Source organism: Oceanomicrobium pacificus (assembly GCF_009833495.1).
Lineage (GTDB): Bacteria > Pseudomonadota > Alphaproteobacteria > Rhodobacterales > Rhodobacteraceae > Oceanomicrobium > Oceanomicrobium pacificus.
Genome location: NZ_WUWG01000006.1, coordinates 1 through 223,349, shown reverse-complemented (window position 1 = coordinate 223,349; position 223,349 = coordinate 1). Strand labels below are relative to the sequence as shown.

The following is a 223,349-nucleotide window of genomic DNA, read 5'->3' as shown; positions in this document are numbered from 1 at the left end:
GGCCGCTCAGCACACCAAGGCAGGCAGCAAAGATCACTGTATCGGCCTTCAGCATCATGCCGAGGAATTCGAGGCATTTCTCGAACAGTGCCTGCAGTGCCTCTACCGGCGAATAATAGGCGTGAAACTGCATCGCCTGCCCGACCGCGGCGAGTGCCAGCGTCAGCACCACCCAGGCCGCAACATGGCCGGCGGACCGCAGCCCGTGGCTCATGCCCGCGCCAAGGCCCATGCCGGCCCGCGTCCCGAGACTCGACCAGCCGATCAGCGCGCCGATGATCCCGCAGAGATAGAAGAGGCGCGGTGTCTTGGGTCGCCATTCGCCGTAGCTTTCCACCCACATGAACGCCACCAGCATTGTCGATGCGGCCAATAGAAACGCCGCGACGAGGCGGGCGGCGGTGGGCATGTTGGCTTTCTGCATCGGGCTTCCTCAGGCGGTGTTGGTGAGCGTCACCTGCGTCACGTCGGTTGTGCCAGCATTGAAGGCGGCCGCACATGAGGCAAGATAAAAGTTCCACAAACGCCGGAACCGGTCGTCAAATCCCATGCTGGCGATCGTGTCCCACTGGGCATTGAACCCGTCGAACCACTCGCGCAGGGTCAGGGAATAGCTGTGGCCGAACTCGTGGCTGTCGAGCAGAGTCATTCCCGATTTCGCTATCTCGGCGCGCAGCGCCGTCGGACTGGGCAGCATGCCGCCCGGAAAGACATATTTCTGAATGAAATCGACGCCCTTGCGGTAGCTGTCGAACCAGCGGTCGGCAATGGTGATGATCTGCAGACAGGCCCGTCCGCCCGGTGCCATCCGGCTTTTGACCGTGTCGAAATAGACCGGCCAGTATTTCTCCCCGACCGCTTCGAACATCTCGATCGAGGCGATCCCGTCATAGGCGCCGCGCTCGTCGCGATAGTCGCGCATCACGATATCCACCCGTTCATTGAGGCCTGCCTTGAACATCCGTTCCTTGGCATAGTCATGCTGCTCGCGAGAGATGGTCAGGCCGGTGACCTTGGCGCCGCGGTGGCGTGCGGCATATTCGGCGAAGCCGCCCCAGCCGCAGCCGATCTCCAGCAGGCTGTCGCCCTGTTTCACGCCGATACTGTCGCAAATGGCGGCATATTTCTGTTCCTGCGCTTTGACGAGCGGTTCCTCGTCCGTCCGGTAGAGCGCCGAGGAATAGGTCATGCTCTCGTCGAGCCACAGCCCGTAAAACTCGTTCCCAAGATCATAGTGATAGGAAATGTTCTTGCGCGCCTGGGTCTTGGTGTTCGACCGCAGCCAGTGCCGCGCGCGCTCGATCGCGCGCAGAAAGCCGGCGCCGGGCAGGCGGCGCCCCACCTCGGCATTGTTGAGAAGCAGCACATCCATCAGTGCCATCAGGTCCGGCGTGTCCCACCAGCCATCCATATAGGCCTCGGCGAAACCGAGCTCCCCGTCGCGCATCACGCGACCGAAGAAGCCCGGATTGAGGATGCGGATTTCCCCGTGTGGTCCGGTGCCCGCCTGACCGACGGAATAGCAGCGGCCGTCTGGAAGATAGAGGTCAAGCGTGCCGATCGACATCCGTTTGATGATCGCGTGAACGGCTCCGAACCAGCGCGGCGTTCCCTGTTGTGTTTTCGATTCGTGACGGTCGTTCATCGCCGACATCCCCCTCGTTGAAGAAAAGTCTAACCGAACTTGGTCAAATTCGCCAAGTGGCTGTTAATGTTGTGGAACTGCACCCGGTTTCGGCAGGGCATCCGGTGGCGCCGCGTCAGTCGCCGCGGCCCGATTTCATGGCCTCATAGGCGCCGAGCGCCCGGTCCCGCCCGTCCTTCAGGCTGATGCGCGGCGTGTCCGGCCGCGCGCCCTCGCCCAAGCCCCAGCTTCGCGGCACAGCGCGCAGGAAGGCGTTTGCCCCGTCAGCCTCCGGATCGAGATAAAGGCGGCGATAGCTGCCCTTGGGATCGAATTTCTCAGCCTGGAGTGCAGGATTGAAGACGCGGAAATAAGGAGCGGCATCCGGCCCGCTGCCCGCCACCCATTGCCAGCCCATCCCGTTCGAGGCCGGGTCCCAGTCGATGAGGCAGTGCTCGAACCAGCGCAGGCCCACCCGCCAGTGCACAAGGTAATGTTTGGTCAGATAGGAGGCGACAAGCATCCGCGCGCGATTGTGCATCCGGCCGGTCACGTAAAGCTCTCGCATGGCCGCGTCGACCATTTCCTCTCCGGTCAGACCGCGCTGCCAGGCCTCGGCATCGTCATTCTCCTCCCGCCAGGGAAAATTGTCCCAACCGTCCGACCAGTTCTCCTCTGCCAGAGCGGGAAAACTATGATGGATATGCCAGGCAAAATCCCGCCAGCCGAGTTCGGAGAGGAATTTCTCCGCGCCCTTGGTGCCCGCCGCGTCCCGCCCCTGGACCGTGTGAAAGATGCGGCGTGGCGAGATCTCGCCCCAGGCCAGCGGCTCCGACAGGCCAGAGGTCGCATCCGGCCGGTCGAGCCGGTTGCGGTCGGCTGCATAGCGCGCCACGGACCCGTCAAGGAATTCGTCGAGCCGGTCCCTCGCCGCGGCTTCCCCGATGCGGGCGTGGCCGGCGACAATCTCGGCACCACGGTTCATGGCGCCTCCCAGCCCCCAATCCGCAAGCCTCTCGCTCTCCGGCCAGGTGTCGGGCGCCGGCAGTGCCCCGGGCGGGTCGCGCGGCGCCGGGATGTCCATCCCGCGCAGGCTCTTCCAGAAGGGCGAGTAGACGCGGTACGGATCGCCGGATTGGGTCCGGACCTCCCACGGGTCGCGCAAAACCATCCCGTCGAAGGAGCAGGCTTCCAGCCCGTCTTCCTTCAGGGCGGCTTTCACCTCCCGGTCACGCGCCACCACCTGCGGCTGGTAATAGCGGTTCCAGTGGACGGCACCGGCCCCCGTTTCGGCCACAAGGTCCCGCAACATATCGAGCGCCTTGCCCCGGCGGAGGATGAGCCGGCTGCCCATACCCTCCAGCACCGCGCCGAAATGTTCGATCGCCTGCTCCAGCCGCCAGGCGGGTGCCGCACCCAGCTGATCGACGTCCGGGTCGAGGATGAAGACCGGCACGACCGGCCCGCCCTTCTCCGCGGCAGCGGCCAGCGCGCCATTGTCATCAAGCCGGAAGTCGCGGCGGAACCAGACGAGGGTGGGAGAAGTGGTGGACATGAACGCTCCGTTTCAGTGTTCTGCCTCCAATACGCCCTCCCATTCGTTGCGGATCAGTAAGCGATCACAAATGCTTGTCGAGCGCCGCGATCAGCTGATCGACCTCCGCACGGCTGGTGTAATGGACGAAGCTGAGCCGCAGGACGCCCTGCTCCTGATCAATGCCCAGCGCCTCCAGCAAGCGCACCGCGTAAAAATCTCCGCCGCCGGTCATGATGCCCTCAGCCGCGAGCGCGGCGGCCACCGATTCCGCGTGGCGGCCCAGATCGACCGATACGGTCGGCACCCGGACTGCTGCGTCCCTCGGTCCGATGAGGCGCAGATCGTTGCGGTTGCCCAGATAGTCGAGAAGCGGGCCGAGAAGCGCGGTTTCATGGTCCCGCATGACCTGCCGTGCCACTGCCGCTTCCTGCCCGCCTGACGCACCGTGATGCGCCGCAAGCGCCTCGAAATAGTCAACGACCCCCGACATGGCCGCGACCTGCGCATGATCCGGACCGGCCGGCGTGAACCGCTTTGTCCGTGACCCGGCGTTGAAATAATGCGCCTGATTGGGAAGCCGGTCGGCCAGTTTGGGGCGAATGACCATCACACCCTGATGCGGCCCGTAAGTCTTGTAGCTGGAGAACAGGTAGATATCCGCCCCTGTCGCCGCGACGTCCGGCAACCCGTGCGGCGCGAAACTCACACCATCGACGCAGGACACGGCACCCGCTGCACGGACCCTGGCGCAGATGTCGGCCACCGGATTGATCTGCCCAACGATGTTGGAGCAATGCGGGAAGGCCACCAGCCGCACCTTCTCGTCGAGCAGCGCGTCGAGCGCGTCCGGGTCAAGTGCGCCGGTCGCGGGATCGACCTGCCATTCACGGACCTCAATGCCGCTGTCCGCCAGCCGCCGCCACGGTCCGCTATTGGCCTCGTGATCCTGATTGGTCACGATGATCGCATCGCCGGGCGCCAGCATCTGCCGGAATGCCTGCGCCAGAACATAGCTGTTCTGGGTTGTCGACGGACCAAAGCTCAGCATGTCCGGCGCGACGTTCAGGAAGGCTGCAAGGCGGGTCCGCGACGCATCCATCTCCGCTCCGGCCTGCTCCGCCGCAGGATAGGGGGCATAGGGCTGTACCTTGGTCTTCACGTAATAGTCCGACAGCCGGTCGATCACCTGACGGCAGGCATAGGACCCGCCCGCATTCTCGAAAAACGCCTGTCCGTCGAGCGACGGGTCCGCGAATGCCGGGAATTGCGCCCGCACGAAATCAGAATCCAAGGGCGTCAAGGCCACCTCCAGCTTTCAAGAAACCGCCCCGGCGGCTTGCCGGGGCGGTCGGAGAGTGAACCGGTTCGCGCATGGGTTCAAGCCCGTGCCGGGCAGGCTTCGGATCAGGCGCGGGCCGCGCGCCATTCCTTGACGAGCCCGAGCACGATCGCGACGCACATCAGCAGCAGGAGCGCCGCGAAGGGGAACCCGGTCGAAACCGCCATGGCCTGAAGCGCGGCCAGTCCGCCGCCAAGCAACAGCGCGATGGCCACCAGCCCTTCGAAGATGCACCAGAAAACCCGCTGCGGCAGCGGCCCGTCCGTCTTGCCGCCCGACGTCACCGTGTCGATCACCAGCGAGCCGCTGTCTGACGAGGTGACGAAGAAGACGATCACAAGGACGATCCCGATGAGCGACGTGATCCCTGCCAGCGGCAGTTGCGACAGCATCTCGAAAAGCTGCACCGGCAGGTTGGCTTCGGCCGCCCCCATGAACCCGTCATTGACCACCTGGCTGATGGCGGTGCCGCCAAATGTGCTCATCCAGAGCACACAGACCAGCGACGGGATGATGAGAACCGAGATGATGAACTCGCGCACCGTCCGGCCGCGGCTGACCCGCGCGATGAACATGCCCACAAAGGGCGACCAGGATATCCACCAGGCCCAGTAGAAGGCCGTCCAGCCCTGGCTGAAATTCGCATCCTCGCGCCCGAAGGGCTGCGACAGGGCGGGAAACTCGCGCGCATAGGCCCCGATGGAGGATAGGAAACCACTGACCAGTTCACCGGTCGGACCGACCACCAGCACGAAGAGCAGCAGAAGGAAGGCCAGCACCATGTTGATCTCGGACGCGCGTTTCACGCCTGCATCGAGGCCGGCCAGCACCGACAGGGTCGCGATCCCGGTGATGGCGACGATCAGGATGACCTTGGTTTCCGCGCCCTCGGGAATGCCGAAGAGATAGTTAAGACCGGCCGAGGCCTGCTCCGCGCCGAAGCCGAGCGATGTGGCAAGGCCGAAGAGCGTCGCAAAAACCGCCACGATATCGATGATATGCCCGGTCCAGCCCCAGACCCGGTCACCGAAGATCGGGTAGAAGGCCGAGCGGATCGAGAGCGGCAGGCCCCAATTGTAACTGAACAGGCCGAGCGCGAGCGCCACGACCGCATACATGGCCCACGGGTGCAGCCCCCAGTGGTAGATGGTCGAGGCCATGGCGAGGCTGCGCGCGGCCTCCGCATCGCCGGCGGCACCGGCAAGCGGCGCCCAACTGTCGGGCGACCCCGCGCCCTCTGCAAAGGATGCGGAGAAATGCGACAGTGGCTCCGACACGCCGTAGAACATCAGCCCGATGCCCATGCCGGCGGCAAAGAGCATCGCGAACCAGCCGGGATAGCTGTAATCGGGCGTTGCCTCTGCCCCGCCCAGACGGACAGACCCGAGCGGCGTGAAGATCAGGATGATGCAGAAGGCCACGAAAATGTTGCCCGCCAGCAGGAAGAACCAGGAGAAGTTGCCCGTCACGAAGTTCCGCATCGCCGAGAAGAGACCGGTGGCGCTTTCGGGCAGCATCAGCGTGCCGAGCACGAATGCCACGATGGACAGTCCGGAAATCAGGAAGACCGGATTGTGAATGTCGAGCCCGAACGGCCCCACCTGCGCTTGGATATTGTCCTGACCCACTTCGTAATCGGTATCGACGTCGACTGCGCCGGTGCCTTCCGTGGCATCGCTCATGCTGCGTCCTCCTGTTGGGTGTTAACGACGTCAGCCTAGCACAGGTTCGGGCATGACAGAAAAAGCAGTGCGCGACATTGCACACGGCTTTCCCGCCACTTGCGGGCGACATTTCAGATCTTTAGGCGCGAAACCGGCCCTAGCGGCCGGAAATGAAAGCGTAGGTATCGGCCGGAATGATCGCCTTGCCCATCGGCCAGAGCGACAGGCCGGCCAGCTTCAGATGCGCCCAGGCAAAGGGCAGCCCGATGATGGTGATGGCCAGCCCGACGGCGGTGATCACATGGCCGAGCGCCAGCCACCAACCGGCAAGGATGAGCCACAGAAGGTTGCCGATGAAGGAAAAAGCGCCCGGCGCCTCGTCCGCGCCATGCACCATGCCGCGATCCACCGCCACGCGGCCGAACGGAAAGAGCGTGTAATTGGCGATCTTGAAGGCCGACAGGCTCCACGGCAGGCCGATGATGGTGATCGCCATGAGCACGCCGGCGAGCACCCAACCCAGCGCCATCCAGACGCCCCCCGTGATGATCCAGAGGATATTGAGAAGCAGGCTCAGAAATCCCATGAGTCAGCCCTCCGCATTGACGTCGACGACCACGCGGCCCTGCACCTGACCGCGCAGGATATCCGCCCCGATCTGCGGCAGGTCATGCAGCGTGGCCGGTCGGACCATCGCTTCGAGCTTGTCCATCGGCAGGTCCTGCGCCACCCGTGCCCAGGCCCGTTCGCGATTGGCATAGGGCTGCATCACGCTGTCGATACCGAGCAGGTTCACCCCGCGCAAAAGGAAGGGAATAACGGTCGCAGGCAGCGCCGCGCCGCCGGCCAGCCCAACCGCAGCGACCGAACAGCCATATTTCATCTGGCCAAGGACGCGTGCCAGCATCGCGCCGCCAACCGCATCGACGCAGCCGGCCCAGGTCTCGCTTTCCAGCGGCCGCTTCGTCGTTTCGTTCAACTCTGCGCGCGGCACGATGGTGGTGGCGCCAAGGTCGCGCAGATAGGCTTCCGTCTCCGGCCGCCCGGTGACGGCTGCCACCTCGTAGCCGCGATGCGCAAGGATCGCGGTCGCGACGGACCCGACCCCGCCCGCAGCCCCCGTGACCAGCACCGGACCGCGTCCCGGCTCGAGCCCGTGATCCTCGAGCGCCATGACCGCCAGCATCGCGGTGAAACCGGCCGTGCCCACGGCCATCGCCTGCCGCGTCGTCAGCCCGTCGGGCAGCGGCACCAGCCAGTCGGCGCGGACGCTCGCCTTCTGCGCATAGCCGCCCCAATGGGCCTCGCCCACGCGCCAGCCGGTCAGAACGACCTTGTCACCCGGCGTGTAGCGCGGATCCTCCGACCGCTCGACCGTACCGGCAAAATCGATCCCCGGCACATGCGGATAGGACCGCACCAAGCCGCCGCCCGGTCCGATACAGAGCCCGTCCTTGTAGTTGACGGTGGAATAGTCGACGGCGACGAGCACCTCGCCTTTCGGCAGGTCGGCCACCTCCAACTGGCGCACAGCGGCGGAGGTTGCCCCCTCCTCCGATTTCTCGACCACCAACGCATTGAACCCCATGACGCACTCCCCGGCTCAGATCCCTGTTCAGGGTCAACTTAGACAGCAAGACCACAGGTTCCAAGACACGCGGCTTGCGAATGCATTTTTGAAAGGGGAATAAACGGGCGCGCGGGTCCGCGCAGAGGGCGCGCCGCGGCGGGCCGGGGTCGATCCCCGTCCCGCCGCGCGCTGCTTCAATGTTCGGCCTTGATGAACGTGCCGTTGCGCAGTTCCTGCATGGCCTGCATCAGTTCGGCCCGCGTGTTCATCACGATCGGCCCGTGCCATGCGACGGGTTCGCGGATCGGACGGCCCGAGACGAGCAAGAACCGCACGCCCTGCGGACCGGCCGTCACGGTGATCTCGTCGCCCGTGTCGAACTGGACGAGCGTCCGGTTGCCCGACAGGTCGCGAATGTTCAGCTCCTCGCCGCGATATTCCTTCTCCACCCGAACGCCGTAGGGGTTGGAGGCGTCGCGGAAATTCGCGGACCCGTCAAACACATAGGCGAAAGCATGGGCATAGGTGTCGACCGGCAGGGTCTTCTTCACGCCCGGCGGCACATAGATGTCCAGATAGACCGGCTCGGCCGCAATCCCGTCCACAGGTCCGGTCTTGCCCCAGAAGGTGCCGACGATCACTTTCACCCGCGTTCCGTCATCATCGATGATCTCGGGAATGTCCGACCCCCGCACATCCTGATAGCGCGGCGCGACCATCTTCTGGCTCGACGGCAGGTTGGCCCAGAGCTGAAACCCGTGCATCTGGCCCTTGGCATTTCCCTTGGGCATCTCCTGATGCATGATCCCAGAGCCCGCAGTCATCCACTGCACGTCGCCCGCCCCGAGCGTGCCGCTGTTGCCAAGGCTGTCGCCATGGTCCACCGACCCGTTCAGAACATAGGTGATCGTCTCGATCCCGCGATGCGGGTGCCACGGAAACCCTTTCATGAAGGCTTCGGGCACATCGTTGCGGAAATCGTCGAAGAGCAGGAACGGGTCGAGCTCGCTCGGATCCCCGAAGCCGAAGGCCCGGTGCAGATGCACGCCCGCCCCTTCGAGGGTCGGCTGGGCAACACGTTCGCTTTTCACTGGTCGGAAAGACATGGCTATCCCCTTTGTTTCCGGTTTCCAGATAAATGGGCCCTGATCGGGCTTTTGTCGACGCAAGCGCGGAAAACGCTCTGTCTCCGGAATCGCAACAGCCCCCTTTTGCAACGCCTTGCCGCCCGTTAAGACTGACCCCGCGGCGCCGGCATCAAACACGGACCGCAACTTGACCAGACGACCGCGCCGCACACTTGCGGGGCGCAGAAGGAGCCTCATGGAGCCCCAGACGACCACGACCGCGCCCAAGGTCTTTGCCCGCCTCGACGTCTCGCAGAACCGCCGCTATTTCGGCGTCGCCATGCTGGGCGGCCTCGGACTGCTGCTGCTCTACATTGCCGCCGCCCATCCGCCGCAGGAACTCCTCGGCCTCGTGACGCTGATCCTTTTCGGCGCCGGCGCGCTCTGGCAAGGCTGGCGGCTCTGGCGGGCGACGGCGCAGGGGATCTTGCTGACGTCGGAGGGGCTGCACCTCACCGACGGGACCGAGATCTGCCGGCTCGACCAGATCCGCGACGTGGACCGGGGCTTTTTCTCTTTCAAACCGTCCAATGGGTTCCTGTTGCGCCTGAAAGAGCCGATGCCCCGGGTCTGGGCACCGGGCCTTTGGTGGCGGTTCCATACGCGCGCAGGGATCGGCGGCACCACCTCGGCCCGTCAGGGCAAGGAAATGGCCGACGCGATCACGATCCTGCTGTCCGAGCGCGGCGCGGACCTTCTGATGGGCGGCGCGGACACCCCGCCCGACAGTTGACGCAGCGATGAGCCCCGTTCAGAGCCCTTTCGACGTGTAGGATTTCGCTACCCGGTCAATTGAAACCAGATAGGCCGCGACCCGGAGGTCATGCACATCCTCGCGTTCGTGCCAGACCTCGCGCATCGAATTGTAGGCCGCGCGCATCGTGTCATCGAGGCCCGAGCGCACCAGTTCCAGCTCGCCCGCACCGCGCAGATAATCGCGTTTGAAATGCGCGCTCAGCCCGAAATTGTCGCCGCCTGCCGCCGCGATCCGCTCGATCTCGTCGACGAGCAACTGGTGGCGGGCTTCTTCCTGCCGCCGCTGCAGCCGGCCGAAACGGATGTGGCTCAGGTTCTTGACCCATTCGAAATAGGAGACCGTGACACCGCCCGCATTGGCATACATGTCGGGGATGATGACCGTGCCGCGCTTGCGCAGGATCTCGTCCGCCCCCGAGGTGATCGGCCCGTTGGCGGCCTCGATGATGAGCGGCGCTTTGATGTTGCCCGCATTGGTTAGGTTGATGACCCCTTCGAGCGCGGCCGGGATGAGGATATCGCATTCCTCCTCAAGCACTTTGGCGCCGTCTTTCACATAGGCCCCGCCGGTGAAGCTCGCGACCCCGCCATGCTCCGCGATATGGTCGCGCAGCGCATCCACGTCGATGCCCTTGGGGTTCACGATCGCCCCGTCGCGCTCGATCACGCCGGTGATGAGCGCGCCATCTTCCTGGCTGAGGAATGCCGCCGCGTGATAGCCCACATTGCCGAGCCCCTGCACGATGACCCGCTTGCCGTCGAGCTTGCCCTCCATCTTTGCGGCCGCCACATCCTCGGGATGGCGGAAGAATTCGCGCAGCGCATATTGCACGCCACGGCCTGTGGCCTCCACGCGGCCCGCGATCCCGCCCGCATTGAGCGGCTTGCCGGTGACGCAAGCAGCGGCATTGATGTCGGTCGTGTTCATCCGGCGGTACTGGTCGGCAATCCAGGCCATTTCCCGCTCGCCGGTGCCCATGTCGGGCGCCGGCACATTCTGTGCCGGGTTGATCAGGTCGCGCTTGGCCAACTCGTAGGCAAACCGGCGGGTGATGAGTTCCAGCTCATGCTCGTTCCATTCGCGCGGATCGATGCAGAGCCCGCCTTTCGAGCCCCCGAACGGGGTTTCCACGAGCGCGCATTTGTAGGTCATCAGCGCCGCGAGCGCCTCCACCTCGTCCTGATTGACCGACATGGCATAGCGGATGCCGCCCTTGACCGGCTCCATATGTTCCGAATGGACGGAGCGGTAGCCGACAAATGTGTGGATATCGCCGCGCAGGCGCACCCCGAAGCGCACCGTATAGGTCGCGTTGCAGACCCGAATCTTCTGCTCCAACCCGGGCGGCAGGCCCATCAGCTTGACCGCGCGGTTGAACATGATGTCCACCGATTGGCGGAATGTCGGTTCGCCTTGATTTTGCATCGCTATATCCCCTCGAAATCCTGCATTCTGCGACAGTGAATTCCCCTTCACCTTAGACCCTCGGCGCGGGATTGCCAGCCACCTTTGCGTGTGGGCCGCACCGTGCGGGCGCGCAGGGCGCGGCACCGCCGGCCGCACCGGGCTATTTCTGCGAGCGGGGCTTGGCGCGCCGGGTCGGCGGGGCCGCGGCCGGGTCTTCGGGCCAGGGGTGGCGCGGATAGCGGCCGCGCAGATCGCGGCGCACATCGGCATAGCTCGATGCCCAGAAACCCGGCAGGTCCGACGTGATCTGGACCGGCCGCTGCGCCGGCGACAGAAGCGCGATCGAGAGCGGCAGACGGTCCGGCCCGATCACCGGATGGACCGTCAGACCGAACATTTCCTGCAGCCGGACCGACACGGAGGGCGCATCCCCGCCATAGTCGATCGGCAGGACCGTTCCGGTCGGCGCAGTGATGGACGCAGGCGCCAACCTGTCGATCTCCTGCAGCCGGTCCCAGCCGATCCAGGCGCGCAGCGCGTCACCGGGATCGATTTTGGACAGCGCCTCCCGCGTGCGGGCCCCGCCCATCGCAGGGGCCAGCCAGTCGTCCGCCACCTCAAGCAGCGCCGCCTCGGACAGGTCGGGCAGGTCCGCACCCCGTGCCGCCAGCCAGCGCGCGCGGTCTAGAAACCGCAGGGCCAGTTTGCCCCAGCCGAGCGCGGACAGGCCGAGCGCACGGACCCCGTCGATCTGCGCGGAGAGCAGTTGATCCGCGGGCGGGTCGGTCCAGGGCGCGTCCTCCAGTTTCAGGGCCCCGATCCGGGTCTCGCGCCGCGCCTCGACCCGGCCATGCCGCGCGTCCCAGCGGCAGATATCATGGCGGGTCTCGCGTGCGCAATGCAGGCGCCGCACCTCGTCGGACGACGCGGGCGCGGCCAGCAGAATCCGCGCCTCGCGGCGGTCCCCTTCCAGACCTGCCACGGCGAGCATGGGCTCATGGGCCAGCGCATCGCCGGGGTCCAGCGCAGCGCCCGACCCGCCCGACAGGTGGAAGCGCGGCGCATCGCCCGGGCGGCGCGCCGCGATCCGGTCGGGATAGGCCAGCGACAACAGCCCGCCGAGGGACGGTCCTTCAGCTTCGCCCTCCGGCACACGGGCCGCCAGCCGCTTCCGGTCCTGCACGATCTGCGCGCGGGCCGCACGGTCCACCCGGTAGGGGGTCTCGGCCTCCAGCCGTTTCGGATCACGCAGTGCCGACAGGCGCAGGGCAATATCGGCAGGCGGCCGGCCACCGCTGCCGCGCAACGGATCGCGATGTTCCAGAAGCGCCGCCAGATCGACGGCCAGATCGCGGCGCCGCGTGCCAGCCGCGGACAGAAGCATATGGGCGAGACGCGGATGGACCGGCAGGCGCGCCATCGCCCGCCCGTGCGGCGTCACACCGCCCCGCGGATCAAGAGCGCCGAGATCGCGCAAGAGCGCACGGGCCCGCGCGACGCTCTCCGTAGGGGGCGCGGTCAGCAATGGCAGGTCCGCCGGATCGGCCGCGCCCCATTGGGCAAGATCGAGCATCATGCCGGTGAGGTCTTCGCGCAGGATCTCGGGCGGCGCGAAAGCGGGCAGCGCACCTTCCTCGGCCGCCGCCCAGAGCCGATAGCATCGCCCGGGCGCGACGCGGCCCGCACGCCCCCGCCGCTGTTCGGCCTCGGCCCGTGAAACCCGTTCGGTCACGAGCCGCGACATGCCGGTGCCCGGATCGAAACGCGCCCGCCGCGCCATGCCGGCATCGACGACCACGCGAATGTCGGGAATGGTGACCGAGGTCTCCGCAATCGCTGTCGACAGAACGATTTTCCGCCCGCCGTCACTGCGCGGGCGCAGCACAGCTTTCTGATCGGCGAAGGGCAATGACCCGTGCAGCAACTCGATCCGGTCCCCGGGCCCCAGCCGGTCACGCAACAGGCGGGCAACCGCGTCGATCTCGTACCGCCCCGGAAGGAAAGTCAGGATGCCGCCCTCCTCCGTTGCCGCCGCCGTTGCAACCAGATCGGCCACATGGGCTGGCAGGTGCCGGCGGTCGCGGTGGCCGGCGGGCAGCGGCCGGGAAAGGTGGACGGTCTCGACCGGAAAAGCGCGACCTTCGGATGTGACAAGCGGCACGTCGCCCATCAGCGCCGCCACCGGTGCGGCATCAAGCGTGGCGGACATGACCAGAAGCTTCAGGTCCGGCCGCAGCGCATCCGCGAGATCAAGCGCCAGCGCCAGCCCCAGATCAGCGGTGAGAGAGCGTTCGTGAAACTCGTCGAAGATCAGGCATCCGACGCCGGCCAGTTCCGGGTCGGACTGGATCATCCGTGTCAGCACGCCCTCGGTGACCACCTCGATCTTGGTCGATGGACCGATCGCGGTCTCGCCCCGCATCCGGTAGCCGACGCTTTCCCCGGGGGCCTCACCACGCAGGTCCGCCAGACGACCGGCCGCCGCGCGGGCCGCCACGCGCCGCGGCTCCAGCATGATGATCCGCCCACCGACAAGGCCCGCATCGTCAAGAAACAGCGGCACACGGGTCGTCTTGCCCGCGCCCGGCGGCGCCTGCAACACGGCCCGGCCGCGATCCTGCAGGGCCGCGCCAAGCGCGGGCAGGCACGCCTCGATGGGCAGGACAGGATCGGACGGATTGGTCGCGCGGCTCATCGCCTGCCGATAGCAGGACGGCGCCACGCGCGGCAACCCGGCAGCCTAGCGGCGATGCGCGACAATGGTGCCGAAAATCGAGCGGGTCACGAATTTGCTGACCTTCATCGTGCCGTCGCCCGCATCGACGTAATGGATGGTGAAGGGGAAGCTCTTGGCCTCTGCCATGTCCTTGGGGGAATAGCCGCCCACACGGCTCAGGCTTCCGTCGCACAGGACCGCACCGCTTTCCTGCCGCGGGCGGCTCAGCGTCACGCGGCTGGTTTTCAGCCCGTCGAACACCGTCCAGCTGCGATTGCAGATCTGGCCCCGCGGGCGGGCACGCAGCGCGTCATAGGCAGTGGATAGCGGGTCCACCACATTGCGCTGTGCGGTCGGATCAAGCCTGTAGGGACGCGGTTTCGGCTTCGGATTCAGGACCACGTTGCGCGGCGCATTCGGCCCGAATTCGATGAGCACGTTGTTGTTGCGCCCGCGGGTCTGCGACTTGCCTTCATAGCGGGCGGGGCGCACGGAACCGGCCCCTGTCAGCCCGCCCTGCGCCTGTCCCTGAAAGAGGAACTTGACCATATAGCCGAGCACCCCGCCCGGCTGCATCCGGCCGCGCACCGAATAGCTCGACCCGCTTTCCTGCGCCTCAAGCTGCATGTCACCGGCCTTCAGCCCGCCCAGATATACCTCGTAGCGCTGGCTCTCGTTGGCGCTGGCCGGTAGTCCGGCAAGGGCCAGGGCGCCCCCGAGCGCCAAAGCCGGTATCAATCCCCTCGGTCGCGACATGCGGACCCCCAAAATATCTAAAAAATGACTTTGCCTACTGGACATAATCGAGCGGCGGCAGGCAAAGAAGTCAAATCACCGTAACATTCCGACATGAACAGGCCGGGCAGATGACTTTGACGACAGGCGTGCGCGACATGGCAGAACTGGCGGCCCGCATCGCTGCAGGTGACCGTCGCGCGCTGTCCAAGGGCATCACGCTCGTGGAATCGACCCGCCCCGATCACCGGGCGGAGGCACGTGCCCTTCTGGCCGCCCTGCCCGCCTTGGGCCGGCCAGCCATGCGGCTCGGACTGACCGGCACGCCGGGGGTCGGCAAATCCACATTCATTGAAAGTTTCGGGCTGATGCTCGCCGATGACGGGCTGCGGGTCGCAGTGCTCGCTGTCGATCCGTCATCCGGGGTCTCGGGCGGCTCGATCCTTGGCGACAAGACGCGGATGGACCGGCTCAGCCGACACACGGGCGCCTATATCCGGCCGAGTCCCTCCAACCGAACGCTCGGCGGCGTGGCCCGGCGCACGCGGGAAGCCGTCCGTCTCTGCGAGGCCGCCGGATTCGATCTGGTGCTGATCGAGACGGTCGGCGTCGGCCAGTCGGAAACCATGGTCGCGAACATGACCGATCTGTTCCTGCTCCTGCTCGCGCCGGCTGGCGGGGACGAGTTGCAGGGCGTGAAGCGCGGGATCATGGAAATGGCCGATCTGGTGCTCGTCAACAAGGCCGATGGCGCGCTGAAGGCCGAGGCCGAGCGCGCGGCGGCCGACTATGCCGGCGCGCTCCGCCTGATGCGGCACCGACCGATCGACCCGGACGGATTTCCCAAGGTGCGGACGGTCTCGGCCATGACGGGCGCCGGCCTCGCGGAGGCGCGGTCGGAACTGGAAACCCTTTTCAACTGGCGTCGGAAGCAGGGCGTGCTGGCGGAGCGGCGCCGGACGCAGGATCTGGGCTGGTTCCGCGATGAAGTGGATGCCGGCCTGCGCGATCTTCTCGACAGCGACGAGGACCTGCGCGCGAAACTGGCCGACAGCGCCCGCGCGGTGGCCGACGGCGCCGCGCCCGACGCTGCCGCTGCCGACCTGCTAGACGCCTTGCGCGCACGCCTCTCTGGCTAGGCCGCGCGCAACACCTGAACCTGAACCGTCAGTAGTTGCCCTTGGCGCTTGCGGCCGCGAATGTGTCACGGCTGAGCCCCGCCGCGCGTGCGGCGGCCTTGCTCTCGGCCGCCCAGAGCAGGCCGCGCCGCATCAGCTCCAGCGCCGGCCCGTGGTCGATCACATCCGCCTTGTGGCCGAGCGCGTTGTAATAGACCCGGCCAGCGCCCCAACGACGGGTCCAGACGACCGGCACATCCACTTCGCCATTGGCGCTGTGATACCAGCGCGTGGTGGGGAAGCGGGTCGTGGCCAGCACCTCGTTGGCCGGATCGACATGCAGGTAATATTGCTCCGAACTGACATCGAAATCGCCGATCCCGTCGACAAGCGGGCTCGATCCCGCACGGATGTTCACACGGTAATCGACCCCGTCGCCGCCCGGATGGGCGACCCAGTTGGCGCCGGTCATGAACTGCCAGAGCACCTGATCGCGAAACGCGTCGCACATGCCGCCATGACAGCCCGCAAGCCCGGTGCCGCCCGCGACGGCCTCGCTTACATTCTCCACCAGCGCCTTGTCGATCGTGCCCATGGTCCAGACCGGAACGATCAGGTCGAGCGCCGCGAGACGGTCCGCGTCGGCAAAAGCATCGAGACTGTCCGCCACCTCGGCGGTGATGCCGGCATCCCGCAGGATCTGCGCGCACAGGGCGGCGACCTTGTCGGGCTCGTGCCCGTCCCAGCCGCCCCAGACGATCAATGCGGATTTGCTCATGATTCTCTCCCTGCCATGTCGCGCTCCCGCTCGCGGGCGGGGCTTTGCGGCGCAGACTAGGCGTGAACGCAACGCATTTCCACTTGCAAGACGCGCGTTTAGGGGTGAAATCGGCGCGGTGCGGCCCGCCCGGCGGCAGCGTATGGCCATCGCCCGAGATTCCTCACCCTGTCCCCTTGACCTCCCCCCCCTTCCTGCGTAGAAGGCGGCTTCGGATTTCCGGTGCGGTGCCTGACGGCGCCCGGCACCCTCGTGAACAACAGAATTAAGGACAGCACAATGTCTCGTCGCTGCGAACTGACCGGCAAGGGCGTTTTGGTGGGCAACAATGTCAGCCACGCCAACAACAAGACCAAGCGTCGCTTCCTGCCGAACCTGAACGATGTGACCCTGCAGAGCGAAACGCTCGGCCGCAGCTTCCAGCTGCGTGTTTCGGCCGCCGCGCTGCGCAGTGTCGATCACCGGGGCGGGCTTGATGCCTTCCTCGCCAAGGCCAAAGATGCGGAACTGTCCGCCAAGGCCCTGAAGATCAAGAAAGACGTGGCAAAGGCCCAGGCAACCGCCTGATCCCGCCCGCTCTGACGGATTTGACGGCCCCGCCGGGCAACCGGCGGGGCTGCTGCGTTTGGTCACGGCGCCGCTGAACCGGCCGCCTGCTATACCCTGCCCCCATGACCCGCACGCCCCGTATCGCCGCGACGCTCCTGCTGCTCTGCCTGATGCTGATCGGGCAGACCGGGCTTGTCATGGCACGCGGTGCTGCGGGCACGATGATGGTGCTGTGCATCGGTGGCGAGATGCGCAGCGTGGTCATGGACGACCCGTTCGCGCCGCCCGCTCCCGACCATGACTGCGAGATCTGCTGCCTTGGCACCGCCGATGGCAGCTGTGCTGCAGCGGCTGCATCCATCCCGGCCGGTCCGGCGCCCCAGCAGCACCTGCCCCGCCTCTTCGTCGCGTCGAAGGCCGCCCCGGCGCCCGACGCCAGCGCCCGCGCGCCCCCGTTCCCGGTCTGAACCTTACCCCTCCAACCCCAATTCAGACCCGGAGTTTCGACAATGAAACGCACAAGCCTCGCGGCCACTGCCGCGCTTTTCCTGTCCGCCCTGCCGCTCGCCGCAGCCGACCTGATGATCCATGACGCCTATGCGCGCGTCGCCAGCCCGGTTGCCAAGGCCGGCGCCGCCTTTTTCGAAATCAGGAACCCCGGCGACACGGCCGATAGGCTCATCGACGCTCGCAGCGACGTGGCCAAGAAGACCGAGTTGCACACCCATGTGATGCAGGACGGTGTTGCCCGCATGGTTCAACTGGAAGACGGGATCGAGATTCCCGCCGGTGGCGCGGTCCTGCTCCAGCGCGGCGGCAACCATGTGATGTTCATGGGGCTGACCAAGCCGTTGCCCGATGGCGAAACCGTCACCGTGACGCTCGTCTTCGAGAAAGCCGGCGAACTGACCGTCGAGATCCCCGTCGACAGCGCCCGCAGTGCCGATGCGGCGGGTCACGGGCATGGCGGCCACACCGGCCACTGACTTGACCTGACAGAGCCAGACCTGCAGCCTGCGGTGCGCCGGACGTGCCGCAGGTTTTTTGTTGATGTGCGGGCGTCCACCGACCGGTTGAAGGGACCCTGCCCGTGACAGTCTCCGTGCTCTGCGTCTGCCTTGGAAATATCTGCCGCAGCCCGACAGCCGAAGCCGTCCTGCGGACACGGGCCGAAGAGGCCGGTCTGGCGCTGGAGGTCGACAGTGCGGGCACCGGCGGCTGGCATGTTGGCCATCCGCCAGACAGGCGCGCGCAGGCCGCCGCAGCGGCGCGGGGATATGATCTGAGCCGCCAGCGTGCGCGGCAAGTCGTCCAAGGGGACGGCCGCTTCGATCTGATCCTTGCCATGGACGACCAGAATGCCGCCGATTTGCGGCGCCTTTTGCCACCCGAGGCGCATGACCGGATCGCGCTTTTTCTCGATGGCGCGCCGGAGACGGCCGGCCGATCCGTGCCCGACCCCTATTATGACGACCGGTTCGACCATGTGCTCGACCTGATCGAAGCGGCGGCCGACGGGTGGGTCGCGCGCCTCAAGGCCGGCCGCTGAGCAGAGTTGCCAGCGACGGCCCGGCCCCGCTAGGCTCGACCCATGATCCCGTTTGCACATCAGCCCGCACCGACGGCCGCGCTTCTGCTCGGCCTCGTGGCCGCGGTGCCGCTTTCCGCACAGGAGGCGCCCGCGCTCGATCCGGATGCCATGGCGCTTCTGGACGAAGCCGCCGCCGCGCTTGATGCCGCGCCGCGGCTCGGCTTCCGCTGGCACGTCGCCTATGAGACAGTCGCGGACGGGCGCGAGAAGATCACCGCCTTCCGCGACGGCGCCACCCAGATCGCGCGGCCCGACCGGGTCCGGATCATGCATGGCGAAGCGGGATTGCGGCAGGAATTGCGCTTTGACGGGGCGACCCTCTCGCTGATCGACAGCGACCGGAACCTGCTGGCGACCGCACCGCTCGACGGCACGCTCGAAACGCTCGCCAGCGCTGCGCGGGAGCGGTTCGGCATGGACTTACCCTTACAGGAATTTCTGACGCCCGATCTGGCCAGCCGCCTGCCCGAAGGTCTGACCGGCGCGGCACTGCTCGGCCCGACCGAATGGAAGGGCCAGCCGGTCTGGCATCTGGCCTTCACCCAGTATGAGGCCGACTGGCAGCTTTTCCTGTCCCGCAGCACGCCGCCCCTGCCCGTGCTGCTCGTCACCACGCGCACCCACGAGCAGGGCTGGCCGCAATATCGCGTCGAGTTCTCCGGCTGGGATTTCGTGCGACAGGTGCCCGCAGCGCTCTTTGCACCGCCCGACGATCCGGACCTACGGATCGTGCCGATGCTGACGCCATCAACTGCTGACGGTGGAGGGGCGCAATGACCAAGCTTCGCCTGCCGATCCTTTGTCTACTGGTGGCCGGTCTCGGCGCGCCCCTGCCCCCGGTGACGGCCCCGGTTCATGCCCGCAGCGGCTTTGCCGCCGGAGGTGGCGGTTTCGAGGGCCACCGGCCTCCGGGCGGCGGTGCCGGTGCCAAACCGGGCTTCAGCCGCCCGTCGCGCCCGTCCCGTCCGCCCGTGCGCCCCGGAACCCGCCCCACGACACGTCCTGCCCCCTTGCCGGCGCCCCCGCCCGAGACGCGACCGCCGCGCCCGGAGCCGCCCGACCGACCGGGCATCCGCCCGCCGGAGCCGCAGAAACCCGGCTTCAATCCCGGTCCCGGACCGATCGTCCGGCCCGGCGATCCTCGGCCGCCCGGTTTCTCACCCGCGGGGCGCAGGCCGCCCGGCTACCGCCCACCCTATCACAAGCCGCCCTACCAGCGGCCGCCCCATCCGCGCTGGGGCCGCTATTACTGGTCGCCGGCATGGGGCTGGTATTTCTTCGTCACGCTGCCGTCGGGTTCCTTCGTCTATATCGACGAACTGCCCGAAGGCTGTCAGGAAGGCGCGACCGGATCGGGCGAATTGCGCTACATCTGCGGCGACGCCGTCTACGCGCCGACATTCTATGACGGCACGCTCATCTACGTTCTGGTGTCCTGAGGCCTGCGCCTCAGGTGCCGCAGATCTTCGACGCCATCTCGCCCCAGACCTTGTAGCGCTCGAGGAAGGCCTTGGCGTTGGCGCTCTTGGAATATTTGTAGTCGATGAACTTGTCCGGCTCGGCGATGATCTTGACGGCCTTGTTCTGGTCGGACCGTGTCAGCACCTGATTGGCGACCGATTGCGCACAGGCGCAGACCTCGGCCCCGGGGGACCGGTCGGACGCGAGGCAGGCGCGGGCGATATTCGCGGCGGAAACGGGCTGGGAACCGCCTGTTGCGGTCATGCCGATGACAAGGCAGAAGGCCAGACCCCTGGTGGTTCGGATCATGGGATACACCTGTAACTGACTGCTCTTTCACATGTCCGGGCCACGACCGGACCCGTTGGAAGCGGAACTTAGCACGGACCGGCTTCAAAAGGAATCCGCCAACCGTTCAAATTCGCCTCTCGCGCGCTTGACGGGACCGGTTTTCCCCCGCATATGCCGATGCCATGACCGAGCTTTCACAGATCCGCAATTTTTCGATCGTCGCGCATATCGACCATGGCAAGTCGACGCTGGCCGACCGTCTGATCCAGTCCACCGGCACCGTGCAGGACCGGGAGATGAAGGAACAGCTGCTCGACAGCATGGATATCGAGCGCGAACGCGGCATCACGATCAAGGCGCAGACCGTGCGCATCGACTATCGCGCCGCCGACGGGCAGGACTATGTGCTGAACCTGATCGACACGCCCGGCCATGTCGATTTCGCCTACGAGGTGTCCCGCTCGATGAAGGCGGTCGAAGGCTCGCTTCTGGTTGTCGATGCCAGCCAGGGCGTGGAAGCCCAGACGCTCGCCAATGTCTATCAGGCGATCGAGGCCGACCACGAGATCGTGCCCGTCCTCAACAAGATCGACCTGCCTGCGGCCGAACCGGAGCGGGTGAAGGAACAGATCGAGGATGTTATCGGCATCGATGCGTCCGACGCCGTGGAAATCTCGGCCAAGACCGGGCTCGGCATCGGCGATGTGCTGGAAGCCATCGTGACCCGCCTGCCCGCCCCGAAGGGCAATGCCGACGCACCACTGAAAGCCATGCTCGTCGACAGCTGGTATGACGCCTATCTCGGCGTCGTCGTGCTGGTGCGCGTCATGGACGGGGTGCTGAAAAAGAGCGACCGGATCCGGATGATGCAGACCGGCGCCGTCTACCCGGTGGACCGGGTCGGCGTCTTCAAGCCCGGCATGTTGCCGGTGGACCGTCTGGGGCCGGGCGAGCTGGGCTTCCTGACCGCCAGCATCAAACAGGTGCGCGACACCCGGGTCGGCGACACGATCACGCATGAGAAAAAGGGGGCCGAGACGCCCCTGCCCGGCTTTCAGCCGGCCCAGCCGGTCGTTTTCTGCGGCCTCTTCCCGGTCGACAGCGCCGAGTTCGAGGACCTGCGCGACGCGATCGAGAAGCTGGCGCTCAACGATGCGAGCTTCTCCTACGAGATGGAAACCTCCGCCGCGCTCGGCTTCGGCTTCCGCTGCGGCTTCCTTGGGCTTCTGCATCTGGAGGTGATCCGCGACCGACTGGAGCGGGAATACGGGATCGACCTGATCACCACCGCGCCGAGCGTGATCTATCACGTCTACAAGACCGACGGCACGATGATCGAGATGCACAATCCCGCCGACATGCCCGAGGCGGTCCATGTCGACCGGATCGAAGAGCCGCGGATCAAGGCGACCATCCTCGTGCCCGACGACTATCTGGGCGATGTGCTGAAACTCTGTCAGGACCGGCGCGGCATCCAGCTGGATCTGACCTATGCGGGCAGCCGCGCGATGGTGGTCTACGACCTGCCGCTCAACGAGGTCGTGTTCGATTTCTACGACCGTCTGAAATCGGTGACGAAGGGCTATGCCAGCTTCGACTACCAGATGATCGGCTATGCGCAGGACCAGCTGGTGAAGATGCAGATCCTCGTCAATGACGAGCCGGTGGACGCATTGTCGGTGATGGTGCACCGCGCCCGCGCGGAAGCCCGCGGGCGTGTGATGTGCGCCAAGCTGAAGGAACTGATCCCGCAGCATATGTTCAAGATCCCGATCCAGGCGGCCATCGGCGGCCGGATCATCGCGCGTGAAACCATCTCGGCGCTGCGCAAGGACGTGACCGCCAAATGTTACGGCGGCGACGTGACGCGCAAGAAGAAGCTCTTGGAGAAGCAGAAGGCGGGCAAGAAGAAGATGCGCCAGTTCGGCCGCGTCGAGATCCCGCAATCGGCTTTCATCAACGCGCTGAAAATGGACGAGTAAGCCCCGCAGACGGTCTTGCGGTCCCGCGCCAAACAGCCCAAGTTGGCGCCGGACCGAGACCAGCGGAGGCACCCTATGCGCATTCTCTTCACCGGCGGCACCGGCAAGGCCGGACGCCATGTCGTGCCCTACCTGCGGGATCGCGGCCACCGGGTCGTGAATGTCGATCTGCAGCCGCTCGGGATGGACGGCGTCGATGACCTGACGGCCGATATCACCGACAGCGGCCAGATGTTCAACGTGCTGACTTCCTACGCCAATTTCGACGAGCTGGAGCCGGGCACCGGGGTGCCGCACTTCGATGCGGTGGTGCATTTCGCCGCCGTGCCGCGCATCTTGATCCGGCCCGACAACGAGACGTTCCGGATCAACACGGTCGGCACCTACAATGTGATCGAGGCAGCCGTGAAACTCGGCATCCGCAAGATCATCTTCGCCTCGTCCGAGACGACCTACGGCATCTGTTTCAATGATGGGCCGATGGACCCGCCCTCGATCCCGATCGACGAGGATGTTCCGGTGAACCCGATGGACAGTTACGGCCTGTCAAAGGTGGTCAATGAACAGACCGCACGCGCTTTCCAGCGCCGCTCGGGCGCTGATGTTTACGGGCTGCGCATCGGCAATGTGATCGAACCGCACGAATATGCGGAGAACTTCCCCGCCTATTTCCGTGACCCCGACCTGCGGCTGCGGAACGCATTTTGCTATATCGACGCGCGCGATCTCGGCCAGATCGTGGACCGGTGCCTCGCTACGGACGGGCTCGGCTACCGGATCTTCAACGCGGCCAACGACGGCAACAGCGTCGCGCTGTCCACGCCCGAGATCATAGAGCGCTATTACCGGGATGTGCCGCAGACCCGGCCTTTGGGACCCGAGGAAGGCATCTATTCCAACGCCCGCATCCGGCAGGAACTGGGCTTTGTCGAAGAGCATCCCTGGACGCGCCATGTCGCGGACCCGCGCTCGACCCGATGAGCGGGACACGGCCATGTCAACGGTTCGCCGTTGCACCTGCGCGGCACCTGCGGCACGGTGGCCGGCAACCGACCCAGAAAATGATACCGAGGAGAGTAGAATGCGCCTGACCAGACTTGTCATCCTCCCCGTCCTGATTGCCGGCCTGGCGGGCTGTGTGGCGCCCGAACCCGTCTATGACGTGGAAAAGGAACGCCAGAAGGAGTTTGACTCCGCGATCAATGACGCCCTGGCCGATGTCGATACGGAAACGCTCAAAGCGCTCGAATGATCGGACTTGCCTTGCGGCGCGCCCTCGCTCTGGGCGCGCTCCTTCTGCCCATAGCCCAGCCCGCCGCCGCGCTCGACGACGCGGAGCAGCGCGCGCTGTTCGCCGAACTGGAACCGTGCTTGACGGACGCGTTCCGCATTGCGCTCGACAGCAAGGGCGCGCCTGCGCGCCTGCGCGAGATGATCCCGCAATATTTCAACCTCGCCTCTGTCGCGGCGATGAAATATGGCGGTGCGAACTTCAATCGCGCGTCCAACAAGGGCGAGTTGATGGATCATGCAGCGGCAGTGCTGGAAGAACAGATCGCGGAGAACCTCTGGTGGTATGAGGGCCGCGCGATCCGGTTCAACGCAGCGTCGCTCAAGGAAATCCGCCCCAAGGGCCGCTATTCCATCACCGGCCGGGTCGAGGGCGACGAGGCGTTCGGCCTGCGGGTCAGCCGCGACGGCCCGATGGGGTGCGAAATCCACGCGCTCTTCTACGGCGGCCTGTCGATCGCAGATGTGATGAACGGCCAACTCATCCGCTACTGAAGCACCATCATTTCTTAACCGGTCCCCTGTGAGAGTGCGGCAGGAGGATCAAGATGCTGGGTATCGTTTTCACCGAGTTCTCGGAAATGGTCGAGGATGCGTTTTCACCCGAAATGCTCGACCAGATCATCGACGATTGCGCGCTCGACAATGATGGCGCCTTCACCGCGGTCGGGGCATATGACCATGAGACCATGCTGGCCCTTGTGGGGGCGCTCAGCGCGCGCACCGGCATGTCGGTGGAGGCGCTGGAGCAGGCTTTCGGCACACATCTCTTCAAGCAGTTCCAGACGCGCTATGGCAGTTTCTTCGAGGGGGTGCATTCGGCCTTCGACATGCTCAAGCGGATCGAGGACCACATCCATTTCGAGGTGAAGAAACTCTATCCCAATGCCGAATTGCCGCATTTCTCCTGGACGGAGGATGGTCAGGGGCGGCTCCATCTGTCCTACCGGTCCGTCCGGCCCTTCGCGCCGCTCGCCGGCGGGCTCATCGCCGGATGCATCGCCCATTTCGGAGAGGATATCACGATGGAGGAAGTGCCCGACGGGGAGGACCCGGCCTTTGCCACAACCTTCATCCTGACCAAGGGATGACGGGCGCCGTGGGCGGCGAACCAACACCCGACGCGGCGGTCGACGCGCTGATCCCCCAGCGCCGCATGCGGCGCGAGCGGGCAGCGCGCAAGGAGGCCGAACTGCTCCTCGAACAGAAAAGCCGCGAGCTCTACACCGCCAATCGCGAACTGGAACGGGTTCTGACCTCGCTGGAAGATACGGTCAGCCGCCGCACCCGCGCCCTCAACGAGGCGATGAGCGCGAAGTCCCAGTTCTTTGCCACAATGAGCCACGAGATCCGCACGCCGATGAACGGCGTCATCGGGCTGGCCGACCTGTTGCTTCATTCGGGCCTGACAGGGGAACAGGCGGTCATCGCGCAGAAGATCAGGTCAAGCGGCCAGCATCTGGTCTCTCTGGTGAGCGATATCCTCACCCTGTCGAAACTCGAATCCGGGGAGGCAGAGGTCGAGCGCGTGACCTTCAACCTGCCGGACCTGATCTACGAGGTGCTCGACCTTGTCAGCAGCGCGGCCTTCGACAAGGGGCTGGCACTGGCCTACCTGCCCGATCCGCGGATCGGCACATTCCTGACCGGCGATCCGGCCAAGCTGCGGCAGGTGCTGACCAACCTTCTGTCCAATGCCGTGAAATTCACCGATCGGGGCTGCGTCAGCCTGCGCACCCGCTCGCAGGATGGCGGCAACGTGGTCGGGTTCGAAGTGCAGGATACAGGCGCCGGCATCCCGAAAGAGGTGCTGCCGCAGCTCTTCAAGCAATATGTGCAAGCCAATGCCGGGGTGGAGCGTGAACATGGCGGCACCGGGTTGGGCCTTGCCATCTGCAAGCGTATCGTGGCGGAACTCGGCGGCAATATCGGGGTGGACAGCAAGCTCGGCGCCGGCAGCCGGTTCTGGATCGCCCTGCCGATGAAGCACAGCGTAAAGGCACCGACGGCGCTCCAGCCCCGTCCGCCGCGCAACCTCTGGATTGTGGAAAGCGAGCCTGTCGCGGCTGAGGCATGGCGCCTGCTCGCGGGCCCCTATTTCAGCCGGATCGAGGTCTCGACCGATCTGCCGGCTGCGGCGGACCTCACGGGAACTGATGTGATGATGCTCGACCACCGGCTCCTGCGGTCAGGCGGCATCGACCTTGACCGTTTGCGGCAGGTGAAAAGCGCCTCCGGCATCCGGACGCTCTGGCTGACGCCCACCATGTCGAGCCATGTAAAGGCGGAGGTCGGGCCCGATCTGGTCGACGCGGTGGTCATCAAGCCAATCCGCCCCCCCGATTTCAAGGCGGCGGTCACCCATCTGACAGACCCGGTTGCCGCCGCCGAGGCCGAACCCGATGCCCCGCCGGACCCGTTCCGCCAGCAGCGCGTGCTGGTGGTGGAAGATAACGCCGTCAACCGCGTGGTGGCGGAGGGGCTGCTCTCCGCGCTCAATCTGGACGCAACGCTCGTGGCCAATGGCGCAGAGGCGCTGGCGGCCCTGAAAGACGACAGGTTCGACGTCATCCTGAGCGATGTGCGGATGCCCGGGATGAGCGGCCACGAACTGGCTCGCAACATCCGTGCTCTGCCCGGCACGCGATCGGTCACGCCAATCCTTGCGCTGACCGCCGGTGTCACGCCGGAAGAGCGGAGCGAATGCCTTGCGGCGGGAATGAACGATATTCTGGAAAAACCGGTGACGCTGGAAAGCCTGCAGTCAGGTCTGCTGCCCTATTTGTCGACCGGTCCGGATGGAAAGACGTGACGTCTATTTGGCGTGACGTTACGTAAACTTTGGAGCCGGAAACGGAAAAACGGGCCCGTTGGACCCGTTTTTTCCTCTGCATCCCGTTGGGGGGATGGATATCAGGCGGCTTCGGCCCGACGCTCGCTTTCCTCACGCGACAGGGCGACGGAGGTACGGATGCCCTTGCGGACAAACTCCATCATGCCTTTCACGCAGCGCTCGTTCGGGTCGATCCCGGCGCACATCAGGACTTCGCGGCCATCGCGGGAGCGTGCCCAGCGGGCAATCACTTCAGGGCCGTTGCCATATTTCTTGTCGTCGGCAATCGCATCATCCAAGGCGGCCAGAACAACTGCGGCAAACAGTTTCTGAGCACGCGCGCCCTGGTCGTTGGCGTAAGCCGTTGAATCAACGTAATCGAACATTACGAAGCACCTCGGTCTCATGGTTTCACATGTGTGCCGCGCAATATGACCAAAACATGACACCAGACCAGTGCAGTTCCCGCATAGCGGCTCTGCACCTGCTGCATGTCATGCTGTGCCCCGTTTGATCGTGCACCGCACGGAGCAGATATATGGCGAAACCTGACTCGATCAACCCGGTTTCGTCATCAAATTGTCGCAGTCAGCGCGTTTTCTGCGCCTTTCCGCCCAGTCGGACGCCCTTCGGGACGGTTACCGGTCGACAAGGACCGCGCAGGTTGCATGGCGCACGACGCGCGCCGCGTTCGATCCGATCAGGTAATCCTGCAGGCCCGGCCGGTGCGATCCCAATATGATCAAATCAGCACCGATCTCCTCCGCCACGTCGAGAATCCGCGTCGACGCCTTGCCGCTGCGGATCAGTAGGTCCGCCGACACGCCGGCCTTGGCCATCAGTTCCTGAAGGCTGGTCTCGGCCGCCTGCAAGTTTTTCTCGGTCGTGCCTTCGGGGATGTAGCTCATGACGTAGGAGGGGATCTCCTCCTGCACGTTCAGCACCGTCATGTGCGCGCCCGCATCGGCAAGCGCGCGGGCCTTGGTCAGAATCCGCGCCGCGCTGTCCATATGGCCGAGATCGACCGGAACAAGAATTTTCCCATACATCAGAATCGTCCTTTTACTGACACCCGCTATTGTGCAATTCATCTGACAGTTTACTTTGATCTGGATCACGCCGCCATTGCGCGAGCGATCCGCGTGATTTCAAACAGCTATTCCAGCGCCGGCCGCAGCGCCCCGCGCGCCCGAGAAACCGGTCCTATGCCTTTGAATTCTGTCCTCGACATGGCCGCTCCGGCCAACCGGAAGACGCCGCCGCGCCTTGTGACGCTGGTGGTGCTGACGGGTCTGTCGGCGCTCAGCATGAACCTGTTCCTGCCGTCGCTGCCGTCGCTGTCGAGCCATTTTGCGACCGACTATGCCTATGTGCAGCTGACCGTGTCCGCCTATCTGGCCGTCACCGCGCTCATCCAGCTTGTTGTCGGCCCGCTGTCGGACCGGTTCGGCCGCCGCCCGGTGCTGATCTGGTCGCTGGTCATATTCGTGCTCGCCACGCTCGGCTGCGTGCTCTCGACCAGTTTCGAGATGTTCCTTGCCTTCCGCCTGATCCAAGGCGCCATCGCGACCGGCATGGTCCTGTCACGCGCGATCATCCGCGACATGGTCGAGCCGGCGCAGGCCGCGTCCATGATCGGCTATGTGACCATGGGCATGACACTCATGCCGATGGTCGGACCTGTGATCGGCGGGCTGCTCGATGAATGGGTCGGCTGGCAGGGCTCTTTCTGGTTCCTGATTCTGACAGGGCTCCTGGTGCTCGGCGTCGTCTGGGCCGATCTGGGCGAGACGAACCAGAGCCATTCGAGCAGTTTCACCGAACAGTTCCGCGCCTATCCCGACCTTCTGCGGTCGCGGCGTTTCTGGGGCTACACACTCTCCGCCGCGCTCGCCTCGGGGGCGTTTTTCGCCTTCCTCGGTGGCGGACCCTATGTGGCGAGCGAGATCCTCGGCATGTCGCCCTCCTCGCTCGGGCTCTATTTCGGCTTCATCGCGCTTGGCTACATGATCGGGAATTTCATCTCCGGCCGGCGGGCGCAGGTCTGGGGCATCGGCCCGATGATGATCATGGGCGCGGTCTGCACGTTATGCGGGATGCTGCTGGCACTGGGACTTTTCCTTGCGGGCCTCGGCTCTCCGATCACGCTTTTCGGCACGATCTTCTTCGTCGGGCTCGGCAACGGCATGTCGCTGCCCAACGCCAATGCGGGCATCGTGTCGGTGCGACCGCATCTGGCCGGCTCGGCCTCCGGCCTTGGCGGCGCGGTGATGATCGGCGGCGGGGCCGCGCTCTCGGCCGTCACCGGCGCGCTCCTGACGCCCGAACGCGGTGCCTATCCGCTCCTCTTCATGATGCTGCTGGCGGCCGCCGGCGGGCTTCTGGCGACCGCCTACACGATCAAGGTGGAACGCGACATGGCCGACCGCGACAGCGCAAGCTGAACCGCATCGGATTTGACAGGGTGGCCGCCGGGCCGCAGGGTGGCGGCAGCCACCAGTTTCCGGACCCGCCCATGCCTGCGCCGCCCCGCCTCGACCCCAGCCTCATCCGACAGCTTGCGCCCTTTGCCGGCCTCGACCGGGCGGCCTTGGACAGCATTCTCGCAAGCGCGACACCGCTGCATTACGAGCCGGGCGACACGATTTTTGCCCAAGCGGAGGCCGCGTCGCGGTTCTTCCTTTTGCTCGACGGGCATATCCGCGTGGTGCGGGTGACGCCCGATGGGGATCAGGTTGTGGCGCGCTACATCGCGGCGGGTCAGCTTTTCGGCATTGCACCCGCGCTCGGGATGGACCGGTTCCCCGCCAGTGCCGAGGCCGCCGACCCCTGCCTTGCTCTGGCCTGGCCCCGCGCGAAATGGGCCGAGTTCACCAGCCGTTACCCGGGTTTCGCGCAAGCTGCTGGCGGCACCATCGGCACCCGCCTGATGGAAACCAATGACCGCGTCGTCGAACTGGCGACCCAGCAGGTCGAGCAGCGAGTCGCACAGGCCGTCTTGCGGCTCGTCAACCAATCGGGACGCAAGGTTCGAGGTGGCATCGAGATCGACTTCCCGATCTCCCGTCAGGACCTTGCGGACATGACGGGCACCACTTTGCACACGGTCTCCCGTCTGCTCAGCCGCTGGGAAAAGGACGGGATTGTGGAAAGCGGACGGTTGCGGATTACCGTCACCAACCCGCATGCGCTCGTGCTCATCAGCGAAGCACGGGCGGCGGACGGCTGAGCACGTCGGCAAGCGCCGCCATCAGCACCTCCTCTTCCACATCATGTTCGGCGCAGGCATCGGCGAGCGTGTGGAAGGGGGCCACGAGGCAGCCGACGCAGAGCAGCTCGAATCGCAGGAGCACAGGCACCACTTCGGGCCGGTCGCGGATGAGGTCATCAAGGGACAGGTCCGGGTCGGGCAGCGCGTGTCGGGTCATGGCATCCTCCGCCAATGACCCTGACCGACAGCGCCGCAAGCGTCGTTGCGCGGGCGCAAAGATGGCGACGGTTGCGACCAGGCCTTACATGTCGAGCGCTTCGGCCACCTCCACCGTGGCGCCGGCCATCTGGAGGTGCGGACAGTCTTGCGCCATCCGGATCGCATCATCCATCGTGTCGGCCTTCACGACCGAGAAGCCCATCAGCGGATTGGACCCGCCGTGATCCTCGACCGCCTTGGCCGAGACGGTTTTCGACATGCCAACCGGCTTGCCCGCATCGACGACCGCATCCCCGAGCCCGCCGAGCCAGTCGGTCCACTGCTTCATCACCTTCTCGCCTTCCTCCGGCGTCTCCGGCGCGCCGCCGCCATGATAGGCAAAGACAAAATCGGGCATGATCCCCTCCCCCTGAAACATATGTGCGAAGGGCAAGGATAGCACGGCGCGCACCGGCACAGACACGGATCGCGAAACCGTGACACAACCGGTAGTAAGAAGATGCGGTGAGTAGGAAATGGTGCCCGGGAGCGGCATAACATGTTGTTTTTATTACAATAAGTTACGAGGCGTTGGGACTTTTTTCTTTCGCCATGTTTATTGGATTTTTTCGGATTTGTGTCCCACTTTTCGAAGCGGGTGTTGGCGCGCACATCTACGATCAAGGCAGCGTGATTTTCCAGAATCTGTCAGATACGATCAGTTTTAGCCGGGCCAACCGTTATGCAGTCGGGTGCTCCATCAACCAATCCGAAACGCGCTGCACGGTCGGAGCCAACGCATCACGGGCAAGCTCGCACTCCCACACGACAAGGATCCGCCAACCTGCCGACTGAAGCTGATCGATGTTCCGCCGATCTCGCGCGATGTTCTCGGCAAACTTGCTCTGCCAGAAGTCCTCGCGCGTCGCGGGGGTAGTTGCCTTCGGGCATCCCGGGTGACGGTGCCAGAAGCAGCCGTGAACGAAGACGGCAGCTCTATACTTGGGAAACACGAGGTCAGGACGACCCGGAAGCCCCTTCTGGTGCAGCCGATATCGGAATCCGCGCGCATGCAGAGCACGCCGCAGCAAGAGCTCCGGCTTCGTGTCCTTTCCACGGATGCTGCGCATCATCCGCGATCGGGTCTCGGCATCGACGATGTCCACCATCTCATCTCCTTGCCATGTCTGCGAAAACCTGGAAAGAGGAGAGGCAGGAGCAGTGAAGTGTCGAAACCCGTTCAAATCGTTGATCTGTTTTCAGGCCCGGGGGGCCTCGGAGAAGGATTCTCCTCCTGCAGGAGGAACGATGGGTCGCGCGTCTATGAAATCGCCGTTTCGATCGAAAAGGATCCCGCTGCGCACAAGACACTGAGACTTCGTGCATTCTTGCGACAATTCGAAGAATACCCTCCGGAATACTATTCATGGATTGCCGGGAAGCGCGAATGCCCGGATTGGAAAGAGCTGTACCCTCGGCAATGGAAAGCAGCCGAGAATGAGGCTCTATGCGCAGAGCTCGGGAAACCAGAAACTGCAGCCATGCTTTCTGAGAGGATTTCTGCGACAAAGCGATTGGCCGGTGATCGCACTCTCCTGATCGGCGGCCCTCCCTGCCAGGCCTACTCTCTTGCCGGTCGGTCGAGAAACGCGGGTATCAGGGATTACAGACCGAAGGATGACGACCGGCACTTCCTCTACCGCGAGTATTGCCGCGTCCTGAACGAGTTGAGCCCTGCGGTGTTCGTCATGGAAAACGTCAAGGGCATGCTTTCCTCTTCGGTCGAAGGGTTGGCGATCTTCGAGCAGGTCGTATCCGACCTCGAGCGCGCCGGCCCCGGCTACAGGCTCGTTTCCCTTTCGGCCGACCTCCAGTCGGACGCAAACCCTGAACCCAGAGATTTCGTTATCCGCGCCGAGGACCACGGAGTTCCACAGGCACGGCACCGAGTCATCATTGTCGGTATCAGGTCGGATATCGTCGGCAAATTCACCCTGAAACTTCAACGGCGAAACGCCTGGGTTCCGGTCAGAGACATGCTTACAGGCCTGCCGCGACTACGAAGCGGCCTGAGCCGACGCGATGACGAACACGCGTGGTACGACGCGGTAGTCGACGCGACGGAGACCGTCGGAAAGATCATCCGGGATTATCCGGGCAATAACTTCAGCGGCTTTCTGGACGAGTTGGAACGGGTCGAGGAACGACTTCTGACGACTTCGCAGTTGGGTCGCGCGAGCAATGCAAGAAAACCCTTGTCAAGGAAGCTGCAGACGGAACTTGCCGCGTTTCTGGACGACCCGAACCTCATCGGTGTCTCGGGGCACGAAACCCGTGGACACATGCCGTCCGATCTGGCGCGATATCTCTATGCCGCCAGTTTCGCGAAGGTCGAGGGGGTCAGCCCACGTGCACACCAGTTCCCGGACATTCTTGCTCCAAAACACAAGAACTGGAAAACCGGCAAGTTCAACGACAGGTTCCGCGTTCAGATCGGCACAGCTCCGGCTTCAACGGTAACGAGCCACATCTCGAAGGACGGGCACTACTTCATTCATCCCGACCCGACGCAGTGCCGCAGCCTGACGGTTCGCGAGGCCGCAAGGCTGCAGACGTTCCCCGACGACTACCATTTCATGGGCAATCGCACCGAGCAGTTCGTGCAGGTCGGGAACGCCGTGCCGCCGTTTCTTGCGCGGCAGATTGCTGACACCCTGCTACCAGTATTCGAGAGCCTTTGAACGTCAGCTCGTCAATTCTAGGCTCGTGTGTGAGAAACCTTCATCCTGGAGCTTCTTGAGCGCACCCATGGCAATCGCACATTGCTTGTCCGAGGGCATCTTACTCGGAATTGCGGCACAGGTTTCCAGCACACCATTTTCTCGCGGGGACAGCAGCCCACGTTCCCGCGCCCAGTTTCGTGCTTCGGCCCAGAATGCAGCACCAAGCCTGTGCACTTCGAGTTCAGCCTCTACGCTGGTCTCGACAGCCTTGTCCGCGCGGGCCTCTCTCGCGCGCTCATTGGACAAGTCCGGCGAGATCAGAACGCGGTCGAATTCCTCCGGATAGATCAACTCACGATCTTCCAATCCCTTCCAGCAAGCCTGCTTCTTGGCCCATTCGCTGAAGTTGCGCACGCCCTCAGGCGGGTGCGTGATGACGTCCTGCGCTTCGGCCGCTGCCACCAACAGCGCCGCTTTCAGATCGGGCGACACATCCTGGTATCTCCAGACGGCGTCGAGGTCGACGACCATCTCCCGTTCTTCTGCATCATGCACGAGCTTGGCAATCGCGTAGGTCACGATGTTGGCGCGGTAGCCGCCTTCGTACCATTCCGCGCCCGAGACAAGTTTTTCGGTGGCCCGAAAAATGATGGCCTTTGCGATCATGCGCCTGAACCAGAGCTCATCGAATGCCGCACCTTCAGTGCCCCACCGCTTGCCGATGTGCTTGGCGAACTCCGCGAAGTTCTTCTGCGCGCCGAGGCTCACGATATGCGGCAGGCAGGTCCAGGTGTTCTCGAACTTGGCGAGGTCGGTCTTCGTGAGGAACTGGGAACGCGGAAACTCGGCATCGAACCTCTTGCGCTCCGCAATGGTTTTTCGACCGCGTTCGTCGGCATATTGCCCCCTCGCGCGCTCGTAGAACCATTTTGTGTCCCGATACCCGTCCTCTCCCCGCGCCAAGACCTTGCGCGACAGCTCCTCCGTCCGGATGTGGAAAGGATGGTTGGCGAAAAAGTCCGCCGCATTCACCTTGTTCTGGCTGTTCGCATATTCCGAGATGCGCGGGACAACGAGTTCGGATTGTTCCCGCGGCACTATGGTCAGCTTCATCTGTACGTGGACACGTTCCAACTGTTCGGCGAAAGCCTTGCGCGCAGCGTGCAGTGACGCAGTCGTTTGGCCGCCATTCACGATCTGCAGATTGTCGGCCCGCACCAACTCGCGGCCGAAATCGGTCTGTTCCACCTCGATCGCGTCGGCCGTCGCACTGAGACCGTTGTTATAGGAGAAGAACATGTGCGGCTCATCACGGATCGTGTTGCGAATGCCCTGGTTCACCTTGCCGCGTGCCTGCAGAAAGCTTCTCACGTTGGCCTCGAGCAGGCGCGGTCCCCATTTGTCGTAGATGGCCGCCAGCTGTTTTCCGGGAATCACTGCCAGGTAGCTTTCGAGCGCACTATCGCTTCCGGAAGCTGCAAGAAGGGGAACGCCCCCGCCGAAATCCTTGTCGAAATCGATGATCAGGTTCGCCCGCGCCTGCCCCTGCTCCATGTATTGCTTCAGGCGCTTCAGGTCCCAAACACTGAGGGTGACAGGTCTGCCATCAAGATCCTTCACGTTTGCCGCATCGGCACGGGCGCGAAAGTCGGCGTTGGTCACAATGATGAGTTTGACCTTCTCGACATCCTTCCAAGTCGTAGCGATGAGATCGGCCACGCCGAACCCGGCACTCGTCTCCTCCAGCTGCTCGCGGAAATCGGTCTTCAGGCTTGAAACAACGAATCTGTACAGTCGCTGGAGCAGGCGCTGAATCTGATCCTTGTTCTGAACACGTACCTCGTCCGAAAGCTCGAAGTCGCACAACACGAGGCTCAGGACGCCATCGCCATCTCTTGGGTCGCCGCCGTAACCGTCGATCCGCATGGGGTTGCTGGCTCCGCCGCCCTCGAAGTAAGCCCTGTTGGCTCCGTCCAACTCCCCTGCTTCGGTAAGCAGATCGCCCACCTTCTCGAAAAACGCCTCAACCGTCACAAGTCCGAGGACGTCAGCATCGCCCTGGATATCGGCGATGAGTTCATGATGAAATTCTTCGAAATCACTCATTCTCAAGCCCCTTGCGGATCACGTCGATCAGATCACCTTCCAGTTTGAACGGCTCGCAGGCATCGAGAGCGATCGAATACCTGACGTTCTCTACGCCTGGTGCAAGTGGCGCGAAAATCCGCGGGAAACCCTCTTTAACCTCATAATCGGTCGCAGCGCCGAGAAGCCATCGCCTGTCGTCGTAACTGTTCTCGGGATCATATCCTGTCGAATAGAGAGTCTCCTCCCACGCTTCGAAGGCCGAGCCGTCTTCTTCGAACATCTCGGCCGTCATTCGCACGTGATCATGCAGGCTCTGACCTTCCGGCAGGACGGCCGACGCCACGTTGACCACACGCAGGCACAGGCGGCTCCCTTCGACATCAGCAAGTTGGTCTTCCGAAGAAATGGCCACGAACGGCTTTGCCGCCACCCGTCTTGCCTTCACTTCGACACAGCTGCCGATGACTTCAAAATCCTTGGCGGAACCGGTCGGACCGGTCCACGCCTCGATTGAAGTGTCAGGTCCGAAGGCCGAAACAAGGTCCCGAAGGAAGGCCAACTCGCCGACCAGCCCCCGCTGCTCTTCAACGGATAAACCATTGGTCTTTCCGCCACGCAGAAGGTGATACCAGCGCCGCGTGCGTTGAAGCGCTCTCGATAGTGCCTCGTCTCGATCCGCACCTGCTTCCCCGGCCTCGACCACATCCCGGCAAAGGGTTTCGAATATCTCGACCTGACTTCTTTCCTTGAGACCTAGAACGAATGCCGACCCACCTGAAAGAGGGCGGAAGGAGGCTACAAGGTTCTTCAATTTCGGCAGACGTGGTAGTGGTTGCGGCAAGCTAGGCAGCCTCAACATCAGGCCGGGCATGCCGGCGTCCAGCACAACCCAGAAGAAATCGAAACGGCCCTCTACATCGACCCGCTTTGCTTCGTCCGGGTCGAGTCTTTCCCAAGGATCACGAGGCTTCAAGAGCTGCCTCCTGATCATCGTCTTCATCTTCTTCACCGAAGAGTTCTTTGAATTTTACAGAGTTGACAACGAACTCTTCGCCCTCATCATCGTAGAGAGATTCCGGCAGGCTCATTCCCCAGGCAACTACAGGCTGAGAAGGAATCTTAGCCGCCAATTTGCGAGATTTCTCATCCAGTGTTTCTTCTGACGGACGCTTTGCTTTAACGAAGTGTAATATCAATAGGCCACGCTCTCTAACTTTTCGGTATTCCTTGTCCGGAAAGTTTGCCCTTTCGCCGACTGCCAAGCCTTTCTTTTGGCGATAGTTCTGTTCCACTTCTGCTGCACGTGCTGGATCAACGCCAGCCTTTTCAATGCCGCGCGATGCAACTCTCATGGCCTTGCCGCTAAACGACATGAAATCGTGAGCAAGGTCATTTAGGTCAATCGAACGGTTTGCCGGGACAATCGGAGTCCCGAGAATATCCGTCGTATCATCGCCATCGAGACTTGGGATAAGGACGTCCCATAGTCTCAGTTGGTCTGCTCGTCTCGGACGGATGTAGCTTCGAACGATTCTTGGGTCCGTTGTTACGCTTCTCTCCTCATTGCGCCAGCCCGCCAAGAACTCATCTATTGCGCTGACTGGCACGTCCCTAATCAACTTCCCCCAAGGAGTAGTTTTGTCTGGAAACGCCCCAGAAACAACATGCTCAACAAGTCTCTTCGCTACTTCAATATTTGCAATGATGTCCTTCTCGAGGACACTGACTTTTGCAGTTTCAACAAACCTGTTAGACAGCCCGATACGCATGGTAACTTTCTGGCCGGAACCCATTTTATTGCGCGCAGTCACGAGCAGCGAAGCCGGATGGCTCCGTACGGCCAAGCCAAACATGCGTGGCGTTGCCTTGGCCTTTTCCATTGTTTTCAACTCGTCATGAAGTTCCTCAGCAGCGTTTGCGATGAACGCGTACCAGTCGATTGCTTCCTTAGGCATCCAAATGCGGCAAAGGTCCTCGTAGCCGCCCCGGTAGCCGAACCATCGCCCCATCTGCATGAGCGTATCGTACATCATTGTGTTGCGAAGGAACCAAGTGACCGTCAGGCCCTCCAGCGTCAGCCCACGCGACAACGAGAACCCACCAACAGCGACGACAGTCTGGCCCCTTTCTCCTGAGTTCGAATAGTCCAGGTCATTGGCGCGGCTGTTTACCTCCACGATCTTGGCAGAGGCGATTGCATCAAGGAGTTCGGACTGGATGGAGGGCCAATCGAATTCAGAGTCGGAGTATTCGTCCTGCCAGACGCCATGGAGTGCGACAATCTCCGGATCATTCAATGCGGCCGCGCCCCGACTCGCATTTATGCGAACTGAATTCTGGATCCGCTCGAGCGTTTCGTGAAGGCGATTTCGCAGGCGGCCCTGAACAGCGGTAAAACGGCTCGCGTTTACAAGCATCGAGCAATGGGCCGCCTTCTGCCCGCGCAAGTTCCTGATGGTCCTCGCGAGCAGAAAGGTGCGCAATGCCCGCGTAAGCGACGACGGCAGCGCATCGAGCTCATGATCGATCTTGTGCTTGATGGGCAGAATGTCCTCGTTGTCGGTGATGTAACGAAGCCAAGTTGGATCGCCTTCCTCCGGCAGTCCATCCACGAAGATCTTGGTCGGGCCGAAGTAGTTGGTGGGCGCGTCAAGGCCTATGATGAAATCCCTCGGAAAGAGGTCTTCATTGTACATCTCGTCATCCTGATCTGGGTCGATGAAGATGTTGGCGAATGGCGTCGCCGTGTACCCGACGTAACAACTCCGGTGGAACATGTTCAGCAGGTCGCGAATCTGCCCATTGATCGTCGTGACGAGCTTCTTGCCATACTTCGTATTGATCGATGCGTTGTCAGCTTCGTCATCAATCAGCAGCATCGGCTGGTCGATCATCTCCTGATCGCCACGCGCGCTGTTGTCCTTCAACCAGTCGAGTAGGTTGGCAAGCGTGCGGTGGTTCTTCTTGATCACCAGGACGACAGGTACCTTGTAGGAGTCGATCTCGCTCGTGTTGGTGGAAGCCGTGGCCTTGTTGAAATCCCGCAGCGTGTTGGTAAGGCTGACTGGTGTCTTGTTCGGGTCGAAATGGCCAACGCCGACGATGTGTTTTGCCCCGCTCTTCTTCGTTTCTTGGGACCTTCCGGTATCGCGTCCGATGAACCCCTCGTCGATCCGGGCCTGAGTCTGGTTTCGAAGGTTGTTGTGAATACCCGCAATGACGATGATCAGCCTGTACCCTGCGTCTGCAGCCTTGCAGATCAGGCCGGTATAGTTGGCGGTCTTTCCGCTTTGAACGTGGCCAACCACCATGCCGCGCCGATCCCACGGTACCTGCTTCTCGGGGTTGCCCAGCCGACCGAGGATCTTGTCCGTGACCGCGTCCGTTGAAATCACGACATCCTTCGGAAGGCCATTTTGCAGGAGCAACTTCTGGTAGCGGTTCCAGTAGAAAGGTTCGATCGACGGCTTTGCGTCATCCAGCCAAGGTTCGAAATCCTCGCTGTCGACCACCGCACCAAACCCAGCCTTGATCCCCTGCTTGTGCTCGATCTCGCGCGCAATTAGCTCGATCTCCTCTTCACTGAGGCCCGGCGGAACCAAGGCAGCGACGCCTCGGATCATATTGCGAAGCTCGTCTTCCGTCTTCCGCGCTTGATTGAACAGGCCGCTTTCGACCATGTTCTTCACTGTCTCAATTGTTTCATTCATGAAATCCGTGTCCTCAAAAAATCTTCCAGAATCGGCGCGGCGGCTTCCCACCGCACACGCAAGAACGGGTTGCTCTGCAGCGTGTCCGACAAAGCGTCGGACGGCACACCGTTTTCCATCAGGGTCACCGCGAGAGAGTAGACCAGCTCTTCGAGGTCGTTTGCTGATGTCTCGTCAGCCGTGACCGCTTCTGCATTCCCCACAAGTTCAGCGTGCAGCGTCTCGATCGGCAGACCTGAACCGACAATGCGCAGGCAGCGCTCGAAACCCTCTCGCAGGTCTTCCGGTAGCTGCTCGGCATAGGTTCGGAAAACCGGGTGCTCGAGGTTGGGACGAAAGACGATCTGACCATCCTTCTGCACCCTATTCCAGATCGGGAACCGGGTTTCATCGACCAGTTTCTGGCCCCGGCTTCGATATGTGCGCTTGGACGTGCCGACAAACCGCTCGACAACTTTCTTCAAGCGCTCACGCACCACCGGCGGAAGCTGGGCCGAGGCTTTCTTGACGTCGATCTTCCACTCCGCGTCCATCGTGTTCGGGATATCGACTGCTATGCGGCAGAGTTTCGTCAGTTCGGTTTGGCGCGCCAGACCCAGCCACCCGCCCGCGATGATGAGGCGTTTCTCGCGATAGACGTAGAGGCCCTGGGACTTCAGATGGCCCTCCGGCCCGCCAGTTTCTTCCCACTCTTCCCGGCTCATCCGCTTGTGATGGGGCAGCGTATGGCACCTGATCAGAACGTCACCCTGACGCAGGCGAAGTATCTCTTCCGGGTCTTTTTGCGTAGCGGCGTGCGACGTTGCCATGGGATCGATGGGCTTCAGCGGGCGACCGTTGAGTGACAGTTTCAGCCGTGGCTTGGCGCCTTCCAGAAAGCGATGAAACACCAATCGCAGATGATGTTCTGCGTGGGACAACTCCGAGTTCATGTGTTCGGCACGCTTCGCACGATCATGTGCATAACCGCCGCTCAATCGATCGAGTTTCTCCCAAATAACGACCGTTCCGGTCTCTGGAAGGAGGTCATGGCCCGTCACGAGTTCGGGGTTATCAATGAGTTCGAGGCTCCAGTCATTCCGTTTAGCGACGCGATCCAGGTCCCAGCGAGCACAAGATGTTCGATCGTCTTGCCGCGTCAGAACCGTCAGACCTCGACACTGCGAGAAGCTGGCACTCTTAAGGCCGAGACCGAACCGACCGAGGTCTTCGGCCTCGCGCTCGTCGGTCGGATTTTTCGAACCGAGACGCATGGCTTCGACAAGTTCGGTCTCCGTCATGCCCGAACCGTCATCCGCCAGCGCGATCCACGGCTCGTCCGCGACGGTGTCGGCGATCAGCTCTACCGTCCGCGCGCCAGCGGTGATGGCGTTGTCGATGATGTCTGCGAGAGCTGTCTCGAGGTTGTAGCCGAAGTCGCGATGACCCTCGATCAGCGATGCCGCGTATGGCGTCGCATCGACTTCCCTCGTTTCAAGCTTGTTACGCGTTACTGTCCCCATAGGTTGAATCAATGCACGATTTCCAACATTTGCAAGGTCTTGTTGAACGGTTCATGTCTGGCGAGAGACAGACCGACATGGTTCGCCAAATTTGCTTCCCGCTTGCAGCGCACTTGCAGCAAGGCTGCAGCACCTTTGCAGACCCGAAGCGCTCCGTTTGCAAGAAGGGCTTCTACCCGGCGCTCGCCCGCGGACGCATTTAAATCGCATCTGTGCCAACCGGAGACGCTAAATTTGGCTAATCGCGGGTCGAACTGCAGCTTCAAAGCTGCTCATGAAATGCTATTCCTCGGACCGTACGACTACAGGACGTGTATCATGGTACAGCGGGTGGCAGCGTGACATGGCGCACCAAAGGGAATATCGACCAACGCGGCCCGGGGAGAGCGACAGAAAAGGGCAAGATAAAAGCGTCTGCCACGGACGCCGCAAGCCACTGACGTGACTGGCGTTTTCGCGTGCATGCAGATCGGTCGTGTGCAGGTTTCCTGCAATTTCGCAGTGTTTTCAGACCACTGGTATGCACACTGCGCTAACGCACTCTTGACAGCGGCTTCGTAGAAGAGGCGACAACTCCGGGCATCGGGAGGTGGCATCTCGCGCTCAACAATGGGAGCGCAAGATAAAAGGCTTGCCGCAGATTCTTGCAGGCTGTTGATGTCGAATGGGAAAATGCGCCGCACTTTTTCAGGCTTTGCGGCAGGAGTCTCGCCAGTCATCTGATCTCGCACGATTTTGCATGCGGCATCGAGCCTTTTTCGCGAAGCCCTACGACTACGCCACCATATCCGAGAAAGCGCCCCACTTCTCCATACCCGCAGCCCGCCTGTCATTCCCCGACACAGGCCTACCCCGCCTGTTCTCGGCTTCGCTCCTCTCTCCCTTTCCGGCATCCTTGGAGCACCCGAAACCCGAACCTATCGCCCCATGCCCAAGCGCCCCGCCATTCTGCCGCCCACCCTCGCACCCCGCGGTCTCTCGCGAACCGAGGCCGCGGCCTATATCGGGGTGTCGCCCACGCTCTTCGATCACCTGGTTCGCGACCGGCGCATGCCGCCGCCCAAGCGGATAAATGCCCGCACGGTCTGGGACCGGAAAAAACTTGACCGGGCGTTCGAGCTGATCCCTGATGGGGATCACTCCGACCACAATCCCTGGGACGACTGACGGCTGACGAAAGGCAGCGCGCGCCATGCCCATATTCAGGATGAGAGACGGCTCGGGCAGCATCCGCCTGAAGCACGTTATCGAGGACACCGACCGGCACGGGAACGTGCGCGTCTACCTGCGGCGGCCCGGGCATCTGAAGGTGCGGCTGCGCAGCCAGCCGGGCACGGAGGAGTTCCTCGCCGAATACCGCGTCGCCATGATGGGCGCGACACCGCGCGCGCCGGCCGGACCGCTCGAGCGGCGCGGATCGAAGGGCAGCTTCAAGTGGCTCTGCGAGCGATACTACGTCTCGGCCGAGTACCAGCGGCTGAGTGGCCGCACCAAGTATGTCCGGCGCGGCATCCTCGACCGGATCTGCGATAAGAACGGATCAAAGCCCTACGCGCTGATGGAGCCCCGCCATGTCCGCCGCATGCGCGACGAGATGGCCGACCGGCCCGAGGCGGCCAACGGCTTCGTCAAGGCGCTGCGGCAGGTCTATGCCTTCGCGGTCGAGTACGAGCTGGCGCTGCGGAACCCTGCCCGCGACGTGCCCTACCTCAAGGCCAAGGGGGACGGCTTCCATTCCTGGACGATGGAGGAGGTCCGCCAGTTCGAGGACCATCACCCGATCGGCAGCAAGCCGCGGCTGGCGCTTGCGCTCATGCTCTACACCGGACAGCGACGGTCGGACATCGTCCGGCTGGGGCCTCAGCACATCAAGGACGGCTGGATCACCCTGACCCAGGCCAAGAACCGGGATCGCAAGCCCGTGACCCTTTCCATCCCGGTCCTGCCCGAGTTGAAGGCGGTTCTCGACGCCACGTCCACCGGCAACCTCGCCTTCCTCGTCACGGCCTTCGGCAAGCCCTTCACCTCGAACGGCTTCGGCAACTGGTTCCGCAAGCAATGCGACGACGCCGGGCTGAAGCATTGCTCCGCCCACGGGCTGCGCAAGGCGGGCGCGGCGCTGGCGGCCGAGAACGGCGCAACCGAGCGGCAGCTGATGGCGATCTTCGGCTGGACGACCATGAAGGAAGCCTCGCGCTACACCCGCGCCGCGCGCCAGAAGGTGCTGGCGGCGTCGGGGATGAAGCTGTTGTCTCGGGAAGGGGGCGGGCCGGGAAGAGGGGACGGTCGAAACAGAAATTCTTGACATGTACGGCGTTATACCGTACATGAGGCCCTCAAAGGAGACCCACCATGTTCGCCATCACTTCAGCCACGCCAACCCCGGGCAAGATGGAAGCGCGCAAGGAATTGCGTATGCATCGCACGGATGAAGAACGCATTCGCGCGGCTGCGGCAGCGACCGGGTTGCAGGAGGCCGACTTCATCCGTCAGGCCGCTCTTCTGCGCGCGCAGGAGGTGGAGCAGCGCGTGTCTCTCTCCATTCTGCCGGTCGAGGCGTTCGACGCGTTCAAGGCCGCCGTCGAGGCCCCGGGGAAGGTCGTGCCCGGACTGGCCCGCGCGGCAAATGCGTCGAAAGGCCTTCTGAAGGATGCCGGCTGATACTCCGGCGGACCGGCCCGCACTGACCATCGCGATATTCGACAAGGCGCTGCATGACCGCAGCGCCTTTTCCTGTGGCTTCGCACCTATCGACAACTTCCTGAAGTCCTCCCTGTCAGACCAGATCAAGACCGGTATGGTCGCGGCCTGGATCGCTACCGCAGAAGACGATCCCGCCGTGCTTGGCTTCTACACGCTGGGAGCCCTCGCGGTCCGATCCGAATTCGGCCCGAAAGCGTGGCAACGCGCGCGGGTGCCCGACGTTCCGGTCATCTATATTCGCGCCGTCGCGGTCAGGCAGGATATACAAGGAATGGGCCTCGGGACCGCCCTCGTCATCGATGCAATGAAACGGTGTATCGGCATCGCGGATCAGATGGGTGCCGCCGCCATCGTTCTTGATGTGCTCGAAGACGAACACTTCGACCGCCGTTGGCGCTTTTATGAAGACCTCGGATTTCAGCCACTAGGCGATCCGGATAATCCCAAGCGCGTGTACATCCCGATGACAGATGTAAGAGCGACGCTTGGATAGGCGCATTTATACAACTTCCCGGGCGCGCAACTCCCAAATCGTCATCAACGATAGGCATTCAAAATGAGTGTTTCAAACTTTGTAGCGCATTTCACCAAAGGTGAGGGCGAAGCGCCATTCGACAAGTTGGTTTCAATCCTAACCGATACAAAGCTCATCGCATCAAGCATTCCTTGGACAAAGAACCCTGCTGTCTGTTTCACCGAGTGCCCTTGGTCAAGTCTGCTAAGACACGTTGGAAATTATTCCCCTTACGGTGTCGGCTTCACAAAACCTCATGTGTTCGCCGCAGGTGGTGGCCCTGCATACTATGTACGCGCTGATCATTGGGAAAAGCAGAACTGGGATGAACATGTGAAGACTTTCGTCACTCCGTTCTGGCCAGCTTATAGGCCGAAGGGCACCAAGTTCTCCAGCCCGCTGTCCGGCAAGACCATCGACGACGCGCACGAGCGGGAGTGGCGCGTACCACACGATTTCTTGTTTCAACTCGATCAAGTGCAGTTCGTTGTGCTTCCAAGCTACGAAGAGATGGCTCGGTTTCCCAAGGAGCTGAAGGACGGCATCGGTCGTCAAAAGTTCATTCTGGTTGATGTGTATCGTCACATCGAAACACTTTGGCCGACACACATCACAGACTGACTGCCGCCGAGGGTACGATTTCGCGCGCCGGAACGCGAACGTCTCATGAACAAAAAAGTCCCACTTTTGCCCAGGAGCACAAACGGTGGGACGATTTTTCCTCGTAACCCATTGATATCATTCACACTAGGAGGTGATTTGGTGCCCGGGGGCGGATTTGAACCACCGACACGCGGATTTTCAATCCGCTGCTCTACCCCTGAGCTACCCGGGCACGGGAGAGGCTCTGTGCCTCTGGGTGCGGCGGTTTTAGGGCAGTTGCAGGGGCGTGTCCAGACCCATTCGGGCGTTTTTTCGCGGGTCCCTGCCGGTCGCCTGCCAGCCGTTCAATGGCGGGTTTCGCGCGGGCGGATATCCGCCTCCTGCGCGTCAGCATCGGCCGGCGGCTCGTCGGCCGGAATCGCGTAGGAGCCCCGCATCCAGCGCCCCAGATCGATGTCCGCGCAACGTTTGGAGCAGAAGGGCCGGTAGCGCGCGGCGCTGTCGTTCTTGCAGATCGGGCAGCTCATCTCGGCCAAAGCTCCGACAGGGGCTGGCGCTCGCGCTTGCGCTGCAGTTCCAGGTGGCCCATCGGCGTCCAGCCGATGAGGCTCGTCTCCACCGGATCGGATTTGAGCGCCCGGCGGAGCGCCTGCTCCACCTGCTTTCGGTCCTTCTTGCCAAGCGGCGCGAAATCGACGACCACCTGCCCGCCGAGCCCGCGCAGGCGCAGCTGGCGCGGCAGTTCGGCGGCGGCGGCAAGGTTGGCTTTCAGCGTTGCGGCGGGGGAAAAATCGCCGCCGCTGTTCACATCGACTGCCACAAGCGCGGAGGTCGGCTCGACCGCCATCCATCCCTGCCCGGGAAGGTCCGCACGCGGCGACTGTAGGGCCGCCAGCGCGTCCCAGATACCGAGCCGCTCGAAGGGGGCATCGTCGCGCTCCACGCTGTCCGGCGCGGGATCGACCCAATCCTGCCAGGCGCGCAACTCGGCCTCCGGCGCGGCCACCAGCAATTCTGGCGCATCGCCCTCTGCATCGGCCAGAACATTTGCGGCCAGCGCCGCCGTGTCGGCCAGATCCTCGGCAATCTGGTCCTCGGGGGCCGCATCGCAGACCGAACGCAGGATCACGCCGGCCCCGTCGGGCAATCCGGCATCCCCCAGCACGTCATGCACCAGTTCCAGAAGCGTATCGCGGCGGTCATCGTCGCGGATACGCCGCGCGATGTTGATCCCCGGCGCATCGGGTGTGACGATGACATGGCGGCTCTTGAAGAGCAGCCGACGGGTGACCGGCGGCGCCTTGCCATCCTCGGAATGGCTATTGATCTGCACCAGGAAACTGTCGCCCGGCGCCAGACCGCGTGCCTCGCGCAGAAAACCGGTCTGCCCGTCACCGAGATCGACTGTTGCCCCGTGCAGCCCCTTGATCGGGCGCAGCATTTTCGCGCGGTAGATCGCGCCCGGTTGCGGACGGCCATCGTCCGGCGCGTCGATATAGAGGTCGTCCAGACGCCCGTCGATCATCCGCGCGGCAAGGCTGACGCCATCCACCTCCTCGATCGCGATGGTACAGCCCTTCACGCGGCCTCTCCTTCGTAAGGGACGGGATATCCGGCACCTGTCAGGAGCGCGGCGGTCTCGGTCAGGGGCAGGCCGACCACATTTGTATAGCTGCCCGAAATCCACGGCACGAAGGCCGAGCCGATGCCCTGGATCGCATAGCCGCCTGCCTTGCCCTGCCATTCGCCCGAGCGCAGATAGGCCGACAGTTCCGTGTCCGACAGGCGTTTCAGCTTCACAGCGGTCACAACGTCCCGCTGCCAGATCCGGTCACCCCGGCGCAGCGCGACGCCGGTAATCACACGATGGCGACGACCGCCGAGCAGCATCAGGAATTCAGCCGCCTCGGCCGCATCCGCAGGCTTGCCGAGGATCCGGCGGCCCGCGGCCACGACCGTGTCGGCCGACAGAATGAGCGTGTCTGCATCCGCCGCAACCGCCCGCGCCTTCTCGACCGAGAGGCGCTGCGCATAGCGGCGCGGATCCTCGCCCGCCATCGGGGTCTCGTCTATGTCGGGGGGCTGGATCGCATCCGGCACGACACCGATCCGCGCCAGCAGTTCGCGCCGGCGCGGGCTGCCCGATCCGAGGATCAGACGCATCTTACTTGAAGCGATAGTTGATCCGGCCCTTGGTCAGATCATAGGGCGTCATTTCGACCTGCACCTTGTCGCCGGCCAGCACGCGGATGCGATTCTTGCGCATCTTGCCAGCGGTGTGGGCGATGATGGTATGGCCGTTCTCGAGCTCTACCCGAAACGTCGCGTTCGGCAGAAGCTCGGTCACGACACCCGGGAATTCAAGAAGCTCTTCCTTGGCCATGGTCTCTCCGATCTTGTTGCAACAACCGGCGCTTGTGTCCGGCTGGGCGTTAAATGGCCCCAAATGGCGAAAATATCAAGCGGGAACGCATCAGGCGCCCGGTGTCGGGGCATCCGGACCCGCGCCGAAGCGCTGGGTGACATGCGCGACGATCTGGTCGCGCGTCTGGCGGTAGGCCGCCAGCTTGTCGGCCCGGCTCTCGCCCAAGCCTGTCGGGTCGATCACGGGCCAATATTCGACTTCCAAAGCATAGTGGCGGGTCAGTTCCAGTGCCGCGCGCTGGGAGGCGGGCGACATGGCCACGATCAGGTCGTAACTGTCGAAACTGTCGCCCCATTCCTCCATCTCCTCGAAGGAGCGGGACCGGTGGCGCGACAGTTCCACGCCGATTTCCGCGCAGACGGCAATGGCGAACCCGTCGATTTCAAGCTCATGCCGCACGCCGGCGGACTGGACATAGATCTGGCGTCCGAACCGCTGCTTGAGGATCCCCTCGGCCATGGGCGACCGCACTGCGTTATAGTCGCAGCAGAAAAGCACCGAGCCGGGGAGATCCGCCACCCGTCAGCCCTTGAAATGCAGAACGCAGATAAGGGTGAAGAGCCGCCGCGCGGTCGCCATGTCGGTCTCGACCTTGCCGTCGAGCCGGTCGAGCAGAACCCGCGAGCCCTCGTTGTGGATCCCGCGCCGCCCCATGTCGATCGCCTCGATCTGGCTTGGTGGCAGGCGTTTGACCGCGTCGAAATAGCTCTCGCAGATCTGGAAATAATCCTTCACCACCTGCCGGAAAGGCGTCAGCGACAGGTGGAAGGCCCCGACCGGCGCACCGGCTTCGGTGCTGACCTCGAACACGAGCCGCCGGTCGCGGATCGACAGGTCGAGCACGTAGGGTCCGTCCGGCACGTCCGCCCCGTCGCGGACCGGCAAGGCGAAACTGTTCTGCTCCAGAAGGTCGAAGATCGCGACCCGCCGCTCCTGCTCGATCTCGGGTGTGGGTGGCGGCAGTCCGCTATCGTCGAGGCGGATGTCGCTCAGGCGGTTGCTGTCACTCATTCGCGCCCCCTGTTTAGCCGGTCGAGACGCGCCCGCACCGACAGGCCGTGGGCCTCCAGATCCTCGCAGATCGCCAGCCGTTCCGCCGCCGGACCGATGGCGGCAAGCGCGTCGGGGCTCATCCGCGCGACGGTCGTGCGCTTCATGAAATCGAGCACGGACAGGCCGGAGGAAAAGCGGGCGGAGCGTGCCGTCGGCAGGACATGGTTCGGGCCGCCGACATAATCGCCGATCGCCTCGGGCGTCCAGGCGCCGATGAAAATCGCCCCGGCATGGCGGATGCGTGCCGCGACGGCATCTGCGTCGGAGGTGCAGATTTCCAGATGTTCGGGCGCGATCCGGTCCGACAGGGCGATTGCGGTCGCCATGTCCGGCACGGTGATGACCGCGCCATAGTCCCGCCAGCTTGGACCGGCGATGGCCGCCCGCGTCAGGGTCTTGAGCCGCTTCTCGACCGCGGCCGCGACAGCGCGGCCAAACTCTGCATCGGTCGTGATCAGGATCGACTGGGCGCTTTCGTCATGTTCGGCCTGCGACAGGAGGTCGAGCGCGATCCAATCCGGGTCATTCTCCGCATCCGCGATCACGAGGATCTCCGACGGGCCCGCAATCATGTCGATGCCGACATGGCCGAACACACGCCGCTTGGCGGCCGCCACATAGGCATTTCCAGGGCCGGTGATCTTGTCGACCTTCGGGACCGTTTCCGTGCCATAGGCCAGTGCGGCCACCGCCTGCGCGCCGCCGATGCGGAACACCCGGTCAACGCCCGCGATCCGGGCCGCAAGCAGCACCAGCGGATTGACCGCGCCTTTGGGCGTCGGCACGCAGACGATCAGTTCTTCCACCCCGGCCACCTTGGCGGGGATCGCGTTCATCAGGACCGAAGACGGATAGGAGGCCAGACCGCCCGGCACGTAAAGGCCCGCCGCCTGCACCGCCGTCCAGCGCCATCCGATGCTGGCGCCGGCCGCATCTTCCCAGCGGGCATCCTCGGGGCGCTGCTTTTCGTGATAGGCGCGGATCCGGTCAGCCGCGAGTTCCAGCGCCGCGCGATCCGCAGGCGGCACTTTCGCTATGGCCGCGTCGATTTCCTCAGCGCCGATCTCCAGCCCGTCGGCGGACAGGGATAGGCGGTCGAACCGGTTGGTGTAGTCCACCAGAGCGGCGTCGCCACGGGCGCGCACTGTCTCCAGAATATCCGCTACGGTTGCGTCCACATCGGCCGAAATCTCGCGCTTGGTCTCCAGAAAGGCGGCGAAATCCGCCTCGAACCCTGCCGATGTTGCATCCAGAAAAACAGGCATCACGCTCTCTCCCGCGCCAGAACTGCCCCTGCCCTAGCGCCGCCACCCGTCCGGCACAAGAGCCGCGTTGCCGCAAGCGTCAGTCGAGCGGATGGCGCGGCGCTTCCTTGGCGCGGGCCACATAGGGGCGCGACTGGTCGGTCAGCGTGACATCGAGGCATTCCACGTCGATCGCAATCTCTCCGTCGCCGGCGAAAATGAGCGTCAAGCGCCCCGCCGGGGCATCGCCTTCGACAAACCGCAGCGCCAGCAGATCCAACACCAGATCCTTGTCGGCCGGATCGATCCCGTTGCTCCGCACCTTCAGCGCCCCGTCGATCACCAGCGTCGCCTGCACGCGCTCGTACGCGCGCTTCTGCTGGGCTGCCTGGTCGCGATCCTCCCAGCGGAACCGGTTGATGAGGAGCGCGAAACGGCGGTGCCGCGGCAGCCAGCTCATCTCGGCCGTCTGGGCCACGGCATCCTGCACCATGGCCGACAATACGGCGAGATCTTCCGCGCTTTCCGCCTTCAGCCGCAGGGGCTGTTCCGCGCCATCCTCAAACCGGGCATCTGCCATGAAGCCTACTCCGCTATCCGTTCGATCTGCGCCCCGCAGGCGGAGAGTTTTTCTTCCACCCGCTCATAGCCGCGATCCAGATGATAGACACGTTTCACGAGCGTTTCACCCGACGCGGCCAGACCGGCGAGGATGAGCGACACGCTCGCCCGCAGATCGGTGGCCATGACGGGCGCACCGCGCAACTGCTCCACGCCCTCGACGGTCGCCGTGCCGCCATGCACGTCGATGCGCGCGCCCATGCGCATCAGCTCGGGCGCATGCATGAACCGGTTCTCGAAGATCCGTTCCTCCAGCTTCGAGGTGCCGTCCGCGAGCGTGAGCAGCGCCATCATCTGGGCCTGCAGGTCGGTCGGGAAACCCGGATGCGGCGCGGTGACGACATCGACTGGGCGGATGCGCCCGTTGGTGCGGCTGACTTTCAGCCCGTCGGCCGTGTCGGTGACCTCCATCCCGGCCGCTTCCAGCCGCTCGGAGAAGCTTTCAACGAGCGCGCGGCGGCCGCCGAGCAGTTCGACCTCGCCGCCGGTGATCGCAGGCGCCAACATATATGTGCCGAGCTCGATCCGGTCGGTCACCACCTGATGGGTGGCGCCATGCAACCGGTCGACACCCTCGACGGTGATCGTGTCGGTCCCGGCACCGTCGATCCGCGCACCCATCGCACTGAGGCAGGCGGCAAGGTCGACGATCTCCGGCTCGCGCGCAGCGTTGCGGATCACGGTCGTGCCCTTGGCCAGCGTTGCGGCCATCAACACATTTTCCGTTGCCCCGACAGAGACGAAGGGAAACTCCACCGTGCCGCCCTTCAGCCCGCCTTCGGCGCGGGCATGGACATAGCCGTCCCGCAATTCCAGTTCAGCCCCGAGCGCCTCCAGCCCCTTCAGGTGCAGATCAACCGGGCGCGCACCGATCGCGCAACCGCCGGGCAGCGAAACCGTGGCATGACCGTCGCGCGCCAGCATTGGCCCGAGCACCAGGATAGAGGCGCGCATCTTGCGCACGATGTCATAGTCGGCGCGGTGGTTGGTGATCTCCTCCGCGCCGATGGCCAGCACCCGTCCGCCTTGCAGCGCCGCCACTTCGCAGCCGAGCGACTGCAACAGTTCGGTCATTGTGCGGATATCCGACAGGCGCGGCGCATTGGTCAGCGTCAGCGGTTCGTCGGACAGAAGCGCTGCGGGCATCAGTGTCAGACAGGCGTTCTTCGCGCCGGTGATCGGGATGCGCCCGTGGAGCGCTGTGCCGCCCTTGATGAGAATGGAATCCATGTGCCTGTATCTTTCCGGTTGGCGCGGCAGGGTGGCCGCGCAGTCTGTCTGGCGTCAGTCCTTGGGTGCGGGCGCGCTGCTGTCGGCCGTATCCGTGGCCGATTTCCGCGCCCGGCTCTGGCTTTTCCGGCGCTGCAGATTGGCACGCAACGCCGCCTTCAGCCGATCTTCCCGATCGCCCGCCGGTGCGCCGCCCCGCCCTTTGCCCGTTGCTTTTCCGCCATCTGTCTCTTTCATCATTCTTCCTCTAACCCACCTGATGCATCGGGGTCCAGTTTGCGCTTGCACTCGGGCGCAAATCGGCTAAAACGCCGCCTCAAGGAGCCGCTGTAGCTCAGTGGTAGAGCGCATCATTGGTAATGATGAGGTCGGCAGTTCAATCCTGCCCAGCGGCACCAGCTCCTTCCATTTCATGCCCGTTTCGCCCAAGCGCTTGAGTTTGCCGCCCGTTTGGGGCAACTGATGCGCAACGCATCTGCGCGGATGGGTCATGCTTCGCATCGCATCATACAATATCCGGAAATCCGTGGGACTGGACGGTCGCCGCGACCCGATGCGGATTCTCTCCGTCCTGCAGGAGATCGACGCCGACATCGTCATCCTTCAGGAGGCCGATCTGCGCTTCGGGGACCGAATCAGCAGCCTGCCGCAGGATGTGATCGAGGCCGACAGTGCCTACACGATCGCGGGCATTGCACGCCGGACCGGATCGATCGGCTGGCACGGCAATGCCATTCTCGTGCGCGATGCGCTACCGATCCTGCGGCGTCACAAATTCATGCTGCCGACGCTGGAGCCGCGCGGCGCCATCATGGTCGATGTGGATGTGGACGGGCAGCGGCTGCGGGTCGTGGGCGTGCATCTGGCGCTCCTGTCGACCGTGCGCCGCCAGCAGGTGCGGCGCGTGCTGGCCAAGCTCGACAGGCTGAGCGGATCGCCCCCGACCGTGGTAGCGGGCGATTTCAACGAATGGCGGCGCTCGGGGCCGAATCTGCGCGACTTCACCCGCCAGTTCCAGCTGGTCACGCCGGGGCCGAGCTTCCATGCCGCGCGCCCGGTCGTCGCGCTCGACCGGTTCGCCACCGGCCACGGCGTGCGGGTCGAGGCCTGCGGTGTCCACCATTCCGATCTGTCGCGCCAGGCCTCCGACCATCTGCCGATCTGGGCCGACATCACTCTTGATGAAACAGACAGCGGCACGGCAGACTGACAGGCGCGACCCGCAAGCGGAGCCCCTATGGAAGCCGACCTGACCGTCCTCTTTTCCGCCTTCGCGGCACTGGTCTACCTGACCGGTCTCGGCTGTGCGGTGGCGGCCCTTCTTGAATCGCGCACGACGCAGGGCTCGATTGCCTGGGCGATCAGTCTCGTCACCCTGCCCTGGCTCGCCGTGCCGGCCTATCTGGCCTTCGGTCGCCGCCGCTTCTCGGGCTATCTGGAGGACCGGAAACGCTCCGAGTTGAAGGTGATCGCCCATGAAGGCCTGACCGACACGTTGCGCCCGCCGCTCGACAAAATCTCCTCAACCCGTCTCGGCTCGATCCGCGCAGTGGAGCGGCTGGCGGACATGCCGGTGACACGCGGCAACGACGTGGAATTGCTCATCGACGGATCGGCGACTTTCCAGAGCATCTTCGCCGCGCTCGACGAGGCCCGCGACTATGTGCTCGTGCAATTCTACATCATCCGCAACGACAAGCTTGGCCGGCGGCTGCAGAAGGCACTGCTCGACCTCGCCGCGCGGGGGGTCATGGTCCGGCTGATCTACGATTCCGTCGGGTCCGGCAGCACGCCGCATGCCTATTTCGAGACGCTGGACGATGGCGGCGTGGAAACCGCCGCCTTCAACAGTTCCTCGCGCCGCGGCAGCCGGTTCCAGATCAATTTCCGCAACCATCGCAAGGTGGTCGTCGTGGACGGTCGTGTGGGCTTCATCGGCGGGCACAATGTCGGCGACGAATATCTCGGGCTCGACCCCCATTTCGGGCGCTGGCGGGACACGCATGTGCGCATCGAGGGGCCGATCGTACAGGGCGCCCAGCTGTCCTTTCAGGAGGACTGGTTCTGGCTGAAGGACGAGATGCTGCCGCTCGACTGGACGCCGAAGCCCAGCGCATCCGGCGACAAGGCCGCGCTTGTGCTTGCGACCGGTCCGGCGGACACATTCGAGAGCGCCAACCTTCTGATGCTGCATGCGATCAACAGCGCGACCGAGCGACTCTGGATCGTCAGCCCCTATTACGTGCCGGACCTCGACATCGTCTCGGCGCTGCAACTGGCCGCGCTGCGCGGCGTCGACGTGCGGGTGATCCTGCCCGACAAGCCCGATCACCGGATCGTCTGGCTCGCGGCCTTTGCCTATCTGCCCGAAGGGGTGAAAAGCGGGATCACCTTCTACCGCTACACGGACGGGTTCCTTCACCAGAAGGTCGTGCTGATCGACCATAATGCCGCCTTTGTCGGCACGGCCAATTTCGACAACCGTTCGCTGCGGCTGAATTTCGAGATCACGACCCTGATCGGAGACGCGGATTTCAATGCCAAGGTGGAGGCGATGCTGCTCCGCGACATGGAGAAGAGCCGGATATTCGATCCGGACGACTATGAGCGCCGTCCGGTCTGGTTCAAGCTGCTGGTGCGGCTGGCGCGCCTCGCCTCACCCGTGCTCTAGAACGAGTTCCGGCGCCGGGCGGCGATAGCGATTGCGGTGCGCCTCGATCATCCGGCGGCGCAGCGCGTCGGCCGCATCGCTGGGCATCCCGTCGGCATGGATGCGCTTGTCGAGCGTCGGCATTTTCAGCATGGCGATATTGGGCGCGCGCCGGGCGGGACCGAAGGCGCTGAGCAACAGGAGCAGGAAGGCGAGGATCGACAGCGGGCCGAGATCGGCCATGCCGTCCACAAGGATGAGATCGACGAGGAGCAAGCTGGCCGCCCCCCAGGCAAGTATACGCGAACGCGACATGATAGTGTCCTTCTCAAGCACTGCCCCCACGGCCCGTCCGTTATCGGTGGACAATCGGGTGAAACTGTGAAGGAACGGTGCCAATAAAGGCGAAAAGCGCACTTCTTCCCAGAAATGCGCTTTCCATTTTGTTCAAATGCGAGTGGTTTCCCGCGTCACTCCGCCCAGCGCCACGGCCGCGAAAAGCTGCCAAGCACGCCATTGACCGCGGCCTCGTCGCTCTCGTCGCGGCCAAGTTCGGCGACAAGGCCGAGCTTCTTGTCCTCGACCACGCCCGCCACACGGCAGGTCAGGCCCCCATCTTCCAGCGCCTTGTCATAGACGCGCGTGATCGCGAGCTTGCGCAGGTCGGGCTTGAAGACCTTGCCGACCGCCGTCTTCGGCAGCTCGCCCAAAATCTCCACATGTTTCGGCACGGCGGCACGCTCGACGATATGGGACTTGGCGAACTGGTAGAGCGTCTTGTCATCGACCTCGGCCCCTTCGCGCAATTCGACATAGGCGCAGGGCAGCTCGCCCGAATGGGCGTCGGGCTGGCCGATCGCGCCGACGAAGCTGACATCGGGATGCGCCATCAGCGCCTCCTCGATCACCGCCGGGTCGATATTGTGACCACCGCGAATGATCAGGTCCTTGGCGCGGCCCGTGATCCAGATGTAGCCGTCTGCGTCGATCCGGCCGAGATCGCCCGTGCGCAGATATTCGTCATTCGCGAACAGCCCGTGATTCTTGGCATGTTCCGTATAGGTGCTGCCGGGAATGACGCCGGGGTTGGACACGCAGATCTCGCCCACTTCGTCGGTCTCGCATTCCTTGACGATGGTGCCGTTCTCGTCGGAATGCAGGATGCGCACTTCCGTATAGGGGAAAGGCAGTCCGACCGAACCGATCTTGCGCTCGCCGAAGGGCGGGTTGATCGACACGAGGCAGGTGGCCTCGGTCATGCCATAGCCTTCGAGAATGGTGATGCCGGTCGCGTCCTCGAATTTCTTGAACAGCTCGACCGGTAGCGGGGCGGAGCCGCTGATCGCATATTTGAGCGAGGAAACATCCGCATCGACCGGACGCTGCATCAGCGCGGCCGCCGCGGTCGGCACCGTCACGAGGAAGGTCACGCGGTAGCGTTCCACGAGCTTCCAGAAATTGTCGAACACACCGTCGCCGCGATAGCCCGCGGGCGTCGGCATGACCATATGCGCGCCGGACGAGATGCAGGACATCAGGATCGGATAGGCCGCCATCACGTGGAAGAGCGGCAGCGGGCAGACCAGCACATCCTCTTCGGTGAACATATACTCATGGCCGCACCAACCATTGTAGATCATGCCTGAATAGCGGTGCTGCGCGACCTTGGGCATGCCCGTCGTGCCGCCGGTGTGGAAATAGGCCGCGACGCGGTCCTCGCCGGTCTCGGCGAAATCGAGGGTCGGGTTCTCGCGCGCGATCTCGGCTGCGAAGTCGAGCACATCGGCATGGTGATGCACCTCGAGCTTCGGTCGCAGGAGCGGCACCAGCCATGAAATGGGCGGCGAGAGGTAGCGTTTCAGATCGACCTGCAGGACGGTCTTGACGTTCGGCGCGTGGCGCACGGCCTCGGCTACTTTCTGCGCCACATCCGTCTTTGGGAAGGGTGCGAGCGTGACGACCGCGCGGGCCCCCGTTTCGCGCAGGATGGCGCTGATCTGCTCGGGCTCGAGCAGCGGGTTGATCGGGTTGACGATGCCCGCCGTCGCGCCGCCGAGCAGCGTGTAGACGGTCTCCAGGCTGTTGGGCAGGATATAGGCGACCACATCCGTCTCGCCGATGCCGATCCGGCGCAGCATGTTGGCCGTGCGGGCCACATTGGCGCGCAGGTCCGCCCAGCTGACGGTGACATTCTTGTCCGTCGGACCGGATTTCAGCTGGAACGACACGGCCGGCCGGTCCGGCCAAGCATTGGCCGTGTTGCCGACAAATTCAAACAAGGTGCGCGCCGACTGGCGCTCGGCCCACGGCGTCTGGGTCTCGATGGCGATCTTGTCCGCCATGGTCGCGACTTTGGTCATAGTTCCTCCCTCGGGTGCTCGAACCTGCCCCGTTGCGCGGAAGGATATAGGCAATCGCCTTGTGTGCAAGGGCGGACGCTGCGTCACGCAGCGCGCCGCGCTGCCGCCCGATCAGGCATTTTCGAGGTCGGCCTCCGGCAGTTCGCCATCGGTGAATTGCAACCGCGCCAGTTCAGCATACAGACCGCCCTGCCGGACAAGGTCGTTATGCGTGCCCTCGGCCACGATCCGGCCCTGATCGAAGACAATGATCCGGTCGGCCTTCTTCACGGTCGCCAGCCGGTGCGCGATCACCAGCGTCGTACGGTCCTTGGAAAGTTTCTCCACCGCTTTCTGCACGGCAAGCTCGCTGGCCGCATCGAGCGCGGATGTGGCCTCGTCGAGCAGCAGCACTGGCGCGTCGCGCAGGATGGCGCGGGCGATGGCGATCCGCTGTTTCTGGCCGCCCGACAGCATGACCCCGCGTTCGCCCACATAGGTGTCATAGCCCTGCGGCAGCGCGGTCAGGAAATCATGCGCGGCGGCGGCCTTGGCCGCGGCAATCACTTCCGCATCGCTCGCCTCTGGACGGCCGAAACGGATATTGTCGATTGCGGGGCTGGCGAAGATCACCGGATCCTGCGGCACCAGCGCGAAGGAGCGGCGCATCTCGTCGCGCAACATGTGATGGAGCGGGATGCCGTCGAGCGTGATATCGCCCGCGCTCGGATCGAAGAAGCGCATCAGCAACTGGAAAATGGTCGACTTGCCGGCCCCGGACGGGCCGACCAGCGCCACCGTCTCCCCGGGCGCGATCCTCAGCGACAGGTTGTCGAGCGCGGCCACGTCGGGGCGCGCGGGATAGCGGAAGGTCACGTCCCTGAATGCCAGTTCGCCCTTCGCCGGATCGGGTGCGGGCACCGGATGTTCGGGATCCTTGATCACATCCTCGGCCTCGATCAGTTCGATCAGGCGTTCGGTGGCTCCGGCTGCACGCTGCAACTCGCCCCAGATTTCCGACAGGGCCGCCACGGCACCCGCGACCATCACCGAATAGATCAGGAACTGCACCAGTTCACCGACGCTCATATTGCCCGCGCGTACGTCGCGGGCACCCATCCACAGCACGGTGCAGATGCCGGTGAAGATGAGGAAGATCACGACAACGGTCAGCAGCGAGCGGATGTAGATCCGGCGCCGCGCCGCGTTGAAGGCGGTTTCCGTCAGCGCATCGAAATGGCCGCGGCTCGCATCCTCGTGACTGTAGGCCTGTACGGTCTGGGCAGCGAGCAGCGTCTCTGACGCCTCGCCGGACGAGGCCGCGATCGCATCCTGGTTGATCCGGCTGAGGCGGCGCAGCTTGCGGCCCAGCCCGAGGATCGGCAGGAGCACCACCGGCACGAGCAGCAGGACCATTCCCGCCAGTTTGGCGGAGGTGACGGTCATGAAAAGGATGCCGCCCAGGAACAGAAGCGTGTTGCGCAATGCCACGGAGATCGACGACCCGACCACCGAGAGGATCAGCGTTGTGTCCGTGGTGAGGCGCGACAGCACCTCGCCGGTCAGGATCTTCTCATAGAAGGCCGGGCTCATCCCGATGACCTTGTTGTAGACGGCCATGCGGATGTCGGCCACGACCCGCTCGCCGAGCCGCGTGACGATGTAGAAGCGCAGACCCGTGCCCAGCGCCAGAAGCCCCATGATGATGAGCGCGCCCACGAAATATTCGTCGATCTCCGCCAGCCCCTTCTCATTGAGCCCGTCTATCACGATCCGCACCGTCAGCGGCAGGATGAGCGACATGGCAGCCGTGAAGAAGAGCGCGAAGACCGCCCCGAGGACCAGATGGCGGTAGGGCCGGAAGAAGGGCAGAAGGCCGCGCAGCGGCGAGACCGATTTCGACGCTTCGCGATCCTCGGGCTTTTCCTCGGATGCGGGCTGGGTGGGGGCGGTGTCAACCTGAGCCATGGGCGCCTCTTGCAGTTTTCCAAGCCCTTAGCAACGCAGGCCCCCTACCTCAAGCGCGACGGACCGCCACCAACCGGGATGTGACCGGTTGCGACTTTATTGCCGAATTTCAAAGCGCCGGGGAACAAGACACCTGCGAGATATCCCAGAGCGAGCACTCGAGGGTCGGGCAGGATAAGCTCGTGCGGATATACTGGAGCGGGCGGCGGGAATCGAACCCGCGTCATCAGCTTGGAAGGCTGAGGTCTTACCACTACACAACGCCCGCGCTCCGGCCCGCTATCTAAGCCAGCGCGGAACCGGGGTCAAGCGGCGGGGCGGTCCAAGGGGGACAATGTTTCGCGGGCGGCGACAGGGCGTCACCCCGCTTGAAACCCGCCTCACGGCGCTTAGGTGAAGCCCCGACAGGCGCGGCACCGGATGGCTGCACCGGAAAGGATTTCTCATGACCGATCACGCCATATCGCCCCTTCGGGTGGATATCATCTCCGACGTTGTCTGCCCGTGGTGCATCATCGGCTACCGCCAGCTGGCTGCGGCCGCCGAAGCCGAGGGTGCGGCTCTCGAGGTGCATTGGCATCCGTTCGAGTTGAACCCCGACATGGTGCCCGAAGGCGAGGACCTGCGCGAACATGTTGCGCGGAAATACGGCTCCTCGACCGCCGACAGCGACGCGGCGCGCGCGCGGCTCTCGTCGCTCGGTGCAGAGCTTGGCTTCGACATTCGCTTCACGCCCGACAGCCGCATCTACAACACGTTTCAGGCGCACCAGCTTCTGCACTGGGCCGGCACGCTCGGGCAGGAACATGCGCTCAAGATGGCGCTTTTCGCAGCCTATTTTACCGACCGGCGCGACGTGTCGGACCCGGCGGTGCTGGTCGAGATCTGCCAGAATATCGGGCTCGACGCGGCGGAGGCAAAGGCCGTGCTAGAGGATGCCCGCTACGCCCAGACCGTCCGCGAGGCCGAGGCCGTCTGGACCCGTCAGGGCATCCGTGGCGTGCCGGCGATGATCTTCAGCGGGCGCTACCTCGTGTCGGGCGCACAGGGGATCGAAAACTACCGCAAGGTCCTGCAACAGCTTGCCGATGCGCCCCAGCCGCTTGACGCCTGACAGGGCTCAGGCGGCCGGCACCAGCTGGTCGAGAAGCGCCGGCAACGCGTCGTAATGGTCGAGCAGGGCCTGCGGCTGCAGCCGCTCGACCGCCCGGCCTTCGGGGCCGAAACTGACAAGCACGCATGGCAGGCCCGCAGCGCGAGCCGCGTCACGGTCGGTGATCGTGTCCCCGATCAGAACGGACCGGTCCGCCTGCCCGCCTGCCCGCTCCACCGCAGCCAGAAGGGGCGCGGCATCGGGTTTGCGCACAGGCAGCGTGTCGGCGCCGATCATGCTGGCAAAGCGAGACCGGAGGCCGAGCCGCTGCAACAGATCTTCGGCCAGACCTTCGGGCTTGTTCGTGCAGACGCCGAGCCGCCAGCCCGCTTGCGCCAGATCATCGAGACAGGCCTCCACGCCCGGATAGAGCCGCGTGTGGCGGTCGATATTCTCTCCGTAGAAAGCCAGAAGACCGGGATAGTGCCGGTCGACATCGGCCTCTTGCGCGGTTCCGTGCAGGATCTGGTAGCCCTTGCGCAACATCGCCCGCCCGCCCGCGAAAGCGACGGCCATATGCGCGACCGGGTCGAGCGGCGGGGCGTGGCCGTCCGCTTCGAAACAGGCATTGGCGGCGGCGATCAGATCGCCGCTCGTATCCGCCAAGGTGCCGTCGAGATCGAAGATCGCGGTGCGTGTCATTTCCTGCCTTCCCTGAACCATCCTCGTGCCGCCCCTACCTGCCACAGCGGGCGGCGGGCGAACAGCCCCGCCGGCCATTGCCCGCTTTTCCATGCGGCGACGGGCTGCTAGAAGGCCAACAGCAGCGCAGGAGCCGTACGTTCATGGAAACAGCCGTCATCATTCTCGCCGCCGGTCAGGGCAGCCGGATGCAGTCAGACCTGCCCAAGGTCCTGCACAGGCTGGGCGATGCGCCCCTGCTCGCCCATGCGCAGCGGCTCGCCCTGTCCATCGACGCCGCGCGGCGCGTTGTCGTCACCGGCCATGGCGGCGACGCCGTGGCAGCCGCCGCCCACGACGCGGACGCGGATGTCGAGCTGGTTGAGCAGGCCGAGCAGAAGGGCACCGCCCATGCAGTCGATCAAGCACGTGACCTACTTGGCGGCTTCGACGGCGATCTGCTGGTCCTCTACGGGGACACGCCGCTCATCACCGAAGCGACCGTGGCCGCGATGCAAAGCCGCCGTGCCGATGGGGATGCGGTCGTCGTTCTGGGCTTCGAGGCCGATGACCCCGGCGGATACGGGCGGCTGATCCGGGGCGCGGATGGCGGGCTCGACGCGATCATCGAGGCCAAGGACGCAACCCCCGACCAAAGGGCCGTGCGGCTGTTCAATTCCGGGGTCCTGCTGGCCCCCGCGAAGCTCCTCTTCGATCTGATCTCGGAAGTGGGGAACGAGAATGCGAGCGGTGAATATTACCTGACGGATATCGTGGCGCTCGCGCGTGCTCGCGACCTGCCCTGCGGCATCGTCACCTGCCCCGAGGCCGAAACGCTCGGCGTCAATTCCCGTGCGGATCTGGCGCGCGCCGAAGCGGCCTTCCAGGCCCGTGCCCGGGCCGAGGCGCTGGAGAACGGCGTCACCATGACCGATCCCGACACAGTCTATTTCGCGCTCGACACGGTGATCGGGCGCGATGTGGTTCTGGAACCGAACATCCAGTTCCTGTCCGGCGTCACGGTGGAAAGCGGCGCGACAATCCGCGCGTTCTCGCATCTCGAAGGCGCGCATGTGTCCGACGGAGCGGTCATCGGTCCCTTTGCCCGCCTGCGCCCGGGCGCAGAGATCGGCGGCGGGGCCAAGGTGGGCAATTTCGTCGAGGTGAAAAACGCCGAGGTGGCGCAGGGCGCGAAGCTGAACCATCTGAGCTATGTGGGCGACGCCAGCGTGGGCGAGGAGGCCAATCTCGGCGCCGGCACGATCACCTGCAACTATGACGGCGTGTCGAAGCACCGGACAGAGATCGGCGACCGCGCCTTTGTCGGCTCCAACTCGTCGCTCGTTGCGCCGGTGCGCGTGGGTGCGGGTGCGCTGGTGGCGTCGGGATCGGTCATCACGACGGACGTGCCGGACGAGGCGCTGAGCCTTGCCCGCGCGCGGCAGGTCAACAAGCCGGGCCTTGCCACGCGGCTTTTCCAGAAACTCCGGGCGGACAAGGCGCGGCGCGACGCGGGCGAGACATGAGCGAACCGCTCGCAGCGCTCCGCGCCCTTGGCGACGCGACAAAGGCGGCCGAGATGGCCGCCTATCACAAGGCCGAACGCGTCTATCTTGGCGTCTCCAATCCGCAGATCGATGCACTCTGCCGCGACTGGCGGGCCGGGATGGAACTCGACACGCGCGTGGCAACGGCCCATGCGCTCTGGCAGAGCGACATCCACGAAGCGCGGGTTGCCGCCGCCAAATTGCTGACACAGGCGCGGATGCGGCCGAGCGATGAACCGGCCTGGCAGGAAATCCTGACATGGGTGCCGCAGTTCGACGCCTGGGCGATTGCCGATCACGCAGCGTCTGCCGGATCTCGGCGGCTGGTGGCCGATCCGTCCCGCATCGACAGTGTTGAGGGCTGGACGCAGGACGGGAATTTCTGGGTGCGACGCGCCGCGCTCACCATGACCTTGCCCTGGACCAAGCAGCGCCACCCGAGCGCAGAGGATCAGGCCATTAGGGAGCGCGTTTTGGGCTGGGCGGCCGCTTACGTGCCCGACCATGGCTGGTTCATCCAGAAAGCGATCGCCTGGTGGCTGCGCGACCTCTCGAAACGCGATCCGGACCGGGTGAGGGCCTTTCTGGCCGACCATGGCGACGGCATGAAACCCTTTGCGCAGCGCGAGGCCGCACGGCTCCTGCCCGACGGCTGACCGGCGCCCGCTGCCGCCCTCGCCGCCTACGGCGCGTCCGCCGGTGCCTGTTCCTTCGCCTTCGGGCCGAAGCTCAGAAGCGCATCACCGGGGCCGACTTTCGGCACATTCTCGCTTTGCAGGTACTGCATGCCGCGCTCGGGCCTGAGCACGCCAACCACGGAAGCGTCGGGCCGGGTTTGCAGATATTGCTCCAGACCATATTCTTCGGTCAGCGGCGTGATCGAGAACCGCCAACCTTCCGCGAAAAGGCGGCTCACCTCCTCGAAGGACCGGCCGGTGCCGATCATCCGGCCGCCCAGCGTGACCGGAATGGTCCGCTCGTCGCCCTCGGCTTCGTGCCGGCCGACCTGAAACACCTTGTCCCGCCCGAATTCAGGCCCGAAATCGGTGCAGATCAGGGCGTTGTAATCGTCATTGTCCGTCAGGGCGAGCAGGTTGCCATACTGGTTCATCCCGAGCCTGTGTTCGGCATTTTCCGACAGAACCTCGCCATGGAATGTCGGGATGCCGGCCGCACGGGCTGCGCGCAGACGGAACCAGTTCCGGTCGGCGATGACGACCGGCTGGTCGGCGCGTTTCAGCGCTTCAGCCAGCGAGACCGACCATGCGGAAGCCCCCACGATCAGCGTGCCCGGCGGTTTGGAGGAGGTCAGCCCGAGCCAGCGCGACACGGGCACGATGGAAAAGCCGTGCACGATCACGGTCGCCGCGACGAGCACGAAGGCAAGTGGTGCGAGCAGCGCCCCGTCCTCGACCCCCAATTCCACGAGCCGCGCCCCGAACAGGCCCGACACGGCCACCGCCACGACACCGCGCGGGCCGATCCAGGCGACGATCCCGCGCTCGGGCAAGGTCAGTTCCGTGCCGATGGTCGACAGGAACACCGCGAGCGGCCGCGCCACGATGATGATGAGCAGCACAAAGAGCGCCGAGCGCCAGGTCAGCAGGCCCAGCATGTCCCAGCTGAGCGAGGCGGCCAGCAGGATGAACACGCCCGAGACCAGAAGTACGGTGATATTTTCCTTGAACCGCTGCAACTCGCCAAGGCTCGGCAGATGGGTGTTGGCCAGCACCATCCCCATCACCGTCACCGCGAGCAGCCCGCTTTCATGCAGCACATTGTCGGTGCTCGCATAAACGGCGAGCACGGCGGCGAAAAGGATCGGCACTTTCAGATATTCGGGCGCAAGCCCGCGCTTGAAGGCAAAGGCGATGGCCTTGCCGCCCACATAGCCCGCAACCATGGCCAGCCCGATCCCGTAGACCAGATGCCAGACAGCCTTGCCGGCACCTTCGTTTCCGATCACCACGGCGATGATCTCGAAAGCGATAACGGCAAAGAGCGCGCCGACCGGATCGTTGACGATGGCCTCCCAGCGCAGCACGGAAGCCGGACGGGAGGAGAGCCGCGCCTGCCGCAGAAGCGGGATGACGACGGTCGGGCCGGTCACGACGAGGATGCCGCCGAAAACGAGCGCAGACGGCCAACTGAGGCCTGCGCCATAATGCGCGGCCAGTGTGGAGAAAAGCCAGCCGAGCGGCGCGCCCACGACCACCAGCCGGCGCACGGCCAGATTGGTCTCGCGCAACTCTCGCAGGTTCAGCGTCAACCCGCCCTCGAACAGGATCACCGCGACCGCGACCGACACGATCGGGCTGAAGAACTCGCCGAACGCTTCCTCGGGATGCAGGATACCGGTCACCGGACCGGCGATCAGGCCGGCGGCCAGCATCACGACGATCGCGGGCAGGTTCAGCCGCCACGCAATCCATTGCGAGCCTACGCCGAGCAGCCCGATCAGGGCAAAGAGCAGTGCCGGTTCCATCCCTGTTCCTTCCACGTTCGCCGGCCGGTCAGCCGCCGGCCTGCATGTCCTGAAGCGCGCGATCCTTGAGGCTGCGGCGCATCACCTTGCCTGTTGCCGTCATCGGCAGTTCGTCCACGAACACCACTTCGCGGGGCGCCACATGGGGCGAGAGCCGCGTGCGCACCCGCGCGATCAGTTCCGCCTCGAGGTTCGGCCCCGGCGCACCCGTTGGCACGACATAGGCCCGGATCGCCTCGGTCCGCACCGGATCGGGCACACCGATTACGGCCGCCATGGTCACGTCCGGATGGCCGGTCAGGCAATCCTCGATCTCGGTCGGGCCGACCCGGTAGCCCGATGTGGTGATCACATCGTCGCTCCGGGCGGCGAAGAAAACATAGCCGTCCCCGTCCATTCGGCCGACATCGCCGGTGCGCATCCAGTCGCCCACGAATTTCTCCGCCGTTTTCTCCGGCGCCTGCCAATATTCAAGGAACATGGCCGGGTCCGGTCGGCGCACCGCGATCTCCCCTTCGGAACCTTCAGGCAGGGCATTGCCGTCCGTGTCGATGATGGCAACCTCGTGGCCCGGAACCGGTTTGCCGGTGGATCCGGGGCGGGCCTGCATGACCTGCGCACAGTTGCCAAGCACCAGATTGCACTCGGTCTGTCCGTAAAACTCGTTGATCGTCACACCCAGCACATCGCGGCCCCAGTCCAGAAGTTCGGCGCCCAGCGCCTCGCCGCCCGATCCGACGCTGCGCAGGTCGAGCCCTTTTGGTTGAACACCTGACTGGCGCATGAGTTTCAATGCGGTTGGCGGAAGGAAGGAATTGCGCACCCCGAGCCGCGCCATCAGGTCGAAGGCGCGCTCCGGATCGAACCGGCTCATCCGGTGCGCGACCAGCGGCACGCCGTAGTAGAGCGCGGGCATCATGACGTTGGCGAGCCCGCCCATCCACGCCCAGTCGGCCGGGGTCCAGAGGCAATCCCCAGCCTGCGGCAGGAAATTATGGTGGGTCTCGATCCCCGGCAGATGCCCGATCAGCACGCGGTGCCCGTGCAGCGCGCCCTTGGGCGGGCCGGTGGTGCCCGACGTGTAGCTGATGAAGGCCGGATCGTCGGGACCGGTGCGGGCCATCTCGATCGTGTCGACCGCCTTGCCAAGCTCCTGCCAGAACCCGTGCGTCCCGGCTTCGCGCGCATCGATGGAGAAAATCGCCCGCAGGTCAGGCAGCCGGTCACGGATCGCGAGGATCTTGGGCAGGTTGGCACTGTCGGTCACCAGCGTGTGCGCGCCCGAATGACGCAGCCTGTATTCCAGCCCGTCCTCGCCAAAGAGGGTGAAGAGCGGCACCACGATGGCACCGAGCTTGTAGCAGGCCAGATGGGTGAGCGTCGTCTCGGGCGTCTGCGGCAGAAGGACCGCGCAGCGCCCGCCTCGCGCAAGCCCGTGCTCGCGGAAGGCGTTGGCCAGCCGCGAGGAGGCCCGCGACAGCTGGATATAGCTGTATTCCCGCACTTCCCCGTCGGGGCGCAGATAGATCATCGCCCGCCGCCCGGGCTGGGCGCGGGCCCAGCGTTCGCAGATTGCTTCGGCAATGTTGAACCGGTCGGGCAACGACCAGCGGAAGGCGGCGCGCATCTCCTCCCACGTGCCGGGGCGGGCAATGCTGCGATGCGGATCCATAGGCGCGCTCCTTCTTGGCGTGGCGAAACTCTACCCCATGGCCGCGTGCTTGCAAGCGCCGTGGCAGGGGCATAGGGTCGGGACGAAAGGATGCCACCCGCATGACCAGCGCACCCCGACTTGTCGACCCGTTCGCCCGCCCGATCGAGTATCTGCGCGTCTCGGTGACCGACCGCTGCGACTTTCGCTGCGTCTATTGCATGGCGGAGAATATGACCTTCCTGCCGAAGGCCGACCTCCTATCGCTGGAGGAACTGGACCGCCTGTGCAGCCGCTTCATCGCGCAGGGCGTGCGCAAGTTGCGGATCACCGGGGGCGAGCCGCTCGTGCGCAAGGGCATCATGACCTTCTTCGAGGGCATGTCGCGGCATCTCGACAGCGGCGACCTGCGGGAACTGACGCTGACCACGAACGGGTCGCAACTGTCGCGCTTTGCCGAACCGCTCGCACGGGCCGGGGTCCGGAGGATCAATGTCTCGCTCGACACGCTCGATCCCGACAAGTTTCGCAAGATCACCCGCTGGGGCCGGTTCGAGCAAGTGATGGACGGGCTGAAAGCCGCGCGGGACGCGGGGCTGGCAGTCAAGATCAACACGGTCGCGCTCAAGGGCACGAACGGCGATGAACTGCACGATCTGGTCGCCTGGTGCGGGCAGGAAGGCTATGACCTCACCTTCATCGAGGTGATGCCGATGGGCGACCTCGGCGAGTTGGACCGGCTGGAACAATATTGGGCGCTGAGCGACCTGCGTGCCGATCTGGAACGCCGCTGGAACCTCACGGATATCCCGCTCGATACCGGCGGCCCGGCCCGCTATGTCTCGGTCGCGGAGACCGGCGGACGGATCGGGTTCATCACCCCGCTGACGCATAATTTCTGCGAAAGCTGCAACCGGGTCCGGCTGACCTGCACCGGACAGCTCTATACCTGCCTCGGGCAGGAAGGGTCGAGCGACCTGCGCGCCGCGCTGCGCCAGTCGAGCGGCGATGCGAGCCTCGACGCCGCCATCCGCGACGCGATCGCGCGCAAGCCCAAGGGGCATGATTTCGACTATTCGCGGCAGCAGGTCTCGGGCGCCATGTCCCGCCATATGAGCCATACGGGCGGCTGAAACCCTGCAAAAGCCCCTCTTGGCACTAAAATTTGATTGATTTGCCCTGAAACGTGCCATACTCCGCCCGAGAGGGACGGACATGAAATTCACCTATGCCAACGTTATCCAGCAGAAGTTCCCGCCTGAGTCCTTCCTCGGGCGGATCAACCGTGGGTCGTGGCAGGAACTGTCCGATGCATGGATGGTGTCCGAATTCAGCGCCGGAGCAGAGATCCTCGGCGTGGAGGAAACCAGTTCCGACGTGCGTTTCATCCTTGTTGGCCATGCGCGCGCCTCGCAATATTCCGACAGCGGGCGCGAAGTCAGCCTGATCGACCTGCAGAAGGGCGACCTGTTCGGCGAGTTTGCCGCGATCGACAATGCGCCGCGCTCCGCGACCGTGGTCGCGATGGCCGACAGCATCATCGCCACCCTGCCCGCGCGCCGGTTCCGGGACTTGTTGCAAGGCAATACGGACCTGTCTTTCGCGCTCACCGGCATTCTCGTCACAAAGCTGCGCTCGCTCACCGAGCGGATCGCGGATTTCAACGCGCTCAATGCCGACCAGCGGGTCCGACGCGAGATCCTGCGTCGGGCCGAGCCGTTCGCGCGCAACGGCAGCGCCAGCATCCCCGACTTCCCGACGCAAGCGAACCTGGCCACCTTCGTCTTCACCAACCGCGAAACCGTGTCGCGCGAAATGGGACGGATGAAGAAACGCGGGCTGTGCTCCCGCGTGTCGGGCAATCTGGTGATCCCGGACCTTGCCGCGCTGGAAGACTATATCGCCGAACAGGACGACCTGCGCACCTGAACCGATCCGATCCGCCAATGCGCCACCGCCGGACATGGAAAAGCCGGGGCTGCTGCGATTCAACCCCGGCTTCCACTACACCCGTTGGCCCCTAGGCACCGGATACCGGGAAATCCCGGCAGGAGACACGGCAAGAAAAATTTGCCGCTGGAAGTTCCGGATGAAAATCTGTCCGGAACGGTGGCCAAATCTTGATATTCAGCCCAAGGGGCATGCCGGTAGGCCGGATACAAACCTGTCGACACCACGCCAGTCGCCCCGCGTCCGGGCATCACGAGGGAAGGAATGTGATGATCGTCCCGGCCGGGAGGTCCCGACAGGTTTCTGTCTACGCCGATCCCCGGACCAGCGCTGTGATAATTGTCACAGTTGCGATGCCGAAATGACGCAGGGCCGGTTCAGAACCAGTGATGCTTGTTGCTGTCGAAATTGCGCCGCATCCGGCGGATCAGCTCGATCAGAATCGCGGTGAAGAAGCCGAACATCAGAAGGCCGTTCATCGCCTCGATCCCGGCAATCAGCCGCCAGCCCTCCTCCAGCAGCACATCGCCATAGCCGAGCGTCGTGAAAGTCACGGCGGAGAAGTAGAGCGCTTCCTCGAAATCGGTGAACAGGTCCAGATGCATGTAGAGCGCCGCCCAAACCCACACACAGCAGGTCGCGGCAAATTGCACCCAGACCACGCAGACCGCCGCCAGAACGAGGAAACGGACGCCGGTGCTTCCGCGCTCCACCCAATCCTGCGCGATGCCGAGAATCCGGAACGCGACAGAAGCGAAGATCGACATGATGCCGACATTCAGGATCGCCACCAGCCCGCCGATCAGCAGCGCCTGGCGCAACAGAACATTCACCAGATCGGGGTCGAGCGCGTCTTCCATAGGGTCAGTGCGACATCAGAACGGGCGTTGTCACTGACCGTACGATCCGGCTCGTGGTGCCGCCGAAAATGCGCTGGCGCAGGCGCGAATGGCCAAAGCCGCCCATCACGACAAGGCCCGCGCCCTGATCCTCGGCAAAGCGGGTGATCGCGCGGGATACGTCCTGTCCCTCGCTCGGGACGCGGTGCACATCCAACTCGATCCCGTGCCGGCCGAGATAGGTGGCAAGATCGGCGCCCGGTTCCGGCCCGTGCCCGTCAAAACTCGGTTCGGGATCGACCAGCACGGCCGTGACGCTTTTGGCCTTCTTCAGAAGCGGCAGGGCATCGCGCACGGCCTTGGACGCCTCGACCGACGCGTCCCAGGCGATGACCGCCCGTTCCACATCGGGGAAGGCGCAACCGGCCTCTGGCAGCAGAACCACGGGGCGGCCGGATTCGAAGAGTGCGCCGTTCAGCGTGGCCTGACGGAGGCTTTCCTCCCCCTCCCGCAAGGGCTGGATCAGGGTCAGGTCCGCATAGCGCGCAAACCGCGCCACCAGCGTTGCGACCGAGCCGAGATCGACGTAATGCGCATAGGCTGATCCGCGTTCGCCGGCTGTCTGCAACAGCTGCTCGAACCCCTCGGCCCGCGCCTTCGCGGCCTCCCGTCCGGCATTGGCCTCCTGCGCCCAGAGATCGGAATTGACCACACCGTAGGGCGAGGCCGGCGGCGGCGGGCAAAGCCCCATCACCGCGATCGTCAGATGCGCGTCGAACGCCGTCGCGATCCGGCGGGCCTCGTCAAGTTCCGAAGCCTCGGCCAGATCACTGACGACGGTCAGGATGGTGCGGATGGTCATGGCGTCTCTCCCGGTCTGGTTGCCGCCAGTCTAGCAGATGCGTGACCCACCGGCTTGAGATGGGTCAAGTCCCGGTCCTCAGGCCTGCGGCACGGCGCCATAGTCATTGGGCGCGCTGTCCCCTTCCAGGAAGCCGCACTCCACGATGATCCAGATGAAGCCGATCACCGGCACCAGATAGATGAGCGACCACCAGCCCGGCTTGCCGCGGTCATGGAACCGTTTGATATGCAAGCAGAAAGCCGCTGCCATCATCAGCAGCGAGACGATCAGCGGCACGACACCGTCACGTCCGAACAGCATGTAGAAACAGGCGGAGATGACGAAGAGCACAAGCACGCCGACCCACCACTGCTTTCGGTTGATCCTGCCCTCGAAGGTCGTCAGCAATTGAACGAGACTCAGTCCCTGCATTTTTCTGCCCCTTGGTTTTTCAAAGTCCTTTGCTGGCTTTGAATCTATGGGCCGGAACTCGTTTCACTCAAGTGTTTTTTCGCCGTCCGTAGAGTTCCAGCCGGTGGTGCACGATCTCGTAGCCAAGCCGGTCGGCGATCTCCTCCTGCAGGGCTTCGATCCGCTCGGACGTGAATTCGACGACCGCGCCCGTCTCGATATCGATCAGGTGGTCGTGATGATCCCCTTCCGCGGCCTCGAACCGCGCCGGTCCGCCCTCGAAGGCGTGGCGCTGGATGACGCCCTCATCCTCCAGGAGTTTCATCGTGCGGTAGACGGTGGCGAGCGAGATGCGCGCATCCTGCTTCACCGCCTCCTGAAAAATGTCGCGCGCGTCGGGATGGCCGGCTTGCGAGGCGATGATCGACAGGATGATCTGACGTGGGCGGGTGATCCGGAACCCCGCCTTGCGGAGCCGGTCTGTCAGGTCATCTGTGTCGGATGCGGCGGGAGATGCGGGATCGGTCATATTGCGAATATCAACCTGATGAGACGCAAGTGCAACTGGAAGCGGACGCGCTCGACCTTATTGCAAACAGTTCTCAATATCATTTATAGTGACGAGACTCGCCCGGCATATCGTCCGGGCGATCCCTTTGCTCGGAGAGACACATGCCCGTCCTGCCCCGCCTGATCGCTGCCGGTCTCCTGTCCCTCGCCGCGTCCGTCGCGCCGGCATGGGCGGCCGACCGGTTCAAGGTGGCCACCAGTTTCACCATCCTCGCAGACATGGCCGCCAATGTGGCCGGCGATGCGGCCGAGGTCGTGTCGATCACCAAGCCCGGGGCCGAGATCCACAATTACCAGCCGACGCCGCGCGACATACTACGTGCGCAGGATGCGGACCTGATCCTGTGGAACGGGCTGAACCTCGAACTCTGGTTCGAGAAATTCTTCCAGAACCTGCGCGACGTGCCGGGCGTGACCGTCACCGACGGGATCGAACCGATGGGCATCGCGCAAGGCCCCTATACCGGCAAGCCCAATCCGCATGCCTGGATGTCACCCGGCGACGCGCGCATCTATGTGGAGAATATCCGCGATGCGCTGGTCGAGCATGACCCCGACAATGCCGCCACCTATGCCGCCAATGCAGCGGCCTATCTGACGGAGATCGACGCCGCCATCGCCCCCATCCGCGCCCGCATCGAGGCGATCCCCGAAGACCGCCGCTGGCTCGTGACCTCCGAGGGCGCATTCAGCTATCTCGCCCGCGATTTCGGACTGAAGGAGCTTTATCTCTGGCCGATCAATGCCGACGAGCAGGGCACGCCGCAGCAGGTGCGCGCGGTCATCGACACGATCCGCGACAATGACATTCCTGCCATTTTCAGCGAAAGCACCGTCTCCGCCGATCCGGCCAAACAGGTCGCGCGTGAAACCGGCATCCGCTATGGCGGAATCCTCTATGTCGACAGCCTCAGCGAGGCAGGCGGGCCGGTCCCGACCTATCTCGATCTGCTCCGCGTCACCTCGGAGACCATCGCTGCGGGCCTCACCGAATGACGCCGGAGGGGCAACCCGTGGACGCGCCGGCCGCACCGGGACTGGCCGTCTCGGATCTTGCCGTCACCTATCGCAATGGCCATACGGCGCTCAAGGATGTGAGCTTCGAGATCCCGCGCGGGTCAATCACCGCTCTTGTCGGGATCAACGGGTCGGGCAAGTCGACGCTCTTCAAGTCGGTCATGGGCTTCCTGCCGCTCGCCCGTGGACGGGTGGACATTCTCGGCCAGCCGGGCCGGGACGCGCTGAAATCCAATCTGGTCGCCTATGTGCCCCAGTCCGAGGATGTGGATTGGGATTTTCCCGTCCTCGTCGAGGATGTGGTGATGATGGGCCGCTACGGCCATATGGGTTGGCTCCGCCGCCCCTCGGCCCGCGACCGGGAGATGGTCGACATGGCGCTGGAGCGGGTCGCCATGTCCGCCTACCGCCAGCGCCAGATCGGCGAACTGTCGGGCGGCCAGAAGAAACGCGTCTTTCTGGCCCGCGCGCTCGCGCAGGAAGGCCAGGTGATCCTGCTGGACGAGCCGTTCACCGGCGTGGACGTGAAGACCGAGGACCAGATCATCGCGCTTCTGCGCGAGATGCGCGACGAGGGCCGCGTGATGCTCGTCTCCACCCACAATCTCGGCTCGGTACCGGAATTTTGCGACCGGACGGTGCTCATCAACCGGACCGTCCTTGCCGCCGGGCCGACCGATCAAGTCTTCACGGCGGAGAACCTGCAAAAGGCGTTTGGCGGCGTGCTGCGCCACTTCATCCTCGGCGGGAGCGACCTGCACCATGATGATGTGGAGGACCGCCGCGAGGTGACGGTTATCTCCGACGATGAACGTCCCTTCGTCATCTATGGCGAGAAGGAGGATGACCCGCCCGCATCGAAGGACCGGACCCCGTGACCCTGTTTCTGGAGCCGTTCGGCTACGGCTACATGGTCAACGCCATGTGGGTGAGCGCGCTCGTCGGCGCGGTCTGCGCGTTCCTGTCGGCCTATCTGATGCTGAAAGGGTGGTCGCTCATCGGTGATGCGCTGAGCCATGCGATCGTGCCGGGCGTGGCGGGCGCCTATATGCTCGGCCTGCCTTTCGCGCTTGGCGCGTTCCTGTCCGGCGGGCTGGCAGCGGGCGCGATGCTCTTTCTCAACCAGCGCACGCGGCTCAAGGAAGACACGGTCATCGGGCTCATCTTCACCGCCTTTTTCGGGCTCGGGCTCTTCATGGTGTCGCTGTCGCCGAGTTCGGTGAACGTCCAGACGATCATCCTTGGCAATGTGCTGGCGATCACGCCTGCCGACACGCTGCAACTTGCGCTCATCGGGGGCATTTCGCTCACCGTGCTCATGCTGCGCTGGAAAGACCTGATGGTCACCTTTTTCGATGAAAGCCATGCGCGCTCGATCGGGCTGAACCCGACGCGGCTGAAACTGGTCTTCTTCGTGCTTCTGAGCGCTTCGACCGTTGCCGCGCTCCAGACGGTCGGCGCCTTTCTGGTGATCGCCATGGTGGTGACGCCCGGCGCCACCGCCTACCTTCTGTGCGACCGGTTCCCGCGGCTCATCGCGGTGAGCGTGGCGATCGGTGCAGGCACCAGTTTCTTCGGCGCCTATGCGAGCTACTTCCTCGACGGGGCAACGGGCGGCATCATCGTGGTCCTGCAGACGGTGATCTTCCTTGCCGCCTTCATCCTCGCGCCCACCCACGGGTTGCTGGCAGCGCGCCGGCGGGCCCGCGCAGCCCTGTCGGAGGCCCGCCCGTGACCGCGCTGCTCGACACGCTGGCCCTGCCTTTCGCCTTCCCGTTCATGCAGCAGGCATTCCTGATCACGCTGGCGGCCGCACTGCCGATGGCGCTCCTGTCGAGCCTGTTGGTGCTGCGCGGATGGGCGCTGATGGGGGACGCGATCAGCCATGCGGTCCTGCCGGGCATCGTGATTGCCTATGCGCTCGGCGCGCCGCTGGTGCTGGGCGCTTTTGCGGCGGGCATGGTCTGCGCGCTCGCAACCGGCTATCTGGCGGAAAATTCCCGCGTGAAACAGGACACGGTCATGGGGGTGGTTTTTTCCGGCATGTTCGGGCTCGGGATCGTGCTCTACCGGCAGATCGAGACGGATGTGCATCTCGACCATATCCTCTTTGGCGACATGCTCGGCGTGACCTGGGGCGACGTGGTCCAGACCGCGGCCATCGCTGCGGTCATCGCGCTCATCCTGATCCTGCGGCGGCGCGATTTCATGGTGCATGCGTTCGATGCCCAGCATGCGCGCGCCATTGGCCTGCCGGTCGGCTGGCTGCATTACGGTCTGCTGGCGCTCATCTCGCTCTCGGTCGTGGCTGCGCTGAAGGCCGTGGGGCTGATCCTTGCGGTGGCGATGATCGTCGGCCCCGGCGCAATTGCCTTCCTCTGGACCCGGCGGTTCGGGCCGATGATGGCGCTGAGCGCGGCCGTCTCGCTCTTCTGTGTCTTCTTCGGGATCTATGCGAGCTTCTGGATCGACAGTGCCCCGGCACCCACCATCGTTGTGCTGATGACCCTCATCTTCATCGGCAGTTTCCTGAAGGTCAGCCTTTCGGCCCGCGCCGCCGCGCGGCGCGACGGGGCGGCACCCGCCCCGTCCGCGAGGCCTTAGCCCAGCGCCGCGTCCACGTCGGACGGCAGGCCGAGCGCCCGCGCCGCCGCCTTGCCTTCGGGCGACATTTTCCGGCCCGTCTTGGCCACGATATCGAGCACCTTTTCCTGCGGGTGCTTGGCCGCGAATGCCGCGAAATAATGCTTGATGAAAGTCAGGCAGATCACGTCCTCGAGCAGTTGCACCTGCGCGTCGCGCTTGATGCCTTCCTTGCGGATCATCCGGCCGACCGTCTCCTGATCCTCCGGCGGGTAGCCCTGCGCCGCCATGATCCCGGCCACCTCGGTCGCGTGATAGGCTTTCAGATCGTTGCGCCAGGCATGATAGCCGGCCTTCCCTTCGGGATAATCCGCACGCGGTCGCGTCCAGCGCTCCAGATGCTGGCCGCGCGCCGCGATCTGCACCAAGGGACCGGCATCGGGCGCGAACGCGTCCAGCGTCTCGGTCATCCGCTGGCCATAGAGCAGTTCCGCCGGCTGCCCTTCTTCAAAATTCGGGTCTGCTGCGTTCCTGCGGTCGATCTCTTCCAGCGTGGCGGCGAGCCTGTCTTCCTGCATCGTCATTGTCCCTGAACCTGTGGCCTGTCTCCGTCCGCCCCTCTTAGCCCAGGCCGGCGCGGCGGAACAGGCCCCTTGCCAGACCGCAACCGCCGCGCCAGCATGCGTGACGGCATCGAACGGGGGCACGGATGACCGAAACGGACGATTACCCAGCCGCGGCGCAGCGCTTCCTTTCAGAGCTTGCGCAGAACAATGATCGCGACTGGTTCACGGCGCGCAAATCCCGGTTTCAGCGCGATGTCGCGGCCCCGTCGGATGCGCTTCTCGATGATCTGGCCACTCGTTTCGGTCCCGAAATCGGCCGGACGCTCAGCCGGAAGAGTTTCCGCATGCATCGCGACCTGCGGTTTTCCAAGGACAAGACCCCCTATGTCACCCACTATCGCGCGCTCCTGCGTGACACAAGCGACCCGGAACCGGACCCCGCGCGGCCGGCCTTCTATTTCTCGCTGGAGCCGGGCGGCATCCAGCTCGGCGGGGGCGTGCTTGCTTTCGCGAAACCGGCGCTGGAGCGCTACCGCCATGCCATTGGCAACAGCGACAGTCCCCTGCTGCAACTGGCAACCGCGCTGGAGGCATCGGGCTGGCGGCTTGGCGAACCGGATCTGAAACGCGTCCCCGCGCCCTATCCCGCAGACCATCCCGACGCGCGGTTCCTGCGGCACAAGGGGTTGCACGCCTTCCGTCCCCTATCCGGCGCGGCGCCGGACGGTTCCGGCCTTTTCGCGGCTTGCGCGGCCTGCTATCAGGAGCTTGTCCCGTTCCTGCGGGCGATCGCCTCCCTGACCTGACACCCAATTGCCACGAGGATGCATGGATCCCATCGTTTCCATCAAGGCGCTGTCCAAGCGCTATGCCAACGGGTTCGAGGCCCTCAAATCCGTCACGCTCGACATCGAGAAGGGCGAGATCCTCGCGCTGCTCGGCCCCAATGGCGCGGGCAAGACCACGCTCATCTCCACGATTTGCGGGATCGTGACCCCGAGCGAGGGCAGCGTCACCGTCGCTGGGCATGACATTGTCACCGACTATCGCAAGACCCGCGCGATGATCGGCCTTGTTCCGCAGGAACTGACCACCGACGCGTTCGAGAGCGTCTTCGACACGGTCAGCTTCACCCGCGGGCTCTTCGGCAAGAAACGCGACGATGCGGTGGTGGAACGGGTGCTGAAGTCCCTGTCCCTGTGGGACAAGAAGGACAACAAAATCATGATGCTCTCGGGCGGCATGAAGCGGCGGGTGCTGATCGCCAAGGCGCTCGCGCACGAGCCCGAGATTCTGTTCCTCGACGAACCGACAGCCGGCGTCGACATGGAATTGCGCAAGGATATGTGGGAGGTCGTGCGCGACCTGCGCCGCACCGGCGTCACCATCATCTTGACCACCCACTATATCGAGGAGGCAGAGGAGATCGCCGACCGGATCGGGGTCATCAACAATGGCGAGCTGCTGCTGGTGGAGGAAAAGCAGGCGCTCATGCAGAAAATGGGCCAGAAGCAGCTGACGCTCGACCTGCAGGCGCCGCTCGATGCGCTGCCCGACAGCCTGATGGACTATGCGCTGGAACTGGGCGACGGTGGCACAAGCCTGACCTACACCTATGACACGCAGGCCAAACGCACCGGGATCACGGCGCTTCTGGGCGACCTCTCTGCCGCCGGCATCTCGTTTCGCGATCTGCGCACCTCGCAATCCTCCCTCGAAGAAATCTTCGTCAGCCTCGTAAAGGACAGCGCATGAATTTCCAGGCCGTCAAAGCGATCTACCTGTTCGAGATGGCGCGGACCTGGCGCACCATCTGGCAGAGCATCGTCTCGCCCGTTGTCTCCACCTCGCTCTATTTCGTGGTTTTCGGGTCCGCAATCGGCAGCCGGATCGAAACGGTCGAGGGCGTGTCCTACGGCGCGTTCATCGTGCCGGGCCTGATCATGCTGACGCTCCTGACCCAGAGCATCTCGAATGCCAGTTTCGGCATCTACTTCCCGAAATTCACCGGCACGATCTTCGAGATCCTGAGCGCGCCCGTCTCCTTCTTCGAGGTGGTGATCGGCTATGTCGGTGCGGCGGCCACCAAGGCGCTGATGATCGGGCTCATCATCCTGCTGACCGCGACGCTTTTCGTCGATATCCGCATTGCTCATCCGCTCTGGATGGTCGGTTTCCTCGTTCTGACAGCGATCTCCTTCAGCCTGCTCGGCTTCATCATCGGCATCTGGGCCGACAGTTTCGAGAAGTTGCAGCTTGTGCCGCTTCTGGTGGTCACACCGCTCGTCTTCCTCGGCGGGGCCTTCTATTCGATCTCGATGCTGCCGGAAGCCTGGCAGTCGGTCGCGCTGGCCAATCCGGTCGTCTACCTGATCTCCGGCTTCCGCTGGAGCTTCTTCGAGGTGTCCGACGTGCCGGTGGGCATCAGCCTCGCGATGGTGGGGCTATTCCTCGCGCTCTGCCTCGGGGTCATCTGGTGGATTTTCAAGACCGGCTACCAGCTGAAGAAATAGACACGTCAAAAGGATAGGCGGCGCGCGCGCCGCCCGTTACGATGCCTTCGATCGAAGCGGGACGGAGGCATCATGCATACAGGCTGGAACTTGTGGAAAGCGGCCTTCCTGCGCTGCCTTGGCGAATGGCGGCAGGTGCTCGTCATCTATTTGGGCTTCGTACTCCTTGGCACGATCCTGCTCTGGCCGCTCTTCGGGGCGCTGGTTCAGTTCGGGATCAGCCTCTCGGGCCAGTCTGCGGTTGCCGATCAGGATATCGCGCGCTTCCTGCTCTCTCCGGTCGGGTTCGCCGGACTGGTCGTGATCGCGGCCCTCGGCATCGCTTTCGCAGCCCTTGCCACCGCCGCGCTGATGCTCGCCGACGAGGCGGGACGCGAGGATCACCGGCTCGGGATCGTCACCGCCATGCGCCATCTGGCCGGACAGGCGCCACGTCTGATCGGCTTCACCGCCCGGCTGGTGTTGCGCGTGCTGGCGCTGGCCGCGCCCTTCGCGCTCGCCGCTTTCCTCGTCGCGCTCTTCCTGCTCACCGACTATGACATCAACTATTACCTGACCGCCCACCCGCCGGCTTTCTGGCTTGCCGTGGCGCTGATCGTCCCGATCCTGACCTTGGGCGCCATCGTGCTGGTGCGGAAGCTTCTTGCCTGGACACTGGCCCTGCCGCTGACGCTCTTCGGCCTCGCAACGCCGGCCGAAAGTTTTGCGGAAAGCCGTCGCCTGATGGAGGGCCAGCGCTGGCCCGCATTTTCGGCCTTCGCCATCTGGGCGATTGCCGGGGCCATATTGCTGGCACTTCTCGGCGCGGTGGCCGCGTTCATCGGCCATCTGGTCACTGCACCGGTGCGCCACGATCTTGGCGCGCTCGCGGTCGCCCTCGGCCTTGTCTCGCTCTTGTTCCTTGCGGGCAACCTGATCCTCTCGGCGCTGGCCACGGGCACCTTCGCCTGTCTGCTCGTCGATCTTCTCAAACGCGGCGCGCCGGATGCGGCCCTGCCCGTGATCGGTCACGCCGCCACGCCGGACGATACCCGCCGCGCCAAGCTGACGCTCCGCGTCGCCGGGCTGGCACTGGTGCTGCTCGTGGGCGGCGCGATCTGGATGGGCCACGCGTTCCTGTCGGAGATCGAGATCGAGGATCGCGCGCAGGTGATCGCCCATCGCGGGGCAGCAGGCGCACGGCCCGAGAACACGATGGACGCGGTGGAAAAGGCGATCGAGGACGGTGCCGACTGGGTCGAGATCGACGTGCAGGAGAGCGCCGACGGCGAGATTGTCGTCTTCCATGACAGCGACTTCATGAAACTGTCAGGCGATCCGGTCACGATCTGGGATGCGACGCGCGCGGATCTCGACCGGCTCGATATCGGCAGCTGGTTCGGCCCGGACTATGCCGACGCGCGGGTGCCGCTCCTCCGCGATGTGCTGGACGCGGCCAAGGGCCGGGCGAAGGTGCTGATCGAGTTGAAATATTACGGCCATGACCAGCAGCTGGAAGCCCGCGTGGCCGAGATTGTCGAAGCGGCGGGCATGGTCGATCATGTCATGCTCATGTCGCTCAAATATGAGGGCGTGCAGAAGATGAAGGCGCTGCGGCCCGATTGGCAGGTCGGCCTGCTCGCGGCCACCGCCATTGGCGACCTGTCGGGGCTGGAGGCCGATTTTCTGGCCGTGAACAGCGGGATCGCGAGCCCCGGCTTTATCCGTCGCGCCCATGCGGCCGGAAAACCGGTTCTCGTCTGGACGGTCAACAGCGCGCTCGATCTGAACCGCTATACCGGCTTCGGGGTCGACGGGCTGATTACCGACGAACCGGCCCTCGCGCGGTCTGTTCTGGCGGAGCGGGCGGAACTGACCACGACCGAGCGGCTGCTCCTGCTTGTGGCGACGCTCTTTGGAAATGACGCCCCGCCCAACGCCTACCGCGATGCGTCGCCCTGAGATGCGCATGTCTCGGGTCATCTCGATCGGCGTGGCGCTCGGCCTGCCCGTCCTGCCAGCCGCCCTGCCCGCGCAGGACCGCAGCGCAGAGGAAGAAGGCCGCATGGGCGGGCTGCATCGCCGGTTCGAGCGCCCCGCGCATGAGGATCTGGCCGAGGTCCGGTCCCGCACCGGCGCAACACTCGCCCCGTTCACGACGGACGGCTGTTCGGGCGGCATGTCGGCCAGCTGGGAACTGCTCGCCCGCGAGTTTCCGTCACTGGCCGAGGATATCGGGCAGAAACCGCCCTGGGCCGAATGCTGTGTCATTCACGACCGGGCCTATCACGAAGGCGGGTCGGACCCCGATCCGGATGCCAGCTATGACGCACGGCTGCAGGCCGACCGGCAGCTGGAGGCTTGCGTCACCGGCTGGGACGATGCCGAAGCCGCCCGCCTGCGCGCGCGCCACGGGCTGGATCGGGACGACTGGACGCGCTTGATGGCGCTCACAGCCGGGTCCATGTATCTGGCCGTGCGGGCCGGCGGCGGGCCCTGCACCGGACTGCCGTGGCGCTGGGGCTATGGCTGGCCCGATTGCGGCTGGTTCGCGGATGATCCGTCCCCGTCCGACTGATCTGCATTCCGGTCTCCGGCCGCTCGCGCGGCGGCCTCCATCGCATCCAGTTCCGTATCGAGCGCGTCGAGCCCTGCCATGAGAGCGGCCTGCGCGTCTGCATCCCCGAGCCGTGCCTCGAAGGCACGTGCAAGCGGCACGATGCGGCCATAGAGCGCCTGCCCTTCTCCGGTCAGCGCGATGGCGACCAGCCGGCGGTCGGTGCTGACCGGCGCCTTTTCCACCAAGCCGCGCAGCCGCAGCCGGTCGACCGCCCGGCTGACGGCCGGCCGGTCGAGATCGGTCCGCGCCGCGAGATCCCGCACCGTCACCGGTGAGGCCTGCGCCAGATGCGCAATGATCCGCCATTCGTGGATCGAGATGTCGAACCGCGCCTGATAGGCGGCGGCCAGCATCCGGCTTGTCCGCGCGGCCAGCACCGCCAGCCGGTAGGGCAGAAACCCGTCGAGATCGAGCGGTTCGTCCATAGGGTCCGCATCCTTTCCCATCAGCACCTTGACTTCATTTCATTTGCAATGAAATGATTTATGCTCCACGATACGCGCATCCGGCAGCGCTTTGCAAGGCGCTTGCCGGCGCGCAAAGGAGGCACTCATGGCTGCAACTTCCACGCCCGCCGGATACATGCCGGGATTCGGCAATGATTTCGAAACGGAGGCCCTGCCCGGCGCCCTGCCCGAGGGGCAGAACTCGCCGCAGCGCTGCGCCTACGGCCTCTATGCCGAACAACTGTCCGGCACGCCCTTTACCGCGCCGAGCCACCAGAACGAGCGGACATGGTGCTACCGCATCCGACCCTCGGTCCGCCACACGGGCCGGTTTTCGCGCATTCCCGTTCCCTACTGGCGGACGGCGCCTGCGATCGACCCCGACATCCAGTCGCTCGGCCAGTTCCGCTGGGACCCGCTGCCGCTGCCCGACGCGCCGCAGGATTTCCTCGACGGGATCCGCACGATGACGACGGCGGGGGATGTGAACACGCAGGTCGGGCTAGCCATCCATGCCTATCTGGCCACCGCGGACATGCAGGACCGGTTCTTCTATTCCGCCGACAGCGAGCTTCTTCTGGTGCCGCAGGAGGGCCGGTTGCGGATCGACACCGAACTCGGCCGGATCGATCTGGAGCCGCTGGAAATTGCGGTCCTGCCGCGCGGCATGGTCTTCCGCGTCACCCTGCCGGACGGGCCGGCCCGCGGGTTCATCTGCGAGAATTACGGTGCCAAGTTCACCTTGCCCGGCCGCGGGCCGATCGGTGCCAACTGTCTGGCCAACCCGCGTGACTTCCGCACGCCCGAGGCCCGGTTCGAGGAGGTCGACCGCTCCTGCCAACTGGTCGTCAAATGGTGCGGCGAGTTCCACGCGACCGATCTGCCGCACAGCCCGCTCGACGTCGTCGCCTGGCACGGCAACTACGCGCCCTGCAAATACGACCTGCGCAGTTTCTCGCCCGTGGGTGCGATCCTCTTCGACCATCCCGATCCGTCGATCTTCACCGTGCTGACCGCGCCGTCGGGCGTCGAGGGGACCGCCAATATCGACTTCGTCATCTTCCCCGAACGCTGGCTGCCGGCGGAAAACACCTTCCGCCCGCCCTGGTATCACAAGAACATCATGTCCGAATTCATGGGCAATGTGCATGGCATCTACGATGCCAAGCCGGAAGGGTTCGTGCCGGGCGGCATGAGCCTCCACAATATGATGCTGCCGCATGGTCCTGACACGGACGCGTTCGAGAAGGCCAGCACGGAGGACCTGAAACCGGTCAAGCTGACCGACACGATGTCCTTCATGTTCGAGACGCGCTTTCCCCAGCACCTCACCCCGTTTGCGGCCGGAGAGGCGCCGTTACAGGACCGCTATCTCGATTGCTGGACCGGCCTAAAGAAACGATTCGATGGAACGCCCGATCCGTGGTGAGATGGTCCGAAAGAAAACAGGCGCATCCGCGCCAAACGGGGAAGGATCGTCCATGAAACTGGCAACGCTCGATGATGGCAGCCGCGACGGGCGGCTGGTCTGCGTGTCGCGCAACCTCGCATGGTGTACCGGCGTCGGGCATATCGCGCCCACGCTGCAAGCCGCGCTCGATGCGTGGGACGATGTCGCGCCCAAGCTGGAAGCCGTCGCCGCCGGTGTGGAAAGCGGCAGCCAGCCGCTGGAGCGGTTTCACGAACGGCTCGCCCGCGCCCCCCTGCCGCGCGCCTATCAATGGGCGGACGGGTCGGCCTACGTCAATCACGTCGCACTTGTGCGCCGCGCCCGCGGCGCCGAGATGCCGGAACGGTTCTGGACCGACCCGCTCCTCTATCAGGGCGGCTCGGACGGATTCCTCGGACCACGCGACCCGATCCCGCAGCCCGAACCGGACTGTGATCTGGACTGCGAGGGCGAGATTGCCGTCATCACCGGAGATGTGCCGATGGGTTGCAGCGCCGAGGATGCGCGCGGTCTGATCCGGCTCGTCATGCTCTGCAATGACGTCTCCTTGCGGGCGCTCATCCCCGACGAACTGGCCAAGGGGTTCGGTTTCTTCCAGTCGAAACCGGCGTCGGCCTTCTCTCCGGTCGCGGTGACACCGGACGCGCTCGGCGCGGCATGGCGCGACGGGCGGCTGCACCTGCCGCTCCATGTCGACCTGAATGATGCTCCGCTCGGGCGGGCGGAGGCCGGGGAAGACATGATCTTCGATTTCGGCACGCTCATTGCCCATGCCGCACGGACGCGGGCGCTCGGGGCGGGCACCATCATCGGGTCGGGCACCGTCTCCAACACCGGGCCGGGCGGCGCCGACGATCCGGGCCTGCCCCTGGCCGAGGGCGGGCGCGGCTACAGTTGCATCGCCGAACAGCGCGTCGTCGAACTGCTTCGCCACGGCGCGGCCAGTACGCCCTTCCTCGCAACTGGCGACCGGGTGCGGATCGAGATGAAGGATGCGGACGGCCAGTCCATTTTCGGTGCGATCGAGCAGGAGGTCGTGGCGGCGGGCACCTGAGCACCCGCCTGCGCGCTACGTCTTAATAGTCGCGCTCGAAGAACAGGCCGATCGAACTGTCGCCGCGATTGTCCACCGTGCCGCGTGCCCGGATGCTGCGCGTGATGTCGAGGTTGATGATCGCCTCCGTGCGGCCCTCCGACCCGGCCTCGATCTCCAGATAGATATTGTCGTTGATATAGGTGCCGCCGCGCACCGCGGCCTTGCCCTCGTCATCGGTGACCAGTTCCAGATCGTCGAGACCCGTCGCATCGCGCAGGCCGCCCGTCAGGCCGCCGCCCCCGCCCCGCCCGATGGAGGCTGCCGAAGCCGCGATGGACGCAACCTGGAAGGTGGTCAGTTCGTTGACCGAACGCCCGAACAGAAGCTGGGCAAGGATCTCGTCCTGCGGCAGCGGCGGGCTGGAGGTGAAAGTGATTTCGGGCGCGGAGGCGCGGCCCGTCACATTGACGAACGCATCCACATTGTCGCCCCGGTTGCCGGCAACGAAGCGGATTTCCGGGTCCAGATCACCGATCAGCCGGACCTCGCCCTCGATCAGGTCTATGCGCTGGCCGCCAAAGGTGAAGCGCCCGCGGATCAGCTGGACCGACCCGATCGTCACCGGCGCCGCCGTGGTGCCCTGCAAGCTCATCTGGCCACCGAGTTCCGCATCGAGCCCGAGCCCGCGGACGAACACGCGCGCCGGTGCGTTGACGGTCAGGTCGAACGCGATGGGAACGCCGCCGCCGCCCTCATCCGGCCGGTCATAATCGTCCCCAAGCGCGCGGCGCAATGTCTCGTCCACCGGACGGGAGGGGCGGATATGCTGGACTTTCAGCAGCGTATCGGAGCCGGGCGGCAGGTTCGCCAGCGCGATCTCCGCCTCATTCACATTGATCGTGCCGGCAATCAGCGGACCGGATGTCAGGGCGCCGGTGACGGTGATCTGGCCGTCCACCTCGGTCGTCAGGAACTGCCCGTCCGAATAGGTGGCCTGATTGAACCGCACCGTCAGGTCGGTAGGAATGCCGGGCGACGTCAGGCCGACCGAACCGCCGATATCGATCGTGCCACCCGCTGTGAGCCGTGCCTGCGCCTGATTGATCGTGGCGGTGCCGTTGTTGATCGAAATCTGGGCCGTCAGCGGTGATATCTCCACATTGGTGGTCGGATCGAAAACCGTCAGGTTGCCGGTCGACACAGAGCCGTTGAGGCTCGGCGCAGTGAGCGCCCCGCCGACCGACAGGTCGGCCGAAATCGTCCCGCCGAACCGGGGCGCACCCGCCCCCATCACGGCGGTTGCAATGATGGCCGGCACCTGCGCGGTGGCGGTCAGGTCAAGCGGGCTGCCGTCGAGCGGCACGGTTCCCGACGCCGACCCGGTCAGCCCGTTGGCGCCGCGCAGGTCGAGGGCGGCCACGGTCAGTGTCTGCCCCGCGAAACTACCGCTTGCCGATGCTTCCAGCCCGCTGATTCCGATTTCGCGGAATTGCGCCGTGCTGACGCCGCTGGCTGTCAGGTCAAATTCGGCCTGCGGGTCGGTCAGGGTGCCGCCCAGCGTGGCCGATCCGCTCACGGTTCCGCCAAACCCCTGCCCCGGCACGAAAGCGTTGGCATAAGCGACGGGGAAAGCCGCGATCTGGGCCGAACCGGACAGGTCGCCGGTCTTCGGCGCGAAGGTCACATCCGCGTCGAGCGCCAGCCCCTCGTCCGAGCCGACATTGGCCGTCACGGCGACTTGCTCGGTCGATGCGGTGCCGGTCAGCGCCACATCCACGGTTCCCGCTGCGGCTGCTGCCGCCAGCCCGATATCATCGCCGGTCAGGTCGAGGGTGGCCTCTGGTGCATCCCGTGGACCGCCGACCGCCACTGTTCCCGAAACGAAGCCGCTCGCCCCGAGATTGGGCACGAACGGATTGACCAACGCGACGGGAACCGCATCGAGCCGCGCGGTTGCGTCGATCTCGGGGCCGAGCTCGGCCTCCAGCGCCAGCCGGCCCTCGCCCGCCAGAAACCGCGCCTCGTCCAACGAAATGGTCCCGCCCGACATGGAAAGCCGCGTCGGCGCCGTCAGCGACAGAAGCGGCTCGCCCTTGGCGACGGTGAGCGATTGCAGATCGACGGTCACGCCCGGCTCGGTCAGCGCCACATCGGCCACCGTATCAAGCTGCAGGCCCTGCATGAGCGCGGCATCGACCACGAGCCGCGTCGCCCCGCCCTGCCCGGTCGCATCGACCGACACGGACGGGATCACCTGCCCCGCAACGCCGATGGTTTGCGCATCGATCTGCCCCTGCAGGACGAGCGCGCCGAACAGGTCCGTCGCCGTGATGTCGGCCGTGGCCACGGCCACGGTCACCCCGAACGCCTCGATCTCGGCCAGATCGGCATCGAGCGTGGCCGCCTGCCCCGACGGCTCGGGGGACAGGGTGAGCTTGCCGTTCATCTGGCCGGCCAGATCGATCCCGACCATCCGGCCGAGATTGGCCAGGTCCGGCACGGCAAGCGCCAGCGTAGACTGAATCGCCGGACCTTCGGAATAGACCAGATCGCCGGCCAGTGCGGCATCGGCGACCCGCAGGTCGAGCCCGTCGAGCGAGATGACACCATCCGTGTCAAGCGCGGCGGCAAGGGTCACGGCCTCTCCGGCCAGCGCCGCGTCGCCGGAAATGTCGCCCGCCAGTGCGGCACCGTCGAGCGTTCCCTCGAAATCGAGCTTGAGCGCGCTGAGCGGTTGCCCGACAACCGTGCCCTCGGTCACCAGCACCTGCACGGCCAGCGGTTTCGGCCCCTCTGACCCGGCCAAATCAATCGAGAGATCCGCAGCCCCGGTCACGGCCGTTCCGGCCACCAGAGCCAGATCGCTCAGACCCGCGTCAAGCGTGGCGGAAATGCCGGTTGATGCCAGCGCTGCTTCGCCGTTGGCCGTCAGTTGCGGGTTCTCCAGCGTCAGGCCGTCGATGCGCAGCCCGGTTTCGTCCCGTACCGCCTGACCGGAAAGCTTGGTTTCGCCTGCCAGCACCGCATCAGCCTGCGCGATGCCGGTTGCGAGGTTGGAGCCCGTACCGTCGAGCGCCAGATCGAAGGCGCCCGAAAGCGGTGTCACGGTGCCCGACAGGCCCAGATCGAGCGCCCCGTCGAGCGCCATTCCGGTCAGCGGTGCGAGCGTCTCCATATCCGGCACACGCGCCTGCAGCGCTCCGGTGAAGAGCCCCTCGAACATCTCGCCCGCAAGGGCAATTACCGACCCCGCGCCGAGCAGTTGCGCCTCGCTGAAGACGACCGGCGCGCCCGAGGCCCATCTGCCGCGAGCGATCAGGTCGATACCCTCCGACACGGTCTCGTTGATCGCGACCGATCCGGTGTCGATCCCGTCGACCCGGCCCTCGACATCGAAACTGAGCGCCCGCGTGCCGGGTGAGGAGAGGTTCTCGGCCTCCCCGAACCCGACCAGTTCGGCCGCCCCGATCGAGACCGCCTCCGAGCGCAGGTCGGTCACGGTCAGCGCCGCCTCCCAGCCTGGCCCGTCCGCCGATCCGAGCGCTGCTTCCAGCGTGATATCGGCCACCGATGCGCCATTGGCGAAGGGCAGGACCACGGGCTGGCCGTTGCCCTGCGAGATATCCGCCGACAGGGCGATCTGTTCGGGAAACCAGTCCGGCGACGTGGCAAGCGCTGCGGACAGGGTCATGGCGGCGGTCCGCAGATCGGCCTCGGTCAGGATGATCCCACCGCCCGTGGGCAGCACACCGGCGGTCGACAGCGCCGTGCGGCCACGGAAGAACGGATCCAGTTCCGGCGGCGTCAGCATTTCGAGCTGTGCCAGAATATCCGCGTCGAAAGACAGACCGCTTTCGTCACCGCGCAGCGAGATCAGCCCGTCGACAACTCGGGTGGCCCGCGCATCGAGCGACAGATCGAGGTCGAGATCATCGAGCGGTCCGGCACCGGCAAGCCGCAACCGGATTGCGGGGCGACGCTCCACATCGAGCAGGCTGACCAGAATCCCATCCGGCCCCTCGGACAGGAGAAGGTCCATGTCCACGTCGCGGCTCTCGCCTACATAGTCGAGGCGCAGGTCGAGCCGCCCCGACCCCGTGCCCATCTCCACGATATCGAGGTCGGTGCTCAGGTCGCCGTTTGCAAGCGTCAGGTTCCCGTCGAGCGACAGCGCGGCCGGGCGGCCTATCACCTGTTCGCCAATGTCGATCTCGCCGGCTTTCAGGGACCCGATATTGATGGCCACGGGCAGGTCGGGCAGCGCGAAGGGCTTGGCCTCGGGATCGGGTACCGCATCCGGGTCCGGCAGCGGTTTGCGCAGCATCGTGATCCGCTCGGCGGAAAACTCGTTGATGTTGAGCCGTCCGCGCAACAGGGCCAGACGGTTCCAGTCCATCAGGATATTGTCGATCCGCAGCCAGACGCCCTGTTCATCGGAGACAGTGATCGCCTCGATCCGTCCATTGGATGACAGGACGCCGTCCACGCCCTGCAGGCGGATCTGCCGCGTGGGCGATGAAATCGTGTCCTCCAGAAACCGGACGATGCGCGAATTGCTCTGTGCCGGCGTCAGTTCATCCGCCGGTTCGGCGGCTTGCGTCTCGACGCTGTCCACCGCCTCGTCCGTGCCCTGCGCCACGGCCACACCGACGCCCAGAAGCAGCGCCGCGATGATCCCAAGCCCCCGCATCAGAACGCCTGCCCGATGCCGATATAGACACCATATTTCGGGTCGCCGTCCCGCCGGTTCAGCGGTGCGGCCAGATCGAGCCGCAACACGCCGACGGAGGTGAAGTAGCGCACGCCCGCGCCGGCACCGAAATAGACATCCTCGTCAAAGGTCGGAACGACGTCCGCGCCCACATGGGCGGCATCGACAAAGGCTGCCAGCCCGAAGGGCGAGTTGCGCCGGACCCGGAGTTCCGCCGATCCCTCGACCAGCGACCGGCCGCCGAGCGTGCCGACACCCGGCACGTCGACACCGATCCCCTGGAACGGATAGCCGCGCACCGATCCGCCGCCACCGGCGAAGAAGAGATTGTCGGGCGAGGTTTCCGCCAGGCTTGCCCCCGGCACGGTGCCCAGCTTCAGCCGGCCCGCCAGAACCCAGTTCTTCGACTCCCCGAACCCGTAATAGCCGCGCCCCTCCACCGTGGTGCGCACCGACTGGTTGTCGAAGGAAAACTCGTAGAACGGCTTGGCCTCGACATCGATGAAATAGCCCTCCCTCGGGTCTTGGAAATCGTCACGTTCGTCGAGCGTCAGCCCGCCGATCAGCCCGAAGGTGGAGAAGTCGCGCGTGCCCAGATCATCCTCGAACCGCGCCCGGTTGCCGAAGACCGACAGCCGCCCGCGGACGCGTTCGTCGCGCACATAGTTGAGGCCCGCACTGAACTCGACGGACCGCTCGCGATAGTTTTCCAGATCTTCCTGCTGGGCGCGGGCGATCAGTTCCAGATCGGTGTCAGGGTTGATGATGCCGGGCTTGGTGAATGTGCCCTGGAACAGGTAGCTGAAGGTGCCGAGCCCCTCTTCCAGCTGCAGGTCCTCGGCCTTCAGGTCCTTGATGATGAAGTCGAAGCGCAGCCGCTCCGCCCGCCCGAACAGGTTGCGATGGAGCCAGTAGGCCTCCAGCCCGATCCCGTCGATGGACGAGACAGAACCACCGAAGCCGATCCGGCGCGGTTTGCGGTCCTCGACCTCGATGTTGATCGGCTGGACGTTGCTGTTCGTGTCGGGTTCCTGAATCTGCACGGCGCTGAACACCCCGAGCCGGCTCAGCCGGTCACTCGCCCGCTTGATCAGGTCAGGATCGAACTCCTCCCCCGGTTCGAGGCCTGCCATGTAGATGATGAAGTCCCGGTCGACGCGCGTCGTGCCCGAACTGGTTACTGGACCGAAGACCATGCGCGGCCCCGGCTGGATGCCGATCGTCACGTCGAGCCGTTCCTCCGGATGGAAGGCGAGCACCTCTTCCTCCACCACTTCGGCCTTGGCGTGCCCCTGCTGGCGCCACAGTTCCACATTATAGGCCCCGACCGCCGGGATGATGTCCGAATAGGCGCGGGCGCCGGGACGGAAATCAAGCTCCTCGGGCTTCTCCACCTCATCATCCGGCGTCACCCGCGTGGGTGCGGGGTTGATGACGCGCGCGGTGCCGAAACGGAAGGTCTCTCCCGACTGCACGTCGATCACGATGCTGACCTTCGACGGCATCCGCTGCAAGGGGGAGATATCGGCGGCCTCCTGCCCGTTGATACGGATGGAGATGACGCCGTTGTAATAGGCGCGCCGGTAGAGCGTGGCGAGGATATTGGTGTAATCGTTATTGGCCTTGGCAAGCAGGCCGGTCGTTCCCGGAACGGCGTCACCCTCATCCCCGATGAGGCGCGATGCATCCCGCACCCGGCCCTCGATCACATCATCCTTGCGCCCCGACGGGCCGCGGAAACGGAAGGTGGTGGTGTAGGTGACGGGGTTCTCGATCTCGGATTCGACCTCGTCGCCCTCAAAGATCTTCAGGCCGAAAATCTCAATCGCTGCAGCGGGTTGCGGTGCAAGCAGGCTGAAAAGGACCAGAAACCGGAGCGCCGCGCCGCGCCACCCCGTGCGGGGTATTCCACGATAGCCAGAACCGACAGCCTGCCCCATGTCTTCCCCTTTGCCCCTTGGGATCACGCAACCCTAGCGCCTTCGCGCATCGGGTCAAAGGGGGATTGCCCGCATCCCTGCAGATGCGGGCCGGAGCGACACGTTTTCGCTACACGTTTGCGTCAGACGTTGAGCAGAAGATGCTCCCGCTCCCAGGGCGAGATCACCTTCATGAACTCCTCCACCTCCTGCTTCTTGGTCGCGATATAGACCGAGCAGAACTCCTGTCCGAGGATTTCCTTGATCGCCGGGAACTGGTCGAAAAGCTCGATCCCTTCGAGCAGGTCGCGCGGCAATGCGCGCGGCATGTCATAGGCCTCGCCGTCGATCGACGGGCGCGGCGTCTCGCCGTTTTTCATCCCGACATAGCCGCAGGCAAGGCTTGCAGCGATCGCAATGTAGGGGTTGGCATCCATGCCAATCACCCGGTTTTCCACCCGGCGGGCAGCGGGGTTGGCAATCGGGATGCGCAGGCCCGTGGTGCGGTTGTCGCTGCCCCATTCGAGGTTGATCGGTGCCGAGCCGCTGGCCACAAACCGGCGGTAGCTGTTCACATAAGGCGCCAGCATGCAGATGACCGTCGCCAGATGGTTCTGCTGGCCGGCGAGGAACCCGTAGAACAGGTCCGTTGGCTCGTCATCGGGTCCGTTGAACAGGTTGGCACCGGTCTCCAGATCGGTGACCGACTGGTGGATATGCATGGCGCTGCCCGGCTCGTCGGCCATCGGCTTGGCCATGAAGGTCGCGAAACAGCCATGACGCAGCGCGGCCTCGCGGATGGTGCGTTTGAAGACGAAGACCTGATCGGCGAGCTTCAGCGGATCGCCATGCAGGAAGTTGATCTCGATCTGCCCGGCGCCGCCTTCCTGAATGATCGTGTCGATCTCGATCCCCTGCGCTTCGGCGAAATCGTAAATATCGTCGATCACCGGTCCATATTCGTCGACCGCCATCATCGAATAGGCCTGCCGCGACACAACGCGTCGTCCGGTCCGGCCCATCGGCGGCTCGATCGGCTGGTTCGGGTCGAGATTGGGCTTGGTGAGGTAGAATTCCATCTCCGGCGCGACAACCGGCGCCCAGCCTTCCGCCTTGTAGAGATCGAGCACCTTGCGCAGCACGTTGCGCGGGGCAAGCTCCACCGGCCGGCCTTCGAGGTCAACAATATCGTGGATGACCTGGATCGTGATGTCGCCCGCCCATGGCATGGCCGTGGCCGCGTCATAGTCGGGCACGAGCACCATGTCCGATTCGGTCCACTGGTTGGCGATATCCATGTCCACATAGTCGCCCGCGATGCTCTGATAGAAGATCGACTTGGGCAGGAAGGTGCGGTCGCCCTTGGCGAATTTCGCGCTCGGCATCGCCTTGCCGCGCGAGATGCCGGGAATGTCGGCGATCACGCATTCCACTTCTTCGATACGTTGGCCATCGAGCCACTCCTGCAAGGGCTGCGGGAGACGGGCGATGAAATCGGTCGGGCTGACCATGGGATATCCTTCTTGGTTTTTTTCGGACATGAGTGGGTCCGGTCGGGATGCCCCACCCGTATCCAGGCTCTGACGCCTGTGCCGCCGGTGATCCAGCGGCCCTGCCGGGGGGACGGGCGCGGCAAACATCCGGCCCTCTTCTGGAAAGGCCCGCGGCACAGTCTGCGCCGCGGGCCGGTATCAGGGGCCGCCCGCGCGTCACGGGCAGCCGGAATCGAGCCTTACTGGCCGGTTTTCACCTTGGTCCAGAGGCGGGTCACGACGCGGTCGGTCTTGGCGTCATAGACCTTGGCCGCCCAGAGACGCGATTTGGCTTCCTCGGAGGGGAAGATGCCCGTGTCGGAGGTGATTTCCTCGTCGACCAGCGGCATCGAGGCCTCGTTGGCATTCGCGTACCAGACATAGTTGGTGATGTCGGCGGTGATCTGCGCGTCCATCACGAAGTTGATGAACTGGTGCGCGGCCTCGGGATTCGGCGCGTCGGCCGGAATGGCCATCATGTCGAACCACTGCAGGGCGCCTTCTTTGGGGATCTCGTAGACCACCTCGACGCCATTCTCCGCTTCGTCGGCACGGGCCTGGGCCTGGAAGACATCGCCGGACCAGCCGACAGCCACGCAGATCTCGCCATTGGCGAGGTCGGAAATATACTGCGAGGAATGGAAGTAGCGCACATGCGGGCGCACTTTTTCCAGCAGCGCGGCACCGGCCTCGAAATCTTCCTTGTTGGTCGACTGCGGGTCGAGGCCGAGATAGTTCATCGCCGCGGGCAGCATTTCGGTCGGCGCGTCGAGCATCGAGATGCCGCAATCGGCCAGCTTGGCTGCATTCTCTTCCTCGAAGATCAGCGCCCAGCTGTCGGTCGGCGCATCGTCGCCGAGCCGCTCGGCCACCATGCCGGCATTGTAGCCGATACCAGTCGTGCCCCACATGTAGATGACGGCATGTTCGTTGCCAGCATCATATGCAGCGGCGTTTTCCATCAGCGCCGCGTCCATGTTGGACAGGTTCGGCAGCTTCGACTTGTCGAGCTTCTGATAGACGCCTGCCGCGATCTGGCGCTGCAGGAAGTCGGAGGTCGGCACGACGATGTCATAGCCGGAATTGCCGGCCAGCATCTTGGCTTCCAGCACCTCGTTGCTGTCGAACACGTCGTAATTGACCTTGATGCCGGTCTCCGCCTCGAACTTCTCGATCGTGTCCTCGGCGATATAGTCGGACCAGTTGTAGACGTTCAGCACATTGTCCTGTGCCGAAACGGCCGTTGCGAGGCTGACGATCGCGGTCGCTAGCGCAACAGAGTGTTTCATTCCTTGGCTCCTGTCGGGTCGTATTTTTTCTGAGTCCGGTCCTGCCGGACGCAGACGCATTCAACCAAATTCTGGGCGATGTTCAATTTCAATCTGCGTTTTTGATCAAATTTTTATTTCACCGCATGCTTGATCACGTGCGGACCAGCGGACATAGATCGGCACAACGGATTGAGGAGGCAGGAATGACAGTGCAGATTTTCGGACCCGAACGGTGCAGGCTGGGCGAAGGACCGCTGGTCCATGACGGACGGCTCTTCTGGTTCGATATCCTGCAAAAGCAGTTGCATAGCCGCCGGTTCGACGGCAGCGACCCGCGGCACTTTCAATTCGATCTCCATTGTTCGGCCGCCGCGCGGCTCGATGACGGGCGGTTCCTTGTCGCCTCGGAACGCGGGCTTTTCGCGCTCGATCTGGAGAGCGGCGGGCAAACGCCCGTCTGCGATCTGGAAGCCGACAATCCGGTCACCCGCTCCAATGACGGGCGGGCCGACCGGCGCGGGGGCTTCTGGATCGGGACAATGGGCTTCAACGCCGAACCGGGTGCGGGTGCGATCTACCGCTACCATCGCGGCACGCTGCGCAAACTGCGCCCCGGCATCACCATTTCCAACGCGATCTGTTTCGCGCCTGATGGCGGCACCGCTTATTTCACCGATACGGCAGAGAATATCCTCTATGCCTGGTCGCTGGACGCGGACGGATGGCCGGTCGGCGCGCCGCAGCCGCTGCTCGACAAGCGCGGGGCGGATTTCGGTCTCGACGGTGCGGTTGTCGACAGCGAAGGCGCGATATGGGTGGCGTGCTGGGGCGCATCGCAGGTGATGCGCCTGTCACCCGAAGGCAAGGTGCTCCGGACCGAAAAGCTGCCGGCAGCCCAGACCACCTGTCCGGCCTTCGGCGGCGATGATCTGCGCACGCTTTTTGTTACCTCCGCATGGCAGGGTCTGCCCGAGGTCGAGCGCGGCCCGACCGAAGCCGGCGCGGTCTTCTCGCTGCCCATCGCGGTGGCCGGACTGGAAGATCCAGTCGTCAGCCTCTGATCGCCTCCGGGAAATTGTTCCGACGTTGAGGTAATTTCAGGAACAATCGCCCTTGCGTGACGCGGGAATAGAACAGCCTTTCACATATTGCCAATTCCCGGCGGTTTCGTTCTTATACAAGAACCTTTGAAACTGCCGGGACATCCCTCGACATGCCATCGACACCGCGCCCCGAACTCGCCCTGTCGGAACCGATCGGGGACGAGATGCGGCAGACCACCTGCTACATGTGCGCCTGCCGCTGTGGCATCAACGTCCACCTGAAGGACGGCAAGGTCAAATATATCGAGGGCAATCGCGACCATCCGGTCAACCGCGGCGTGCTCTGCGCCAAGGGCTCGGCCGGCATCATGCAGCATGTGTCCCCCGCGCGCCTGTCGGCCCCGATGAAACGTGTCGGGCCGCGCGGCTCCGGCGAATTCGAGACGATCAGCTGGGACGAGGCGTTCGAGATCGCCACCGGCTGGCTCGCCCCGATCCGGGAGACCGCCCCAGAAAAGCTCGCCTTCTTCACCGGCCGTGATCAGAGCCAGTCGCTTACCTCCTGGTGGGCGCAGCAATTCGGCACACCGAACTATGCCGCCCATGGCGGTTTCTGCTCGGTCAACATGGCCGCAGCAGGCATCTACACGATGGGCGGCGCCTTCTGGGAGTTTGGCTCGCCCGACTGGGACCGCACCAAGCTCCTGATGATTTTCGGCGTGGCCGAAGATCATGACAGCAACCCGATCAAGGCGGGACTGGGCAAACTGAAGGCCCGCGGCGCGCGGGTGATCGGCGTCAATCCGGTGCGCACCGGCTACAATGCCGTGGCCGATCATTGGGTCGGCATCACGCCGGGCACGGACGGGCTCTTCGTGCTGGCGCTCATCCATGAACTCCTGAAGGCCGGCCGCGTCGATCTGGACTATCTGATCCGCTATACGGACGCCCCCTTTCTGGTGGAGGACGCGCCGGGCACCGACCGGCATGGGCTGTTCCTGCGCGGCGCAGACGGCAAGGCACTGGTCTGGGACCGCACCACGGGGACCGCGAAACCGTTCGACGCGCCCGGCGTGAAGCCCGCGCTCCACGGCGCGGTCGAGGTGGACGGCCGCCGCGCGCGACCCGTCTTTGAGCTGATGGCCGACCAGTATCTGGACGCCAGGAACGCACCGGACGCCGTTGCGGAAGCCTGCGGCATCCCGGCCGAACGCATCCGCGCCATTGCCGCCGAACTGGCGCGCGTGGCCTTCGAGGAGGAAATCACCCTCGACATTCCGTGGACCGATTTCCGTGGCGTGCGGCACGAGACGATGACCGGCCGTCCGGTGACCTTCCATGCGATGCGCGGCATCTCGGCCCATTCCAACGGGTTCCAGACCTGCCGCGCGATCCACGTGCTGCAGATCCTGCTCGGCTCGCTCGAGGTGCCCGGCGGCTACCGGTTCAAGCCGCCCTATCCCAAGCCCGTCGATCTGCACCCCACCCCGCACAGCGCCACCCAGCCGGGCGGGCCGCTCAACGGGCCGCATCTGGGTTTTCCGCGCGGGCCGGAAGACCTGCAGATCTGCGCCGAGGGTCGCGCCAAGCGGATCGACAAGGCTTTCACCTGGGACAACCCCCTGTCAGCCCACGGGCTGATGCATATGGTGATTTCCAACGCCCATGCCGGCGACCCGTACGAGATCGACACGCTCTTCATGTACATGGCCAACATGGCGTGGAACTCGTCAATGAACACTTCCGGCGTGGCCGATATGCTCACCGACACGCGCGAGGATGGCAGCTACAAGATCCCGCATATCATCTATGCGGACAGCTATTCGTCCGAGATGGTCGCCTATGCCGACCTGATCCTGCCCGACACGACCTATCTGGAGCGGCACGATTGCATCTCGCTTCTCGACCGGCCGATCTGCGAGCCGGATGCGGCCGCCGACAGCATCCGCTGGCCGGTGGTCGAGCCGGACCGCGACGTGCGCGGCTTTCAGACGGTGCTGATCCAGCTTGCCGCGAAGCTTGGCCTGCCGGGCTTCGTCGACGGGGACGGCGCGCCGCTTTATGCGGACTATGCCGACTATATCACCAACCACCAGCGCCGCCCGGGCATCGGCCCGCTGGCCGGCTTCCGCGGCGCGGATGGCACGGGCATCGGCCGCGGCGCGCCCAATCCCGACCAGATCGACCGCTATATCGAGAATGGCGGCTTCTGGATGCATCACATCCCCGAAGAGGCCGCCTTCTTCAAGCCGTGGAACCGCGCCTATCAGGACTGGGCGGTCGATCTCGGGATCATCGACGCGCCGGCGCCCTATGTGTTCCACCTCTATCTGGAACCGCTGCGCAAGTTCCAGCTGGCCGCCGAAGGCCACGGGCGAAACCAGCCGCCCGACCATCTGCGCCAGCAGATCGGCGACTGTTTCACGCCGTTTCCAAGCTGGTATCCGCCCGGCGAGGGCAGCCGCATCGACGAGGATGCCTTCCCGCTTCACGCGGTCACCCAGCGTCCGGCCGCCATGTATCACAGCTGGGGCTCGCAAAATGCATGGCTGCGGCAGATCCATGGCCAGAACCCGCTGTTTGTGTCAGGCGATATCTGGCGCGAGCACGGGTTTGCCGAAGGCGACTGGGCCGTGCTGACCTCCCACCATGGGGAAATCACCGTGCCGGTCGCGCTGATGGAAGCGCAGAACCCGCGCACCGTCTGGACGTGGAACGCGATCGGCAAGCGGCCCGGAGCCTGGGCGCTCGACAAGGACGCGCCGGAAGCGACGCGCGGGTTCCTCCTCAACCACCTGATCCATGAATTACTGCCGCCGAAGGGCGACGGGTTGCGCTGGTCCAATTCCGACCCGATCACCGGACAGGCGGCATGGTATGACCTGCGGGTGCGGATCGCCCGCGCAGAGCCGCCTGCCGACGGCCGCAGTCGCCCGGCTGCCGCGGCGCAGGCCTCGCCCGTCGATCCGGCGCCCAAAGACATTGCCTATGGCAAGGAGTGGACATGACGACCCTGCCCGACAGCACCGACCGGTCGCTCGGCCTTGTCATCGACCTCGACACCTGCGTCGGCTGCCATGCCTGCGTGGTCGCCTGCAAGGAATGGAACACCGGCGCCTATGGCGCACCGCTCTCCGATCAGGATGCCTATGGCGCGGCGCCTTCGGGCACCTTCCTGAACCGCGTCCACAGCTACGAGGTCACGCCCGCGGATGCCCCCGCCATGGTCGTGCATTTCCCGAAATCCTGCCTCCACTGCTCGGACGCGCCCTGCGTGACCGTCTGCCCCACGGGCGCGAGCTACAAACGGGTCGAGGACGGGATCGTGCTCGTCAATGAAAGCGACTGTATCGGCTGCGGCTTGTGCGCCTGGGCCTGCCCCTACGGCGCGCGGGAAATGGACCGTGCGGCGGGCGTGATGAAGAAATGCACGCTCTGCGTGGACCGGATCTACAACGACACGCTGCCCGAGGAAGACCGGGTGCCCTCCTGCGTGCGGACCTGCCCCGCGGGCGCGCGCCATTTTGGCGACCTGTCGGACCCTGAAAGCAGCGTCTTCCAGCTGGTCGAGGCGCGCGGCGGCATGGACCTGATGCCCGAACAGGGCACCCGGCCCGTGAACAAGTATCTGCCGCCACGCGACCGCGACGCGCTGCCCGAAATGGATGTGCTCGGGCCCCTGCTGGCCCCCGTGGAGGCGCAGCCGGGCGGGTTCCTCGGCTGGCTCGACCGCACGCTGGAGAAGCTCTGACATGCATCCCGCCCCGTCCCTTATCGCCTTCACCACGCTCTCCGGTCTCGGTTTCGGCCTCATATTCTGGCTCGGTCTCGGCCTGCCTGACGCCACCGGCTGGGTCGCGCTGACCTTTGCGACCATCGCTATGGGGCTGGCGACGGCGGGGCTCCTGTCGTCGCTCTTCCACCTCGGCAATCCGCAACGGTTTATGAAGGCGCTGACGCAATGGCGGTCTTCCTGGCTGAGCCGAGAAGGTGTGCTGGCCGTCGTCACGCTGACCATGTTCGCGCTCTACACGCTCCTCTGGGTCTGGTTCGACATGCGGTTCCGCCCGCTGGGGCTGGTCTGCGGCGGCCTTGCGCTCGCCACCGTCTATTGCACCGCGATGATCTATGCGCAGATGAAAGGCGTGCCGCGCTGGCACTCGGCCTTCGTGCCGCTCCTGTTTCTCGGCTATGCGCTGGGCGGCGGCGCACTGCTCGCCGGTCAGGTACGGATGGCCGGACCGCTGCTGCTGCTCCTCACAGGGCTGCAGATCCTGGCCTGGTGGCGCGGTGACGGAGCGTTCGCGCGGGCGGGCACGTCGCTCGGCACGGCCACCGGGCTTGGCGATCGCGGGGTGGTGCGGCCGCTGGAGCCGCCGCAAACCGGCACGAATTACCTGCTGGATGAAATGGCCTACAGGGTCGCGCGGCGCCGGTCGCGCGCGCTGCGCCTGATCGCGATCCTCGGTATCGGCCTTGTGCCGGGCCTCGGGATGCTGGTCCTGCCCACCGGCCATGCACTGGCCCTGCTCTTCGTGCTGGCGCATCTGCTGGGCACCATGGCCGCCCGCTGGCTCTTTTATGCCGAAGCCGAACATGTGGTCGGGCTCTATTACGGGCGGCGCTGACGATTGCCCGCATGGCCGACTGTTTCAGGGAGTGACCGGTTTGTGACACAGCGTCAGGTGCACTGTGCCGGACGTGCGGCTACATAAGGTCAAAGACCTGAAGGAAAGATCGCACATGACCACCAGACGCCAGTTTCTGCGCGCCGGCGCGCTTTTTGGAACCGCGGCCCTCTTGCCCGTCCTCCGCACCGGCAGGACCGAGGCCGCCAATACCGGCAATTTCGAGATCAGCCTGTCCGAGGAGGAATGGCGCGCACGGCTCACCAAGGCCCAGTTCAACGTGCTGCGACGCGAGAAGACCGAGCGCCCCTTCACCAGCCCGCTCCTGAACGAGGCCCGCGCCGGCACATACGATTGCGCCGGCTGCGGCCTGCCGCTCTATCCGAGCCGCACGAAATATGACAGTGGCACCGGCTGGCCGAGCTTCTATGCGCCGCTCGACAATGCCATCGGGACGCGGCCCGACCGCAAGCTCCTTGTGGTGCGCACGGAATGCCATTGCCGCCGCTGCGGCGGGCATCTGGGCCATGTGTTCGATGACGGGCCGCAGCCGACCGGCAAGCGGCACTGCATCAACGGCGTGGCGCTGACATTCACGCCCGCCTGACGGCCGTTTCGAATTTTCCCTGAAGCGACACTCGCGCCTGCCCGACCCCCATCAGGCAGGCGCAAGGTGCGTCAGCCGATCAGACCCGCCAGCGAGAACCCGCCGGACAGATCGAACTGGCTGACAACATAGGTCGCCACGACGGCTGCAGCCGCCACGACGACCCAAGCCAGAATGACACCCGGTTCGGCCCTGTGGCGCGCCCCGTAGGCCCCATTCCAATCTTCTGAATACAAACTACTCATCTCGACCCCCACATGCGAGCACTCGTCACGTCCTGAAGCAGGACGGGCACATGCAAGGCGCGCTCCTTACGGAACTGGATGAACTGAAAACTTAAGCGGCCCCACACACGCTTACGTAAACTTTAGGGTTGAAACTGATTCTGTTCAAGGCTGCCGAAAATTGTATTTGCCGTTGTCGGTGAAGGGACTGGCGGTTTAAGTTCGCGGCAGTTTCCCGAAACTTGTCCACGTCGCGCCGACCGGCCCGGCCACCATCCGCAAGGGGTTTTCGATGCAAGAGCTGACCTGTTTCAAGGCCTATGACGTGCGCGGAAAGCTGGGGGACAATCTCGATGCGGACATCGTGCGCCGGATCGGCCGCGCCTTTGCGGAGGTGATGAAACCGGGCATATCCGTCGTCGGGCGGGACACGCGCGACAGCAGCGCCACGCTTGCCGCTGCCCTGATCGAAGGGTTGCGCGACGGCGGGTCGGACGTGGTCGATATCGGCCTTTGCGGCACCGAGGAGGTCTATTTCGCCACCACCCATCTGGGCGCGGGCGGCGGGCTGGAAGTGACGGCCTCGCATAATCCCATCGACTATAACGGGATCAAGATGGTGGCGCGCGGCAGCACGCCGATCTCCGAAGAAAACGGTATGGCCGAGATCCGCGCCCGCGCCAGCGCCGACGATTTCGGGCCGGTTGCGCGCCGCGGCAAGCTGGAGGAGGCGAACCCGCGCGACGCCTATGTCGCCCATCTGCTGGGGTTCGTCGATGCGCCGGCACTTGCCCCGCTCAAAATTCTGGTCAATGCGGGCAACGGCACGGCAGGGCCGACCTTCGATGCAATTGCAAGCGGGCTCGCCGCCGCCGGGGCGCCGACCCGGTTCATCCGCATGCACCATAGGCCCGACAGCAGTTTCCCGAACGGCATTCCGAACCCGCTCCTGCCCGAGAACCAGCCCCCAACACGCGACCGCGTGATCGCGGAAGGCGCTGACCTCGGCATTGCATGGGACGGGGATTTCGACCGCTGCTTCTTCTTTGACGAGACCGGCGCCTTCGTGCCGGGCGAATATATCGTGGGTCTGCTGGCGGAGGCCTTTCTGGCCCAGCAGCCCGGCCAGACCATCATCCATGACCCGCGGATCATCTGGAACACGCAGGATATCGTTGCCTCTGCCGGCGGCCGCGCTGTCCAGAGCCGCACCGGCCATGCTTTCATGAAGGCCCTGATGCGGGCGGAAAATGCCGTCTATGGCGGGGAGATGTCGGCGCATCACTATTTCCGCGATTTCATGTATTGCGACAGTGGGATGATCCCGTGGCTTCTTGTGCTCGAACTCATGTCGCGGACCGGCAAGCCCCTGTCGGCGCTGGTGGCCGACCGGATCACCCGGTTCCCCTCCTCGGGCGAGGTGAATTTCCGGCTCGACGACCCAAAGGCCGCCATCGCCCGCGTGCTCGACGCCTATGCCGCCGACGCGCTCGACGACGACCGGACAGACGGGATCGGCCTCAGCTTCGCGGACTGGCGCTTCTCGCTGCGCTCCTCCAACACCGAACCGGTGGTGCGGCTGAATATCGAAAGCCGTGGAAACCCGGCGCTGGTTGAGGCAAAACTGGCAGAGATTTCGGCGCTTCTGACCGCCGGCAGCACCTGAACCGAAGCCGAGGCACCATCCTGATGAAGACTCACAGTTTCGTCCCCGTTCTTCTGTCGGGTGGCGCGGGCACACGGCTCTGGCCCCTGTCCCGCGCAGGGCATCCGAAACAGTTCCTCGCACTCGACGGGGCGGACACGATGTTGCAGGCCACGCTGCGGCGGCTCGACGGGCTCGATCCGGCCGCACCGGTCGTCATCGCGGGGGAGGATCACCGGTTCTTCGTCGCCCAGCAGATGCAGGATATGGGGCTGACGGCGACAATCATTCTGGAGCCTGTCGGGCGAAACACCGCGCCCGCGATCGGATTGGCCGCCTGCCACCTGCCGGATGACGCCGTGATGCTGGTCCTTCCGGCCGATCACGTGATCCGCGACACCGCTGCCTTGCAGGCTGCCGTCAATGCGGCCCTGCCTCTGGCGCGTGCGGGCCATCTGGTCACCTTCGGGATCGTGCCAGACCGGCCGCATACCGGCTATGGCTATATCGCCAAGGGCGCAGCGCTCGACACTGGTCCGGCCGGCGCGGCCCGTGTCGCCGCGTTCCGGGAAAAACCCGACGCGGACACGGCCGCCACCTATGTTGCCGACGGATCGTATCTCTGGAACAGCGGCATGTTCCTCTTCACCGCAGCGCGCTACCGGGAAGAACTGGCCGCCCACGCGCCGGAGATGGCCAGCGCCTGCGCGGCTGCGATGGACCGGGCCGTGGCAGACCTCGATTTCCTGCGCGCCGACGCGGACGCATTCGCCGCCTGCCCGTCCGACAGTATCGACTATGCGGTGATGGAGAAAACCGGTGCGGCCGTTGTGGTCCCGCTCGATGCCGGATGGTCGGATGTCGGATCATGGGACGCGCTCTGGGATGTGTCGGCGAAGGACGCGCAGGGCAATGCGGTGACGGGCGATGTGCTCTTGCAGGACACGCGCGGCAGCTACCTGCGGAGCGAGGACCGGATGATCGCCGCGCTGGGGCTCGACGACATGGTCGTGGTCGACACGAAGGACGCGGTGATGGTCGCACCACGCGACCGGGTAGAAGATGTGAAACATCTGGTCGAGGCGCTGCGCAAGCAGGCCCGGCCGGAGGCCGAGACCCAGCGAGAAGTCTACCGCCCCTGGGGCAAATATGACAGCATCGACCGCGGCGAACGCTATCAGGTCAAGCGGATCACCGTGTCGCCGGGCGCGAAACTGTCCGTGCAGAAGCACCATCACCGCTCGGAGCACTGGATCGTCGTGCGCGGCACGGCCGAGGTCACCTGCGACGGGGAGACCTTCATGCTGTCGGAAAACCAGAGCACCTACATTCCGCTCGGCGCCATTCACGCGCTGCGCAATCCCGGCAAGGTCCCGCTGGAGATGATCGAGGTCCAGTCAGGCACCTATCTGGGCGAGGATGACATCGTGCGGTTGGAGGACCTGTATGGCCGCGCGCCCGATGGCAAGGGCAACGGCGGCTGACCGCCTAACGCGGCCCGTGCAGCGCCTGCCAGCAGGGCAGGATGTCCCCGTGATCGGCGGTCGCTTCGTAGACCCCGCGCGCAATCGCCCGCGACAGGCAGAGCGCTGCGGCGTGGCCGATTTCCAGCAGCGGTGCGACCGGATCATCCGGCAAGGCCTGCGTGCCCGTCGCCGCTGCGAAGACCAGATCGCCGTCGACCGGGCTGTGTGCCGGCAAGATCGCCCGTGCCAGCCCGTCATGGGCGGCCACGGCCATCCTGTGCACCTGCGCCTTGGACAGCGCCGCATCGGTCGCAACAATCGCGATCGTCGTGTTTCCGCGGCTGTTGAAGGCGGGCATCTTGGCGCTTTCGGGCCGCAGGGACAGGCCCGCGCGCGGATCGGGCCCCAGCCCGCCGAACTCTGCCCCGATCTCGAAGGGCGCGGCCCAGAAATGCGGCGCGTCGGGCGTCGTGACCGACCCGAACGGATTGGCGGCCACCAGCGCGCCGACCGTGATGCCCGACGGCAGCAAAAGCGAGGCCGAGCCGAGCCCGCCCTTCAGCGTTCCGGTCAGTGCGCCGCATCCGGCCCCGACGCTGCCAAGCGCGAAATCGGCCGCCGCCGCGTCAAAGGCCTGCCGCCCCAGCGCCGGATAGGGATTGTCCTGCCAGTCCTTGTCACCGCCGTTCAGCAGGTCGAAGAGGATCGCGGCCGGCACGAGCGGCACCCGCACCGGACCCACCTCGAACCCACGGCCTGCGGCCCGCAGCCCGTCCATCACCCCGTCGGCCGCGGCCAGACCGAAAGCCGATCCGCCCGACAGGACCAGCGCATCCACCTGCCCGACGAGCTTGTCGGGCGCGAGCAGGTCCGTCTCCCGCGTGCCGGGCGCACCGCCGAGCACGGAGACGCCTGCCGTGAAGGGCGCGTCACCCGTCAGGACGGTCGTGCCCGATTTCAGGCCCGCCTCCGCGGCATGGCCAACCTTCAGGCCGGCCACATCGGTGATCAGGTTTCGGGGGCCGGGTCGGAGCGGCTCAGACACAGCGCCCCCCATCCACTTCCATTGCGACGCCAGTGATCATGCTGGCCTCGTCGGAGCAGAGGAAACAGGCCGCATTGCCGAGGTCCTCTGGCTGCGAAAACCGGCCGAGCGGAATCGTCGACAGGAATTTGGCCCGCATCTCCGGCGTGTCCTCGCCCAGAAACCTGTGCAAGAGCGGAGTCTCCCCCGCGACCGGGCAGAGCGCGTTGACCCGCACCCCCTGCGGGGCCAGTTCCACCGCCATCGCCTTGGTTGCCGTGATCATCCAGCCTTTGGATGCATTGTACCAGCTGAGCCCGGGCCGCGGCGACAGCCCCGCGGTCGAGGCCAGGTTGAGGATCGCACCGCGTCCTGCCGCCCGCATCGCCGGCACGAAGGCACGCGCGGTCAGATAAACCGACTTTGCATTGACCGCGAACACCCGGTCGAACTCCGCTTCCTCCACATCCTCCATCGGCTGCGGCAGGTGGGTGATCCCGGCATTGTTCACAAGGATGTCGACCGGCCCGATCAGGTCCGACGCGCGCGCGGCCAGAGCCGCGACCGACGCGGCATCGGCCACGTCCACCCCGGCCGCCTGCGCGCCCAGTTCGGCGGCCAACGCCTCGGCCGCGTCGGGGTTGAGGTCGGCGATCAGCACCCGCGCGCCCTCGGCTGAGAATTTGCGCACGATCCCCGCGCCGAACCCCGATGCGCCTCCGGTCACGATCGCGCTCTTGCCTTCCAGTCGCATCAGTCCGTCTCCCCGTGATGGGCGGCCACGGTTTTCAATGTAGAAAACCCGTAGAGCGCCTCGAACCCTTTTTCCCGGCCATGGCCTGACAGGCCGCGCCCGCCGAAGGGCAGTTCCACCCCGCCGCCGGCCCCGTAACTGTTGATGAAAACCTGCCCCGCCCGCAAGGATCGCGCGAGCCGCATCTGGCGCGCGCCGTCGCGGGTCCAGACGGCGGCCACCAGCCCGTATGGCGTGCCGTTTGCAATCCGCACGGCCTCTGCTTCCGTGTCGAAAGGCAGGATGATCTGGACCGGTCCGAAAATCTCCTCCTGCGCAAGACGGTGGGCCGGATCATCGCCGAAATAGAGCCGCGGGGCGACATAATGGCCGCCCGCCGGCGCATCGGCGCGGATGCGCCCTTCGGCCACCTGCTCCAACCCTGCATCGTCGGCAAGAAATGCCTCCACCCGTGTTTTCTGCCGCGCCGAGATGAGCGGCCCGAGATCATGGTCGCCCATGGCCGGGCCGGCCTCTGCCTCGGCGAAGGCCGCGCCGAGCCGGTCGCGCAGTTCCGCCAGACGGCTCCTGTGCACGACAAGACGCGCCGCGGCAGAGCAGGTCTGTCCGGCATTCTGGATCGCCGATGCCAGCAGGAAGGGCATGGCGGCGTCGAGATCGGCATCTTCGAAAATCACCTGCGGGGACTTGCCGCCAAGTTCCAGCGTCACCGGCGCGACATGGGCGGCGGCGGCAGCCTGCACCGCGCGGCCAGTGGCGACTGATCCTGTGAAGGACAGATGGTCGATGCCCGGATGGGCGGCAAGCGCCGCGCCGGCCTCCGGTCCCCTGCCCGGCACGATGTTGAGCGCGCCGTCCGGCAGCCCGGCCTCGCGCGCCAGCACGCCGAAGGCCAGCGCCGTCAGACAGGCCTCTTCCGCCGGTTTCAGGACACAGGCATTGCCCATCGCAAGCGCCGCCCCGACCGACCGGCCGATGATCTGCATCGGATAGTTCCACGGGATGATATGGCCGGTCACGCCATGCGGCTCGCGCAGCGTGTAGACCGTGTAGCCCGCCATATAGGGCAGGCTCGCGCCATGCACCTTGTCGCAGGCGCCGGCATAGAATTCAAAGTAACGCGCCAGCGCGCGGGCATCGGCGCGGGCCTGCGTGAGCGGCTTGCCGACGTCTGCGGCCTCGAGCAACGCGAGCGGCTCGATCTCGGCCTCGATGGCCGCGGCGAGCCGCATCAGGCACCGCCCGCGCTCGGCAGCGGGCATCCGCCCCCAAGCCCCGTTCGCAGCCCGCCGCGCTGCACGGACCGCCGCGTCTACTGCATCCGCATCGGCCGCTGCCACATCCGCCAGCGCGTCCCCGTCCGACGGGTTGGTCAGGGCCAGACGGTCCGGCCCATCCACCCAGTCCGCCCCGATCAGCATCCGGGCGGTCGGCAGGGACCGGCGCTCAAAAAAGGCAAGGCTCATCCGCGGCTCCCCTCTCTCAATGGCGCATCAAGCCGCGGCGAGGCGGCGATGAGCGCGCGTGTATAGTCATGTTGCGGCGCGTCGAGCACCTGTCCTGTCGGCCCGGCCTCGACGATCTCCCCTTTCCGCATCACCATCACCCGGTCAGTCACCGCGCGCACCACGTTCAGGTCATGGGAAATGAAGAGGTAGCTCAGCCCGTAGCGGCGGCGCAGATCGGCCAGCAGGTCGAGCACTTGCGCCCGCACCGAGACATCAAGCGCGGAGACGGGCTCGTCGAGCAGGATCAGTTCCGGCCGGATGATGAGGGCGCGGGCGATCGCGATCCGCTGCCGCTGGCCGCCCGAGAATTCATGGATGAATCGGTCCGCATCAGCCGCATCCAGTCCCACATCGGACAGCGCGTCCGATATGGCGGTCGCGCGGGCTTGCGGTCCGGGCGGGTCGTCCAGCGCGTGATAGGGTTCCGACAGGATCCGCCGCACGCGGTGGCGCGGGTTGAAACTCCCGAACGGGTCCTGAAAGACGACCTGCATCCGGCGGCGCTGTTCGGGCGGCATGGTCGGGCCGGCATGGACCGGCGCGCCGGCGAGCCGGATTTCCCCGCCGTCGACCGGATCAAGGCCGAGGATCGCGCGCCCGAGCGTGGACTTACCGCAGCCGCTTTCCCCGACAAGGCCAAGGCTTTCGCCTGCCGCAAGGTCGAAACTGACGCCCCGCACGGCGCGGATCTGCGTCGGGCGCCCGAACAGTCCGCTGCGCTGGACATAGCTGCGCTCGACATTGCGCAATTGCAGAAGCGGCGGCGGCTCCGGCGGTTGCGGCACCGGATCGGGCACATGGGTGGAGGCGGCAAAGAGCGCCTGCGTGTAAGGGTGCCGCCGGGCGCGGAAAAGCGCTTCGGTCGGGCCGGAATCGACCACCCGCCCCTCCTTCATGATCGTCACCGCATCGGCCATGCCGGCGACCACAGCCAGATCGTGACTGATGAGCATGAGCCCCATGCCATCCTCGCGCACCAGCCGCGCCAGCAGCGCCAGGATCTGCGCCTGCGTCGTCACGTCAAGCGCCGTTGTCGGCTCGTCGGCGATCAGGAGCGCAGGCCGGAGCGCAATGGCGCTCGCGATCACGACCCGCTGGCGCTGGCCGCCCGACAGCTCGTGCGGATAGCGCGAGAGCGGCACCTCGTCCGGCGGCAGGCCGACCCGTTCCAGCACCTCTGCCGCGCGCGCCATCGCGGCGCGGCGACTGCCGGCCCCGTGGATGCGCACGGTCTCGGCAACCTGCGCACCGATGGTCATCACGGGGTTGAGCGCGGTCATCGGCTCCTGAAAGATCATCCCGATCTGCTGTCCGCGCAGGGCGCACATGTCGCGTTCGGACATCCCGCCGATATCCTGACCGCCAAGCGTGACACGGCCTTCCATCCGCGCGGCGCGCGGCAGGAGCCCCATGACCGCATAGGCGCTCATCGTCTTGCCCGACCCGCTTTCGCCGATGATCCCGCGCACCTCGCCCGGCGCGACCGAGAAGCCGACATCGCGCAGGATCGGCGCCCGGCCAATCGAAACCGAAAGCCCTTCGACATGAAGCCCCGTTTCCGCGCCGCTCATGGTGCCAGCCCCCGCCGCGGATCGAGCCGGTCGCGCAGCCCGTCGCCGAGCAGGTTGAGCCCCAGCACCGCGAGCAGGATCGAGAGGCCGGGGAAGAGCGCCAGATGCGGCGCGAAGGAGAACATGGTCTGGCTCTCGGCCAGCATCCGGCCCCAGCTTGGCAGCGGCGGCTGCGCCCCGAGCCCGACATAGGACAGACCCGCCTCTGCCAGAATGCCGAGCGAGAACTGGATGGTGCCCTGCACGATCAGGATGTTGAACAGGTTCGGCAGCACATGTTCCACAGATATCCGCGCCCGACCCTTGCCGCAGACCTGCGCAGCGCGGATGAAATCCAGCTGCCAGTAACCGAGCGCCGCCCCGCGGGTCAGCCGCGCGAAGACGGGGATGTTGAAAATGCCGATAGCAAGGATCGCATTGAAGGCGGACGGGCCGAAAACCGCCGTGATCATCACCGCAATCAGAAGCGCCGGGAAGGCGAAGACAAGGTCGTTTGCGCGCATGATCAACTCGTCGAGCCAGCCGCCGCGCAGCGCCGCCGCGGTCAGCCCGAGCGGCACCCCGACGCCCATCCCGATGCCCACGGCAACGAGCGCCACTGCGAGCGACGTGCGCGCGCCCACCATGATCATCGAAAAGAGGTCGCGACCGAAATGGTCGGTGCCGAACCAGTGTGCCGCGGACGGGCCCTGCAGTTTCGCCGCCACGTCGATCCGCGTTACATCATAGGGCGTCCAGACAAAGGAAAGGAGCGCGGCAGCCACGAAAAGGCCCACCAGCGCCGCCCCGATCCAGAGCCCGGCGAACGCCGCCGCGCCGCCACCAGGCGCACCGCCTGTGCCGGTTTGCGGATCGGCCCCGATCATCGCGGCCGCCTCAGCCGCGGATCGACCGCCGCATAGGCCAGATCGACCAGGAAGGTGACGAGGATCACGGCAAAGACCAGCAGCATCACCACGCTTTCCACGACGATGATGTCGCGCTGGCCGATGCTCTGGAAAATGAGCCGCCCGAGACCGGGCAGATAGAAAACATTCTCGATGATGATCGCGCCGGCCAGCAGGAAGGAAAATTGCAGCCCGATGATCGTCAGCACCGGGATGAGCGCGTTGCGCAATGCGTGGCGCCAGAGCACCTGCCGGCGCGTCAGACCGCGCGCCCGGGCCGTGCGGATATAGTCCTGTCCGAGTGTCTCGATCAGCGCCGAGCGGAGCACGCGCGTCAGGATCGAGGCCTGCGGCAGCGCCAATGCGATCGCGGGCAGGGTCAGCGCCTTCATCGCGGGGCCGACCCCGGCCTCCCAGCCCGGAAACCCGCCGGCGGAAAACCAGCGCAAGGTGATCGAGAAGGCGAGCACCAGCAGCATCGCGAACCAGAAATTCGGCACCGCGATACCCAGCTGCGTGACCCCCATGATCGTCAGGTCCGTGCCCTTGCCGCGCCGTGCCGCCGCGGCCAGACCGGCGGGAAAGGCGATCAGGAGCGTCAGTGCCAGCGCATAGAGCGCGAGCGGCAGAGAGACCCAGAGCCGGTCCGCGATCATCTGCGCGACCGGCGTCCGGTAGGTGTAGGAAATACCGAAATCACCCCGCAACAGCCCGCCGGCCCAGTCGAAATAGCGCGCGACCGGCCCGCGATCGAGGCCGAGCTCGGCCCGGAGTGCCGCGAGCGTATCTTCCTGCGCGTTGACCCCCAGCATCGCCGCCGCCGGGTCGCCCGGCACAATTTCCAGCGCGAAGAAAACGACGAGCGACGCCGCCACCAGCGACAGGCCAAGCGACAGGGCACGGAAGAGGGCAAAGCGCAGCATGGGCGCGGCTCAGCCCTGCGTCCGGGCGCGGCGCGGCGGCGTGGATGCTGGAATCGGCCGGATCATTCGGTCCAGCGGACGCCCGTCAGGTCATTGGCCTGCGTGGGCGCGTTTTCCCACAATCCCTCGATCCGGGCATCCGCCACTCCGCTCTTGGCGAGTTGGAACAGGTAGCCGTTCACGAAATCTTCCGCGATGATGGTTTGGGCCTGCTGCAAGAGCGCCGTGCGCGCCTCGGGATCGGCTTCGGCCCGCAACGCGTCCATCAGGCTCTGGAAATCGGGATTGTCATACTGGAAATAATAGTCCGGGTTGGCATAGATGCCGATATCCATCGGCTCTGTATGGCTGACGATGGTCAGGCCGAAATCCTTGCCGCGGAACACCTGTTCGAGCCATTGCGCCCATTCCACATTGGTGATCTCGGTCTCGATGCCGACCTCGCGCAGCTGCGCGGCGATGATCTCGCCCCCGCGGCGCGCGTAGGAGGGCGGCGGCAGTTTCAGCGTGGTTGTGAACCCGTCCGCATAGCCCGCTTCCGCGAGCAGCGCGCGCGCCTTGTCAGGATCATGGGCCGAGGTCGCCTTCAGGTCGAGATAGGCCGGATGGTGCGGGGCGAAATGCGTGCCGATGGGCGTGCCATAGCCGAACATCGCGCCGTCGATCACGGCCTGCCGGTCGATCGCATGGGCGAGCGCCTGCCGCACTTTCGGATCGTCGAAGGGCGGCTGCTTGTTGTTGGTCGACAGGATCGTCTCGCCCTCGGTCGAGCCGACGATCACGCGGAAGCGCGGATCGGCCTCGAACTGGGCAAGGTTTTCAGGGGCCGGAAAGATCGGGAACGTGTCGACATCACCGGCCATCATCGCGGCAAAAGCGGCCGTCGAGTCGGAGATGAACTTGAAGACCGCCCGGTCGAGCGCCACCGGGTCGCCCCAGTAATCGGGATACTTGACCAGTTCGATCCGGTCGCCCTGCACCCAGTTTTCGAACCGGAACGGGCCGGTGCCGACGGGCGCGGTCTTGGCCGCATCGGCGGTTTCCTCGGCCACGATCACCGCATCGCCCCACGCCATGGAGAAGAGGAACCCGCCATCGGGCTGGTCGAGCGTGATCTGAACCGTCAGCGGATCGACCACGGTCACGTCCTCGATCCCCGCGAAGAGCCCTTTCTGGGCGTTGGTGCTGTCCTCTGACCGAGCGCGGTCGAGCGAGAATTTCACATCCTGCGCATCGAGCGTGCTACCGTCATGGAAGGTTACGCCCTCATGCAGCCGGAACGTATAGACGGTGCCGTCTTCCGAAATGTCCCAGCTTTCCGCGAGCGCCGGCTGGATAGACCCGTCGGGCGCGAAGCGGGTCAGCCCCTCGAACAGGTTGGCATAGACGACCTCGTCGATGGCCGCGGCCGCAGCGGTGGTCGGGTCGAGATGCGGCGGTTCCAGCCCCATGCCCACCACGATATCGGTGCGCTGCGCGAATGCTGCCTGCGCCAGTGCCAGTCCTGCCACCAAGAGGGCCGTGCCCCCTGCCAGCCGCGTGCGATCCGAACTCATACCATCCCCTCCGTCTGGTTTCCTGTTTGCCGGCCCTGATCCGGCGCGGCCCCGGGCAGAAGACGCATCAGCGCCAGCCCCATCACCTTGGCCGAATCAACCATATCCTGAATCCCGATCCACTCGTCAGGCTGATGTGCGAGGTCCAGAATGCCCGGCCCGTATGCGATACAGTCCTTCAGCCGCCCGATCCGGTCGATATGTTTCTGGTCATAGGTTCCGGGCGAGACGACATATTCGGGCGCATGGCCGATGATATCGGCCACCCCGTCGGCGACGGCGCCAACGACCGGCGCCTGCCGGTCGGTCATCGTCGGGATGACCTCATGCAGGTCGCGCAGGCTGTAGCTGAAGCCCGGGCGGGCGGCGGTCAGCCGGTCGAGGAGCGCGCGGAACTCCGCTTTCACCTCCGACAGGTCCTCCTCCACCAGGAACCGCCGGTCGATCACCATGCGGCAACTGTCGGGCACGACCGGCGACGGGTAGCCCCCGGCCTCCGCATCCGGTTCCGCCTGCCCGCCATGCAGCGAGTTGATGTTGAGCGTCGACTGGCGCGCCTGTGGCGGGACAACCGGCATGGCAGTGCGTTTCTCGGCAAGCGCGGGAAAGAGCTCGGCCTCCATTTCGGCCAACAGGGCGCCCATATGGCGCACGGCGCAATCGCCAAGGAAGGGCATCGAGCCGTGGGCGATATGGCCGTGGGTTTCCACCTCCGCCCACCAGACCCCGCGATGCCCGAGGCAGACACGATCCTTGTTGAGCGGCTCGGGGATGATGACATGCTGCACGCGCGCGGGGGAAAAACGCCCCATCCCTGCCAAATGGGCCACCCCGCCGTATCCGCCCGATTCCTCGTCCGCCGTGCCTGAAATCTCGATCCGGCCCGGATGGTCGGGCCAGGCGGCAATCAGGCATTCGGCGGCGATGATCGAGGCGGCCAGCCCGCCCTTCATGTCACAGGCCCCGCGCCCGTAGATCCGGCCGTCTCGCACGTCCGCAGCGAACGGATCGACCGTCCAGCCGGCGCCGACATCCACCACATCCGTGTGGCTGTTGAAATGCACGCAGTCGCCCGGACCGCCGCCGGTCCGCGTGGCCACGATGTTCCAGCGCGGATAGCGATCGCAGTCGCCCGGGGCGCCGGTCGCGCGGATGAACTCGGTCTCGAAGCCGGATGCGGTCAGCCGCCGGTCGAGAAGCTCGCAGATCTCGCGGTAGCAGTCGCCGGGCGGATTGAGCGTGGGGATGCGGATCAGGTCGCGGGTGAGCGCCACCAGATCGTCGCGGGCCGCATCGACCCGCGCGAGAAAATCCGCCTTGATATCAGTCATCTGCATGGACATCCCCGGACGGTGCCCGCTGATCTTGGCGCAGCTTTGCGGCCTTGCCAAGCGTCCCGGTTGCGCTGATCCGGTTGAAGGCCGTCCGCGTATCGGGATAGGACAGTTCAAAAAGGTTCCCGATGACCCTTCCGCATATCCTCCTCGTGGCCCACGGCACATCGGGCGATTCCACTGCGCTCGACGCGGATTTCGCTTCTATCGCTGAAGGGATCGCCACGCGGCTCGGCGGGGCGGAGGTCTCGGTTGCGACGCTCGCGGTCAAGGGCGGCCTGCACACCGCGCTGGCGAAGATACCTGCGTCACAGCCTGTGCGGGTGATGCCCTATTTCATGTCGAACGGCTGGTTCGTGTCGGACCTGCTCACGCGCCGGATCGCGCAATCTGCGCGGCCCGATGCGGAGCTGCTGACCCCGCTCGGCCTGCTGCCGGGCCTCGCCGGTCTGGCGGCCGCTGCGATCCGGGCGGTGGCGCCGGCGCGGCTTGGCGAAACGACGCTCGTGATTGCGGCCCATGGCTCGCCTTCCGATCCGCGCCCCGCAAAAGTCGTGCGCGATCTGGCCGGGGACCTGCATGCGACGCTCGGGCTCGGCGCGGTGCGCTGCGGCTTTGTCGATGAGGCGCCGTCGCTGGCCGATGCGCTGGCGGTCGATGGTCCGGCGCTCTGCCTGCCGTTCTTTGCGTCGCGCGCGGGCCATGTGCTCGACGATCTGCCCGAAGCGCTGGACCAAAGCGGGTTTGCGGGACCGGTGCTCGACCCGGTCGGGCTCTGGCCGGACGTGCCGGCGCTGGTCGCGGATGCGATCACGGCCCAAATGGACGGGGACGCCAGCGGGACGGGCTGAAACGAAAACCGCCGCACGGCCAGATGGCGTGCGGCGGCTCCAGACAGTCGGGTTTTGGCCCGGGATCAGTGCCGGAAGTGGCGCATACCGGTGAAGACCATGGCAAGGCCTGCCTCGTTGGCCGCGGCAATCACATCCGCATCCCGCATCGACCCGCCCGGCTGGATCACGGCCGTGGCGCCCGCGCCCGCAGCCGTGAGCAGCCCGTCGGGGAAGGGAAAGAACGCGTCCGAGGCCACCACCGCGCCTTCGGCGGGCGACGTGGCCAGCCCGAGCGTCTCGGCCATGTCCTGCGCCTTGCGGGCGGCGATGCGGGTGCTGTCGACCCGGCTCATCTGCCCGGCGCCGACCCCGACCGTCGCCCCGTCCCGGGCATAGACGATCGCGTTCGACTTCACATGTTTCGCAACCTTCCAGGCGAAGAGCAGGTCCGCCAGTTCGCTTTCCGACGGCGCGCGCTCGGTGACGACCTTCAGATCGCCAATATCGATATGCCCGTTATCCTTGTCCTGCACCAGATAGCCGCCCGCCACCTGCCGCCAGACCCGCCCCGGCGCGGTTACGTCCGGCAAGCCGCCGGTGGTCAGGAGCCGCAGGTTCTTCTTGGCGGCAAAAATCTCGCGCGCCTCGTCGGTCACATCGGGGGCAATCACCACTTCGGTGAAGATCTTGGTGATCTCGCGCGCGGTATCCGCGTCGAGCGTGTCATTGAGCGCCACGATCCCGCCAAAGGCCGAGGTCTGGTCGCAGTTGAACGCGCGCTGATAGGCATCTGTCAGGCTCTCGCCGCGGGCCACACCGCAGGGATTGGCATGTTTGATGATTGCAACAGCCGGACCGGCGGCCGGATCGAACTCGGCGACCAGTTCGAAGGCCGCGTCCGTGTCGTTGATATTGTTGTAGCTGAGCGCCTTGCCCTGAAACTGCTCGGCCGTCGCCACGCCCGGACGCGTCGAGCCGTCGCTGTAGAAGGCGGCCGACTGGTGCGGGTTCTCGCCATAGCGGAGCGTCTGCGCGAGCGTGCCGGAAATGGCGCGGCGGCGCGGCTCTGCCTCGCCCAGTGCATCGGCCATCCAGCCCGACACGGCCGCGTCATAAGCGGCGGTGCGTGCATAGGCCGTCAGGGCCAGTTGCTTGCGGTAGAGAAGCGAGGTCGTGCCCTCGTTCACCTCCAACTCGGCCAGCAGACCGGCATAATCCTCCACATCCACGACCACGTTGACGAACCCGTGATTCTTGGCCGCGGCGCGGATCATGGCCGGACCGCCAATGTCGATATTCTCGATACAGGTCGCATAGTCGGCGCCGGCTGCGACGGTGGCCTCGAACGGATAGAGATTGACCACAAGCAGGTCGATCGCGTCGATCCCGTGGGCCTTCATCGCCTGCTGGTGATCGGGATTGTCGCGCAACGCCAGGAGCCCGCCATGGACCATAGGATGCAGCGTCTTCACCCGTCCGTCCATCATTTCGGGAAATGCCGTGATCTCGGACACGTCGGTCACGGTCAGCCCGGCACCGCGCAGGGCCGCCGCCGTGCCGCCGGTCGACAGGAGTTCGACGCCGCGGGCCGCGAGCGCCTGCGCGAACTCGATCAGGCCGGTCTTGTCAGATACGGAAAGGAGGGCGCGCCGGACGGGCACGAGGTCGATGGACATGGGGCGGGATCCCTTTTGCTCACTGGTCGGTCTCGGGGTCCGCGCGCCGCTCTTCGGGATCGAGATGGAGGTCGCGCGTCGCACGCGACCCGTCCGAGGCCCGACGCAGGGACCATGTGACGGCCCCCCCATACCCCAGCAGATCGGCGGAGACCACCGCCTGTTTGGTCGCACGGGGATGGAGCCGCGTCTGGTCGAGATAGGCCGACGCATCGAGCGACAGCGTGCCGCCCTCCTGCCGCAGGATCCAGACCTCTTCGGAGCGGAGTTTAAGCGACACGGCCTGCCCGCCCAGATCGAGCGCGGCGGTCACGTCCGGGTGGACGTGGAAATGGCACTGGAAGCGCACCGCCTTGTCGCTGCGGCGGCTGTCGAGCCGCGCTTTCTGGCGCGGCGTCTCGGCGGTGAACCGGTCCTCGCCGAGGATCGACCGCCCGTCGGATGACAGGAAAAGCCGCCGTTCACAGATCAGGCCGTGGGTGTCGACATAGCCGTCATGAGTGCAGCGGATCCATGTGCCGGTCAGGTCGTTCGCGCGCTGGTAGGACACGTCCGCGGGCGTGCGGATCAGCCGCTCGCCGAACGTGTTGCCGACAAAGCCTTCCGGCGCGATGCCGGAGGAGGAGACCCGCTCCAGCCCCGGTGCGCTGTGCGACGCCGTAGCGCGGCTCGCCCGCCGCCAATCCGGTCCGAACCGGTAGCCGGGTCCGCAATTGACGATGATCGGGCGGCGTCCGCTCGACATCTCGAAGCCGAGCGTCGATGCATGGCCGTTGGCCGAGGCGCGGCCGCGGGGCGGCGCGGCGGCATCGACCACGATCTTGGTCCGGCCATGGGCGATCTGGGCATAGCCCATCGCCAGCCCGTCGCGCCGGCCGCTGCGGATGCCGGCATCCGCCAGCGTCTGATCAAGCTGCCCCTCGATTCCCCGCCCACCGCCATGGAACCGGGTCAGTGCCCCGTCGCCCAGCCGCAACGCCCGCAAGGTCGGCGCGATCCGGGCGAGCGCCTCCAGATGCCGCCGGTCGGGCTGGTGGCCGGTCTCCTGCGCCGTGCGCGAAGCCCACGTGAGCAGAGTGAAAACCGTGAGCAGTTCCTCGGGGTTTCGCGTCGCGATACCGCCATCCGGTCCGACCTCCCGCGCCGCCTCCCGCCCCAGCGCCCGCAAGGCGGGTCCAAGATCTCCGCCACGGCCCTCCAGCGCGAGCGCACAATAGACAAGGCCGGTCAGCGCGGCGATCCGGGCCGGGCCCGGCGGCGCGCTCGACCAGCGATGTTTCAGAAACCCGGCCTGCCGCCCCAGCGCCCAAAGAAACGCGTCCGACTGGCCTTCGTCCATGACCCGCATCAGCGGCACGGCATGGGCAATCCAGTGAAGCACGCGGCGGCCGGTCAATTCCGGCGTCCAGCCCGGTCCCTGCCCCTTGCCATAGCGGCGGATCCAGTCGTTGACCCAGACCCGCGCCTGACGCCGCGCCTTGGCGTCGCCCGCAATGATCAGATCGTCGAGCCATGCGAACCCGTTCATCTCGGCGGTGAATTCGGGGCTCGGGCTTTCCACTTCCCAGATCGGGGTGCGCGGGGCCTCCACCAGCCGTCCGGCAAACTGGAAATTGCCCGCAAGCAGCTGCAACCCGCTGGTGTAGGAACCGATGGTGCGCGGTTCGGGCCAGGCCACGAAGGCGCTCGGGCGCGGTCCGGTCGGCAGCCTGCGGGCGCGCAACCGGTCGCCTGCGCGGCGCCAGCCCTGTGCGATCCGCGCGCCCATCGCGGCCAATGTCCATGTGACGGAAGTCATGCGCGTGCTGCCGTTTCAACTGCCCGGCCGCGAGCCTAGCCGCGCCGCCCTGCCGCTGTCACCTGCCGGTCACACGCTTTTCCAGAGTTGTGGCAAAAAATCCGTCCATGCCGCCGCGGTCGGCCCAGAGGTCGGGATAGAGCCGCAGACGGGCCGCGCCGTCGCGCCAACTGTCGGGAATATCGATGCCCGGAATGGCGAGCGGCACCTCCTGCATGTCCTCCCGCGCGGCCAGCAGGTCCGCGACCGGCTTCGGCCCCTCGGCGGGCAGGATCGAACAGGTGCAATAGACCAGCCGTCCGCCGGGCTTCAGCCAGTCCGCCGCCCGCGCCAGAAGCGCCGCCTGCACCTGCAGGATCGGGCGCAGATCCTGCCCGATGCGCGCAAAGGGCAGATCGGGATGGCGGCGCAACGTGCCCGTGGCCGAACAAGGCGCGTCGAGCAGGATCGCATCGAAAGGCGCATCCGGCGCCCACTCACGCGCATCGGCTGCGACCAGCGCCGCCGACAGGCCGGTGCGGGAAAGGTTTTCTTCCACCCTTTTGAGGCGCGCCGGTGACAGGTCGAGCGCGGTCACGTCCGCGCCGGCTGCTGCCAGTTGCAGCGTCTTGCCGCCCGGGGCCGCACAGAGGTCGAGAATGCGCATCCCCGGCGCCGGCGCCAGCATCCGCGCGGGCAAGGCAGCCGCCGCATCCTGCACCCACCATACGCCCTCCGCATAGCCCGGCAAGGCCGAGACCTGACCGGGACGCGCCCGCCGCAGGCTGCCGGTCGGCAGGATCTCAGCCTCCAGTTCCGCGGCCCATTGCGTGGCCGTTGCCGGATCCCGCAGGGTGATATCGAGCGGCGGGCGCTGGCTCTGGACGGCCTCGATTGCCTCCACCCGCTCTGCGCCGATCTGGCGCTGAACGGGTTTGCGGATCCATGCCGGCATCCGGGTCGGCGGAAGGGCGGCAAAAGCGTCCGCATCGGTTTCCGAGACACGCCGCGCCACGGCATTGGCGAGTTTCGACAGGTGCTGCACCTTGCGGTCGGCCCGCGTCAGGCGCACGGCACTGTCGACCGCAGCATGCGGCGGCACGTCGAGCACCAGCATCTCCGCCGCCGCAAGCCGCAGGATGTTGCGCATTTTCAGGGGCGGCGCTTTTGTCAGATGCGCGTCGATCACGCTGTCGAGCCGGTCGATATGGCGCAGCGCGGCAAGCACGAGGCTCTGCGCCCGCGCCCGCTCTGCCGGATCGAGCCGCGCCAGTGCCTCGTCCTGCACTTCCGACAGGGGCGCACCCGATCCGGTCACTTTCGACAGAAGCGCGAGCGCCGCGCGGCGGGCGGCCAGACCGGTTTCATCTTTCGGCATGTTTACCTGCGGCGGCGCACGGTGGGCACGGTCGAGCGGCGCACCGGAGCAGCCTCGGCCGGGCGGACCCCTGGCCCGCGGCCCTGCTTATCGGCCATTTCCACCAGCGCGGCAATCCGGTTCTCCGTATTGGGATGGGTGGAGAAAAGATTGTCCATCCGCGCGCCCGACAGCGGGTTTATGATGAACATATGCGCCGTGGCCGGGTTGCGTTCGGCCTTGGCCATCTCCACGTGCGACACCCCGGCGGAGATCTTCCGCAATGCCGAGGCAAGCCCGAGCGGATTGCCCGATATCTCGGCCCCCAGCCGGTCGGCGGAATATTCCCGCGTGCGACTGATCATCATCTGCACGATCATCGCGGCAATCGGGGCGAGGAACACTGCGAGCAGCATGCCGACGACCCCGAGCGCGCCGCGGTCGCGCCCGTTGCCGAAGAAGAGCCCGAACTGCGCCAGCATCGAGATCGCGCCCGCAATCGTGGCCGCAATCGTCATGATCAGCGTATCGCGGTTCTTGATATGCGCCAGTTCGTGCGCCATCACCCCTTCGAGTTCCTCGCGGCTCAGAAGCGACATGATGCCTGTTGTTGCCGCAACAGCGGCATTTTCCGGGTTCCGGCCGGTCGCGAAAGCATTGGGCTGGTTGTCGCGGATCAGGTAGACCTTCGGCATCGGCAGGCCCGCATTGCGCGCGAGGCGCTCGACCATGTCGTAAAGCTCGGGCGCGCTCATCCGCGTCACCGGCTCCGCCTGATACATCCGCAGCACCATCTTGTCGGAATTCCAATAGGCGAAAATGTTGGTCCCGAGCGCGAAGAGAAACGCCAGAATCACCCCGGTGCTGCCGCCAAGCAGCCATCCGACCACCATGAAAAGCGCTGTCATCCCGGCCAGCAGGATGCCCGTCTTGATGATATTCATGCCCCGTCCTCGTTGCGTGCGCCCGCCGGGCGCCCTAAATAGCGTGCAGGAGGAATATATGCCCCGGACCCCGACAGAAAAAGACCGCCGCCTTGCGGAAGCCGCCGAACGCGCGCTGAAGGAGGCACGCGCGCGCCGCGCTGCCGCCACCGAGGCTGACCGGCCGGTCGAGTTGGGCGGACGGGACGGGCCCGAACCCACGCGCTTCGGTGACTGGGAGAAAAAGGGCATCATCAGCGACTTCTGATCCGCTGCCTGCTCCGCTTCCGGACGCATCCGTTTACTCTTTCTTTGCCGCAAACGGCGCAGACTTCCCGTCGAGGAGGTGCGCCCATGGCCCCAGCCTGTTCACGCTTCGGCCGGGACCGGTTCCCGACCCGCATCGCGGTGGCGGCAATGTTTGTGCTCGCCCTTCTGATGCCGCCCGCCCTTGCCGCGCAGGACGGGCTCCCGACGGATGACGGCACGGATGTGGCCCGACCGGCGCCCGGAACGAAGGAAAACCGGCTCTGGCTTCTTTGGGAGCAGATCGAGCATCGGGAAAACAGCTGCCCGCCTTCGGCACCCTGTGACCGGACTCACGCCTATCTCGCGCGGAAGATCGCACCGCCGAGCCAGGAGGAACTGGACCGGTTCATCGGTATGCTTGACCGGCAGGCATTGGCGCGCGGCGAAGCGGCGGAGGATCCGGAGGCTCCGCGGATCTGCACCGAAGGGGATGCGGAACTGCTCATGGGGTTCGACCCCGAAGCGATCGGAATAGCCGACCGTCGCGCGCTGCTCACGGACTTGCAGGGTGTGCATGTTGCCGCCGGTTCGCTCAAGGCACCCGCAGGGTATGACGGCGATTTCGGTGGCACCATTCAGGCGGCCATTGCCGCACGTTTTGCCACCGCCGGCCTGCCCCTGCTGACGGAGGAGGAAATGCGCCAGACACCCGGCCAGCCGAAGCTCAACATCTATTTCTCCAACACCGATGCGGAGACGGGCTGCACCTATTCGGTCTTTGTCTCGCTGGCGCAGACGGTGCTGCTGACCCGCGCGCCGCGGATCAAGCTTGCCGCCGGCACATGGGGCATGGGTGGCCGCCGCGATCCGACGGTCGAGGGCGACGACGAGGCCGCCACCATCCTGCGGGTGATCGACAGTTTCCTGGAGGATTACCGCCTCGCGAACCTGCCCGAGGTCCGCGAGAGCCTGATGGGCACGGGCGCGCCTTCTGAGGAAACCGCGGCGGCCGACACGCCGGCCGACTAACGGCCGGGCCGCGGGCGCGCGCCTGCCGTCAGTGGGCTTCAGCCCAGTTCTTGCCGCGGCCGCTGTCCACGGTCAGCGGCACATCGAGCTTGATCACCGGAAGGTCCGCCCCCTCCATCACTTCGGTGACGGCGTCCGACAGGGCATCGGCCGCGCTTTCGGGCACCTCGAAGATCAGTTCGTCATGCACCTGCAACAGCATCTGCCCGGGCAGTTCGCGCTCGGCCAGCATTTTCGGAATGCGGACCATCGCGCGGCGGATGATGTCGGCCGCCGTGCCCTGAATGGGCGCATTGATCGCCGCGCGCCGCGCGAACCCCGCATGCGGCCCCTTGGCGTTGATCTGCGGCGTGTGGATGCGGCGCCCGAAGAGCGTTTCCACATAGCCCTTCTCTTTCGCCTCCTCGACCGTACGGTCCATATAGGTCCGGATGCCGGGGAACCGCTCGAAATAGGTGTCGATGAAACTCTTGGCCTCGTCGCGCGGGATGCGCAGATTGTTGGCGAGCCCGAAGGCGGAGATCCCGTAGATCACGCCGAAATTGATTGCCTTTGCCTGCCGGCGCACCATCGGGTCCATGCCCTCGATCGGCACGCCGAACATCTCGCTCGCGGTCATCGCGTGAATGTCGAGCCCGTCGCGGAACGCCTCTTTCAGCGCTGAGATATCGGCAATATGCGCCAGAATACGCAGCTCGATCTGGCTATAGTCGAGCGACAGGAGGATATTGCCCTCCTCGGCCACGAACGCCTCGCGGATGCGGCGGCCTTCCTCGGTCCGGACGGGGATATTCTGAAGGTTGGGGTCGGTCGAGGCCAGCCGCCCCGTATTCGCCCCCGAGATCACATAGGACGTGTGCACGCGGCCCGTGTCGGGATTGATATGGTCCTGCAGCGCATCGGTATAGGTGCTTTTCAGCTTCGACATCTGCCGCCAGTCGAGCACCAGCGCGGGGATCTCGTGGCCCTCGGCCGCCAGCGTCTCCAGCACATCCGCGCCCGTGGCATAGGCACCCGTCTTGCCCTTCTTGCCGCCTTCGAGGCCCATTTCGTCAAACAGGATTTCGCCCAGCTGCTTGGGCGAGCCGACATTGAAGCTGCGCCCGGCCTTCTCCTGAATCTCGGCTTCCAGCCCCGCCATTTTCTGCGCAAACGCGTTGGACATGCGGCTCAGATGGTCGCGGTCGACCTTCACGCCGCGCATTTCCATATCCGCCAGCACGGGGATCAGCGGCCGTTCCATGCTTTCATAGACCCGCGTGACCTGCGCCTTGTGCAGTTGCGGTTTGAACATTTTCCACAGCCGCAGCGTGATGTCCGCATCCTCGGCCGCATAATTCACCGCCTCGTCCACCGGCACGCGATCGAAGGTGCGGGCCGATTTGCCTGTGCCGAGCAGCGACTTGATCGGGATCGGGCTGTGGTTGAGATAGCGTTCGCTCAACTCGTCCATCCCGTGACGGTGAAGCCCGCCATGCATCGCGTAGGACAGGAGCATCGTGTCGTCGATGGGCGCGACCGTGATCCCGTAGCGGCGGAAGATCTTCCAGTCGTATTTCATGTTCTGGCCGATCTTGAGGATCGCGGGGTCCTCCAGCATCGGGCGCAGCATGGCGAGCGCTTCCTCGCGGTCCATCTGGCCCGCAGCCCGTTCGCCGCCGCCGAACAGGTCGCCGCTCCCCTCCCCGTCGACATGGGCGAGCGGCACATAGCAGGCCGCGCCCGGCGCCACGCTGAGGCAGACGCCGACCAGATCGGCGCGCATCTCGTCGAGCCCGGTTGTTTCCGTGTCCACCGCGACATGACCGGTTTCGGTGATCCGGTCGAGCCAGGCCTGCAGGCCCGCCGCATCCGTGACCTTCTCGTAGACCGCATCCTCGAAGGCGGCGGTCAGGGCGGGATCGGCCTCGGGCGCGGCGCCGTCGCCGGCATCCTCGAGCGCCTTTGGCGTGTCGTTGATCTCGGGCATCGGCGCGCCGAGTTTTTCCGCGATGCGCTTGGTCAGCGTGCGGAATTCCATCTCCGCCAGAAACCCGAGCGCCGCTTCCGGTTCCGGGTCGCGCACCTCGAGACTGTCGAGGTCGCGGTCGAGCGGCGTGTCTGTGCGCAGCGTCACCAGATCGCGGGACAGGCGGATCTGATCGGCCTTCTCGATCAGCGTCTGGCGGCGCTTCGGCTGCTTGATTTCTTCGGCCCGCTCCAGAAGTGCGTCGAGATCGCCATATTCGTTGATGAGCAGCGCCGCCGTCTTGACCCCGATCCCCGGCGCACCGGGAATATTGTCCACACTGTCGCCTGCGAGCGACTGCACGTCGATCACCCGCTCCGGACCGACGCCGAATTTCTCTTCCACCTGCTCGGGGCCGATATGGCGGTTCTTCATCGGGTCGATCATGTCGACACCCGGCCGGATCAACTGCATCAGATCCTTGTCGGAGGACACGACCGTGGCCCGCCCGCCGGCTTCGACGGCAAGCCGCGCATAGGTGGCGATGATGTCGTCGGCCTCGAACCCCTCGACCTCGATGCAGGGCAGGTTGAAGGCCCGCGTCGCGTCGCGGATCAGCCCGAACTGCGGCACCAGATCCTCGGGCGCGGGCGGACGGTTGGCCTTGTATTCGGGGTAGATGTCGGAGCGGAACGTCTTGCCCTTATGGTCGAAGATGACAGCCACATGGGTCGGTGCATCCGGCCCCTTGGCATCTTCCACCAGCTTGAAGATCATGTTGCAGAAACCCGACACGGCGCCCACCGGCAACCCGTCGGACTTGCGCGTCAGGGGCGGCAGGGCGTGGAAGGCGCGGAAGATGAAGCCCGAACCGTCGATCAGCTGGAGGTGATGCCCCGCCCCGAACGCCACGTCAGTGGCCTGCCGCGGCAGCGCCGGGCTTGAGCACGAATTTCTTGTCGCAATAGGGGCATTCGACGAACCCCTCTTTCGGGTCGATCTGCAGCCAGACGCGCGGATGGCCCAGCTTGCCGCCGTCGCAGCAGATGCGGGAGGAGGTCACTTCTTCGGTTTCCGGCGCGGGAATGCTCATCGATTGGCTCTTTCGCAGGCTTGGTGGTCGATTGATGTTCAACGCGCCGCATGATAGCGATCCCGCCTGCGGCGGCAAGGGCTGCCGCGCGTCATCGAGGGGGTCCCATGCAGGAAAATGCCATCGAAATCCGGGGGCTCAGCAAGACCTATGCCGGACGGGGCGGTAGCGGGCCTGTCGCCGCGCTGAAGGGCCTCGATCTCGACATTCCCAAAGGGTCGATTTTCGGCCTTCTCGGCCCGAACGGCGCGGGCAAATCGACGACGATCAACATCCTTGCGGGGCTTGTGAACAAGAGCGCCGGATCGGTCCGGATCTGGGGCTTCGATCAGGATGTGAACCCGCGCCAGAGCCGCGCCGCGATCGGCGTCGTGCCGCAGGAACTCAACATCGACCCGTTCTTCACGCCGCGCGCGCTTCTGGACGTGCAGGCGGGGCTCTACGGCGTGCGCCGCCGCGACCGCCGGACGGACGAGGTCCTCGCCGCAGTCGGGCTTGCGGACAAGGCCGATGCCTATGCGCGCTCGCTGTCAGGCGGGATGCAGCGGCGGCTCCTGATTGCCAAGGCGCTGGTCCACAGCCCGCAGGTGCTGGTGCTCGACGAACCGACTGCCGGCGTCGATATCAGCCTGCGGCGGATGCTCTGGGCCTATGTGCGCGAGCTTCAGGAGCGCGGCACGACGGTCATCCTGACGACCCACTATCTGGAAGAGGCCGAGGAGATGTGCGACCGGATCGGCATCATCTCCAAGGGCGAGCTGGTGGCCTGTGACGACACCCAGACGCTTCTGCGCCGTCTTGACGGCAAGACAATGGTGCTGACCCCGAAGGAGGCGCTGCCGGACCTGCCTGCTCCGCCGGAGGGCATCACACTGGAGCCTGCGGGCGACGGGCGGCTGAAACTCCACTATGCGAGCCGGACAACGGATGCGGAAGCCGTGCTCGACTATGTGCGCGGGGCCGGCATCCGCATCGCCGACGTGGCGACCGAGGATCCGCGGCTAGAGGATGTGTTCGTGGCGCTGACGGACGGCGACGCGAGCGACACCGCCCCAGCCTGACGGGGCACGCGCAGCTTCAGTCGGCCGGTTGCACCATCCGCCCCAGCACCCGGCCACCGAGGATGTGCACATGCAGATGCGGCACTTCCTGCACGCCGGAGCGGCCGGCATTGGAAATGAGCCTGTATCCCTCTCCGTCCGCACCCGGACCGACGCCGAGAATGTCCACCACCTTGGCGATCATCCGGTTGAAATCGACAATCTCCGCATCGCTCGCCTCGGCCGCGAAATGGTCGTAGGTGACATAAGCCCCCTTGGGGATCACCAGAACATGGTCGGGCGCCATCGGCGCGATGTCGCGGAAGGCAAGGCTGTGATCGCTTTCCGCAACCGTGTCATTGGGGATCTCGCCGCGCAGGATCTTGGCGAAAATGTTCTGGTCGTCATAGGCATAGGCCATTGCGGGCTCTCCTTGGTCGGTGGGCAGGGTCAGTCGAACAGGCCGCGCCGCTCGGCGATACCGGTCGCGCGATCGTCCGGGATGCGCAGGAAGGCGGCGGCGGCATGGGTGTTTGTCTCGTCGGAATCGCGTTCACGCAGGCGGTAGAAGCGCGGCAGGTCGAGGTCGCGCAGCGCTTCCTGCTCGTCGCGGAACTGGCGATCAAGCGCGGAGATCAGGCCGAATGATCCGTCGACCGGCACATCGCCGCCGGCAAGGCCGACCCGCTCGGCATGGCCGCGCAGATAGTCCGCGTCGATGTCACAGTCGATCTGCAGGACGGAGAGCGCGCAGTCGTCGCGCGCGATATCCGCCACCACCTCGGTCTGGCTGGGGTCGAGGCAGATCATCATCCGGTCCGTGTCGCAGGCCTCGAACAGCAGATGCAGGAAGGCGCGGCGATGGCGGGTCCGCTTTTCCCGGCTGTTCTCGATCCCGCCGAGATCAGGCAGCGCCACGTCGCTTTCGTCGAACAGGAACCCTTGGGGGACGATGCCCAGTTCGGCCGCGACACGGTCGGAGAACCGCTTGGCGACATGCCATTTCTTGCAGACCACGACGAGAAGCTCATGCCCGCGCCCGACACTGTTACCCGTCTCCCAGAACCGGTGGGCAAAGCGCCGACCTTCCCGCCCGCGGCCGGACAGGAAGGCAAAAAGCCGGGGCGCCGTATCCTCCAGCGGGCCGGCAGGCGCGTCGCTGTCAAAGAGGTCAAGCAATCGCTGGCGCAGCCGCGCCGCATTGGGTGACACCTTGCGGGCGAACAGCCAGTCCTGCGCCTCCAGCAGATCGGCGTGATCGTCATGGAACACGACCGGCAGCCCGTAATCGGTGAAGAGCAGGAAGGTGAGCGTGCGGTTGGCAATCTCCGCCCGCGGGGTCACTTCCAGCACGAGCGTCTGGAAAAAGGTCTCGTCCGGGATCCAGGTGGACCGGAAGAAGCGCGGAATGTCGGGGCGGTTCGCGATCAGGTCCAGCACCCGGTCGATCGTGCCGTGCCGCAGACACCACCATTGCGACCCGACCATGATCCGCAGGCCGTCGGGCAGCTTGCGCTTCAGACCGAGTTTCTTCTGCAGGTTGAGCGCCGCGTAGAAGAGCGGTTTGCGGTCGCGCTCATTGAACCAGTGACGGTAGACAATCCGATCCTCCTTCAGCCCGACCTTGATCCAGTCGCTGTCGAAAAAATCGTGATGGTCGATATAGTCGCCATCCCATGCGTCGAGCCGCGCATGTATGGCAGCCGCGGATTTGATCGGCAGGCAGTCACCGCTCATCATGTAGAAATGGGTGGCATCGGGAAACCGCGCGCGCGCCGTTTCGATCATGTTGAGCGTGGCCTGAACGAGCGACCATTGCCCCCAGCCGCATTTGACCCGCGGCGCAAAGGCGATCTGCGGATGGTCGGCCAGCGCTCCGGTCAGGACCGTGTAATCGGCGGCGCTGGCCGACGCGTCGAAATGCACCGTCAGGCAATCGCCGCGCGATACCAGCGTCCGGGCCGTTTCCGCCACCCGCTCCGGGTCCTTATGGCACAATAGCAAATAGGCGATCTTGGCCACGAAACCCTGCCCTTCTGGTCGTCGGGGGCGAGAATAGGCCCCGCCCCGCTGCGGTTCCAGCGAAAACCGCCGCCCCCGTCGGGCGACGATCGCATGAACCGCCTTGAAGGCATGTGAATTCTATTATCTTATTGCGCGCGTAGGGTTTATCGAGTGGATCAAGGGGCAATCGGCAATGGGCTTTCCCGGCACCTGGATGACAGAGAGCGGCTCCGTGGCCTATCGGGTGATCCCGAAATGCGCCTGCTCCACCATCGGCCAGATCATGTATTACTCCGACCACGGGCGCTTCTTCGACGGGGATATCCACGATGCGAAGGAAGGGCTTCACAAATGGTCGCAGGACAGCAGCCAGGAGCCGATCAGCACCGCCGTCCGCTCCGGCGAGGTGTTCACCTTCACCTGCGTGCGCAACCCCTACACCCGCATCCTGTCGGCTTTCTTCGACAAGATCGCGGGCATCCAGCGCAACGGCAACCGCTATCGCGGCAATCTGGTGCCGATGCTGGTCCGCAAATACGGGATCGACGTGGATGACGATTTCGACCAGATCGCATCCTTCCGGCGCTTCCTGCTCTTCGCCCGCGACACGATCCGCTTCCGCAAGCCGATGGATCCGGACATCCACTGGTCGGCCATGTCGAGCCACGCGTCGACCCTCATCGCCAATGGCGGGCGCTACGACCTGATCTTCCCGACGGAGGATTTCCGCACCGGCATGCAGGCCGTGCTCGACCGGATCGAAACACCGCATGCTGTCGACCTCGGGTCCATTCCGCGGTTCAACGAAAGCGAAGGGCACGGGCCCAAGCGCGCCTTTCCGGTGGAGGATTATTTCGACGATCTGTCGAACCACCTGATGTTCGAGATCTACAAGCGCGATTTCCGGCTGTTCAAATATGACAAGGAGCCGAACGCAAACCCGCCGAAAAAGGAGATCGATCCCGAGGAGGTGGCGAAGATCCTCGGCGGCTGAACCGTCCTCGGTCCGGAACGGAAAACGGCGGCGCCCCGGGGTGCCGCCGTTTCGGTTTTCAATGGGGACGCTCCGTCAGAAGGGCTTGGCTTCCGCGTTGGCTTTGACCGCCGCCGCCACAAGATCGCGGCCGATCTCGTCACGGAACTGGTCCCAGACGGGGGCGAAAGCGTCGCGCCAGAGCTGCAGCTCCTCCTCGTTCAACCGGATGATGATGCCGTCATCGTCGATAATGTCCTGACGGCGGATCTGGTTGATCTCGAAGGCGAAGCGGTTGCGCTCGTGCGTGGTCAGCTTCAGGAGGCCAAGGAACTTGTCCCGCGTGGCCTGATCGAGCCCGTCGAGGAAGGCCGAACTGGTGACGACCATATAGCCCAGATAGGCAAAGTTCGTCTCCGTCACGGCGGCCTGTTCAAGGTAGAAACCCTTGGTCTGGATGTTCGACCAGGTGTTGTACTGGGCGTTCACCTCGCCGCTGGCCAGCGCGTCATAGACCTTGGAGAATGCCAGGGTCTTGGTTTCCGCCCCGAGCGCACGGAAGGTTGCATCGGTCACGGCAGACGGCTGGATGCGGAAGGTCAGACCGGCCGCATCGGCCGGCACGCGCAAGGGACGCGCGCCCGACATCTGCAACATGCCGTTGGCCCAGAATTCCAGCCCCTGGAACCCCGATGTGTTTATCGAGTTCTTCAGCGCCAGAGCGTCCGGCGTCGAGAGGAACTCCATCACATGCAGCGGGCTGTCGAACAGGAACGGCAGATCGAAAAGCTGAAGCTTCTTCGTGTATTTGCCGAATTTCGACAGGGACGGCGCGGCGAAATGCACGTCGCCCGACAGGAGCGCATCGAAGACGACATCATCGTCATAGAGCTCCGAGTTTCCGTAGATTTCCAGGCAGTAGCTGCCCTGGAATTCCCGGTTGACCCGTTCGGCGAAAGCCTTGGCAGCCTCCCCTTTCGGATGGCCGTCGATTGCGGTGACAAGGCTGAACTTGAGGATCTTCTCCCCGGCGTCGCATTTCGCGGCCGCCAGCGAGGGGCTCAGGATCATGCCTGCCGCCACGGCAAGCGCGGCCAGTCCCGAGCGCAGCCCCGAGACTTTTGCAAGATGGTTGTTCATCATTCCCCTCCGACCAGATCGCGGGTCCAGACTTCAACACGGCGGTTGATCAGGCGGCCCTGAAAGGTTTCGTTGCAGCCAAGCGGCGATATCTCGCCATATCCAAGCACGCGAAACTTCACATTCGGCAAATCACCGCCCGCAGCATCGAGCAGCGCCTGCTGGACCTGGCCCGCACGGTCTGCGGACAGGAACTGGTTGAGGTCGGCCTGGCCGACGGAGTCGGTGAACCCGACGAGGAGGAGCTCCTTATTGTCATACTTGCCTTCCATCAGCTGGGCGGCAAGACGTTGAATATCCGCCTGCGCTTTCGAGTCGAGCTCGGACGAGCCGGTCTCGAAACGGAAGGTGGTGGACAGACGGTCGGCGTTGATGAGTGTCCCGACCATGTCCTGCAACTGGCCGAACGACTGGCCGGCCTCGGGCGCAGTCAGAGCGGAGGCCAGACGCAGACCCTGGGCATTGATCGTCTCGGCGGTGATCGCCTGATCGATGAAACCCGCATCCGCGATAACCTGCTGCGCCATGTCAGACAGGGCGAAATCCATCAGCGCCTTGGCGTGACGGGTTTTCGGCCGGTTGGTCTGATACATGTAGAGACGCCGCGTCAGCGGATATTCCTCGGTCTTGATCGTGAAGGCCGTCGGCGGTGTCTGCAAGCCGCAGACCCCTTCAATGGCCAGACCCTTGGCATTGCGCAGGCTGGCAAAGCCGGTGAAGCCGATGCCATAGGGATCGGCCGAAACCAGATCGGCAATCGCATCGTCATTGTCGACAGAGATGACCTGATCGGCCACGGCCAGCCCGACCGGGCGCATCACGAGGTTGTCGAACACTTCGCGCGTGCCGGAGCTTTCGTCACGGACATAGAGCCGGATCGGCGCATCAGGACCGCCAAGCTGCGACCAGTTGTTGATCCGGCCGGAAAACACTTCGGGCACATCCGTTTCGCGGATCGCGCGGACCGGGTTGTCGCGCGAGGTGACGACCACAAGACCGTCGAGCGCAAGAACCTTCTCGTTTTCCGGATCGGCAAGGTTGCCAAGACCGGCATCGGCGAATGCGCGTGCCTCGCGGTTGCGCAGCGGCCGCGACGTGACGGCGAGGCTGGCCTCTCCGTCGAGCAGCGCCTTCAGACCGCCGGTGGAGCCGAGCCCCGCCAGATTGATCGTGGCCAGATTTTCGTCATTGGCCCCGGTCAGGGTCAGTTCCGACCCGTCATCGGTCAGCGTGTTGAGCACGTCCACGTCGAGGTCGAACCCGTAGGCGTCGATCAGCGCCGGCAGGAAGCCCTCGCTGATGGACTTGGCGCCCGCGATCCGGAAGTCGGACCGCATCAGTTCGGGCGGCGGACAGGCCGCGCCCTCGCAGACTACGCTGAAGGCATCGATTTCCAGCTTGCCGACCGAGGTGGCGAGAATGAACGTCTCGCCGGTGAATTCGAGCAGTTCACCTGTGAGGGTGATGCCACCGTCGGTCGTGCTCAGTTGGACTTCCTGAGCGTAGAGGGCTGGTGAAGAGAGCAGGGCGCCGGCGGCGAGTGCCGCTGCGCTCAGAAGGCTTTTCCCAGGCATTTGGTCTCCATTGGGTAAGCGCCTGCAGCACGTAAGATACCGCCCCCCACGCCATATCGGGATGGCTTCAGGCTGATGAAACTGGTGAGAACAAAGGGTACGAACAGTTTACGCAGATACTTCCACACCCTTGTAGGGGCAGAAATGCGGCGATTCCTAGGCGCGCGACCGCAGGCGCACCGCCCGTGGCACGATAGCCGCGCCACTGTCCCCTATGGGTCACACCGCAATGTCATGAAGGGCGCGGCGCGCGCCGGGGCTCAGAGGTCGAGCCCCGCCTCGCGGAAGAGCTTGTGCAGGTCCGACTCCGCGCGAGCCCCAAGGTGCGAGATCACTTCCGCTGCCGCGATGCAGCCCATGCGCCCGCAGGTCAGAAGGTCGTGATTGCCGATCAGCCCGTAGAGGAACCCGGCGGCAAAAATGTCGCCCGCGCCGGTCGCATCCACAACGCGGGTGGGCATGGCCGGGGCATGAACCTCCTGCTTGCCCTGCGCGATATAGGCGCCTTCGGCCCCTGCTGTGCAGGCCACAAGGTCCACTTCCGCCGCCGCCATGGTCATCGCGATCGACAGGTCATCGGTCTGGTAGAGCGCCCGCAACTCATGCTCGTTTGCAAAAAGCAGATCCACGTCGCGCTGGACCATCTCGCGGAACGCATCGCGGTGCCGCTCGACACAGAACGGGTCCGACAGGGTGATCGACACCCGCCCGCCCGCGGATTTGCAGGCCGCGATGGCCTTGGCGAAGGCGGCATGGCTGTCCGGCCCGTCGAACCGGTAGCCTTCCAGATAGAGCCAGTTGGCATCCGCCATCTGGTCGGTGTCGATATCGGCCGGGGACAGGAATTCGGACACGCCGAGATAGGTGTTCATCGACCGTTCGCCATCGGGTGTGACGAGCACGAGGCAGCGGCCGGTATCCGCATCATGGTCGCGCGGTGCGAGCGGCGTGTCGAACCGCGCGCCCTGCGCGCGGATGTCATGGGCGAAAATCTCGCCCAGCTGGTCGTCTTTGATCTTGCCGACATAGGAGGTGCGTGCGCCGAGCCCGGCCAGCGTCGCGATGGTGTTGGCCGCCGATCCGCCGGACACTTCGCGCGCCGGTCCCATCACGCTGTAGATATCGACCGCCCGTTTGCGGTCGATCAGTTGCATGATGCCCTTTTCCACGCCGCTTGCGTCGAGCACATCCTCCTCGACATGGGCAAGCACGTCGATCATCGCATTGCCGATGCCGACAACGTCCAGGGACTTGGTCATAGGGTCTTCTCCTCGAAGCGACAGAGGTCGGAAATGATGCAGTTGGCGCAGACCGGCTTGCGCGCCTTGCAGATATAGCGGCCGTGCAGGATCATCCAGTGATGCGCGTGGCGCTGGAATTCTGCCGGCACATTGTCCTCGATGGCGCGTTCCACGGCAACAACGTCGCGCCCGACCGCGATGCCGGAGCGGTTTCCGAGCCGGAAGATATGCGTGTCCACCGCCTGCGCGGGCATGCCCCACCACATGTTCAGGACCACGTTGGCTGTCTTGCGCCCGACGCCGGGCAGGCTTTCGAGCGCGGCGCGCGACGACGGCACCTCGCCGCCATAGTCATTGACCAGAATCTCCGCCATGCGGATCACGTTCCTGGCCTTGTTTCGATAGAGCCCGATCGTCTTGATATGCGCGATCAGGCCTTCCTCGCCCAGCGCCAGCATCTTCTGCGGCGTATCGGCAATGGGAAACAGATCGGCCGTTGCCCTGTTCACGCCCTTGTCGGTCGCCTGCGCGGACAGCGCGACGGCAACCAGCAACGTATAGGCGTTCACATGATCAAGCTCGCCTTTCGGCTCCGGCTCGCTGTCGCGGAACCGGCTGAAGACGGCCGACATGTCGGCATAGGGCAGTTGGTCTGGCATCGCAGCCCATCTGCCATGCCATTTGCGCGCGGGGCAACCGATTTCCGCAGGATTCGGGTGGTCTTGGCCCCTGTTCGACTTAAGTTGGGCTTGAAGACGGAGCAGAAGCATGACCCAGACCCACCAGCCTGACCCCTACCATTACGCGGTGATCGCGCGCGCCATCGACTTTATCGACGCGCATCGCACCGACCAGCCGTCACTCGACGCAGTGGCCGAGGCCTGCGGCATGAGCCCGGCGCATTTCCAGCGGGTCTTTTCGCAATGGGCCGGCGTCAGCCCGAAGCGCTATCTGCAATATCTGACCCTCGACCACGCCAAGCAGCTGCTGGCCGAGCATCACACGCTTCTCGACACGAGCGCGGAGACCGGCCTGTCAGGGACCGGGCGGCTGCATGACCTTTTCCTGCGTTGGGAGGCGATGAGCCCCGGTGACTATGCTCGCAAGGGCGAAGGGCTGGAGATCGGTTGGGACTGGATCGACACACCGTTCGGACCGGCGCTTGCGATGGTCACGAAGCGCGGCCTTTGCGGGCTCGGGTTTCAGGGCGACATGACCCCCGACGCCGTGCAGGCCGATCTGCAAAGCCGCTGGCCGAAAGCGCGGTTCTTCCACGCGCCGGCGCGGGTCGCCCCGGTGGCCGCCGCCCTGTTCGGCGCGACGGAGGCCGGCCAGCCGGTCGACCTGCACCTGATCGGCGCGCCGTTCCAGATCAAGGTCTGGGAGGCGCTGCTGGCAATTCCGTCTGGCGAGGTGGCCACCTATTCGGACGTAGCCCGGCGGATCGGCAACCCCAATGCGGTCCGCGCCGTGGGCACGGCAATCGGGCGCAACCCGATCAGCTGGCTCATCCCCTGCCACCGCGCATTGCGCAAATCGGGCGGGCTTGGCGGCTACCATTGGGGTCTGCCGGTCAAACGCGCGCTGCTCGCCCACGAGGCCGTTCGGCGGGATATTGCCGAAGAGCATGGAACTTTGACCCCGGTCATGGGCGTTTGATTGCCGAGACCACGCCCAGAGGGCATAACCGGTCGCGACAGATTCAACAGGAGTTCGCATGACTTACCTTCGCTCTTCCGCCGCCATCGCTCTGGTGGCCACACTCGGCCTGTCGGCCTGCACCAACCCCGACGGCACCAAGAACAACACCGGCACCGGCGCCGCAGCGGGCGCGGCCTTCGGTGCGGCGGCCGGCCAGATCATCGGCGGCGACACGGGCGCAGCCGTGGTCGGCGGCATCCTCGGCGCGGCGGCCGGTGCGGCCATCGGCAACAATCTCGACAAGCAGGAAGCGGCCCTGCGCCAGCAGATCGGCGGCTCGGGTGCGACCATCGTGAACACCGGCGAGCAGCTGGTCGTCTCACTGCCCGAAGCGATCACCTTCGATTTCGACAGTGCCGTCCTCAAGAGCCAGTTCGTGCCCTCGGTCAACGCGATCGCACGGAACCTGAACGAATATCCCAACACTGTCGTGCGCGTGGTCGGCCATACCGACAGCACCGGCTCGGCCAGCTACAACGAACAGCTGTCGCGCCAGCGCGCGCAGAGCGTGGCGAACCAGCTCGCGGCCGGCGGGGTCTCCTCCTCGCGGCTCAGCGTCGTGGGCGTTGGCGCATCCCAGCCGATCGCAAGCAACAGCACCTCCGCGGGGCGCCAGCAGAACCGCCGGGTGGAGATCGTGATCATCCCGACCCGCTGACGGTCGGCGACCAGCACGAACAGACAATTGGCCGGTGCCCGAGCGGGTGCCGGCCTTTTTCATGCATGCATGTCAGGGGTGGCGCAGGCCGGCCATCCAGCCGAGGCTGTCCTCGGTCCGGCCGGGCGGGCGGTATTCCGCGCCCACGGGACGGTCCCAGCCCAGCGCATCGAGATCATGCAGGAAGGGCCTCTGGTCGGGCGTGCTGATATCGGGCGGCCCACGGTCGGGCACGCCCGCGATCTGCACATGGCCGACCATCGGCTGGCAGATGGCGAAGGTGCGCCGGATGTCGAGCCCCATGCGCCCGGCATGGTAGCTGTCGAACATTAGTTTCAGGTTCGGCAGGTCCAAAGCGGCAATGATCTCTCCGGCCAGATCGAAATCCCCAAGAAAATAGCCCGGCACATCTTGGCGGTTGAGCGGCTCGATCAGGATCGTCGGCCCGTCCGCGCCGGCCTGCGCGCAGGCATAGGCCAGATGCTCCTCGAACGCCACCCGTGCCGCGGCCCCTTCGCCGAGACCCGCCATCACATGCACCGCCGCGGACCCGAGCGCCCGCGCGCCGGCAATGGCCTCGTCGATATGGTCGCGCGCCGCCGCGCCCTGCCCCGGCACGGCGGCCAGACCGAACGCCCCTTCCGGCCCGCGGCGCGTGTTGATGCCCATCAGCGGCAATCCGGTGTCAGCCAGCGCCGCGCGGATGGCGGTTGCATCCTCATCATAGGGCCAGTGCATTTCCACCGCATCGAAGCCGGCGCGCGCGGCCGCACGAACGGCCTCCGGCAGGGAAAGTTCGGTCCAGAGGAACCCGAGATTGGCAGAGAATGACGGCATGGAATGTCCTATTGAACAGGTGCAAGATCGCGGCGGATGACACGGCCAAGCGGGCCGGATATGGCCTTGGGCAGGGTCGTGATGTCGAGCGCGCGGCGGTAGTCGGGCGGCAGCAGGGCCTCCGTCGTGACGCTGCCATCGGCGGCAATTTCCATCCATGTAAACCCGTGCGGGCTGCGCGACCCGGTGCCGACAAGCGGCCGCGGACCGCCACCAAGGCAGGCCTGACTGACATAGCCGACACCGTCCTTCCAGCCCGGGAAATAGGCGTGATGGTGACCGCTCAGATGGACCGACAGGTCGCGGGTCTGGAAGAGCGATTCCAGAAGCGGATCGCCGATGATCTCCCGCTCGCGGCCGATCGCGAACGGGTGGAGCGGGATGTGGCTGAAGGCAATGCGGGCACGCGCCGGCGCGGCAAGCGCGGTATCGAGCCAGCGCATCTCGTCGCCGGACAGTTTGCCGACGGTTGTCGCGTCGAGCGAGACGAAGATCACGTCGCGGAAGCGGAAGCCGTAGACGAACGGATAGTTGCCGCCGGGCAGATAGTCGAGCGCGGGCTTGCGGGCCCGCCATTCCTGCGCATAGCGCTCGCGTTCGGCGCGGAAAGCGGGATAGCCGGACGCATCGTGATTGCCCGCCGTGACGGCAAAGGGAATGCCGGCTTTGGCGAGCGGATCGCTCACGTGGCGGTGGAACGCGGCCCACATCTCGGCCACGCGGGAGGCTGACAACGTAGGCGTGCGTTGCCCCGCCACCATGTCGCCGGTCGAGAGCACCAGATCGGGCTTCAATTCAATGATCCGCGCAATGGCGGCATCCACCCGGTCGGAATAGGTGACCGATCCGTAGGAGCCGTTCAGGTCGGACACGACGGCAATGCGCAAACTCTGGGCGCGGACCGGTCCGGCGATCAGGACGACCGCCAGCACCAGCAACAGGACGGCGGCCTCAAGGCGCCGCGCAATCGAGCGATACATCTGCCCCCTCCCCGCTCAGCGCAAACCCGTCCGGGTCCAGATCGAACCGCAATTGCCCGGCGTCACACGCATCCTGCAGGATGCCGCGCGCGAGGGCCGTGTTCTTTACCACCTGCGTGACCTGCGCTTCGGTCAAGCCAAAGCTCGACGACAGCCAGCCAAAGACCGGACCGCCCGATTGCAGGTCCGTATCGAGAGCGATCAGCCGCCGGTAAAGGTTGGGCGGAAAGTGGCGCATCTTTTCCAGCATCTGGGTCGATTTCGCGAAATTGGCATAGGGCAGCTTGCCGCCGGCATCATTGTCATTGAGCCGCGTATGCCGGATCAGCATCGCACCGTCGGGCACGTCACCATCGCCGGGGCTGTGATGTTTGGCCTTCTTCGATTTCAACTCGCCGGCTTCGACCCAGTGATAATAGGGCTCGAAGTCGATATTCCCGATCCGGTCCTGCTGGCTGAAAATGAAATCGAGCAGCACGATCTCCGTCAGGTCCTGCATCCAGCGCGCGATCTGGTAGCGCGGCACATCCGCTGCCAGATCCTTGGCGATGAGCGGGTCACGCCGCCCGGCCGCAATGCCCGCCTCGATCGCCTCGGCCAGCGGCGCATTCGCGCGCAGCGCAAGGAAGGCCGGCGTCTCCTGAAAGTCGCGGTTCTGCCCCTTGCCCCAGCCCGAGGCCCGGGTGCCGTTCAGTTGTGGCCCGTAGCGGTGGCCCGGACTGTCGAGAAGCGCGCCGTAGATCTGGCTCCGGTCGGCCGTGAACAACTCATCCGTCGGACTGTAGCTTTCCGGTCGCTCGTCCGCGGCAACGAGCAGCGCCCACCCTTCATGGTTCATCCGCGCATGGCCGCCGGTCAGCGCCAGCCCCATCCGTGCCACCTGATCGAGATGAGCCTGCCGGTCCATGCTGCGCCAGACCGCCACCGGCACCTTGGCCTGCATGTCGAAATAGCGCGAGAAATGGTAGTAGAGGAGCGAACTGGTGGAGAAGGTCGCGCTGGTGCCGCGCCCGTTCATCGTCGGCTTGAACTTGGCGATCCGGTCCGCGGCCAGATCCTTGGCGGCCTTTCCTTCCTTGCAGGCCTCGCGCATGAACCCGTCCCTGTCGCCGGTATAGGGCCCCTCGCTCAGATCATAGAGGGCCATGCCCGGGGACGTTGACCAAGTCTTCGGGCAAAGCGCGATCCCGGCGGCATAGAAATCAATGGCGCAATAGGCGGCCTCGGCCTCCAGATCCTTGTCAGAATAGGCCCCGCCCGGCGCCGGCGTGATGCGCACACAGCGTTCCGCCACACCCGCGGGCGAGGTGAAGCCTGTCTCGATGCCGGTGACCGCATCGCTCGCCTGCACGGGCAGTCCGAACAGCGGCAAGAGGAAGACGATTGCCAGTTTCCGGCTCAGGGGCATACGCCGCTTCATTTCGGGCAGATCGCGGCTTGCTCCGCCGCACTGATCGTCAGCGCCGGATCGACCGAGAAATTGGCGAATTTCGCGTCGATCCACTTGTCGCAGCCGCCCGAACAGGGGGCCTTGTTGCGGGCCTCGTTCCAATATTGCTTGGCGCGGTCCTCCGACCAGCCGCAGAATTGCACAAGCGCCATGGCCGAAAGCGCGCCCGAGGAATGGACGCCCCACATACAATGGACGAGCACCGGACCCTGCGAAGGGTTCTTGATCGCGGCATGGACGGCCTTCATCACGGACGCCGGTCGGCTCGACCGGGCGGCCGCGTAATCGAGCGACCCGCCACCGCATTGCGTGGTGCCATAGTCCGTGTTCTTGCCGAAATCGGCATAAAAGGCCTTCGACATGCCGGCATTGCACAGCCCCTCGCGCTGCGATTGCGACAGGCCGGTGCGCCCCTTGTCACCGCCCTTGAAGCCGGCGCGGTAGAGCACGCCGGATAGGACCGGGCGGAAGAAGGACAGCCCGTCGGCCGCGTCGGACCCGCCGCGGCGCATCATCTCGGATGCGCTCGGCCCGCCCGACCGCGCGGTCAGATCCTCGGCCAGACCCGGTGCTGGACCCGCCGTCAGGGCGGCCATCATCACAAGAGCCAATACAGAGTGTCGCATGCACGTCTCCCTTCCCTTGCAGTCAAAATGTCCGGCCGCCACCCGTGACGGCCCTTTGCTCAGTCGGCCAGATGCCAGACCCGTTCATCCGGCACAGACGGGCCGAGACCGGCCCGCAGCGCATCCAGAATGTCACCCCGTGTGACCTGGCTCGGTGCGGAGAACAGAATCCGCATATGCGGCTTGTAGCCGCCATGTTTCTCCCCGACATGCCGCCAGCCGGCCGTATCGACCACCGATCTTGCGGCTTCCGCCGCAGCGTCCAGCCCGGCGAAATCGGGTGCGATCAATTCTATCACATGGACCCGTGTGCGGTTGATGAACCAGATCACCACCCAGGCCGACAGGGTGGTCATCACCGCGACGACCGGCAGTTCCAGCCCGATGCACAGGCCGACGACCGTCACGACGATACACTCACCCGTTCGCGCCGAAGAGCCGAGGTCGGTCCGGAAGCGCATCAGCCCGCCGATCCCGAAGACGATGAAGCCGATGATCGATCCGTGCGTGACGACCAGAAACCCGATCACCATGCCCACCAGCGCGTAGAGGAACTGGGTGCGCGGGATCTCGGCCTCCTCGACCGTGTTGCGCAGGTGGCGCAGCGACGGGTGGAAAGCGATGAGCGCCGTCAGGCCGAAGCCGATCACCACGTCCCGCAGAAAGCCCAGCATCGTGCTGGGTGACATGAGCGCGGCATAACCGCCGCCGAAACCGGTATCCGTCAGCGGGCGCCCCGACGGCTCGACCCCCGGCACGAGCGGGGATTGCGCGAACACGGCACCGGCCGTTGCAACGACCATGACGCCGAGCGCCCATCCGATCCGACCTGCCTGTCCCGCGTGCACCATCCGCCCCGGCTCTGTCCGTTTGCCTATTGCCAAATGCTGCGTTGGGCGCGCGCGCAAGTCAATTGCCGATGCCGCAGGGCCGCCCCCAAAGGCACGCGGGCAAAGAGAATTTCGGGAATCGCTGCACCGCGTGCTACCGTGTCGGCGCAAGGAAAATTCCATGTCGCCGCCACCGTCCGGACCGGGGCCAAAAGGAGTCAATGCCATGCCGACCCATTCCAGCCTTTCTGCCTGTCTTGCCGCCAGCGCCAGCCTGCTGGCACTGGCCGCAGCGCCCCTGTCCGCTCAGGACATGACCCCCTCGCCCGAGGAGGTGAATGCCGCCATGGCGCAGGACGGCTTCTCACCCTATGCCGGGCGCAGCTTTCCAACCCAGCCCTTTTTCGGCGACACGCATCTGCACACGATGACGTCGGTCGATGCCGGCACCATGACACGGCTGACGCAGGAACAGGCGTTCCGCTTCTCCCGCGGGGAGGAGGTGACGACGACACACGGGCTGCGGGCGAAACTCTCCCGGCCGCTCGATTTCGTCGTGATGACCGACCATTCGGAAATGTACGGGCTGATGCCGCAACTGCTGAGCGGCAATCCCGACATTATCGGAACCGATACCGGCCGCCGCTGGTACGAGGCGCTCACAAGCGGCGACGATCAGGTGGTCTTCGACACGGCGATGGAGATCGTGGCTTCCCTGTCGGGCGACGAGATCCCGATCGACAGTCCCAAGGCCATCCGCCACGCATGGCAGGACTATACCGCGCTTGCCGACCATTTTAACGAGCCGGGCCGCTTCACCGCGATCATCGGCTATGAATGGACGTCGGCCGGGGGCGACAATATCCACCGCAACGTGCTCTTCCGCGGTGACGCGTCGGTCGCCAACCGCACGGTGCCCTTCTCCCAATTCGACAGCAAGAACCCCGAGGACCTCTGGGCGGCGCTGGCGGCCTTCGAGGAGGCCAACAACAGCGATGTCATGGCGATCCCGCACAATGGCAACCTGTCGAACGGGCGGATGTTCAACCTCTCCAATTTCGACGGCTCGCCGCTGACGCCCGAGATGGCGGAGATGCGCGCCCGCTTCGAACCCGTGGTCGAGGCCACGCAGATCAAGGGCGACGGAGAGGCGCACCCGTTCCTTTCCCCCGATGACGAATTTGCCGATTTCGATACGTGGGACGCGTCGAACCTGAACGGCACCGAGGTCAAAACCGAGGATATGCTCCAGTACGAATATACGCGCGAGGCGCTGAAGAACGGGCTGAAGATCGAGAGCGAGCTCGGCACAAACCCGTTCAAGTTCGGCCAGATCGGATCGACCGATGCCCATACCGGGCTCGCCGCCGTGCAGGAGGATAATTTCTTCGGCAAGCATTCCGGTGTGGAGCCGGAGCCGAACCGCTGGAAACATCTGGTGATCGAAGCGCCCGATCCGGAACTATCGATCTATGGCTGGCAGCAGGCGAGCGGCGGCTATGCGGCCGTCTGGGCGACCGAGAACACGCGCGAGGCGATCTTCGACGCCTTTGCCCGGCGGGAGGTCTATGCCACCACCGGCACGCGGATGACGCTGCGCTTCTTCGGCGGCTGGGATTTCACCCCGGCCGATGCGGAAACCCGCCTGCCGGCGAAAGTCGGCTACGGCAAGGGCGTGCCGATGGGCGCGGACCTGCCGCTGCGCGACGGGGACGGGGCGCCGACCTTCCTGCTTGCCGCCGCCAAGGACCCCTATAGCGGCAATCTCGACCGGTTGCAGGTGGTCAAGGGCTGGCTGAATGCGGACGGCACGACCGGCGAGAAGGTCTATGACGTGATCTGGAGCGGCGACCGCGAACCCGGCGCCGACGGCAAGCTGCCCGATGTGGGCAACACGGTCGATGTGGCGAGCGCCACATGGACCAACTCGATCGGATCGCCGGAACTGGTCGGCTACTGGCAGGATCCGGATTTCGACCCGGCGCTCAAGGCCTTCTACTATGTGCGTGCGATCGAGATCCCGACGCCCCGCTGGACGGCCTATGAAGCCCTGCGCTTCGGCGTGACGATGGACCCCGAGGTGCCGATGGTCACGACCGAGCGGGCCTATAGCTCGCCGATCTGGTACACGCCCGAAGGCTGACGCCGGACGAGACAGGACGGAGGGCGCGGGCCGGCGGGTTCCGCGCTCTCTCCGTGTCAGGTCAGGACGGCCCAGCCGAGGGAAAGAAGACCTGCGCGCCATCGACGCGGAAATCGGCAATGGCCGCCTGACCTTCGGGGCCGGTCAGCCAGTCGATGAACGCCTGTCCGGCTTCGGCGTCCACATGCGGGTGGCGCGCGGGGTTCACAAGGATCACGCCATAGGGATTGTGCAGCCGCGGATCGCCCTCCACCAGAATGGTGTGGCCGCCCTTGTTGCCAAACGCGGCCCAGGTGGCACGGTCGGTCAGGACATAGGCGTCGAGCCCGACACCTGTGTTGAGCGTCGCGCCCATGCCGGACCCGGTCTCGCGGTACCAGCCGCCCGATGCGGCGGCCACGTCGACGCCCGTATCCGCCCAGAGCGCAAGTTCCGCCAGATGGGTGCCCGAACGGTCCCCGCGGGACGCAAACGGCGCATCGGCTGCAGCGATGGCGGCAAGGGCCGCGACCGCATCCGCGCCGCCCGCAATGCCCGCCGGGTCATCCTGCGGGCCGACAAGCACGAAATCATTGAACATCACGTCATGGCGCGCCACGCCCCAGCCGGCCGCCACAAACGCCTCCTCTGCCGCGCGCGCATGGACGAGCAGCACATCCCCGTCGCCCCGCTCGGCATTGCGGATCGCCTGCCCCGTGCCGACGGCGACCACCCGCACTTCGATCCCTGTCGCGGCCTCGAATGCCGGCAGGATCGCGTCGAGCAGGCCGGAATTCTGCGTCGAGGTCGTCGATTGCAGAAGGATATGCCGCTCGCCGGCCAGCGCGGGCGCCATGGCGGCCAGCCAACCGGCAAGGAACAGGAAAATCATGCGCATGCGAGTCCTCCGGCTCAGGGCTTCCTGTCAGACCAGAAGGTCCCCCGACAGGAAGTCCCGCGCCGCGGCGGACCGGGCGTCGGAGAGGAACCTGTCGACCGGACTCTGTTCGGCCATCTGCCCACGATGGAGGAAGACCACATCCTCGGCAAGGCGGCGCACCTGCCCGGGATCATGGGTGACGAGCACGATCTTGGTGCCCTGCGCGCTGGCGCGGCGCAGCAGGTCCTCGATCGCCTGTGTCGCGGCTGGATCGAGGCTCGATGTCGGCTCGTCGAGAAAGAGAATATCGGGCGCGGTGGCGAGCGCGCGCATGACCGCGAGCCGCTGCTGTTCACCGCCCGAAAGCGTTGTCGCCAGTTGCCCCGCCTTGCCGCTCAGGTCGCCCTCGGCCAGCAGCGCGTCGAGCCGGTCCCGTCGGGCGGCGCGCGGCAGGCCCGCGCGACGGAGCCCGAACCGGACATTGGCCGCCACCGAGCGCCGCAACAGGACGGGCCGCTGGAACACCATCGCCTGCCGGCGCCGCGTGGCGGGCCCGAGCGGCTGGCCGCCGGCACGCACCTCGCCTTGTGTTGGCTGGATCAGCCCGTGGAACAGACGCAGAAGCAGGCTCTTGCCCGCCCCGTTCGGTCCCATGATGACCGTCGGCCCGCCGGGATGGATCGCCAGATCGGGAATGTTGAGCAGCACTTTGCCGTCGATCGAATAGCCCAGATGCCGCGCGACGAGCGGCAGGGTGCGGCCGCGTGCGCGGGGCGCGAGCGCACGCGCATCGCCGCCGGTGAAACTCTGGCCGGTGTCACGCATGGGCCGGCACCCCGCTGCGGGCCCGTGCGCCGAGGACGCCCACGAGCGCGTTGATCGCAATAGCCATGGTGATGAGCACCGTGCCGAGCGCCAGTGCCAGCGTGAGGTTGCCCTTCGAGGTCTCGAGCGCGATCGCGGTTGTCATGACCCGCGTGACATGGTTGATGTTCCCGCCCACGATGATGACCGCGCCCACTTCGGCAATGGCGCGTCCGAACCCGGCCAGCACCACGGTCATCAGGCTCGTCCGCCCCTCCCACAGGAGGGTCGGTATCCGCGCGAGCGGGCGCAGGCCGAAACTGTCGAGCTGTTCGGCCAGATCCGTGTGCAGATCGGCGATCACCTGCCGCGACAGGGCCGCCACGATCGGTGTGACGAGCACGACCTGTGCAATGATCATCGCCGCCGGCGTGTAAAGCAGGTCGAAAATCCCGAACGGGCCTGAGGCCGACAGCATCAGATAGACGGCCAGACCGACGACCACCGGCGGCAGGCCCATCATGGCACTGACGATGGTGATGACGGTGCGGCGGCCCGGGAATCGCCCGACCGCCAGCGCCGCGCCGAGCGGCAGGCCGATCAGCGTGGCAATGGCGAGCGCCGTGAGCGAGACCCGCAGCGACAGAAGGATGATCGCCCAGAGATCCGCATCGCCCGACAGGATCAGCCAGAGCGCCTGCCCCAGCGTTTCGCCAAAGCCCGTCATGCCACCCCCTCAGTCAAGGCGCACATTCTCCGACGCGAGCACATCGGCCGACGAAAAGCCCGACTGGCCGAGCAGCGCCCAGGCCAGTAGCCCGATGCCGAAACTGGCCACGGTTGCCAGAAGGATGATCTTCATCGCCGCCCCCTCATGCCTGCGGCGCCGGGTCGGGCGCGGCGGGGTCATTGGCGGGCGGCGCCGGCGGGTCGGCCTTGCGCGCCATCACCTCCTCCACCCAGAGCGCGTGATGGTCCCGCGCCCAGTTCAGGTCCACATCCCCGTCACCCATCGCCTCGAACGCGCCCTCCATCCCGACAGAGCCGATATAGATATGCGCGATGATGATGGCCATCATCAGGAAACCGACAATCGCGTGCCAGAGCTGCGCATATTGCATTTCCTCCTGCGCGGACATCTGCTCGGGCAGCGTGTCGAGCCCCATCAGTTGCGGCAGCCCGGTCCAGTTGAGGCTGGCAAAGGTCTTGGCAAAGAGCGGCATTTCGAACGGGAAGATCAGCGACAGGCCGGAGACCGAGACAGAGGCGCCGAGCAGGATCACCGCCCAGAAAACGAGCTTCTGGCCCGCATTGAATTTCTTCGCAGGCACATGGTTGCCGGTCAGCAGCCCGCCACCGCGCAGGAGCCATTTCAGGTCACCGCGCGCCGGCAGGTTATGCCCGACCCAGAAGATGAAGATGATCACCAGCCCCGCCATGAACGCCCATGAGACATTGTTGTGGATCCATTTCGACCCGATCGCCAGCGTCGAATAGGCATCCTTGCCGAGGAACGGGATCAGCCCGTTGCGCCCGAAGATCGAGAAGAGACCCGTGAAGGCGAGCAGCAGGAAGGAGGAGGCGAGCAGCCAGTGGCCGAACCGTTCCAGATCGGTGAAGCGCAGGATCGTCTGGCCGGACCGGCCGCCATGGATCTTGATCCGCCCGAAAATGATCCGGATGAGGGCAAGAAACACGATCAGTCCGAGCAGCAACCAGCCGCCATAATCCGCGATGGTGCGGCGCGCCTGCAGCCACCACATGCCGCCATCCTGCATGATGACCCTTGCGGTCGGCCCGCCCGCCGAGACGGACACATCGGCCGTGCCGAACCGCAGCGCCTGCCACAGGTCGCTGTCGGATGCCGCGCCGCGCGTGCCGAGCGGCAGCCCGTCTGGGGCCGGCATTGCGGTGCTCAGGTCGCGGGCCGACCGTGCGGCCCCCTCGCCGTTCTGGCGGGCGAGGATATCCTCCAGCGTTTGCGATCCGGCTTCCGCCGGTGCCTCGGGCGGCCGGACGGACTGGGCCGACCCCGCGGTCCCGAGCGTCAGGACAAGGAGCAGGCAAAGGAGGATCGGCGTCACGCAGCGGCTCAGCGCCATGTCAGGTCTCCCATGTGAGGGCGTCGGGCGACGCGGGCGGTGCGCGCCGCGCGGATGGCGGTCGGAAAGGCGACCGGCACCCGACCTGACCGGCAGCGCGGCAGGCCGGGCGAACCGTGCAGGCTCTCATCCGCCTTTCTGATCGTAGGCCGTGCCCCAGCCCCATGCGCCGGAGCCGAAGCCGCGGGCCACGACCCGCTCGCGGTAGATGGCCGACACATCGTCGCCATCGCCGGCCAGAAGCGCCTTGGTCGCGCACATTTCCGCACAGATCGGCAATTTGCCCTCCGCGATCCGGTTGCGACCGTATTTCTGGAACTCCGCCTGGCTCATATCCTCTTCCGGGCCGCCGGCGCAGAAGGTGCATTTGTCCATCTTGCCGCGGCTGCCGAAATTGCCCGCCTGAGGGAATTGCGGCGCGCCGAAGGGGCAAGCGTAGAAACAGTAGCCACACCCGATGCACAGATCCTTGGAGTGCAGCACGATCCCGTCATCGGTCTGGTAGAAACAGTCGACCGGGCAGACCGCCATGCAGGGCGCATCGGAACAATGCATGCAGGCGACCGAGATCGACCGCTCGCCCGGCTTGCCGTCATTGATCGTCACGACCCGGCGGCGGTTGATGCCCCACGGCACCTCATGCTCGTTCTTGCAGGCGGTCACGCAGGCGTTGCATTCGATGCAGCGTTCCGCGTCACAGAGGAATTTTGCTCTGGCCATTGTTCATTCCTCCCTTATGCGACCGAAATCTTGCACAGCGTGGCCTTGGTTTCCTGCATCTGCGTGACGCTGTCATACCCATAGGTCTGTGCGGTGTTGGTGGATTCGCCGAGCACGTACGGGTCGGCACCTTTGGGATATTTGTCCCGCCGGTCCTCTCCCTGCCAGTAACCGCCGAAGTGGAAGGGCATGAAGGCCACGCCCGGGGCCACGCGTTCGGTCAGCATCGCCATCACCCGGACGCGCCCGCCCTCGGGCCCTTCGACCCAGACATCGGCACCATCGCGGATGCCGAGATTGTTGGCGTCGCGCGGATTGACCTCCACGAACATGTCCTGCTGCAATTCCGCGAGCCACGGGTTCGACCGAGTCTCGTCGCCGCCGCCCTCATATTCCACGAGCCGTCCGGAGGTGAGGATGATCGGATAATCTTCCGAGAAATCCTTCTCCTGGATCGAGGCATAATAGGTCGGCACGCGCCAGAATTTCTTGTCCGCATAGGTCGGATAATCGGCGACCAGATCGCGGCGGTTGGAATAGAGCGGCTCGCGATGGATGGGCACCGGATCGGGGAAGGTCCAGACCACCGTGCGGGCCTTGGCGTTGCCATAGGGCGCGCAGCCATGCTTGATCGCGACCCGCTGGATGCCGCCCGACAGGTCGGTCTTCCAGTTCACGCCGCCGACCTTGTCATTATAGTCGGACGGCAGGTCGCCCTGCTGCGAGGTCTCGCCCACCTCCTCCTCGCCGGCCTCCGGCCGCTGGTCGGAATAGCCCGAGACATATTCGATCATCTTGCGCTCATAAGGCGTCAGGTCGCTGTCCCAGCCAAGCTGGGTCAGCATCGCCATGGTGAACTCGGGATAGCCGTCCTGAATCTCGGACCCGACCGGATAGACCCCTTCGGCCAGCAGGTTCTCCCCGTCGCGCTCCACGCCGAAGCGGGCGCGGAAGCCCATGCCGCCCTCGGCCACCGGGACCGAGATATCATAGAGGTTCGGCGATCCGGGGTGGTTCATCTCCGGATTGCCCCAGCTTGGCCATGGCAGGCCGTAATAGTCGCCATCCGCCGGCCCGCCATTGGCGCGCAGGGTCGTCCGGTCGAACGTGTGCTGGTTTTCCATGTGCATCTTCAGCCGCTCGGGCGACTGGCCGGTATAGCCGATTGTCCACATGCCGCGGTTGAACTCGCGGGTGATATCCTCGACCACCGGTTCGTCGCCCTCGATCGCGATGTTGCGGAACATCCGGTCGGTGAAACCGAACTTGTCGGCAAAGAGCTTCATGATCGTATGGTCGGGCTTGCACTCGAAGAGCGGGGCGACGATCTCGTCGCGCCACTGCAGCGACCGGTTGGAAGCCGTGACGGAGCCGCGGGTCTCGAACTGGGTCGCGGCGGGCAGAAGGTAGACCCCGTCGGTCCGGTCCTGCATCACGGCGGTGACGGTCGGATAGGGATCGATCACCACCAGCAGGTCGAGCTTCTCCATCGCCGTCTTCATTTCCGGCAGTCGGGTCTGCGAGTTGGGCGCATGGCCCCAGAAGATCATCGCACGCGTATTGTCGGGCTGGTCGATATTCTCCTTCGCCTCCAACACACCGTCGATCCAGCGGCTGACGGGGATGCCGGTCTCGTTCATCATCATCCGGTCCTTGCCGTCGGCACCGGCGCCTTCCATGACCGAGAACCGGCCCTTGAGCCAGTCGAGCTCTTCCTGCCAGACCCGCGCCCAATGGGCCCAGGACCCGTCCGATAGGCCGTAATAGCCCGGCAGCGTATCGGCGAGGACGCCGAGGTCGGTCGCGCCTTGCACATTGTCATGGCCGCGGAAGATGTTGGTGCCGCCGCCGGCACGCCCCATGTTCCCGAGCGCCAGCTGCAGCACGCAATAGGCGCGGGTGTTGTTGTTGCCGTTCGTGTGCTGGGTGCCGCCCATGCACCAGATGACCGTGCCGGGCCGGTTGTTGACGAGCGTGCGGGCGACACGCTGCAACTGGCTGCCGGGCACGCCGGTGACACGCTCGACCTCGTCGGGTGTCCAGGCGGCCACCTCGTCGCGGATCTGGTCCATGCCCCATGTGCGGGTGCGGATGAATTCCTTGTCTTCCCAGCCGTTCTGGAAAATATGCCACAGGATGCCCCAGACGAGCGCCACATCTGTGCCCGGGCGGAACCGGACGAACTCGTCTGCATGGGCGGCCGTGCGGGTAAAGCGCGGGTCGCAGACGATGAGCGGCGCGTTGTTTTCCTCCTTCGACTTCAGCACATGCAGAAGCGACACGGGATGCGCCTCGGCCGGATTGCCGCCGATGATGAAGATCGCCTTGGAATTGTGGATATCGTTGTAGCTGTTGGTCATGGCGCCGTAGCCCCATGTGTTGGCCACCCCGGCCACCGTCGTCGAATGGCAGATCCGCGCCTGATGGTCGATATTGTTGGTGCCCCAATAGGCGGCGAACTTGCGCAGCAGATAGGCCTGTTCGTTGCTGTGCTTGGCCGAGCCCAGCCAATAGACACTGTCCGGTCCGCTCTCGTCGCGGATCGCCATCATCTGGTCGCCGATCTCGTTGATCGCCTCTTCCCAGCTGACACGCGTCCACTCGCCGTTCACGAGCTTGGTGGGGTATTTCAGCCGCCGCTCGCCATGCGCATGTTCGCGCACCGACGCGCCTTTGGCGCAATGCGCCCCGAGGTTGAAGGGGCTGTCCCAGCCCGGCTCCTGCCCGACCCAGACCCCGTTCGACACTTCCGCGAGCACCGTGCAGCCGACCGAGCAATGCGTGCAGACCGACTTGACCGTCTGCACCGCCGATTGCGTGGCCTCCTGCGCGCTGGCGCGACTGACCATGCCGCCCGTGGCCCCGAATGCCGCGAGCCCGCCAACGGCAAGGCCCGATCCGCGCAGGAAACTGCGCCGGTCTACCGATGTCCGGGCGATCTGGCCCAACGTCGAGCGCCGCGATGCGGGTCCGGACGTTCCGTCGGTTCTCTTTCTCAGCATTCTAACCTCCCTGGCATGGCCGCTTCGGGGCCGGACCGCCTATGGCCGTCTCTGCTGCGGCTGGCGGCTCTGTCACCGGGCGCGATGGCAAACCGCGCCCTGTTTTTGCATGGCCCTTCCGGGCCGCGCGGCTCAGAACCGCGCGCTGTCGAGATAGGCTTTCACATGCGGCGTCAGCCGCAGCCCGCTCGTGGGCTGCTCCTCGGCCGCTGCCGCCGGATCGACGCCCGCCGCCGTGGCCAGAAGCGCCGCCGGCGCGGCCGTGCTCGTCAGGCGCAGGAACGCGCGCCGGTCCTCGCGGTCGGGTTTGTCAGTCTGATCCATGCGTCACATCCTCCGTCTGGGCCGCTACTGGCCGGACCGGAACGGGACCGGTCGGTCAGGCGGCGCTGTCGCCCGTCATGCGGAACGCCTGTGCATCGATATCGGTGAACAGGCGTCCGATCGTTCCGACGGGGGCGTAGAACCAGGCCCCGTCGGCCTTTTCGAGGTCGGCAAAGAAATGCCCCGCCCAGGGGGCGAGATGCCGGAAATAGAAATCTTTCTGCCGCCCGAGCGGCGCCGGTGCGCCGAAGCGGCCCCGGATCAGCCCGGCCATCATCTCGCACAGGCTGGCAATATTGTCCTCGGGCTCGAACACGCTGTCGGCACGGCGCATCGACAGCGCCACCATGTCCTGCCGCAGCACCGCAAGCGGCTTTTCGTTCAGAAACCCGGTCATGTAGAAACTGGCATAGGGCAGCAATTCACCCCGGCCGATGCCGATGAAGAGCCGGTTGAACTCGCGCTCCACCGCCTTGGGCGTGGTTTCCGCCGCGCGGGCGGCGAGCTCTGCGACGGCGGCTCCGAGGTCGGTGTGATCGCCGGACAGGGACTGGCAAGTGCGCAGGGTTTCGCGGGTCGCGGGCCGCGCGAGCAGCACGCCGAGCAGGTCGTACAGGTCCGCCCGCAGGGCGTCCTCGACATCAATGTCGCGATGGTCGGCCACGTCAGTCAACAGGTCCTCCCGAACGGGACGGGTCGGGTCGGTCAGATCAGGACACGCCCTTCCCTTTGGTCAAGCATCCTGAAACAGATTCCATTTTCTGACAAGTCACATGAATGGCAGCGGCTCTGCCCTAGTTGCCGTCCGCGTCATCTTCGGCCCCTGCGACAGGTGTGAAGCGCATCCGCGGACCGGTGGCGCGCCGCGCTGTTACGGGCGAGGCGTCGGCGTCCGGCTCCGGCGCAGCAGGTGAATGCTCCACCTCCGGCACATCCGCTTCGGATGCCTCTTCAGGGTCGTCCGGCGGGTCCTCCTCGGGCCTCGGTCCGGTGGTGTCGTCCAGAAACCCCTTCCCGATCCGGTAGGCGGATTTCAGAACGCCGTCGCTGACACCGGTCTGAGTAAAATCCCCGTCATAATCGTTCAGCCCGTCGAGATTGGCGAGCACCGGCTGCGACCGCCAGAGACTGCGATAGGCCCGCTGGCGCAACAGAAGCGGCACATTGGCCGACAGGAATTTCTGCAAACTCGCGCCGTCGCGGACGGTCTCGGGCGCGGGCAGGTCCAATGCCTGAAGCAGATCGGCTTCCGACTGTCCGTCAGGCCATGCCGCCGGGTCGGCCGCCGCGGTGTCCGCCACGCTTTCAGGTGCCGCAAGGTCCGTGGATGCATCCTCGCTGTCGCGCGCCTCCGGCGCGGCGCGTTTGCGGCGCGACCAGCGGGCGGCGAACCCCTCGGACCCGTCAGGGCGGCGGCTCATCCCGCCCCCGGCTTGCGGGCTGCGGGCGGGCGGTAGATATCGGCTGCCTGCCGGATCCGCGGATCGCCGATCCCGTCCGGTCCAGCGGGCGTGCGGTGGTCGCGGCGCTTGCGTTTCACGAACGGGTCCTCACGGTGATGCGTCGCGACAAAGGCCCGGATCCAGTCTTCCAGTGCAGGCGGCAGCGGCACACGCTCGACCAGATCCTCCCCGTTGTCGGCATAGTCCTGCGCCTCGTAGGCCGAGGCGGTCACGCTGACCAGTTCAGGAAGTTCCCCCGAAGGCTGCCCGCCTGCGTGCCGCAGGATCACGAAAAGTGCCGGCGGCTTGCCGTTGAGCGCGGTCAGATAGGCTTCGGTATCGGTGCGGAACAGGTCGAGCCGCGCGGTGCCCGCATGCAGCGTGACCGTGCCGTCCGCGGCTTCCGGCGTCACGACCTTGCCGCGCCCGGGGCCGGCACCGGGCAGGATCGCGGCAACCGACCAGGACCAGGCCGACCAGCGCGTCACGCCCGGCCGGCGGGTCATGATGACCCCGACAGGCAGGCTCTGGCGGCGGGCGGTCGGGTCGGCAGCGTCGGTCGGATCGGCCATCTTTACGGGTCCGGTTGCGGCGACTAGTGTCGCGGTTGGGGCCCGAGTATGAGCGGGCCGGCGCGCGCTTGTCAAAGCCGCAACCGGGGAGGAGTGCCATGGCGCGACCGATCCTGCTCTGCGATTGCAGCGGCAGCCAGAAGCTCGACCGCGACCGGCTGGCGGACGCAACCGGGCTGTGCTGTTCGCGCATCCATTCCGCCCTATGCACGACAGAGATCGACCGCGCGGAAGCGGCGATGGTGGCGGCCAGCGAAGCGGGCGAAGAGTTGATGGTCGCCTGCGCGCAGGAAGCCCGCCGCTTCTCCGATCTTGCTGGCGATCTCGGCCTGCCGGACCCTGTCTTCGTCGATCTGCGCGACCGCGCCGGCTGGACGGCTGACGCGGCGGGCACGGTTCCGAAAATGGCCGCACTCATCGCCGAAGCGCAGGTTCCCGCCCCGCCCGACCGGACGGTGGAGGTGCAATCCGCGGGTCTCTGCCTGATCATCGGACCGGGCGACGCCGTCGCCCCGGTGGCGGCCTGGCTGGCCGAGCATCTGGCGGTGACCTGCCTCATGACCGATGACGGGGACGTGCTGCCGCCTGCCCACCGCACGGTCGAGATGCACCGGGGCGCGGTGCGTTCCGCCACCGGATCGCTCGGCGGTTTTTTCCTGACCGTATCGGGGTTCCGCGCGGGCGACCCGTCCGGTCGCGGGCCGATGCGGTTCGATGCTGACCCCGCCACCGTGTCGACGGAGTGCGACATCATCTTCGATCTGACCGGCGGACCACCGCTCTTCCCCGCTCATGAGAAACGGGACGGATACCTGCGCGCCGATCCGGCGCGACCGGCCGAGATCTGGGCCGCGGCCGCCGAGGCCGCGACGCTCAAAGGCACGTTCGACAAGACGCTGCATGTCGAACTGGACCCGCTCATCTGCGCCCATGAGCGCGCGGGCCAGACCGGATGCACCCGTTGCCTCAGCCTCTGCCCGACCGGCGCGATCCGTCCCGATGGCGATGCGGTGGCAATCGATCCGGGCATTTGCGCGGGCTGCGGCGCCTGCGCGGTGGCCTGCCCGTCCGGCGCTGTCAGCTATGCCGCGCCGCCGGTGGACCATCTCTTCGCACGCCTCTCGGCCCTTGTCGGCGCCGCGCGGGAGGCGGGCCTCGACCGCCCGCGGCTCCTTGTCCATGACGCAGGCGACGGGCGCGACTGGATCGCGCTCTGCGCCCGCATGGGCGACGGGCTGCCCGCTGACCTCTTGCCCTTCGCGGTCGAGAAACTGGGCCTGTTCGGCCATGCGGAAGCCGCACTTGCCGCAGCACTCGGCTGCGCGCGGATCGACTTGCTCGACACCGGACGCGGCTGGCCCGACCATCTGGTGGCCGAGCTTGACCTGGCCCGCGCCATCATCGGTGACGCGGTGCCGGTCGCGCGGATAGCGCCGCCCGATCCGGTGGCGCTGCCGGATCATCTCGGCACCGCCCCCGACGCAACAGGCCCTGCCCCGCAACCGGTTCTGGCGCTGGGTGACCGCCGGTCGGTCACGCGGCTGGCCGCGCAGGGCCTGCATGCGGACGGGGCCGTGCTGCCGCTGCCCCAAGGTGCGCCCTATGGCGCGGTGCTGGTGGACAGGGACGCCTGCACGCTCTGCCTTGCCTGCGCCTCTCTCTGCCCGTCGGCGGCGCTCAGCGACAATCCCGACCGGCCCGAATTGCGGTTTCAGGAAGCGGCCTGCCTGCAATGCGGGATCTGCGCGGCGGCCTGCCCGGAACAGGCGATCACGCTGGAGCCGCGCCTTGCCACCGGTGCAGACGCGCTCGGCCACGCGGTCCTGCACGGGGAAGACCCCGCGGAATGTATCGAATGCGGGCGCGCCTTCGGCGTGCAGAGCACCATCGACCGGATCGTGGCCAAGCTTGAAGGCGCCCATCCGATGTTCGCCAAAAGCGATCAGGCGCGGCTCATCCGCATGTGCGACGATTGCCGTGTCACGGCTCAGGCCCATAGCGACCTGCAACCGTTCGCGAGCGCCCCGCGCCCGCGCATCCGCACCACCGAAGATGACCTGCGCGAGCGCGACGCCGCAAAGGGGCCGCCGCCGAAGCTTCACTAGCGCGGGCTGATCTCGGCGCCCAGATCTGCCGGTGCAATCGTGGATGCAAAGGCGGTGATTGCCTGCACCTCTGGCGGGGTCAGCTCGACCGGTGCCACATGCGGCGGCCGGTGGGCCGGAAACGGGCGGGTGATGCCCTCCACTTGCGTGAAACTCGGATGCGGATTTAGCTCCCAGAAGCGCGCAAACCGGTCCCGCCAGTCGGCAAATGTGCGCAGCGCCGCGAAAGAGGGGGTCGAGCCGATCCCCGCGAACCGGTTGGCCGCGCTCACCACATGGCAGCGGCCGCAATGAAAGAGCGCGAGCCGTTCGCCCTCCACCGCATCGCCCGCGACCTCCGCCACCGGCGCGGCGGCTGGCGCGCGCCCGACGAGTGCCAGTTCCCCACCGGCAAATCCGGTCAGTGCCGCCTGGCCCGAGGGTCCGGTCAACCAGTCGCGGAACCGTGCCGCATCCGCCGTCGCGGGAAGATCCGGCGCGATGGCAAGCCCGAAGGTCCGCCCGTCCGCGTCGCGGAACAGGGGCACGATATCGGATGACGCCCCGTCCGCCACCCGCAGGGCCGCCTGATCCGGTGCTGCCACAGGTTGACCGTCATCGGGGCGGAGGGTGACACGTGTGTTCATCTTCAGCCCGAAGCGCGGCGCCAGATGGGCGCCGAGGCCGGCCTCCGCCAGTTCGGGCGCAAGAAACAGGACCAACACACGCTCTTGCGCGCCCGTCCCCCCGGCCTGCGACCAGAGGATCAACACCAGCATCAGTTTCGCGACGATCCGCATCGGCCCTCCCTGGGACGCAGCCCTTGCCCTCGCGCCCGGTTTACCACAGATATGTCGGGACAGCGGCGTCGTGCCCAGCACAAGGCCGCAACCGAACCAACGGGAGCCAGCGATGAGCGAAGAGTTCAACATGTCGATGCGCAAGTTTCTCAAACAGGTGGGGGTGACCTCGCAGCGCGAGATCGAGAGCGCCGTTGATGCCGCGCGCGCTGGCGGCGCACTCGGCGCCGGGCCGCTGAAGGCCCGCATGGTCCTGACGATCGAGGAGATCGGACTGGAACATGTGGTCGAGGGCGAAATCCAGACCGGAGGCGATGCGTGAGCCTGACCCGGGAAGATGTGCTCGCCGCACTCCGCACCATTTCCGACCCGGCCACGGGCAAGTCGATCATCGAAGCGGATCTGGTCCGCGCGCTGACGGTCGAGGATGGCCGCGTCCGGTTCGTCATCGAGGTGGCGGCCGAACAGGGCAAGGCGATGGAACCGGTCCGACTCGCCGCGGTGGAAGCCGTGGAGAAACTCGCCGGCAGCGGCAATGTCTCTGCGCTGCTGACCGCCCATGCCGCGCCCAAGGCACCGCCGGACCTGAAGGTCGGGCGGCATCCGACACCGCAGGCCGGACCGCAAAAGGTTGCGGGCGTGAACCGGATCATCGCGGTGGCCTCGGGCAAGGGCGGGGTCGGCAAGTCGACCGTCTCGGCAAACCTTGCCGTGGCGCTCGCTGCCGAAGGCAAGCGTGTCGGGCTGCTCGATGCCGATGTTTACGGCCCCTCGCAGCCCCGCATGCTGGGCATTTCCGGTCGCCCGGCCTCCCCCGATGGCAAGACGATCCTGCCCCTGCGCAACCATGGCGTGACGCTCATGTCGATCGGCCTGATGGTCAAGGAGGACGAGGCGGTCGTCTGGCGCGGGCCGATGCTGATGGGCGCGTTGCAGCAGATGCTCGGACAAGTGCAATGGGGCCAGCTCGACGTGCTGATCGTCGATCTGCCGCCCGGCACCGGCGACGTGCAGATGACCCTGTCCCAGAAGGCCGAGGTCACCGGCGCCATCGTCGTCTCCACCCCGCAGGACATCGCGCTTCTGGACGCGCGCAAGGCGCTCAACATGTTCGACAAGATGAACGTGCCGGTGCTCGGCATGATCGAGAACATGTCCTCCTACACCTGCCCGAATTGCGGTCATGAGGCACATATTTTCGGCCATGGCGGCGCGAAGGCGGATGCCGAACGGCTGGACCTGCCGTTCCTCGGTGAAATCCCGCTCGACCTCGACATCCGTCTGGCCTCCGACGGGGGCGCGCCGATCACCGTGTCGAAACCCGACGGGCCGCAGGCGGGTGCCTTCCGGACCATTGCCCGCAAGCTGATCGACGGGGGCATCATCTGAGATGGACATGCGCGGGCGCGGCGGTGCGGGACTGGGCGGCAGGCTCGACCTGCCCCCGCTTCTGCGCGATGCGCCCGCGGATGGCGATCCGGTGGCACAGGCCGTACGGGCCGCCCGCGACGGAACCGAGGCCGGTCTCATCTGCCACAGGCTCTCGCCCGCGCGCCTGCAGGCGGCTCTGGTGCTCGTGCCCGAAACCACGCTCGATGCGGCCGCCGCGATGCTGCCGCTGGGACAGGTGGCGCTGGCCGAAGCCATCGGCCAGCTCGGACCGTCCGAACTCGCGGTGCAACTTGGTTGGGCCGGCGGCATCCATGTCAACGGCGCGGCCTGCGGACGGCTGGCGCTCCTGTCCGACAGTGACGATCCGGCCGCCGAGCCACTCTGGCTGGTGCTCGCCCTCGACCTGCCGCTGGCCCCCTCGCCCGGCGGGCCGGAACCGGGCGCGGCGCCCGAGGTGACGACCCTGTCGGCCGAAGGCGCGCCGCTCGATGCGCGCGCGCTTCTTGAAGCTTGGGCCCGGCACGTGCTTGTGTGGATCCATCTCTGGTCGGAGGACGGAATGAAAGCCCTGCACGAGACATGGCGCAGCCGCGCCTGGCCCGGCGACATGCCGGACGCGGAGACCGACCGCCCTGCCGGTCTGCCGCCGCATTTTCCCGACGGCACGCCCGTGAGCGGCAAGCTCACCGGTCATGATGCGGGGCTAGGCCTCTTGCTGCGACAGGATGACGGGCGCCACCTGTCGCTGCCCCTCTGCGCACTCGTGGAAAGGCCCGCCCCCTGATGCTGCTGGCCCGCACGATCCATTTCGACATATCCGACCGCAACGTCTATGCGCGGCCCGCAGAAAGCGGTGAATGGGCCGTGTCCGGCGGGTTCGAGTTCTCCAACTGGACCGAGGCCGACCTGCAGGGCCAGGCACGGCAGGCCTTCGCCCATGGCTGGCTGGGGCTGGACAGTTTCGGACGCGCCTCGCTCGTGGCCGTCGCCCCGGTGACGGATGCCGAGCGCGGTGCGATCATCTCCCGTCTGGCCGACCATTTCCGCACCATCTACGGCGCCCCCGACATGGAGGCGGCGACCGCGGCAGCGGAAGAGGAACTGGCTTTCATGGCGGAGCTTTGCGCCGACCAGCCGCCCAATGCGGTGCTTGCCGTCCAGCGGAGCCTGACGGAAGCCGGTGTCCGCGAGCAGTTCCGCGCCACCGAACCGGGCGCTGCCCAACTGGAAGATGTGGCGCGGCACGGCCATCTGGACTGACCCGGCCCCGGCGCCTTGCGTGGAAAACCTTGATCGGTCAGGCCTTTGCTGGAAAACTGCGCGCATCCACCAGAAGGAGGCTACCCATGTCGATCAAACGTGCCTGCCCGTCCCTCGCCCTTGCCGCATCGCTGCTCGCCGGTCCGGTGGCCGCCGAGTCCATGCTCCTTTCGGTCTCTCCGATCCCCGACGGGGCGGAGGAGCGGTTCTGCTATTACGGTGGTCTGGCCTATTCGGAATCGGCCTATGTGCTCCTTGAAGGGTCGAGCACGGTGACAACCTCCATCGAAGATCGCCAGCAGCGGCTTCTGGAATGTGTCCGCGATGATGAGGGCAAGCTTGTCTGGGTCGGTCGCGCCAACATCCAGATGGGGCGCTGAGGTCTCGGACCGTCCCTAAACGCCCCGCACGGTCAGGTCCGCGGGGGCGGAACCGTCGATCACCGTGCGGGCGTTGGGCAGGTCATTGCCCTCCGCCCGTGCCTGTGCCGCATCGGGCGCCAGACCGTGCGCGGCCCAGCGCGCCAGAAGGCGCTGGCGCAGGACCGGAACCGGCACCGACACCATCACGCTGAAATCCCACAGGTCCGCGAGCGCGCTCCAGGGCCGCGCCCGCAACAGAAGGTAGTTGCCTTCCACCAGCACCAGACGGGTCGCCTCCGTCACCTCGGCTGCCGCTGCCCGAGACAGGTCGGCGGCGCGGTCGAAGGTCGGATAGGCGACGCGCGGCTCGGCCTTCAGGCGCCGGACCAGATGGACGAAGCCCGCCGCATCGAACGTGTCAGGCGCGCCTTTCCGGCCGATCAGCCCGTGCCGTTCGAGGAGCGCATTGTCATAGTGGAACCCGTCCATCGGCACGACCGCGACCGCGTCGCCGAGTTGCGCCCCGAGCCGTGCCGCAAGTGTCGACTTGCCGCTGCCCGGTGCGCCCGCAATGGCGACAATCGTCCGCTGCGCGCCCGCAGGCGGCATGGCGTCACGCAGCGCGGCCAGCCGTGCCGCAAGGCCAGACGGGTCCGCCCCCTGCGGTGCTTCGGCGCTCATGCTTCGGCCAGTTCGCCCGGCGGGGTCTTTGCACCGGTCATCAGCGCCACCGCATCCGACATGCTGTGCTCCTTGGGGTCGATCACGCAAAGCCGCCGCCCGAGCCTGTGGATATGCACCCGGTCGGCCACCTCGAAAACATGCGGCATATTGTGGGAAATGAGCACGATCGGCAGGCCGCGGTCGCGCACCTCAAGGATCAGTTCCAGCACCCGGCGGCTTTCCTTCACGCCGAGCGCGGCGGTGGGTTCGTCCATGATGACAACTTTCGACCCGAAAGCGGCAGCACGCGCGACGGCCACGCCCTGACGCTGGCCGCCCGACAGGGTTTCCACCGCCTGGTTGATGTTCTGGATCGTCATCAGGCCCAGATCGTTCAGTTTTTCGCGGGCGATCGCCTCCATCCTGCGGCGGTCCATGGCGCGGAAGAGTTTGCCCGAGATCCCGCTTTTGCGCAGTTCGCGGCCGAGGAACATATTGTCGGCGATGGACAGGGCGGGTGATAGCGCCAGCGTTTGGTAGACGGTTTCGATCCCGTGCTGGCGGGCTTGCATTGGGTTGGAGAAATGCACCGGCTTGCCGTCGAGAAGCACCTCGCCGCTATCGGGCTGCACGGCGCCTGACAGCGCCTTGATCATCGTCGACTTGCCCGCGCCATTGTCCCCGATCACGGCAAGGATCTCTCCGGGATAGAGTTCGAAATCCGCATGGTCGAGCGCCACCACGCGGCCGTAGCGTTTCACGAGGCCGCGGGCCTTCAGCACCGGTTGCACGCTCATACCGACACCCTCCGGATCCACTGGTCGAGCGCCACGGCAAGGATGATGAGGCAGCCGATGGCGAACAGTTCCCATTGCGGGTCCGCGCCCGCGAGCTTCAGGCCCGATGAAAAGACCCCGACGATCAGCGCCCCGAAGAGCGAACCGAGGATCGCCCCGCGCCCGCCGAAGAGCGAGGTGCCCCCGATCACCACCGCGGTGATCGAGTTGAGGTTGGCCTCGAAGAAACTCGACGGAGAGACCGACCCGACCCGCCCGATGGCGGCCCAGGCGGCGATCCCGCAGATCAGCCCGGCGACGATGTAGACCGACAGGAGCACACGCCCCGTCCGGATGCCCGCGAGATCAGCGGCCTCCCTGTCATCGCCCACGGCATAGACATGGCGCCCCCATGCGGTGCGGTTCAGGATGTACCAGAAGAGCGCGAAGATCCCGAGCATCAGGAAGACACCATAGGTGAAGACCGCGCCGCCAATGCTCACCCGCTCGCCGAAGAACTTCAGAAGCGGCGCGGCCGCGTCGATGTCCTGACTGCGGATCGATTGCGAGCCGGTGTAGAGATAGACAATCGCCAGAAAGATGCGCCATGTGCCGAGCGTCACGATGAAGGGCGGCAACTTGATCCGCGTGACCAGAAGCCCGTTGACCGCGCCGCAGCCCATGGCCACCAGAAGCCCGGCCACCACGGCCAGCCCCGTCGGCCAGCCATAGGTGACCGACATGTGCCCCATGATGACATAGCTCAGCACCATGATCGCCGCGACCGACAGGTCGATGCCCGCGGTCAGGATGATCAGCGTCTGTGCGCAGGCCAGAATGCCTACGATCGCCACCTGCTGCATGATGAGCGACAGGTTGAAGAGCGAGAAGAACCGCCCGCCGGCCACGAAGCCGAAGACGATGACGCTGAGCAGCAGGATGATGACCGGCACCATGGCCGGATTTCCGTGCAGAAAATGCTGGAGCCGCTGCAGCGGCGTATGGTGGCGATCCTCGAACGAGGCGACCTGGCCGTCGGCCGCGCCGAGATCGGATTCGTAATTGTCCTGGGACGCGGGTGGCATGCGCGCTCCTGTTTTTGGCGGTGGCGGAACCGCCCGCGGGGCACGCGGGCGGCAACCCGTCAGATCGGGTGATTAGGCAGGGCGGACGGGCCTTGCGTCAAGCCGCCCTCTGCCGGGGCATGTCAGGCAGGCCCCGGGGCCGCGGGGAAAGCGGCCCCGGGGTGTCACGCGCGGGGGCTCAGCCCCAGCAGCGGTCCATGCCCTCTTCGACCGAGATCGACTCGACCCCGTCAACCGGCTGGTCGGTCACGAGGCTGACGCCGGTGTTGAAGAATTCGAGTCCCGGCGAGGGTTCCGGCTTGGTGCCGTCCGCGGCCCAGGCGGCAATCGCCTCGATCCCCTTGGACGCCATCAAGAGCGGATATTGCTGCGAGGTCGCGCCGATCACACCGTCGGCCACGTTCTGCACGCCCGGGCACCCGCCATCGACGGACACGATGAGCACGTCATTTTCCTTACCGAAGGCTTTCAGCGTCTCGTAGGCGCCGGCCGCGGCCGGTTCGTTGATCGTGTAGACGACATTGATGTCGGGATCCTTCGACAGAAGGTTCTCCATCGCGGTCCGCCCGCCTTCCTCGTTGCCGGCGGTCACCTCGTTGCCGATAATGCGCGGGTCATCCTCGTCGCCCCATTTCGACACATCCTTCACATCGATGCCGAAGCCCGTCAGGAACCCCTGATCGCGCAGCACCCCGACCGAGGGCTGGCTTTCGGCCAGATCGAGCATGGCGATCTTGGCGTCGGCCGCCGCATCACCGAGCGTGGCAGCCGCCCATGCCCCGATCAGCCGCCCGGCCTCGAAATTGTCGGTGGCGAACGTGGCATCGGCCGCGTCGATCGGCTCAAGCGGCGTGTCGAGCGCGATGACCAGCAGGCCGGCATCCCGCGCCTGTTTCAGCGGATCGACAATGGCCTTCGTGTCGGAGGCCGTGATCAGGATGCCCTTGGCGCCCGAAGCGATGCAGGTCTCGATGGCCGCGACCTGGCTTTCATGGTCGCCATCGACCTTGCCGGCGAAGCTCGACAGGTTGATCCCCATCTCCTCGGCCTTGGCGGTCGCGCCTTCCTTCATCTTCACGAAGAAAGGGTTGATGTCGGTCTTGGTGATCAGACAGGCGCCGATATCCTGCGCCATGGCCGGCGTTGCGGCACCGGCAAGGGCCAGCGCGGTGCCGGCCAGAAGCATCTTGGTCCGAGTCATAAAGTCCTCCCGAGTTTTGAACCTTCTCCGCCCTGACGGCGGAGGGCGCGGGTCAGAATATGCGGCGTCCGGCCGGAGTCAATTAATAAATCAGATTGATTTATATATTAGCCTGATTGACACTCACGCAACCGAGCGCCAAGAGGCAAATGTGAGCGACGAGTTGAATGATGATGCGGAAAAGAAGGTGCCGAACCTTCAGGGCGGGTCGAATCAGGCCCGCGTCCGCGACCATAACGAACGGCTGGTCCTGACGCTCATCCGCCGCCATGGCGCCCTGTCACGGGCCGAGATCGCGCGCCAGACCGGCCTCTCCGCCCAAACGGTGACGGTCATCATCCGCGCGCTGGAGGCCGACGGGTTCCTGCTGCGCGGCACGCCTGTGAAGGGGCGGGTCGGGCAACCGTCGATCCCGATGCGGCTCGACCCGGATGCGGCCCACAGTTTCGGGCTGAAGGTCGGGCGCCGCTCCGCCGAACTGGTGCTGATGAACTTCTGCGGCGATGTGATCGACCATCTGCGCCAGCCCTACAAGTTTCCCCGCACCGGCGACATTCTGGACTTCGCGCAAACGGGCATCCGCAAACTGACAGGGCGCATCCCGAAGGCACGGCGCGACCGGATTGCGGGCGTCGGCATCGCGATCCCCTACGAATTGTGGAACTGGGGCCTTCAGGTCGGGGCGGATGCGACGGAAATGGACGCCTGGCGCCGGTTCGACATCGCGGCAGAGATTGGCGCCGCCGCCGGGCTGCCCGCGCAGGTCCAGAATGATGCCACGTCGGCCTGCGTGGCCGAACACGCGCTCGGGCGCGGATCAGAAGTCGACAATTTCTTCTATGTTTTCGTGGGATTCTTTGTCGGCGGTGGCGTCGTGTTGAACAATTCCGTGCTCGATGGACCGGGCGGCAACGCCGGTGCGCTCGGCGCCCTGCCGGTCCCGGCGCGGTCCGGTGCCGGCGCCGAACCGCTGATCGATGCCGCGTCCATCCTCGGACTGGAACAGCGCCTGCGGGCCGAAGGCCGCGATCCGTCCGTCCTCTGGGACGGATCGGACAATTGGTCGGATCTGGGCAGCGTCGTGGATGACTGGATCGCGGAGGTGGCAGAAAGCCTCGCCACGGCGGCCGTCGCCATCTGCGCGGTCGTCGATTTCGGCACCATCGTGATTGATGGCGGGTTCCCCGACGACATTCGGGAGAAACTCGCGGTCGCGACCTCGGCGGCGTCGGAACGACGCGACCGGCAGGGGCTGAGCCCCGTGCGTTTCGTCACCGGCTCCATCGGCCCGAGCGCGCCAGCCATGGGCGGCGCCATCCTGCCCATCGTCGCGCGGCACTTCATCAGCCAGACGGCAATCTATCATTGATGTGGTGGCCGGATTTCGGGCCGAAACACGGTTCAGTGTGCGAGAGTTCGCCTCTTATCTCCCTATAACGCGCGCATGACAGTTTCTTGACAACTCGATGACGGGGCAGGCATCGTTGCGGGAACAGAACAGGTCGGACGCAACCGATCGGTGAATACGGCCTGTCGCCCGACGGTCTCCGGCATCCGGCGATGGCAATTCGAGCAGAACAACAGGAGCATCAGCCGTGAATCTCGTCACCCGACTGTCACTCGCCAGCCTCGCTTACGTGCTGCTGACCATGCCCGCGCATGCCTATATCGACCCGGTTACAGGCAGCATCCTCTTCCAGGCCATCGCAGGCGGTTTTGCCGCAGCCCTCGTCGCCATCAAGAGCTTCCGAGAGAAGGTCTTCGGCTTTTTCCGGAAGAAGCCCGAACCACAGGACGACACAAGCGAGGTTGAGTCCGAAGGGTGACAGGTTCAACAGGAGCAGTGCGCAACCCGGGCTCTTTCCGGGACAGTTCGGGCTATGTCTTCAGACATGAAGACAGGATCATCCGCGGCCTCACATCTTCGTCTGCCGAGACGTTTTCAAAGCTCAAAACATCTGGGCTCCTCGACGCGCTCGCAGTCCAAGGGCTTATGATCGATACAAATGCGCTGGATGCGGGCGCGGATTTGCGCTCTCAGTTTCGCGGCGCCCGCGGAGAGGACATTGTGGCGCTCTACGAGCACCCGCGCCTTCCCGTCGTGACCTATCCCTATGAGTGGGTCTTTTCTCAACTCAAGGACGCGGCCTTGCAGCACCTGTCGTTGCAACTCGTCGCGTTTGACAAGGGCTACGTCCTGTCCGACGCCACGGCCTACAACATGCAGATGTTTGACGGCCGGTTTCTTCACATCGATCCGCCTTCGTTGCGCCCGTATGAGGACGGAAAACCCTGGGCCGGTTACAACCAGTTCTGCCGACAGTTCCTGCTGCCGCTTTTACTGGAAGCTTGGTCAGGTCTCGGGTTCCAGTCGCTCTATCGCGGCTCGATGGATGGGATCCGCTTCGAGGACGCACTCGCCGTTCTGCCAAAGAGCAAGATGATGCTCAGCCCGACCGCGCTCTTCCATGTCTGGATGCACGGCCGGTCTGTTCTCAAACGATCCGATTCCAGCAGCTCGTCCGCCAACCGGGCTGAGCAGGCGCAGGTGCCGAAGGCGCATTACCGCGCCATTCTCCAGCAACTGCGGGACTTCATTGCGGGTCTCAAATCCGACCGCCGGCCGGACAGCTACTGGAGCGACTATGCCGAGCGCAACAGCTACTCGGACGCGATGAAACGCGACAAGAGCGCCTTCGTGTCCGAATGGGCCGCGCGCACGAAGCCGGGTATTATCTGGGATCTGGGCGGCAATACGGGTGATTTCTCCCGAGCTGCGCTCGACGGCGGTGCCGGGCTGTCGGTACTGATCGACGGGGACAATGACAGTATCGAGGCCGCTTGGCGCAACCGCGCCCGCGACGGCGGCCGGATCATCCCGGTACTGATGAACCTGCTCGACCCCAGCCCGTCCATGGGTTGGCGGCAAATGGAACGCCAGGGGCTTGCGGAACGTGCACCCGCTGACGGCATCCTCGCGCTTGCCGTGCTCCACCATATGGTGATCGGGGGCAACCTGCCGATGTCCGAAGCCGTCGACTGGCTGATGAGCCTTGCCCCAACGGGCATCATTGAGTTCGTGCCGACCACCGACCCGATGGTGCGGGGCCTGATGGCCCATCGCGATGAGCTGGCGTCGGATTATTCGCCGGAGACGTTCATGCGCGCCGTCGAGGCCAACGGGCAGGTCGGAACCACGAAGACATTCGAAGAGAACGGCCGGCTACTGGTGGAGTATTCCACCACATGACCCAAATCGACCGATCCGTCCTGTGGGCCAATACGCTGCTTTGGGCAGCGTTCCCGCTGAGCGTCCTCAATGAAATCGGATACCGGCTCCACGATGTGGAAATGTATCTGGTCATCGGGCTTTTCGGTGCAATTGGTTTCGTAACGGCCGCGACCCGCAGCAGGATCGTACTCGCGGTCTCTTCGGTGGTTCTAGCGGTGCTCTATTTCGACACCTACCTCGATCTGACGCCGTGGCTGGCTGTCTTCCTGCTCCATGTCATTGCAGTGTTTGCAGCTTGCATGTTTTTCGTCCCGCGTCAGACGACGCAGATCGTCGCCGCCTTCGCCTTGATCTTCGGCCTCACGTCCTTCCTGTCGCCGCAACCTGTGGGATTTGTCACCACCGGAAGCCATGAAGGGGTTTCAGCGCAGTCGGACAAGAAACTCGTCTACGTAATACTGGACGAGAAAAGCTCGCCCTTTTACGGCGACACGACGGTCGAACATCATATCTCACCGGATGAGATGGCAGCGTATTACGTCTCGCGCGGTGCGACCCTGTTTGCGCGCGCCAGAAGCCTGAGCAGCAACACATTGGGATCAGTGACGTCAGTATTGAGCCTCGACTCGCTTCCACGGAACTATCGAAAGAACGACAAGGCCGACTATTTCGGCAATTCCATCGTCAACAACGCATTGCTGACGGAATTGGAGCAGCGGGGCTTCCAGCAGACATACGTCCAGAGCACCCATCTGGGATTTTGCACGCCGTCGGAGCGTGTCGTCTGTCTGAACTATAACGGCCTAGGCAATGTTCAGGCATTCGGGGACCAATCGCTATCGATGAGGTCGGCAATCAGCCTGCGGGTTTTCATCGATTATCTGGAGTTCAAGAAACTCGGCTATTTGAAACGGGCGCGAGAACAGATTCTGCCGAAAACCAGCGGGAGCATGGACGACGCACCGCGGATGCCGCTGATGGTCGATTTCCTGCAAGGGCTTCCGGAGGCGGTTGCCGACATGCAGCCGGGATCTGCACTCGTGGCCCACATCATCATTCCGCATTTTCCCTATATCTACGATGAGGAATGCCGACTGCTACCGGTATCGCAATGGCGATCGGTCAAGTATCGCACGACACCCTATGCACCGGACGAGGTCGAAGAACTGTTCAACGGCCACTGGCGGCAAGCGCGGTGCGTCGACCGCCTGATGGCACCGCTTTTCGAACAGGTGGCCAAGCAGGATGACACCACGCTCATCGTCCACGGTGACCACGGGTCACGTATCTATCGCTACACGAAGGCCGCTGATGCGGAAGCCACAAAAGATGATACGCTTTTCACGACATTGGCCGTGCATCGCCCCGGAGAAGAGGCAGAAGCCGTAATGACCGAAATACCGCTTCAGGACACCGTAGGAGCGATATTGAAGGCGTTTTTGCAGTCGGCTGATGAGACCCGGTAGGCAATCAGCCTGAGGTGGTCGCCGTGGTGTCAATCCGCGTCGCGGTATATGCCGGAACGTGACCAGTTTGGCAGGAGCAACCTGAACTTCTGGGTCACATCTCGAGAATGTTTGAAAGGGAAGTGGCGCACCGGGGAGGATTCGAACCCCCGACCCCTTGATTCGTAGTCAAGTACTCTATCCAACTGAGCTACCGGTGCAGGCGAGGTGCGGTTTATAGCGCCCGGTCAGGCTTGGCAAGAGCGAAATCGACGGAAATCCGGCTTTCCCTTGCGTGCACCTCTCAGCGCTTCCGCGGCAGGACCAGCAGGAAGCAGGTGCCGTCCTGTGACGTGGCCTCCAGTTCCAGCGTGCCGCCCAACGCGTGGGCCAGCTCCCAGGAAATGGCGAGGCCGAGCCCGGTGCCGCCCTGCCGCGCGCCGCCCTCGAACGCGCGGAACAGGTGGTCCCGCGCCCGCGGTGGCAGGCCCGGTCCGCTATCCTCCACGCGGATGTGGATCTCTTCCCCGATCTGCTCGGCCCTGATCGTGACGGTGCCCGCGACCTTGCTTGCCTCGATCGCCTGTCGCGCATTGCGCACCAGATTGGTCAAGATGCGGAACAGGTGGTCGCGGTCGGTGACGAGCGTGATCGCGGGAGATACTTTCCGGTCGAAATCGACCAGATCGCCCGTTTTGCGTAGCGCATCGTTTTCCAGAACCTCGTCGGCAATGTCGCGCAGCACCACCTTCTGGAATGTGGGCGCCGGCTCTTCCGCCTTGCCGAAGGTGAGCGTGCTCTCGCACAGGGTCACCGCACGCTGCAGCGCACCCAGCAGCTTCGGCGCGGTGCGCGCCACGACCGGGTCGGAACTGACCTCCAGCCGGTCGGCCAGAAGCTGGCTCGTGGTCAGGATATTGCGCAGATCGTGGCTCACGCGGGCCACCGCCCCGCCAAGCGCCGCGAGCCGCGCCTTCTGCCGCAGGGACTGGCTGAGCGCGACCTGCAGGTCCTGCAACGCCTGTTCGGCCTCGTGCAGCTCGCGGATCTGCGAGCTCGGCTCGATGATCCGCCGCGCGTCCGCCGGATCGTCGCGATAGGACATCATATTGTCGACGACCTTGGTGATCGGGCGGACGAGCAGCCCGCGGACCGAGAAGAAGAGCAAAGCGGCGGTGATGATCGAGATGAGCGCGGACAGCCACAGGATGTTGAGCCCATAGTCGCGCATCGCCTCCTTCACCGGCCGCTCGTAGAGCACTGTCTCGATCTCCAGCCCCGCGCCCTTGATCGGCTGGCCGATGATGCGGATCACGCGGTCATCGGGCGCGAACAGGCAGCGCAGCGCATCTGTGATGAGCTGCATGGGAGAGGCATCGCGCAGGTCGAACGTCTCGTCCACCGGCGCAGGCATGGGTTTGGAGATGATCAGTTCGCGCACTTCATTGCGGCGCAGGACGATGTTGATGACGCCCGCATTGTCGAGCAGCTCGTCAGCCAGTTCCGGCGCGACCATATCGTCCGGCGTCGCCAGTACCGACAGCGAGGCAAGCTGCGCCAGTTCCAGCCGTTCCTGCAATTCTGTCATGCGGAAGCGCGCGACGGAAGGGACGAAGATCAGGATCTCCGCCAGCATCACGAACAGAATGGTCAGCAACAAAAACCGACCTGATAGAGATTTGAAGAAACCCATCTGTCCCGCCCCGAACTGTCCAGAGATTAGGCAGCGCTCCGGTTGGGAACAAGGTGTAGTCAGAATTTCTGAACGAATTGGACGATGCGTCGCACAAGCGGCGAATCGAAGAGGCGCGGCGTGTAATACTGCCCCGCCGCGCGTTTCGACAGTTCGCCCAGCGTCGGATAGGGCGACACCATGCCCGCCACGTCGCTGATCTTCAGCCCCGCCGACAGGGCCAGCGCCCAGAGCTGGATGACCTCGCCCGCCTGCCGCCCGACGACGGTCGCACCCACCGGGCGCCCCCGATAGACCATGACCTTGATGAACCCGTCCGTATCGCGCTCGGCGCGGGCGCGGTCATTCTCGGCATAATCGAACGTGAGGATCTCGACCCTGTCGCCGTGTCTGTCGCGCGCCTGTGCTTCGGTCAGGCCGACCTGCGCAAGCTCCGGGTCGGTATAGGTGACCCATGGAATATGGTCGGTTTTGGCCTTGGCTGGCAGGCCGAGCAGCGCCGAGCGGATCACGATGCCCGCATGGTAGCCCGCGACATGGGTGAACTGCATGCCGCCCGCCGCGTCGCCCACCGCATAGACCCGCCGGTTGGAGCTTCGCAAACCCGCGTCGACGATGATGCCGCGCCGGTCCGCCTTGATCCCGGCTTTGTCGATATCGAGCCGGTCGTGATTGGGCACCCGCCCCACGGCCAGAAGCAAATGCGATCCGGTAACGCTCTGGCCCTCTCCGAAACAGACCTCCACGCCTGCCGGCACATTTGCGACGGAGGTCACGCCGGCACCCTCGTGGAGCGTGATCCCTTCCGCGCGCAGCCGCTCTATGACCAGCGCCGCAGCGTCCGGATCGTCCTTCCCGAGCGCCCGTTCGGCCTCGATGACGGTGACCTGCGCGCCGAGCCGCCGGTGCGCCTGCGCCATTTCCAGCCCGATCGGCCCGCCGCCGACGATGATCAGGTGATCCGGCAGGTCGGTCAGGTCGAAAAGCGACTCGTTGGTCAGGTAGGGCACGTCCGCGATTCCGTCGATCGGCGGCACCATGGCGCGCGATCCGGTGGCGATGACGAACCGGCGGGCCCGGACTTCGGTCCCCTCGACCGCCACGCGATCGTCTCCGGTGAAGCGGGCCATGCCGCGCAGAACCTTGACGCCGAGCCCCTCGAACCGCTCTTGCGAATCGTGGGGTGCGATGCCCGCGATCACGCCATGCACATGGTCGTGGACGGCGCCGAAATCGACCTGCGGTTCCACTGGTGCAATGCCGAATTTCGCGCCGGCCCCCATCAGATGGGCCTGTTTCGCCGCCGCCAGCAGCGCCTTGGAGGGCACGCAACCGGTGTTGAGGCAGTCGCCCCCCATCTCGCCGCCCTCGATCAGCACGACGCGCGCGCCCATCTGCACTGCGCCGGCGGCAACCGACAGGCCGCCCGAGCCCGCGCCGATGACGCAGAGATCCGTCTCGATCAGAGCCATGTCAGGCCTCCTTGCCGCGGCGCAGCGCCTTGATGAGAATCGGCAGCGCCGAGAGTGCGCAAAGCCCGAGGATCGGGCCGAGAATCTGCCATTCGAATATGATCCCGAGATCGGGTGCCTCACCCCGGTCGAGGAGCGCGCCGAGGCCCGACCCGACCCAGGCATAGACAAAGGTGCCGGGGATGATCCCGAAAAATGTCGTCAGCACGAAATTGCGCAATCCCACCCCGAGGAAGGCCGGCGCCAGGTTGGCCAGCCAGAACGGCACGACCGGCACCAGCCGGATGAGCAGCAGGTAGCTGACCTCGTTTTCATGCACGCCGCGCTCGATCCGGGCGAAGAGCCCTGCCCCGTCGCCCGTCAGCTTCTCGCGCAGCATGTCGCCGAGCCCGGTCTTGGCGGCCAGGAAAATGAGCGTGGCGCCGAGGGTCGCGGCCACCACGGTCGCGGGCGCGGCGACCCAGACGCCGAACAGGAACCCGCCCGCGAGCGTCAGCGGCGCGCCACCCGGCAGGGAAAAGCCCACGACCACGACATAGAGCCCCATATAGGCCAGCAGAACGGTCAGGAAATGCGCGTCGCGCCATGCGGTCAGTCGTTCGTGATTCTCCGCCAATGTCTGGTAGCTGAGCCGGTCCCCGAGTGTCAGATAGCCGATGACCGCCACCGCGAGGATAACGAGAATCGGCACCATCCGCGCCCAGCCGCGCGGGCTTGCGGCGCCCTCCGGCCCTGAAACGGCACGATCGGGGGCTGCGGCCGATGTCTCGGCGCGGTGTGTGTCAGGCGTGGTCATCCAAAATCCTCGGGGCGCGCGTGGGTGCTGTGCACAGTCAGACCAGTAAGTCGTTCGTCTTACAATGAAGACGAGGCCTGCTCACGGCTCCTTGATCCCGATTGACCATTGTTTCAGAAAGGGGCCAGACACCGGGTTTCGCAGCCGCAAAAAAGCGCGGATCGCGAATTGACTTCCCCGCAAACTGCTCCTAAACAGCGGTTTCTGATTTCAGGGCTGACGACTCCGTCGCGGTGGACGCGTGTCTCGGCCAGTGCGGGGACCACCCCGCGCACGACCAGGAGACGAGAAATGAAACGCACCTACCAGCCGAGCAACCTCGTTCGGAAACGCCGTCACGGCTTCCGTTCGCGCATGGCGACCAAAAACGGCCGCAAGATCCTGAACCGCCGTCGCGCGCAGGGCCGCAAGAAACTGTCCGCGTAAGGCCGGTTCACTCAGGAACGACCATGGCACCGCCGGAGCCCGTGAACCGCGCCGGATCTGAGGATCCCGCCGGGGCACAGGCGCCGGCGGTCACCGTTCCTGCGCTTGCCATCCTGAAGAAGCGCCGGGATTTTCTGGCCGCGAATGGCGGGCGGCGGGCGGCGACGCCCGGATTTGTCCTGCAGGCCCGCGACCGGCGCGGTGCGGCACCCGATGCCCCGCCCGTTCGCGTCGGCTTCACCTGTTCCAAGAAGGTCGGCAATGCCGTTGCCCGCAATCGCGCCAAGCGCCGGTTGCGCGAACTGGCGCGCGCCGAGATCGTCCCGCACGGACAGGCCGGATGGGACTATGTGCTGATCGGCCGCCGCGATGTGACCGCCCGCCGCGACTTTGCACGGATGCGGGCCGAGCTGCGCCGCGCGCTCGACATCGTGCATGGGCAAGCACCATCGCAGAGCCACAAAGGTCCGCGCGCCGGGGCCGGCGACACATGAGCCCGCTCGCTGCCATCGTGGCCCTGCCTGTGCGCGCCTACAGGCTCCTTCTGTCGCCCTGGGTCGGCATGTACTGCCGCTACCAACCGACATGTTCAGCCTATGCGCTCGAAGCGCTGGAAAGCCACGGCGCCCTGCGCGGCAGTTGGCTGACCGTGCGGCGCATCGCGCGCTGCCACCCGCTCGGCGGATCGGGCCACGACCCGGTGCCGCCGCCCGCGGACCGAAAGGCGGGCCGCGCGGCCACCCCCGACACTGACAGCCGAGGACAGGATGCTGGACGATAGCGACGATATCCACCTGCTCTTTCAGGGCAGCCCGCGCAGCACCGAGTTCCGCAAGCTGCGCAAGCGGATCATCCGCCAGACCCGCGAGGCGATCGAGGATTTCGGCATGATCGAGCGCGGCAGCCGCTGGCTCGTCTGCATGTCGGGCGGCAAGGACAGCTATACGCTGCTGGCCGCCCTGACCGAGTTGAAATGGCGCGGCCTGCTGCCGGTCGAGCTGCTGGCCTGCAACCTCGATCAGGGCCAGCCGGGCTTTCCCTCCACCGTTCTGCCGGAATTTCTGGAACGCATGGGCGTGGAGCACCGGATCGAATATCAGGACACCTATTCGATCGTCACCGACAAGGTGCCCAGCACCAAGACCTATTGCGCGCTCTGTTCGCGTCTGCGGCGCGGGCATCTCTACCGGATCGCGCGCGAGGAGGGCTGCAGCGCGGTCGTGCTCGGCCATCACCGGGACGATATGCTGGAAACCTTCTTCATGTCGCTCTTCCACGGCGGGAAGCTCGCGACCATGCCGCCGAAACTCGTCAATGACGAGGGCGACCTCTATGTCTACCGGCCACTTGCCTACGTCGCGGAAGCGGATTGCGAGAAATTCGCCCGCGCGCTCCAGTATCCGATCATTCCCTGCGACCTGTGCGGCTCGCAGGACGGGTTGCAGCGCCAGCAGGTCAAGCGGCTGCTCGACGAGTGGGAGGCCAACTATCCCGGCCGGCGGCAGATCCTCTTCCGGGCGTTGACCAATGCCAACCCGAGCCACCTTCTGGACAAGAGCCTGTTCGACTTCGCGGGCCTGACCCGGTCGAAGCTGCCCGACGGGACGGCCACACGGCCTGCGTCCCGCAAAGACTAAAATTGTCTGCAAAATTGTCGTGGCGCGGGATTGTCCCGCGTGACGTGGTTAAGGGTTTGAGCGTCATTGCCGCCTAGGCTCCCTGCTCACAACGGGTGAGTTCAGGAGGCCGGATTGAGATCGGGGCGCAAACTGACGCGGCGCTATTATGCGCTGCTCCTCAGCGGGGTCGGGCTGCTTTTCGGCCTCCTGTTCGGCGCGCTCCTGCTGGAGCGGAACATTTCCGACCTGGCTGCGCTCGCCGGTGCCGCCGGGGCCGACCCGGCAGCCATTGCGCCGCTTCAGGGACAGGCGGAACGGCTCCTGTTCTGGGCCCATCCGATGCGCGTCTCCGTCGGGCTTGTGCTGGGGGCGATCGGTCTGTTCGTGTTCCGGCCGCTTGCCATCCGCCGCGCGGCCATCGTGCGGGAGGTCGTGCGCGCCCGCAGCGATGCCGCCTATCAGCGCAGCCATGATCCCGTCACGGGACTGCCCAACATCATCGCGCTGCGTGACCGGCTGACCCAGCTCTCCGCCACGGCCCAGGCGGACATCCATGTCGCGGTCATCCGCATCCAGGTGCGCGCCTTCAAGGCGATCTCCGACGCGATGGGCAGCGCCGCGGGGGAGGAACTGCTGACCGAAAGCGCGCGGATCATCGGCGACAATATCCGCCGCGGCGACATGCTCTGCCGGATCGGGACGGACGATTTCATCATCCTTCTGTGGGACCGGGATGCCGGGCGGGCGGCCTCCATGGCAGGGCGGATCAGCGACCTGCTGGCGCGGCCCGTGCGGGTGCGGGATACGATGCGTGTGCCCGGCGCCCAGATCGGCATCGCCGCCGCGACCGGCGCCAATATCGACGGGGAGGCGCTTCTGGCCAATTCCTCCCTTGCCCTGCGGGAGGCCGAGGCCTCCGGCGGCGATCTGGTCTTCTACGAACCCGCGATGCGCACCGCGCTCGTGCGGCGCGAGGCGATTTCGCGTGATCTGGACGAGGGCCTGCGCCGCGACGAGCTGGAACCCTATTTCCAGCCCCAGATCGACCTGCGCACGGGCGCCGTGATCGGGTTCGAGGCTCTGGTGCGCTGGTTCCACCCCGAACGCGGCTTCCTGTCGCCGGCCGACTTCCTCGACGTGGCGGAACGCACCGGCCAGACCGAGCAGATCGGGGAGATGATGCTGCGCAAGTCGCTCGACGCGCTGGACCGCTGGGAACGCGCGGGCCATGTGGTGGACGGGGTGGGGCTCAACTTTTCCACGGCGGAACTGTGCAACACCGGTCTGGTGGACCGGATGAACTGGACCATCGACAAGGCGGGGATGGACCCGTCACGGATCCGCATAGAAATCCTCGAAACCGTGCTGATCCCCGACACGGGCGAGGAGGGCGACCTGCGCGTGCTGCGCAACATCGAAGCCCTCTCGCGCGCGGGCTTCACCATCGAGTTTGACGATTTCGGCACCGGCCACACCTCCATCTCCAACCTGCGCCGGCTCGCCATTGACCGGCTGAAGATCGACCGGAGCTTCATCACCGGCGTCGACAGCGATCTGGAGCAGCAGAGCATGGTCACGGCCATGGTCCAGATGGCCGCCGCCCTTGATATCGAGACGCTGGCCGAAGGGCTTGAGACGGAGGGGGAAATGCGGGCAGTGACCGATCTGGGCTGCCAATATGGTCAGGGCTATATCATCGGGCGCCCGATGCCCGTGGCCGACACGTTCGACTGGCTCGACAGCTGGCCGTCGAGCAATGTCTGCACCCGGCTCGGCGCGGCCAAACCCCAACGCCACTTGGCCTGAGACGCGAAAGACCTTGACCTTTCCTGCTCAGAACGGTTGAACGCTGCGGATAGGATTCCCACCGACCGGAGCGTGCAATGGACGACCAGAACAAAAACCTGATCTTGGCCACAGTGCTGAGCTTTCTGGTGATCTTCGCCTGGTTCATCCTCTTCCCGCCGCCCGAGCCGACCGACGTGCCGGCCACGGTGACGCAGGAACAGTCCGCAGCCGTCGACGGCAATCTGGCAACCACCCCGCCCGCGCCGGGCGCGGATACCGCCACCGCGCCGACCCCAATGCCGACCACCGAGCAGACCCGCGATGCGGCCCTGTCCAAATCCGCGCGCCTGCCGATCGAGACCGGGCGGCTGCAGGGCTCCATTTCGCTCAAGGGCGGGCGGATCGACGATCTGCGCCTCAGCGACTACCGCGAGACGATCGACCCCGACAGCGACCTCGTCACGCTTCTGTCGCCGGCCGGCAGCGCCACCCCCTATTACACGCTCCACGGCTGGGCCCCTGCCGGTGGCCTGGGCTATGAGGATGTGCCAGGACCGAGCACCGAATGGACGGTGGAAAGCGGCGAGCAGTTGACCGAAGCCACGCCGATCACGCTGCGCTGGGACAATGGCAACGGCCTGACATTCCGCCGCACGATCGAGATCGACGAAAACTACATGTTCCACATCACCCAGTCGGTGGAAAACGCGACTGACGCGCCGGTGCGCCTCGCGCCCTATGGCATCGTCGCGCGCCAGGGCGAACCGGACGTGATCGGTTTCTACATCCTGCATGAGGGTGTGGTCCGCGCCTCCGACGGCACGATCGACGAGATCAAATACAAGAAGATGCCGGACATGGACATGGACGCCAGCGAACGCGCCGCCATCGACCGGATCGAAGTGACGGAAAACGGCTGGATCGGGTTCACCGACAAATACTGGATGACGACGCTCGTCCCCGAACCGGGGCAGCCTTTCTCCTCGGTCGCGAAATACACGGCCGCCAACCAGACCTATCAGACCGACATGCGCCTGCCGCCCGTCGAGGTGGCCCCGGGCGCGACCCATGACACGGTGACCATGCTCTTTGCCGGCGCCAAGGAATGGGAAACGATCCGCAACTACCAGGACAATCTCGGGATCGAGAAATTCATCGACAGTATCGACTGGGGCTGGTTCTTCTTCCTCACCAAGCCGATCTTCCAGATCCTGCACTGGTTCAACGCGCTCATCGGCAACATGGGCTGGGCGATCATCGGCCTGACCTTCGTCATCAAGCTGGTGCTCTTCCCGCTGGCCTACAAATCCTATGTCTCCATGTCGAAGATGAAAAAACTTCAGCCGGAGATGGAGAAGATCAAGGAAAGCGCCGGCGACGACCGCATGAAGATGCAGCAGGAGATGATGGCGCTCTACAAGAAGGAAAAGGTCAACCCGGCCTCCGGCTGTCTGCCGATCCTTCTGCAGATCCCGATCTTCTTCTCGCTCTACAAAGTGATCTTCGTCACGATCGAAGTGCGCCACGCGCCCTTCATCGGCTGGATCAAGGACCTTTCAGCGCCGGACCCGACCTCGATCCTGAACCTGTTCGGGCTCCTGCCCTGGGACGCGCCGGGGCCGGGCAGCCTTTTTGCAATCTTCTCCATCGGCGTCCTGCCGATCCTGATGGGCATCACCATGTGGATGCAGCAGAAGCTGAACCCCGCCCCGACCGACAAGACCCAAGCCATGGTCTTTGCCTGGATGCCGTGGATCTTCATGTTCATGCTCGGCCAGTTTGCGGCCGGTCTCGTCCTCTACTGGGTTGTGAACAACACAATCACCTTCATCCAGCAATTCGCCATCATGCGCAGTCAGGGCGTCAAGCCCGACATCATGGGCAACATGTTCGGCTGGATGAAAAAGAAGAAAGCCAGCTGACCGGATGGAGCAACGTTTCACCATCGCCAAGCCGCCCGCGCCCGAAGCCATCGAGCGCGGGCGCAAGCTTTTCGCGGGCGAAAGCGACTTCCTCAAAGGTGTCGTGGCCATGGACGGGATGCCGCCCGCCGACCGGGTGGAGGTCTGTTTTGCCGGCCGTTCCAACGTCGGCAAAAGCTCCCTCATCAACGCGCTGACCGGCCGCAAGGCGCTCGCGCGCACTTCGAACACGCCGGGCCGCACGCAGGAGATCAACTTCTTCACGCTCGACGGGTTCTACCTCGTCGACCTGCCGGGCTACGGCTATGCAGAGGCACCTGTGCCGGTGGTGGAAAAGTGGCAGCGCCTGCTGAAGGCCTACCTGTCGGGCCGTGCAACGCTGCGCCGGGTCTTCCTGCTCGTGGACAGCCGTCATGGCATCAAGGCTGTGGACGAGGAGATCATGGCGCTGCTCGACAGTGCCGCCGTGACCTTTCAGGTCGTGCTGACCAAGACCGACAAGCCGAAGGCCGGTGCGCTGGACGCGGTGATCGACAAGATGCAGGGCCAGCTCGTCAAGCATCCGGCCGCCTTCCCCGAAATCATCCTGACCAGTTCGGCCAAGGGAGACGGGCTCGACCTGCTACGGGCCGAAATCGCTCAATTCGCCTGATCCGGCGTCAGATCCGGCGGTTGGTCGGATAGATGTAGAAGAACCCGGCTTCGCGCGCGGCCGCCGCGCCGCGCTGCAACCCGCCTTCGGTCCGGAACGGGCCAAGATAGATCCGCTTGCCGACCCGGCCCGACGGCTGGATGCTCACCTGATAGCCGAGGCTTTCGAACTCCGCCTTCACGCGATTGGCCGTGTCCCAGTTGTTCACCGTGCCGATATGGAGCCGCACCGGCGAGACCGGGTTGCCGCTTTCCGCATAGGCGAGATCCGAGCGGCCGGCGACGGATTTCACCTGACTGTCCTGCGTGATGCAGAGCTTGGCGACGATCTCCGTCTCGATGATGTTGAGCCGGGTGGAGAAGGAGGCCGGCCCGCCGACGCCGAAGCCCGCCCCGCGGTCGAAAGTTTTGAGACTGTCATATTCCCGGAAGAGCGGCACGCAGTTGCCCGCCCGGTCCTGCGGGGCCACCTGCCCGGGATTGGGTCCCGGCGTGCAGGCCATCAGCGCGACAATTGTTCCCGACAGGAGCATTGATCCGGCGGTTTTCATAGCAGCCCTCCGCAGCGATTTGAAAACAGTGGTGAACTTCCCGATAGCACGATAGAAGCCTTACCCAAAGACCGGAGGACAATATGGAGAAATCCGCCGCCATGAACAGGGACTGGATCGCGACCGCACGGACGTTGAGCGAGGCCCTGCCCTATCTGCAGCGCTATGACGGCGCGACCGTGGTCATCAAGTTCGGCGGCCATGCGATGGGCGACGATGAGGCGATGGAGAAATTCGCCCGCGACATCGTGCTGATGAAACAGTGCAACGTCCATCCGGTGATCGTCCATGGCGGCGGTCCGATGATCAACGACCTGCTGAAGCGGCTCGACATCCAGTCCGATTTTGTCGCCGGCAAGCGCGTGACCGACGAAGCGACGGTCGAAGTGGTCGAGATGGTGCTGACGGGTCGCGTCAACAAACGCATCGTGCAGGCGATCAACGCGCAGGGCGGCAAGGCCGTGGGCCTGTCCGGCAAGGATGCGAACCTGATGGTCTGCGACAAGGCGCTGGCGCAGCTGACCGGACCGGATGGCACCGTAACGGAAGCCGATCTCGGATTTGTCGGCGACCCGGCGGAGGTCAATCCCGACGTGGTCCGGACCTTCCTCGACAGCGATTTCATCCCGGTGATCGCGCCCATCGGCGCGGGCCGCAACGGCGAGACCTACAACATCAACGGCGACACGGCCGCCGGTGCCATTGCCGCCGCGATGAAGGCCGACCGGCTTCTGCTTTTGACTGACGTGGCGGGTGTGAAGGACGCATCGGGTGACGTGATCACTTCGCTCAGCGCCGAGGATGTCCGCCGTCTGACGGCCGAAGGCGTGATCGCAGGCGGGATGATCCCGAAGACGGAAACAGCACTTGCGGCGCTCGACGGCGGCGTGCGCGCGGTCGTCATCCTCGACGGGCGGGCGCCCCATGCCTGCCTGCTGGAACTCTTCACGGCACACGGGGCCGGGTCGCTGATCCGCAACTGACAGGCTGCTGACAGAAGGCTGTCAGCAGGGGTCTGCCATATCTCCGACACGGGGCCGCCAGGGGGGCGCTCCGGCACATTTAGGAGAAGATCATGACCATCACTGTTGAACAGGTGCGCTTCCGCACGAAGGCCGGCGTCAAGCGGGCAGACTTTCTTGCCGCGGCCGAACAGATCTCGCCCTGGCTGAAATCCCAGCCCGGCTTTGCCTATCGCAGCCTTGTCGAGGTGGCGGATGGTGAATGGCAGGACAGTGTCTACTGGATGTCCGCCGAGGCCGCCAAGGCCGCGACGGAGGCGTTCATGGCTGCGCCCGAGACCAAGGCGTTCGGCGCGATGATCGAGGATGACAGCGTCTCGATGAACCATTGGCCGGAAGCCCTGTCCGTCATGGCCGATCAGATGGAACCCGCATGAGCCGCCGCGCCGACCGCCTGTTTCGTCTGATCGACGAATTGCGCGGTCGGCGCCTTGCCGTCACGGGCGCGGAACTGGCCACCGCACTGGAGGTCAGCCCGCGCACCATCTACCGCGACATAGCCGATCTGATGGCCTCCGGCGTGCCGATCCGCGGCGAGGCCGGCGTGGGCTACCGCCTCGACGAAAGCTATGCGCTGCCGCCCGTCATGTTCACCCGCGAAGAGGTGCTCGCCCTGCTCGTCGGCGGGCGCATGGTGCAGGCCTTCACAGACCCCGAACTGGCGAATGCGGCCCGCAGCGCAGAGGTCAAGATCCGCGCCATCCTCGACGACGGGGCCAAGGCTGCTGCCGATGCCCAGCCCTACCGCGTGCCGGTCCTCTCCTCCGATGAGGGCTTGCGCGCGACCCACGGGCGCCTGCGCCGCGCGATCGAAGCGCGGCAGATCGTGCGGCTCGACTATCGGGATGAGGGCGGCGCCGCGACCGAACGTGACGTCTGGCCGCTCGGGATCATCGGCTGGACCGGGCGCTGGACCCTGCTCGGCTGGTGCCTGCTGCGCGACGATTACCGCAACTTCCGGCTCGACCGGATCGCGGCGCTTCAGGACACCGGAGAGACCTATCCCGTCCGCGCCGACCGTTCGATCGCGCATTTCGTCTCGCTTCTGGATCGTGATCCGCCCGACGGCTTGCAGAGCCGCGCCTGAAGGCGCAAGTAGAGAAGATGGAAGATGCTGCCACCCTGCGGCTGGGGATATTCCTCGGCCTTTTTGCGCTCTTGGCCGCTGCTGAGGCGCTCCTGCCCCGGCGCGACCGGCGCATGGGGCGCGGGCGCCGCTGGGCAACCAACTGGGGCCTTGTCCTGATCGACACACTGACCTTGCGGCTGGTCGCTATCGCGGTGCCGCTTCTGGCCGTGGGCGCAGCGCTGGATGCGGCGGCGCGCGGCTGGGGCCTGTTCAATCGCATCGACTGGCCGGTGGCGCTGGAAGTCCTGCTGTCGGTCCTGATCCTCGATTTCCTGATCTGGCTGCAACATGTGGTGACGCACAAGGTGCCCCTGCTCTGGCGTCTGCATCAGGTTCACCACGCAGATCCCGATTTCGACGTGACAACCGCGATCCGCTTCCATCCGGTGGAAATCGCCCTGTCGATGGGGCTGAAGATCGGCGCGGTCTATCTGCTCGGCCCCGCGGCGCTCGCCGTGATCCTGTTCGAGATCCTGCTCAACGGCATGGCCATGTTCAATCATGCCAATCTGGCATTACCGCGCTGGCTCGACCGCTGGCTGCGGCTCGTCGTGGTGACGCCCGACATGCACCGCGTGCACCATTCGGTCGACCGCGACGAGCATGACACGAATTACGGTTTCTCGCTGTCCATCTGGGACCGGCTCTTCGGCACCTACCGCCCGCAGCCGCGCGACGGGCATGAAGGCATGCGGATCGGGCTCGATATCGCGCAGTCCCACCCTGAACAACTCGGCTGGTCGCTCGCCCGCCCCTTCCGCAAGCAATGAGCGCCGATGAACTGGCGTCCGACGCTGCCGCCTCTGGCCTGATGCTGCTCGGCGCCGCGCGCCCGGTGGCCGACGATCCGGTGCCGGACGGCACGCGTTCCATCCTGCTCCTTGGCCCGGGTCCTGATTTCTGGGATGTGCTGACCGGTTCACCGGAATATCGAGATGGCATGGCCGATCCGGTCGACCGCTGGTCGCGGCGCACCGTCACCGGCCTCGCACAGCGGCATGGCGGCACCCCGCTCTTTCCGTTCGGCGGGCCGCCGTGGCTGCCTTTCATCCGCTGGGCGCAGGACAGCGGGCGGACGCATCTTTCCCCTGTCGGATTGCTCGTCCATGCCGAGACGGGGCTCTTCGTCTCCTTCCGCGGGGCCGTCGCCCTGCCCGGCGCCGGACCGGACCTGCCACCCCTGCCGCGCCCCTGCGACCGCTGCGCCACGCAGCCCTGCCGCACGGCCTGTCCGGTCGGGGCGCTTGGCGGCGGGACCTATGACCTGCCGCGCTGCCACGCCTTTCTTGATACGCCGGACGGCACGCCCTGCCTCAGCCGCGGATGTGCCGTGCGCCGGGCCTGTCCGGTCGGCGCCGGCCTGCGCCCGGAAGCCCAATCCGCGCATCACATGGCGGCCTTTCATCCCAAGGGCGAAGGTGGTTGATCGGCGGGACGAATCCCGGCATTCCGCGACACATAAACACTTGATTATGACAGAAAGCTCGGAACAGTTTACGGACATGAAACAGCTCGTCCTGATGCGCCACGCCAAGTCCTCCTGGTCCGATCCGGACGAGGCGGATCTGGACCGCCCCCTCAATGACCGTGGCAAGGCCGCATCCGAAAGGATGGGCAAATGGCTGCGCAAACGTGAGTTTTCGCCCGATATCGTACTCGTTTCACCCGCGAAACGCACCCGTGATACATGGAAGCGCGTGGCCAGGAAGCTCGGCAGCGAGGTCAAGGCCAAGACCGAGCAGGACATCTATTCGGCGAGCCCCAAGGCGCTCCTGAAACTGATCAAGGACCAGCCCGATTCTGCCGGTAGCATCCTTCTGGTCGGCCACCAGCCGACCCTGTCGAGCCTGACGCGCAAACTGTCCGGCGGGAAGGTGAAATCCTCCAACAAGGCGGCATTCAGCGTCTTTCCGACCGCCGCCTGCGCGGTTCTGGAATTTGACACTGAAAGCTGGGCGGAGGTCGAATTTGACAGCGGCAGCTTCGTGAAGTTCCGCAAACCCAAGGATTTCGACTGATAAAGGCGAAGCGCCACAACAGGCCGCAATGACAAACGCCGCACCGGAACCCGGTGCGGCGTTTGCTTTTGGTGCGTGCCGGCCCGCACGGGGCCGGCTTCCGCCCGATCAGTGACCGAGGATCTGGCTCAGGAAGAGCTTGGTCCGGTCGCTCTGCGGATTGTTGAAGAAGGGCTCCGGCTCGTTCTGTTCGACGATCTGGCCGGCATCCATGAAGATGACGCGGTTGGCCACCTGCCGCGCGAAGCCCATTTCGTGGGTCACGCAGAGCATGGTCATGCCCTCTTCGGCCAGCTCGATCATCGTGTCGAGCACTTCCTTGATCATCTCCGGATCGAGCGCCGAGGTCGGCTCGTCGAAGAGCATGATGCGCGGCTTCATGCACAGCGAGCGGGCAATCGCCACACGCTGCTGCTGGCCGCCCGACAGCTGGCCGGGATATTTGTTGGCCTGATCGGGGATCTTCACCTTCTCGAGGAAATGCATCGCAATTTCCTCGGCTTCCTTCTTGGGTGTCTTGCGCACCCAGATCGGCGCCAGCGTGCAGTTCTCCAGAATCGTCAGATGCGGGAAGAGGTTGAAGTGCTGGAAGCACATGCCGACCTCGGACCGGATCTTGTCGATGTTCTTGAGGTCCGAGGAAAGCTCGGTCCCGTCGACGATGATCTGCCCTTTCTGGTGCTCTTCCAGCCGGTTGATGCAGCGGATGAGCGTCGACTTGCCGGACCCCGAAGGTCCGCAGATCACGATCCGCTCGCCCTCATAGACGGTCAGGTTGATGTCACGCAGCACGTGGAAGGCCCCGTACCACTTGTTCATGTCGGTGATCTGGATGGCGACCTTGTCGGACACCTGCATCTGCGAGCGATCGATCTCGCGGTCTGTTGCCAGGTCAGTCATGGGTTACTCCTTAACGGTGTCCGGTCTGAAGCTTGCGCTCCAGATATTGCGAGTAGCGGGACATTGAATAGCAGAAGATGAAGAACATCAGCGCGATGAAGCCGTATAGCTCCCAAACGATGCCGTTCCAATTGGTATCGGCACGGATCGCGGTGCTCAGACCAAGCGGGTCAAGAAGCCCGATGATCGACACGAGCGTGGTGTCCTTGAAGAGGCCGATGAAGGTGCTCACGATGTTCGGGATCGAGATTTTCAGCGCCTGCGGCATGATGATCAGCCGCTGCGCCTTCCAATAGTCGAGCCCGAGCGCGTCGGCAGCTTCATACTGGCCGCGCGGCAGCGCCGCCAGCCCCCCGCGGACCACTTCGGCCATATAGGCCGAGGCGAAGAGCGTCACCATGATGACGACCCGCAGGATGATGTCGAAGCTGGTGCCTGGCGGCAGGAAGTAGTTCAGCAGCACCGACGCCACGAAGAGCAGCGTGATGAGCGGCACTCCGCGGATGAACTCGATGAAGCCGACGCAGATCGCTTTCACGATGAACAGGTTCGACTGACGCCCCAGCGCCAGCAGGATGCCGAGCGGAAGCGAGAAGGCGATCCCGGTCACGCCGATGATGATCGAGAGCGAGAAGCCCCCGAATTTCGACGATGGGACGGGCTCCAGCATCAGGGGCACGCCCCCGGCCAGCAAACCGGCCACCGGTCCGGCAGCGGCGAGCCACCAGATCACGACCGCGAGCGGACCCGCGATCAGTGCGGCAAGGTTGTTCACCGGACGGATGGCGGCATAGACGCCCGCGCCCACGCCGAACCCGGCCAGCGCCATCAGCGGCCCCCAGAGCGACCCGCCCCAGAGCAGCCAGTAGCCCAAGACAGGGAAAGCTGCCGTGAACCACAGGAGCTTGCGCGGCACGCCCGTGAAGAGGACCGGCGCAATCGCGACCAGCATCAGCACGAAGGACAGGTTGACCCGCCAGCGCAGTTCCTCGGGGTAGAAGCCGTAGAGCAGCTGCGGCCAGCGTTCCTTGATCACCGCCCAGCAGGCGCCGGGCGCGATCTCGCGGCATTCGCTGAGCGAGTTCGCGTTCCAGGTGCTGTCGAAGATCCAGGGCAGGAACTCGTGCAGCACCAGCGCGATGAAGGCCAGCGACAGGATGGTCAGGATCGTGTTGATCCAGCCGGAGAAGAGGTTTTCCCGCAGCCATTTTGCAGCACCCGTCTGGGAGCGCGGCGGCTCCTGCTCGGGCAGCATCTCGGTGCGGACGTAGGACATGTCCATCTCGCTCATCTCAGCGCTCCTTCAGCTTCACGGCAGCGTTGTACCAGTTCATCACCGCCGAAATGGCAAGGCTGGTGATCAGGTAGAACAGCATCAGAAGCAGGACACATTCCATTTCGCGGCCGGTCTGGTTGAGGGTGATGCCCCCCAGCGTTCCGGTCGCGTCCATGTAGCCCACGGCGATGGCCAGCGACGAGTTTTTCGTCAGGTTGAGATATTGCGAGATCATCGGCGGGATGATGACGCGCATGGCCTGCGGCAGGACCACAAGACGCATGATGCGCGGCCCGCGCAGACCAAGGGCCCCCGCAGCTTCGGTCTGCCCCTTGGAGACAGCCTGGATACCCGACCGAACGGTTTCCGCAATGAAGGCGCCGGTATAGAGCGACAATGCGAGCCACAGCGCGATCAGGCTGTTGCGCATATGGATGCCGCCCTTGAAGTTGAAGCCGGCCAGTTCGGGATATTCCAGCACGATCGGCCGGCCCATGATGTAGAACATGAACAGCGTCGGCAGGAAGAAGATCGCGAGGCTGATCCAGCCCACGGGCATGATCTCGCCGGTGGCTTCCTGACGGGCCTTGGCCCATTTGCGGAAGAAGACGATGCCGACGATCGACAGGATGAAGGTCAGAACGACGATCATCGAGCCGGATTCGAAGATCGGCTTGGGAATGTAGAAGCCGCGATTGGTCAGCGCCACACTGTCATTGATCAGCATGTGCGCGGTCGCGTCGTCGCCGCGGAAGGCGCGCGGGGCGGGCAGCGTCTCGGACACGACGGCGAAGATCGCCACGATCCAGAGCAGCACCGGCACGTTGCGGAACCCCTCGACATAGACCGACATGATCCGGGCGACGATCCAGTTGTTGGACAGGCGCAGCACACCGGCGAAAACGCCGATGATCGTGGCCGTGATACAGCCCAGAAGCGCGACCAGGAGCGTGTTGAGGATGCCCACCAGCGCCGCACGGCCATGCGTCATCTGCGAGTTATACTCGATCAGCCGCTGGTTGATGTCATAGCCCGCGATCTCGCCCAGGAAACCGAAACTCAGCGGCTTGCCGAGCGCGGCGAGGTTGGTCGCGGCATTGTCCACGAGCCAGGCGATGACCAGCATGAAGCAGATCAGCGCGATAACCTGAATTGTAAGGGAACGATAGCGCGTATCGTAGAGTAGCATGGAGAGACGGAACGTCTCTTTCGGCGGGTCAGTAATGGCGGTCATTCAGCCGCTCCCCCTCAACCTGTTGTTGCCGCTGTCCCTGCGTCTCTCGGCGGTGCCGGGCGCGGGATTCCTGCGGCGGAAAGTCAAACGCAAGATAGACCGAGGGCGCGTGCAGGATTACACGCGCCCCGGCATTCATCAGATCAACGGAACGGCGGCGAGTAGATCAGGCCACCCTGGGTCCACTGAGCGTTCAGGCCACGGGCCAGACCGATCGGGGTGGATTCACCGATATTGGCTTCGAAGATCTCACCGTAGTTGCCGGCAACGCCGATGGCTTTCTGGGCCCAGTCGGCTTCGAGGCCGAGCATTTCACCCAGGTTGCCTTCGGTGCCCATCAGACGGTTGATCTCGGGGTTGTTGGTCCCCTTGGCCATTTCCGACAGGTTCGCGGAGGTCACGCCGAGTTCTTCGGCGGAGATCAGCGCGTTGAGGGTCCAGCGCGCGATGTCGGACCACTGTTCGTCACCGTGACGGACGAGCGGGCCGAGCGGCTCCTTGGAGATGATTTCCGGCAGCAGCATGTGTGCGTCGGCATCTTCGAAGGTTGCGCGGGTTGCAGCCAGGCCGGACGCGTCGGTCGTGTAGACGTCACAGGCGTTCGACAGGTACTGCTGCTGGGCTTCGGCGTTGGTTTCGATCGGAACCGGCTCGTAGCTGATGCCGTTGGCGCGGAAGAAGTCGGCCAGGTTCAGCTCGGTAGTGGTGCCGGTCTGGATGCAGACGGTCGCGCCGTCCAGTTCCTTCGCGGAGGACACGCCCAGATCCTTGCGGACCAGGAAGCCCTGACCATCGTAATAGTTGATACCGACAAAGGTGAACTTCAGGTCCACATCGCGGGAGAAGGTCCAGGTGGTGTTACGTGCGAGCAGGTCAACTTCGCCGGATGCCAGAGCCGTGAAACGGGTCTTGCCGGTGGTCGGAACGAACTCTACGGCATTGCCGTCACCCAGAACTGCGGCTGCGACGGCACGGCATACGGCCACGTCGAACCCTTCCCAGTTCCCGTTCGCATCCGGAGCTGCGAAGCCGACGAGACCGGTGGTCACACCGCACTTCAGCACGCCAGCAGCTTGTACATCTTCCAGCGTGGTCGCGGAGGCAACGCCAGCGGCGAGCCCGGCAGCGGCCAGGGAACCAAGGAATACTGTTTTCTTCATTTTTACCTCTTCCTGGTGGAACCGCCCCAACAGCGGGACGGATTATTGGGTCACGAAGACCTCGGACATTGGGTGTGCTCGGATGAGCAGCGCGCCGAGTGTGGCGAATCTCACGGATGATGGTCAAGGGACAAATACCGAAATGCGAACTGGGTCAGAATTAATGACCTAAAGCGCTTTCGGTCGTGAAATTAGGGGCGCGGACCGCCTGTGATCCGGCACCGGACGGTGGATCGACACGGCGCGAATCCTCCAGAGTTGAAAAGACCGCGCGCAACTCTGCTCGCCCTGCGCGATCAGGCGGTTGGCTTACTTTATTTGCGACAGCATTACTGACTTAATTGTCGCCCGAAGCGGTTTGGAGCGCAAGAAAATGTCCCGAAACGGCATCTCCGTAATAATACGGAGATGGCGCCGCCCGGCCGCTGCCGAACGCAACGTCAGCCGTCCCGTCCGTACCGGTGCGCGAGCGGCGCCGGTCAGCGCCGGCGATGCAGGTCGAGCAGCGTCGCCGCGCGCAGGAAGTCGGCCCGCTTCACGGCGGCGGCCTCGGCGGCCTCCGCATCCACGCCCCAGGCCCGTTCCTGCCATGCCTCGTCGATACGGCTGAGGTCCCAGCCCTCTTCCGCATCCAGCTGGCCACCGGCGACCAGCAGCCCGATCACCAGCGATCCGGACAGGGACACGAGCGCATGCACGGCGGTCAGCTCAAACGGGTCCAGCCGGTCGAGCCGGGCCCGCAGGGCCGCGAGCGCATCGGCCGGCTGGTCCACGGGCACCACGCCACTCGTGACCGTCAGCCGCGCGCCGAAAGCCTCGGCCGCACGCTCTAGCAGCGGATCCCAGCCCTTCGCCTGCGCGACGACGAGCCCGTTCGGATCCGTCGCGCGGTAGCAGAGCAGGTCCGATCCGCCATAGGCGGCCAGTTCGTCCGCCACTTCGCGGAAATGCGGGGTCACCGTGTCGATGGCGCTGTTGGCCGCGCGCGTGAACGGCAGGGCGCGCGGGTCGATCTTCTCCTCGACCGCGGCCCATTCATCGGCAATCGCTTCGGCCAGCGCACGGCTCGGCACCCGCAGCTCCGCCTTGCCCGGCGTGCGCACAGGGCGCGCATCGAGCCGGATGCCGAAATCGCTTCCGCCTGCATCGACGCTGACATCGGTCCAGAATTTCTTGGCTGCCCAACTCATGCCGTCCCCCAAAGCTCGGCCAGCGCCGCATCGAGCGCATCGAACCGGTCGATCAGAATATCCGCACCGGCTCCGCGCAGCCGGTCCACCGGATGATAGCCCCAGGTGACGCCAATCGTGCGGAACCCCGCGGCGACGCCCATGGCGATGTCAAACTCGGTATCGCCGATCATCACGGCGTCGCGTGCCGCGCAGCCCGTATCCGCCAGCGTCTGGTCGAGCATTGCCGGATGCGGCTTGCTCGGATGGTGGTCGGCGGTTTGCGAGGTGACGAAATAATGGCCGATCCCGTGGGCTTCATAGGCATGGTCCAGCCCCCGCCGCGCCTTGCCGGTGGCCACGCCCATAAGCACATCGTCGCGCCCGTGCAACCGGTCGAGCGCGTCGCGCGCGCCGGGATAGAGCTGCGCCGCGGCCTCCCCGCCCATCGCGGCCCGCTGGGCGATGAAGGCCTGCTTGTAGCCTTCGGCCACCCCGGCCCGCACTAAAGCCGGCGCATCCGGAATCAGACGGTCGATCGCGATATCGAGCGACAGACCGACGATCGACAGGGTCTGCGTCCGCGTGGCCCGCGGCAGGCCCGCTGCGTCGAAAGCCGCATCCATCGCGGCCACGATCAGGTCCTGGCTGTCGATCAGCGTGCCGTCCATGTCGAAAATGACGAGTTTCAGTGGCGCGGACATCGGGCCCTTCCGGTCTGTTGTGAATATTGGCGCGGTTGCGCCCTGACTTGGCCGCTTGGCGGCCGGAGGTCAAGAAGCGGCGCGCTGCCGGTCAGGCCAGGTCCTCGAACGGATCACCGGCCGCATCGGCGGGGTTCCAGCCGAACGTGTCCCATGTGCGCTTCATATGGTCGGGCAGGTCGGCCACCAGCGTCATGCGGCGCCCTTTCGTCGGATGCGTGAAGCTGAGGCTGCGGGCATGCAGATGCAGCTTGCGGGAGATGTCCCCGCCCAGCTGCGCGCCCCAGCCGTCGCCTTCATTCGTCTGGCGGTTGGTGCCATATTTCCCGTCGCCCACAATCGGGTTGCCGATCTCGGCAATATGGGCGCGCAACTGGTGCGTCCGGCCCGTGATCGGGGACAGCGCGACCCAGGCCGCGCGGCTCGCCAGCGCCTCGATCACCACATAGTCGGTGGTCGCCCGCTTCGCCCCTTCGGTGCCTTTCACCGCGTCGGGATGGATGCAGATCATCTTCTCCCCCGCGCCATGGGGGCCGTGGCCCGGTGCCTTCACGAGCCCGTAGCGGATCGTGCCCGCGCGCGGATGCGGCACGCCCGCGACCGCGGCCCAGTAGATCTTGCGCGTGTCATGCGACTGGAAGGCCTTGGCCAGCCCGGCCGCCGCGCGCCCGTTGCGCGCCATGATCAGGATGCCGGATGTGTCCTTGTCGAGCCGGTGCACGAGTTTCGGGGGCTGCGGCGCGTCGAACTGGAGGGCGGCCGCCATCCCGTCGATATGCCGCGTCTGACCGGACCCGCCCTGCACCGGCAAGCCGGCCGGCTTGTTGAGCGCGATAATGTCCGCATCCTTGTAGATGACGAGGTCCTGCAGCGCGCGGATATCCTCATCGGAGAGGGTCAGCGCCTTGCGCCCCGGCGCGGGGCGGTCGTCCTGCGCATCGGGCAGCGGCGGCACGCGAACGCTCTGGCCTTCCTCCAACCGGGTCGCGGGCTTCACGCGGCCGCTATCCACCCGGATATCCCCTTTGCGGCAGAGCTTTTCGATCCGGCCCTGTGTGATGTGCGGGAAGCGCGCGCGGAACCAGCGGTCGAGCCGCATCCCGTCGCTGTCGCGATCCACCTCTATCGTCTGGACCCGGCTCATGGCGTCACCGCCCGGACCATCATCAGCCCCGCAAAAAGCGCACCGACCGACAGGATGACCGACCCGATCATATAGCCGCCGGCATGCAGGAAACGGCCCTTTTCCAGAAGCAGCACCGTGTCGAGCGAGAATGCGGAGAAGGTCGTGAACCCGCCGAGAAGGCCCGGCATCAGGAAGGCGGCCCAGCGGTCCGACCCAAGCTCGAGGCGCGAGGCAACGATGCCCGCCACGATCCCCATGGCGAGCGAGCCCACCACGTTGACGAACAGCGTCCCGTGCGGAAAATCCGTGCCGAGGCGCCGGACCATGAAAGCAACGCTCAGATAGCGCAGCGCGGCCCCGACCGCCCCACCGAGCGCGACCTGCAAAAGAATGGGCATGACAGCCGTTCCTTCGTGAAATGACAGCCCCCTGTGAACGGGCTGCGGCACGGATTGTCAAGGGTGGCGGACTGATCTGCTAGCGGCGAAGCGGCACCACCGTCCCGAAACCGGTCCGGCCGTCATCAAGGTCGAGCGGAATCTCGGTGACGCAACTGTCGAAGCGGAAGGACCAGCTGGTCAGGCTGTAGTGCGAGATCCGCTCGCAGCGCAGGATATGGAACGAAGCGTGGCGCGGATCACAGATCAGGCGCGCGACCGTGGCCAGCACCGCATCCTCCGGCCCCTCGATATGTTCATGGATGTCACACCCGTCGATATTGACGTTCACAACCACGCCAGTATCCAGCGTCCATTTCCGGACCTGCTTCATCAGGCGCATCATATCCCGCCGCGTCGGCACCTCGACAAGACGGCTGCGATATTCGAAGGCAAGCAAAGGCGAATTCAAAGGCGCGACATTGGGCATTGTGTGGGCTTTCGGTGGAACGGAACTCGGAACAGTCAGGTCGGAGAGAGCACCTCCGACCGCGTCAGTTTTTCAAGGTGGCCTTGGGTCAGATAACTGTGGAGCGGGTTGTCGGACCGCATCCCCAGATCGGTGACAAAGAGCGACGCATAGCGGGCCTTGGGCGGATGGGTTTCGGACATGATCCTGATGCGGCGGATCGATCGGCTCCGCGTGAGGCATTCCATCCCGTCGAACAGGCGGTCTTCGGCCCCTTCGACCATGGCGGTGACGGTTCGCCCCTGAAGTGTGATCAACCCGGTGACATGCCGTTTGAGCCACCGCTCCCGGGTGGCATCAATGAACCGCGCGCGCTCGGATGGGTTGGGGCTGACATTGGCAATCCCCCTGAATACAAGATGCGTCAACGAATCCGGCAAGACCGACCGCTTCCTTTCTGCACCCCCACAGGTTGCATCTTAGGCCGCGATACGCGTAACAGTCAACTCGAGTCGGTTGAACCGGTGGCTTGGCGTCGCTCCCGCAGTTTCGCGAAATATTCCAGACGCTTGCGCATTTCCCGCTCATGCCCGCGATCAACCGGCAGATAGAAATTCGGCCGCGGCATACCGTCCGGGAAGTAGTTCTGGCCGGAAAAACCGTCCTCTGCATCATGATCGTAAGAATAGCCGGCGCCGAACCCCTGTTCTTTCATCAGGCTTGTCGGTGCATTCAGAATATGTGCGGGCGGAGAACTTGATCCACTGTCCCGCGCTTTCTTGCGCGCCGCCTTGTAGGCCACATAGGTCGCATTCGACTTTGGCGCGAGTGCGAGATAGACGAGCGCCTGCGCCAGTGCCAGTTCCCCCTCGGGGCTGCCGAGCCGCTCATAGGTCTCCCACGCGTCGAGGCAGAGCCGCTGCGCCTGCGGATCGGCCAGCCCGATATCCTCCACCGCCATGCGGGTGATGCGGCGCGCCAGATAGCGGGGCTCCTCCCCGCCTTCGAGCATGCGCGCGAACCAGTAGAGCGCGGCATCAGGGTCCGAGCCGCGCACCGATTTGTGCAGGGCGGAGATCAGGTTGTAATGCGCATCGCCGGTCTTGTCATAGGCGGCGGCGCGGCGGTTCAGCCGGACCGACAGGGCCTCCGGCGTGACCGGTGTTTCATCGTCCCACGACAAGCACAGTTCCACGAGGTTCAGAAGCGCCCGCCCGTCACCATCGGCCATGTCGACGAGCCGGTCGCGGGCGGCTGGATCTAGCGGAAGGCGCCGGTCGGCCTCGACCTCGGCCCGGCTCATCAGCCGTTCCAGATCAGCCCGCTCCAGCCGGTTCAGAATCAACACCTGCGCGCGCGACAGAAGCGCCTTGTTCAACTCAAACGACGGGTTTTCCGTCGTCGCGCCGACGAGCAGGATCGTCCCGTCCTCCATCAGCGGCAGGAACCCATCCTGCTGCGCCTTGTTGAACCGGTGGATCTCGTCGACGAACAGGAGCGTCCCCTGCCCCGCGCGGCGGCGCTGGCGGGCGGCGTCGAAGACCTTGCGCAGATCCGCCACCCCGCTGAAGATTGCCGAGATCTGAACGAAATGGAGGTCCGTCGCATCCGCGAGCAGCCGTGCGATGGTGGTCTTGCCCACCCCCGGCGGCCCCCAGAGGATCAGCGACGAAAGCGTGCCCGCATCCAGCATCCGGCCAAGCGGCGCATCGGGGCCCAGAATATGGTCCTGCCCGATCACGTCATCGAGGCGCGCGGGCCGCAGCCGGTCGGCAAGCGGCCGGTGGCCGCCACCAGAACCGGGCTCTGGATCCGGTGCCGGCGCGCCGCCGGACGGAAGGGAATCAAACAGGTCCGCCATGGGCCCAGAATAGGCGGCTGCGGGCGCGGACTAAAGCGCGGAAGAGGCGGCAGACGCCGTCATGGGCCAAAGAAAAAGGGCCGCCCGCCGGGCGACCCTTTTCCTGTCTCACTGTCCCGAAGATCAGTCTTCGGCGGCCAGTTCGGCCTCGTGGCGGGCCTTGTCTGCCTGGCCTTTGGCGTCCGTGTCGCGATCGACCAGTTCGATGATCGCCATCGGGGCCATGTCGCCGTAGCGGAAGCCGGCTTTCAGCACGCGGGCATAACCGCCGTTGCGGTCCTTGTAGCGCGGGCCGAGCACGTCGAGCAGCTTGGCAACGGCAGCGTCCTGCTTCAGCTGCGCATGGGCCAGCCGGCGCGCGTGCAGGTCGCCACGCTTGCCGAGCGTGATGAGTTTGTCGATGATCCGCTTCATTTCCTTGGCTTTGGGCAGGGTCGTCTTGATCTGCTCATGCTCGATCAGCGAGCAAGCCATGTTGGAGAACATCGCCTTGCGATGCTCGTGGGTGCGGTTCAGTTTGCGGTATCCGTTACCGTGACGCATGATTTCTATCCTTCTCTATGCTTTGTCCGGCGACCCTGCGTGTCAGGCCGCTCTCCTTGGGGCATCCATGCCCGGGGTGCCCGGAATGGGCGTTGCCCCCGCCTTGCGGCGAGGGCAAATGGCTCAGAACTGGTCTTCGAATTTCTTGGCCAGTTCCTCGATATTGTCCGGCGGCCAGTCCACGATATCCATGCCCAGATGCAGGCCCATGGAGGTCAGGACTTCCTTGATCTCGTTCAGCGACTTGCGGCCGAAGTTCGGCGTGCGGAGCATTTCCGCCTCGGTCTTCTGGATGAGATCGCCGATATAGACGATGTTGTCGTTCTTCAGGCAGTTGGCCGAACGGACGGACAGTTCGAGCTCATCCACTTTCTTCAGCAGAAGCGGGTTGAACTCCAGTTCGTCCTCTTCGTCGGCCCGGCCAGCCGCTTCCGGCTCGTCGAAGTTGACGAAGACCTGCAGCTGGTCCTGAAGGATACGCGCGGCAAAGGCCACGGCATCTTCCGGCGTGATCGATCCGTCGGTTTCGATCTGCAGCGTCAGCTTGTCATAGTCGAGCACCTGGCCCTCACGGGTCGGCTCCACCTTGTATGAGACCTTCTTCACCGGCGAGAAGAGCGCGTCCACGGAGATGAGGCCGATCGGCGCATCTTCGGGGCGGTTCTTGTCGGCGGCGACATAGCCCTTGCCGGTGGCGACGGTCAGCTCGAAATAGACCGAGGCGCCATCGTCGAGGTGGCAGATCACGTGATCCTTGTTGAGGATCTCGATGCCCGCGGTCTCGGCAATGTCACCGGCGGTGACGACGCCCGGACCCTGCGCGCTGATCGACACGCGCTTCGGCCCTTCGGCGTCCATGCGCACGGCCACGCCCTTGAGGTTCAGCACGATGTCGGTGACATCCTCGCGCACACCCTTCACGGACGAGAATTCGTGCAGGACATTGTCGATCTGCACGGAAGTGATCGCCGCGCCCTGAAGCGAGGAGAGGAGCACACGGCGCAGCGCGTTGCCGAGCGTCAGGCCGAAGCCACGCTCGAGCGGTTCTGCCACGACGGTTGCGGTGCGGCTGGCATCGGCGCCGGGGCGGATGTCAAGCTGGGTCGGCCGGATGAGTTCCTGCCAGTTCTTGTGGATCATGTATTTGCCTCCATTCCAGTTCGCCGACCGGATCCTGCTGGTCGGGAACGCCCGAGGAAAAACGGACCCCGCCCCGGCTCAATCGGAACCGGGGCGGGGCTGTATTGAATGATCAGACGCGGCGGCGCTTCGGCGGGCGGCAGCCATTGTGCGCGATCGGGGTCACGTCGCGGATCGCGGTGATCGTGAAACCGACGGCGGACAGGGCGCGCAGCGCGCTCTCACGGCCCGAACCGGGGCCCTGAACCTCGACCTCGAGGGTCTTGACGCCATGTTCCTGCGCCTTCCGGCCGGCATCCTCGGCAGCCATCTGGGCGGCAAACGGGGTCGACTTGCGCGAACCCTTGAAGCCCATGGTCCCGGCCGAAGACCAGGAAATGGCGTTGCCCTGAACGTCGGCGATCAGGATCTTGGTGTTGTTGAAGCTGGAGTTGACGTGTGCGACGCCAGCCGAGATGTTCTTTTTGACCTTGCGCTTGGTGCGCTGCTTATCGCGTGCCATCGTTCATGCCCTCCTTACTTCTTCTTGCCGGCGATCGGCTTGGCCGGGCCCTTGCGGGTCCGCGCGTTGGTGTGGGTCCGCTGACCACGCACCGGGAGGCCGCGACGATGACGCAGGCCGCGGTAGCAGCCGAGGTCCATCAGACGCTTGATGTTCATCTGCGTTTCGCGACGCAGGTCGCCTTCGACGGTCAGATTGCCGTCGATATGCTCACGGATCTGCAGAACTTCGGAATCCGACAGTTCGTTCACGCGGCGGGCATCGTCGATGCCGATCGCGTCACAAATGTCTTTTGCGGATTTCCGGCCGATGCCGTGGATGTAGGTCAGTGCGATATGCACCGGTTTTCCCGTGGGAATGTTTACGCCAGCAATGCGCGCCACATTTCTCTCCGTTCAATTGCGGTTCCGTAGCCCCAGAACCTTTTTTCACAACTAAAGCCCACCGCCGTCCTGCCGGTGGGCCTCTGGACCATGTTTCGTTGGCCCAACCTTCCGCGCGTCACTGATGACATGGGAGGGAACGATTCTCATTTTCACGAGAAGGCGCAAATATAGGCCGATTCGACCGGGCGTCAAGCGTCAACTGGTTCCTGCGCCAGACCCTGCACGATGTCGGAAATCCGGGCCTTCACCTCGTCGATCTCACCCAGCCCGTCGATGCTGCGCAGCTGCTTCTTGGCATAGTAATAGCCGATGAGCGGCGCGGTATCTCGATAGTAGTTCATCAGCCGGGTGCGCAGCGCCTCTTCATTGTCGTCCGCGCGGCGGGTGAACTCGGTATGGCCGCACGCGTCACAGACGCCAGCTTTCGCTGTCGGCTTCGTCTCATCGTGATAGACGGCGCCGCAGTTGGCGCAGGTGAAACGTCCGGTGATCCGGCGCACCAGCGCTGCATCGTCGACCTTCATCTCGATGACCGCGTGGAGACCGGTGCCGCGCGAGCGCAGAAGCTGGTCGAGCGCGTCGGCCTGCGCCAGCGTGCGCGGGAACCCGTCGAAGATGACACCCTTGTCGGCCGCACCGGCGTCAAGCTGCTCGGCGATCAGGCCGATGACGATCTCGTCGGTGACGAGGTCGCCACGGTCCATCACGGCGGCCACCTGCTTGCCCATCTCGGTACCGGAGGTGCGCGCCGCGCGGAGCATGTCCCCCGTCGAGAGCTGCACGACCCCATAGGCATCGACCAGAATTTTGGCTTGCGTGCCTTTGCCGGCGCCGGGCGGTCCAAGCAGAATGATATTCATCGACGGTTCTTCCCTTTCTTGCGGCCCCGCAGGTTCGACCGCTCGATCAGGCTCTCATACTGGTGTGCCAGCATGTGAGACTGGACCTGAGTGATCGTGTCCATGGTCACGGACACGACGATCAGCAGCGAGGTGCCGCCAAAGTAGAAGGGAATGGCGAACTGCGAAATAAGAATCTCGGGCAGGAGACAAACCGCCGCAAGGTAACCGGAGCCGAGCACCAGCAGCCGCGTCACCACATAGTCGAGATAGTCCGCAGTGCGCGCGCCGGGCCGGATGCCGGGCACGAAACCGCCCTGCTTCTTCAGATTGTCCGCCACATCTTCCGACTTGAAGGCCACGTTGGCCGTGTAGAAATAGGTGAAGAAGACAATCATCGAGGCGAAGAAGATCAGGAAGAGCGGCTGGCCACGGCCCATATAGGCGGCGATCGTGTTGAAGACGCCCGATCCGTCGGTGCCCGCAAATGTGCTGACGGTCGTCGGCAGCAGCAGGATCGAGGAGGCGAAGATCGCCGGGATCACGCCGGCCGGGTTCAGCTTCACCGGAAGGTGCGAGCTTTCACCGCCATACATTTTCATCCCGACCTGACGGCGCGGATACTGGATGTGGATCTTGCGCAGCGCGCGTTCCATGAAGACCACGAAGGCGACCACGGCCACGACCATGACCATCACACCGATGATGATGGCGGGGCTCAGCGCGCCCGACCGGCCCTGGCTGAAGAACTGGGCAAGGCTCGCGGGAAGTTCGGCCACGATGCCCACGAAGATGATGAGCGAGATGCCGTTGCCGATGCCGCGCGCGGTGATCTGCTCACCCAGCCACATCAGGAACATGGTGCCGCCGACCAACGTGATCACGCAGGAAGCACGGAAATACCAGCCCGGATCGGCGGCCAGGCCCTGGCTCTCCAGACCGGCGGCGATCGCATAGGCCTGGAAGGTCGCCAGCACCACGGTGCCGTAGCGCGTATACTGGTTGATCTTCTTGCGGCCCTGCTCACCTTCCTTTTTCAGCTGCTCGAGCTGCGGCACCATGGCCGCCAGCAGCTGGACGATGATCGAGGCCGAGATATAGGGCATGATCCCGAGTGCGAAGATGGCCATCCGGCCGACCGCACCACCGGTGAACATGTTGAGCATTCCGCCGATACCGGCATTGGCCTGTTCGAAGAACTCGCGCAGCTGCGCCGCGTCGATGCCCGGAACCGGGATATAGGTGCCGATCCGGTAAACGATCAGCAGTCCGAGCGCGAAAAGAATGCGCTGCTGCAGTTCCTTGGCTTTGCCAAACGATCCCCAGTTGAGGTTCGCCGCCATCTGTTCGGCTGCCGATGCCATGTAAGGCCCTCCACGACTGCGCCGCCGACCCGGGGTCGGGTCCAGCGGCGCGAGAAAACTCTAAGTAGGAAGTAGGGCGCCGGAGGCGCCCCCACAAGTCTTATTCGGCCGCTGCGTCTTCTTTCGCCGGACCGGTCACGGTCAGCTTGCCGCCAGCCGCTTCAACCGCTGCGACAGCCGCCTTGGAGGCGCCGGTCACGGTCAGGTCGAGCTTGGCTTTCAGGTCGCCCTTGGCGAGAACGCGCACACCGTCGAGCTTGCGACGGATGATGCCGGCTTCGAGCAGCACGTCTTCGGTCACGGCCTTCTTGGCATCGATCTTCTTGGCGTCGACGAACTTCTGAAGGATGCCGAGGTTGATGACGGCATATTTCTTCGGGTTCGGGACGTTGAAGCCACGCTTCGGCAGGCGCTGGTAGAGCGGCATCTGGCCGCCTTCGTAGCCGTTGATCGCGACGCCGGACCGGGACTTCTGACCCTTGATCCCGCGGCCGCCCATCTTGCCCTTGCCGGAGCCGGGACCGCGGCCAACGCGTTTCTTGGTGTGGGTTGCACCCGGATTGTCACGCAGTTCGTGCAGTTTCATGACGCTTACTCCTTCTTGCCGGATACATGGGCCAAAGCGTCAGCATCCCATGACCACGGCGTTGATGTGAGGACCGCGCGGACCAGATCCATTCTGTTCCGCGCGCTCTTTTGGCAGGTCTCGGAGCGCTCAGCCGCGCTCTTCGACGATTTCGACCAGATGCGGGATCTTGTTGATCATGCCGCGCACTGCCGGCGTATCTTCCAGCTCGCGCGTCTTGTGCATCTTGTTCAGGCCCAGACCGACGAGCGTGGCACGCTGGTCCTGAGGGCGGCGGATCGGCGAGCCGATCTGCTTCACAACGATGGTTTTCGCCATGGGTCTCAGGCCTCCACGGTTTCGGCTTCGGCGGCCGGAGCTGCATCCTGCTTACCGGGCAGAATGTCGGCGACCTTCTTGCCGCGACGCTGGGCAACCATGCGGGGGCTCGACTCTTTGGTCAGCCCGTCGATGGTGGCGCGGATCATGTTGTACGGGTTCTGCGAGCCGATCGACTTCGCAACCACGTCCTGGATCCCCAGCATCTCGAAGACGGCACGCATCGGACCACCGGCGATGATCCCGGTACCGGCCGAGGCGGTGCGCATCACGACCTTGCCGGCGCCGTGGCGACCTTCCATGTCGTGGTGCAGCGTCCGACCGTCGCGCAGCGGAACGCGGATCATCTGGCGCTTGGCCTGTTCCGTGGCCTTGCGGATCGCCTCGGGAACTTCGCGGGCCTTGCCCTTGCCGAAGCCCACGCGACCCTTCTGGTCGCCAACGACGACCAGTGCAGCAAACCCGAAGCGCTTCCCGCCCTTCACGGTCTTGGACACACGGTTGATCGCGACAAGGCGATCCTGGAATTCCGGGGTTTCCTCGCGGTCGCGACGATCCCGGCGATTGTTTTCTCGAGCCATTATCGTCTCCTCAGAATTTCAGGCCGCCCTCACGGGCAGCATCGGCGAGCGCCTTGACTTTCCCGTGGAACAGGAAGCCACCGCGATCGAAATACACGTCTTCCACGCCCTTGGCCTTGGCCCGTTCGGCGATCGCGGTGCCGATTTTCGCGGCAGCCTCGACGTTGTTCTTGCCCACCAGACCCAGGTCTTTCTCCAGCGTGGAGGCCGACGCGAGGGTCACGCCCTGAACATCGTCGATCAGCTGGACCGAAATGTTCTTGGACGAGCGGTGAACGCTCAGGCGGGGCTTGCCGTTGGCCAGCTTCCGCAATTTGTTCCGGACGCGCAGGCGGCGCTTTTGGAACAAAGCTCGTTTGTTGTTCGCCATGTTCGCGTTCCTTATTTCTTCTTGCCTTCCTTACGGAAGATAAATTCATCTTTGTATTTGATGCCTTTACCTTTGTAAGGTTCGGGTTTGCGCCACTCGCGGATGTTCGCGGCAACCTGACCGACCAACTGCTGGTCGATACCCTCAACGACCAGTTCGGTCGGCTTGGGCGCGGTCACCTGGACACCTTCGGGGATCTCGAAATCCACGTCGTGGGAGTAGCCGAGCGACAGTTTCAGGACCTTGCCCTGAACTGCGGCACGGTAACCAACACCGTTGATTTCCATTTCCTTCTTGAAGCCCTCGGTCACACCGGTCACCAGATTGGCGACCTGCGTGCGGGACATCCCCCACTGCTGGCGCGCCCGTTTGGACGTGCCGCGCGGCGTGATGGTGATGGCGTTGTCCTCAACCTTGAGGGTCACGTCATCGGTGGCGGTGAAGCTGCGAGTGCCCTTCGGGCCCTTCACTTCAACGGTCTGGCCCGAGACGGTCGCCGAAACGCCGCCGGGAAGCTCGACCGGTTTTTTACCAATACGAGACATTCAGACCTCCTTAGAACACCGTGCACAGGACTTCGCCGCCGACATTGTCGGTACGTGCCTGTGCATCGGACATGACGCCCTTGGGCGTGGAGACGATCGAGATACCCAGACCCTGGCGGACCTGCGGGATATCCTTGACGCCGGAGTAGACGCGGCGGCCCGGGGTGGACACGCGCTGCAGCTCACGGATCACCGGAACGCCATCATAGTATTTCAACTCGATGGTCAGTTCGGGCTTGCCGTCGGCATCGAACCCGGCTTCGTAGCCGCGGATGTAGCCTTCGTTCTGGAGCACGTCCAGAACCCAGCCGCGCAGCTTGGATGCCGGCGTCTTGACGGAAGTTTTGCCACGCATCTGAGCGTTGCGGATGCGGGTCAGCATATCGCCGAGAGGATCGTTCAAAGACATTTTCGGTTCCCTCCCTTACCAGCTCGACTTGACCATGCCGGGGATCTCGCCACGGGAGGCCAGATCGCGCAGCGCGATACGGGACATTTTCAGTTTACGGTAATAGGCCTTCGGACGACCGGACACCTGGCACCGGTTGTGCAGGCGGGTGGCCGAGGAATTGCGCGGCAGTTTGGCAAGCTTCAGGCGTGCCTTGAACCGCTCTTCCATCGGAAGGTCTTCGTTCCGCGCGATCTCTTTGAGCTCAGCACGCTTGGCGGCATATTTCTCCACCAGGCGCTGACGCTTCTTCTCGCGCTCGATCATAGCAACTTTAGCCATATCTTCTCTCCTTCCGCGATCACTTCTGGAAAGGCATGTTGAACTCGGCCAACAGTGCCTTTGCTTCCGCGTCGGTTTTCGCGGTGGTGCAGATGACGATGTCCATGCCCCAGACCTGGTCGATCTTGTCGTACTCGATCTCGGGGAAGACGATGTGCTCTTTCAGGCCCATGGCGTAGTTGCCACGACCGTCGAAGCTCTTGGCGCTGACGCCGCGGAAATCGCGGACGCGCGGCATGGCGATGGTCACCAGACGATCGAGAAACTCGTACATCCGGTCGCCCCGCAGGGTCACCTTGACGCCGAGCGGCATGCCTTCACGGACCTTGAAGCCGGCGATCGACTTCTTGGCTTTCGTGATGACGGGCTTCTGACCGGAAATGGCCATCAGGTCGTCATGGGCGGCCTTGATCTTCTTGCTGTCGGCAACGGCTTCGCCGACGCCCATGTTCAGCACGATCTTCTCGAGCTTCGGAATCTGCATCTCGTTCTTGTACGAGAAGTCGGATTTCATCTTGCCGCGGATCTCAGAATTGTACTGAGCGCGCAGACGAGGCGTATAATCAGCCATTGATCACTTCCCCCGATTTCTTGGCGTAACGGACCTTCTTGTCGCCTTCGATCTTGAAGCCGACGCGGGTCGGGCCGCCCTCTTTGGGGTCAACCAGCGCGATGTTGGACAGGTCGATCGCAGCTTCCTGCGGCAGACGGCCGCCCTGGCTGGACTGGCTCTGCTTGGTGTGGCGGACAACCATGTTGATGCCCGAAACCTTGGCTTTGCCGGCCTTGGGCATCACGGCGATGATCTCGCCTTCCTTGCCCTTGTCCTTGCCGGCCAGCACGACGACCTTGTCGCCCTTGCGGAGTTTGGCAGCCATTACAGCACCTCCGGAGCAAGCGAGATGATTTTCATGAAGTTCTTGGCGCGCAGCTCACGAACAACCGGCCCGAAGATACGGGTACCGACCGGCTCGCCGGCATTGTTCAGGATAACGGCTGCGTTGCGATCGAAACGGATCGCGGTGCCATCTTCACGACGGACTTCTTTGGCGGTACGGACGACAACGGCCTTGCGGACGTCGCCTTTCTTGACGCGGCCGCGCGGAATGGCTTCCTTCACGGACACGACAATGATGTCACCCACGGAAGCGTATTTGCGCTTCGCGCCGCCCAGAACCTTGATGCACTGAACCCGGCGGGCGCCGGAGTTGTCAGCTACATCCAGATTGGTCTGCATCTGGATCATGGTATTTCTCCCGACCTGTGGGGATGCGGTGCAGTTCCGACCCCACGGTTTCGACTAGACTGTTGGTGGCCGATTACTCGGCGATCACTTCCCAGCGTTTCGTTTTCGAAATTGGTGCACATTCCTGGATACGGACGGTGTCACCAACCTTGAAAGCGTTCTCGGCATCGTGAGCCCGGTACTTCTTGGACTTACGAATGGTTTTCTTCAGAACCGGGTGCGTGAAACGACGCTCGACAGACACGGTAACGGTCTGTTCGTTGGCGGCGCTGGTCACGGTGCCCTGCAGGATACGCTTCGGCATCTCGTCTACACTCCGATTATTCAGCCGCCTGGGCGGCTTTTTCGTTCAGGATCGTCTGCACGCGAGCCACGTCACGACGGACGGTCTTCACACGCGCAGTGTTCTCCAGCTGGCCCGTGGCCCCCTGGAAGCGGAGGTTGAAGGCCTCCTTTTTCAGCGACTCAAGCTGCTCGCGCAGCTGGTCGGGCGTTTTATCACGCAGTTCGGCGGCGTTCATCGCTCGCATCCTTTCATTAGAAGCTACCCGGACGTGTCCGGGCGCTTTTCCAACCAAAAAATAAGGACGTATCCCCCAGACATGTCCGGGGGACGATCCTTACCAATCCTCGCGTGTGACGAAACGGCACTTCACGGGCAGCTTCATGGCTGCCAAGCGGAGCGCTTCCTTTGCCACATCTTCGCCCACGCCGTCAATCTCAAACATGATCCGGCCGGGCTTGACCTTGGCGGCCCAGTAGTCGACGGAGCCTTTACCCTTACCCATACGGACTTCGGTCGGCTTCGAGGTGACCGGCGTGTCCGGGAAAATCCGGATCCACACACGACCCTGACGTTTCATGTGACGGGTCATCGCGCGGCGGGCTGCCTCGATCTGACGCGCCGTGATCCGCTCGGGCTCGGTCGCTTTCAGGGCATAATGCCCAAAGTTGATATCGGAACCGCCTTTGGCCTCGCCGCGAATGCGGCCCTTGTGCATCTTGCGGTACTTGGTGCGCTTCGGTGAAAGCATCTCTGTTCTCCTTCAGAAGGCGCGGTCCTCAGCGACGCTGAGGACGCGGCCCACCTTCCTGCATTTCCGACTGGCGACGGTCCCGTGCCTGGGGATCGTGTTCCATGATCTCGCCTTTGAAGATCCACACTTTGATGCCGATGATGCCGTAGGCGGTCATGGCTTCCTTGTGCGCATAATCAATATCGGCGCGGAGCGTGTGCAGCGGCACACGGCCTTCACGATACCATTCGGTCCGGGCGATCTCGGCCCCGCCAAGACGGCCGGCGCAGTTCACGCGAACCCCGAGGGCCCCCATGCGCATGGCGTTCTGGACGGCGCGCTTCATCGCACGACGGAAGGAGACACGACGCTCGAGCTGCTGGGCGATATTCTCGGCCACCAGTGCGGCATCGATGTCGGGTTTGCGGACTTCGACGATGTTGAGGTGCAGTTCGCTGTCCGTCAGTTCGGACAGTTTCTTGCGCAGAGCCTCGATGTCGGCGCCCTTCTTGCCGATGATGACACCCGGACGTGCAGCGTGAATGGTCACACGGCACTTTTTGTGCGGGCGTTCGATCACGACGCGGGAGATACCGGCCTGAGCACAGTTCTTCTTCACATAGTCGCGGATCTTGAGATCCTCGTGAAGCAGATCGCCATACTCTTCCTTGTCAGCGTACCAGCGGCTGTCCCAGGTGCGGTTGACCTGAAGGCGCAGGCCGATCGGGTTGATCTTCTGTCCCATTATGCCTGCTCCTCTACCTGGCGGACCTTGATGGTGATCTGGCTGAACGGCTTCAGGATCTTGCCGAACCGGCCACGGGCCCGCGGACGACCGCGTTTCATGACCAGGTTCTTGCCGACCCAGGCTTCCACCACGACCAGCTCGTCAACGTCCAGACCATGGTTGTTCTCGGCATTGGCGATCGCGGACTGAAGGGTCTTCTTCACGTCCTGCGCGATGCGCTTCTTGGAGAAGGTCAGGTCCGACAGAGCCTTGTCGACCGGCTTGTTGCGGATCATCTGCGCAACGAGGTTCAGCTTCTGCGGGCTGGTGCGCAGCATGCGCGACACGGCCATTGCTTCGTTTTCCGCCACGCGACGGGGATTTTTCTGCTGTCCCATGGCTTACTTCCGTTTCGCTTTCTTGTCGGCAGCATGCCCGTAATAGGTACGGGTCGGGCTGTACTCGCCGAATTTCTGACCGATCATGTCCTCGGACACGGAAACAGGGATGTGTTTCTTGCCGTTGTAGACGCCGAACGTCAGGCCCACGAACTGGGGCAGGATCGTCGAGCGACGGGACCAGATCTTGATGACTTCATTGCGGCCCGATTCCTTGGCTTTCTCAGCTTTCTTGAGAACGTAGGAATCAACAAAAGGCCCTTTCCAGACTGAACGTGCCATTCTTAACGGCCTTTCTTCTTCGCATGGCGGGAGCGCAGGATGTATTTATCCGTCGCCTTGTTCGAACGCGTGCGCGCACCCTTGGTCGGCTTGCCCCACGGCGTGACCGGATGACGGCCACCGGAGGTCCGGCCCTCACCACCACCGTGCGGGTGGTCGATCGGGTTCATCACGACACCACGGACGGACGGGCGCTTGCCAAGGTGGCGGTTGCGGCCGGCTTTACCGAGGTTCTGGTTCGAGTGGTCCGGGTTGGACACGGCACCGATGGTCGCCATGCATTCCTGACGGACGAGACGCAGCTCGCCGGAGGAGAGGCGGATCTGTGCATAGCCGCCATCGCGGCCGACGAACTGGGCATAGGTGCCGGCGGAACGGGCCAGCTGGCCGCCCTTGCCCGGCTTCAGTTCGATATTGTGAATGATCGTACCGATCGGCATGCCCGAGAAGGGCATCGCGTTGCCCGGCTTCACGTCAACCTTGGTGCCGGCGACGATTTCGTCACCCACGGCCAGACGCTGCGGTGCCAGAATGTAGGCCTGCTCGCCGTCCTGATACTTGACCAGGGCAATGAACGCCGTGCGGTTGGGGTCGTATTCGATCCGTTCCACGGTGGCCGGCACGTCGAACTTGCGACGCTTGAAGTCGACGATGCGGTAGAGGCGCTTGGCCCCGCCGCCCTTGCGACGCATGGTGATCCGTCCGGTGTTGTTGCGGCCGCCATTCTTCGTCAGACCCTCGGTGAGGGATTTGACGGGACGTCCTTTCCACAGCTCCGAACGGTCGATCAGAACCAGCCCGCGCTGGCCCGGCGTCGTGGGTTTGTACGTTTTTAACGCCATGTCTTTCTGTCTTCCGTTAGCTATGCGAGCCGAAGCCCGCGGTTTAGGCCCCCGAAGGTGCCCGGAAATGCCGAGACGCGGATGAAATCCGCCGCCCCCGACAGGTTGCCGAAAACGGCAAAAACGACAGCCCCGGACGAATCCGAGGCTGCGGAATGGCGGCGATGTATCAGAGGCGCGGCAGAGTCGCAAGGGCAGAAGCGCCAAAAGCCTTGTGACGCAGGTGCCGTACCGGTTCCCAGACGCGGCATATGCGCCTGGAATGCTAGCTGACGCGCACCCAGTCGGCCAGCTTGAAACTGCGGTCGTTCAGCGCCTGCGTCGGTCCGTAGAGCCGCATGGCGGGCAGCGGGCGCTTGCCCGCTGTGGGGATCCAGTTGCTCTCCAGCCCCTTGGGCGCTTGCGGGCCGATCCAGATCGTCACCCCGCCATCGGTGTTTTTCTCCATTCCATCCAGATCGTAGGAGGAAAGCGTCGTGCGATCCTCGGCCGTGTAGATAAAGCCCATGGTCGCGCGGTCATAGACCGTGAGCGCCCAGAATTGCTCCACCGGCATGTCCCCGGGCACGTCGAGCCGATAGGTCGCCCCGGCTTCCAGCAACGCACCGTCCGCATCAGCCATTGCCATCAGATATTGGGTGGCCGGATTGTCGCTCAACTCGCGTGGCATATAAGTGCACCAGAAATACTCCGCTGCCCGCTCGATGGTGTCTATCCGGTCCCCGTATGTCCACGTGAAGAGATTGTTCTCGTCGGCCTGAAGGAGCGATGCATAATGTCGGTCTTCCCAGAAGAGTTGGTCCTTCGGGAAATTGTCGTACCAATGCTGCATATAGAACCAGACATCATAGCTGGCTTGGGTCATTGCAGCCTTCGCCACCGGATCGGGGTCGAACGGTTCGCCATGGCGGATGCCGAGCGTTGCCAGCATGCCCATCGCTATTTTGTCCTCCGACTTGATCGGCTCCACCGATACGACCGCGTGCAGATTCTCGAAATGGGCGAGCCCCCAGAGCGGCATTGTCGGGTAGCGCGTATCGATCGGGTCGAAAAAAACCTGATCCGGCGGGGCTCCGGCGTCAGAGAGCGCATACATGCGCAGGCGCTTAGCATAGGCATAGGCATCCTCCTCGGTCATGCCCTCGCCGCGAACCGAGCGGAAAGCGAAGGCCACGCGGTAACTCGGAGAGGGAACATGCAGATAGCCCTCCGGTACATCACCCTCGTAGCCCGGTGGCGTGAAGAGATATTTGGCACCCTTGCCTTCATCGAGGCCGGAAGGGCCGACATCGGCAATCGTGTATTGCCATGCATCAACCACTTGCCCGTAGAGGCTACCATCCTCCCCTGCCGGCGGCACGTCAAGAACGGTCGGTCCCGCCTGCAGGTCGGTGAAGGCTGTGATATAGGGTGTTGACGCATTGGCCGTCGTGGCTTCCAGTTTTGCTGTCGCGACACCGGAATAGGCAATGATATCATTGTCTTTCAGGCCCAGATCTTCCAGCGCCGCGGCTCGGAACCGATAGATGGCCAGCGCGGGCATCGCCCAGAGGGCGGCCTCGAAAGCCCGTTGGTACTTCACCTGATAGTCGAAATCCTCGATCGACGATCGCGCACCGGGCGCGGGTTGGCCGCCAAGAGGCTCAAAGTCGCGATTCATCAACGGCGAGGCGGCACGGACAGCCTGGGCGCGGGCCTGATTGCCCAGCCCCAACAGGGCCGCGGTTCCGGCCATGAGAGGGAAAATCGCTCTGCGGGAAAGGTTCATTGCGACAATCTCCGTTTGGAACAAAGGTCTCTATCAAATCATCAGGACGACCATATTCCCGCCCCCCCGAAAAGCCGAGGGATTCGGTGATCAACTGGCTGCTAGAAATGTTGCAGTTTTCAGACCATCGCGCAGGGCTGTGCAGGCGTCTGCTTTTCGTTACCGGCTGGTCTACTCGATGTCCGGCAGTTTCCAGCTGCTTGCTGTCCGCTGGTTTCCGAGACCAGGACCACTCGGAGGGTGTGTACACTTTCGCCCTTGTTCACCGACAGGACGGTGACTGGCGAGCACGTGTCAAAGGAAGGAAACGGCCGCACCGCTGCCGCCTGCACCTTTTGCTCCCGAGGGGAAATCCAAAGAGACAGGCAAAAGAAAGCCCCCCGGGCCGGAACCCGGGAGGCGTTCAAAAGCATAAGACGAAGGCAGCGATCAGAGACCGGTGGTCACGTCGATCGTGTTGCCTTCTTCGAGCGTGACATAGGCTTTCTTCACGTCCTTGCGCTTGCCGAGGATGCCCCGGAACCGCTTGGTCTTGCCTTTGGTGACGGTGGTGTTGACCGCTTTCACCTTGACGTTGAAGAGGCTTTCGACAGCTTCCTTGATCTGCGGCTTGTTGGCGTCGATCGCCACTTCGAAGACCACGGCGCCATTTTCGGACGCCATCGTGGCTTTCTCGGTGATGATCGGCTTGCGGATCACGTCATAGAGTTCGGCTTTGGTGCTCATTTCAGGCGAGCCTCCAGTGCTTCGACGCCGGCCTTGGTGATGACCAGCTGGTCGCGGCGCAGGATGTCATAGACATTCGCACCGATGCTGGGCAGCACGTCGATACCGTCGATGTTGCGGGCAGCGCGGGCGAACGCTTCGTTCACTTCCGCACCGTCGATGACCAGAGCCTTGGTCCAGCCGAGCGCTTTCAGCGCCGTGGCCAGTTCCTTGGTCTTACCCTCTTTCAGTTCCGCTGCGTCGAGCACGATCAGCTCGCCTGCGGTCGCTTTCGCGGACAGGGCGTGCTTCAGACCGAGCGCCCGGAACTTCTTGGGCAGGTCATGCGCGTGGCTGCGCGGGGTCGGACCCTTGTAGATACCACCCTTGCGGAAGATCGGCGCATTCCGGTCCCCGTGGCGTGCGCCACCGGTGCCCTTCTGGCGGTAGATCTTCTTGGTCGAGTAGCTGGTCTCGGACCGCGTCTTGACCTTGTGGGTGCCCTGCTGGCGCTTGGCCAGCTGGTAGCGGACCACGCGGTGCAGAATGTCTGCACGCGGCTCCAGACCGAACACCTCGTCGGACAGTTCGATGGACCCGGCCTTCTTGCTGTCCAGCTTGATCACATCAGCTTTCATTCTTCCGCGCCTCCTTCGGGGGCTTCAGCAGCTGCCGCATCGGCCTGGGCTGCGGACCGCAGGGCGGCCGGCATCGGCAGGTCGGACGGGGCGGACTTCTTCACGGCATCCTTGATCGTGACCCAGCCACCCTTGGAGCCAGGAACGGCGCCTTTGACCATGATCAGGCCACGGTCGGCGTCGGTCTTGACGACCTGCAGGTTCTGCGTGGTCACGCGCACGGCGCCCATGTGACCGGCCATTTTCTTGCCCTTGAACACGCGGCCCGGATCCTGGCACTGACCAGTGGACCCGTGCGAACGGTGCGAGATCGACACACCGTGCGACGCGCGCAGACCGCCGAAATTGTGCCGCTTCATGGCACCGGCGAACCCTTTACCGATCGAGGTGCCGGCGATGTCGACGAACTGACCCTCGAGGTAATGGTCGGCCGTGATTTCCTCGCCCACCGCAATCAGATTGTCGGAGGAGACACGGAATTCGGCCAGCTTGCGCTTGGGCTCGACCTGTGCGGCGGCGAAGTGGCCGCGCATAGCTTTGCTCACACGTTTGGCCTTGGCAGCGCCTGCGCCGAGCTGAACGGCGGAATAGCCATCCTTCTCGTCGGTGCGTTGAGCCACGACCTGGACATTTTCCATCTGGAGGACGGTCACAGGAACCTGCTTACCGTCTTCCATGAACAGCCGGGTCATCCCCAGCTTTTTCGCGATTACTCCGGAACGCATCGTTCAGGCTCCTCAGAGTTTGATCTCGACGTCGACACCGGCGGCGAGGTCGAGCTTCATCAGCGCGTCCACGGTCTGGGGCGTCGGGTCGACGATATCGAGCAGACGCTTGTGCGTCCGGATTTCAAATTGCTCGCGGGACTTCTTGTCCACGTGGGGACCACGAAGAACCGTGAATTTCTCGATCTTGTTCGGCAGCGGGATCGGGCCGCGCACATTGGCGCCCGTCCGCTTGGCCGTGTTCACGATTTCCTGGGTGCTGGCGTCCAGAACCCGGTAATCGAAGGCCTTAAGCCGAATCCGAATGTTTTGACTCTGCATTGTATCGCCTCATGGCCTTGCAGGTTGCTGTCAACCGCGGTCCGGGCATCGCGCCCGGGACCGCGGAAACTCAGATCACCGATTACTCGATGATTTTGGAGACGACGCCGGCGCCGACGGTGCGGCCGCCTTCACGGATGGCGAAGCGGAGCTTCTCTTCCATCGCGATCGGAGCGATCAGCTCGACGTTGAACTTCAGGTTGTCGCCGGGCATCACCATCTCGGTGCCCTCGGGCAGCTGGACGGTGCCGGTGACATCCGTGGTCCGGAAGTAGAACTGCGGACGGTAGTTCGCGAAGAACGGCGTGTGACGGCCACCCTCTTCCTTGGTCAGGATGTAGGCTTCCGCCTCGAACTTCGTGTGCGGCTTCACCGAACCCGGCTTACACAGAACCTGGCCACGCTCGACGCCATCACGGTCGATGCCGCGCAGCAGGGCGCCCACATTGTCGCCCGCTTCACCGCGGTCGAGCAGCTTGCGGAACATCTCGACGCCCGTGCAGGTCGTCTTCTTGGTGTCGCGGATACCGACGATCTCGATTTCCTCGCCAACGTTCAGAACGCCACGCTCGATACGGCCGGTCACAACCGTGCCGCGGCCCGAGATCGAGAACACGTCCTCGATCGGCATCAGGAACGGCTGGTCAACCGGACGCTCGGGCGTCGGGATGTAGCTGTCCACAGCTTCCATCAGCTCGGCGATCTTCTTCGCACCGATTTCCTCGTCGCGATCTTCCAGAGCGGCCAGAGCCGAACCGGCGATGATCGGGATATCGTCGCCCGGGAACTCGTAGGAAGACAGCAGTTCGCGCACTTCCATTTCAACCAGTTCCAGAAGCTCCTCATCGTCGACCTGGTCGACCTTGTTGAGGAACACGACCAGCGCCGGCACACCGACCTGACGGGCCAGCAGGATGTGCTCGCGGGTCTGCGGCATCGGGCCGTCAGCCGCGTTCACAACCAGGATCGCGCCGTCCATCTGCGCCGCGCCGGTGATCATGTTCTTCACATAGTCGGCGTGGCCGGGGCAGTCGACGTGGGCATAGTGACGGTTCGGCGTCTCATACTCCACGTGGGCCGTCGAGATGGTGATCCCGCGGGCACGCTCTTCCGGTGCGCCGTCGATCTCGTCATAGGCCTTGAAGTCGCCGAACTGCTTCGTGATCGCAGCCGTCAGCGTCGTCTTCCCGTGGTCAACGTGACCGATCGTGCCAACGTTCACATGCGGCTTCGTGCGCTCAAACTTTTCCTTTGCCATAATGGCCTCCGTAAATGCTTGGTCAGTCGCCTGACCGGTTGTCAGATCAGGCGTATTTGGCCTGGATTTCCTCAGAGATGTTCGACGGTACGGGCTCGTAATGGTCGAACTGCATGGTGAACTGCGCGCGGCCCGAAGACATGGAGCGCAGGGTGTTGATGTAGCCGAACATGTTCGCCAGCGGCACGAAGGCCGTGATGGCGATCGCGTTGCCGCGCGTGTCCTGACCCTGAACCTGGCCCCGACGCGAGGTGAGGTCGCCGATGATGCCACCGGTATATTCCTCGGGCGTCACGACCTCGACCTTCATGATCGGCTCGAGCAGCTTGGCGCCGGCCTTCTTGAGGCCTTCGCGCATGCCGGCACGGGCAGCGATCTCGAACGCCAGCACGCTGGAGTCCACGTCATGGTAGGCACCGTCGATCAGCGCAACCTTGAAATCGATCACGGGGAAGCCGGCGAGCGGGCCGCTGTCCATGACGGACTGGATGCCCTTCTCGACGCCCGGGATATATTCCTTGGGCACGTTGCCGCCGACGATCCGGCTCTCGAAGGAATAGCCTTCGCCCGGCTCGGTCGGAGTGATGACCATCTTGATCCGCGCGAACTGACCCGAACCACCCGACTGTTTCTTGTGGGTGTAATCGACTTCAGCTTCGTGGCTGATGGTTTCACGGTAAGCCACCTGCGGCGCACCGATGTTGGCTTCGACCTTGAACTCGCGCTTCAGACGATCGACGAGAATGTCGAGGTGAAGTTCGCCCATGCCCTTCATGATGGTCTGACCGGACTCGAGGTCGGTCTCGACGCGGAAGGACGGATCCTCGGCGGCCAGACGGGCCAGACCGGCGGACATTTTTTCCTGGTCGTTCTTCGTCTTCGGCTCGACGGCGATCTCGATCACCGGATCGGGGAAGGTCATCGTCTCCAGCACGACCGGGCTCTGTGCGTCGCACAGCGTGTCACCGGTGGTCGTGTCTTTCAGACCGGCCAGCGCGATGATGTCGCCTGCAAATGCTTCCTCGATCTCCTCGCGGTTGTTCGAGTGCATCATCATCATACGACCGACGCGCTCTTTCTTGCCCTTGGTGGAGTTCAGGATCGAGTCGCCCTTCTTGATCACGCCGGAATAGATCCGGGTGAAGGTCAGCGAGCCCACGAACGGGTCGTTCATGATCTTGAACGCCAGACCCGAGAAGGGCTGGCTGTCGTCGGCCGAACGCGCGATGTCGCGGGTCTCGGTCTCGTCGCCCGGGGCAAAGCCCATGTAGGCTTCGACGTCGAGCGGCGTCGGAAGATAGTCGATGACGGCGTTGAGCAGCGGCTGCACACCCTTGTTCTTGAAGGCGGAGCCCGCAAGAACCGGCACGAAGGCCATGGACAGGGTGCCCTTGCGGATCAGTTTCCGCAGGGTTTCCACGTCCGGCTCGTTGCCTTCGAGATAGGCTTCCATCGCGTCATCGTCCTGCTCGACGGCAGCTTCGATCAGCTCGGCGCGCAGCTCTTCGGCCTTGTCCTTCAGGTCCGCACGGACGTCCTGACGGGTCCAGGTCGCACCAAGGTCTTCGCCCTTCCAGGTCCACTCTTCCATGGTCACCAGGTCGACGATGCCTTCAAGCTCGTTCTCGGCCCCGATCGGGATCTGGATCGGCACGGCGTTGGCGCCGGTGCGGTCCTTGATCATCGCGACGCAGTTGTAGAAGTCGGCGCCGATCTTATCCATCTTGTTGACGAACACGATGCGCGGAACCTTGTACCGGTCGGCCTGACGCCACACGGTCTCGGTCTGCGGCTCGACACCGGCGTTGGCGTCGAGGACGCACACAGCGCCGTCGAGCACGGCCAGCGAACGCTCGACTTCGATGGTGAAGTCAACGTGGCCGGGAGTGTCGATGATGTTGAACCGGTGCTTTTCGGTCTGCGCGGACTGGCCGTCCTCGGTGCGCTCCCAGAACGTGGTGGTCGCGGCGGAGGTGATGGTGATACCACGCTCCTGCTCCTGCTCCATCCAGTCCATGGTGGCGGCGCCGTCATGGACTTCGCCGATCTTGTGAGACTTACCGGTGTAGTAAAGGATCCGCTCGGTGCAGGTGGTCTTACCCGCATCGATATGGGCCATGATCCCGAAGTTCCGGTATTTTGAGAGAGGATAATCGCGAGCCATTGTTCTCGTCCTAGGTCCTGAAAGTTACCAGCGGTAATGGCTGAAAGCGCGGTTCGCTTCGGCCATCTTGTGGGTGTCTTCACGCTTCTTGACGGCCGAGCCGCGCGTGTTGACAGCATCCAGAAGTTCGCCGGCAAGACGCTCTTCCATGGTGTTTTCGTTGCGGCCGCGGGAGGCGGTGATCAGCCAGCGGATCGCCAGGGCTTCACGACGCTCGGGGCGCACTTCAACCGGCACCTGGTAGGTCGCACCACCAACGCGGCGGGAGCGGACTTCCACGGACGGCTTGATGTTTTCCAGCGCCTCGTGGAACGCTTCGACCGGCTCGCGCTTGAGCTTCGACTCAACGCGGTCCAGGGCACCGTAGACGATGGATTCGGCAACAGATTTCTTGCCGTCATACATCAGGTTGTTCATGAATTTGGTGAGAACGCGGTCACCGTATTTGGCGTCCGGCAGGACTTCTCGTTTTTCGGCGCGATGGCGACGGGACATTGCAGTCTCTCCTTACTTCGGACGCTTGGCGCCGTATTTCGAACGACGCTGACGGCGATCTTTGACACCCTGGGTATCCAGCACACCGCGCAGGATGTGATACCGGACACCCGGAAGGTCTTTCACACGGCCGCCGCGGATCAGGACAACGGAGTGTTCCTGAAGGTTGTGCGACTCGCCCGGGATATAGGAAATCACCTCGAAGCCATTGGTCAGGCGCACCTTGGCAACCTTACGCATGGCCGAGTTCGGCTTTTTCGGTGTGGTGGTGTAGACGCGCGTGCAAACGCCACGCTTCTGCGGGCAACCCTGCAGGTGCATGGACTTCTGGCGCTTTACTTTCGGCTGCCGCGGCTTGCGGATCAGCTGTTGGATCGTTGGCATTCGGACAACCCCGTTCAACCAGTTTCAAACTCGACAGCACCCCGCACCAAAAATGCAGAACGCCAAATGAGCCGCGGTCGGATCCCGTTGGGGTCCGGCGCGGCGAAATTCCAGAGGACTGAGGGCCGGGCCCTGAGTCGTGACCGCCAATTTGTGGCTATCTGGGCATGGGGAGCTACCCCTTCCCGAGCGCGCGGAACCTAGGCTTCCCTCAGCAGATTGTCAACAACCGTTTCGATTGCAGCCCCTGCCGGCCGGAAATGGCCCAAATCCCACAAATATTGGCCCGAAATCCCGCTTCCGCAGGCCCCGGACCCTTGGGGACGCTAGTTGCCCGAGTCGCGCTCCGGGCACAAGCAGAATCGTCCTTCACCTAGCGGGACGCAACCGAAGGACGGGCGCCGAACCGTGCGCGCCGCGCAGCCGACTGTTCGCGGTAGAAGGTGAAGATCCCCGTTGCGACCACAATGGCACTGCCGGCCCATGTCCATGCATCGGGCCATTCGTTGAAGAGCAGGAGCCCCAGCCCGATGGCCCAGACCAGCGCGGTGTAGCGGAAGGGCGAGACGAAGGCCACATCCCCCACCCGCATCGCAAGGATGATGAAGATATAGCCCGCAATCAGGAACAGTGCCGCCAGCACCAATGGCCCGACCGACCAGAGCGTCAGGTCCGGCAGCGGCGTGCCGACCGACATCACGCCGCCCAGCGCCGTGACCGCGAGCGAGGCGAGAAGCGCGACCGACAGGCTCGGCACATCGGGCGACAATTTGCGGGTCGCCATGTCGCGCAGGACGATGAAGGCGACGGCCACCAGCGCCAGCACGGCATAGATGTTGAACCCCTCCGATCCCGGACGGACGATCAGCATCACGCCGGCGAACCCGATCAGGATGGCCGACCAGCGCCGCCAGCCGACCTTCTCGCCCAGAAAAAGCGCCGCCGCGAATGTCACGGCAAGCGGGAGCGATTGCAGGATCGCGGAAATATTGGCGAGCGGCATATGCATGAGCGCGGTCAGAAAACAGACGGTGGTGGCGGCTTCCGCGAAAGTGCGGAGCGCGACGAAGGGCCGGTCGCCGCGGCTGAAGCGGAAGGTGAGCGCACCCTGTGACCAGGCCAGCGCCGCGATCAGGACCGAGGCCAGAATGCCGCGCAGAAAAATGGCGGTGAACAGCGGCAGCTCGGCGGTTGCGAGCTTCATCATCGCATCGTTCAGCGTGAAGGCCGCCATCGAGATCGCCATGAAGAGCGCGCCGCGCAGATTGTCGCTGTCCATTGCCGGCCTCCCTGCCCTGCCTTTTCACTGGTCCCGGGCTGGGCCCGTCTCCGCCCCTTCGCACGGGCGGGCGGTCGCGTCCAGACCGCAGATCGGGCGTGCGGGCAAAAGAAAACCCGGCGCGGTGGCCGGGTTTTCAGAGTTCATATCAGGGCGACGATCATTCGCCGGCAGGCGCTGCATCCTCACCCGCCGGAACATCGGCGGCTTCGAGGGCCACGGCGGCCTCGGCTTCCGAGCGGCGCTGCTCGATGATCTTGGCATCGCGGGACTGGGCGACGCGCTTGACGTCGTGGGTCGCGCCACCGGTCCCGGCCGGGATGAGCCGGCCGACGATGACGTTCTCCTTCAGCCCGATCAGGCGATCGCGCTTGCCCTGGGTCGCGGCTTCGGTCAGCACCCGCGTCGTCTCCTGGAAGGAGGCGGCGGAGATGAAGGACCGGGTCTGCAGCGACGCCTTGGTGATGCCGAGCAGGATCGGACCGCCCTTGGCCGGTTCGCGGCCGGCGGCAATCGCCTTCTCGTTGGCTTCGTCGAACTCGGACTTGTCCACCTGTTCGCCCTTCAGAAGCGTGGTGCCACCGGATTCGGAGACCTCCCACTTCTGCAGCATCTGGCGCACGATCACTTCAATATGCTTGTCGTTGATCTTCACGCCCTGCAGACGATAGACGTCCTGAACCTCGTCGATCAGGTAATCGGCCAGCGCCTCGACACCGAGGATCTGAAGGATGTCATGGGGGGCGGGATTGCCGTCCATGATGTACTCACCCTTCTGGATGAAGTCGCCTTCCTGAACCGGGATATGCTTGCCCTTGGGCACCATATATTCCACGGCCTCCAGCGACTCGTCCGCCGGTTCGATCGCGATGCGGCGCTTGTTCTTGTAGTCCTTGCCGAAACGGACATAGCCGTCGATCTCCGCGATGATCGCGTGATCCTTCGGACGACGGGCCTCGAACAGTTCGGCCACACGCGGCAGACCACCGGTGATGTCCTTGGTCTTGGCGCCTTCGCGCGGGATACGTGCAAGCACGTCGCCGGCCTTGATCTTCTGGCCATCCTCGACCGAGAGAATCGCGTCCACCGACATGGCGTGCACTTCCGGGTTGCCGTTGGCCAGCCGCACCGGTTCCCCGGTCTCGGGGTCCATCACGATGATCTCGGGCTTCAGGTCGTTGCCTTTCGGCGCAGACCGCCAGTCCGACACGATCTTCTGGCTGATGCCGGTCGCATCGTCGGTCTCTTCGCGGACGGAGACGCCCGCGGTCAGATCGACGAATTTCACCACACCATCCTGCTCGGCGATGATCGGCAGCGTGTACGGGTCCCACTCGAAGAGCTTCGCCCCGCGATCGACGGTCTCGCCGTCTTTCACGTGGACCTTGGATCCGTAGCCGATCTTGTAGGAGCCAAGCTCGACATCGCCTTCGCCCAGGATCACGATCTCCATGTTCCGGCCCATCGCGATCTGCTCGCCCGCGGCATTTTCCAGCACGTTCGGGTTGCGCAACTCGATGCGACCGGCAGCGGCGCTTTCCTGGAAGGACTGCGAACCACCCTGCGCGATCCCGCCGATATGGAAGGTCCGCATGGTCAGCTGCGTGCCCGGTTCCCCGATCGACTGCGCGGCGATGATGCCGACAGCCTCGCCCGGGTTTACACGGGTGCCGCGTGCAAGGTCGCGCCCGTAACACTGGGCACAGATCCCGTCCTCGGCCTCACAGGTGAGCGGCGAGCGCATCTGCATCGACGGCACACCGGCGGCCTCGACCGCATCGGCGAGACGTTCGTCGATCAGTTCGCCTTCCTTGACGATCACCTCGTCGGTGCCCGGCTTCAGCACATCCTCGGCCGCGACACGGCCCAGAATACGCTCGGACAGCGAGGAGACGATTTCCCCGTCATTGACCGCGGCGCGCGCGGTGATCGAGCGGTCGGTGCCGCAATCGTCGATCTTGACGATGCAGTCCTGCGCCACGTCGACCAGACGGCGGGTCAGGTAACCCGAGTTGGCGGTCTTCAGGGCGGTATCGGCCAGACCCTTACGGGCGCCGTGGGTCGAGTTGAAATACTCGAGCACGGTCAGGCCTTCCTTGAAGTTCGAGATGATCGGCGTCTCGATGATCTCGCCGTTCGGCTTGGCCATCAGGCCGCGCATCCCGCCCAGCTGCTTCATCTGGGCCGGGGACCCACGGGCCCCGGAATGGGACATCATGTAGACCGAGTTCGGCTCCAGCTCCGCGCCGGCATCGTCCCGGCGCATGGCCGAGATTTCGCCCATCATCGCATCCGCGACGACATCGGAACATTTCGACCAGGCATCGACGACCTTGTTGTATTTCTCACCCTGGGTGATGAGGCCGTCCATATACTGCTGTTCGAATTCCTTGACCTGTTCGCGGGTCTCGTTGACCAGCGTCCATTTGGATTCCGGAATGACCATGTCGTCCTTGCCGAAGGAGATCCCGGCCTTGAACGCCTCGGTGAAGCCGAGCGTCATGATCTGGTCGCAGAAAATGACCGATTCCTTCTGGCCGCAATGGCGGTAGACGGTGTCGATGACCTCGCCCACTTCCTTCTTGCGCAGCAGACGGTTCACGATCTCGAACGGCGCCTTGTGGTTCTTGGGCAGAAGCGCACCGAGGCGCAGGCGGCCCGGCGTGGTTTCCACACGTTCCCAGTAGCTGTTGCCTTCGGCGTCGATCTGTTCGATCCGCGCCGTGACCTTGGCGTGCAGATGCACATGGCCGGCGACCAGCGCGTGATCCACCTCCTCCATCGAGCTGAAGGCCATGCCTTCGCCCTTCATCCCGTCGCGGGCGAGCGAGATATAATAGAGGCCGAGGATCATATCCTGCGACGGCACGATGATCGGCTTGCCGTTGGCCGGCGACAGCACGTTGTTCGTGGACATCATCAGCACACGCGCCTCAAGCTGCGCTTCGAGCGACAGCGGCACGTGAACGGCCATCTGGTCACCGTCGAAGTCGGCGTTGAAGGCCGAACAGACGAGCGGGTGCAGCTGAATGGCCTTGCCTTCGATCAGCACGGGCTCGAACGCCTGAATGCCGAGACGGTGCAGCGTCGGCGCACGGTTGAGCATGACCGGATGTTCGCGGATCACCTCGTCGAGGATGTCCCACACTTCCGGACGCTCTTTTTCCACCAGTTTCTTGGCCTGCTTGACCGTCGAGGACAGACCCTTGGCTTCCAGCCGCGAGTAGATGAACGGCTTGAACAGCTCCAGCGCCATCTTCTTGGGCAGGCCGCACTGGTGCAGCTTCAGTTCCGGGCCGGTCACGATGACCGAACGGCCGGAGAAGTCGACGCGCTTGCCGAGCAGGTTCTGGCGGAACCGGCCCTGCTTGCCTTTCAGCATGTCGCTGAGCGATTTCAGCGGGCGCTTGTTGGCGCCGGTGATCACGCGGCCGCGACGGCCATTGTCAAACAGTGCATCGACCGATTCCTGCAGCATCCGCTTCTCGTTGCGGATGATGATGTCGGGCGCGCGCAGCTCGATCAGCCGCTTGAGGCGGTTGTTGCGGTTGATGACGCGGCGATACAGATCGTTGAGATCCGAGGTCGCGAACCGGCCGCCGTCCAGCGGGACGAGCGGACGCAGTTCCGGCGGGATCACCGGAATGACAGTCAGAACCATCCACTCGGGACGGTTGCCGCTTTCGCGGAAGCTCTCGACCAGCTTCAGCCGCTTGATGATCTTCTTGGGCTTCAGCTCGCCGGTGGCTTCGGCCAGATCGGCCCGCAGCTGCTCGGCTTCGGCATCAAGGTCGATCGCCGCGAGCATCTCGCGGATCGCCTCGGCCCCGATGCCGGCGCGGAATGCGTCATCACCGAACTGGTCCTGCGCGTCGAGATACTCTTCCTCGGTCAGCAGCTGGCCATGGGTCAGGTCGGTCAGACCCGGCTCCACCACAACATACTGTTCGAAATAGAGAATCCGCTCCAGATCGCGCAGCGTCATGTCCAGCATCAGGCCGATGCGGCTCGGCAGCGACTTGAGGAACCAGATATGCGCGACGGGCGCGGCCAGTTCGATATGGCCCATCCGCTCGCGGCGGACCTTCTGCAGCGTGACTTCCACGCCGCATTTCTCGCAGGTGACGCCGCGATACTTCATCCGCTTGTACTTGCCGCACAGACATTCGTAATCCTTGATCGGACCGAAGATGCGCGCGCAGAACAGGCCGTCACGCTCGGGCTTGAACGTGCGGTAGTTGATGGTTTCGGGCTTCTTGATCTCACCGAACGACCAGCTCAGGATCCGCTCCGGCGAGGCCAGGGAAATCCTGATCTCATCGAAGGTCTTGAGCGGCTGGACGGGATTGAACGGGTTCGTGATTTCCTGGTTCATGTGATGATCCTAATCTCCGTTGGAAGGGTAAGGGCGCGGGGCGCCCTCACTCCGTCTCCGCATCCAGCAACTCGACATTCAGGCCGAGCGAGCGGATTTCTTTCACGAGGACGTTGAACGATTCGGGCACACCGGCCTCGAAATTGTCCTCGCCCTTGACGATGCTCTCGTAGACCTTGGTCCGGCCCGCCACGTCGTCCGACTTGACGGTGAGCATTTCCTGCAGCGTGTAGGCCGCGCCGTAGGCTTCGAGCGCCCAGACTTCCATTTCCCCGAAACGCTGGCCGCCGAACTGCGCCTTCCCGCCCAGCGGCTGCTGGGTGACCAGGCTGTAGGGGCCGGTCGAACGGGCGTGGATCTTGTCGTCCACGAGATGGTGCAGTTTCAGGATGTATTTCACACCCACGGTCACCGGACGCGAGAACTGGTCGCCGGTGCGGCCGTCATAGAGCACCGACTGGCCGGACTCGTCGAGGCCGGCGCGCGCCAGCGCATCGTTGACGTCCACTTCCTTGGCGCCGTCGAAGACCGGGGTCGCGATCGGGACACCGGCGGTGACGTTGGACGCCGCCTCCAGGAACCCGTCCTGATCCATGCCTTCGAGAACCTCGGAATAGAGCTCGTCGCCATAGGCGATCTTCATCGCATCCTGCACGGGCGTCATGTCGCCGGAACGCTGATATTCCTTCAGCGCCTCGTCGATCGACCGGCCCAGGTTGCGGGCGGCCCAGCCCATATGGGTTTCGAGAATCTGGCCCACGTTCATGCGCGACGGCACGCCGAGCGGGTTGAGAACCACGTCGACCGGGGTCCCGTCCGCCAGGAACGGCATGTCTTCCTCGGGCACCACCTTGGAGATGACACCCTTGTTGCCGTGACGGCCGGCCATCTTGTCGCCCGGCTGCAGCTTGCGCTTCACGGCGATGAAGACCTTGACCATCTTCATGACGCCCGGCGGCAGGTCGTCGCCGCGGCGCACCTTCTCCACCTTGTCTTCGAAGCGGGCATCGAGCGCCTTCTTCTGCACGTCATACTGGGCGTGCAGGGCCTCGACCTGAGCGGCATCGGCCTCGTCCGAGAGGGCGAGCTGCCACCACTGGCCGCGGCTCAGCGCCTCGAGCAGATCCTCGGTGATCTCCGACTTGGCCTTGACGCCTTTCGGACCTTTCACCGCGACCTTGCCGAGGATCAGCGATTTCAGACGCGCATAGATGTTGCGGTCGAGGATCGCCATCTCGTCGTCCCGGTCACGGGCCAGACGTTCGATTTCCTCGCGCTCGATCTGCAGCGCACGCTCGTCCTTGTCGACGCCGTGGCGGTTGAAGACGCGCACCTCGACAACGGTCCCGAAATCGCCCGGCGGCAGGCGCAGCGACGTGTCACGCACGTCGGACGCTTTCTCACCGAAGATGGCGCGCAGGAGTTTCTCCTCCGGCGTCATCGGGCTTTCGCCCTTGGGCGTGATCTTGCCGACCAGAATGTCCGACGGGCCGACCTCGGCACCGATATAGACGATCCCGGCCTCGTCGAGGTTGCGCAGCGCTTCCTCGCCGACATTGGGGATGTCGCGGGTGATTTCCTCGGGCCCGAGCTTGGTGTCGCGGGCGGCCACTTCGAACTCCTCGATATGGATCGAGGTGAAGACGTCATCCTTCACGATCCGTTCGGAGATCAGGATGGAATCCTCGTAGTTGTAGCCGTTCCACGGCATGAAGGCGACGAGCACGTTCTTGCCGAGCGCCAGTTCACCCAGATCGGTCGAGGGACCGTCCGCGATGACCTCGCCCTTGTGGACCGTGTCACCCACCTTCACCAGCGGGCGCTGGTTGATGCAGGTGTTCTGGTTCGAGCGCTGGAACTTGCGCAGACGGTAGATGTCCACGCCCGGATCGCCCGGCTCCAGATCTTCGGTCGCACGCACGACGACGCGCATCGCATCGACCTGGTCGATGATTCCGGCCCGGCGCGCGGTGATCGCGGCGCCCGAATCGCGGGCCACGACTTCCTCGATGCCGGTGCCGACATAGGGCGCCTCGGCTTTCACGAGCGGCACGGCCTGCCGCTGCATGTTCGACCCCATCAGCGCGCGGTTGGCGTCATCGTTTTCCAGGAACGGAATGAGCGACGCAGCAACGGATACAAGCTGTTTCGGCGACACGTCGATCAGGTCGACCGCTTCCGCCGGGTTCAGCATGTATTCGCCCGACTTGCGGGTCGAGACGAGATCGTTGGTGAACTTGCCCTTCTCGTCGAGCGACGCGTTGGCCTGCGCCACAGTGTGACGCATTTCCTCAGTCGCCGACATATAGACCACTTCGTCGGTCACCGCACCGTCATGCACCTTGCGATAGGGCGTCTCGATGAAGCCGTACTTGTTCACCCGCGCGAAGGTGGCGAGCGAGTTGATGAGACCGATGTTCGGACCTTCGGGCGTTTCGATCGGACACATGCGGCCATAATGGGTCGGATGCACGTCGCGCACCTCGAAGCCCGCACGTTCGCGCGTCAGACCGCCCGGCCCAAGCGCCGAGAGGCGCCGCTTGTGGGTCACTTCCGACAGCGGGTTGGTCTGGTCCATGAACTGGCTGAGCTGCGAGGAGCCGAAGAATTCGCGCACCGCGGCAGCCGCCGGTTTGGCGTTGATCAGGTCCTGCGGCATGACCGTGTCGATCTCGACCGAGGACATGCGCTCCTTGATCGCGCGTTCCATGCGCAGCAGGCCAACGCGATACTGGTTTTCCATCAGTTCGCCGACCGACCGCACGCGGCGGTTGCCGAGATGGTCGATATCGTCGATTTCGCCGCGGCCGTCACGCAGGCCGACGAGCGCCTTGACCACGGCCACGATATCCTCGCGGCGCAGGGTGCGCATCGTGTCCGGCGCGTCGAGCGCAAGACGCATGTTCATCTTCACCCGGCCCACGGCGGACAGGTCGTAGCGGTCGGCGTCGAAGAAGAGCGAATCGAACATGGTCGACGCGGCTTCCACCGTCGGCGGCTCGCCCGGACGCATGACACGGTAGATGTCCAGAAGCGCGGTGTCGCGGTTCAGGTTCTTGTCCACCGCCATGGTGTTGCGGATGTAGGGGCCTACATTGACATTGTCGATGTCGAGCGTCGGAACCAGCTTCACGCCATTGTCGATCAGGGTATTGAGCGACCCGCCGGTGACATTGCCGTCCTTGTCGGTTTCCCAGGTCAGCTCGTCGCCGGCCTCAACCCAGATCTCGCCGGTTTCCTCGTTGATGATGTCCTTCGCGGCAAAACGGCCGATGATGGCATCGAAAGGCACCAGAATGTCGGGCACATTGCCGCTGTCGAGCAGCTGCTTGACGGTGCGCGGGGTCACCTTCTTGCCGGCTTCGGCAATCACTTCACCGGTTTTCGCGTTGACGATGTCCATTGCGGGCTTGGTGCCGCGCACGCGCTCGGGGAAGAACTTGGTCACCCAGCCCTTCTTAGTCATCTTGTAGTCGACCGTATCGTAATAGGCGTCGCAGATGCCTTCCTGGTCGAGACCCAGCGCATAGAGCAGGGTTGTCACCGGCAGTTTGCGGCGGCGGTCGATACGGGCAAAGACAATGTCCTTCGCGTCGAACTCGAAATCGAGCCAGGAACCGCGATAGGGAATGATGCGGGACGCGAACAGGAGCTTGCCCGAGGAATGGGTCTTGCCCTTGTCATGGTCGAAGAACACGCCGGGGCTGCGGTGCATCTGGCTGACGATGACGCGCTCGGTGCCGTTGACGATGAAGGTGCCGTTCTCGGTCATGAGCGGCATGTCGCCCATGAAGACATCCTGTTCCTTGATGTCCTTCACCGAGCGTGCGCCGGTATCCTCGTCGACCTCGAACACGATCAGGCGCAGGGTGACCTTCAGCGGGGCACTGTAGGTCATGTCGCGCTGCTGGCATTCCTCGACATCGTATTTCGGGGCTTCCAGTTCGTATTTGACGAACTCGAGAACCGAGGTTTCATTGAAGTCCTTGATCGGGAAAACCGACTGGAACACACCCTGGAGGCCCTCGCCATCCATCGGCATGCCCTGGTCGCCGGATTCCAGAAACAGGTCGTAAGAGCTTTTCTGAACCTCGATCAGGTTCGGCATCTTCGCGACTTCGCGAATCTTGCCGTAAAATTTCCGAATACGTTTGTGACCGGAATGCGTCTGAGCCATGCTCGTCCTTACCTTTGCTTGACGTTCACGCAGCCGGCGGGAACGGCTGCGGAAACTCCGCCTGGTGGGGGCCCAATTCTTGAACGATGTCCCAAACCGCTCACCCGGGCCAGACCGCGCCTTTCACGATGTCCTTGTCGAAGGGCACCCTGAGAGACGCAAAAGTGCCGGACCCGCTTAGATGCGGGTCCAGCCAGTGTTTTTCAAGTCCGCCGGCCAGAGGCCGGAGCGGATTACTTGAGCTCGACCTTGGCGCCAGCCTCTTCGAGCTTCTTCTTGATCTCTTCGGCTTCGGCTTTGGCCGCAGCTTCCTTGACGGCTTTGCCGCCAGCTTCGACGAGATCCTTGGCTTCCTTGAGGCCCAGGCCGGTGATGGCGCGGACTTCTTTGATGACGTTGATTTTCTTGTCACCAGCGTCGACCAGGATGACGTCGAACTCGTCTTTTTCCTCAGCAGCGGCGCCAGCGTCGCCACCAGCCGGGCCAGCCATCATGACGGCGCCACCGGCAGCCGGCTCGATGCCGTACTCGTCTTTGAGGATGGTTTTCAGTTCAGCGGCTTCGAGAAGGGTCAGACCGACGATCTCTTCTGCCAGTTTTTTCAGATCAGCCATTTTTCAGTTCCGTATATTACAGTGTGTTCCAGTGCAGGTGCGGTCTTCGACCAGCACCGGCCCTTTGGATTGCAGTCAGCTTCAAGCCGCCTTTTCCTCGATCGTCGACAGAATGCCGGCGATGTTGGAAGCGGGCGCGCCAATCGCACCGGCCAGGTTGGATGCCGGTGCCCCCAGCAGACCCACGATGTCAGCAATAAGCTCTTCGCGGGACGGCATGGCGGCAACGGATTTGACCCCGGCCAGGTCGAGAGCGGTTCCACCCATGGCACCCCCAAGGATCACGAGTTTCTCGTTTTCCTTGGAATAGGTGTTCACGACTTTCGCCGCGACCACCGGGTCTTCCGAATAGGCAAGAACCGTCATGCCCTCGAGCAGGCCAGCAATGGATTCGCTGGGCGTGCCATCAAGGGCGATTTTGGCGAGCTTGTTTTTGGCGACGCGGACCGACCCACCTGCTTCACGCATGCGGGTACGGAAGTCCGACATTTCTGCAACCGTAAGGCCGGCGTAGTGTGCAACCACGACGACACCAGAGTCCGTAAAGATCTGGCCGAGTTCCTCGACCACACTTTCTTTTTCGGCTCTATCCACAGTTTCGCTCCAAATCATGGAGAGCGGATCGCTCCACCCTCCGGCTCAATTTCGCCGGGTTGCCCCGACGTCTCGGGTCCTTACGGGTCCCGCCAAAACCGCCCGAGGCACTGCCCCGGCTGATCTTGTTTGGTCCCCGTCTCAGGCAGGATATTAAGGCGTCAGCCCCCCACCATCTCGGACGGAAGATCCGGCACATCTGCACCGGATCCCATTCACCCCCGGGCCGAAACCCGGGGGCATCTCTTACTCGGCGACCGCGTTGGCGATGTCGACCGAGACACCCGGCCCCATGGTGGAGCTGAGCGCGATTTTCTTCACGTAGGCACCTTTGGCGCCCGACGGCTTGGCTTTGTTGACCGCACCGACGAAGGCTTTCACGTTCTCGACGAGCTTGGCTTCGTCGAAGGATGCCTTGCCGACGCCAGCGTGCACGACGCCGGCTTTCTCGGCCTTGAACTGGACCTCGCCACCCTTGGCGGCTTCGACGGCGGCCTTCACGTCCATCGTCACCGTGCCGACCTTCGGGTTCGGCATCAGGTTGCGCGGGCCGAGCACTTTGCCCAGACGGCCGACGATCGGCATCATGTCCGGGGTCGCGATGCAACGGTCGAACTCGATGGTGCCGCCCTGGACGGTTTCCATCAGATCTTCTGCGCCAACGATATCCGCACCGGCTTCCTTGGCCTCATCGGCTTTCGGGCCGCGGGCGAATACGGCGACGCGCACGGTCTTGCCGGTGCCGTTCGGCAGGCTGACCACACCGCGGACCATCTGGTCTGCGTGGCGCGGATCGACGCCGAGGTTCATCGCGATCTCGACGGTCTCGTCGAATTTCGCGTTCGCGTTCGACTTGACGAGCGCGACAGCCTCTTCGACGGTCAGGTTCGCTTTGCCTTCAAAGGCGTCGCGGGCGGCAGCGGTACGTTTCCCAAGTTTGGCCATCTCGCTTACCCTTTCACTTCGATGCCCATCGACCGGGCGGAGCCCAGGATGATCTGCATCGCGCCGTCAACGTCATTGGCGTTGAGGTCTTTCATTTTCAGCTCGGCGATCTCGCGGACCTGCTTGACCGACACCGACCCGACCGTTTCACGGCCCGGCTTGTTCGCAGCCGATTTCAGCTTTGCAGCCTTCTTCAGCAGGTAGGATGCCGGCGGGGTCTTGATGTCCATCGTGAACGATTTGTCCACGTAGTAGGTGATGATCGTCGGGCAGGGTGCGCCGGGCTCCATCTCCTGCGTGCGCGCGTTGAACGCCTTGCAGAATTCCATGATGTTGATGCCGCGCTGACCGAGCGCCGGACCAACCGGCGGGGACGGGTTCGCTTTGCCTGCGGGCACCTGAAGCTTCAGGGTCCCGGCAACTTTCTTGGCCATGGTGGCCTCCTTTGTTTCCGGTCCTCGGGGCGCGCCCCTCGGACTTCCATTGGTGTGGTCCGGTCCGGCCGACGCGTCGGCCTCGCCTCCCACATAAGGTCACGTCAGCTCTGCTTGGAGACCTGCGTGAATTCCAGTTCGACCGGGGTGGCCCGGCCAAAAATCGATACGGTCACCTTCAGGCGGGCATTTTCCTCGTCCACGCCCTCGACCATGCCCGAGAACCCCTCGAACGGGCCGTCGGTGACATTGACCTGCTCGCCCACATCGAAAGTGATGAGCGAACGCGGCTTCTCCATGCCTTCCTCGACCTGGTTCAGCAGCACCGCAACCTCGCTGTCGCGCAGCGGGGTCGGCCGCCCCTGCGGTCCGAGGAACCCGGTCACGCGGTTGGTGCCGTTCACCAGATGGTAGGCGCGGTCGGTCATGTCCATCTTCACCAGGATATAACCCGGCATGAAGCGGCGTTCGACCTGCACCTTCTTGCCCTTGCGGACCTCGATCACTTCCTCGGTCGGAACGAGAACATCCTCGATCTCGTCCTCCAGGCCGTTCTGCGCCGCCGCTTCCTTGATCGATTCGGCTACTTTTTTCTCGAAGTTCGAGAGGACGTGGACCGAATACCAGCGTTTCGCCATTGTGCCTGTTACCTCAGGTTTTCCGGCTTCCGCCGCAAAGTGTTTATCTTTCAAGCCGTTAACGCCGAAGCCCAAAATAGCAACGAGCGCACCACCGAATCGAAGTGCGCCCTGTTCAGCGTAGACGTGCCCCTCTAAGCCTTTTTCCGCCCGGGATCAAGAGGCGGAGGACAGGATCACTTCCAGGCCGAACCGGATCGTCAGGTCGACGAGGAAGAAAAACGTGGCCGTGATCGTCGCCATGATGAAGACCATCACCGAGGTCAGCGCGGTCTCGCGCTGAGTCGGCCAGGTGATCTTCGAGGTCTCGGCCCGCACTTGCTGGATGAACTGCAGCGGGTTGGTCTTGGCCATCATCTGCTCCTAAATCTCTCGCACTGGCAGGGGTTGGGGGACTCGAACCCACGACCTACGGTTTTGGAGACCGTCGCTCTACCAACTGAGCTAAACCCCTAAGGCCGGTGCGTGGGCTGTCAGATACGGCCTTTCGGGCGGGGATGCAAGACCAGTTGATCGCGGAATTGCCGCCTTGGCACCGGCCCGTATCAGAGGGACCGAAAAACGGATCCCGAAAACGGAAAAGGGCCCCGCAGATCGCGGAGCCCTTTCCCTGTCTTTTGGCACCGCCCGCCCCGATCCGGGGCGGCGGTAGCCCATCACCGATTACTCGATGATTTTGGAGACGACGCCGGCGCCGACGGTGCGGCCGCCTTCACGGATGGCGAAGCGGAGCTTCTCTTCCATCGCGATCGGAGCGATCAGCTCGACGTTGAACTTCAGGTTGTCGCCGGGCATCACCATCTCGGTGCCCTCGGGCAGCTGGACGGTGCCGGTGACATCCGTGGTCCGGAAGTAGAACTGCGGACGGTAGTTCGCGAAGAACGGCGTGTGACGGCCACCCTCTTCCTTGGTCAGGATGTAGGCTTCCGCCTCGAACTTCGTGTGCGGCTTCACCGAACCCGGCTTACACAGAACCTGGCCACGCTCGACGCCATCACGGTCGATGCCGCGCAGCAGGGCGCCCACATTGTCGCCCGCTTCACCGCGGTCGAGCAGCTTGCGGAACATCTCGACGCCCGTGCAGGTCGTCTTCTTGGTGTCGCGGATACCGACGATCTCGATTTCCTCGCCAACGTTCAGAACGCCACGCTCGATACGGCCGGTCACAACCGTGCCGCGGCCCGAGATCGAGAACACGTCCTCGATCGGCATCAGGAACGGCTGGTCAACCGGACGCTCGGGCGTCGGGATGTAGCTGTCCACAGCTTCCATCAGCTCGGCGATCTTCTTCGCACCGATTTCCTCGTCGCGATCTTCCAGAGCGGCCAGAGCCGAACCGGCGATGATCGGGATATCGTCGCCCGGGAACTCGTAGGAAGACAGCAGTTCGCGCACTTCCATTTCAACCAGTTCCAGAAGCTCCTCATCGTCGACCTGGTCGACCTTGTTGAGGAACACGACCAGCGCCGGCACACCGACCTGACGGGCCAGCAGGATGTGCTCGCGGGTCTGCGGCATCGGGCCGTCAGCCGCGTTCACAACCAGGATCGCGCCGTCCATCTGCGCCGCGCCGGTGATCATGTTCTTCACATAGTCGGCGTGGCCGGGGCAGTCGACGTGGGCATAGTGACGGTTCGGCGTCTCATACTCCACGTGGGCCGTCGAGATGGTGATCCCGCGGGCACGCTCTTCCGGTGCGCCGTCGATCTCGTCATAGGCCTTGAAGTCGCCGAACTGCTTCGTGATCGCAGCCGTCAGCGTCGTCTTCCCGTGGTCAACGTGACCGATCGTGCCAACGTTCACATGCGGCTTCGT

The 223,349-nt window shown here is 64.7% G+C and carries 225 protein-coding genes and 5 tRNA genes (1 of these 230 running past the window's edge); 79 read left to right on the top strand and 151 right to left on the bottom strand.

The features are described from left to right. From GSH16_RS14135 to GSH16_RS14100, 8 genes are all read right to left on the bottom strand, one after another. Positions 1-424, bottom strand: the 5' portion of a protein-coding gene (locus GSH16_RS14135; protein WP_160856212.1) for a TrgA family protein. 35 nt of this gene lie to the left of the window's left edge; the window shows 424 of its 459 coding nt (coding positions 1-424); its start codon is at positions 422-424; the stop codon falls past the left edge of the window. 9 nt (positions 425-433) lie between these two features. Further along, positions 434-1,645, bottom strand: coding sequence for an SAM-dependent methyltransferase (locus GSH16_RS14130; protein ID WP_160856210.1), 1,212 nt, complete (start codon positions 1,643-1,645; stop codon positions 434-436). Positions 1,646-1,760: 115 nt separating this feature from the next. Continuing rightward, positions 1,761-3,179 (bottom strand): cryptochrome/photolyase family protein, encoded by a 1,419-nt coding sequence (locus GSH16_RS14125; protein WP_160856208.1) that lies wholly within the window; start codon positions 3,177-3,179, stop codon positions 1,761-1,763. Positions 3,180-3,243: 64 nt separating this feature from the next. Then, positions 3,244-4,461 carry an aminotransferase class V-fold PLP-dependent enzyme gene (locus GSH16_RS14120; protein ID WP_160856206.1) on the bottom strand — a complete coding sequence of 406 codons (1,218 nt, stop codon included), beginning with the start codon at positions 4,459-4,461 and terminating at the stop codon, positions 3,244-3,246. Positions 4,462-4,565: 104 nt separating this feature from the next. Then, positions 4,566-6,182 carry a BCCT family transporter gene (locus GSH16_RS14115; protein ID WP_160856204.1) on the bottom strand — a complete coding sequence of 539 codons (1,617 nt, stop codon included), beginning with the start codon at positions 6,180-6,182 and terminating at the stop codon, positions 4,566-4,568. Between the two features lie 139 nt (positions 6,183-6,321). Then, positions 6,322-6,750 (bottom strand): YccF domain-containing protein, encoded by a 429-nt coding sequence (locus GSH16_RS14110; RefSeq protein ID WP_160856202.1) that lies wholly within the window; start codon positions 6,748-6,750, stop codon positions 6,322-6,324. 3 nt (positions 6,751-6,753) lie between these two features. Beyond that, entirely contained in the window at positions 6,754-7,752 is a 999-nt protein-coding gene (acuI, locus tag GSH16_RS14105) for an acryloyl-CoA reductase (RefSeq protein ID WP_160856200.1), read from the bottom strand. A gap of 176 nt (positions 7,753-7,928) precedes the next feature. Continuing rightward, entirely contained in the window at positions 7,929-8,840 is a 912-nt protein-coding gene (locus tag GSH16_RS14100; RefSeq protein WP_160856198.1) for a pirin family protein, read from the bottom strand. 217 nt (positions 8,841-9,057) lie between these two features. Between GSH16_RS14100 and GSH16_RS14095 the strand changes: the two genes are divergently transcribed. Further along, positions 9,058-9,594 carry a hypothetical protein gene (locus GSH16_RS14095; protein ID WP_160856196.1) on the top strand — a complete coding sequence of 179 codons (537 nt, stop codon included), beginning with the start codon at positions 9,058-9,060 and terminating at the stop codon, positions 9,592-9,594. Positions 9,595-9,612: 18 nt separating this feature from the next. On the opposite strand, the gene GSH16_RS14090 is transcribed toward GSH16_RS14095, so the two are convergent. The 3 genes from GSH16_RS14090 to GSH16_RS14080 form a co-directional block, all read right to left on the bottom strand. Continuing rightward, positions 9,613-11,043 carry a Glu/Leu/Phe/Val family dehydrogenase gene (locus tag GSH16_RS14090; RefSeq protein WP_160856194.1) on the bottom strand — a complete coding sequence of 477 codons (1,431 nt, stop codon included), beginning with the start codon at positions 11,041-11,043 and terminating at the stop codon, positions 9,613-9,615. A gap of 142 nt (positions 11,044-11,185) precedes the next feature. Continuing rightward, a complete protein-coding gene (hrpB, locus tag GSH16_RS14085) occupies positions 11,186-13,720 on the bottom strand; it encodes an ATP-dependent helicase HrpB (protein WP_160856256.1) in 2,535 nt (844 codons plus the stop codon). Between the two features lie 45 nt (positions 13,721-13,765). Next, positions 13,766-14,497 carry a DUF3108 domain-containing protein gene (locus GSH16_RS14080; RefSeq protein WP_160856192.1) on the bottom strand — a complete coding sequence of 244 codons (732 nt, stop codon included), beginning with the start codon at positions 14,495-14,497 and terminating at the stop codon, positions 13,766-13,768. Between the two features lie 110 nt (positions 14,498-14,607). Between GSH16_RS14080 and meaB the strand changes: the two genes are divergently transcribed. Beyond that, a complete protein-coding gene (meaB, locus tag GSH16_RS14075; RefSeq protein WP_160856190.1) occupies positions 14,608-15,615 on the top strand; it encodes a methylmalonyl Co-A mutase-associated GTPase MeaB in 1,008 nt (335 codons plus the stop codon). Between the two features lie 28 nt (positions 15,616-15,643). Here meaB and GSH16_RS14070 read toward each other — a convergent pair whose 3' ends face one another. After that, positions 15,644-16,372 (bottom strand): ThuA domain-containing protein, encoded by a 729-nt coding sequence (locus GSH16_RS14070; RefSeq protein WP_160856188.1) that lies wholly within the window; start codon positions 16,370-16,372, stop codon positions 15,644-15,646. Between the two features lie 279 nt (positions 16,373-16,651). Between GSH16_RS14070 and rpmB the strand changes: the two genes are divergently transcribed. From rpmB to GSH16_RS14040, 6 genes are all read left to right on the top strand, one after another. Further along, a complete protein-coding gene (gene rpmB / locus GSH16_RS14065) occupies positions 16,652-16,939 on the top strand; it encodes a 50S ribosomal protein L28 (protein WP_160856186.1) in 288 nt (95 codons plus the stop codon). A gap of 104 nt (positions 16,940-17,043) precedes the next feature. Next, positions 17,044-17,388 (top strand): hypothetical protein, encoded by a 345-nt coding sequence (locus GSH16_RS14060; RefSeq protein WP_160856184.1) that lies wholly within the window; start codon positions 17,044-17,046, stop codon positions 17,386-17,388. Between the two features lie 42 nt (positions 17,389-17,430). Beyond that, positions 17,431-17,907, top strand: a complete 477-nt coding sequence (locus GSH16_RS14055) for a copper chaperone PCu(A)C (protein ID WP_160856182.1) — start codon at positions 17,431-17,433, stop codon at positions 17,905-17,907. A gap of 104 nt (positions 17,908-18,011) precedes the next feature. Next, the gene (locus GSH16_RS14050) at positions 18,012-18,470 is read left to right on the top strand and encodes a low molecular weight protein-tyrosine-phosphatase (RefSeq protein WP_328803241.1); all 459 of its coding nucleotides are present in this window, start codon (positions 18,012-18,014) and stop codon (positions 18,468-18,470) included. Positions 18,471-18,512: 42 nt separating this feature from the next. Continuing rightward, positions 18,513-19,289, top strand: coding sequence for a DUF2092 domain-containing protein (locus GSH16_RS14045; protein WP_160856180.1), 777 nt, complete (start codon positions 18,513-18,515; stop codon positions 19,287-19,289). After that, positions 19,286-19,951, top strand: a complete 666-nt coding sequence (locus GSH16_RS14040; protein ID WP_160856178.1) for a hypothetical protein — start codon at positions 19,286-19,288, stop codon at positions 19,949-19,951. The genes GSH16_RS14045 and GSH16_RS14040 overlap by 4 nt, the downstream gene beginning before the upstream one ends. 10 nt (positions 19,952-19,961) lie before the next feature. On the opposite strand, the gene GSH16_RS14035 is transcribed toward GSH16_RS14040, so the two are convergent. Continuing rightward, a complete protein-coding gene (locus GSH16_RS14035; RefSeq protein WP_160856176.1) occupies positions 19,962-20,282 on the bottom strand; it encodes a hypothetical protein in 321 nt (106 codons plus the stop codon). Positions 20,283-20,446: 164 nt separating this feature from the next. On the opposite strand from GSH16_RS14035, the gene lepA reads away from it, so the two are divergent. The 6 genes from lepA (at position 20,447) to GSH16_RS14005 (ending at position 26,348) form a co-directional block, all read left to right on the top strand. Continuing rightward, positions 20,447-22,246 carry a translation elongation factor 4 gene (gene lepA / locus GSH16_RS14030; protein WP_160856174.1) on the top strand — a complete coding sequence of 600 codons (1,800 nt, stop codon included), beginning with the start codon at positions 20,447-20,449 and terminating at the stop codon, positions 22,244-22,246. Between the two features lie 75 nt (positions 22,247-22,321). After that, positions 22,322-23,227, top strand: coding sequence for an NAD-dependent epimerase/dehydratase family protein (locus GSH16_RS14025; RefSeq protein WP_160856172.1), 906 nt, complete (start codon positions 22,322-22,324; stop codon positions 23,225-23,227). 100 nt (positions 23,228-23,327) lie between these two features. Next, positions 23,328-23,498, top strand: coding sequence for a hypothetical protein (locus GSH16_RS14020; protein ID WP_160856170.1), 171 nt, complete (start codon positions 23,328-23,330; stop codon positions 23,496-23,498). Further along, positions 23,495-24,031, top strand: a complete 537-nt coding sequence (locus GSH16_RS14015; protein WP_160856168.1) for a hypothetical protein — start codon at positions 23,495-23,497, stop codon at positions 24,029-24,031. Before GSH16_RS14020 ends, GSH16_RS14015 begins: the two co-directional genes overlap by 4 nt. Before the next feature lie 53 nt (positions 24,032-24,084). Beyond that, on the top strand, positions 24,085-24,627 hold the full coding sequence (locus GSH16_RS14010; protein WP_160856166.1) for a heme NO-binding domain-containing protein: 543 nt from the start codon (positions 24,085-24,087) through the stop codon (positions 24,625-24,627). A gap of 8 nt (positions 24,628-24,635) precedes the next feature. After that, positions 24,636-26,348: an ATP-binding protein gene (locus GSH16_RS14005; protein ID WP_160856164.1), complete on the top strand. Its 1,713-nt coding sequence runs from the start codon at positions 24,636-24,638 to the stop codon at positions 26,346-26,348. 101 nt (positions 26,349-26,449) lie between these two features. On the opposite strand, the gene GSH16_RS14000 is transcribed toward GSH16_RS14005, so the two are convergent. Further along, on the bottom strand, positions 26,450-26,755 hold the full coding sequence (locus tag GSH16_RS14000) for a DUF6280 family protein (RefSeq protein ID WP_160856162.1): 306 nt from the start codon (positions 26,753-26,755) through the stop codon (positions 26,450-26,452). A gap of 252 nt (positions 26,756-27,007) precedes the next feature. Beyond that, the gene (locus tag GSH16_RS13995; RefSeq protein ID WP_160856160.1) at positions 27,008-27,418 is read right to left on the bottom strand and encodes a universal stress protein; all 411 of its coding nucleotides are present in this window, start codon (positions 27,416-27,418) and stop codon (positions 27,008-27,010) included. A 156-nt stretch (positions 27,419-27,574) separates the two neighbouring features. Here GSH16_RS13995 and GSH16_RS13990 point away from each other — a divergent pair, with 156 nt between their 5' ends. Both GSH16_RS13990 and GSH16_RS13985 read left to right on the top strand, forming a co-directional pair. Beyond that, the gene (locus GSH16_RS13990) at positions 27,575-28,813 is read left to right on the top strand and encodes a multidrug effflux MFS transporter (RefSeq protein WP_235913228.1); all 1,239 of its coding nucleotides are present in this window, start codon (positions 27,575-27,577) and stop codon (positions 28,811-28,813) included. 71 nt (positions 28,814-28,884) lie between these two features. After that, positions 28,885-29,598: a Crp/Fnr family transcriptional regulator gene (locus GSH16_RS13985; RefSeq protein WP_160856158.1), complete on the top strand. Its 714-nt coding sequence runs from the start codon at positions 28,885-28,887 to the stop codon at positions 29,596-29,598. Here the strand turns inward: GSH16_RS13985 and GSH16_RS13980 are convergent. From GSH16_RS13980 to GSH16_RS13970, 3 genes are all read right to left on the bottom strand, one after another. Next, positions 29,570-29,797 carry a DUF1858 domain-containing protein gene (locus tag GSH16_RS13980; protein ID WP_160856156.1) on the bottom strand — a complete coding sequence of 76 codons (228 nt, stop codon included), beginning with the start codon at positions 29,795-29,797 and terminating at the stop codon, positions 29,570-29,572. The two genes, GSH16_RS13985 and GSH16_RS13980, sit on opposite strands and share 29 nt — an antisense overlap. Before the next feature lie 84 nt (positions 29,798-29,881). After that, the gene (locus GSH16_RS13975; RefSeq protein ID WP_160856154.1) at positions 29,882-30,196 is read right to left on the bottom strand and encodes a YciI family protein; all 315 of its coding nucleotides are present in this window, start codon (positions 30,194-30,196) and stop codon (positions 29,882-29,884) included. 322 nt (positions 30,197-30,518) lie between these two features. Next, positions 30,519-30,947, bottom strand: coding sequence for a very short patch repair endonuclease (locus GSH16_RS13970; RefSeq protein ID WP_160856152.1), 429 nt, complete (start codon positions 30,945-30,947; stop codon positions 30,519-30,521). A gap of 57 nt (positions 30,948-31,004) precedes the next feature. Here GSH16_RS13970 and GSH16_RS13965 point away from each other — a divergent pair, with 57 nt between their 5' ends. Then, positions 31,005-32,519 (top strand): DNA cytosine methyltransferase, encoded by a 1,515-nt coding sequence (locus tag GSH16_RS13965; RefSeq protein ID WP_328803240.1) that lies wholly within the window; start codon positions 31,005-31,007, stop codon positions 32,517-32,519. Between the two features lie 3 nt (positions 32,520-32,522). On the opposite strand, the gene GSH16_RS13960 is transcribed toward GSH16_RS13965, so the two are convergent. From GSH16_RS13960 to GSH16_RS13945, 4 genes are read right to left on the bottom strand one after another with little or no spacing between them, the layout of a single operon-like run. Continuing rightward, complete coding sequence (locus tag GSH16_RS13960; protein WP_160856148.1) at positions 32,523-34,607, bottom strand: AIPR family protein; 2,085 nt, start codon at positions 34,605-34,607, stop codon at positions 32,523-32,525. Next, positions 34,600-35,589, bottom strand: coding sequence for a PD-(D/E)XK motif protein (locus GSH16_RS13955; RefSeq protein ID WP_235913238.1), 990 nt, complete (start codon positions 35,587-35,589; stop codon positions 34,600-34,602). The genes GSH16_RS13960 and GSH16_RS13955 overlap by 8 nt, the downstream gene beginning before the upstream one ends. After that, the gene (locus tag GSH16_RS13950) at positions 35,549-38,299 is read right to left on the bottom strand and encodes a Z1 domain-containing protein (protein ID WP_160856146.1); all 2,751 of its coding nucleotides are present in this window, start codon (positions 38,297-38,299) and stop codon (positions 35,549-35,551) included. Before GSH16_RS13950 ends, GSH16_RS13955 begins: the two co-directional genes overlap by 41 nt. Then, positions 38,296-39,801: an ATP-binding protein gene (locus GSH16_RS13945; protein WP_160856144.1), complete on the bottom strand. Its 1,506-nt coding sequence runs from the start codon at positions 39,799-39,801 to the stop codon at positions 38,296-38,298. The genes GSH16_RS13950 and GSH16_RS13945 overlap by 4 nt, the downstream gene beginning before the upstream one ends. Positions 39,802-40,728: 927 nt before the next feature. Here GSH16_RS13945 and GSH16_RS13940 point away from each other — a divergent pair. The 5 genes from GSH16_RS13940 to GSH16_RS13920 all read left to right on the top strand — a co-directional run bounded on the left by GSH16_RS13940 (position 40,729) and on the right by GSH16_RS13920 (position 43,639). Further along, positions 40,729-40,968, top strand: coding sequence for a helix-turn-helix transcriptional regulator (locus GSH16_RS13940; protein ID WP_012177662.1), 240 nt, complete (start codon positions 40,729-40,731; stop codon positions 40,966-40,968). Between the two features lie 40 nt (positions 40,969-41,008). Then, complete coding sequence (locus GSH16_RS13935) at positions 41,009-42,106, top strand: tyrosine-type recombinase/integrase (protein ID WP_235913227.1); 1,098 nt, start codon at positions 41,009-41,011, stop codon at positions 42,104-42,106. A gap of 47 nt (positions 42,107-42,153) precedes the next feature. Then, a complete protein-coding gene (locus tag GSH16_RS13930) occupies positions 42,154-42,462 on the top strand; it encodes a type II toxin -antitoxin system TacA 1-like antitoxin (RefSeq protein ID WP_160856140.1) in 309 nt (102 codons plus the stop codon). Beyond that, entirely contained in the window at positions 42,452-42,997 is a 546-nt protein-coding gene (locus tag GSH16_RS13925; RefSeq protein ID WP_160856138.1) for a GNAT family N-acetyltransferase, read from the top strand. The genes GSH16_RS13930 and GSH16_RS13925 overlap by 11 nt, the downstream gene beginning before the upstream one ends. Positions 42,998-43,060: 63 nt before the next feature. Then, positions 43,061-43,639, top strand: a complete 579-nt coding sequence (locus GSH16_RS13920; protein ID WP_160856136.1) for an abortive infection system antitoxin AbiGi family protein — start codon at positions 43,061-43,063, stop codon at positions 43,637-43,639. A 139-nt stretch (positions 43,640-43,778) separates the two neighbouring features. Here the strand turns inward: GSH16_RS13920 and GSH16_RS13915 are convergent. From GSH16_RS13915 to GSH16_RS13865, 11 genes are all read right to left on the bottom strand, one after another. Beyond that, positions 43,779-43,853 (bottom strand) — tRNA-Phe (locus tag GSH16_RS13915). 112 nt (positions 43,854-43,965) lie between these two features. Beyond that, positions 43,966-44,148, bottom strand: a complete 183-nt coding sequence (locus GSH16_RS13910) for a DNA gyrase inhibitor YacG (RefSeq protein ID WP_160856134.1) — start codon at positions 44,146-44,148, stop codon at positions 43,966-43,968. Next, entirely contained in the window at positions 44,145-45,203 is a 1,059-nt protein-coding gene (locus GSH16_RS13905) for a ribonuclease E/G (protein ID WP_328803238.1), read from the bottom strand. Before GSH16_RS13905 ends, GSH16_RS13910 begins: the two co-directional genes overlap by 4 nt. Further along, positions 45,200-45,784 (bottom strand): Maf family protein, encoded by a 585-nt coding sequence (locus GSH16_RS13900; protein ID WP_160856132.1) that lies wholly within the window; start codon positions 45,782-45,784, stop codon positions 45,200-45,202. Before GSH16_RS13900 ends, GSH16_RS13905 begins: the two co-directional genes overlap by 4 nt. A 1-nt stretch (position 45,785) precedes the next feature. Then, positions 45,786-46,004 carry a translation initiation factor IF-1 gene (infA, locus tag GSH16_RS13895; RefSeq protein WP_111428650.1) on the bottom strand — a complete coding sequence of 73 codons (219 nt, stop codon included), beginning with the start codon at positions 46,002-46,004 and terminating at the stop codon, positions 45,786-45,788. A gap of 90 nt (positions 46,005-46,094) precedes the next feature. Further along, a complete protein-coding gene (locus GSH16_RS13890; RefSeq protein WP_160856130.1) occupies positions 46,095-46,565 on the bottom strand; it encodes an arsenate-mycothiol transferase ArsC in 471 nt (156 codons plus the stop codon). A gap of 3 nt (positions 46,566-46,568) precedes the next feature. Further along, the gene (locus GSH16_RS13885) at positions 46,569-47,057 is read right to left on the bottom strand and encodes a UPF0262 family protein (RefSeq protein ID WP_160856128.1); all 489 of its coding nucleotides are present in this window, start codon (positions 47,055-47,057) and stop codon (positions 46,569-46,571) included. Then, positions 47,054-48,364 carry a histidinol dehydrogenase gene (gene hisD, locus GSH16_RS13880; protein ID WP_160856126.1) on the bottom strand — a complete coding sequence of 437 codons (1,311 nt, stop codon included), beginning with the start codon at positions 48,362-48,364 and terminating at the stop codon, positions 47,054-47,056. Before hisD ends, GSH16_RS13885 begins: the two co-directional genes overlap by 4 nt. A 79-nt stretch (positions 48,365-48,443) precedes the next feature. Continuing rightward, positions 48,444-48,923 carry a DUF2948 family protein gene (locus tag GSH16_RS13875; protein WP_160856124.1) on the bottom strand — a complete coding sequence of 160 codons (480 nt, stop codon included), beginning with the start codon at positions 48,921-48,923 and terminating at the stop codon, positions 48,444-48,446. 5 nt (positions 48,924-48,928) lie between these two features. Beyond that, positions 48,929-50,194: a UDP-N-acetylglucosamine 1-carboxyvinyltransferase gene (gene murA, locus GSH16_RS13870; protein ID WP_160856122.1), complete on the bottom strand. Its 1,266-nt coding sequence runs from the start codon at positions 50,192-50,194 to the stop codon at positions 48,929-48,931. Between the two features lie 54 nt (positions 50,195-50,248). Beyond that, positions 50,249-50,434, bottom strand: coding sequence for a hypothetical protein (locus GSH16_RS13865; protein ID WP_160856120.1), 186 nt, complete (start codon positions 50,432-50,434; stop codon positions 50,249-50,251). A gap of 83 nt (positions 50,435-50,517) precedes the next feature. On the opposite strand from GSH16_RS13865, the gene GSH16_RS13860 reads away from it, so the two are divergent. From GSH16_RS13860 to cls, 3 genes are all read left to right on the top strand, one after another. Further along, positions 50,518-50,592: transfer RNA gene (locus tag GSH16_RS13860), tRNA-Thr, on the top strand. A 92-nt stretch (positions 50,593-50,684) separates the two neighbouring features. After that, the gene (locus GSH16_RS13855; protein WP_160856118.1) at positions 50,685-51,404 is read left to right on the top strand and encodes an endonuclease/exonuclease/phosphatase family protein; all 720 of its coding nucleotides are present in this window, start codon (positions 50,685-50,687) and stop codon (positions 51,402-51,404) included. Between the two features lie 27 nt (positions 51,405-51,431). Further along, positions 51,432-52,865: a cardiolipin synthase gene (cls, locus tag GSH16_RS13850; protein ID WP_160856116.1), complete on the top strand. Its 1,434-nt coding sequence runs from the start codon at positions 51,432-51,434 to the stop codon at positions 52,863-52,865. Here cls and GSH16_RS13845 read toward each other — a convergent pair. From GSH16_RS13845 to GSH16_RS13830, 4 genes are all read right to left on the bottom strand, one after another. Beyond that, positions 52,851-53,159 (bottom strand): hypothetical protein, encoded by a 309-nt coding sequence (locus tag GSH16_RS13845; protein WP_160856114.1) that lies wholly within the window; start codon positions 53,157-53,159, stop codon positions 52,851-52,853. The two genes, cls and GSH16_RS13845, sit on opposite strands and share 15 nt — an antisense overlap. 155 nt (positions 53,160-53,314) lie before the next feature. Then, entirely contained in the window at positions 53,315-55,204 is a 1,890-nt protein-coding gene (locus GSH16_RS13840; protein ID WP_160856112.1) for an acyl-CoA synthetase, read from the bottom strand. A gap of 111 nt (positions 55,205-55,315) precedes the next feature. Beyond that, complete coding sequence (locus GSH16_RS13835; RefSeq protein ID WP_160856110.1) at positions 55,316-57,151, bottom strand: ABC transporter transmembrane domain-containing protein; 1,836 nt, start codon at positions 57,149-57,151, stop codon at positions 55,316-55,318. A gap of 194 nt (positions 57,152-57,345) precedes the next feature. Then, positions 57,346-57,419: transfer RNA gene (locus GSH16_RS13830), tRNA-Gly, on the bottom strand. A gap of 177 nt (positions 57,420-57,596) precedes the next feature. Between GSH16_RS13830 and GSH16_RS13825 the strand changes: the two genes are divergently transcribed. Next, a complete protein-coding gene (locus GSH16_RS13825) occupies positions 57,597-58,265 on the top strand; it encodes a DsbA family oxidoreductase (protein WP_160856108.1) in 669 nt (222 codons plus the stop codon). 6 nt (positions 58,266-58,271) lie between these two features. Here the strand turns inward: GSH16_RS13825 and GSH16_RS13820 are convergent, their stop codons facing one another. Further along, positions 58,272-58,946, bottom strand: a complete 675-nt coding sequence (locus tag GSH16_RS13820; RefSeq protein ID WP_160856106.1) for an HAD-IA family hydrolase — start codon at positions 58,944-58,946, stop codon at positions 58,272-58,274. A 143-nt stretch (positions 58,947-59,089) separates the two neighbouring features. On the opposite strand from GSH16_RS13820, the gene glmU reads away from it, so the two are divergent. Together glmU and GSH16_RS13810 are read left to right on the top strand one after the other, a co-directional pair. Then, a complete protein-coding gene (gene glmU / locus GSH16_RS13815; protein WP_160856104.1) occupies positions 59,090-60,451 on the top strand; it encodes a bifunctional UDP-N-acetylglucosamine diphosphorylase/glucosamine-1-phosphate N-acetyltransferase GlmU in 1,362 nt (453 codons plus the stop codon). Then, on the top strand, positions 60,448-61,128 hold the full coding sequence (locus GSH16_RS13810; protein ID WP_160856102.1) for a DNA alkylation repair protein: 681 nt from the start codon (positions 60,448-60,450) through the stop codon (positions 61,126-61,128). The genes glmU and GSH16_RS13810 overlap by 4 nt, the downstream gene beginning before the upstream one ends. Before the next feature lie 26 nt (positions 61,129-61,154). Here GSH16_RS13810 and GSH16_RS13805 read toward each other — a convergent pair whose 3' ends face one another. Continuing rightward, the gene (locus GSH16_RS13805) at positions 61,155-62,957 is read right to left on the bottom strand and encodes a cation:proton antiporter (protein WP_160856100.1); all 1,803 of its coding nucleotides are present in this window, start codon (positions 62,955-62,957) and stop codon (positions 61,155-61,157) included. Positions 62,958-62,985: 28 nt separating this feature from the next. After that, positions 62,986-64,629, bottom strand: a complete 1,644-nt coding sequence (locus GSH16_RS13800) for an AMP-binding protein (protein WP_160856098.1) — start codon at positions 64,627-64,629, stop codon at positions 62,986-62,988. 101 nt (positions 64,630-64,730) lie between these two features. Between GSH16_RS13800 and moaA the strand changes: the two genes are divergently transcribed. Together moaA and GSH16_RS13790 are read left to right on the top strand one after the other, a co-directional pair. Further along, the gene (gene moaA / locus GSH16_RS13795; RefSeq protein WP_160856096.1) at positions 64,731-65,741 is read left to right on the top strand and encodes a GTP 3',8-cyclase MoaA; all 1,011 of its coding nucleotides are present in this window, start codon (positions 64,731-64,733) and stop codon (positions 65,739-65,741) included. Between the two features lie 82 nt (positions 65,742-65,823). Beyond that, positions 65,824-66,537 carry a Crp/Fnr family transcriptional regulator gene (locus GSH16_RS13790; protein WP_160856094.1) on the top strand — a complete coding sequence of 238 codons (714 nt, stop codon included), beginning with the start codon at positions 65,824-65,826 and terminating at the stop codon, positions 66,535-66,537. Between the two features lie 398 nt (positions 66,538-66,935). Here GSH16_RS13790 and GSH16_RS13785 read toward each other — a convergent pair whose 3' ends face one another. From GSH16_RS13785 to GSH16_RS13770, 4 genes are all read right to left on the bottom strand, one after another. Continuing rightward, positions 66,936-67,418, bottom strand: a complete 483-nt coding sequence (locus tag GSH16_RS13785) for a potassium channel family protein (RefSeq protein WP_160856092.1) — start codon at positions 67,416-67,418, stop codon at positions 66,936-66,938. A gap of 4 nt (positions 67,419-67,422) precedes the next feature. Next, positions 67,423-68,259: a universal stress protein gene (locus tag GSH16_RS13780; RefSeq protein ID WP_160856090.1), complete on the bottom strand. Its 837-nt coding sequence runs from the start codon at positions 68,257-68,259 to the stop codon at positions 67,423-67,425. A gap of 78 nt (positions 68,260-68,337) precedes the next feature. Continuing rightward, positions 68,338-68,673: a DUF805 domain-containing protein gene (locus GSH16_RS13775; RefSeq protein ID WP_160856088.1), complete on the bottom strand. Its 336-nt coding sequence runs from the start codon at positions 68,671-68,673 to the stop codon at positions 68,338-68,340. Positions 68,674-68,740: 67 nt separating this feature from the next. After that, positions 68,741-69,181 (bottom strand): Fur family transcriptional regulator, encoded by a 441-nt coding sequence (locus GSH16_RS13770; RefSeq protein ID WP_160856086.1) that lies wholly within the window; start codon positions 69,179-69,181, stop codon positions 68,741-68,743. A 143-nt stretch (positions 69,182-69,324) separates the two neighbouring features. On the opposite strand from GSH16_RS13770, the gene GSH16_RS13765 reads away from it, so the two are divergent. From GSH16_RS13765 to GSH16_RS13750, 4 genes are read left to right on the top strand one after another with little or no spacing between them, the layout of a single operon-like run. Further along, positions 69,325-70,218, top strand: a complete 894-nt coding sequence (locus GSH16_RS13765; protein WP_160856084.1) for a metal ABC transporter substrate-binding protein — start codon at positions 69,325-69,327, stop codon at positions 70,216-70,218. Beyond that, positions 70,215-71,117, top strand: coding sequence for a manganese/iron ABC transporter ATP-binding protein (locus GSH16_RS13760; protein ID WP_160856082.1), 903 nt, complete (start codon positions 70,215-70,217; stop codon positions 71,115-71,117). The genes GSH16_RS13765 and GSH16_RS13760 overlap by 4 nt, the downstream gene beginning before the upstream one ends. 32 nt (positions 71,118-71,149) lie before the next feature. Beyond that, positions 71,150-71,974, top strand: a complete 825-nt coding sequence (locus tag GSH16_RS13755; protein ID WP_205524122.1) for a metal ABC transporter permease — start codon at positions 71,150-71,152, stop codon at positions 71,972-71,974. A gap of 5 nt (positions 71,975-71,979) precedes the next feature. Continuing rightward, the gene (locus GSH16_RS13750) at positions 71,980-72,843 is read left to right on the top strand and encodes a metal ABC transporter permease (protein ID WP_328803244.1); all 864 of its coding nucleotides are present in this window, start codon (positions 71,980-71,982) and stop codon (positions 72,841-72,843) included. Here GSH16_RS13750 and GSH16_RS13745 read toward each other — a convergent pair. Further along, the gene (locus tag GSH16_RS13745; RefSeq protein ID WP_328803234.1) at positions 72,840-73,406 is read right to left on the bottom strand and encodes a DUF4202 domain-containing protein; all 567 of its coding nucleotides are present in this window, start codon (positions 73,404-73,406) and stop codon (positions 72,840-72,842) included. The two genes, GSH16_RS13750 and GSH16_RS13745, sit on opposite strands and share 4 nt — an antisense overlap. A 125-nt stretch (positions 73,407-73,531) precedes the next feature. On the opposite strand from GSH16_RS13745, the gene GSH16_RS13740 reads away from it, so the two are divergent. The 5 genes from GSH16_RS13740 (at position 73,532) to GSH16_RS13720 (ending at position 78,458) form a co-directional block, all read left to right on the top strand. Further along, positions 73,532-74,194 carry a DUF2461 domain-containing protein gene (locus GSH16_RS13740; protein WP_160856078.1) on the top strand — a complete coding sequence of 221 codons (663 nt, stop codon included), beginning with the start codon at positions 73,532-73,534 and terminating at the stop codon, positions 74,192-74,194. A gap of 22 nt (positions 74,195-74,216) precedes the next feature. Continuing rightward, positions 74,217-75,143: an ABC transporter ATP-binding protein gene (locus tag GSH16_RS13735; protein WP_160856076.1), complete on the top strand. Its 927-nt coding sequence runs from the start codon at positions 74,217-74,219 to the stop codon at positions 75,141-75,143. After that, complete coding sequence (locus GSH16_RS13730; protein ID WP_160856074.1) at positions 75,140-75,901, top strand: ABC transporter permease; 762 nt, start codon at positions 75,140-75,142, stop codon at positions 75,899-75,901. Before GSH16_RS13735 ends, GSH16_RS13730 begins: the two co-directional genes overlap by 4 nt. Before the next feature lie 72 nt (positions 75,902-75,973). Next, a complete protein-coding gene (locus GSH16_RS13725; RefSeq protein ID WP_160856072.1) occupies positions 75,974-77,842 on the top strand; it encodes a glycerophosphodiester phosphodiesterase in 1,869 nt (622 codons plus the stop codon). A 7-nt stretch (positions 77,843-77,849) separates the two neighbouring features. Then, positions 77,850-78,458 (top strand): hypothetical protein, encoded by a 609-nt coding sequence (locus tag GSH16_RS13720; protein ID WP_160856070.1) that lies wholly within the window; start codon positions 77,850-77,852, stop codon positions 78,456-78,458. Here GSH16_RS13720 and GSH16_RS13715 read toward each other — a convergent pair. After that, positions 78,404-78,925, bottom strand: coding sequence for a MarR family winged helix-turn-helix transcriptional regulator (locus GSH16_RS13715; protein WP_235913224.1), 522 nt, complete (start codon positions 78,923-78,925; stop codon positions 78,404-78,406). The two genes, GSH16_RS13720 and GSH16_RS13715, sit on opposite strands and share 55 nt — an antisense overlap. 127 nt (positions 78,926-79,052) lie before the next feature. Between GSH16_RS13715 and hmgA the strand changes: the two genes are divergently transcribed. Both hmgA and GSH16_RS13705 read left to right on the top strand, forming a co-directional pair. After that, a complete protein-coding gene (gene hmgA / locus GSH16_RS13710) occupies positions 79,053-80,375 on the top strand; it encodes a homogentisate 1,2-dioxygenase (RefSeq protein WP_160856068.1) in 1,323 nt (440 codons plus the stop codon). Positions 80,376-80,427: 52 nt separating this feature from the next. Continuing rightward, the gene (locus tag GSH16_RS13705) at positions 80,428-81,450 is read left to right on the top strand and encodes a fumarylacetoacetate hydrolase family protein (protein WP_160856066.1); all 1,023 of its coding nucleotides are present in this window, start codon (positions 80,428-80,430) and stop codon (positions 81,448-81,450) included. Between the two features lie 22 nt (positions 81,451-81,472). On the opposite strand, the gene GSH16_RS13700 is transcribed toward GSH16_RS13705, so the two are convergent. The 4 genes from GSH16_RS13700 to GSH16_RS13685 all read right to left on the bottom strand — a co-directional run bounded on the left by GSH16_RS13700 (position 81,473) and on the right by GSH16_RS13685 (position 90,883). Continuing rightward, complete coding sequence (locus GSH16_RS13700) at positions 81,473-86,122, bottom strand: translocation/assembly module TamB domain-containing protein (RefSeq protein WP_160856064.1); 4,650 nt, start codon at positions 86,120-86,122, stop codon at positions 81,473-81,475. Beyond that, positions 86,122-88,083 (bottom strand): autotransporter assembly complex protein TamA, encoded by a 1,962-nt coding sequence (locus GSH16_RS13695; protein ID WP_160856062.1) that lies wholly within the window; start codon positions 88,081-88,083, stop codon positions 86,122-86,124. The genes GSH16_RS13700 and GSH16_RS13695 overlap by 1 nt, the downstream gene beginning before the upstream one ends. 122 nt (positions 88,084-88,205) lie before the next feature. After that, on the bottom strand, positions 88,206-89,573 hold the full coding sequence (locus GSH16_RS13690) for a glutamine synthetase family protein (RefSeq protein ID WP_160856060.1): 1,368 nt from the start codon (positions 89,571-89,573) through the stop codon (positions 88,206-88,208). Between the two features lie 221 nt (positions 89,574-89,794). Beyond that, positions 89,795-90,883, bottom strand: a complete 1,089-nt coding sequence (locus GSH16_RS13685; protein ID WP_160856058.1) for a polyamine ABC transporter substrate-binding protein — start codon at positions 90,881-90,883, stop codon at positions 89,795-89,797. 185 nt (positions 90,884-91,068) lie between these two features. Here GSH16_RS13685 and GSH16_RS13680 point away from each other — a divergent pair, with 185 nt between their 5' ends. From GSH16_RS13680 to msrB, 5 genes are all read left to right on the top strand, one after another. Beyond that, the gene (locus tag GSH16_RS13680) at positions 91,069-91,926 is read left to right on the top strand and encodes an SMP-30/gluconolactonase/LRE family protein (RefSeq protein ID WP_160856056.1); all 858 of its coding nucleotides are present in this window, start codon (positions 91,069-91,071) and stop codon (positions 91,924-91,926) included. Between the two features lie 152 nt (positions 91,927-92,078). Next, a complete protein-coding gene (locus GSH16_RS13675) occupies positions 92,079-94,916 on the top strand; it encodes a molybdopterin oxidoreductase family protein (protein ID WP_160856054.1) in 2,838 nt (945 codons plus the stop codon). Beyond that, entirely contained in the window at positions 94,913-95,659 is a 747-nt protein-coding gene (locus GSH16_RS13670; protein WP_160856052.1) for a 4Fe-4S dicluster domain-containing protein, read from the top strand. Before GSH16_RS13675 ends, GSH16_RS13670 begins: the two co-directional genes overlap by 4 nt. Before the next feature lies 1 nt (position 95,660). Next, positions 95,661-96,536, top strand: coding sequence for a dimethyl sulfoxide reductase anchor subunit family protein (locus tag GSH16_RS13665; RefSeq protein ID WP_160856050.1), 876 nt, complete (start codon positions 95,661-95,663; stop codon positions 96,534-96,536). 115 nt (positions 96,537-96,651) lie between these two features. Beyond that, positions 96,652-97,143 carry a peptide-methionine (R)-S-oxide reductase MsrB gene (gene msrB, locus GSH16_RS13660; RefSeq protein WP_160856048.1) on the top strand — a complete coding sequence of 164 codons (492 nt, stop codon included), beginning with the start codon at positions 96,652-96,654 and terminating at the stop codon, positions 97,141-97,143. A gap of 71 nt (positions 97,144-97,214) precedes the next feature. Here the strand turns inward: msrB and GSH16_RS13655 are convergent, their stop codons facing one another. After that, positions 97,215-97,388: a hypothetical protein gene (locus GSH16_RS13655; protein ID WP_160856046.1), complete on the bottom strand. Its 174-nt coding sequence runs from the start codon at positions 97,386-97,388 to the stop codon at positions 97,215-97,217. A 271-nt stretch (positions 97,389-97,659) separates the two neighbouring features. Between GSH16_RS13655 and GSH16_RS13650 the strand changes: the two genes are divergently transcribed. Then, positions 97,660-99,033, top strand: a complete 1,374-nt coding sequence (locus tag GSH16_RS13650) for a phosphohexomutase domain-containing protein (protein ID WP_160856044.1) — start codon at positions 97,660-97,662, stop codon at positions 99,031-99,033. A 23-nt stretch (positions 99,034-99,056) separates the two neighbouring features. Next, positions 99,057-100,496 carry a mannose-1-phosphate guanylyltransferase/mannose-6-phosphate isomerase gene (locus GSH16_RS13645; RefSeq protein ID WP_160856042.1) on the top strand — a complete coding sequence of 480 codons (1,440 nt, stop codon included), beginning with the start codon at positions 99,057-99,059 and terminating at the stop codon, positions 100,494-100,496. Between the two features lie 4 nt (positions 100,497-100,500). On the opposite strand, the gene GSH16_RS13640 is transcribed toward GSH16_RS13645, so the two are convergent. The 8 genes from GSH16_RS13640 to GSH16_RS13605 all read right to left on the bottom strand — a co-directional run bounded on the left by GSH16_RS13640 (position 100,501) and on the right by GSH16_RS13605 (position 110,032). Beyond that, the gene (locus tag GSH16_RS13640) at positions 100,501-101,523 is read right to left on the bottom strand and encodes a P1 family peptidase (RefSeq protein ID WP_328803232.1); all 1,023 of its coding nucleotides are present in this window, start codon (positions 101,521-101,523) and stop codon (positions 100,501-100,503) included. Next, on the bottom strand, positions 101,516-102,256 hold the full coding sequence (locus tag GSH16_RS13635) for a glucose 1-dehydrogenase (protein WP_160856038.1): 741 nt from the start codon (positions 102,254-102,256) through the stop codon (positions 101,516-101,518). The genes GSH16_RS13640 and GSH16_RS13635 overlap by 8 nt, the downstream gene beginning before the upstream one ends. Then, positions 102,256-103,722 (bottom strand): aldehyde dehydrogenase family protein, encoded by a 1,467-nt coding sequence (locus GSH16_RS13630; protein WP_160856036.1) that lies wholly within the window; start codon positions 103,720-103,722, stop codon positions 102,256-102,258. Before GSH16_RS13630 ends, GSH16_RS13635 begins: the two co-directional genes overlap by 1 nt. Next, positions 103,719-105,335 carry an ABC transporter ATP-binding protein gene (locus GSH16_RS13625; protein ID WP_160856034.1) on the bottom strand — a complete coding sequence of 539 codons (1,617 nt, stop codon included), beginning with the start codon at positions 105,333-105,335 and terminating at the stop codon, positions 103,719-103,721. Before GSH16_RS13625 ends, GSH16_RS13630 begins: the two co-directional genes overlap by 4 nt. Continuing rightward, entirely contained in the window at positions 105,332-106,201 is an 870-nt protein-coding gene (locus GSH16_RS13620; RefSeq protein ID WP_160856032.1) for an ABC transporter permease, read from the bottom strand. Before GSH16_RS13620 ends, GSH16_RS13625 begins: the two co-directional genes overlap by 4 nt. Continuing rightward, on the bottom strand, positions 106,198-107,145 hold the full coding sequence (locus GSH16_RS13615; RefSeq protein ID WP_160856030.1) for an ABC transporter permease: 948 nt from the start codon (positions 107,143-107,145) through the stop codon (positions 106,198-106,200). Before GSH16_RS13615 ends, GSH16_RS13620 begins: the two co-directional genes overlap by 4 nt. Positions 107,146-107,207: 62 nt before the next feature. Further along, positions 107,208-108,701, bottom strand: coding sequence for an ABC transporter substrate-binding protein (locus GSH16_RS13610; RefSeq protein WP_160856028.1), 1,494 nt, complete (start codon positions 108,699-108,701; stop codon positions 107,208-107,210). After that, positions 108,698-110,032 carry an acetylornithine deacetylase/succinyl-diaminopimelate desuccinylase family protein gene (locus tag GSH16_RS13605; RefSeq protein ID WP_407941076.1) on the bottom strand — a complete coding sequence of 445 codons (1,335 nt, stop codon included), beginning with the start codon at positions 110,030-110,032 and terminating at the stop codon, positions 108,698-108,700. The genes GSH16_RS13610 and GSH16_RS13605 overlap by 4 nt, the downstream gene beginning before the upstream one ends. 131 nt (positions 110,033-110,163) lie before the next feature. Here GSH16_RS13605 and GSH16_RS13600 point away from each other — a divergent pair, with 131 nt between their 5' ends. Further along, positions 110,164-110,886, top strand: coding sequence for a sirohydrochlorin chelatase (locus GSH16_RS13600; protein ID WP_160856024.1), 723 nt, complete (start codon positions 110,164-110,166; stop codon positions 110,884-110,886). 65 nt (positions 110,887-110,951) lie between these two features. Here the strand turns inward: GSH16_RS13600 and purH are convergent, their stop codons facing one another. From purH to htpX, 4 genes are read right to left on the bottom strand one after another with little or no spacing between them, the layout of a single operon-like run. Further along, on the bottom strand, positions 110,952-112,544 hold the full coding sequence (gene purH / locus GSH16_RS13595; protein ID WP_160856022.1) for a bifunctional phosphoribosylaminoimidazolecarboxamide formyltransferase/IMP cyclohydrolase: 1,593 nt from the start codon (positions 112,542-112,544) through the stop codon (positions 110,952-110,954). Positions 112,545-112,563: 19 nt separating this feature from the next. Further along, positions 112,564-114,342, bottom strand: coding sequence for a heparinase II/III family protein (locus tag GSH16_RS13590; protein ID WP_235913222.1), 1,779 nt, complete (start codon positions 114,340-114,342; stop codon positions 112,564-112,566). 58 nt (positions 114,343-114,400) lie between these two features. Further along, positions 114,401-115,699: an RsmB/NOP family class I SAM-dependent RNA methyltransferase gene (locus GSH16_RS13585; protein ID WP_160856020.1), complete on the bottom strand. Its 1,299-nt coding sequence runs from the start codon at positions 115,697-115,699 to the stop codon at positions 114,401-114,403. Positions 115,700-115,701: 2 nt separating this feature from the next. Next, a complete protein-coding gene (htpX, locus tag GSH16_RS13580) occupies positions 115,702-116,622 on the bottom strand; it encodes a zinc metalloprotease HtpX (protein WP_160856018.1) in 921 nt (306 codons plus the stop codon). A gap of 58 nt (positions 116,623-116,680) precedes the next feature. Here htpX and GSH16_RS13575 point away from each other — a divergent pair, with 58 nt between their 5' ends. Continuing rightward, on the top strand, positions 116,681-116,869 hold the full coding sequence (locus tag GSH16_RS13575; RefSeq protein WP_205524115.1) for a DUF1674 domain-containing protein: 189 nt from the start codon (positions 116,681-116,683) through the stop codon (positions 116,867-116,869). A gap of 86 nt (positions 116,870-116,955) precedes the next feature. Beyond that, positions 116,956-117,879: a hypothetical protein gene (locus GSH16_RS13570; protein ID WP_160856014.1), complete on the top strand. Its 924-nt coding sequence runs from the start codon at positions 116,956-116,958 to the stop codon at positions 117,877-117,879. 28 nt (positions 117,880-117,907) lie between these two features. Here the strand turns inward: GSH16_RS13570 and polA are convergent, their stop codons facing one another. Continuing rightward, positions 117,908-120,739: a DNA polymerase I gene (polA, locus tag GSH16_RS13565; RefSeq protein WP_160856012.1), complete on the bottom strand. Its 2,832-nt coding sequence runs from the start codon at positions 120,737-120,739 to the stop codon at positions 117,908-117,910. 1 nt (position 120,740) lies between these two features. Next, positions 120,741-120,920: a zinc-finger domain-containing protein gene (locus tag GSH16_RS13560; RefSeq protein WP_160856010.1), complete on the bottom strand. Its 180-nt coding sequence runs from the start codon at positions 120,918-120,920 to the stop codon at positions 120,741-120,743. A gap of 107 nt (positions 120,921-121,027) precedes the next feature. Between GSH16_RS13560 and GSH16_RS13555 the strand changes: the two genes are divergently transcribed. Then, a complete protein-coding gene (locus GSH16_RS13555; RefSeq protein WP_160856008.1) occupies positions 121,028-121,981 on the top strand; it encodes an ABC transporter ATP-binding protein in 954 nt (317 codons plus the stop codon). A gap of 16 nt (positions 121,982-121,997) precedes the next feature. On the opposite strand, the gene GSH16_RS13550 is transcribed toward GSH16_RS13555, so the two are convergent. Continuing rightward, the gene (locus tag GSH16_RS13550) at positions 121,998-122,381 is read right to left on the bottom strand and encodes an HIT domain-containing protein (protein WP_160856006.1); all 384 of its coding nucleotides are present in this window, start codon (positions 122,379-122,381) and stop codon (positions 121,998-122,000) included. Positions 122,382-122,410: 29 nt separating this feature from the next. Next, positions 122,411-123,982, bottom strand: coding sequence for a DUF5928 domain-containing protein (locus tag GSH16_RS13545; RefSeq protein WP_160856004.1), 1,572 nt, complete (start codon positions 123,980-123,982; stop codon positions 122,411-122,413). Between the two features lie 175 nt (positions 123,983-124,157). On the opposite strand from GSH16_RS13545, the gene GSH16_RS13540 reads away from it, so the two are divergent. Continuing rightward, positions 124,158-124,958 carry a sulfotransferase family protein gene (locus tag GSH16_RS13540; RefSeq protein WP_160856002.1) on the top strand — a complete coding sequence of 267 codons (801 nt, stop codon included), beginning with the start codon at positions 124,158-124,160 and terminating at the stop codon, positions 124,956-124,958. 75 nt (positions 124,959-125,033) lie between these two features. On the opposite strand, the gene GSH16_RS13535 is transcribed toward GSH16_RS13540, so the two are convergent. From GSH16_RS13535 to nth, 4 genes are all read right to left on the bottom strand, one after another. Continuing rightward, positions 125,034-126,077, bottom strand: coding sequence for a DctP family TRAP transporter solute-binding subunit (locus GSH16_RS13535; RefSeq protein ID WP_160856000.1), 1,044 nt, complete (start codon positions 126,075-126,077; stop codon positions 125,034-125,036). Then, positions 126,077-127,651 carry a substrate-binding domain-containing protein gene (locus GSH16_RS13530; RefSeq protein WP_160855998.1) on the bottom strand — a complete coding sequence of 525 codons (1,575 nt, stop codon included), beginning with the start codon at positions 127,649-127,651 and terminating at the stop codon, positions 126,077-126,079. The genes GSH16_RS13535 and GSH16_RS13530 overlap by 1 nt, the downstream gene beginning before the upstream one ends. A 260-nt stretch (positions 127,652-127,911) precedes the next feature. Beyond that, positions 127,912-128,910, bottom strand: coding sequence for an adenosine kinase (locus GSH16_RS13525; protein WP_160855996.1), 999 nt, complete (start codon positions 128,908-128,910; stop codon positions 127,912-127,914). Next, on the bottom strand, positions 128,907-129,551 hold the full coding sequence (nth, locus tag GSH16_RS13520; RefSeq protein WP_160855994.1) for an endonuclease III: 645 nt from the start codon (positions 129,549-129,551) through the stop codon (positions 128,907-128,909). The genes GSH16_RS13525 and nth overlap by 4 nt, the downstream gene beginning before the upstream one ends. A 109-nt stretch (positions 129,552-129,660) precedes the next feature. On the opposite strand from nth, the gene GSH16_RS13515 reads away from it, so the two are divergent. Both GSH16_RS13515 and GSH16_RS13510 read left to right on the top strand, forming a co-directional pair. Further along, the gene (locus GSH16_RS13515) at positions 129,661-130,551 is read left to right on the top strand and encodes a methylated-DNA--[protein]-cysteine S-methyltransferase (protein WP_160855992.1); all 891 of its coding nucleotides are present in this window, start codon (positions 129,661-129,663) and stop codon (positions 130,549-130,551) included. Between the two features lie 58 nt (positions 130,552-130,609). Then, positions 130,610-131,251, top strand: a complete 642-nt coding sequence (locus GSH16_RS13510) for an OmpA family protein (RefSeq protein WP_160855990.1) — start codon at positions 130,610-130,612, stop codon at positions 131,249-131,251. Positions 131,252-131,323: 72 nt separating this feature from the next. On the opposite strand, the gene GSH16_RS13505 is transcribed toward GSH16_RS13510, so the two are convergent. The 5 genes from GSH16_RS13505 to GSH16_RS13485 are packed head-to-tail and all read right to left on the bottom strand — an operon-like array spanning position 131,324 to position 135,995. After that, the gene (locus tag GSH16_RS13505) at positions 131,324-132,088 is read right to left on the bottom strand and encodes a hydroxypyruvate isomerase family protein (protein WP_160855988.1); all 765 of its coding nucleotides are present in this window, start codon (positions 132,086-132,088) and stop codon (positions 131,324-131,326) included. Between the two features lie 8 nt (positions 132,089-132,096). Further along, the gene (locus GSH16_RS13500; RefSeq protein ID WP_160855986.1) at positions 132,097-133,068 is read right to left on the bottom strand and encodes a metallophosphoesterase family protein; all 972 of its coding nucleotides are present in this window, start codon (positions 133,066-133,068) and stop codon (positions 132,097-132,099) included. Then, positions 133,040-134,476, bottom strand: coding sequence for a hypothetical protein (locus tag GSH16_RS13495; protein WP_160855984.1), 1,437 nt, complete (start codon positions 134,474-134,476; stop codon positions 133,040-133,042). Before GSH16_RS13495 ends, GSH16_RS13500 begins: the two co-directional genes overlap by 29 nt. A gap of 8 nt (positions 134,477-134,484) precedes the next feature. Then, positions 134,485-135,144, bottom strand: a complete 660-nt coding sequence (locus tag GSH16_RS13490; protein WP_160855982.1) for a protein-tyrosine phosphatase family protein — start codon at positions 135,142-135,144, stop codon at positions 134,485-134,487. 59 nt (positions 135,145-135,203) lie between these two features. Next, on the bottom strand, positions 135,204-135,995 hold the full coding sequence (locus GSH16_RS13485) for a hypothetical protein (protein WP_160855980.1): 792 nt from the start codon (positions 135,993-135,995) through the stop codon (positions 135,204-135,206). Between the two features lie 205 nt (positions 135,996-136,200). Between GSH16_RS13485 and GSH16_RS13480 the strand changes: the two genes are divergently transcribed. Continuing rightward, on the top strand, positions 136,201-138,117 hold the full coding sequence (locus tag GSH16_RS13480) for a DUF3604 domain-containing protein (RefSeq protein WP_235913221.1): 1,917 nt from the start codon (positions 136,201-136,203) through the stop codon (positions 138,115-138,117). A gap of 61 nt (positions 138,118-138,178) precedes the next feature. Here GSH16_RS13480 and GSH16_RS13475 read toward each other — a convergent pair whose 3' ends face one another. The 11 genes from GSH16_RS13475 to GSH16_RS13430 all read right to left on the bottom strand — a co-directional run bounded on the left by GSH16_RS13475 (position 138,179) and on the right by GSH16_RS13430 (position 147,942). Further along, on the bottom strand, positions 138,179-138,994 hold the full coding sequence (locus tag GSH16_RS13475; protein WP_160855978.1) for an extracellular solute-binding protein: 816 nt from the start codon (positions 138,992-138,994) through the stop codon (positions 138,179-138,181). 27 nt (positions 138,995-139,021) lie between these two features. After that, a complete protein-coding gene (locus GSH16_RS13470) occupies positions 139,022-139,801 on the bottom strand; it encodes an ATP-binding cassette domain-containing protein (RefSeq protein ID WP_160855976.1) in 780 nt (259 codons plus the stop codon). Continuing rightward, on the bottom strand, positions 139,794-140,507 hold the full coding sequence (locus tag GSH16_RS13465) for an ABC transporter permease (RefSeq protein ID WP_160855974.1): 714 nt from the start codon (positions 140,505-140,507) through the stop codon (positions 139,794-139,796). Before GSH16_RS13465 ends, GSH16_RS13470 begins: the two co-directional genes overlap by 8 nt. 9 nt (positions 140,508-140,516) lie before the next feature. After that, positions 140,517-140,642 carry a hypothetical protein gene (locus tag GSH16_RS16030; protein WP_268893978.1) on the bottom strand — a complete coding sequence of 42 codons (126 nt, stop codon included), beginning with the start codon at positions 140,640-140,642 and terminating at the stop codon, positions 140,517-140,519. Between the two features lie 10 nt (positions 140,643-140,652). Next, on the bottom strand, positions 140,653-141,882 hold the full coding sequence (locus tag GSH16_RS13460; RefSeq protein ID WP_160855972.1) for a formate dehydrogenase subunit gamma: 1,230 nt from the start codon (positions 141,880-141,882) through the stop codon (positions 140,653-140,655). A gap of 126 nt (positions 141,883-142,008) precedes the next feature. Then, positions 142,009-142,602: a formate dehydrogenase FDH3 subunit beta gene (gene fdh3B / locus GSH16_RS13455; RefSeq protein ID WP_160855970.1), complete on the bottom strand. Its 594-nt coding sequence runs from the start codon at positions 142,600-142,602 to the stop codon at positions 142,009-142,011. 14 nt (positions 142,603-142,616) lie between these two features. Next, a complete protein-coding gene (locus tag GSH16_RS13450; protein ID WP_160855968.1) occupies positions 142,617-145,604 on the bottom strand; it encodes a formate dehydrogenase subunit alpha in 2,988 nt (995 codons plus the stop codon). Positions 145,605-145,736: 132 nt separating this feature from the next. Then, positions 145,737-145,928: a twin-arginine translocation pathway signal protein gene (locus GSH16_RS13445; RefSeq protein ID WP_160855966.1), complete on the bottom strand. Its 192-nt coding sequence runs from the start codon at positions 145,926-145,928 to the stop codon at positions 145,737-145,739. Between the two features lie 55 nt (positions 145,929-145,983). Then, positions 145,984-146,601 (bottom strand): TorD/DmsD family molecular chaperone, encoded by a 618-nt coding sequence (locus tag GSH16_RS13440; RefSeq protein WP_160855964.1) that lies wholly within the window; start codon positions 146,599-146,601, stop codon positions 145,984-145,986. Positions 146,602-146,722: 121 nt separating this feature from the next. Further along, complete coding sequence (locus tag GSH16_RS13435; RefSeq protein ID WP_160855962.1) at positions 146,723-147,349, bottom strand: DUF3306 domain-containing protein; 627 nt, start codon at positions 147,347-147,349, stop codon at positions 146,723-146,725. Continuing rightward, positions 147,346-147,942, bottom strand: a complete 597-nt coding sequence (locus tag GSH16_RS13430; RefSeq protein ID WP_235913220.1) for a DUF3305 domain-containing protein — start codon at positions 147,940-147,942, stop codon at positions 147,346-147,348. Before GSH16_RS13430 ends, GSH16_RS13435 begins: the two co-directional genes overlap by 4 nt. A 98-nt stretch (positions 147,943-148,040) precedes the next feature. Between GSH16_RS13430 and GSH16_RS13425 the strand changes: the two genes are divergently transcribed. Next, a complete protein-coding gene (locus tag GSH16_RS13425) occupies positions 148,041-150,047 on the top strand; it encodes a 4Fe-4S binding protein (protein ID WP_160855960.1) in 2,007 nt (668 codons plus the stop codon). Here GSH16_RS13425 and GSH16_RS13420 read toward each other — a convergent pair. Then, entirely contained in the window at positions 150,044-150,826 is a 783-nt protein-coding gene (locus GSH16_RS13420) for a cytochrome c (protein WP_160855958.1), read from the bottom strand. The two genes, GSH16_RS13425 and GSH16_RS13420, sit on opposite strands and share 4 nt — an antisense overlap. Positions 150,827-150,938: 112 nt before the next feature. Here GSH16_RS13420 and GSH16_RS13415 point away from each other — a divergent pair, with 112 nt between their 5' ends. The 5 genes from GSH16_RS13415 to GSH16_RS13395 all read left to right on the top strand — a co-directional run bounded on the left by GSH16_RS13415 (position 150,939) and on the right by GSH16_RS13395 (position 153,858). Continuing rightward, entirely contained in the window at positions 150,939-151,148 is a 210-nt protein-coding gene (locus GSH16_RS13415; RefSeq protein WP_160855956.1) for a DUF6494 family protein, read from the top strand. Further along, positions 151,145-152,215 (top strand): Mrp/NBP35 family ATP-binding protein, encoded by a 1,071-nt coding sequence (locus GSH16_RS13410; RefSeq protein WP_160855954.1) that lies wholly within the window; start codon positions 151,145-151,147, stop codon positions 152,213-152,215. Before GSH16_RS13415 ends, GSH16_RS13410 begins: the two co-directional genes overlap by 4 nt. Position 152,216: 1 nt before the next feature. Beyond that, on the top strand, positions 152,217-153,002 hold the full coding sequence (locus GSH16_RS13405) for a biotin/lipoate--protein ligase family protein (RefSeq protein WP_160855952.1): 786 nt from the start codon (positions 152,217-152,219) through the stop codon (positions 153,000-153,002). Continuing rightward, the gene (locus GSH16_RS13400; protein WP_160855950.1) at positions 153,002-153,478 is read left to right on the top strand and encodes a DUF6505 family protein; all 477 of its coding nucleotides are present in this window, start codon (positions 153,002-153,004) and stop codon (positions 153,476-153,478) included. The genes GSH16_RS13405 and GSH16_RS13400 overlap by 1 nt, the downstream gene beginning before the upstream one ends. 86 nt (positions 153,479-153,564) lie before the next feature. Continuing rightward, positions 153,565-153,858, top strand: coding sequence for a hypothetical protein (locus GSH16_RS13395; protein ID WP_160855948.1), 294 nt, complete (start codon positions 153,565-153,567; stop codon positions 153,856-153,858). A gap of 15 nt (positions 153,859-153,873) precedes the next feature. Here the strand turns inward: GSH16_RS13395 and GSH16_RS13390 are convergent, their stop codons facing one another. The 4 genes from GSH16_RS13390 to GSH16_RS13375 form a co-directional block, all read right to left on the bottom strand. Continuing rightward, complete coding sequence (locus GSH16_RS13390; RefSeq protein WP_235913218.1) at positions 153,874-154,521, bottom strand: nucleoside/nucleotide kinase family protein; 648 nt, start codon at positions 154,519-154,521, stop codon at positions 153,874-153,876. Next, positions 154,518-155,300: an ATP-binding cassette domain-containing protein gene (locus GSH16_RS13385; RefSeq protein WP_160855946.1), complete on the bottom strand. Its 783-nt coding sequence runs from the start codon at positions 155,298-155,300 to the stop codon at positions 154,518-154,520. The genes GSH16_RS13390 and GSH16_RS13385 overlap by 4 nt, the downstream gene beginning before the upstream one ends. Then, positions 155,297-156,364, bottom strand: a complete 1,068-nt coding sequence (locus GSH16_RS13380) for an ABC transporter permease (protein ID WP_160855944.1) — start codon at positions 156,362-156,364, stop codon at positions 155,297-155,299. Before GSH16_RS13380 ends, GSH16_RS13385 begins: the two co-directional genes overlap by 4 nt. A 178-nt stretch (positions 156,365-156,542) precedes the next feature. Continuing rightward, positions 156,543-157,565, bottom strand: coding sequence for a sugar ABC transporter substrate-binding protein (locus GSH16_RS13375; protein ID WP_160855942.1), 1,023 nt, complete (start codon positions 157,563-157,565; stop codon positions 156,543-156,545). A 151-nt stretch (positions 157,566-157,716) separates the two neighbouring features. Here GSH16_RS13375 and GSH16_RS13370 point away from each other — a divergent pair, with 151 nt between their 5' ends. The 4 genes from GSH16_RS13370 (at position 157,717) to GSH16_RS13355 (ending at position 162,263) form a co-directional block, all read left to right on the top strand. Next, positions 157,717-158,934, top strand: a complete 1,218-nt coding sequence (locus GSH16_RS13370) for an ROK family transcriptional regulator (protein WP_205524114.1) — start codon at positions 157,717-157,719, stop codon at positions 158,932-158,934. Between the two features lie 226 nt (positions 158,935-159,160). Then, a complete protein-coding gene (locus tag GSH16_RS13365; RefSeq protein WP_160855938.1) occupies positions 159,161-159,391 on the top strand; it encodes a hypothetical protein in 231 nt (76 codons plus the stop codon). A gap of 167 nt (positions 159,392-159,558) precedes the next feature. Next, positions 159,559-160,815, top strand: a complete 1,257-nt coding sequence (locus tag GSH16_RS13360; RefSeq protein ID WP_160855936.1) for a class I SAM-dependent methyltransferase — start codon at positions 159,559-159,561, stop codon at positions 160,813-160,815. Then, positions 160,812-162,263 (top strand): sulfatase-like hydrolase/transferase, encoded by a 1,452-nt coding sequence (locus GSH16_RS13355; RefSeq protein ID WP_160855934.1) that lies wholly within the window; start codon positions 160,812-160,814, stop codon positions 162,261-162,263. Before GSH16_RS13360 ends, GSH16_RS13355 begins: the two co-directional genes overlap by 4 nt. 123 nt (positions 162,264-162,386) lie before the next feature. Here the strand turns inward: GSH16_RS13355 and GSH16_RS13350 are convergent. The 4 genes from GSH16_RS13350 to GSH16_RS13335 form a co-directional block, all read right to left on the bottom strand. Further along, positions 162,387-162,463, bottom strand: a tRNA-Arg gene (locus GSH16_RS13350). Between the two features lie 83 nt (positions 162,464-162,546). Next, positions 162,547-163,899 carry a sensor histidine kinase gene (locus GSH16_RS13345; RefSeq protein ID WP_328803231.1) on the bottom strand — a complete coding sequence of 451 codons (1,353 nt, stop codon included), beginning with the start codon at positions 163,897-163,899 and terminating at the stop codon, positions 162,547-162,549. A gap of 95 nt (positions 163,900-163,994) precedes the next feature. Then, positions 163,995-165,407, bottom strand: coding sequence for a dihydrolipoyl dehydrogenase family protein (locus GSH16_RS13340; RefSeq protein WP_160855930.1), 1,413 nt, complete (start codon positions 165,405-165,407; stop codon positions 163,995-163,997). A gap of 1 nt (position 165,408) precedes the next feature. Continuing rightward, positions 165,409-166,101 (bottom strand): TVP38/TMEM64 family protein, encoded by a 693-nt coding sequence (locus GSH16_RS13335; RefSeq protein WP_235913231.1) that lies wholly within the window; start codon positions 166,099-166,101, stop codon positions 165,409-165,411. A gap of 393 nt (positions 166,102-166,494) precedes the next feature. On the opposite strand from GSH16_RS13335, the gene rpmH reads away from it, so the two are divergent. From rpmH to yihA, 7 genes are all read left to right on the top strand, one after another. Further along, positions 166,495-166,629 (top strand): 50S ribosomal protein L34, encoded by a 135-nt coding sequence (gene rpmH / locus GSH16_RS13330; protein ID WP_160855926.1) that lies wholly within the window; start codon positions 166,495-166,497, stop codon positions 166,627-166,629. A gap of 23 nt (positions 166,630-166,652) precedes the next feature. Beyond that, the gene (rnpA, locus tag GSH16_RS13325; protein ID WP_160855924.1) at positions 166,653-167,123 is read left to right on the top strand and encodes a ribonuclease P protein component; all 471 of its coding nucleotides are present in this window, start codon (positions 166,653-166,655) and stop codon (positions 167,121-167,123) included. Beyond that, entirely contained in the window at positions 167,120-167,410 is a 291-nt protein-coding gene (gene yidD, locus GSH16_RS13320; RefSeq protein ID WP_205524113.1) for a membrane protein insertion efficiency factor YidD, read from the top strand. Before rnpA ends, yidD begins: the two co-directional genes overlap by 4 nt. Further along, positions 167,397-168,266 carry a tRNA 2-thiocytidine(32) synthetase TtcA gene (gene ttcA / locus GSH16_RS13315; protein WP_160855920.1) on the top strand — a complete coding sequence of 290 codons (870 nt, stop codon included), beginning with the start codon at positions 167,397-167,399 and terminating at the stop codon, positions 168,264-168,266. The genes yidD and ttcA overlap by 14 nt, the downstream gene beginning before the upstream one ends. Positions 168,267-168,380: 114 nt before the next feature. Further along, positions 168,381-170,054: a putative bifunctional diguanylate cyclase/phosphodiesterase gene (locus tag GSH16_RS13310; protein ID WP_160855918.1), complete on the top strand. Its 1,674-nt coding sequence runs from the start codon at positions 168,381-168,383 to the stop codon at positions 170,052-170,054. Positions 170,055-170,131: 77 nt separating this feature from the next. Further along, positions 170,132-171,958, top strand: coding sequence for a membrane protein insertase YidC (gene yidC / locus GSH16_RS13305; RefSeq protein WP_160855916.1), 1,827 nt, complete (start codon positions 170,132-170,134; stop codon positions 171,956-171,958). A gap of 4 nt (positions 171,959-171,962) precedes the next feature. Further along, positions 171,963-172,610, top strand: coding sequence for a ribosome biogenesis GTP-binding protein YihA/YsxC (yihA, locus tag GSH16_RS13300; protein WP_160855914.1), 648 nt, complete (start codon positions 171,963-171,965; stop codon positions 172,608-172,610). A gap of 7 nt (positions 172,611-172,617) precedes the next feature. On the opposite strand, the gene GSH16_RS13295 is transcribed toward yihA, so the two are convergent. Continuing rightward, positions 172,618-173,160 carry a hypothetical protein gene (locus tag GSH16_RS13295; RefSeq protein WP_160855912.1) on the bottom strand — a complete coding sequence of 181 codons (543 nt, stop codon included), beginning with the start codon at positions 173,158-173,160 and terminating at the stop codon, positions 172,618-172,620. An 83-nt stretch (positions 173,161-173,243) separates the two neighbouring features. On the opposite strand from GSH16_RS13295, the gene argB reads away from it, so the two are divergent. From argB to GSH16_RS13265, 6 genes are all read left to right on the top strand, one after another. Continuing rightward, on the top strand, positions 173,244-174,143 hold the full coding sequence (gene argB, locus GSH16_RS13290) for an acetylglutamate kinase (protein ID WP_235913217.1): 900 nt from the start codon (positions 173,244-173,246) through the stop codon (positions 174,141-174,143). Positions 174,144-174,235: 92 nt separating this feature from the next. Continuing rightward, positions 174,236-174,559, top strand: a complete 324-nt coding sequence (locus tag GSH16_RS13285) for a hypothetical protein (RefSeq protein ID WP_160855910.1) — start codon at positions 174,236-174,238, stop codon at positions 174,557-174,559. Then, positions 174,556-175,269 carry a helix-turn-helix transcriptional regulator gene (locus tag GSH16_RS13280; protein WP_160855908.1) on the top strand — a complete coding sequence of 238 codons (714 nt, stop codon included), beginning with the start codon at positions 174,556-174,558 and terminating at the stop codon, positions 175,267-175,269. The genes GSH16_RS13285 and GSH16_RS13280 overlap by 4 nt, the downstream gene beginning before the upstream one ends. Positions 175,270-175,286: 17 nt before the next feature. Then, positions 175,287-176,081 (top strand): sterol desaturase family protein, encoded by a 795-nt coding sequence (locus tag GSH16_RS13275; RefSeq protein WP_160855906.1) that lies wholly within the window; start codon positions 175,287-175,289, stop codon positions 176,079-176,081. Then, complete coding sequence (locus GSH16_RS13270; RefSeq protein ID WP_160855904.1) at positions 176,078-176,737, top strand: ferredoxin; 660 nt, start codon at positions 176,078-176,080, stop codon at positions 176,735-176,737. Before GSH16_RS13275 ends, GSH16_RS13270 begins: the two co-directional genes overlap by 4 nt. Positions 176,738-176,813: 76 nt before the next feature. Continuing rightward, positions 176,814-177,329 carry a SixA phosphatase family protein gene (locus GSH16_RS13265; protein WP_160855902.1) on the top strand — a complete coding sequence of 172 codons (516 nt, stop codon included), beginning with the start codon at positions 176,814-176,816 and terminating at the stop codon, positions 177,327-177,329. Positions 177,330-177,437: 108 nt separating this feature from the next. Here GSH16_RS13265 and GSH16_RS13260 read toward each other — a convergent pair whose 3' ends face one another. The 54 genes from GSH16_RS13260 to tuf (GSH16_RS12995) form a co-directional block, all read right to left on the bottom strand. Then, positions 177,438-178,229 carry an amino acid ABC transporter ATP-binding protein gene (locus GSH16_RS13260; protein ID WP_160855900.1) on the bottom strand — a complete coding sequence of 264 codons (792 nt, stop codon included), beginning with the start codon at positions 178,227-178,229 and terminating at the stop codon, positions 177,438-177,440. Between the two features lie 10 nt (positions 178,230-178,239). Then, on the bottom strand, positions 178,240-179,520 hold the full coding sequence (locus tag GSH16_RS13255) for an amino acid ABC transporter permease (protein WP_160855898.1): 1,281 nt from the start codon (positions 179,518-179,520) through the stop codon (positions 178,240-178,242). 1 nt (position 179,521) lies between these two features. Further along, positions 179,522-180,739, bottom strand: a complete 1,218-nt coding sequence (locus GSH16_RS13250; RefSeq protein WP_160855896.1) for an amino acid ABC transporter permease — start codon at positions 180,737-180,739, stop codon at positions 179,522-179,524. A 143-nt stretch (positions 180,740-180,882) separates the two neighbouring features. Beyond that, entirely contained in the window at positions 180,883-181,899 is a 1,017-nt protein-coding gene (locus GSH16_RS13245; protein WP_160855894.1) for an amino acid ABC transporter substrate-binding protein, read from the bottom strand. A gap of 479 nt (positions 181,900-182,378) precedes the next feature. After that, positions 182,379-183,089 carry an ATP12 family chaperone protein gene (locus GSH16_RS13240; protein ID WP_160855892.1) on the bottom strand — a complete coding sequence of 237 codons (711 nt, stop codon included), beginning with the start codon at positions 183,087-183,089 and terminating at the stop codon, positions 182,379-182,381. Continuing rightward, positions 183,086-183,772 (bottom strand): HAD-IA family hydrolase, encoded by a 687-nt coding sequence (locus tag GSH16_RS13235; RefSeq protein WP_160855890.1) that lies wholly within the window; start codon positions 183,770-183,772, stop codon positions 183,086-183,088. Before GSH16_RS13235 ends, GSH16_RS13240 begins: the two co-directional genes overlap by 4 nt. 91 nt (positions 183,773-183,863) lie before the next feature. Then, on the bottom strand, positions 183,864-184,916 hold the full coding sequence (locus GSH16_RS13230; protein WP_160855888.1) for an RluA family pseudouridine synthase: 1,053 nt from the start codon (positions 184,914-184,916) through the stop codon (positions 183,864-183,866). Next, on the bottom strand, positions 184,913-185,296 hold the full coding sequence (gene crcB / locus GSH16_RS13225) for a fluoride efflux transporter CrcB (protein WP_160855886.1): 384 nt from the start codon (positions 185,294-185,296) through the stop codon (positions 184,913-184,915). Before crcB ends, GSH16_RS13230 begins: the two co-directional genes overlap by 4 nt. A 79-nt stretch (positions 185,297-185,375) precedes the next feature. Then, the gene (locus GSH16_RS13220; RefSeq protein WP_160855884.1) at positions 185,376-185,747 is read right to left on the bottom strand and encodes a BLUF domain-containing protein; all 372 of its coding nucleotides are present in this window, start codon (positions 185,745-185,747) and stop codon (positions 185,376-185,378) included. 53 nt (positions 185,748-185,800) lie between these two features. Then, the gene (locus tag GSH16_RS13215; RefSeq protein ID WP_160855882.1) at positions 185,801-186,061 is read right to left on the bottom strand and encodes a hypothetical protein; all 261 of its coding nucleotides are present in this window, start codon (positions 186,059-186,061) and stop codon (positions 185,801-185,803) included. A gap of 185 nt (positions 186,062-186,246) precedes the next feature. Beyond that, positions 186,247-187,605, bottom strand: a complete 1,359-nt coding sequence (locus GSH16_RS13210; RefSeq protein ID WP_160855880.1) for a replication-associated recombination protein A — start codon at positions 187,603-187,605, stop codon at positions 186,247-186,249. A gap of 123 nt (positions 187,606-187,728) precedes the next feature. Next, positions 187,729-188,148, bottom strand: coding sequence for a 50S ribosomal protein L17 (rplQ, locus tag GSH16_RS13205; protein WP_160855878.1), 420 nt, complete (start codon positions 188,146-188,148; stop codon positions 187,729-187,731). Between the two features lie 123 nt (positions 188,149-188,271). Further along, a complete protein-coding gene (locus tag GSH16_RS13200; RefSeq protein ID WP_160855876.1) occupies positions 188,272-189,288 on the bottom strand; it encodes a DNA-directed RNA polymerase subunit alpha in 1,017 nt (338 codons plus the stop codon). Between the two features lie 112 nt (positions 189,289-189,400). After that, positions 189,401-189,790, bottom strand: coding sequence for a 30S ribosomal protein S11 (gene rpsK, locus GSH16_RS13195; protein WP_160855874.1), 390 nt, complete (start codon positions 189,788-189,790; stop codon positions 189,401-189,403). 14 nt (positions 189,791-189,804) lie between these two features. After that, positions 189,805-190,173, bottom strand: coding sequence for a 30S ribosomal protein S13 (gene rpsM / locus GSH16_RS13190; RefSeq protein ID WP_160855872.1), 369 nt, complete (start codon positions 190,171-190,173; stop codon positions 189,805-189,807). A 191-nt stretch (positions 190,174-190,364) separates the two neighbouring features. Next, positions 190,365-191,036, bottom strand: coding sequence for an adenylate kinase (locus tag GSH16_RS13185; protein ID WP_160855870.1), 672 nt, complete (start codon positions 191,034-191,036; stop codon positions 190,365-190,367). After that, a complete protein-coding gene (gene secY, locus GSH16_RS13180) occupies positions 191,033-192,379 on the bottom strand; it encodes a preprotein translocase subunit SecY (RefSeq protein ID WP_160855868.1) in 1,347 nt (448 codons plus the stop codon). Before secY ends, GSH16_RS13185 begins: the two co-directional genes overlap by 4 nt. A 100-nt stretch (positions 192,380-192,479) precedes the next feature. Beyond that, entirely contained in the window at positions 192,480-192,965 is a 486-nt protein-coding gene (rplO, locus tag GSH16_RS13175) for a 50S ribosomal protein L15 (protein ID WP_160855866.1), read from the bottom strand. A gap of 129 nt (positions 192,966-193,094) precedes the next feature. Then, positions 193,095-193,283, bottom strand: a complete 189-nt coding sequence (gene rpmD / locus GSH16_RS13170) for a 50S ribosomal protein L30 (RefSeq protein WP_160855864.1) — start codon at positions 193,281-193,283, stop codon at positions 193,095-193,097. A 5-nt stretch (positions 193,284-193,288) separates the two neighbouring features. Continuing rightward, positions 193,289-193,867 carry a 30S ribosomal protein S5 gene (gene rpsE, locus GSH16_RS13165; protein ID WP_328803243.1) on the bottom strand — a complete coding sequence of 193 codons (579 nt, stop codon included), beginning with the start codon at positions 193,865-193,867 and terminating at the stop codon, positions 193,289-193,291. Between the two features lie 7 nt (positions 193,868-193,874). After that, positions 193,875-194,234: a 50S ribosomal protein L18 gene (rplR, locus tag GSH16_RS13160; RefSeq protein WP_160855860.1), complete on the bottom strand. Its 360-nt coding sequence runs from the start codon at positions 194,232-194,234 to the stop codon at positions 193,875-193,877. A gap of 11 nt (positions 194,235-194,245) precedes the next feature. After that, positions 194,246-194,779: a 50S ribosomal protein L6 gene (rplF, locus tag GSH16_RS13155; RefSeq protein WP_160855858.1), complete on the bottom strand. Its 534-nt coding sequence runs from the start codon at positions 194,777-194,779 to the stop codon at positions 194,246-194,248. A 10-nt stretch (positions 194,780-194,789) separates the two neighbouring features. Further along, positions 194,790-195,188 carry a 30S ribosomal protein S8 gene (rpsH, locus tag GSH16_RS13150; protein WP_205524112.1) on the bottom strand — a complete coding sequence of 133 codons (399 nt, stop codon included), beginning with the start codon at positions 195,186-195,188 and terminating at the stop codon, positions 194,790-194,792. Positions 195,189-195,203: 15 nt separating this feature from the next. Further along, positions 195,204-195,509 carry a 30S ribosomal protein S14 gene (rpsN, locus tag GSH16_RS13145; RefSeq protein WP_160855856.1) on the bottom strand — a complete coding sequence of 102 codons (306 nt, stop codon included), beginning with the start codon at positions 195,507-195,509 and terminating at the stop codon, positions 195,204-195,206. Between the two features lie 19 nt (positions 195,510-195,528). Further along, on the bottom strand, positions 195,529-196,080 hold the full coding sequence (gene rplE / locus GSH16_RS13140; RefSeq protein WP_160855854.1) for a 50S ribosomal protein L5: 552 nt from the start codon (positions 196,078-196,080) through the stop codon (positions 195,529-195,531). Further along, on the bottom strand, positions 196,073-196,387 hold the full coding sequence (rplX, locus tag GSH16_RS13135) for a 50S ribosomal protein L24 (protein WP_160855852.1): 315 nt from the start codon (positions 196,385-196,387) through the stop codon (positions 196,073-196,075). Before rplX ends, rplE begins: the two co-directional genes overlap by 8 nt. Continuing rightward, positions 196,387-196,755, bottom strand: a complete 369-nt coding sequence (rplN, locus tag GSH16_RS13130) for a 50S ribosomal protein L14 (protein WP_160855850.1) — start codon at positions 196,753-196,755, stop codon at positions 196,387-196,389. The genes rplX and rplN overlap by 1 nt, the downstream gene beginning before the upstream one ends. A gap of 73 nt (positions 196,756-196,828) precedes the next feature. After that, positions 196,829-197,059, bottom strand: a complete 231-nt coding sequence (gene rpsQ / locus GSH16_RS13125; protein WP_160855848.1) for a 30S ribosomal protein S17 — start codon at positions 197,057-197,059, stop codon at positions 196,829-196,831. A gap of 16 nt (positions 197,060-197,075) precedes the next feature. Beyond that, entirely contained in the window at positions 197,076-197,276 is a 201-nt protein-coding gene (gene rpmC, locus GSH16_RS13120) for a 50S ribosomal protein L29 (RefSeq protein ID WP_160855846.1), read from the bottom strand. A gap of 99 nt (positions 197,277-197,375) precedes the next feature. Beyond that, on the bottom strand, positions 197,376-197,789 hold the full coding sequence (gene rplP, locus GSH16_RS13115) for a 50S ribosomal protein L16 (RefSeq protein WP_160855844.1): 414 nt from the start codon (positions 197,787-197,789) through the stop codon (positions 197,376-197,378). Positions 197,790-197,817: 28 nt separating this feature from the next. After that, the gene (gene rpsC / locus GSH16_RS13110; RefSeq protein ID WP_160855842.1) at positions 197,818-198,516 is read right to left on the bottom strand and encodes a 30S ribosomal protein S3; all 699 of its coding nucleotides are present in this window, start codon (positions 198,514-198,516) and stop codon (positions 197,818-197,820) included. Next, positions 198,516-198,896 (bottom strand): 50S ribosomal protein L22, encoded by a 381-nt coding sequence (gene rplV / locus GSH16_RS13105; RefSeq protein ID WP_160855840.1) that lies wholly within the window; start codon positions 198,894-198,896, stop codon positions 198,516-198,518. The genes rpsC and rplV overlap by 1 nt, the downstream gene beginning before the upstream one ends. A 3-nt stretch (positions 198,897-198,899) precedes the next feature. Then, positions 198,900-199,178 carry a 30S ribosomal protein S19 gene (gene rpsS, locus GSH16_RS13100; RefSeq protein ID WP_160855838.1) on the bottom strand — a complete coding sequence of 93 codons (279 nt, stop codon included), beginning with the start codon at positions 199,176-199,178 and terminating at the stop codon, positions 198,900-198,902. A gap of 2 nt (positions 199,179-199,180) precedes the next feature. Beyond that, the gene (rplB, locus tag GSH16_RS13095; protein ID WP_160855836.1) at positions 199,181-200,020 is read right to left on the bottom strand and encodes a 50S ribosomal protein L2; all 840 of its coding nucleotides are present in this window, start codon (positions 200,018-200,020) and stop codon (positions 199,181-199,183) included. 265 nt (positions 200,021-200,285) lie between these two features. Beyond that, positions 200,286-201,788 carry a DUF1254 domain-containing protein gene (locus GSH16_RS13090; RefSeq protein ID WP_160855834.1) on the bottom strand — a complete coding sequence of 501 codons (1,503 nt, stop codon included), beginning with the start codon at positions 201,786-201,788 and terminating at the stop codon, positions 200,286-200,288. Positions 201,789-202,217: 429 nt separating this feature from the next. Further along, positions 202,218-202,514 (bottom strand): 50S ribosomal protein L23, encoded by a 297-nt coding sequence (locus tag GSH16_RS13085; protein ID WP_160855832.1) that lies wholly within the window; start codon positions 202,512-202,514, stop codon positions 202,218-202,220. Then, complete coding sequence (gene rplD / locus GSH16_RS13080) at positions 202,511-203,131, bottom strand: 50S ribosomal protein L4 (RefSeq protein ID WP_160855830.1); 621 nt, start codon at positions 203,129-203,131, stop codon at positions 202,511-202,513. The genes GSH16_RS13085 and rplD overlap by 4 nt, the downstream gene beginning before the upstream one ends. Then, positions 203,128-203,856 (bottom strand): 50S ribosomal protein L3, encoded by a 729-nt coding sequence (rplC, locus tag GSH16_RS13075; RefSeq protein WP_160855828.1) that lies wholly within the window; start codon positions 203,854-203,856, stop codon positions 203,128-203,130. The genes rplD and rplC overlap by 4 nt, the downstream gene beginning before the upstream one ends. Before the next feature lie 12 nt (positions 203,857-203,868). Beyond that, positions 203,869-204,177: a 30S ribosomal protein S10 gene (gene rpsJ / locus GSH16_RS13070; RefSeq protein WP_160855826.1), complete on the bottom strand. Its 309-nt coding sequence runs from the start codon at positions 204,175-204,177 to the stop codon at positions 203,869-203,871. 82 nt (positions 204,178-204,259) lie between these two features. Next, the gene (gene tuf, locus GSH16_RS13065; protein ID WP_160855824.1) at positions 204,260-205,435 is read right to left on the bottom strand and encodes an elongation factor Tu; all 1,176 of its coding nucleotides are present in this window, start codon (positions 205,433-205,435) and stop codon (positions 204,260-204,262) included. A gap of 46 nt (positions 205,436-205,481) precedes the next feature. Further along, on the bottom strand, positions 205,482-207,599 hold the full coding sequence (fusA, locus tag GSH16_RS13060) for an elongation factor G (protein WP_160855822.1): 2,118 nt from the start codon (positions 207,597-207,599) through the stop codon (positions 205,482-205,484). A 24-nt stretch (positions 207,600-207,623) separates the two neighbouring features. Next, complete coding sequence (rpsG, locus tag GSH16_RS13055; RefSeq protein ID WP_160855820.1) at positions 207,624-208,094, bottom strand: 30S ribosomal protein S7; 471 nt, start codon at positions 208,092-208,094, stop codon at positions 207,624-207,626. A gap of 12 nt (positions 208,095-208,106) precedes the next feature. Continuing rightward, positions 208,107-208,478: a 30S ribosomal protein S12 gene (gene rpsL / locus GSH16_RS13050; protein ID WP_160855818.1), complete on the bottom strand. Its 372-nt coding sequence runs from the start codon at positions 208,476-208,478 to the stop codon at positions 208,107-208,109. 373 nt (positions 208,479-208,851) lie between these two features. After that, positions 208,852-209,757, bottom strand: a complete 906-nt coding sequence (locus GSH16_RS13045) for a DMT family transporter (RefSeq protein WP_160855816.1) — start codon at positions 209,755-209,757, stop codon at positions 208,852-208,854. A gap of 160 nt (positions 209,758-209,917) precedes the next feature. Further along, a complete protein-coding gene (gene rpoC, locus GSH16_RS13040; RefSeq protein WP_160855814.1) occupies positions 209,918-214,132 on the bottom strand; it encodes a DNA-directed RNA polymerase subunit beta' in 4,215 nt (1,404 codons plus the stop codon). A gap of 46 nt (positions 214,133-214,178) precedes the next feature. Further along, a complete protein-coding gene (gene rpoB, locus GSH16_RS13035; RefSeq protein WP_160855812.1) occupies positions 214,179-218,309 on the bottom strand; it encodes a DNA-directed RNA polymerase subunit beta in 4,131 nt (1,376 codons plus the stop codon). Positions 218,310-218,542: 233 nt separating this feature from the next. Next, positions 218,543-218,923, bottom strand: coding sequence for a 50S ribosomal protein L7/L12 (rplL, locus tag GSH16_RS13030; RefSeq protein WP_160855810.1), 381 nt, complete (start codon positions 218,921-218,923; stop codon positions 218,543-218,545). A gap of 81 nt (positions 218,924-219,004) precedes the next feature. Next, positions 219,005-219,517, bottom strand: coding sequence for a 50S ribosomal protein L10 (rplJ, locus tag GSH16_RS13025; RefSeq protein ID WP_160856228.1), 513 nt, complete (start codon positions 219,515-219,517; stop codon positions 219,005-219,007). 246 nt (positions 219,518-219,763) lie between these two features. Next, entirely contained in the window at positions 219,764-220,462 is a 699-nt protein-coding gene (gene rplA, locus GSH16_RS13020; RefSeq protein ID WP_160855808.1) for a 50S ribosomal protein L1, read from the bottom strand. Between the two features lie 5 nt (positions 220,463-220,467). Continuing rightward, positions 220,468-220,896, bottom strand: a complete 429-nt coding sequence (rplK, locus tag GSH16_RS13015) for a 50S ribosomal protein L11 (RefSeq protein WP_160855806.1) — start codon at positions 220,894-220,896, stop codon at positions 220,468-220,470. A gap of 104 nt (positions 220,897-221,000) precedes the next feature. Next, on the bottom strand, positions 221,001-221,534 hold the full coding sequence (nusG, locus tag GSH16_RS13010) for a transcription termination/antitermination protein NusG (protein WP_160855804.1): 534 nt from the start codon (positions 221,532-221,534) through the stop codon (positions 221,001-221,003). A gap of 156 nt (positions 221,535-221,690) precedes the next feature. Then, positions 221,691-221,888, bottom strand: coding sequence for a preprotein translocase subunit SecE (secE, locus tag GSH16_RS13005; protein WP_160855802.1), 198 nt, complete (start codon positions 221,886-221,888; stop codon positions 221,691-221,693). 24 nt (positions 221,889-221,912) lie between these two features. Continuing rightward, positions 221,913-221,988, bottom strand: a tRNA-Trp gene (locus GSH16_RS13000). Positions 221,989-222,197: 209 nt separating this feature from the next. Next, positions 222,198-223,349: elongation factor Tu (gene tuf, locus GSH16_RS12995; RefSeq protein WP_160855800.1), on the bottom strand; the 1,152-nt coding region annotated here is incomplete at its 5' end.

Bases quoted from the DNA above. Each gene is read 5' to 3' on its own strand.
- GSH16_RS14130 (WP_160856210.1), bottom strand. From the start codon at position 1,645: ATGAACGACCGTCACGAATCGAAAACACAACAGGGAACGCCGCGCTGG.
- GSH16_RS14125 (WP_160856208.1), bottom strand. From the start codon at position 3,179: ATGTCCACCACTTCTCCCACCCTCGTCTGGTTCCGCCGCGACTTCCGG.
- GSH16_RS14115 (WP_160856204.1), bottom strand. From the start codon at position 6,182: ATGAGCGATGCCACGGAAGGCACCGGCGCAGTCGACGTCGATACCGAT.
- GSH16_RS14110 (WP_160856202.1), bottom strand. From the start codon at position 6,750: ATGGGATTTCTGAGCCTGCTTCTCAATATCCTCTGGATCATCACGGGG.
- acuI (WP_160856200.1), bottom strand. From the start codon at position 7,752: ATGGGGTTCAATGCGTTGGTGGTCGAGAAATCGGAGGAGGGGGCAACC.
- GSH16_RS14100 (WP_160856198.1), bottom strand. From the start codon at position 8,840: ATGTCTTTCCGACCAGTGAAAAGCGAACGTGTTGCCCAGCCGACCCTC.
- GSH16_RS14095 (WP_160856196.1), top strand. From the start codon at position 9,058: ATGGAGCCCCAGACGACCACGACCGCGCCCAAGGTCTTTGCCCGCCTC.
- GSH16_RS14090 (WP_160856194.1), bottom strand. From the start codon at position 11,043: ATGCAAAATCAAGGCGAACCGACATTCCGCCAATCGGTGGACATCATG.
- hrpB (WP_160856256.1), bottom strand. From the start codon at position 13,720: ATGAGCCGCGCGACCAATCCGTCCGATCCTGTCCTGCCCATCGAGGCG.
- GSH16_RS14080 (WP_160856192.1), bottom strand. From the start codon at position 14,497: ATGTCGCGACCGAGGGGATTGATACCGGCTTTGGCGCTCGGGGGCGCC.
- meaB (WP_160856190.1), top strand. From the start codon at position 14,608: ATGACTTTGACGACAGGCGTGCGCGACATGGCAGAACTGGCGGCCCGC.
- GSH16_RS14070 (WP_160856188.1), bottom strand. From the start codon at position 16,372: ATGAGCAAATCCGCATTGATCGTCTGGGGCGGCTGGGACGGGCACGAG.
- rpmB (WP_160856186.1), top strand. From the start codon at position 16,652: ATGTCTCGTCGCTGCGAACTGACCGGCAAGGGCGTTTTGGTGGGCAAC.
- GSH16_RS14060 (WP_160856184.1), top strand. From the start codon at position 17,044: ATGACCCGCACGCCCCGTATCGCCGCGACGCTCCTGCTGCTCTGCCTG.
- GSH16_RS14055 (WP_160856182.1), top strand. From the start codon at position 17,431: ATGAAACGCACAAGCCTCGCGGCCACTGCCGCGCTTTTCCTGTCCGCC.
- GSH16_RS14045 (WP_160856180.1), top strand. From the start codon at position 18,513: ATGATCCCGTTTGCACATCAGCCCGCACCGACGGCCGCGCTTCTGCTC.
- GSH16_RS14040 (WP_160856178.1), top strand. From the start codon at position 19,286: ATGACCAAGCTTCGCCTGCCGATCCTTTGTCTACTGGTGGCCGGTCTC.
- GSH16_RS14035 (WP_160856176.1), bottom strand. From the start codon at position 20,282: ATGATCCGAACCACCAGGGGTCTGGCCTTCTGCCTTGTCATCGGCATG.
- lepA (WP_160856174.1), top strand. From the start codon at position 20,447: ATGACCGAGCTTTCACAGATCCGCAATTTTTCGATCGTCGCGCATATC.
- GSH16_RS14025 (WP_160856172.1), top strand. From the start codon at position 22,322: ATGCGCATTCTCTTCACCGGCGGCACCGGCAAGGCCGGACGCCATGTC.
- GSH16_RS14020 (WP_160856170.1), top strand. From the start codon at position 23,328: ATGCGCCTGACCAGACTTGTCATCCTCCCCGTCCTGATTGCCGGCCTG.
- GSH16_RS14015 (WP_160856168.1), top strand. From the start codon at position 23,495: ATGATCGGACTTGCCTTGCGGCGCGCCCTCGCTCTGGGCGCGCTCCTT.
- GSH16_RS14010 (WP_160856166.1), top strand. From the start codon at position 24,085: ATGCTGGGTATCGTTTTCACCGAGTTCTCGGAAATGGTCGAGGATGCG.
- GSH16_RS14000 (WP_160856162.1), bottom strand. From the start codon at position 26,755: ATGTTCGATTACGTTGATTCAACGGCTTACGCCAACGACCAGGGCGCG.
- GSH16_RS13995 (WP_160856160.1), bottom strand. From the start codon at position 27,418: ATGTATGGGAAAATTCTTGTTCCGGTCGATCTCGGCCATATGGACAGC.
- GSH16_RS13990 (WP_235913228.1), top strand. From the start codon at position 27,575: ATGCCTTTGAATTCTGTCCTCGACATGGCCGCTCCGGCCAACCGGAAG.
- GSH16_RS13985 (WP_160856158.1), top strand. From the start codon at position 28,885: ATGCCTGCGCCGCCCCGCCTCGACCCCAGCCTCATCCGACAGCTTGCG.
- GSH16_RS13980 (WP_160856156.1), bottom strand. From the start codon at position 29,797: ATGACCCGACACGCGCTGCCCGACCCGGACCTGTCCCTTGATGACCTC.
- GSH16_RS13975 (WP_160856154.1), bottom strand. From the start codon at position 30,196: ATGCCCGATTTTGTCTTTGCCTATCATGGCGGCGGCGCGCCGGAGACG.
- GSH16_RS13970 (WP_160856152.1), bottom strand. From the start codon at position 30,947: ATGGTGGACATCGTCGATGCCGAGACCCGATCGCGGATGATGCGCAGC.
- GSH16_RS13960 (WP_160856148.1), bottom strand. From the start codon at position 34,607: ATGAGTGATTTCGAAGAATTTCATCATGAACTCATCGCCGATATCCAG.
- GSH16_RS13955 (WP_235913238.1), bottom strand. From the start codon at position 35,589: ATGAAGACGATGATCAGGAGGCAGCTCTTGAAGCCTCGTGATCCTTGG.
- GSH16_RS13950 (WP_160856146.1), bottom strand. From the start codon at position 38,299: ATGAATGAAACAATTGAGACAGTGAAGAACATGGTCGAAAGCGGCCTG.
- GSH16_RS13945 (WP_160856144.1), bottom strand. From the start codon at position 39,801: ATGGGGACAGTAACGCGTAACAAGCTTGAAACGAGGGAAGTCGATGCG.
- GSH16_RS13940 (WP_012177662.1), top strand. From the start codon at position 40,729: ATGCCCAAGCGCCCCGCCATTCTGCCGCCCACCCTCGCACCCCGCGGT.
- GSH16_RS13935 (WP_235913227.1), top strand. From the start codon at position 41,009: ATGAGAGACGGCTCGGGCAGCATCCGCCTGAAGCACGTTATCGAGGAC.
- GSH16_RS13930 (WP_160856140.1), top strand. From the start codon at position 42,154: ATGTTCGCCATCACTTCAGCCACGCCAACCCCGGGCAAGATGGAAGCG.
- GSH16_RS13925 (WP_160856138.1), top strand. From the start codon at position 42,452: ATGCCGGCTGATACTCCGGCGGACCGGCCCGCACTGACCATCGCGATA.
- GSH16_RS13920 (WP_160856136.1), top strand. From the start codon at position 43,061: ATGAGTGTTTCAAACTTTGTAGCGCATTTCACCAAAGGTGAGGGCGAA.
- GSH16_RS13910 (WP_160856134.1), bottom strand. From the start codon at position 44,148: ATGAGCTGCCCGATCTGCAAGAACGACAGCGCCGCGCGCTACCGGCCC.
- GSH16_RS13900 (WP_160856132.1), bottom strand. From the start codon at position 45,784: ATGCGTCTGATCCTCGGATCGGGCAGCCCGCGCCGGCGCGAACTGCTG.
- infA (WP_111428650.1), bottom strand. From the start codon at position 46,004: ATGGCCAAGGAAGAGCTTCTTGAATTCCCGGGTGTCGTGACCGAGCTT.
- GSH16_RS13885 (WP_160856128.1), bottom strand. From the start codon at position 47,057: ATGAGTGACAGCAACCGCCTGAGCGACATCCGCCTCGACGATAGCGGA.
- hisD (WP_160856126.1), bottom strand. From the start codon at position 48,364: ATGCCTGTTTTTCTGGATGCAACATCGGCAGGGTTCGAGGCGGATTTC.
- GSH16_RS13875 (WP_160856124.1), bottom strand. From the start codon at position 48,923: ATGGCAGATGCCCGGTTTGAGGATGGCGCGGAACAGCCCCTGCGGCTG.
- murA (WP_160856122.1), bottom strand. From the start codon at position 50,194: ATGGATTCCATTCTCATCAAGGGCGGCACAGCGCTCCACGGGCGCATC.
- GSH16_RS13865 (WP_160856120.1), bottom strand. From the start codon at position 50,434: ATGATGAAAGAGACAGATGGCGGAAAAGCAACGGGCAAAGGGCGGGGC.
- GSH16_RS13855 (WP_160856118.1), top strand. From the start codon at position 50,685: ATGCTTCGCATCGCATCATACAATATCCGGAAATCCGTGGGACTGGAC.
- cls (WP_160856116.1), top strand. From the start codon at position 51,432: ATGGAAGCCGACCTGACCGTCCTCTTTTCCGCCTTCGCGGCACTGGTC.
- GSH16_RS13845 (WP_160856114.1), bottom strand. From the start codon at position 53,159: ATGTCGCGTTCGCGTATACTTGCCTGGGGGGCGGCCAGCTTGCTCCTC.
- GSH16_RS13840 (WP_160856112.1), bottom strand. From the start codon at position 55,204: ATGACCAAAGTCGCGACCATGGCGGACAAGATCGCCATCGAGACCCAG.
- GSH16_RS13835 (WP_160856110.1), bottom strand. From the start codon at position 57,151: ATGGCTCAGGTTGACACCGCCCCCACCCAGCCCGCATCCGAGGAAAAG.
- GSH16_RS13825 (WP_160856108.1), top strand. From the start codon at position 57,597: ATGACCGATCACGCCATATCGCCCCTTCGGGTGGATATCATCTCCGAC.
- GSH16_RS13820 (WP_160856106.1), bottom strand. From the start codon at position 58,946: ATGACACGCACCGCGATCTTCGATCTCGACGGCACCTTGGCGGATACG.
- glmU (WP_160856104.1), top strand. From the start codon at position 59,090: ATGGAAACAGCCGTCATCATTCTCGCCGCCGGTCAGGGCAGCCGGATG.
- GSH16_RS13810 (WP_160856102.1), top strand. From the start codon at position 60,448: ATGAGCGAACCGCTCGCAGCGCTCCGCGCCCTTGGCGACGCGACAAAG.
- GSH16_RS13805 (WP_160856100.1), bottom strand. From the start codon at position 62,957: ATGGAACCGGCACTGCTCTTTGCCCTGATCGGGCTGCTCGGCGTAGGC.
- GSH16_RS13800 (WP_160856098.1), bottom strand. From the start codon at position 64,629: ATGGATCCGCATCGCAGCATTGCCCGCCCCGGCACGTGGGAGGAGATG.
- moaA (WP_160856096.1), top strand. From the start codon at position 64,731: ATGACCAGCGCACCCCGACTTGTCGACCCGTTCGCCCGCCCGATCGAG.
- GSH16_RS13790 (WP_160856094.1), top strand. From the start codon at position 65,824: ATGAAATTCACCTATGCCAACGTTATCCAGCAGAAGTTCCCGCCTGAG.
- GSH16_RS13785 (WP_160856092.1), bottom strand. From the start codon at position 67,418: ATGGAAGACGCGCTCGACCCCGATCTGGTGAATGTTCTGTTGCGCCAG.
- GSH16_RS13780 (WP_160856090.1), bottom strand. From the start codon at position 68,259: ATGACCATCCGCACCATCCTGACCGTCGTCAGTGATCTGGCCGAGGCT.
- GSH16_RS13775 (WP_160856088.1), bottom strand. From the start codon at position 68,673: ATGCAGGGACTGAGTCTCGTTCAATTGCTGACGACCTTCGAGGGCAGG.
- GSH16_RS13770 (WP_160856086.1), bottom strand. From the start codon at position 69,181: ATGACCGATCCCGCATCTCCCGCCGCATCCGACACAGATGACCTGACA.
- GSH16_RS13765 (WP_160856084.1), top strand. From the start codon at position 69,325: ATGCCCGTCCTGCCCCGCCTGATCGCTGCCGGTCTCCTGTCCCTCGCC.
- GSH16_RS13760 (WP_160856082.1), top strand. From the start codon at position 70,215: ATGACGCCGGAGGGGCAACCCGTGGACGCGCCGGCCGCACCGGGACTG.
- GSH16_RS13755 (WP_205524122.1), top strand. From the start codon at position 71,150: ATGGTCAACGCCATGTGGGTGAGCGCGCTCGTCGGCGCGGTCTGCGCG.
- GSH16_RS13745 (WP_328803234.1), bottom strand. From the start codon at position 73,406: ATGACGATGCAGGAAGACAGGCTCGCCGCCACGCTGGAAGAGATCGAC.
- GSH16_RS13740 (WP_160856078.1), top strand. From the start codon at position 73,532: ATGACCGAAACGGACGATTACCCAGCCGCGGCGCAGCGCTTCCTTTCA.
- GSH16_RS13735 (WP_160856076.1), top strand. From the start codon at position 74,217: ATGGATCCCATCGTTTCCATCAAGGCGCTGTCCAAGCGCTATGCCAAC.
- GSH16_RS13730 (WP_160856074.1), top strand. From the start codon at position 75,140: ATGAATTTCCAGGCCGTCAAAGCGATCTACCTGTTCGAGATGGCGCGG.
- GSH16_RS13725 (WP_160856072.1), top strand. From the start codon at position 75,974: ATGCATACAGGCTGGAACTTGTGGAAAGCGGCCTTCCTGCGCTGCCTT.
- GSH16_RS13720 (WP_160856070.1), top strand. From the start codon at position 77,850: ATGTCTCGGGTCATCTCGATCGGCGTGGCGCTCGGCCTGCCCGTCCTG.
- GSH16_RS13715 (WP_235913224.1), bottom strand. From the start codon at position 78,925: ATGGACGAACCGCTCGATCTCGACGGGTTTCTGCCCTACCGGCTGGCG.
- hmgA (WP_160856068.1), top strand. From the start codon at position 79,053: ATGGCTGCAACTTCCACGCCCGCCGGATACATGCCGGGATTCGGCAAT.
- GSH16_RS13705 (WP_160856066.1), top strand. From the start codon at position 80,428: ATGAAACTGGCAACGCTCGATGATGGCAGCCGCGACGGGCGGCTGGTC.
- GSH16_RS13700 (WP_160856064.1), bottom strand. From the start codon at position 86,122: ATGCGGGGGCTTGGGATCATCGCGGCGCTGCTTCTGGGCGTCGGTGTG.
- GSH16_RS13695 (WP_160856062.1), bottom strand. From the start codon at position 88,083: ATGGGGCAGGCTGTCGGTTCTGGCTATCGTGGAATACCCCGCACGGGG.
- GSH16_RS13690 (WP_160856060.1), bottom strand. From the start codon at position 89,573: ATGGTCAGCCCGACCGATTTCATCGCCCGTCTCCCGCAGCCCTTGCAG.
- GSH16_RS13685 (WP_160856058.1), bottom strand. From the start codon at position 90,883: ATGAAACACTCTGTTGCGCTAGCGACCGCGATCGTCAGCCTCGCAACG.
- GSH16_RS13680 (WP_160856056.1), top strand. From the start codon at position 91,069: ATGACAGTGCAGATTTTCGGACCCGAACGGTGCAGGCTGGGCGAAGGA.
- GSH16_RS13675 (WP_160856054.1), top strand. From the start codon at position 92,079: ATGCCATCGACACCGCGCCCCGAACTCGCCCTGTCGGAACCGATCGGG.
- GSH16_RS13670 (WP_160856052.1), top strand. From the start codon at position 94,913: ATGACGACCCTGCCCGACAGCACCGACCGGTCGCTCGGCCTTGTCATC.
- GSH16_RS13665 (WP_160856050.1), top strand. From the start codon at position 95,661: ATGCATCCCGCCCCGTCCCTTATCGCCTTCACCACGCTCTCCGGTCTC.
- msrB (WP_160856048.1), top strand. From the start codon at position 96,652: ATGACCACCAGACGCCAGTTTCTGCGCGCCGGCGCGCTTTTTGGAACC.
- GSH16_RS13655 (WP_160856046.1), bottom strand. From the start codon at position 97,388: ATGAGTAGTTTGTATTCAGAAGATTGGAATGGGGCCTACGGGGCGCGC.
- GSH16_RS13650 (WP_160856044.1), top strand. From the start codon at position 97,660: ATGCAAGAGCTGACCTGTTTCAAGGCCTATGACGTGCGCGGAAAGCTG.
- GSH16_RS13645 (WP_160856042.1), top strand. From the start codon at position 99,057: ATGAAGACTCACAGTTTCGTCCCCGTTCTTCTGTCGGGTGGCGCGGGC.
- GSH16_RS13635 (WP_160856038.1), bottom strand. From the start codon at position 102,256: ATGCGACTGGAAGGCAAGAGCGCGATCGTGACCGGAGGCGCATCGGGG.
- GSH16_RS13630 (WP_160856036.1), bottom strand. From the start codon at position 103,722: ATGAGCCTTGCCTTTTTTGAGCGCCGGTCCCTGCCGACCGCCCGGATG.
- GSH16_RS13625 (WP_160856034.1), bottom strand. From the start codon at position 105,335: ATGAGCGGCGCGGAAACGGGGCTTCATGTCGAAGGGCTTTCGGTTTCG.
- GSH16_RS13620 (WP_160856032.1), bottom strand. From the start codon at position 106,201: ATGATCGGGGCCGATCCGCAAACCGGCACAGGCGGTGCGCCTGGTGGC.
- GSH16_RS13615 (WP_160856030.1), bottom strand. From the start codon at position 107,145: ATGCTGCGCTTTGCCCTCTTCCGTGCCCTGTCGCTTGGCCTGTCGCTG.
- GSH16_RS13610 (WP_160856028.1), bottom strand. From the start codon at position 108,701: ATGAGTTCGGATCGCACGCGGCTGGCAGGGGGCACGGCCCTCTTGGTG.
- GSH16_RS13605 (WP_407941076.1), bottom strand. From the start codon at position 110,032: ATGACTGATATCAAGGCGGATTTTCTCGCGCGGGTCGATGCGGCCCGC.
- GSH16_RS13600 (WP_160856024.1), top strand. From the start codon at position 110,164: ATGACCCTTCCGCATATCCTCCTCGTGGCCCACGGCACATCGGGCGAT.
- purH (WP_160856022.1), bottom strand. From the start codon at position 112,544: ATGTCCATCGACCTCGTGCCCGTCCGGCGCGCCCTCCTTTCCGTATCT.
- GSH16_RS13590 (WP_235913222.1), bottom strand. From the start codon at position 114,342: ATGACTTCCGTCACATGGACATTGGCCGCGATGGGCGCGCGGATCGCA.
- GSH16_RS13585 (WP_160856020.1), bottom strand. From the start codon at position 115,699: ATGCCGAAAGATGAAACCGGTCTGGCCGCCCGCCGCGCGGCGCTCGCG.
- htpX (WP_160856018.1), bottom strand. From the start codon at position 116,622: ATGAATATCATCAAGACGGGCATCCTGCTGGCCGGGATGACAGCGCTT.
- GSH16_RS13575 (WP_205524115.1), top strand. From the start codon at position 116,681: ATGCCCCGGACCCCGACAGAAAAAGACCGCCGCCTTGCGGAAGCCGCC.
- GSH16_RS13570 (WP_160856014.1), top strand. From the start codon at position 116,956: ATGGCCCCAGCCTGTTCACGCTTCGGCCGGGACCGGTTCCCGACCCGC.
- GSH16_RS13560 (WP_160856010.1), bottom strand. From the start codon at position 120,920: ATGAGCATTCCCGCGCCGGAAACCGAAGAAGTGACCTCCTCCCGCATC.
- GSH16_RS13555 (WP_160856008.1), top strand. From the start codon at position 121,028: ATGCAGGAAAATGCCATCGAAATCCGGGGGCTCAGCAAGACCTATGCC.
- GSH16_RS13550 (WP_160856006.1), bottom strand. From the start codon at position 122,381: ATGGCCTATGCCTATGACGACCAGAACATTTTCGCCAAGATCCTGCGC.
- GSH16_RS13540 (WP_160856002.1), top strand. From the start codon at position 124,158: ATGGGCTTTCCCGGCACCTGGATGACAGAGAGCGGCTCCGTGGCCTAT.
- GSH16_RS13535 (WP_160856000.1), bottom strand. From the start codon at position 126,077: ATGAACAACCATCTTGCAAAAGTCTCGGGGCTGCGCTCGGGACTGGCC.
- GSH16_RS13530 (WP_160855998.1), bottom strand. From the start codon at position 127,651: ATGCCTGGGAAAAGCCTTCTGAGCGCAGCGGCACTCGCCGCCGGCGCC.
- GSH16_RS13525 (WP_160855996.1), bottom strand. From the start codon at position 128,910: ATGACCAAGTCCCTGGACGTTGTCGGCATCGGCAATGCGATGATCGAC.
- nth (WP_160855994.1), bottom strand. From the start codon at position 129,551: ATGCCAGACCAACTGCCCTATGCCGACATGTCGGCCGTCTTCAGCCGG.
- GSH16_RS13515 (WP_160855992.1), top strand. From the start codon at position 129,661: ATGACCCAGACCCACCAGCCTGACCCCTACCATTACGCGGTGATCGCG.
- GSH16_RS13510 (WP_160855990.1), top strand. From the start codon at position 130,610: ATGACTTACCTTCGCTCTTCCGCCGCCATCGCTCTGGTGGCCACACTC.
- GSH16_RS13505 (WP_160855988.1), bottom strand. From the start codon at position 132,088: ATGCCGTCATTCTCTGCCAATCTCGGGTTCCTCTGGACCGAACTTTCC.
- GSH16_RS13500 (WP_160855986.1), bottom strand. From the start codon at position 133,068: ATGTATCGCTCGATTGCGCGGCGCCTTGAGGCCGCCGTCCTGTTGCTG.
- GSH16_RS13495 (WP_160855984.1), bottom strand. From the start codon at position 134,476: ATGCCCCTGAGCCGGAAACTGGCAATCGTCTTCCTCTTGCCGCTGTTC.
- GSH16_RS13490 (WP_160855982.1), bottom strand. From the start codon at position 135,144: ATGCGACACTCTGTATTGGCTCTTGTGATGATGGCCGCCCTGACGGCG.
- GSH16_RS13485 (WP_160855980.1), bottom strand. From the start codon at position 135,995: ATGGTGCACGCGGGACAGGCAGGTCGGATCGGATGGGCGCTCGGCGTC.
- GSH16_RS13480 (WP_235913221.1), top strand. From the start codon at position 136,201: ATGCCGACCCATTCCAGCCTTTCTGCCTGTCTTGCCGCCAGCGCCAGC.
- GSH16_RS13475 (WP_160855978.1), bottom strand. From the start codon at position 138,994: ATGCGCATGATTTTCCTGTTCCTTGCCGGTTGGCTGGCCGCCATGGCG.
- GSH16_RS13470 (WP_160855976.1), bottom strand. From the start codon at position 139,801: ATGCGTGACACCGGCCAGAGTTTCACCGGCGGCGATGCGCGTGCGCTC.
- GSH16_RS13465 (WP_160855974.1), bottom strand. From the start codon at position 140,507: ATGACGGGCTTTGGCGAAACGCTGGGGCAGGCGCTCTGGCTGATCCTG.
- GSH16_RS16030 (WP_268893978.1), bottom strand. From the start codon at position 140,642: ATGAAGATCATCCTTCTGGCAACCGTGGCCAGTTTCGGCATCGGGCTA.
- GSH16_RS13460 (WP_160855972.1), bottom strand. From the start codon at position 141,882: ATGGCGCTGAGCCGCTGCGTGACGCCGATCCTCCTTTGCCTGCTCCTT.
- fdh3B (WP_160855970.1), bottom strand. From the start codon at position 142,602: ATGGCCAGAGCAAAATTCCTCTGTGACGCGGAACGCTGCATCGAATGC.
- GSH16_RS13450 (WP_160855968.1), bottom strand. From the start codon at position 145,604: ATGCTGAGAAAGAGAACCGACGGAACGTCCGGACCCGCATCGCGGCGC.
- GSH16_RS13445 (WP_160855966.1), bottom strand. From the start codon at position 145,928: ATGGATCAGACTGACAAACCCGACCGCGAGGACCGGCGCGCGTTCCTG.
- GSH16_RS13435 (WP_160855962.1), bottom strand. From the start codon at position 147,349: ATGAGCCGCCGCCCTGACGGGTCCGAGGGGTTCGCCGCCCGCTGGTCG.
- GSH16_RS13430 (WP_235913220.1), bottom strand. From the start codon at position 147,942: ATGGCCGATCCGACCGACGCTGCCGACCCGACCGCCCGCCGCCAGAGC.
- GSH16_RS13425 (WP_160855960.1), top strand. From the start codon at position 148,041: ATGGCGCGACCGATCCTGCTCTGCGATTGCAGCGGCAGCCAGAAGCTC.
- GSH16_RS13420 (WP_160855958.1), bottom strand. From the start codon at position 150,826: ATGCGGATCGTCGCGAAACTGATGCTGGTGTTGATCCTCTGGTCGCAG.
- GSH16_RS13415 (WP_160855956.1), top strand. From the start codon at position 150,939: ATGAGCGAAGAGTTCAACATGTCGATGCGCAAGTTTCTCAAACAGGTG.
- GSH16_RS13405 (WP_160855952.1), top strand. From the start codon at position 152,217: ATGGACATGCGCGGGCGCGGCGGTGCGGGACTGGGCGGCAGGCTCGAC.
- GSH16_RS13400 (WP_160855950.1), top strand. From the start codon at position 153,002: ATGCTGCTGGCCCGCACGATCCATTTCGACATATCCGACCGCAACGTC.
- GSH16_RS13395 (WP_160855948.1), top strand. From the start codon at position 153,565: ATGTCGATCAAACGTGCCTGCCCGTCCCTCGCCCTTGCCGCATCGCTG.
- GSH16_RS13390 (WP_235913218.1), bottom strand. From the start codon at position 154,521: ATGAGCGCCGAAGCACCGCAGGGGGCGGACCCGTCTGGCCTTGCGGCA.
- GSH16_RS13385 (WP_160855946.1), bottom strand. From the start codon at position 155,300: ATGAGCGTGCAACCGGTGCTGAAGGCCCGCGGCCTCGTGAAACGCTAC.
- GSH16_RS13380 (WP_160855944.1), bottom strand. From the start codon at position 156,364: ATGCCACCCGCGTCCCAGGACAATTACGAATCCGATCTCGGCGCGGCC.
- GSH16_RS13375 (WP_160855942.1), bottom strand. From the start codon at position 157,565: ATGACTCGGACCAAGATGCTTCTGGCCGGCACCGCGCTGGCCCTTGCC.
- GSH16_RS13360 (WP_160855936.1), top strand. From the start codon at position 159,559: ATGATCGATACAAATGCGCTGGATGCGGGCGCGGATTTGCGCTCTCAG.
- GSH16_RS13355 (WP_160855934.1), top strand. From the start codon at position 160,812: ATGACCCAAATCGACCGATCCGTCCTGTGGGCCAATACGCTGCTTTGG.
- GSH16_RS13340 (WP_160855930.1), bottom strand. From the start codon at position 165,407: ATGGCTCTGATCGAGACGGATCTCTGCGTCATCGGCGCGGGCTCGGGC.
- GSH16_RS13335 (WP_235913231.1), bottom strand. From the start codon at position 166,101: ATGGTGCCGATTCTCGTTATCCTCGCGGTGGCGGTCATCGGCTATCTG.
- rpmH (WP_160855926.1), top strand. From the start codon at position 166,495: ATGAAACGCACCTACCAGCCGAGCAACCTCGTTCGGAAACGCCGTCAC.
- rnpA (WP_160855924.1), top strand. From the start codon at position 166,653: ATGGCACCGCCGGAGCCCGTGAACCGCGCCGGATCTGAGGATCCCGCC.
- yidD (WP_205524113.1), top strand. From the start codon at position 167,120: ATGAGCCCGCTCGCTGCCATCGTGGCCCTGCCTGTGCGCGCCTACAGG.
- ttcA (WP_160855920.1), top strand. From the start codon at position 167,397: ATGCTGGACGATAGCGACGATATCCACCTGCTCTTTCAGGGCAGCCCG.
- yidC (WP_160855916.1), top strand. From the start codon at position 170,132: ATGGACGACCAGAACAAAAACCTGATCTTGGCCACAGTGCTGAGCTTT.
- yihA (WP_160855914.1), top strand. From the start codon at position 171,963: ATGGAGCAACGTTTCACCATCGCCAAGCCGCCCGCGCCCGAAGCCATC.
- GSH16_RS13295 (WP_160855912.1), bottom strand. From the start codon at position 173,160: ATGAAAACCGCCGGATCAATGCTCCTGTCGGGAACAATTGTCGCGCTG.
- argB (WP_235913217.1), top strand. From the start codon at position 173,244: ATGGAGAAATCCGCCGCCATGAACAGGGACTGGATCGCGACCGCACGG.
- GSH16_RS13285 (WP_160855910.1), top strand. From the start codon at position 174,236: ATGACCATCACTGTTGAACAGGTGCGCTTCCGCACGAAGGCCGGCGTC.
- GSH16_RS13280 (WP_160855908.1), top strand. From the start codon at position 174,556: ATGAGCCGCCGCGCCGACCGCCTGTTTCGTCTGATCGACGAATTGCGC.
- GSH16_RS13275 (WP_160855906.1), top strand. From the start codon at position 175,287: ATGGAAGATGCTGCCACCCTGCGGCTGGGGATATTCCTCGGCCTTTTT.
- GSH16_RS13270 (WP_160855904.1), top strand. From the start codon at position 176,078: ATGAGCGCCGATGAACTGGCGTCCGACGCTGCCGCCTCTGGCCTGATG.
- GSH16_RS13265 (WP_160855902.1), top strand. From the start codon at position 176,814: ATGAAACAGCTCGTCCTGATGCGCCACGCCAAGTCCTCCTGGTCCGAT.
- GSH16_RS13260 (WP_160855900.1), bottom strand. From the start codon at position 178,229: ATGACTGACCTGGCAACAGACCGCGAGATCGATCGCTCGCAGATGCAG.
- GSH16_RS13255 (WP_160855898.1), bottom strand. From the start codon at position 179,520: ATGAGCGAGATGGACATGTCCTACGTCCGCACCGAGATGCTGCCCGAG.
- GSH16_RS13250 (WP_160855896.1), bottom strand. From the start codon at position 180,739: ATGACCGCCATTACTGACCCGCCGAAAGAGACGTTCCGTCTCTCCATG.
- GSH16_RS13245 (WP_160855894.1), bottom strand. From the start codon at position 181,899: ATGAAGAAAACAGTATTCCTTGGTTCCCTGGCCGCTGCCGGGCTCGCC.
- GSH16_RS13240 (WP_160855892.1), bottom strand. From the start codon at position 183,089: ATGAGTTGGGCAGCCAAGAAATTCTGGACCGATGTCAGCGTCGATGCA.
- GSH16_RS13235 (WP_160855890.1), bottom strand. From the start codon at position 183,772: ATGTCCGCGCCACTGAAACTCGTCATTTTCGACATGGACGGCACGCTG.
- GSH16_RS13230 (WP_160855888.1), bottom strand. From the start codon at position 184,916: ATGAGCCGGGTCCAGACGATAGAGGTGGATCGCGACAGCGACGGGATG.
- crcB (WP_160855886.1), bottom strand. From the start codon at position 185,296: ATGCCCATTCTTTTGCAGGTCGCGCTCGGTGGGGCGGTCGGGGCCGCG.
- GSH16_RS13210 (WP_160855880.1), bottom strand. From the start codon at position 187,605: ATGGCGGACCTGTTTGATTCCCTTCCGTCCGGCGGCGCGCCGGCACCG.
- rplQ (WP_160855878.1), bottom strand. From the start codon at position 188,148: ATGCGTCACGGTAACGGATACCGCAAACTGAACCGCACCCACGAGCAT.
- GSH16_RS13200 (WP_160855876.1), bottom strand. From the start codon at position 189,288: ATGATCCACAAGAACTGGCAGGAACTCATCCGGCCGACCCAGCTTGAC.
- rpsK (WP_160855874.1), bottom strand. From the start codon at position 189,790: ATGGCACGCGATAAGCAGCGCACCAAGCGCAAGGTCAAAAAGAACATC.
- GSH16_RS13185 (WP_160855870.1), bottom strand. From the start codon at position 191,036: ATGAATATCATTCTGCTTGGACCGCCCGGCGCCGGCAAAGGCACGCAA.
- secY (WP_160855868.1), bottom strand. From the start codon at position 192,379: ATGGCATCGGCAGCCGAACAGATGGCGGCGAACCTCAACTGGGGATCG.
- rplO (WP_160855866.1), bottom strand. From the start codon at position 192,965: ATGAAACTGCACGAACTGCGTGACAATCCGGGTGCAACCCACACCAAG.
- rpmD (WP_160855864.1), bottom strand. From the start codon at position 193,283: ATGGCGAAAACCATCGTTGTGAAGCAGATCGGCTCGCCGATCCGCCGC.
- rplR (WP_160855860.1), bottom strand. From the start codon at position 194,234: ATGGCGAACAACAAACGAGCTTTGTTCCAAAAGCGCCGCCTGCGCGTC.
- rplF (WP_160855858.1), bottom strand. From the start codon at position 194,779: ATGTCTCGTATTGGTAAAAAACCGGTCGAGCTTCCCGGCGGCGTTTCG.
- rpsH (WP_205524112.1), bottom strand. From the start codon at position 195,188: ATGTCTTTGAACGATCCTCTCGGCGATATGCTGACCCGCATCCGCAAC.
- rpsN (WP_160855856.1), bottom strand. From the start codon at position 195,509: ATGGCTAAAGTTGCTATGATCGAGCGCGAGAAGAAGCGTCAGCGCCTG.
- rplE (WP_160855854.1), bottom strand. From the start codon at position 196,080: ATGGCTGATTATACGCCTCGTCTGCGCGCTCAGTACAATTCTGAGATC.
- rplX (WP_160855852.1), bottom strand. From the start codon at position 196,387: ATGGCTGCCAAACTCCGCAAGGGCGACAAGGTCGTCGTGCTGGCCGGC.
- rplN (WP_160855850.1), bottom strand. From the start codon at position 196,755: ATGATCCAGATGCAGACCAATCTGGATGTAGCTGACAACTCCGGCGCC.
- rpsQ (WP_160855848.1), bottom strand. From the start codon at position 197,059: ATGCCGAAGCGTATCCTGCAGGGCACCGTGACCAGCGCCGCCAACGAA.
- rpmC (WP_160855846.1), bottom strand. From the start codon at position 197,276: ATGAACGCCGCCGAACTGCGTGATAAAACGCCCGACCAGCTGCGCGAG.
- rplP (WP_160855844.1), bottom strand. From the start codon at position 197,789: ATGCTTTCACCGAAGCGCACCAAGTACCGCAAGATGCACAAGGGCCGC.
- rpsC (WP_160855842.1), bottom strand. From the start codon at position 198,516: ATGGGACAGAAGATCAACCCGATCGGCCTGCGCCTTCAGGTCAACCGC.
- rplV (WP_160855840.1), bottom strand. From the start codon at position 198,896: ATGGGACAGCAGAAAAATCCCCGTCGCGTGGCGGAAAACGAAGCAATG.
- rpsS (WP_160855838.1), bottom strand. From the start codon at position 199,178: ATGGCACGTTCAGTCTGGAAAGGGCCTTTTGTTGATTCCTACGTTCTC.
- rplB (WP_160855836.1), bottom strand. From the start codon at position 200,020: ATGGCGTTAAAAACGTACAAACCCACGACGCCGGGCCAGCGCGGGCTG.
- GSH16_RS13090 (WP_160855834.1), bottom strand. From the start codon at position 201,788: ATGAACCTTTCCCGCAGAGCGATTTTCCCTCTCATGGCCGGAACCGCG.
- GSH16_RS13085 (WP_160855832.1), bottom strand. From the start codon at position 202,514: ATGAGCACCAAAGCCGAACTCTATGACGTGATCCGCAAGCCGATCATC.
- rplD (WP_160855830.1), bottom strand. From the start codon at position 203,131: ATGAAAGCTGATGTGATCAAGCTGGACAGCAAGAAGGCCGGGTCCATC.
- rplC (WP_160855828.1), bottom strand. From the start codon at position 203,856: ATGCGTTCCGGAGTAATCGCGAAAAAGCTGGGGATGACCCGGCTGTTC.
- rpsJ (WP_160855826.1), bottom strand. From the start codon at position 204,177: ATGCAGAGTCAAAACATTCGGATTCGGCTTAAGGCCTTCGATTACCGG.
- tuf (WP_160855824.1), bottom strand. From the start codon at position 205,435: ATGGCAAAGGAAAAGTTTGAGCGCACGAAGCCGCATGTGAACGTTGGC.
- fusA (WP_160855822.1), bottom strand. From the start codon at position 207,599: ATGGCTCGCGATTATCCTCTCTCAAAATACCGGAACTTCGGGATCATG.
- rpsG (WP_160855820.1), bottom strand. From the start codon at position 208,094: ATGTCCCGTCGCCATCGCGCCGAAAAACGAGAAGTCCTGCCGGACGCC.
- rpsL (WP_160855818.1), bottom strand. From the start codon at position 208,478: ATGCCAACGATCCAACAGCTGATCCGCAAGCCGCGGCAGCCGAAAGTA.
- GSH16_RS13045 (WP_160855816.1), bottom strand. From the start codon at position 209,757: ATGGACAGCGACAATCTGCGCGGCGCGCTCTTCATGGCGATCTCGATG.
- rpoC (WP_160855814.1), bottom strand. From the start codon at position 214,132: ATGAACCAGGAAATCACGAACCCGTTCAATCCCGTCCAGCCGCTCAAG.
- rpoB (WP_160855812.1), bottom strand. From the start codon at position 218,309: ATGGCTCAGACGCATTCCGGTCACAAACGTATTCGGAAATTTTACGGC.
- rplL (WP_160855810.1), bottom strand. From the start codon at position 218,923: ATGGCTGATCTGAAAAAACTGGCAGAAGAGATCGTCGGTCTGACCCTT.
- rplA (WP_160855808.1), bottom strand. From the start codon at position 220,462: ATGGCCAAACTTGGGAAACGTACCGCTGCCGCCCGCGACGCCTTTGAA.
- rplK (WP_160855806.1), bottom strand. From the start codon at position 220,896: ATGGCCAAGAAAGTTGCCGGGACCCTGAAGCTTCAGGTGCCCGCAGGC.
- nusG (WP_160855804.1), bottom strand. From the start codon at position 221,534: ATGGCGAAACGCTGGTATTCGGTCCACGTCCTCTCGAACTTCGAGAAA.
- secE (WP_160855802.1), bottom strand. From the start codon at position 221,888: ATGGCCAAGACCAACCCGCTGCAGTTCATCCAGCAAGTGCGGGCCGAG.